This window comes from Streptomyces sp. BJ20, assembly GCF_022869105.1.
GTDB lineage: Bacteria > Actinomycetota > Actinomycetes > Streptomycetales > Streptomycetaceae > Streptomyces > Streptomyces griseoincarnatus.
The window spans coordinates 2,793,795-3,024,480 of sequence record NZ_CP094918.1 but is presented as its reverse complement, the minus strand read 5'-3'; the positions used below and the strand labels follow the sequence as shown (position 1 = coordinate 3,024,480).

General features: G+C 71.2%; 189 protein-coding genes, 3 tRNA genes, 9 pseudogenes and 4 riboswitches (2 of these 205 only partly in view). Of the genes and pseudogenes, 81 read left to right on the top strand and 120 right to left on the bottom strand.

Annotated elements, in window-relative coordinates; genetic code table 11:
• From MTR79_RS13660 to MTR79_RS13645, 4 genes are all read right to left on the bottom strand, one after another.
• On the bottom strand, window positions 1-2,087 hold the 5' portion of the coding sequence (locus MTR79_RS13660; RefSeq protein ID WP_244793159.1) for a PA14 domain-containing protein. It extends 532 nt beyond the left edge of the window; only the first 2,087 of its 2,619 coding nucleotides appear in the window; it begins with the start codon at window positions 2,085-2,087; its stop codon lies off the left edge, out of view.
• A gap of 182 nt (window positions 2,088-2,269) precedes the next feature.
• Window positions 2,270-3,490, bottom strand: coding sequence for a glucose-1-phosphate adenylyltransferase (gene glgC, locus MTR79_RS13655; RefSeq protein WP_086702767.1), 1,221 nt, complete (start codon window positions 3,488-3,490; stop codon window positions 2,270-2,272).
• A gap of 50 nt (window positions 3,491-3,540) precedes the next feature.
• Window positions 3,541-4,692, bottom strand: coding sequence for a glycogen synthase (gene glgA / locus MTR79_RS13650; protein ID WP_086702769.1), 1,152 nt, complete (start codon window positions 4,690-4,692; stop codon window positions 3,541-3,543).
• A gap of 37 nt (window positions 4,693-4,729) precedes the next feature.
• On the bottom strand, window positions 4,730-5,458 hold the full coding sequence (locus MTR79_RS13645; RefSeq protein ID WP_244790385.1) for a (2Fe-2S)-binding protein: 729 nt from the start codon (window positions 5,456-5,458) through the stop codon (window positions 4,730-4,732).
• Window positions 5,459-5,686: 228 nt separating this feature from the next.
• Between MTR79_RS13645 and MTR79_RS13640 the strand changes: the two genes are divergently transcribed.
• Window positions 5,687-6,805 carry a DMT family transporter gene (locus tag MTR79_RS13640; RefSeq protein WP_244790383.1) on the top strand — a complete coding sequence of 373 codons (1,119 nt, stop codon included), beginning with the start codon at window positions 5,687-5,689 and terminating at the stop codon, window positions 6,803-6,805.
• 29 nt (window positions 6,806-6,834) lie between these two features.
• Here the strand turns inward: MTR79_RS13640 and MTR79_RS13635 are convergent, their stop codons facing one another.
• Window positions 6,835-8,082: a transglycosylase family protein gene (locus MTR79_RS13635; RefSeq protein WP_086705078.1), complete on the bottom strand. Its 1,248-nt coding sequence runs from the start codon at window positions 8,080-8,082 to the stop codon at window positions 6,835-6,837.
• A 442-nt stretch (window positions 8,083-8,524) separates the two neighbouring features.
• Between MTR79_RS13635 and gndA the strand changes: the two genes are divergently transcribed.
• Window positions 8,525-9,964, top strand: a complete 1,440-nt coding sequence (gene gndA / locus MTR79_RS13630) for an NADP-dependent phosphogluconate dehydrogenase (protein WP_121721454.1) — start codon at window positions 8,525-8,527, stop codon at window positions 9,962-9,964.
• 646 nt (window positions 9,965-10,610) lie between these two features.
• Here the strand turns inward: gndA and MTR79_RS13625 are convergent.
• From MTR79_RS13625 to MTR79_RS13555, 15 genes and pseudogenes are all read right to left on the bottom strand, one after another.
• Complete coding sequence (locus tag MTR79_RS13625) at window positions 10,611-10,955, bottom strand: GNAT family N-acetyltransferase (protein ID WP_244790381.1); 345 nt, start codon at window positions 10,953-10,955, stop codon at window positions 10,611-10,613.
• Window positions 10,956-10,997: 42 nt separating this feature from the next.
• Complete coding sequence (panD, locus tag MTR79_RS13620; RefSeq protein ID WP_244790379.1) at window positions 10,998-11,426, bottom strand: aspartate 1-decarboxylase; 429 nt, start codon at window positions 11,424-11,426, stop codon at window positions 10,998-11,000.
• A 440-nt stretch (window positions 11,427-11,866) separates the two neighbouring features.
• Window positions 11,867-12,301, bottom strand: coding sequence for a DUF5959 family protein (locus MTR79_RS13615; RefSeq protein WP_137211221.1), 435 nt, complete (start codon window positions 12,299-12,301; stop codon window positions 11,867-11,869).
• Between the two features lie 211 nt (window positions 12,302-12,512).
• Entirely contained in the window at window positions 12,513-13,652 is a 1,140-nt protein-coding gene (locus MTR79_RS13610) for an IS701 family transposase (protein WP_244788727.1), read from the bottom strand.
• Window positions 13,653-14,037: 385 nt separating this feature from the next.
• Window positions 14,038-14,316: pseudogene (locus MTR79_RS13605) on the bottom strand (integrase core domain-containing protein); the annotation flags it as partial.
• A 7-nt stretch (window positions 14,317-14,323) separates the two neighbouring features.
• Window positions 14,324-15,168: pseudogene (locus MTR79_RS13600) on the bottom strand (helix-turn-helix domain-containing protein).
• 249 nt (window positions 15,169-15,417) lie between these two features.
• Window positions 15,418-16,020 carry an IS3 family transposase gene (locus MTR79_RS13595; protein ID WP_244790377.1) on the bottom strand — a complete coding sequence of 201 codons (603 nt, stop codon included), beginning with the start codon at window positions 16,018-16,020 and terminating at the stop codon, window positions 15,418-15,420.
• Entirely contained in the window at window positions 16,020-16,322 is a 303-nt protein-coding gene (locus MTR79_RS13590) for a transposase (protein ID WP_156699038.1), read from the bottom strand. The genes MTR79_RS13595 and MTR79_RS13590 overlap by 1 nt, the downstream gene beginning before the upstream one ends.
• 362 nt (window positions 16,323-16,684) lie before the next feature.
• On the bottom strand, window positions 16,685-17,299 hold the full coding sequence (locus MTR79_RS13585; protein WP_244790375.1) for a hypothetical protein: 615 nt from the start codon (window positions 17,297-17,299) through the stop codon (window positions 16,685-16,687).
• A gap of 295 nt (window positions 17,300-17,594) precedes the next feature.
• Window positions 17,595-18,119 carry an SMI1/KNR4 family protein gene (locus MTR79_RS13580; protein ID WP_244790373.1) on the bottom strand — a complete coding sequence of 175 codons (525 nt, stop codon included), beginning with the start codon at window positions 18,117-18,119 and terminating at the stop codon, window positions 17,595-17,597.
• Complete coding sequence (locus tag MTR79_RS13575) at window positions 18,119-19,654, bottom strand: RHS repeat-associated core domain-containing protein (RefSeq protein WP_244790370.1); 1,536 nt, start codon at window positions 19,652-19,654, stop codon at window positions 18,119-18,121. Before MTR79_RS13575 ends, MTR79_RS13580 begins: the two co-directional genes overlap by 1 nt.
• 420 nt (window positions 19,655-20,074) lie before the next feature.
• Window positions 20,075-20,527 carry a hypothetical protein gene (locus MTR79_RS13570; protein WP_244790368.1) on the bottom strand — a complete coding sequence of 151 codons (453 nt, stop codon included), beginning with the start codon at window positions 20,525-20,527 and terminating at the stop codon, window positions 20,075-20,077.
• Window positions 20,528-20,635: 108 nt separating this feature from the next.
• Window positions 20,636-26,968 carry an RHS repeat-associated core domain-containing protein gene (locus tag MTR79_RS13565; RefSeq protein WP_244793157.1) on the bottom strand — a complete coding sequence of 2,111 codons (6,333 nt, stop codon included), beginning with the start codon at window positions 26,966-26,968 and terminating at the stop codon, window positions 20,636-20,638.
• 205 nt (window positions 26,969-27,173) lie between these two features.
• Entirely contained in the window at window positions 27,174-31,241 is a 4,068-nt protein-coding gene (locus MTR79_RS13560; protein ID WP_244793155.1) for a LamG-like jellyroll fold domain-containing protein, read from the bottom strand.
• Between the two features lie 2,099 nt (window positions 31,242-33,340).
• The gene (locus MTR79_RS13555; RefSeq protein ID WP_244790366.1) at window positions 33,341-39,619 is read right to left on the bottom strand and encodes an ATP-binding protein; all 6,279 of its coding nucleotides are present in this window, start codon (window positions 39,617-39,619) and stop codon (window positions 33,341-33,343) included.
• A 60-nt stretch (window positions 39,620-39,679) separates the two neighbouring features.
• Between MTR79_RS13555 and MTR79_RS13550 the strand changes: the two genes are divergently transcribed.
• Window positions 39,680-40,542 (top strand): IS5 family transposase gene (locus MTR79_RS13550; RefSeq protein WP_107115281.1). Its coding sequence is split into 2 segments (ribosomal slippage): window positions 39,680-40,036 and window positions 40,039-40,542, totalling 861 coding nucleotides; the frame shifts between segments, so codons are not numbered across the junction.
• Between the two features lie 245 nt (window positions 40,543-40,787).
• On the opposite strand, the gene MTR79_RS13545 is transcribed toward MTR79_RS13550, so the two are convergent.
• The 3 genes and pseudogenes from MTR79_RS13545 to MTR79_RS13535 form a co-directional block, all read right to left on the bottom strand.
• Window positions 40,788-40,940, bottom strand: a complete 153-nt coding sequence (locus MTR79_RS13545; protein WP_244790364.1) for a hypothetical protein — start codon at window positions 40,938-40,940, stop codon at window positions 40,788-40,790.
• 89 nt (window positions 40,941-41,029) lie between these two features.
• Window positions 41,030-41,862: pseudogene (locus MTR79_RS13540) on the bottom strand (DUF6308 family protein).
• Between the two features lie 376 nt (window positions 41,863-42,238).
• A complete protein-coding gene (locus tag MTR79_RS13535; RefSeq protein ID WP_244790362.1) occupies window positions 42,239-46,534 on the bottom strand; it encodes a hypothetical protein in 4,296 nt (1,431 codons plus the stop codon).
• 756 nt (window positions 46,535-47,290) lie between these two features.
• Between MTR79_RS13535 and MTR79_RS13530 the strand changes: the two genes are divergently transcribed.
• The 7 genes and pseudogenes from MTR79_RS13530 to MTR79_RS13500 form a co-directional block, all read left to right on the top strand.
• Window positions 47,291-47,944, top strand: a complete 654-nt coding sequence (locus MTR79_RS13530; RefSeq protein ID WP_280518390.1) for a VWA domain-containing protein — start codon at window positions 47,291-47,293, stop codon at window positions 47,942-47,944.
• 34 nt (window positions 47,945-47,978) lie between these two features.
• Complete coding sequence (locus tag MTR79_RS13525; RefSeq protein ID WP_244790358.1) at window positions 47,979-49,400, top strand: protein kinase; 1,422 nt, start codon at window positions 47,979-47,981, stop codon at window positions 49,398-49,400.
• Between the two features lie 23 nt (window positions 49,401-49,423).
• Window positions 49,424-52,810 (top strand): AAA domain-containing protein, encoded by a 3,387-nt coding sequence (locus MTR79_RS13520; protein WP_244790356.1) that lies wholly within the window; start codon window positions 49,424-49,426, stop codon window positions 52,808-52,810.
• 76 nt (window positions 52,811-52,886) lie between these two features.
• Window positions 52,887-54,242: a hypothetical protein gene (locus MTR79_RS13515; RefSeq protein WP_244790354.1), complete on the top strand. Its 1,356-nt coding sequence runs from the start codon at window positions 52,887-52,889 to the stop codon at window positions 54,240-54,242.
• A gap of 118 nt (window positions 54,243-54,360) precedes the next feature.
• Window positions 54,361-56,613 carry a hypothetical protein gene (locus MTR79_RS13510; protein ID WP_244790352.1) on the top strand — a complete coding sequence of 751 codons (2,253 nt, stop codon included), beginning with the start codon at window positions 54,361-54,363 and terminating at the stop codon, window positions 56,611-56,613.
• On the top strand, window positions 56,610-58,547 hold the full coding sequence (locus MTR79_RS13505; protein WP_244790350.1) for a DUF2357 domain-containing protein: 1,938 nt from the start codon (window positions 56,610-56,612) through the stop codon (window positions 58,545-58,547). The genes MTR79_RS13510 and MTR79_RS13505 overlap by 4 nt, the downstream gene beginning before the upstream one ends.
• 282 nt (window positions 58,548-58,829) lie before the next feature.
• Window positions 58,830-58,982, top strand: a pseudogene (locus MTR79_RS13500) (metallophosphoesterase); the annotation flags it as partial.
• A 213-nt stretch (window positions 58,983-59,195) separates the two neighbouring features.
• On the opposite strand, the gene MTR79_RS13495 reads toward MTR79_RS13500, so the two are convergent.
• Together MTR79_RS13495 and MTR79_RS13490 are read right to left on the bottom strand one after the other, a co-directional pair.
• Window positions 59,196-60,308, bottom strand: a complete 1,113-nt coding sequence (locus MTR79_RS13495) for a site-specific integrase (protein ID WP_244793153.1) — start codon at window positions 60,306-60,308, stop codon at window positions 59,196-59,198.
• A gap of 637 nt (window positions 60,309-60,945) precedes the next feature.
• Window positions 60,946-61,363 (bottom strand): annotated as a pseudogene (locus MTR79_RS13490) (HAD family hydrolase); the annotation flags it as partial.
• On the opposite strand from MTR79_RS13490, the pseudogene MTR79_RS13485 reads away from it, so the two are divergent.
• Window positions 61,355-61,459: pseudogene (locus tag MTR79_RS13485) on the top strand (ABC transporter ATP-binding protein); the annotation flags it as partial. The pseudogenes MTR79_RS13490 and MTR79_RS13485 overlap by 9 nt on opposite strands.
• Window positions 61,460-61,558: 99 nt before the next feature.
• Here MTR79_RS13485 and MTR79_RS13480 read toward each other — a convergent pair.
• The 3 genes from MTR79_RS13480 to MTR79_RS13470 all read right to left on the bottom strand — a co-directional run bounded on the left by MTR79_RS13480 (window position 61,559) and on the right by MTR79_RS13470 (window position 63,932).
• Complete coding sequence (locus tag MTR79_RS13480; protein WP_244790348.1) at window positions 61,559-62,242, bottom strand: (2Fe-2S)-binding protein; 684 nt, start codon at window positions 62,240-62,242, stop codon at window positions 61,559-61,561.
• Window positions 62,243-62,277: 35 nt separating this feature from the next.
• Window positions 62,278-62,682, bottom strand: coding sequence for a (2Fe-2S) ferredoxin domain-containing protein (locus MTR79_RS13475; protein ID WP_189366061.1), 405 nt, complete (start codon window positions 62,680-62,682; stop codon window positions 62,278-62,280).
• A 63-nt stretch (window positions 62,683-62,745) separates the two neighbouring features.
• Window positions 62,746-62,873: riboswitch (cobalamin riboswitch) on the bottom strand.
• A gap of 69 nt (window positions 62,874-62,942) precedes the next feature.
• Window positions 62,943-63,932 carry a ferric reductase-like transmembrane domain-containing protein gene (locus tag MTR79_RS13470; RefSeq protein ID WP_244790346.1) on the bottom strand — a complete coding sequence of 330 codons (990 nt, stop codon included), beginning with the start codon at window positions 63,930-63,932 and terminating at the stop codon, window positions 62,943-62,945.
• Between the two features lie 269 nt (window positions 63,933-64,201).
• A riboswitch (cobalamin riboswitch) is annotated at window positions 64,202-64,352 on the top strand.
• 239 nt (window positions 64,353-64,591) lie between these two features.
• Between MTR79_RS13470 and MTR79_RS13465 the strand changes: the two genes are divergently transcribed.
• The 8 genes from MTR79_RS13465 (at window position 64,592) to MTR79_RS13430 (ending at window position 72,903) form a co-directional block, all read left to right on the top strand.
• A complete protein-coding gene (locus tag MTR79_RS13465; protein ID WP_244790344.1) occupies window positions 64,592-65,473 on the top strand; it encodes a hypothetical protein in 882 nt (293 codons plus the stop codon).
• Window positions 65,470-66,492 carry a cysteine synthase family protein gene (locus MTR79_RS13460; protein ID WP_086699640.1) on the top strand — a complete coding sequence of 341 codons (1,023 nt, stop codon included), beginning with the start codon at window positions 65,470-65,472 and terminating at the stop codon, window positions 66,490-66,492. Before MTR79_RS13465 ends, MTR79_RS13460 begins: the two co-directional genes overlap by 4 nt.
• A complete protein-coding gene (locus MTR79_RS13455) occupies window positions 66,489-67,730 on the top strand; it encodes an ATP-grasp domain-containing protein (protein ID WP_189366057.1) in 1,242 nt (413 codons plus the stop codon). The genes MTR79_RS13460 and MTR79_RS13455 overlap by 4 nt, the downstream gene beginning before the upstream one ends.
• Window positions 67,723-68,991 carry an MFS transporter gene (locus MTR79_RS13450; protein WP_244790342.1) on the top strand — a complete coding sequence of 423 codons (1,269 nt, stop codon included), beginning with the start codon at window positions 67,723-67,725 and terminating at the stop codon, window positions 68,989-68,991. The genes MTR79_RS13455 and MTR79_RS13450 overlap by 8 nt, the downstream gene beginning before the upstream one ends.
• A complete protein-coding gene (locus MTR79_RS13445; RefSeq protein WP_086699643.1) occupies window positions 68,960-69,709 on the top strand; it encodes a class I SAM-dependent methyltransferase in 750 nt (249 codons plus the stop codon). The genes MTR79_RS13450 and MTR79_RS13445 overlap by 32 nt, the downstream gene beginning before the upstream one ends.
• 89 nt (window positions 69,710-69,798) lie before the next feature.
• Window positions 69,799-69,920: riboswitch (cobalamin riboswitch) on the top strand.
• Window positions 69,921-69,968: 48 nt separating this feature from the next.
• Window positions 69,969-70,994 (top strand): ABC transporter substrate-binding protein, encoded by a 1,026-nt coding sequence (locus MTR79_RS13440; RefSeq protein WP_244790340.1) that lies wholly within the window; start codon window positions 69,969-69,971, stop codon window positions 70,992-70,994.
• Window positions 70,991-72,106 carry an iron ABC transporter permease gene (locus tag MTR79_RS13435; protein ID WP_244790338.1) on the top strand — a complete coding sequence of 372 codons (1,116 nt, stop codon included), beginning with the start codon at window positions 70,991-70,993 and terminating at the stop codon, window positions 72,104-72,106. Before MTR79_RS13440 ends, MTR79_RS13435 begins: the two co-directional genes overlap by 4 nt.
• Window positions 72,103-72,903, top strand: a complete 801-nt coding sequence (locus MTR79_RS13430; protein ID WP_086699647.1) for an ABC transporter ATP-binding protein — start codon at window positions 72,103-72,105, stop codon at window positions 72,901-72,903. Before MTR79_RS13435 ends, MTR79_RS13430 begins: the two co-directional genes overlap by 4 nt.
• A 136-nt stretch (window positions 72,904-73,039) precedes the next feature.
• Here the strand turns inward: MTR79_RS13430 and MTR79_RS13425 are convergent.
• Window positions 73,040-73,288 (bottom strand): annotated as a pseudogene (locus MTR79_RS13425) (transposase); the annotation flags it as partial.
• 184 nt (window positions 73,289-73,472) lie between these two features.
• Between MTR79_RS13425 and MTR79_RS13420 the strand changes: the two are divergent.
• From MTR79_RS13420 to MTR79_RS13410, 3 genes are all read left to right on the top strand, one after another.
• Window positions 73,473-74,258: a DUF1963 domain-containing protein gene (locus MTR79_RS13420; RefSeq protein ID WP_244790336.1), complete on the top strand. Its 786-nt coding sequence runs from the start codon at window positions 73,473-73,475 to the stop codon at window positions 74,256-74,258.
• Between the two features lie 574 nt (window positions 74,259-74,832).
• A complete protein-coding gene (locus MTR79_RS13415; protein WP_048455056.1) occupies window positions 74,833-75,252 on the top strand; it encodes a PRC-barrel domain-containing protein in 420 nt (139 codons plus the stop codon).
• A 114-nt stretch (window positions 75,253-75,366) separates the two neighbouring features.
• Window positions 75,367-76,449 (top strand): AI-2E family transporter, encoded by a 1,083-nt coding sequence (locus MTR79_RS13410; protein WP_086699650.1) that lies wholly within the window; start codon window positions 75,367-75,369, stop codon window positions 76,447-76,449.
• A gap of 143 nt (window positions 76,450-76,592) precedes the next feature.
• On the opposite strand, the gene MTR79_RS13405 is transcribed toward MTR79_RS13410, so the two are convergent.
• The 3 genes from MTR79_RS13405 to MTR79_RS13395 all read right to left on the bottom strand — a co-directional run bounded on the left by MTR79_RS13405 (window position 76,593) and on the right by MTR79_RS13395 (window position 79,894).
• Window positions 76,593-77,738: an aromatic ring-hydroxylating dioxygenase subunit alpha gene (locus MTR79_RS13405; RefSeq protein WP_244790334.1), complete on the bottom strand. Its 1,146-nt coding sequence runs from the start codon at window positions 77,736-77,738 to the stop codon at window positions 76,593-76,595.
• A 530-nt stretch (window positions 77,739-78,268) separates the two neighbouring features.
• Window positions 78,269-79,414, bottom strand: a complete 1,146-nt coding sequence (locus tag MTR79_RS13400; RefSeq protein WP_086699671.1) for a site-2 protease family protein — start codon at window positions 79,412-79,414, stop codon at window positions 78,269-78,271.
• A 138-nt stretch (window positions 79,415-79,552) separates the two neighbouring features.
• Window positions 79,553-79,894 carry a hypothetical protein gene (locus tag MTR79_RS13395; RefSeq protein ID WP_086699653.1) on the bottom strand — a complete coding sequence of 114 codons (342 nt, stop codon included), beginning with the start codon at window positions 79,892-79,894 and terminating at the stop codon, window positions 79,553-79,555.
• A 274-nt stretch (window positions 79,895-80,168) separates the two neighbouring features.
• Between MTR79_RS13395 and MTR79_RS13390 the strand changes: the two genes are divergently transcribed.
• From MTR79_RS13390 to MTR79_RS13380, 3 genes are all read left to right on the top strand, one after another.
• Window positions 80,169-80,774, top strand: a complete 606-nt coding sequence (locus MTR79_RS13390; protein ID WP_348538756.1) for a copper chaperone PCu(A)C — start codon at window positions 80,169-80,171, stop codon at window positions 80,772-80,774.
• A 187-nt stretch (window positions 80,775-80,961) separates the two neighbouring features.
• Window positions 80,962-82,320 carry an SGNH/GDSL hydrolase family protein gene (locus MTR79_RS13385; RefSeq protein WP_244790332.1) on the top strand — a complete coding sequence of 453 codons (1,359 nt, stop codon included), beginning with the start codon at window positions 80,962-80,964 and terminating at the stop codon, window positions 82,318-82,320.
• Window positions 82,321-82,417: 97 nt separating this feature from the next.
• On the top strand, window positions 82,418-82,918 hold the full coding sequence (locus tag MTR79_RS13380) for an Asp23/Gls24 family envelope stress response protein (RefSeq protein WP_086699656.1): 501 nt from the start codon (window positions 82,418-82,420) through the stop codon (window positions 82,916-82,918).
• 345 nt (window positions 82,919-83,263) lie between these two features.
• On the opposite strand, the gene MTR79_RS13375 is transcribed toward MTR79_RS13380, so the two are convergent.
• The 8 genes from MTR79_RS13375 to MTR79_RS33710 form a co-directional block, all read right to left on the bottom strand.
• The gene (locus tag MTR79_RS13375) at window positions 83,264-83,818 is read right to left on the bottom strand and encodes a YbhB/YbcL family Raf kinase inhibitor-like protein (protein ID WP_348538698.1); all 555 of its coding nucleotides are present in this window, start codon (window positions 83,816-83,818) and stop codon (window positions 83,264-83,266) included.
• 360 nt (window positions 83,819-84,178) lie between these two features.
• Window positions 84,179-85,603, bottom strand: a complete 1,425-nt coding sequence (locus MTR79_RS13370; RefSeq protein ID WP_244790330.1) for an NADH-quinone oxidoreductase subunit N — start codon at window positions 85,601-85,603, stop codon at window positions 84,179-84,181.
• On the bottom strand, window positions 85,600-87,105 hold the full coding sequence (locus MTR79_RS13365) for an NADH-quinone oxidoreductase subunit M (RefSeq protein WP_086699659.1): 1,506 nt from the start codon (window positions 87,103-87,105) through the stop codon (window positions 85,600-85,602). The genes MTR79_RS13370 and MTR79_RS13365 overlap by 4 nt, the downstream gene beginning before the upstream one ends.
• Before the next feature lie 4 nt (window positions 87,106-87,109).
• A complete protein-coding gene (locus MTR79_RS13360; RefSeq protein WP_244790328.1) occupies window positions 87,110-89,056 on the bottom strand; it encodes a proton-conducting transporter membrane subunit in 1,947 nt (648 codons plus the stop codon).
• Window positions 89,053-89,358 (bottom strand): NADH-quinone oxidoreductase subunit K, encoded by a 306-nt coding sequence (locus MTR79_RS13355; protein ID WP_048455065.1) that lies wholly within the window; start codon window positions 89,356-89,358, stop codon window positions 89,053-89,055. The genes MTR79_RS13360 and MTR79_RS13355 overlap by 4 nt, the downstream gene beginning before the upstream one ends.
• Entirely contained in the window at window positions 89,355-89,924 is a 570-nt protein-coding gene (locus MTR79_RS13350) for an NADH-quinone oxidoreductase subunit J (RefSeq protein ID WP_086699662.1), read from the bottom strand. The genes MTR79_RS13355 and MTR79_RS13350 overlap by 4 nt, the downstream gene beginning before the upstream one ends.
• Before the next feature lie 20 nt (window positions 89,925-89,944).
• Window positions 89,945-90,874, bottom strand: a complete 930-nt coding sequence (locus tag MTR79_RS13345) for an NADH-quinone oxidoreductase subunit H (RefSeq protein WP_086699664.1) — start codon at window positions 90,872-90,874, stop codon at window positions 89,945-89,947.
• Window positions 90,867-91,649 carry a hypothetical protein gene (locus MTR79_RS33710; protein WP_348538697.1) on the bottom strand — a complete coding sequence of 261 codons (783 nt, stop codon included), beginning with the start codon at window positions 91,647-91,649 and terminating at the stop codon, window positions 90,867-90,869. The genes MTR79_RS13345 and MTR79_RS33710 overlap by 8 nt, the downstream gene beginning before the upstream one ends.
• 54 nt (window positions 91,650-91,703) lie before the next feature.
• Between MTR79_RS33710 and MTR79_RS33705 the strand changes: the two genes are divergently transcribed.
• Window positions 91,704-92,069: a hypothetical protein gene (locus MTR79_RS33705; RefSeq protein ID WP_348538696.1), complete on the top strand. Its 366-nt coding sequence runs from the start codon at window positions 91,704-91,706 to the stop codon at window positions 92,067-92,069.
• Window positions 92,070-92,362: 293 nt separating this feature from the next.
• Here MTR79_RS33705 and MTR79_RS13335 read toward each other — a convergent pair whose 3' ends face one another.
• Window positions 92,363-92,713: an NADH-quinone oxidoreductase subunit A gene (locus MTR79_RS13335; protein WP_189366044.1), complete on the bottom strand. Its 351-nt coding sequence runs from the start codon at window positions 92,711-92,713 to the stop codon at window positions 92,363-92,365.
• A gap of 806 nt (window positions 92,714-93,519) precedes the next feature.
• Between MTR79_RS13335 and MTR79_RS13330 the strand changes: the two genes are divergently transcribed.
• From MTR79_RS13330 to MTR79_RS13320, 3 genes are all read left to right on the top strand, one after another.
• Window positions 93,520-93,672: a hypothetical protein gene (locus MTR79_RS13330; RefSeq protein ID WP_244790324.1), complete on the top strand. Its 153-nt coding sequence runs from the start codon at window positions 93,520-93,522 to the stop codon at window positions 93,670-93,672.
• A 696-nt stretch (window positions 93,673-94,368) separates the two neighbouring features.
• Window positions 94,369-95,256: a universal stress protein gene (locus tag MTR79_RS13325; RefSeq protein ID WP_086701462.1), complete on the top strand. Its 888-nt coding sequence runs from the start codon at window positions 94,369-94,371 to the stop codon at window positions 95,254-95,256.
• Window positions 95,257-95,515: 259 nt separating this feature from the next.
• Window positions 95,516-97,879 (top strand): heavy metal translocating P-type ATPase, encoded by a 2,364-nt coding sequence (locus tag MTR79_RS13320; protein ID WP_244790322.1) that lies wholly within the window; start codon window positions 95,516-95,518, stop codon window positions 97,877-97,879.
• 8 nt (window positions 97,880-97,887) lie between these two features.
• Here MTR79_RS13320 and MTR79_RS13315 read toward each other — a convergent pair whose 3' ends face one another.
• Window positions 97,888-98,385: a flavodoxin domain-containing protein gene (locus MTR79_RS13315; protein WP_244790321.1), complete on the bottom strand. Its 498-nt coding sequence runs from the start codon at window positions 98,383-98,385 to the stop codon at window positions 97,888-97,890.
• Between the two features lie 514 nt (window positions 98,386-98,899).
• Here MTR79_RS13315 and MTR79_RS13310 point away from each other — a divergent pair.
• On the top strand, window positions 98,900-99,154 hold the full coding sequence (locus MTR79_RS13310) for a lipopolysaccharide assembly protein LapA domain-containing protein (RefSeq protein ID WP_048455074.1): 255 nt from the start codon (window positions 98,900-98,902) through the stop codon (window positions 99,152-99,154).
• 350 nt (window positions 99,155-99,504) lie between these two features.
• On the opposite strand, the gene MTR79_RS13305 is transcribed toward MTR79_RS13310, so the two are convergent.
• Together MTR79_RS13305 and MTR79_RS13300 are read right to left on the bottom strand one after the other, a co-directional pair.
• The gene (locus MTR79_RS13305; protein ID WP_086701458.1) at window positions 99,505-99,783 is read right to left on the bottom strand and encodes an SHOCT domain-containing protein; all 279 of its coding nucleotides are present in this window, start codon (window positions 99,781-99,783) and stop codon (window positions 99,505-99,507) included.
• 53 nt (window positions 99,784-99,836) lie between these two features.
• Window positions 99,837-100,718 (bottom strand): universal stress protein, encoded by an 882-nt coding sequence (locus MTR79_RS13300; RefSeq protein WP_244790320.1) that lies wholly within the window; start codon window positions 100,716-100,718, stop codon window positions 99,837-99,839.
• 485 nt (window positions 100,719-101,203) lie between these two features.
• Between MTR79_RS13300 and MTR79_RS13295 the strand changes: the two are divergent.
• The 5 genes and pseudogenes from MTR79_RS13295 to MTR79_RS13275 all read left to right on the top strand — a co-directional run.
• Window positions 101,204-101,406 (top strand): annotated as a pseudogene (locus tag MTR79_RS13295) (VOC family protein); the annotation flags it as partial.
• A 318-nt stretch (window positions 101,407-101,724) separates the two neighbouring features.
• Complete coding sequence (locus MTR79_RS13290) at window positions 101,725-103,497, top strand: carboxylesterase family protein (RefSeq protein ID WP_244790319.1); 1,773 nt, start codon at window positions 101,725-101,727, stop codon at window positions 103,495-103,497.
• Window positions 103,498-103,576: 79 nt separating this feature from the next.
• The gene (locus MTR79_RS13285) at window positions 103,577-104,053 is read left to right on the top strand and encodes a carboxymuconolactone decarboxylase family protein (protein ID WP_244790317.1); all 477 of its coding nucleotides are present in this window, start codon (window positions 103,577-103,579) and stop codon (window positions 104,051-104,053) included.
• 86 nt (window positions 104,054-104,139) lie between these two features.
• Complete coding sequence (locus MTR79_RS13280; protein ID WP_244790314.1) at window positions 104,140-105,129, top strand: pirin family protein; 990 nt, start codon at window positions 104,140-104,142, stop codon at window positions 105,127-105,129.
• A gap of 22 nt (window positions 105,130-105,151) precedes the next feature.
• On the top strand, window positions 105,152-105,490 hold the full coding sequence (locus MTR79_RS13275) for a GNAT family N-acetyltransferase (RefSeq protein ID WP_086701453.1): 339 nt from the start codon (window positions 105,152-105,154) through the stop codon (window positions 105,488-105,490).
• Window positions 105,491-105,538: 48 nt separating this feature from the next.
• Here the strand turns inward: MTR79_RS13275 and MTR79_RS13270 are convergent, their stop codons facing one another.
• Together MTR79_RS13270 and MTR79_RS13265 are read right to left on the bottom strand one after the other, a co-directional pair.
• Complete coding sequence (locus MTR79_RS13270; RefSeq protein WP_086701452.1) at window positions 105,539-106,003, bottom strand: MarR family transcriptional regulator; 465 nt, start codon at window positions 106,001-106,003, stop codon at window positions 105,539-105,541.
• 250 nt (window positions 106,004-106,253) lie between these two features.
• Entirely contained in the window at window positions 106,254-106,895 is a 642-nt protein-coding gene (locus MTR79_RS13265) for a superoxide dismutase (RefSeq protein WP_086701450.1), read from the bottom strand.
• Between the two features lie 125 nt (window positions 106,896-107,020).
• On the opposite strand from MTR79_RS13265, the gene MTR79_RS13260 reads away from it, so the two are divergent.
• Both MTR79_RS13260 and MTR79_RS13255 read left to right on the top strand, forming a co-directional pair.
• Window positions 107,021-107,593, top strand: a complete 573-nt coding sequence (locus tag MTR79_RS13260) for a GNAT family N-acetyltransferase (RefSeq protein ID WP_244793149.1) — start codon at window positions 107,021-107,023, stop codon at window positions 107,591-107,593.
• 262 nt (window positions 107,594-107,855) lie between these two features.
• Window positions 107,856-109,676: a glycoside hydrolase family 3 protein gene (locus MTR79_RS13255; protein ID WP_244790312.1), complete on the top strand. Its 1,821-nt coding sequence runs from the start codon at window positions 107,856-107,858 to the stop codon at window positions 109,674-109,676.
• Window positions 109,677-109,760: 84 nt separating this feature from the next.
• Here the strand turns inward: MTR79_RS13255 and MTR79_RS13250 are convergent, their stop codons facing one another.
• Window positions 109,761-111,212, bottom strand: a complete 1,452-nt coding sequence (locus MTR79_RS13250) for an endo-1,4-beta-xylanase (RefSeq protein WP_122216216.1) — start codon at window positions 111,210-111,212, stop codon at window positions 109,761-109,763.
• Between the two features lie 419 nt (window positions 111,213-111,631).
• Here MTR79_RS13250 and MTR79_RS13245 point away from each other — a divergent pair, with 419 nt between their 5' ends.
• Window positions 111,632-113,101, top strand: coding sequence for a non-reducing end alpha-L-arabinofuranosidase family hydrolase (locus tag MTR79_RS13245; protein WP_086701444.1), 1,470 nt, complete (start codon window positions 111,632-111,634; stop codon window positions 113,099-113,101).
• 85 nt (window positions 113,102-113,186) lie between these two features.
• Here MTR79_RS13245 and MTR79_RS33580 read toward each other — a convergent pair.
• Together MTR79_RS33580 and MTR79_RS13240 are read right to left on the bottom strand one after the other, a co-directional pair.
• Window positions 113,187-113,381, bottom strand: a pseudogene (locus MTR79_RS33580) (TetR/AcrR family transcriptional regulator); the annotation flags it as partial.
• Window positions 113,382-113,784: 403 nt separating this feature from the next.
• On the bottom strand, window positions 113,785-114,846 hold the full coding sequence (locus MTR79_RS13240) for a DUF6215 domain-containing protein (RefSeq protein WP_244790310.1): 1,062 nt from the start codon (window positions 114,844-114,846) through the stop codon (window positions 113,785-113,787).
• 446 nt (window positions 114,847-115,292) lie between these two features.
• Between MTR79_RS13240 and MTR79_RS13235 the strand changes: the two genes are divergently transcribed.
• Window positions 115,293-115,862 (top strand): DUF6328 family protein, encoded by a 570-nt coding sequence (locus MTR79_RS13235; RefSeq protein WP_122216205.1) that lies wholly within the window; start codon window positions 115,293-115,295, stop codon window positions 115,860-115,862.
• A gap of 28 nt (window positions 115,863-115,890) precedes the next feature.
• Here MTR79_RS13235 and MTR79_RS13230 read toward each other — a convergent pair whose 3' ends face one another.
• Window positions 115,891-116,820 carry an RNA polymerase sigma-70 factor gene (locus tag MTR79_RS13230; RefSeq protein WP_244790308.1) on the bottom strand — a complete coding sequence of 310 codons (930 nt, stop codon included), beginning with the start codon at window positions 116,818-116,820 and terminating at the stop codon, window positions 115,891-115,893.
• A gap of 173 nt (window positions 116,821-116,993) precedes the next feature.
• Here MTR79_RS13230 and MTR79_RS13225 point away from each other — a divergent pair, with 173 nt between their 5' ends.
• Complete coding sequence (locus MTR79_RS13225) at window positions 116,994-117,485, top strand: carboxymuconolactone decarboxylase family protein (protein WP_086701439.1); 492 nt, start codon at window positions 116,994-116,996, stop codon at window positions 117,483-117,485.
• A gap of 83 nt (window positions 117,486-117,568) precedes the next feature.
• On the opposite strand, the gene MTR79_RS13220 is transcribed toward MTR79_RS13225, so the two are convergent.
• From MTR79_RS13220 to MTR79_RS13205, 4 genes are all read right to left on the bottom strand, one after another.
• Window positions 117,569-117,808 carry a DUF5302 domain-containing protein gene (locus MTR79_RS13220; protein WP_048455099.1) on the bottom strand — a complete coding sequence of 80 codons (240 nt, stop codon included), beginning with the start codon at window positions 117,806-117,808 and terminating at the stop codon, window positions 117,569-117,571.
• 90 nt (window positions 117,809-117,898) lie between these two features.
• Window positions 117,899-119,281: a DEAD/DEAH box helicase gene (locus MTR79_RS13215; RefSeq protein ID WP_244790306.1), complete on the bottom strand. Its 1,383-nt coding sequence runs from the start codon at window positions 119,279-119,281 to the stop codon at window positions 117,899-117,901.
• A 167-nt stretch (window positions 119,282-119,448) separates the two neighbouring features.
• Complete coding sequence (locus MTR79_RS13210) at window positions 119,449-120,360, bottom strand: oxygenase MpaB family protein (RefSeq protein ID WP_244790304.1); 912 nt, start codon at window positions 120,358-120,360, stop codon at window positions 119,449-119,451.
• Between the two features lie 55 nt (window positions 120,361-120,415).
• Complete coding sequence (locus MTR79_RS13205) at window positions 120,416-120,763, bottom strand: deoxyxylulose-5-phosphate synthase (RefSeq protein ID WP_244790302.1); 348 nt, start codon at window positions 120,761-120,763, stop codon at window positions 120,416-120,418.
• A 157-nt stretch (window positions 120,764-120,920) separates the two neighbouring features.
• Here MTR79_RS13205 and MTR79_RS13200 point away from each other — a divergent pair, with 157 nt between their 5' ends.
• Window positions 120,921-121,748, top strand: coding sequence for an SDR family NAD(P)-dependent oxidoreductase (locus MTR79_RS13200; RefSeq protein WP_244790301.1), 828 nt, complete (start codon window positions 120,921-120,923; stop codon window positions 121,746-121,748).
• Window positions 121,749-121,751: 3 nt separating this feature from the next.
• On the opposite strand, the gene MTR79_RS13195 is transcribed toward MTR79_RS13200, so the two are convergent.
• Window positions 121,752-121,988 carry a hypothetical protein gene (locus MTR79_RS13195; RefSeq protein WP_086701436.1) on the bottom strand — a complete coding sequence of 79 codons (237 nt, stop codon included), beginning with the start codon at window positions 121,986-121,988 and terminating at the stop codon, window positions 121,752-121,754.
• Window positions 121,989-122,122: 134 nt separating this feature from the next.
• Here MTR79_RS13195 and MTR79_RS13190 point away from each other — a divergent pair, with 134 nt between their 5' ends.
• The 3 genes from MTR79_RS13190 to MTR79_RS13180 all read left to right on the top strand — a co-directional run bounded on the left by MTR79_RS13190 (window position 122,123) and on the right by MTR79_RS13180 (window position 124,031).
• Window positions 122,123-122,860 (top strand): nitroreductase family protein, encoded by a 738-nt coding sequence (locus MTR79_RS13190; RefSeq protein WP_244790299.1) that lies wholly within the window; start codon window positions 122,123-122,125, stop codon window positions 122,858-122,860.
• A gap of 128 nt (window positions 122,861-122,988) precedes the next feature.
• Complete coding sequence (locus MTR79_RS13185; RefSeq protein WP_244790297.1) at window positions 122,989-123,846, top strand: helix-turn-helix transcriptional regulator; 858 nt, start codon at window positions 122,989-122,991, stop codon at window positions 123,844-123,846.
• On the top strand, window positions 123,843-124,031 hold the full coding sequence (locus MTR79_RS13180) for a DUF397 domain-containing protein (protein ID WP_189366027.1): 189 nt from the start codon (window positions 123,843-123,845) through the stop codon (window positions 124,029-124,031). Before MTR79_RS13185 ends, MTR79_RS13180 begins: the two co-directional genes overlap by 4 nt.
• Before the next feature lie 214 nt (window positions 124,032-124,245).
• On the opposite strand, the gene MTR79_RS13175 is transcribed toward MTR79_RS13180, so the two are convergent.
• Genes MTR79_RS13175 through MTR79_RS13160 form a run of 4 tightly spaced genes read right to left on the bottom strand, consistent with a single transcriptional unit; the run spans window position 124,246 to window position 129,701 of the window.
• Window positions 124,246-126,615 carry a glycoside hydrolase family 3 N-terminal domain-containing protein gene (locus MTR79_RS13175; protein WP_244790295.1) on the bottom strand — a complete coding sequence of 790 codons (2,370 nt, stop codon included), beginning with the start codon at window positions 126,613-126,615 and terminating at the stop codon, window positions 124,246-124,248.
• Window positions 126,612-127,430, bottom strand: a complete 819-nt coding sequence (locus MTR79_RS13170) for a carbohydrate ABC transporter permease (RefSeq protein ID WP_086704580.1) — start codon at window positions 127,428-127,430, stop codon at window positions 126,612-126,614. The genes MTR79_RS13175 and MTR79_RS13170 overlap by 4 nt, the downstream gene beginning before the upstream one ends.
• The gene (locus tag MTR79_RS13165) at window positions 127,427-128,386 is read right to left on the bottom strand and encodes a sugar ABC transporter permease (RefSeq protein WP_086704581.1); all 960 of its coding nucleotides are present in this window, start codon (window positions 128,384-128,386) and stop codon (window positions 127,427-127,429) included. Before MTR79_RS13165 ends, MTR79_RS13170 begins: the two co-directional genes overlap by 4 nt.
• Window positions 128,387-128,396: 10 nt before the next feature.
• The gene (locus MTR79_RS13160) at window positions 128,397-129,701 is read right to left on the bottom strand and encodes an extracellular solute-binding protein (protein WP_244790293.1); all 1,305 of its coding nucleotides are present in this window, start codon (window positions 129,699-129,701) and stop codon (window positions 128,397-128,399) included.
• A 138-nt stretch (window positions 129,702-129,839) separates the two neighbouring features.
• Between MTR79_RS13160 and MTR79_RS13155 the strand changes: the two genes are divergently transcribed.
• On the top strand, window positions 129,840-130,859 hold the full coding sequence (locus tag MTR79_RS13155; RefSeq protein WP_086704584.1) for a LacI family DNA-binding transcriptional regulator: 1,020 nt from the start codon (window positions 129,840-129,842) through the stop codon (window positions 130,857-130,859).
• 297 nt (window positions 130,860-131,156) lie between these two features.
• Here MTR79_RS13155 and MTR79_RS13150 read toward each other — a convergent pair whose 3' ends face one another.
• On the bottom strand, window positions 131,157-131,492 hold the full coding sequence (locus MTR79_RS13150; RefSeq protein ID WP_086704586.1) for a DUF6343 family protein: 336 nt from the start codon (window positions 131,490-131,492) through the stop codon (window positions 131,157-131,159).
• 135 nt (window positions 131,493-131,627) lie between these two features.
• On the opposite strand from MTR79_RS13150, the gene MTR79_RS13145 reads away from it, so the two are divergent.
• On the top strand, window positions 131,628-132,272 hold the full coding sequence (locus MTR79_RS13145; protein ID WP_086704587.1) for a dienelactone hydrolase family protein: 645 nt from the start codon (window positions 131,628-131,630) through the stop codon (window positions 132,270-132,272).
• A 47-nt stretch (window positions 132,273-132,319) separates the two neighbouring features.
• Here MTR79_RS13145 and MTR79_RS13140 read toward each other — a convergent pair whose 3' ends face one another.
• The 6 genes from MTR79_RS13140 to MTR79_RS13115 all read right to left on the bottom strand — a co-directional run bounded on the left by MTR79_RS13140 (window position 132,320) and on the right by MTR79_RS13115 (window position 137,378).
• Complete coding sequence (locus MTR79_RS13140) at window positions 132,320-133,327, bottom strand: polysaccharide deacetylase family protein (protein WP_244790291.1); 1,008 nt, start codon at window positions 133,325-133,327, stop codon at window positions 132,320-132,322.
• Between the two features lie 26 nt (window positions 133,328-133,353).
• Window positions 133,354-134,382, bottom strand: a complete 1,029-nt coding sequence (locus MTR79_RS13135; RefSeq protein ID WP_244790288.1) for a glycoside hydrolase family 11 protein — start codon at window positions 134,380-134,382, stop codon at window positions 133,354-133,356.
• 237 nt (window positions 134,383-134,619) lie between these two features.
• Entirely contained in the window at window positions 134,620-135,243 is a 624-nt protein-coding gene (locus MTR79_RS13130) for a hypothetical protein (RefSeq protein WP_086704983.1), read from the bottom strand.
• A gap of 598 nt (window positions 135,244-135,841) precedes the next feature.
• Entirely contained in the window at window positions 135,842-136,645 is an 804-nt protein-coding gene (locus tag MTR79_RS13125; protein WP_086705481.1) for a rod shape-determining protein, read from the bottom strand.
• A complete protein-coding gene (locus MTR79_RS13120; protein ID WP_189366716.1) occupies window positions 136,642-137,010 on the bottom strand; it encodes a TraR/DksA C4-type zinc finger protein in 369 nt (122 codons plus the stop codon). Before MTR79_RS13120 ends, MTR79_RS13125 begins: the two co-directional genes overlap by 4 nt.
• 44 nt (window positions 137,011-137,054) lie before the next feature.
• Entirely contained in the window at window positions 137,055-137,378 is a 324-nt protein-coding gene (locus MTR79_RS13115; protein ID WP_086705483.1) for a TraR/DksA C4-type zinc finger protein, read from the bottom strand.
• Between the two features lie 289 nt (window positions 137,379-137,667).
• On the opposite strand from MTR79_RS13115, the gene MTR79_RS13110 reads away from it, so the two are divergent.
• From MTR79_RS13110 to secD, 4 genes are all read left to right on the top strand, one after another.
• On the top strand, window positions 137,668-138,645 hold the full coding sequence (locus tag MTR79_RS13110) for a sensor histidine kinase (RefSeq protein ID WP_189366715.1): 978 nt from the start codon (window positions 137,668-137,670) through the stop codon (window positions 138,643-138,645).
• Entirely contained in the window at window positions 138,642-139,325 is a 684-nt protein-coding gene (locus tag MTR79_RS13105) for a response regulator transcription factor (RefSeq protein ID WP_048455119.1), read from the top strand. The genes MTR79_RS13110 and MTR79_RS13105 overlap by 4 nt, the downstream gene beginning before the upstream one ends.
• Window positions 139,322-139,753, top strand: a complete 432-nt coding sequence (locus MTR79_RS13100) for a hypothetical protein (protein WP_244790286.1) — start codon at window positions 139,322-139,324, stop codon at window positions 139,751-139,753. Before MTR79_RS13105 ends, MTR79_RS13100 begins: the two co-directional genes overlap by 4 nt.
• A 68-nt stretch (window positions 139,754-139,821) precedes the next feature.
• Window positions 139,822-142,104, top strand: a complete 2,283-nt coding sequence (gene secD / locus MTR79_RS13095; RefSeq protein WP_244790284.1) for a protein translocase subunit SecD — start codon at window positions 139,822-139,824, stop codon at window positions 142,102-142,104.
• Window positions 142,105-142,187: 83 nt separating this feature from the next.
• Here secD and MTR79_RS13090 read toward each other — a convergent pair whose 3' ends face one another.
• Complete coding sequence (locus tag MTR79_RS13090; protein ID WP_122216185.1) at window positions 142,188-144,074, bottom strand: ABC transporter ATP-binding protein; 1,887 nt, start codon at window positions 144,072-144,074, stop codon at window positions 142,188-142,190.
• A gap of 141 nt (window positions 144,075-144,215) precedes the next feature.
• Between MTR79_RS13090 and MTR79_RS13085 the strand changes: the two genes are divergently transcribed.
• From MTR79_RS13085 to MTR79_RS13065, 5 genes are all read left to right on the top strand, one after another.
• Window positions 144,216-145,145, top strand: coding sequence for a lysylphosphatidylglycerol synthase domain-containing protein (locus MTR79_RS13085; RefSeq protein WP_244790282.1), 930 nt, complete (start codon window positions 144,216-144,218; stop codon window positions 145,143-145,145).
• A 70-nt stretch (window positions 145,146-145,215) separates the two neighbouring features.
• Complete coding sequence (locus MTR79_RS13080) at window positions 145,216-145,980, top strand: crotonase/enoyl-CoA hydratase family protein (protein WP_244790280.1); 765 nt, start codon at window positions 145,216-145,218, stop codon at window positions 145,978-145,980.
• Between the two features lie 248 nt (window positions 145,981-146,228).
• Complete coding sequence (locus tag MTR79_RS13075; RefSeq protein ID WP_048455124.1) at window positions 146,229-147,326, top strand: mechanosensitive ion channel family protein; 1,098 nt, start codon at window positions 146,229-146,231, stop codon at window positions 147,324-147,326.
• Between the two features lie 217 nt (window positions 147,327-147,543).
• Entirely contained in the window at window positions 147,544-149,763 is a 2,220-nt protein-coding gene (locus tag MTR79_RS13070; protein ID WP_086705235.1) for an NADP-dependent isocitrate dehydrogenase, read from the top strand.
• A gap of 174 nt (window positions 149,764-149,937) precedes the next feature.
• A complete protein-coding gene (locus MTR79_RS13065; protein ID WP_244790278.1) occupies window positions 149,938-150,729 on the top strand; it encodes an N-formylglutamate amidohydrolase in 792 nt (263 codons plus the stop codon).
• A gap of 419 nt (window positions 150,730-151,148) precedes the next feature.
• Here MTR79_RS13065 and MTR79_RS13060 read toward each other — a convergent pair whose 3' ends face one another.
• Genes MTR79_RS13060 through MTR79_RS13050 form a run of 3 tightly spaced genes read right to left on the bottom strand, consistent with a single transcriptional unit; the run spans window position 151,149 to window position 153,693 of the window.
• Window positions 151,149-151,628: a hypothetical protein gene (locus MTR79_RS13060; protein ID WP_114875475.1), complete on the bottom strand. Its 480-nt coding sequence runs from the start codon at window positions 151,626-151,628 to the stop codon at window positions 151,149-151,151.
• Complete coding sequence (locus tag MTR79_RS13055; protein ID WP_048455226.1) at window positions 151,625-152,200, bottom strand: sigma-70 family RNA polymerase sigma factor; 576 nt, start codon at window positions 152,198-152,200, stop codon at window positions 151,625-151,627. Before MTR79_RS13055 ends, MTR79_RS13060 begins: the two co-directional genes overlap by 4 nt.
• Before the next feature lie 59 nt (window positions 152,201-152,259).
• Window positions 152,260-153,693 (bottom strand): S8/S53 family peptidase, encoded by a 1,434-nt coding sequence (locus MTR79_RS13050; protein ID WP_244790276.1) that lies wholly within the window; start codon window positions 153,691-153,693, stop codon window positions 152,260-152,262.
• A 127-nt stretch (window positions 153,694-153,820) separates the two neighbouring features.
• Between MTR79_RS13050 and MTR79_RS13045 the strand changes: the two genes are divergently transcribed.
• Complete coding sequence (locus MTR79_RS13045; RefSeq protein WP_086704227.1) at window positions 153,821-156,427, top strand: CHAT domain-containing protein; 2,607 nt, start codon at window positions 153,821-153,823, stop codon at window positions 156,425-156,427.
• A 239-nt stretch (window positions 156,428-156,666) separates the two neighbouring features.
• The gene (locus MTR79_RS13040; protein ID WP_244790274.1) at window positions 156,667-157,098 is read left to right on the top strand and encodes an ankyrin repeat domain-containing protein; all 432 of its coding nucleotides are present in this window, start codon (window positions 156,667-156,669) and stop codon (window positions 157,096-157,098) included.
• Between the two features lie 245 nt (window positions 157,099-157,343).
• On the opposite strand, the gene MTR79_RS13035 is transcribed toward MTR79_RS13040, so the two are convergent.
• A complete protein-coding gene (locus tag MTR79_RS13035; RefSeq protein ID WP_244790272.1) occupies window positions 157,344-158,012 on the bottom strand; it encodes an MSMEG_1061 family FMN-dependent PPOX-type flavoprotein in 669 nt (222 codons plus the stop codon).
• 118 nt (window positions 158,013-158,130) lie between these two features.
• Window positions 158,131-158,204: transfer RNA gene (locus MTR79_RS13030), tRNA-Pro, on the bottom strand.
• 182 nt (window positions 158,205-158,386) lie between these two features.
• Here MTR79_RS13030 and MTR79_RS13025 point away from each other — a divergent pair.
• On the top strand, window positions 158,387-159,550 hold the full coding sequence (locus MTR79_RS13025) for a Gfo/Idh/MocA family oxidoreductase (protein ID WP_189366707.1): 1,164 nt from the start codon (window positions 158,387-158,389) through the stop codon (window positions 159,548-159,550).
• Between the two features lie 24 nt (window positions 159,551-159,574).
• On the opposite strand, the gene MTR79_RS13020 is transcribed toward MTR79_RS13025, so the two are convergent.
• Together MTR79_RS13020 and MTR79_RS13015 are read right to left on the bottom strand one after the other, a co-directional pair.
• Window positions 159,575-160,150: a TMEM175 family protein gene (locus MTR79_RS13020; protein ID WP_086704225.1), complete on the bottom strand. Its 576-nt coding sequence runs from the start codon at window positions 160,148-160,150 to the stop codon at window positions 159,575-159,577.
• A gap of 93 nt (window positions 160,151-160,243) precedes the next feature.
• On the bottom strand, window positions 160,244-161,278 hold the full coding sequence (locus MTR79_RS13015; RefSeq protein WP_086704216.1) for a LacI family DNA-binding transcriptional regulator: 1,035 nt from the start codon (window positions 161,276-161,278) through the stop codon (window positions 160,244-160,246).
• A 109-nt stretch (window positions 161,279-161,387) separates the two neighbouring features.
• Here MTR79_RS13015 and MTR79_RS13010 point away from each other — a divergent pair, with 109 nt between their 5' ends.
• The 4 genes from MTR79_RS13010 to MTR79_RS12995 are packed head-to-tail and all read left to right on the top strand — an operon-like array spanning window position 161,388 to window position 165,419.
• Window positions 161,388-162,563 carry a phytanoyl-CoA dioxygenase family protein gene (locus tag MTR79_RS13010; protein WP_244790270.1) on the top strand — a complete coding sequence of 392 codons (1,176 nt, stop codon included), beginning with the start codon at window positions 161,388-161,390 and terminating at the stop codon, window positions 162,561-162,563.
• A gap of 27 nt (window positions 162,564-162,590) precedes the next feature.
• Window positions 162,591-163,367: an SDR family oxidoreductase gene (locus tag MTR79_RS13005; protein WP_086704213.1), complete on the top strand. Its 777-nt coding sequence runs from the start codon at window positions 162,591-162,593 to the stop codon at window positions 163,365-163,367.
• Between the two features lie 34 nt (window positions 163,368-163,401).
• Window positions 163,402-164,406 (top strand): Gfo/Idh/MocA family oxidoreductase, encoded by a 1,005-nt coding sequence (locus tag MTR79_RS13000; protein ID WP_086704211.1) that lies wholly within the window; start codon window positions 163,402-163,404, stop codon window positions 164,404-164,406.
• The gene (locus MTR79_RS12995; protein WP_244790268.1) at window positions 164,403-165,419 is read left to right on the top strand and encodes a Gfo/Idh/MocA family oxidoreductase; all 1,017 of its coding nucleotides are present in this window, start codon (window positions 164,403-164,405) and stop codon (window positions 165,417-165,419) included. Before MTR79_RS13000 ends, MTR79_RS12995 begins: the two co-directional genes overlap by 4 nt.
• Before the next feature lie 557 nt (window positions 165,420-165,976).
• Here MTR79_RS12995 and MTR79_RS12990 read toward each other — a convergent pair.
• From MTR79_RS12990 to MTR79_RS12970, 5 genes are read right to left on the bottom strand one after another with little or no spacing between them, the layout of a single operon-like run.
• Entirely contained in the window at window positions 165,977-166,996 is a 1,020-nt protein-coding gene (locus MTR79_RS12990) for a Gfo/Idh/MocA family oxidoreductase (protein ID WP_244790266.1), read from the bottom strand.
• Between the two features lie 31 nt (window positions 166,997-167,027).
• A complete protein-coding gene (locus tag MTR79_RS12985; RefSeq protein ID WP_048455139.1) occupies window positions 167,028-167,930 on the bottom strand; it encodes a sugar phosphate isomerase/epimerase in 903 nt (300 codons plus the stop codon).
• Between the two features lies 1 nt (window position 167,931).
• On the bottom strand, window positions 167,932-168,843 hold the full coding sequence (locus MTR79_RS12980; RefSeq protein WP_086699172.1) for an ATP-binding cassette domain-containing protein: 912 nt from the start codon (window positions 168,841-168,843) through the stop codon (window positions 167,932-167,934).
• A 5-nt stretch (window positions 168,844-168,848) separates the two neighbouring features.
• Window positions 168,849-169,928 carry an ABC transporter permease gene (locus MTR79_RS12975; RefSeq protein WP_189366678.1) on the bottom strand — a complete coding sequence of 360 codons (1,080 nt, stop codon included), beginning with the start codon at window positions 169,926-169,928 and terminating at the stop codon, window positions 168,849-168,851.
• Entirely contained in the window at window positions 169,928-170,947 is a 1,020-nt protein-coding gene (locus tag MTR79_RS12970) for a sugar ABC transporter substrate-binding protein (protein ID WP_048455142.1), read from the bottom strand. The genes MTR79_RS12975 and MTR79_RS12970 overlap by 1 nt, the downstream gene beginning before the upstream one ends.
• A gap of 322 nt (window positions 170,948-171,269) precedes the next feature.
• On the opposite strand from MTR79_RS12970, the gene iolC reads away from it, so the two are divergent.
• The 6 genes from iolC (at window position 171,270) to MTR79_RS12940 (ending at window position 177,783) form a co-directional block, all read left to right on the top strand.
• Window positions 171,270-172,250 (top strand): 5-dehydro-2-deoxygluconokinase, encoded by a 981-nt coding sequence (iolC, locus tag MTR79_RS12965; protein WP_086699169.1) that lies wholly within the window; start codon window positions 171,270-171,272, stop codon window positions 172,248-172,250.
• 13 nt (window positions 172,251-172,263) lie between these two features.
• Window positions 172,264-173,139 carry a deoxyribose-phosphate aldolase gene (locus MTR79_RS12960; protein ID WP_244790264.1) on the top strand — a complete coding sequence of 292 codons (876 nt, stop codon included), beginning with the start codon at window positions 172,264-172,266 and terminating at the stop codon, window positions 173,137-173,139.
• Window positions 173,140-173,176: 37 nt separating this feature from the next.
• Window positions 173,177-174,070, top strand: a complete 894-nt coding sequence (gene iolB / locus MTR79_RS12955; protein WP_086699166.1) for a 5-deoxy-glucuronate isomerase — start codon at window positions 173,177-173,179, stop codon at window positions 174,068-174,070.
• On the top strand, window positions 174,067-175,938 hold the full coding sequence (gene iolD / locus MTR79_RS12950; RefSeq protein WP_244790262.1) for a 3D-(3,5/4)-trihydroxycyclohexane-1,2-dione acylhydrolase (decyclizing): 1,872 nt from the start codon (window positions 174,067-174,069) through the stop codon (window positions 175,936-175,938). Before iolB ends, iolD begins: the two co-directional genes overlap by 4 nt.
• 48 nt (window positions 175,939-175,986) lie before the next feature.
• Window positions 175,987-176,772, top strand: a complete 786-nt coding sequence (locus MTR79_RS12945) for a GntR family transcriptional regulator (protein ID WP_086699163.1) — start codon at window positions 175,987-175,989, stop codon at window positions 176,770-176,772.
• Window positions 176,773-176,841: 69 nt separating this feature from the next.
• Window positions 176,842-177,783, top strand: a complete 942-nt coding sequence (locus tag MTR79_RS12940) for an endonuclease/exonuclease/phosphatase family protein (RefSeq protein ID WP_244790260.1) — start codon at window positions 176,842-176,844, stop codon at window positions 177,781-177,783.
• Window positions 177,784-177,850: 67 nt separating this feature from the next.
• Here the strand turns inward: MTR79_RS12940 and MTR79_RS12935 are convergent.
• Window positions 177,851-177,924 (bottom strand) — tRNA-Pro (locus MTR79_RS12935).
• Between the two features lie 128 nt (window positions 177,925-178,052).
• Here MTR79_RS12935 and MTR79_RS12930 point away from each other — a divergent pair.
• Window positions 178,053-178,598 carry a DUF309 domain-containing protein gene (locus MTR79_RS12930; RefSeq protein WP_244790258.1) on the top strand — a complete coding sequence of 182 codons (546 nt, stop codon included), beginning with the start codon at window positions 178,053-178,055 and terminating at the stop codon, window positions 178,596-178,598.
• Window positions 178,599-178,640: 42 nt separating this feature from the next.
• Window positions 178,641-179,417 carry a precorrin-6A synthase (deacetylating) gene (gene cobF / locus MTR79_RS12925; RefSeq protein ID WP_244790256.1) on the top strand — a complete coding sequence of 259 codons (777 nt, stop codon included), beginning with the start codon at window positions 178,641-178,643 and terminating at the stop codon, window positions 179,415-179,417.
• Window positions 179,418-179,728: 311 nt separating this feature from the next.
• Here the strand turns inward: cobF and MTR79_RS12920 are convergent, their stop codons facing one another.
• A complete protein-coding gene (locus tag MTR79_RS12920; protein ID WP_086699157.1) occupies window positions 179,729-180,487 on the bottom strand; it encodes a cobalt-precorrin-6A reductase in 759 nt (252 codons plus the stop codon).
• Window positions 180,488-180,606: 119 nt separating this feature from the next.
• Here MTR79_RS12920 and MTR79_RS12915 point away from each other — a divergent pair, with 119 nt between their 5' ends.
• Window positions 180,607-182,019, top strand: coding sequence for a diacylglycerol kinase family protein (locus tag MTR79_RS12915; RefSeq protein WP_086699155.1), 1,413 nt, complete (start codon window positions 180,607-180,609; stop codon window positions 182,017-182,019).
• A gap of 440 nt (window positions 182,020-182,459) precedes the next feature.
• Here the strand turns inward: MTR79_RS12915 and MTR79_RS12910 are convergent, their stop codons facing one another.
• Window positions 182,460-183,233: a sulfite exporter TauE/SafE family protein gene (locus MTR79_RS12910; RefSeq protein WP_086699154.1), complete on the bottom strand. Its 774-nt coding sequence runs from the start codon at window positions 183,231-183,233 to the stop codon at window positions 182,460-182,462.
• A 102-nt stretch (window positions 183,234-183,335) separates the two neighbouring features.
• A complete protein-coding gene (locus tag MTR79_RS12905) occupies window positions 183,336-184,523 on the bottom strand; it encodes a thiolase family protein (RefSeq protein ID WP_086699152.1) in 1,188 nt (395 codons plus the stop codon).
• A 275-nt stretch (window positions 184,524-184,798) separates the two neighbouring features.
• Here MTR79_RS12905 and MTR79_RS12900 point away from each other — a divergent pair, with 275 nt between their 5' ends.
• The 5 genes from MTR79_RS12900 to MTR79_RS12880 all read left to right on the top strand — a co-directional run bounded on the left by MTR79_RS12900 (window position 184,799) and on the right by MTR79_RS12880 (window position 187,831).
• Window positions 184,799-185,281, top strand: coding sequence for a DNA starvation/stationary phase protection protein (locus MTR79_RS12900; protein ID WP_086699179.1), 483 nt, complete (start codon window positions 184,799-184,801; stop codon window positions 185,279-185,281).
• Window positions 185,282-185,322: 41 nt separating this feature from the next.
• Entirely contained in the window at window positions 185,323-185,655 is a 333-nt protein-coding gene (locus tag MTR79_RS12895) for a DUF3140 domain-containing protein (RefSeq protein ID WP_086699151.1), read from the top strand.
• A 2-nt stretch (window positions 185,656-185,657) separates the two neighbouring features.
• Window positions 185,658-186,320: an endonuclease gene (locus MTR79_RS12890; protein ID WP_244790254.1), complete on the top strand. Its 663-nt coding sequence runs from the start codon at window positions 185,658-185,660 to the stop codon at window positions 186,318-186,320.
• 139 nt (window positions 186,321-186,459) lie between these two features.
• Window positions 186,460-187,272 (top strand): SAM-dependent methyltransferase, encoded by an 813-nt coding sequence (locus MTR79_RS12885; protein ID WP_086699150.1) that lies wholly within the window; start codon window positions 186,460-186,462, stop codon window positions 187,270-187,272.
• Window positions 187,273-187,303: 31 nt separating this feature from the next.
• Entirely contained in the window at window positions 187,304-187,831 is a 528-nt protein-coding gene (locus tag MTR79_RS12880; protein ID WP_189366681.1) for an NUDIX hydrolase family protein, read from the top strand.
• A 53-nt stretch (window positions 187,832-187,884) separates the two neighbouring features.
• Here MTR79_RS12880 and ugpC read toward each other — a convergent pair whose 3' ends face one another.
• From ugpC to MTR79_RS12860, 4 genes are read right to left on the bottom strand one after another with little or no spacing between them, the layout of a single operon-like run.
• On the bottom strand, window positions 187,885-189,063 hold the full coding sequence (ugpC, locus tag MTR79_RS12875; protein WP_189366674.1) for a sn-glycerol-3-phosphate ABC transporter ATP-binding protein UgpC: 1,179 nt from the start codon (window positions 189,061-189,063) through the stop codon (window positions 187,885-187,887).
• 25 nt (window positions 189,064-189,088) lie between these two features.
• Window positions 189,089-189,922 carry a carbohydrate ABC transporter permease gene (locus MTR79_RS12870; protein ID WP_244790251.1) on the bottom strand — a complete coding sequence of 278 codons (834 nt, stop codon included), beginning with the start codon at window positions 189,920-189,922 and terminating at the stop codon, window positions 189,089-189,091.
• The gene (locus MTR79_RS12865) at window positions 189,922-190,842 is read right to left on the bottom strand and encodes a sugar ABC transporter permease (RefSeq protein WP_086699176.1); all 921 of its coding nucleotides are present in this window, start codon (window positions 190,840-190,842) and stop codon (window positions 189,922-189,924) included. Before MTR79_RS12865 ends, MTR79_RS12870 begins: the two co-directional genes overlap by 1 nt.
• Before the next feature lie 5 nt (window positions 190,843-190,847).
• Window positions 190,848-192,140, bottom strand: coding sequence for an ABC transporter substrate-binding protein (locus tag MTR79_RS12860; RefSeq protein ID WP_244790249.1), 1,293 nt, complete (start codon window positions 192,138-192,140; stop codon window positions 190,848-190,850).
• A gap of 181 nt (window positions 192,141-192,321) precedes the next feature.
• Here MTR79_RS12860 and MTR79_RS12855 point away from each other — a divergent pair, with 181 nt between their 5' ends.
• Window positions 192,322-192,927 carry a dihydrofolate reductase family protein gene (locus MTR79_RS12855; RefSeq protein WP_086699142.1) on the top strand — a complete coding sequence of 202 codons (606 nt, stop codon included), beginning with the start codon at window positions 192,322-192,324 and terminating at the stop codon, window positions 192,925-192,927.
• Between the two features lie 71 nt (window positions 192,928-192,998).
• On the opposite strand, the gene MTR79_RS12850 is transcribed toward MTR79_RS12855, so the two are convergent.
• A tRNA-Pro gene (locus MTR79_RS12850) sits at window positions 192,999-193,072 on the bottom strand.
• A 148-nt stretch (window positions 193,073-193,220) separates the two neighbouring features.
• Between MTR79_RS12850 and MTR79_RS12845 the strand changes: the two genes are divergently transcribed.
• Entirely contained in the window at window positions 193,221-193,928 is a 708-nt protein-coding gene (locus MTR79_RS12845; protein WP_086699141.1) for a transketolase, read from the top strand.
• A 48-nt stretch (window positions 193,929-193,976) separates the two neighbouring features.
• Window positions 193,977-194,894 (top strand): transketolase C-terminal domain-containing protein, encoded by a 918-nt coding sequence (locus MTR79_RS12840; protein ID WP_244790247.1) that lies wholly within the window; start codon window positions 193,977-193,979, stop codon window positions 194,892-194,894.
• Between the two features lie 129 nt (window positions 194,895-195,023).
• Here MTR79_RS12840 and MTR79_RS12835 read toward each other — a convergent pair whose 3' ends face one another.
• The 4 genes from MTR79_RS12835 to MTR79_RS12820 form a co-directional block, all read right to left on the bottom strand.
• Entirely contained in the window at window positions 195,024-195,383 is a 360-nt protein-coding gene (locus tag MTR79_RS12835; protein WP_086699138.1) for an MmcQ/YjbR family DNA-binding protein, read from the bottom strand.
• Between the two features lie 30 nt (window positions 195,384-195,413).
• On the bottom strand, window positions 195,414-195,980 hold the full coding sequence (locus tag MTR79_RS12830) for a GNAT family N-acetyltransferase (protein ID WP_244793147.1): 567 nt from the start codon (window positions 195,978-195,980) through the stop codon (window positions 195,414-195,416).
• A gap of 35 nt (window positions 195,981-196,015) precedes the next feature.
• Window positions 196,016-196,597, bottom strand: coding sequence for a helix-turn-helix domain-containing protein (locus tag MTR79_RS12825; RefSeq protein ID WP_244790246.1), 582 nt, complete (start codon window positions 196,595-196,597; stop codon window positions 196,016-196,018).
• A gap of 103 nt (window positions 196,598-196,700) precedes the next feature.
• Entirely contained in the window at window positions 196,701-197,459 is a 759-nt protein-coding gene (locus MTR79_RS12820; RefSeq protein WP_244790243.1) for an SDR family oxidoreductase, read from the bottom strand.
• 147 nt (window positions 197,460-197,606) lie between these two features.
• On the opposite strand from MTR79_RS12820, the gene MTR79_RS12815 reads away from it, so the two are divergent.
• A complete protein-coding gene (locus MTR79_RS12815) occupies window positions 197,607-198,260 on the top strand; it encodes a TetR/AcrR family transcriptional regulator (RefSeq protein WP_086698724.1) in 654 nt (217 codons plus the stop codon).
• Between the two features lie 57 nt (window positions 198,261-198,317).
• On the opposite strand, the gene MTR79_RS12810 is transcribed toward MTR79_RS12815, so the two are convergent.
• From MTR79_RS12810 to MTR79_RS12750, 13 genes are all read right to left on the bottom strand, one after another.
• Window positions 198,318-199,223, bottom strand: coding sequence for a LysR family transcriptional regulator (locus MTR79_RS12810; RefSeq protein ID WP_086698723.1), 906 nt, complete (start codon window positions 199,221-199,223; stop codon window positions 198,318-198,320).
• 36 nt (window positions 199,224-199,259) lie between these two features.
• Window positions 199,260-200,459 carry a glycine C-acetyltransferase gene (locus MTR79_RS12805; protein WP_244790241.1) on the bottom strand — a complete coding sequence of 400 codons (1,200 nt, stop codon included), beginning with the start codon at window positions 200,457-200,459 and terminating at the stop codon, window positions 199,260-199,262.
• A gap of 27 nt (window positions 200,460-200,486) precedes the next feature.
• Window positions 200,487-201,518, bottom strand: coding sequence for an L-threonine 3-dehydrogenase (gene tdh, locus MTR79_RS12800; RefSeq protein WP_244790239.1), 1,032 nt, complete (start codon window positions 201,516-201,518; stop codon window positions 200,487-200,489).
• A gap of 183 nt (window positions 201,519-201,701) precedes the next feature.
• Window positions 201,702-202,277, bottom strand: a complete 576-nt coding sequence (locus tag MTR79_RS12795) for a GAF domain-containing protein (RefSeq protein ID WP_244790237.1) — start codon at window positions 202,275-202,277, stop codon at window positions 201,702-201,704.
• 59 nt (window positions 202,278-202,336) lie between these two features.
• Window positions 202,337-202,966, bottom strand: a complete 630-nt coding sequence (locus tag MTR79_RS12790; protein ID WP_244790235.1) for an ATP/GTP-binding protein — start codon at window positions 202,964-202,966, stop codon at window positions 202,337-202,339.
• Window positions 202,944-203,315, bottom strand: a complete 372-nt coding sequence (locus MTR79_RS12785) for a DUF742 domain-containing protein (protein ID WP_006130360.1) — start codon at window positions 203,313-203,315, stop codon at window positions 202,944-202,946. The genes MTR79_RS12790 and MTR79_RS12785 overlap by 23 nt, the downstream gene beginning before the upstream one ends.
• A gap of 2 nt (window positions 203,316-203,317) precedes the next feature.
• A complete protein-coding gene (locus MTR79_RS12780; RefSeq protein WP_048455171.1) occupies window positions 203,318-203,752 on the bottom strand; it encodes a roadblock/LC7 domain-containing protein in 435 nt (144 codons plus the stop codon).
• A 56-nt stretch (window positions 203,753-203,808) separates the two neighbouring features.
• On the bottom strand, window positions 203,809-205,803 hold the full coding sequence (locus MTR79_RS12775; protein WP_244790233.1) for an ATP-binding protein: 1,995 nt from the start codon (window positions 205,801-205,803) through the stop codon (window positions 203,809-203,811).
• 761 nt (window positions 205,804-206,564) lie between these two features.
• A complete protein-coding gene (locus MTR79_RS12770; protein ID WP_244790231.1) occupies window positions 206,565-207,776 on the bottom strand; it encodes a cation:proton antiporter in 1,212 nt (403 codons plus the stop codon).
• Between the two features lie 327 nt (window positions 207,777-208,103).
• A complete protein-coding gene (locus MTR79_RS12765; protein ID WP_244790229.1) occupies window positions 208,104-209,183 on the bottom strand; it encodes a DUF4241 domain-containing protein in 1,080 nt (359 codons plus the stop codon).
• A gap of 81 nt (window positions 209,184-209,264) precedes the next feature.
• On the bottom strand, window positions 209,265-210,455 hold the full coding sequence (locus tag MTR79_RS12760) for an MBL fold metallo-hydrolase (protein ID WP_086701760.1): 1,191 nt from the start codon (window positions 210,453-210,455) through the stop codon (window positions 209,265-209,267).
• A gap of 340 nt (window positions 210,456-210,795) precedes the next feature.
• On the bottom strand, window positions 210,796-211,581 hold the full coding sequence (locus MTR79_RS12755) for an SGNH/GDSL hydrolase family protein (RefSeq protein ID WP_086705318.1): 786 nt from the start codon (window positions 211,579-211,581) through the stop codon (window positions 210,796-210,798).
• A gap of 238 nt (window positions 211,582-211,819) precedes the next feature.
• On the bottom strand, window positions 211,820-212,770 hold the full coding sequence (locus MTR79_RS12750) for a M23 family metallopeptidase (RefSeq protein ID WP_244790227.1): 951 nt from the start codon (window positions 212,768-212,770) through the stop codon (window positions 211,820-211,822).
• Window positions 212,771-212,774: 4 nt separating this feature from the next.
• Window positions 212,775-212,939, bottom strand: a riboswitch (cyclic di-AMP (ydaO/yuaA leader).
• A gap of 520 nt (window positions 212,940-213,459) precedes the next feature.
• Here MTR79_RS12750 and MTR79_RS12745 point away from each other — a divergent pair.
• Entirely contained in the window at window positions 213,460-214,257 is a 798-nt protein-coding gene (locus tag MTR79_RS12745; protein ID WP_244790225.1) for a tyrosine-protein phosphatase, read from the top strand.
• A 31-nt stretch (window positions 214,258-214,288) separates the two neighbouring features.
• On the opposite strand, the gene MTR79_RS12740 is transcribed toward MTR79_RS12745, so the two are convergent.
• The 15 genes from MTR79_RS12740 to MTR79_RS12670 form a co-directional block, all read right to left on the bottom strand.
• A complete protein-coding gene (locus MTR79_RS12740) occupies window positions 214,289-214,417 on the bottom strand; it encodes a DUF6126 family protein (protein WP_078493074.1) in 129 nt (42 codons plus the stop codon).
• A complete protein-coding gene (locus MTR79_RS12735; protein WP_244790222.1) occupies window positions 214,414-215,037 on the bottom strand; it encodes an XRE family transcriptional regulator in 624 nt (207 codons plus the stop codon). Before MTR79_RS12735 ends, MTR79_RS12740 begins: the two co-directional genes overlap by 4 nt.
• Window positions 215,038-215,115: 78 nt before the next feature.
• A complete protein-coding gene (locus MTR79_RS12730) occupies window positions 215,116-216,531 on the bottom strand; it encodes an aspartate aminotransferase family protein (protein ID WP_244790220.1) in 1,416 nt (471 codons plus the stop codon).
• Complete coding sequence (gene dxs / locus MTR79_RS12725; protein ID WP_189366663.1) at window positions 216,528-218,441, bottom strand: 1-deoxy-D-xylulose-5-phosphate synthase; 1,914 nt, start codon at window positions 218,439-218,441, stop codon at window positions 216,528-216,530. The genes MTR79_RS12730 and dxs overlap by 4 nt, the downstream gene beginning before the upstream one ends.
• 28 nt (window positions 218,442-218,469) lie before the next feature.
• Window positions 218,470-219,624 carry a flavodoxin-dependent (E)-4-hydroxy-3-methylbut-2-enyl-diphosphate synthase gene (gene ispG / locus MTR79_RS12720; RefSeq protein ID WP_244790219.1) on the bottom strand — a complete coding sequence of 385 codons (1,155 nt, stop codon included), beginning with the start codon at window positions 219,622-219,624 and terminating at the stop codon, window positions 218,470-218,472.
• 6 nt (window positions 219,625-219,630) lie between these two features.
• Window positions 219,631-220,653: an adenosyl-hopene transferase HpnH gene (gene hpnH, locus MTR79_RS12715; RefSeq protein ID WP_048460834.1), complete on the bottom strand. Its 1,023-nt coding sequence runs from the start codon at window positions 220,651-220,653 to the stop codon at window positions 219,631-219,633.
• A 5-nt stretch (window positions 220,654-220,658) separates the two neighbouring features.
• Complete coding sequence (locus MTR79_RS12710; protein ID WP_189366841.1) at window positions 220,659-221,300, bottom strand: 1-hydroxy-2-methyl-2-butenyl 4-diphosphate reductase; 642 nt, start codon at window positions 221,298-221,300, stop codon at window positions 220,659-220,661.
• Window positions 221,300-223,339, bottom strand: coding sequence for a squalene--hopene cyclase (gene shc, locus MTR79_RS12705; protein WP_244790216.1), 2,040 nt, complete (start codon window positions 223,337-223,339; stop codon window positions 221,300-221,302). Before shc ends, MTR79_RS12710 begins: the two co-directional genes overlap by 1 nt.
• A gap of 116 nt (window positions 223,340-223,455) precedes the next feature.
• Entirely contained in the window at window positions 223,456-224,520 is a 1,065-nt protein-coding gene (locus MTR79_RS12700; protein WP_244793145.1) for a polyprenyl synthetase family protein, read from the bottom strand.
• Between the two features lie 71 nt (window positions 224,521-224,591).
• A complete protein-coding gene (hpnE, locus tag MTR79_RS12695) occupies window positions 224,592-226,022 on the bottom strand; it encodes a hydroxysqualene dehydroxylase HpnE (protein ID WP_086703596.1) in 1,431 nt (476 codons plus the stop codon).
• A 115-nt stretch (window positions 226,023-226,137) separates the two neighbouring features.
• Window positions 226,138-227,088 (bottom strand): presqualene diphosphate synthase HpnD, encoded by a 951-nt coding sequence (gene hpnD, locus MTR79_RS12690; protein ID WP_244790214.1) that lies wholly within the window; start codon window positions 227,086-227,088, stop codon window positions 226,138-226,140.
• Window positions 227,085-227,996 (bottom strand): squalene synthase HpnC, encoded by a 912-nt coding sequence (hpnC, locus tag MTR79_RS12685; RefSeq protein ID WP_244793143.1) that lies wholly within the window; start codon window positions 227,994-227,996, stop codon window positions 227,085-227,087. The genes hpnD and hpnC overlap by 4 nt, the downstream gene beginning before the upstream one ends.
• A gap of 361 nt (window positions 227,997-228,357) precedes the next feature.
• Window positions 228,358-229,137, bottom strand: coding sequence for an ABC transporter ATP-binding protein (locus tag MTR79_RS12680; RefSeq protein ID WP_086703599.1), 780 nt, complete (start codon window positions 229,135-229,137; stop codon window positions 228,358-228,360).
• The gene (locus tag MTR79_RS12675; RefSeq protein WP_086703601.1) at window positions 229,130-230,065 is read right to left on the bottom strand and encodes an ABC transporter permease; all 936 of its coding nucleotides are present in this window, start codon (window positions 230,063-230,065) and stop codon (window positions 229,130-229,132) included. The genes MTR79_RS12680 and MTR79_RS12675 overlap by 8 nt, the downstream gene beginning before the upstream one ends.
• Before the next feature lie 96 nt (window positions 230,066-230,161).
• Window positions 230,162-230,686 carry the 3' portion of a glycosyltransferase gene (locus tag MTR79_RS12670; RefSeq protein ID WP_086703603.1) on the bottom strand. 360 nt of this gene lie beyond the right edge of the window, so the window shows 525 of its 885 coding nt (coding positions 361-885); the start codon falls outside the window, past its right edge; its stop codon occupies window positions 230,162-230,164.

Genomic DNA, 230,686 nt, shown 5'->3' with positions numbered 1-230,686 from the left:
GACGGGCTGCTGATGTGCTCGTCGATCATCTCCTTCATCTCGCGCTCGTAGCGGGCGCGGGCCTCGGCGTCCGGGGTGCGGGCGTCCCGCATGGAGGGCATGTCCTGCCACACCAGCAGGCCGAGGCGGTCGGCCCAGTAGAACCAGCGGTCGGGTTCGACCTTGATGTGCTTGCGCACCGAGTTGAAGCCGAGCTGCTTGTGCGCCTTGAGGTCGTACGCGAGGGCCTCGTCGGTGGGCGCGGTGTGCAGGCCGTCGGGCCAGAATCCCTGGTCGAGGGTGGCCATCAGGAAGACGGGCTTGCCGTTGAGGACCGTGCGCGGCACTCCGTCGATCTTCTCCACGGCGATGGAGCGCATGCCGAAGTAGCTGTTCACGCGGTCGGCTCCGACACGGACCTTCAGGTCGTACAGGAACGGATCGTCCGGCGACCACAGGCGCGGCTTCCTGATCTTCAGCGTGAGCGGCTGCCCGGTGCGCCCGGCGGCGGTGGCGACCTTGCGCCGTCCGTCGTACGCGGTGGCCGTCACCGGCAGGCCGGCGCGGACACCCGTGGCCTCGACGGTGAGCCGTTCGCCCTGCACGTCGGGGATCAGCCGGAGGGAGTCCACGTGGTCGCGGGCGACCGGCTCCATCCAGACCGTCTGCCAGATCCCGGAGCTGGGCGTGTACCAGATGCCGCTCGGGTCGAGGCGCTGCTTGCCCATCGGCGGGTTCTCGCCGTCGGCGGCGTCGGTCGGGTCGTAGACGCCGACGATCAGCTCCTGGGGGCCGCTCCGCTTCAGCGCGTCGGTCACGTCGACGGAGAACTTGTCGTAGCCGCCCTCGTGCGCGGTGACCTTCGTGCCGTTGACGTAGACCTCGGCACGCCAGTCGACCGCCTGGAAGTTGAGGCGCAGCCGCTTGGCGGAACCGATGTGCCAGTCGCGCGGGACGGTGAAGGTGCGGCGGTACCACATGCGGTCCTCGTGCCGCTGGATCCCGGAGAGCTGGGACTCCACCGGGTAGGGCACCAGGACGCGTTCCTTCAGCGTGCGGCCCACGGGCGGACGCTCGCCCTCCTCGGCGGCGGCGAACTGCCAGCGGCCGTTGAGGTTGCGCCACTCGTCACGGGTGAGCTGCGGGCGGGGGTACTCGGGATGGGCGTTGCCGGGGCCCACCTCGTCGGCCCACTTGGTGCGCAGCTCATGGGTGGAGTGGTTGGGCCCGCTGCTGAGGAAGGCGTCCACGGGGTCGCCGTCGGTGGCCTTCAGCCCGCCCTGGCCGTCGTACCGGACGTCGGCGCTGCCGCGGGCGGTGCCGGTCCTGTTGCCGACGACGGGTTCGGCGAGGGTGACGAGCAGCGCCCTCGGGTCGGCCGGGTCGGGTGCCGCCGCGGTCAGCGACCACGGGGCGCCGCCGATGACCGCGTCGAGGTGGTCGGTGAAGCCGGCGGGCGGTGTGGCGAGCGGCTCGGGGAAGTCGAGCTTGAGGGTGCGTCCGGAGGCGAGGACGGTGGCGCCGAGGGCGCCGTCGTAGTCGAAGCCGTCCGGGAGGCGGAACGCCGTCCGGGGCACCGCTTCCTCGGCGCCGCCGGGCGGGGTCCAGCGCAGGTGGAAGTTGGAGCCGCCGTAGTGCTCGAAGTACTCGACCTTGATGTCGTGGGCGCGGCCGGCGGTGAGCTGGACCGGCTCGGAGGTCTGCTCGTTGTCCCAGTCGTCGATCCAGTGGTCGATGACGAGGGCGCCGTCGACCCACACCCGGAAGCCGTTGTCGGAGCTGACCGAGAAGGTGTGGGCGCCGGTGGCCTCCGGTACGAGCTTGCCGGTCCAGCGGACGCTGACGTCGTCGGCCTGGCCGGTGGTGAGGCTCAGGCGCGGTTCCAGGTTGTCGAAGTCGAGCTGAGGGTCGAAGGCGACGGTCTTGAGTTCGTGGAAGTCGAAGGCGCCTGGGGCGGAGTGGGTCCAGTACTCGCCCTTCAGCCCGTGGACCTCCGCGGGGCCGTCCTCGGCGACGGCCGAGGCGGGCCCGGTCGCGGTGAGGCCGGTGACGCCCAGCGCGGTGGCCAGGAGAAGGGCGATACGGTTCCTGAGTCGTCTGATGCGCACGGATCCTCCGTCGGTGAGGAAGTGACGGCTCTCGCTGTGCATGTTCTGTTCTGTGCGTCGTCGGTCCCGTACAACGTTGTCAAAGAACAGCACTTGGCATAACAGCACGGATCCCTCCATCAGTCCAGGGACATGACAAAGGCCCCGGTCGTCACGCGCGACCGGGGCCTCCGCGGGAGCCGCTACGGCACCAACTGCCCCTTCCCGAGGGCGATCACGCCGCCCTTGGAGACGGTGTACAGCTCCGCGTCACGCTCCGGGTTGACGCCGATCGTCGCGCCCGGCGGCACCTCGACGTTCTTGTCCAGCACCGCCCCGCGCACCACCGCGCCCCGCCCGATGTGCACGTTGTCGTGGAGCACCGACCCCTGGACCACCGCGCCCGGGTCGACGACCACGCCCGGCGAAAGCACGGACCGCGTCACCTGGCCCCGGATCAGGCAGCCGGCGCTGATGATCGACTCGCTGGCGATGCCGCCCGCGTTGAACCGGGCCGGCGAGAGCTGCCCGGAGTGGGTGTAGATGGGCCACTGACGGTTGTAGAGGTTGAACGCGGGGCGCTCGGCGATCAGGTCCATGTGCGCGTCGTAGTAGGCGTCGAGCGTGCCGACGTCCCGCCAGTAGCCCTGGTCCCGGCTGGTCTCCCCCGGCACGTGGTTGGTGCTGAAGTCGTACAGGTGGGCCTCGCCCCGCTCGGTGAGCTGCGGCAGGATCGAACCGCCCATGTCGTGCACGGAGTTCTCGTGCTCGGCGTCCCGCTGGAGCGCCTCGACGAGCGCCTTGGTGGTGAAGATGTAGTTGCCCATGGAGGCGAACACGCAGTCGGGGTCGTCGGCCAGCCCCGGCGGGTCGGCCGGCTTCTCCAGGAAGCGCTCCACGGTGCGCCCGTCCGAGCCCGGGGTGATCACGCCGAAAGAGGACGACTCCGCGCGCGGCACCCGGATCCCGGCCACGGTGACGCCGGCGCCGCTCTCGATGTGCTGGCTGAGCATCTGGCGCGGGTCCATGCGGTACACGTGGTCGGCGCCGAACACCGCCACGTACTCCGGGCGCTCGTCGTAGATCAGGTTCAGCGACTGGAGGATGGCGTCGGCGCTGCCCAGGTACCAGCGGGGGCCGAGCCGCTGCTGCGCGGGGACCGGGGTGACGTAGTTGCCGAGCAGGCTGGACATCCGCCACGTGGTGGTGATGTGCCGGTCCAGCGAGTGGGACTTGTACTGCGTGAGCACACAGATCCGCAGGATGTCGCCGTTCACCAGGTTGGACAGCACGAAGTCGACGAGGCGGTACGTGCCGCCGAAGGTGACCGCCGGTTTGGCGCGGTCCGCCGTGAGGGGCATCAGGCGCTTGCCCTCGCCGCCCGCCAGCACGATTCCCAGGACCGAAGGACCACCACGACGCATGCCCGTCTCCTCACGCCGAGTTTTCCCATGACTGCCCCGGACGGGCCGGGCTAAGCCTGCCGGAGGATCTCCTCGTAGAGTCCGGCCGTACGGCGGGCCACCGCGTCCCAGCCGAACTCGGTGACCGCGCGCTCCCTGCCCGCCTCACCCATGGCCCGCGCGGTCCCGGGGTCGCCGAGCACCACGTCCAGCGCCCGGGCGAGCCCCGCCTCGAAGTCGTCGTCCACGTCCACCAGGAGTCCGGTCCCGCCCTCGTCCACGACCTCCGGGATGCCCCCGACGCGGGAGGCGACCACGGCGGTGCCGCACGCCATCGCCTCCAGGTTGACGATGCCGAGCGGCTCGTACACCGAGGGGCAGGCGAACACGGTGGCGTGCGTCAGCAGCTGGATCACCTCGGGCCGGGGCAGCATCTGCGGGATCCAGTGCACGCCCTCACGCACCCGGCTCAGCTCCTCGTACAGCTCGCGGAACTCCCGGTCGATCTCCGGCGTGTCCGGGGCGCCCGCGCACAGCACCACCTGCGCGGCCGGGTCGACGTGCCGCACCGCCCGCAGCAGATGGGGCACGCCCTTCTGCCGGGTGATCCGGCCGACGAAGAGCACGTACGGCCTGGAGCGGTCGAGTCCGATCCGGTCCAGGGCGTCGGTGCCGGGGTCGGGGCGGTAGAGGGCGGTGTCGATGCCGTTGTGGACGACGTGCACCCTGGCCGGGTCGAGGGCCGGGTAGCACTCCAGGATGTCGTCGCGCATGGCGCCCGAGACGGCGATCACCGCGTCGGCGGCCTCGTAGGCGGTGCGCTCCGCCCAGCTCGACAGGGCGTACCCGCCGCCGAGCTGCTCGGCCTTCCAGGGACGCAGCGGCTCCAGGGAGTGCGCGGTCACCACGTGCGGGATCCCGTACAGGAGCTTGGCGAGGTGGCCGCCGAGGTTGGCGTACCAGGTGTGGGAGTGGACCAGCTCGCGGCCTTCGAGGGCGGCGGCCATGGCGAGGTCCGTCGAGAAGGTGCGCAGGGCGTCGTTGGCGCCGTCGAGCGCGGGCCACGAGCGGTGGCGCAGCACGCCGTCGGAGCGGCCCTCGCCCCAGCAGTGCACCTCCAGGTCCACCAGCGACCGCAGCTCCCGGGCCAGGAACTCCACATGGACCCCCGCGCCGCCGTACACGGCCGGGGGGTACTCCCGGGTCAGCAGTCCCACTCGCACCCTGAACCCCCTGTCTGCGCGGACGTCCCTCCCATGGTCACGCAGACGGGGCGCGCGGGGAAGACCGGGGCGGCCGTACGAAGCAGCAGTCGCCGCAGACGCCTCCGCCGGGCACACGGTAGTACAGGCAGCAGCTGCGGCGGCGGAAGCCCGTGGCGGTGCGGCCGCCCGCGCCGGCGAGGAGGGGATGGGCGAGGAGTTCGCCGGAAAGCCGGGCGGCGCGGGCGGCCGCCTCGGGGCGGGCGTGGCGGGCGATCTCGCGGGCGGCCGCGGCTAGGGCGGAGGCGGCGTTGCCGCGCAGGAGGGCGGGCGCGACACGGTGACGGGCGCGGAGGGCTCCGGAGAGGGGTTCGAGGTGGCCGTGCAGGACGACGGCCGCGACGGTCGCCGCGTCGGCGGGGAGCGGGCGGACCTCGGCGAGCCACAGGTCGTCGGGGGCGCTGCCCTCCGGGTTCCAACGGACCGTGTCGGGGGCGAGGTCGGGGACGGAGTCGTGGAGAGCGGCGCAGCCGAGGGCCACGGACCACAGGCGCGCGGCGAGACCCTGGTGCGCGACGGAGGCGGCGACGCGGGCCTCCCGGGTGCGCAGGGCGGCGGCGACGCGGCGCACGCGGACGGTCAGCGGGTCGGCCTGGTGAACGTCCGGGCCGGCAGGTCCGTATGCCTGGGCGAGCGTGGGAAGGTGACGGTCGGCGTCCTCCCCCGCGCGCAGGGCGAAGAAGCCACCGAGGGCACGGAGGGCGGTGAGGCGGGGGTCGAGGTCCACGACGTGCAGTAGTACCAAGTCCGTCAGGGGTGGTTGTCAGGGGCCTCGGCCTTCCGGCGCCCACCCAGGGGATGACGGGGGCGTCCCCGTACTCCATCGGCAGTAGGACGCATTGGGTGCTCAGGGACGACGACGGGGAACACCCCGACACGGCAAGGTGTTGGTCATGGAAGCCGACCGTTCGCCGCGCCGGGCAGACCGCCCCCGCCTCACGCAGAGGAGCAGCCGATGAGCGCCCTCGCGTTGTCCGTGCTCCTCTCGTTCGTGTCCGCCGTGGCGTACGCCGGGGGCGCGATCGTGCAGGAGCAGGTGGCGCTGTCGTCGTCCGGCGCGCGGCAGTACGCCCCGCTGCGCCGTCCGGCGTGGTGGGCCGCGGTCGCGCTGAACGGTCTGGGCGCGCTCCTGCACGTGGTGGCGCTGGCCTACGGCCCGCTGAGCCTGGTCCAGCCGCTGGGCGCTCTCACGATCGTGTTCGCGCTGCCGATGGCCGCGCTGTTCGTCGGCCGCAAGGCCGGGGCGACCGCCTGGCGGGGCGCCCTGATGGCGACGGTGGGTCTCGCGGGTCTGCTGGCGCTGGTCGGCGCGTCGGGCACGCAGTCGCTGGACGGCCCCCAGCGGCTCGCGGCGGCCGTGGGCACGGCGGCGGCGGTCGTGACGTTGCTGGTCGCGGCGCGCGCGGTGCACCGGCACCCGGCGGTGCGCAGCATCCTGCTGGCGACGGCCGCCGGTGTCGCGTTCGGCATGTCCTCCGTCTTCACCAAGACGGTCGCGGTGGACTGGACGGGCGGGGTGTCGGCGGGCGACCTGCCGTCCCTCGCGGTGATCGGTGTGCTGGCGACGGCGGGCATGCTGCTGTCGCAGGCGTCCTACCGGGGCGCGGGCCTCGCGGCCCCGCTCGCGACGCTCACGGTGGTGAACCCGGTGGTGGCGGCGGCGGTCGGGATCACGATGTTCGGAGAGACCTTCCGGTACGGCACGGCCGGCACGGCGCTGGCGCTGAGCTGTGGGGTGGTGGCGGCGGGCGGCCTGATCCTGCTGACGACGGAGCGGCTGGCGCGGGAGGGCGCCGCGGTTCCCGTGCGGACGCGAGCCGTGGCCGCACCTGTCGCGACCGCCGGGCGGGAGGCGGAGGATGCCGCCGCCGAGCTGCTGCTGGCGGAGCTGAAGGTGCCGGAGGACGTCACGCTGCCGGAGGCCGTCCCCTCGCCGGCCACCGTGCCCGCGGCGGCCGCCGCGGGCACGGTGGACCCGGCGGCGGTGCCGGTCATGCCGTACGCGCCCTTCTACGGCGGCCCGTACGTGCCGGTGCCGGTGGGCGACCGGCACCTCGCACGCGCCAGACCATGACCGCTCGCGTCGAAGCTTGACCGCTCGCGTCAGATCTTGACGCCGCCGGCGCGCAGGTAGGCGAGCGGGTCGACGTCCGACCCCCATCCGGGCCCCGTCCGCACCTCGAAGTGCAGATGCGGGCCCGAACTGTTGCCCGTGGAACCGGACCGCCCGATGCGCTGCCCCGCGCCCACGGACTGGCCGTTCTTCACGGAGATCGCCGACAGATGGGCGTACTGGCTGTACCGGCCGTCGGCGTGCCGCACCACGACCTGATAGCCGAACGACCCCTCCCAGCCCGCGGCGACGACGGTGCCGGCGCCGACCGACTTCACGGGCGTGCCGGTGGGGACGGGGAAGTCCACGCCGGTGTGGTAGCCCTTCGACCAGGCGGACCCGGCCTTGTGGTACGGCGTGCCGAGGGCGGCGCTGACGGGGGCGACGCGCTTGGCGGCGGTGGAGGCGGAACCGGAGCGGTCGGCGCGGTCCTGGGTCCGCTGCTCCGTCTTGGAGGCGGCCTTCTTCTCCGTCTTCTTGCTGTTCTCGCTCTTGGGGGCGGCCTTCTTGCCCGACGGCTTCGGTGACGGGGCGGCAGGCCTGGCGGGCGCCTCGGCCGTGCCGCCGGACGCGGCGGCTTTGCCGGTGAGCCTGAGCCGCTGGCCCGGGAGGATGAGGTCGGGATCGGCGCCGATGGTGGATCTGTTGGCCTCGTGGAGCCCCTGCCAGCCGCCGCGGACGCGTTCCTGCTCGGCGATGCCGGAGAGGGTGTCGCCGCGGACCACGGTGTACATCTCGGCGCGGCCGGCGCGGGCCTGGGGCGTGGTCTGGGGCCGTACGTCCTCGACGGAGGTGCGGCGGTCGTCGCGCTGGGCGCGGTCGGAGCGGCCGGTGGCCGGGCGGATGTCCGGGTCGGCGCCGTCGCGGGTCAGTCCGGCGCGTACCGAGCAGGTGGGCCAGGCGCCGGGGCCCTGTCCGTCGAGGACCTTCTCGGCGATCGCGATCTGCTGGTCCTTGGTGGCCAGATCCGCCCGGGGCGCGTACCGGGCACCGCCGAACGCCTCCCACGTGGACTGGCTGAACTGCAGTCCGCCGTAGTAGCCGTTGCCGGTGTTGACGTCCCAGTCGTTGGTCGACTCGCAGGCGGCGACCTTCTCCCAGGTCTCCACGTCGGCGGCCTGCGCCGTTCCGGTGCCCATGAGCGGCAGGGCCATGCCCGCACCACCGGCGGTGACGGTGAGCGAGGCCCGGTTGATCCTGTTCGGCTGATACCGGCGGTGCCGGCCGCGCACGGCCATGGAATCCCCCTCGACAATGCGTCAGGAGGGGCAAAAGTAAGCGCTGCGAACAGGCCGTGACAAGGCGGCTATCGGCCGCACGGATGCGCCAAATGGCTGGGATGATAAGCCCGTTGCGCCCCTGTTCGCCGTCGGAGGGGAGCGTGCGCGGGCGCCTGCCTCCGGGCGCGGGAGCGTGTCGCGGCGCGCGCCGGACCGGCGCGCGGTGCGGGTGGCCGGCCGCGACGGGACGGGACGGGGCGGGGCGGGCAGCAGGTGACCGGCCGGGACGGTGAGTACGGGGGGCACCTTCGCGCGTATGTGCCTGCGCGGGTTCCGAACGACCCGCGCATGCGCACGCGAGTGCGGCACGCAAGGATGGTCGATGTCAGGACCGGCGGGCGTCACCCGGCAGCACCGGCACCCGGCGGCACCGATACCGAGGTCACCAGGAGTCACCCTTATGAGCAGTTCAGCGCAGATCGGCGTCACCGGGCTCGCGGTCATGGGCCGCAACCTCGCACGCAATTTCGCCCGCAACGGCTACACGGTCGCGGTGCACAACCGGACCGCGTCCCGCACGCATGCGCTGGTGGAGGAGTTCGGGCACGAGGGGAACTTCGTGGCGGCCGAGACGGCGAAGGAGTTCGTGGCGGCGCTGGAGCGCCCGCGACGCCTGGTCGTGATGGTGAAGGCCGGGGAGCCGACAGACGCGGTGATCGAGGAGTTCGCCCCGCTTCTGGAGCCCGGTGACATGATCATCGACGGCGGAAACGCGCACTTCGTGGACACCCGCCGCCGGGAGCGGGCGCTGCGGGAGCAGGGCATCCACTTCGTCGGGATGGGCGTGTCCGGCGGTGAGGAGGGCGCGCTGAACGGCCCGAGCATCATGCCGGGCGGACCGAAGGAGTCGTACGACTCGCTGGGCCCGATGCTGGAGAAGATCTCCGCGAAGGCGAAGGACGGCTCGCCGTGCGTGACGCACGTGGGTCCGGACGGCGCCGGCCACTTCGTGAAGATGGTGCACAACGGCATCGAGTACGCGGACATGCAGCTGATCGGTGAGGCGTACCAGCTGCTGCGGGACGTCGCCGGGTACTCCCCCGCGCAGATCGCGGACATCTTCCGCACCTGGAACACGGGCCGGCTGGACTCGTACCTGATCGAGATCACCGCCGAAGTGCTGTCGCACGTGGACGCGGCGACGGGCAAGCCGTTCGTCGACGTGGTGGTGGACCAGGCGGAGCAGAAGGGCACGGGCCGCTGGACCGTGCAGATCGCCCTGGACCTGGGCGTGCCGGTCTCGGGCATCGCGGAGGCGGTGTTCGCCCGCTCGCTGTCGGGCCACGCGGCGCTGCGGGAGGCCTCGCAGGGCCTGGCGGGCCCGAAGCCGACGCCGATGAGCGAGACGGAGGCGTCGGCGTTCGCCGACCGGGTGGAGCAGGCGCTGTACGCGTCGAAGATCGTGTCGTACACCCAGGGCTTCCACCAGATCGCCGCCGGCAGCGAGGAGTACGGCTGGGACATCGACCTCGGCGCGGTGTCGGCGATCTGGCGCGACGGATGCATCATCCGCGCGGCGTTCCTCGACCGTATCCGGGCCGCGTACGACACGCGGGCGGACCTGCCGAGCCTGCTGTCGGACGAGACGTTCGCCCGCGAGATCGCGGAGGCGCAGGACGACTGGCGCGAGGTCCTGGTCGCGGCGACCCGCCAGGGCGTCCCGACGCCCGGCTTCGCGGCGGCCCTCGCCTACTACGACGCGCTCCGCGCGGAACGCCTCCCGGCGGCCCTGACCCAGGGCCAGAGGGACTACTTCGGCGCCCACACATACCGCCGCGCGGACCGCGACGGCTCCTTCCACACGCTGTGGGGCGGGGACCGGTCGGAGGTCTCGGCGTAAGGGTAAGGGCCGGCCCTCTCCCGACCGTGCGGGCGGGTGGGGGCGGGCCGCGCGGTTCCCCGCGCCCCTCCGGGCGCGGTGGCGTCCCCCTCAAGGGGCGCGGGGAACTGCGCGAACAACCCCCACGCACCCGCACGGGCAGGGGGGTACGGGGCCACGCCTCAGCTCCCGACGCAGCGGAACTGCCACACCCCAAGGGGCGCGGGGAACTGCGCGAACAACCCCCACGCCCCGCACCTGCGGAAACCTCAAGTGAGCGGAGGCCCAGGCTCCGGACTCGGCACCGGCTCCGGCCCCGGAGGAATCGGAGACGGCGACGGCTCAGGCGGCGGCCCCGGCTGCGGCGGGTTTGGCCCGGGCGGCCCAGGCCCAGGCCCGGGCGGCGGCTGCGGCGGCTCAGGAGCAGGCCCCGGCTCAGGGGGCGACGGCTGTGCGGGATCCGGCCCTGGAGCGGGACCGGGCGTGGGCCCCGGCGGCACAGGATCCGGGTTCGGGTTCGTCATGACGCGTGTCCTCCGACCGTCCGGTCGACGTGACGTGTGCTCCGGACTACTTCCCCGCATACCCGACGCCACCGCGCACAGTCACCCGGGTCACCCGGGCGCGTGACGCGGGGACGCCCGCCCGGCCGTCCCCGACGTACCCCTCAGAACCGCCCGGGATGCGCGGCAAGCCACTCCTTTGCCGCGCGCAGCAACGCCGGATCGGCCGCGGGCGCTTCCTCCGGATGCCGCGCGGCCCACCGGACGACGTACGGACACAGCGGCGCGACGACGACATCCTCGCGAGCCGCGAGGGCGTACAGCTCACGGGCGAGCGACCCGGCGATGCCCTTGCCCTCATGGGCGGGCTCGACGACGGTGTGCACCGGCACCAGAGCAGGGGCCGGCTCGTCGAGAACGAAGTACTCGATCCGCCCGACGACCTCACCGTCCGCGACCGCCTCGAGGCGCCCGGCGTCCCGGTCGTCGCGGATCTCGATCTCGTCCATACCCGTCGCTCCCCTGTTCTTCGGTTGTCGCCCCGACGCCACTCACGCCGTGGCCGTGGCCACCGCCTGCGGGCTGCGCTCCTGGTCCGATCCGGGTACCGGCTCGGAGGGGTCGGCGCCGAGGGCGACGATCCGGTTGCCGGCGTCCACATGGACGACGCGCGGTTCCAGTGCCCGCGCCTCGGCGTCGGTCACCTGGGCGTAGCTGATGATGATCACGAGGTCACCCGGGTGCACGAGGTGGGCGGCGGCCCCGTTGATGCCGATCACACCGGACCCGCGCTCCCCCTCGATGACGTAGGTCTCGAGCCGGGCGCCGTTGGTGATGTCGACGATGTGCACGAGCTCACCGGGCAGCAGATCGGCGGCGTCGAGCAGGTCCGCGTCGATCGTCACGGACCCCACGTAGTGCAGGTCGGCCTGGGTGACGGTGGCACGGTGGATCTTGGACTTGATCAAAGTTCGCAGCACTTTGGACTCCTAGAAGACGGCTCCCCGCCTGCTTTCTGCAGGTCAGGGGCGTTGTTCACTGTACACCGACACTCCTCACACTCGAAGATGCTGAGGAACATCGATCCCTCTTGGGCAAGAAGGTTCCCCATCTGCGCTTCCGCATAGAATCCGGCTGTTGTGCCATCGCCGCCCGAAGACCCGCTCGAGCACCTGCCTCGGAGTATGCGAGGACTCATGCTGACCAGATGCTGACTTACCTGACGATGCGCCAGGTAAGTACTTCGTTGAACACTGAGCCATCTGCATCGACTTGAAAGTCGTTCGACGAACCCGGCAGCCTGGAGCTTCATCCGGCCCCAGAGCACTAGTACTGCAGCCGCACTTGCTGTGGCTGGCGGTCCGGCTGGTCGTTGAGCTGATCACGGGTGGGGCGGCACGGTGGGCCCTCCCCGGCCTTCTCACCGCTCCAGCTGGAATCGGCTTCTGACCGCCGCAAGCATCTGGCGGTGTGCGCCCCAATCAGGCTGAGTCACGATGGGCACGGTGACGAAGACCTGTGAGCCAGTGACGTCGCAAACGCTCACGTCCGTGCACCCGCTCTCGTTCTCCTCTGTGGGGTCGATCATGATCCGCGGGGAGCGTCCGCTCTCCAGCCAAGTAGCCTTCCTTCCGGCCGCGAGAGACTCCAGAACCTCGGCCCAACTGTCGAGGTCATACGCGTTGAGATACAGCTCGACGCGACCACTGACGAATCCGGTGCTGACCACAATCTCAGCGTGGAGGGCGTCGTACTGGTCGGTGCCGGAGAAGCTCATTCCTCCGATGACGCACAGGGAGACGCTCTGCTCCTCGTCCGAAAGGCAGATCAGCTTAAGTGGGCTGGAATCGGGCACGTCGGTACTGACCCCTTCTGTGTGATGCGTACTCATAGACTGCACGGCGGCTATGGCGGCCGGTGGCCACGGCAGCGGTAGTGGCTGAGGCGGGCTCGGTACTGGTGGCGGCGGCGCCAGCGGGACCAGTGCAGGATGTGTCCGGCTTCGTGTCGGACGGTGTGGACGACCTTGGCAAGCAGGCGGCGGATTTCGTTCACGCTCAGTCGTATCAGGTCGCGATTACCTCCCCCTTTTCACCGGTGGTGACGCGGAGTGCGGTCAGGTGGGCGGCGGCTGCCATGGCCAGGGTGATGTGCCGGTACCAGGCGCGGTAGTGGCGGACCTGGTAATGATCCAGGCCGGCCTCGTTCTTGGCGGCCTGGAAGCACTCCTCGATCGCCCAGCGGGCCCCGGCGGCCCGCACGATCTCCGCCAGCGGCGTGTCGAGCGGCGCGTGCACCAGGTAATACGCCCGCTCGCCGGTCGTTGGGTGGCGGCGGATCAACAGCGAGATGGTGAAGCCGTCGGCGGCCTCGCGGTCCGGCACTGGCAGGAGGGTCCAGGCGTACTCGCGCAGCCCATGGGCGCCGTCGCCCGCCGAGCGGATCTCCCAGACGTGCTCGGGCAGAATCGCCGCCAGGGTGCGGGCGTTCTGCCCGCGCGGCCCGAGTCGGTGTTTGTAGCCGATGGCCAGTACGTAGGCCAGGCGTTGGCCGGTCAGCCAGGCCCGCAAAGCGGGGTTGTCACCGTAGACCTCGTCCCCGGCCACCCAGCGAAACGGCACGCAGGCCGCCACCGCCCGCTCAAGCAGCGCCTTGGCCAGGGCGGGCTTGGTGGCGAACGCGACGTTCTCGCCGATCCGCGCGTCCGCCCGGCGCTCGGCGTCTTCCGTCCAGGAAGTGGGCAGGTACAGCTCGCGGTCGATCAACGCACGGCCTGTAGTAGAGGCGTAGGCGAGGAACACCCCGAGCTGACAGTTGTCGATCTTTCCGGTGGTGCCGGTGTATTGGCGTTGCACCCCGGCGGACCGGACGCCCTTCTTGATGAACCCGGTCTCATCCAGGATCAACACGCCGTCATCCGCCGCGAGATGCTCCAGTACGAACGAGCGGACCTCGTCGCGGACTGCGTCCGCGTCCCAGTCTGCCTGGTTCAACAGGCGCTGCATGCCGTCCGGGCACCGCTCGCCGGCCTGCTCGGCCAGCGTCCAGCCGTTTTTGCGCTCCAGCGGCGCCAGCAGCCCCCGCAGATACTCGCCCGCCCGATGGCGAGGCTCTGACCTGCGAAAATGCTGACCGATCCGGTCCTGTAGCACCTCCAGCCCCGCCGCCCAGCCCCGCACATCGTCAACCGTGACGTCCCCACCCATGTCCGACTCAACGAGTGTCCGACCCACCCGTCACAACTGCGGCTGCAGTACTAGGCGGTCGAGTGGACCCGCCACTGGCTGCCCCACCGTCGCCTGTGGAGCACTCGGTCCGGGCAGCCTCGTGGTTCACACCAAACCAGGATCCCGACTGTGACCAATCGATCACGATCGCTACCTCCTGGTGGGCAGCTGCGTTCCGGCCGCCTGCCCAGACTGCTACTCCAAGCCGCAAGAAAACGACAAGGAGAAGGCAGTGGAAGAACCCGAGTCGCAGAACGTCCCGCTGCACGTCTCGACAACAACCGGCGCACCTGCGAGTGAGCCGTTCCGGGTTCGGCAGAGAGCTCGGAGTGTCCTGAGTTTGATGGAGTCGTGTCGCTTGGTTTTACGCTACAGGTGCTGCACGTAGTTCGTACTCGACCGGAGTGAGCATCTCCAGGGCCGAGTGCCTGCGCTGGCGGTTATGAAAGATTTCCAGGTACTCGAAGAGTGCCGTGGACAACTCCAGCCTGGTCCGCCAGCGCCAGCGGTTGAGCAGTTCTACCTGGACCCGGGCCCAGAAGGACTCCATCATCGCGTTGTCCACGCAGTCCCCGATCGAGCCCATGGACGGTAGGAGACCGGAGGCGCGGGCTCGTTCGGTGAACACCCAGGAGCCGAACTGGGTGAGTTCAACCGGTCGATGCAACATCGGGTTGTTGAAGTGAGCGTAACTGCTCATCGAAGACTTCGGCGGGGGTCTTCCAGCCGAGGATCTTGCGGGGCCGATTGTTGAGTGCGTACGCGACGACGGCTTCGAGGTCTTCGGCGGACCACCGAGACAGATCTGTACCTTTCGGGAAGTACAATGGCCGGGGACAGCGCGGTCGTCGGCCTCGGCAGGGCGTTCGCTCAAAACGACGTCAGCGGTGACGTGGCCCTGCGGCTTGTTTCGGGACCGCGCCCTTGGTTCCCGCAGCGCACGCCCCGTGCGCAGACACGTGACCAGCTCGCGCTTGAGCGCGCCTCGGCCCTCGATGAACAGCGACTGGTAGATCGCCTCATGGCTGATGCGCATGGGCTCATCATCAGGGAAATCGACCCGCAGCCGGCGTGCGATCTGCTCCGGACTCCATGCCGTTGACCACCGCCTGTCCTGGCTACGGGGCTTGTTCAAGCCCTTCCACGGCGGCGTCGCAGGACCTGGAACGATCGTGCCGTCGGGTCGGCGCACGTCACCAGCGAGTCGGTCCTGCACGTACTCACGCAAACGGTCGTTGCCCGCGAGCTTCACCGTCTTCGGGCGCTTCGCGGCCTGCTGCGCCTTCCACTGGGCCACCACGGCGCGGTAGACCGGCTTACCGCCCCTGGTTGCGGCGTTGCGACGCAGCTCGCGAGAGATCGTTCCCGGGTCACGCCCGATCGTGCGGGCGATCTCACGCACGCCCTTGTGCTGAGCCTTGAGCAGTGCGATCTCCTCGCGTTCGGCGAACGACAGGTAGCGGCCCGAGGGCGCGTCCAGACTCAGCGGCGCCATCCCGCCAGCATGTCGGAACCATCGAATCCCGACCGGTGCCGACACGCCGACCCCCTTGGCGGCCTGGACAGAGGTGATCCCGGATGCAATCAGGCGCCAGAACTCCCGCTGCACAGCGCGCGATGGCTCAGGCCGACCCGGTGAGCGCATCGGCGGCCGCATCGCCCTATCCGCGGCCCATTGCCGCCGCGCACCGGGTGGCGCCTGCGGCATCTGCTTCCTCGGTAGTCCCATTGCACACCTCTGCGCTCAAAGGTGTTGCGACGATCGGTTGAATTCGCCCTGCACTCCGTGATCGGAGTGGATGATGGTGCCGCCGGGCTGGGGATGGCGGTTGCCGATGGCCATGCTCAGTGCATGGGTGGTCAATGCGGCGGTCGGAGACGCGTCGATGGACCAGCCCACCACTCGGCGGGCGAAGACGTCCAGGACCACAGCGCAGTACACCTTGCCCTCCATCGGGGGGTGTTCGGTGATGTCGGTGACCCACAGCTGGTCCCGGGCGTGACGGGTGAAGTTGCGTTCCACCAGGTCGGCGACCGACGGTGTCTGCAACCTGGGCCGCCGACGGGCTCGGTTGCCCGGCAGGCCGTGCAGGCCGGCCCGCCGCATCAGCAGTTCCACGGTGCCGTGGTGCGCGTGGATGCCCAGACCCAGGGCGAGCTCGGCGTGCACCCGGCGGGAGCCGTAGGTGCCGCGTGAGGCGGTGTGGATGCCGATGATGGCCTCGGTCAGCCAGGCGTGCCGGACCGTGCGGGCCGAGGGCGGGCGGTCCTTCCAGGCGTAGTAACCGGACTCCGCGACGTGCAGTGCGCGGCTGGCCAGCTGGACCGGCAGGCCCTCGTCAGCCATCACGCGGATGGCTTCGTACCGCCTTTTGGGCGGGTCGCCTCGCCGAGGAGTTCCGCGGCCCGGCGGTGGATGGCTAGCTCGGTCTCAAGCTCGGTGATGCGCTTACGAGCCGTGACCAGCTCAGCCTGATCACCGCTGGTAGTACCGGGGATCTGCCCGGTGTCGATCAGATGCTGGCGGCGCCAGTTGTAGATCGTCTGGTCGCTGACACCCAGGAGCTGGGCGACCTCGGCGACCTTGCGGCCGGATGCGACAAGGTCGAGGACCCGGCGGCGGAATTCGGGCGGATAGCTGCGGGGCATGGTGGCCTCCGGATGCTGCTGGATCAGTCAATTCTCCAGCAACCCGACTCCATCAGACCCGGGGCAGACCAGAGTCCCTACCGAACCCGGAACGGTTCATCAGCGAAAGCACCGCGGTGAGTGTCTACGACGTCACCGCTTCTCAGATCTATGTCACCATGCCGGTCGCAGCCCCGTCAGACTGGATCGAACGTCACCGCGCCCTGCTCGTGACCGTCAGGAACCGCCTTCCCTAGTGTCACGTGGCGTAGCCCTTCCCATACCGAGTTCATCCAGAGTTCCTCGGATACGACCGTCTTGTCGGCCTCACTGTGAAGTCACCACCAGGAGCGCCAGGCCGGGGCGGGAGACGGATCCCAGACTCACTCCCTCTCGTCGGACGCGAAGCGACCGTATGCCTCCAGGCGCTCGCCGGCGCCGCCTGCCCGCCACTCCCCGGTGTCCAGGTCGAAGGGGACCGGAACGTCGCCCTCGGCCTCGGGGGTGAAGGGCATACCCACGGTGTCCCAGACAAAGGCGTGCAGGAACTCGGTGAAGCTCCCGTCGAAGTACGCCAGGTCCGAGCCACGGCCAGGGCGCCCGGCGATGGTCCAGTGGTCAGGGTCATCGCCGGACGTGACCCAGTACAGCCCGTCGCCGCCCGTGGTGAAACCCCAAGGCAGCCACCCGCCCTGCTCGGGAAACAGCGGTATGCGCGGGCTCGCCTTGGAATCGATCTGCTTCAGGAGCCGCGCCCCGTGGTGCTCCCTGGCGAGGCGGGCCGCCAGCTCGGTGTTGCTGTTCTCGACGCCGGGCACGCAGACGATGAGGTACTCGTCGAAGTCACCGGGACCGAACCAGTAGACGTACTGCTTGTAGTCCGCCGGCAGCCGCGTACCGACGGCCGCCTCGGCCCGTTCCCAGTCCACCAGATAGCGGCGCGGGCCGGACAGTCCCGCGTCCCGGGCCAGTTGCTCGATGCTCTCGGTGCGGCTCATGGTGCGACTCCATTGTCGGGCGACAACCCGTCCGGCGTGTTGTACACGGTCCAGCGCGAGAAGGATCCTCTGCTGTCGAGAGCGTGCAGGTCGATGGTGCGGGGCACGGGATTGTTGCCCTCGTAGCGGGGAAGGGCATCGTCATAGCTCGAGCCGACCCGGCCCGTATTGCGGCGGATACGGAGACTTGCGTCCCACCTGGACAACCCTCCCTGGACCTCAAGATCCATTGTCAGGGCGTTCCCTCCAAAGGATCAGCCTCGGACGACGCGGTCACCCTGAGATGGATCCAGGTTCAGTCGAAGTCGAGCGTCGGCGCTTCCCGCGGGAAATCCGGTGGCAGTCCGTCAGGAGAAACCGTCCCGGCCAACAGCCCCGCCAGGTACTCCGTAACGGTCCCCTGGTATGCGCACCAGTCATCATTGTGCCCACTGACCAGGATCGTCCAGGCATCCGGATGTCCACCGGTCATACGCCAGTAGAACGTATCGCCCTCCGCCGAAGTGCCCCAGGGGAACAGTCCACCGGGCTCGGGATAGGGCACGTGTTCATGCGACATGCCCGAGTCACGCAGGTCCGCCAGCTCATCAAGTGTTTCGCGAACGCCGGCCGTGAAGAAACGCTCACCGCCCGGCTCCGGGATATGCACCGAGAGGAAGTCGTCCAGGGAGAACCGCGGATAAGCCTCAGCAAGTTCGATGAAGTCGGACGGCAACCGGGTTCCCAAGTCGCTCTCGATGGAGACCCAGTCGATACCTCGCCCGCCGGCGATCCGGTGCTCGCGCAACCGAGGCAGCACTCGTTCCAGGTCCGTGAGCATCAGCACGTCACCTGCGGTCCGGGACGATTCTCCACGAACTTTCCACTGAACAAGACATTTCCCTTCGCGATCGCGGTCATGTGAATTGCGGTAGGCAAGTTTTCGCGACCGTTTCCATAGATCAACTGGCCGGAGTATAGCAGCGTGTCGCCCGAAGCCAGCGCGCCTGCCATTCTGTTCTCACAGCGTTTCATTCCAGGGTCGTTCATCTGCTTGAAACCGGTGAAGATATTCTCCCTGATCCACTTTCCGTTGAATCGGTCACCGAGAATGTGCGAGCGGTTGAATACGTACTTGCCCTGACGGTCCTTCGCGGAGACGTACCCGGGCGGCTCCCAGGTGCCCGAGCGTGGCGACCGAGAGTTCTTTGGCTTGAGGTCCTGGGGGCACAGCAGCGCGGTCACGCCCGTAGGGGCACCATCGACCAGGGGGCCATAGTAGTGCCGTTGCTCTCTGGACAGCGAGCAGGGGGCATTCCGTGTGCCGTATCCGTTCGCGGGGCCAGTGCCGGGCGCCGGTGACTGCGATACCCCCGGCTGAGGGGTGGCGACCGCGTCGGGAAAGTATTTGAAGTACCCGCGCAATTGTTCGGGGGTCAGCTTCAGGTCCTTCTGGGCCCGGGTGAACGCGTCGTCGACGAACTTCTTGTGCGCTCCGTCCGTCGTGGCACTCGTGACCGGCCGTGCCGCTTCCTTACTCAGCGCCTCCGCGATCATCTCCGCCCACGGCGGCGGGGGTGGGGGTGGCGGCGGGCCAAAGTCGGCACAGGCGTAGCCGCACGGGCCGGCGCCTGTTCCTCCGCCGCCGCCTCCGCCACCGCTGGCGCCGCCACCCGGCCAGTAGCCGGTGCGCACAAGGTAGCTCTTGCCCGTGTTCTGCCGGACTGGGCTGACGACGGCTCCGCGGTACGTGCCGGTGGAGTAGTCGTTGTAGTGGCGGACCGGGGCCAAGTGGGTCTTCTTGTTCGCCTGGCTCCGGTACAGGTCGAACGCCTCCCAGGCCCAGCCGATCGGCCCGAGGGCCCTCTTGCCGAGGAAGCGCGTCGCCTTGCCGGGGTTCTTAGCAAGCCATCGGACGCCGGACTTGGCCTTCTTGCCCGCCGTGTTGGCGTAGTGCTCCGCCTGGCGGATGCCCTGCTCGATGTACCGCGTGGGGATGCACACCCCCCAAAGGCAGGGCGCATGCCCGCTGGGGTCCGTGTTCACCAGCGGATCGCCGTTGCCGTATCCATACCGGTTGGCGTTGACGGACGGCACCGGGTTGAGAGTCCAGGAGTCCCGGGAGGAGAATCCGCCGGTCGCCGGGTCGTACCAGCGGGCGTGCATGTTGACCTGGCCGGTGGCCGGGTCGGTGTACTCGCCCTGATAGCCCAGCACGCCCGCAGTGCCCGACCGCGCGGTGACCTCGCCGAACGGCGAGTAGCCGGTCGAGCCCGACACCGCGCCCGTGGCCGGGTCGAAGGAGCCGGTCACATCGTCGTGCAACCCCGACAGCAGCGCGGTCGCGTTCGTGCCGTCCGCGTCCGCCGAGGACAAGGCGCTCCCCTACACCACGTCAAGGGACATAACCCAGAAGCGCCCTCGGGACGGTTGCCGGCAAGGCAATCAGGGTACGTCAACGCCCTGTTGCGGGAGTGCTTTGGCTGGCTTTCAGTGGGGCCTGCACTCGCAGTCATCAGCTTAGTACAGGTCCACGACGGCCTCTCGGGTGAGAACGGCCGCTTCCGCAGGCATCCGGCACTTCTCCGCGAGGGACGCCGCAGATTCGGGGATGGTGTGCAGCAGGAGGGGGGGCCTCCTCGGCGGGGACCTTACTCATAGCTCTCAAGTTCTGTGCGCTCGACATGGTCAATGAAGCCGGGGCCCGCCGCGCACGGTGCACAGCGGACCCCGCACCCAGTGCCAGGCACTGCTCCACGGAGGGCAGACACCGGTCGACTTGCCCGCTACTGGCTGCTACCAGTTGATTCCGCGCAGGCGGACGTCGGCGTCGTCGAGCATCTGCAGGGTACAAGCCCGTGTCCGCTCCTTCATATACGGCCAGGCGGCCTCCACCAAGCCGCTATCGAGAAAGAGTTGATCCAGCACCTCGAAGTAAACGGCGCCGCCGACGTGCTCCATGGGATGGTCCACGATGCGCTCGACAAAGTCCCAGCACCGGGTGAGCAGCTCTGTGTCCGGGGTGTCGCTTCTCAGCTGCGGCATCAGCACCGGCGTCGTGAAGCATTCGGCCAGCAACTCGTACAGGAACACGGCCGCGTCCTCGGTCAGGACGGCCGTCTCCGCGGGCTCGTGGAACTTCTCGGCGATGGAATCGGCTGATTCCGGGATCATGCGCAGCAGCAGCGGAGGAACTTGCTCTTCCGGAATCTCTTCTTCCGGGTTTTGCCCGGTGGGGATGTCGTTCATCTCTTCCTCAGTAGGTATGCGTGGGGCGTACTCAGGGGCGCGGGACAGCCGTGCGATGTGCACGACGGTCCCGCGCCCTCATCATCCGGGACAGCGCCTGTCTCGCTGTCAGGCGCAGCTCTCGGGCGGGCACGCTCCTCCGCTCGTCTGCGGCGGTTCCAAAGCCTCGTGGAACCCAAACGGGTCCACGATGTCCTTGGTCATTTCCCACGCGCCTTCCCCCAAACCGTATTCGCGCACGTAGGAAGGTGCCTGAGCGGCCATCGTGACACCGCCGACGACACCGAGGGATCTGGAGAAACCGCGTAGCCGGGTCGGCTGGCTGACCGGCTGGGGACCCTTGTGCTGGGTCGGTTTGAACTCCGTACCGGTGAGGTCCTTCACTGCGGGGGTCTTTGCCACGGCCGAGAAGTTCTTCGTGATGGACTTCTTCATCCCGGGGTTGCTGTTCATAATCTTCTTGATGTTGCCGGTGACATCACGCGAGTTGAGTGCGTCCCAGAGTTCCTTCGCCTCAGCCTTGGCGACCTTCAGATCGCTGTCGGACAGACGGTTCTCGAGACCCTTGCCTTCCTCCCTGGCTTTGCGATCCTTATCCAGCACGTTCGATAGAGCCTTCATCGTGGACCAGCCCTTCTCAATGTGCAGCTGCTTCTTACCCTGTAGCCGCTCCCCCGTGTTGAACTCGTGAATAATGGCTGTCGACAATTTGCCGTTACCGAAGACGTCCCCTCGTTCCTTCTTAGGATAGATCTGGGCGAGCGCTCCCCGCAGGCCACCGTTGTGCACGGCCGGCGCCTTCGTGCGACGTTGCATGAAGCCCGGGTTCTTGTTCGGAGCCTTGTTGGAGACGTAATTGATTGCCTTCTTTACCAGTTTGAACAACTCCAGGAAGCCGAAGAACTTCCCGTCCGGGTCTGCGTACACCAGCGGATTGTTATTGCCGTAGGTGTAACCGTGTATCTGCTGCGGGTCGGACAAGTCCATCACCGGATCGACGGAGAGGAAGCGGCCGGTCCGTGGGTCGTACTCGCGGGCGCCTAGGTGAGTGAAGCCGGTGTCCTTGGTTTCGTCGATGCCGCCGATGAATCCCTTGGTTCCCGGCCATGTGGCCGGGAACTTGCCGCGCGTCTCGCCGAAGGGCATGACGCGGCGCTGGGTGAGGGCCAGGTCGGTGGCTGCGACAGCCAGCAGGCCGGTGCCGTGGTGGTCGGCGAGGGTGAAGGAGAAGCTGCCGTCGTCGGCGCGGACGGCCTGGTGACCGTTGCCGAGGTCGATGTAGCGGGTTGCCTTCGGTTCGGTCGCGCCCTTGTCGAGAGTGACGTCGGTGTGACCGAGGTGGAGGGTGGTCCGGTCGCCGGTTCGGTCGATCAGCCGGTTGCCGTTGGCGTCGTACAGGTACTCAGTGACCTTGTCCGCCTTGGCGTCGACGGGTTCGGTGACCTTGGCCAGGTGCCCTTCGGCATCCCAGTCCAACCGTTGTTCGCCGCGCTCGGTGGTGTTGCCGGTCGGGTCGTAGGCGTAGGCGGTGCGACTGGTGCCGTCCGGCCCCTGGGTGGTGAGCGAGGTCAGTTGGTGGGCCTTGGGTGTGCCCGGGTCCGGGTAGGCGTAGGTGCGCTTGACGTCCTTGGCAGTGTCCCCTCCCGGGTCGTGCCGGACGTCGGTCAGCCGGTTGCCGGCCTTGTCGTAGGTGAACGACTGCCAGTACGGGGCCGGGCCGCCAAGTTTGGCGGCGGACGGGGTGGGGGCACAGGTCGGGTCGCCCTGCGTCCATGCCTCGGTCAGCCGGCGCAGGTGGTCATACGCGAAGCACTGGTTGTCGGTGCCGGTGCGGGAGACGTCCGCGAGGGAGAGGATGTTGCCGGCCTCGTCGTAGCGGAAGGTGACATGCTGGTCGACGCCCGGCTGGTCCTCTCGGTCGACGCGAGTGGTTGCCAGGCGCTGGGTACCGTGCTCGTAGGTGTTGGTGACCTGTGTCTTCTTTCCGCCACCGGTCAGTCCGAAGGTGTACACCTGTGGCTTGCCGGTGTGGCTGTAGGTGGCGGTCGAGCTCATGCCCTGACCGAAGACGGAGGTCGGGCGCAGCGTCTGGTCCTCGTAGGTGTAGTTGATCGAACCGCCCGGCAGTGATCCGGCTGCGGAATAGCTGAGCGAAGCGATCTTGCCGGAGGGCTTGTAGGCGGTACCGGACTGGTACGTGCCGGCAAGCGCTCCTTCGGAGACGGGGATCACGGTCGCCGTCTTGACGGGCCGGTACAACTTGTCGTAGGCGGTCACCTCAGTGGTGTACGCCTGTCCGTTCACGTAGCGGATCGACTCGGCAAGCTGGCCCTTGGCACCCGGGACGGTGTCGTACGTCCACTTGACGCGGAGCTCTCCGGCGGCGGAACCCTCGCGCAGCTCGGTCTTGCGGCCGAGTCCGTCATAGGTGTTGAACAGGGTGATGCCGCGCTGGTCGGTGCTTGAGATCACCTGACCGTGGTCGTCGTACTTGGTGTCGGTGCGGCCCCGGTCCGGGTCGGTGAAGGACGTCTGGTGGCCGAGCTGGTCGTATGTGTAACTCCAGCTGTTGCCGGACGGGTCGGTGACCTTCCGCAGATCCCCTGCGGGAGTGTGCTGGTAAGTGGTGGTGTCGTAGGCGGACTCGGGGGCGCGGGTGTGGTGCTGACGCAGTTCGGTGACGTTGCCGCGCGCGTCGACCAGGGAGGTGACGGTGGTGTCGCCCACCGGCGGGATCAGAGTGGTGCGATCACCGCCGTAGGCCACCTTCTTCGTGGACAGAACGGTGCCGCCGTCGCCGTTGCCGGCGATCTGACGTTCCTCGACCTGGCGGCCCAGGCCGTCGTAGAGGGTGTGGGTCTGTGTCTCCACGGCCAGCGCGTCGTCGGGCTTGAACAGTTCGGTGACGGGTTTGCCCGTGGCGTAGTAGGGGGCGAACGTCTTCGTGATCAGTCCCCGTTCGTCGTAGAAGTTGTCGGAGATGATCCGGCCGCCGTCCGGGCCAGGCTCCTGGGACTGCCGCTCGCGAAGGAAGCCGTCGTAAATCTTGTAGGACGTAATCTGGCCACCCTCATTGTCAAGCAGCTTGGTGGCGACGGCGACCGGTTTGTCTTCGGTTACCGAGTAGGCCCACTCGTACGTCGGGACGCTGCTCGTGCGTCGGTCGGCGAGCCACACCTTGGTGGACCGGCCGAGCGCGTCGTATGCGTAGTGGGTGACGTTGCCGTTGGTGTCGGTCTGCTTGAGGAGCAGTCCGCGCAGGGGGTCGAGGTCCTTGGTGGTGGTCTGGGCGGTCGCGAGGTCACCCGGGTCGGCCGGCGGTGTCGTGGTCCTGGTCCGGGTGGTCAGTCCGGTGGTCGGGACGTACGTCGTCGTGGTGGTCCGGCCGTTGGTGCGCACCTTGCGCACCGGGGCGGCATCGCCGATGACTTCCACGTCGGCGGTCAGGTCGGTGACCGTCAGTTCGCGTCCGTAGTCATCGTAGGTGGCGCCGGCCTCCAGATAGGTGGCCTTGGTGCCATCGTGGCTTTTGAGCGGTGCGGTGGCCGTGGCGTCGCCCTTGGTCGGCGCCGCGTCGTAGGCGCCACCGTCGTAGGCGGTGCGGACGTCTTCGATGACGTCCTCGGTCCGGTCGACCGGAGCATCACATCCCACAGCGACGGTTTCCACACGTGAGGGCAGAACGAGCATGTTCTTCTCGGTGTTGGTGGCATACGTGGTGCGGGTGCACTGGTCGTCGGCCGTCGTCGAGGTGTCCCCGCGGTCGTCCTCCCGGATCACCCGCCCGGCGACCGTGTCGTAGCTTGTGGTACTCAGGACGGTACGCCACTTGGCCCCTGCACCATTGTCCAGCGAGGTCCAGCCCCGGCTCGTGGAGACACCGGTGAAGTGGGCAGTGAGCGTGCCCCAGTCACGCACCTTCTTGGCGGTCTCGTGCTGCCAGGGCCGGCTGACGGTCTTGCTCAGGACCTTTCCGCCGGGGCGGTCGAAGACCAGAATCCGGTACTGGAATCCCGCGGCCGACGCGTGGTCCGTAATCGGATCCCCCTCCCCCGCTCCGAGGGACACCGTGACGGATTTCGTACCGCCCGTGGGCTCCTTGCGGTCGCCGTCCATTCCCCGGAGGAAGTAGTGGTCCTGCTGCGACTTCATGGCGGCTGCCCCGCCCTGACCGCCCTCCTTGACCTGGACGTGTCCGTAACCGCGCCACTGCGACCAGGTCCTCTCCTTCTCCTTGGTGAGACCGTCGTCGTCGAAGTGCCAGGCGGCACCGTCGAGGTACTCGTAGGCGGTCACCTGGTCCGGGGACCCGCCGGTGCGGTCGGTCCTGGTCACGGATGTGACGACATACTTGTTGAACCACTCCAGGTCCCGGCCGTCGTCACTGTCGCCGCCTATGTACTGCGGGAAGCAGCGGGTCGTGTTGGTCTGCGGGACGGGCAGGGCGTCGGCGTCGCACGCCGGCGCGGAGTAGGCGACGTCGATCTGGCCGCCCGACTCGTCGGCAACCGATGACAGCCGTGCCTTGATGAACGGAGCGTAGCCGTCACCGATCTTGTCCAGCCGGTTGGCCAGCTGCGTGTAGGCGAAGGTGGTCTTGGGCAGCGTGATGGGTGCGGTTCCGGTGTGGCCGGTGTGCTGCACGCTGTCGAGGAGCAGCTGATAGTCCGTGTCGGCCATGCCCCAGCGCTGAGCGAGCTTCCAGGAGTCAACCTTGCCGTAGGTGCCGTCGGACTTCAGAAGCTGGGTGGCGACCCCCGTCAACCGTTTGCGGGTCCAGAACGACGGTGAGAAGCGCCCCTTGTCGCACTTGGCACCGGCTTTGCAGTTCAGGTCCCACGGCGTGTCGTACCAGTAGGCCGACTTGTCGTCGATGGTGTCCGCGGCGCAGGTGACGCCACTTTGCGGCAGGCACCGTTCATCGGTGTCGAAGACGACCTGGGCAGAGGGCTTATCGGCATACATGCGGGACGAGCGCAGGCCGTAGTCGATGCGCCGCAGATAGCCGCCGCGGGTGTAGGGGGTGTCGTCATCGGCCTTAAGGTTGCGGCCGTAGGAGTTAGTTTCCTTGCCGTAGTAGTAGCTCATCGCGTTGCCGTGGGTGTCCACGGCGTAGTCAAGGTTCCACCGCCAAGCCTGCTGACACCATGATTCGGTGAAGGTAGACGCGTGGCAGGGCTCGCCCTGGTTGTTACCGAAGACCGGGACCGTCCACGTGGAGTCGGTGGTCTCCTTGCCCTCGGTCCAACCGGGCAGGCGGTGGTGGCCGAAGTAGTAGCGGGTGCCGTCGGGCGCGGTCAGCCGCCAGTATTCGCCGTCGTTGTCACCGTTGTCGCGGTCGGCACTGGTCAGTCGCGTGATACGGGTTCCGTCATCCTGCTGAAGCTTGAACTCATCACCGCCAACGGGGACGAGTTCACCACCCTTGCCGTTGAACGAGAGGAAGGCGTTGTCGTACGACCAGCACAGGTCTCCCGGCTTATTGCCATCGGCGTTCTTCTCGCCGTCCTCCCAACAAGGTTTGTAACGACGCTCGATGAATCCCGAGGAGAGGTCAAAACCATCACCCGCCCAGGAAGCCTGGTTGTTGGTGGTGCTGGTGTGGCCGTCAATCGTTCCTGAGGCGTAACTCAGCCCCACCTCCGGCACGAGATCACCGGGTACGTCGGGCACTGGCATGTCGTACGACCATGTGAAGTCGCCGGTGTTGAGGTTGGTGCTCCATGTCGCTGACGGGGCGAGGGATGTCGCCTTGTAGTCGCCCATTTTGCTGTCGGTGCCGGCTACAGCAGCCAAGACAATCATGCCGGAGGCGGGCAGGCTCACAGCGTTCGCGGTCAGGGTCTGCCGGTCAGTGTCGTTGCGCGCTGCGACTGACACGCTTCTGCGGCATTCGTCCTTGGTGGGGGTGGAGAGGGCGCAGGCGGGCAATTCGACGAGGCGCAGCCGAGAAGCGTAGCCGCCGCCGTACGTCTGGGCGAAGTCCGCGTAGTCGACGGTGACAGCGACATTTGCAGCGTTGGCTGTTTCGGCCTCGGGTGTGGCCGTCACGCCTGCGATCGTGGGATGGTCCTTTGTCTCCAACGTGAACAGCAGACCGTCTACCCCAGCACGGGCTGCTTGGCCACGATCCCGGAGTCGAACCTGTACGACAGCCCCGGCAACATCTTTCGCTCCCTTCGGTACGGAGATACTCAGGGGCAGGTCACCGGCTTTTTCCGTGCCGTGCTCCGGTACCTCAACAGTCGCCGTACCGGTCTTCGGCCATACACGTCTGGGCGTCTTGGCGGGCGTTCTCGCGGCCTTGCCGCGGTTCCGAGGCTTGACCTTGGTGCTACTGGCGCCAGCGACCGCCTTGCCTGCCTTGGGCGCACCGGGCAGAGGGTAGCTTTCGGTGGCCGCCGCGGGCGAGGCTGCGCCCTGGAGCAGTCCACCAACCATGAACACCGACACGACCAGGGATATGGGACCGTATAGAGCACTCGGAAGAGTAGGTAGGCGTTTGCGTCTCATACGTATGTCGTCCTTAGCTAAGTGGCGACCCCGGCGTATCCGGCGAGAAGAATTGATGCCGCCACAAGTGAATAAGGTGAGAGGTACGGGAGGTGGTGCGCACGGTGATCCGTACGCACCACCTCCGGCCACGTCACCTGCCGGCTGGTACCTCGGTGGGCACGTCGAACCAGGAGCCAGCGAGTTCCTCGATCTGGCTATCGTTAAGGGCACCCTGGAAGGTCCACACGTCGTCGACCATGCCGGGGAAGTACTCGCCCCATACCCCGTGGGCCTTGGTACGGCCGATTTGGAGGGACTTGGTGGCCTTGAAAGCCGACGCGTTCTCCGCCCAGGAGGTCTGGTCCCCGCACGCGTCCTCGTCGGCCTCTTCATCGCTGTCGTCAGCTCCGCAGGAGACCACCTGGAGGACGCCATTGACGTATAGGTTGGCCTGCTTGGCGAAACCGTCGTAGGTGACCGCTAGGTGGTTCCATTCCCGCGCGTCGAAGAACTCGCTGTTCGCGACATGTACAACGGCCGCATCTGCGCTGTCCTTGTCTGGAAGCGCCAACTCCCAGTGCCCCAGGCCCTCTGGGTCCACAGGGTCCGGCACAAACCGCACGGTGAAGGCGCTCTGTGTGGATCCCTCGGCGCTGATCAGCGAGACGCCGTCTTCGGGCAGCGCGGCAGCCTGTGCCCAAGCGGTGACCGTGTAGCTGGCGCTGGTGTCGACCGGAACGGACGTCGTGGACGCATAGCCCTTCACGCCGTCCAATTCCAGACCGCCGAAGTCAATGAAGGCGGTGTCAGACTTCGTCGCTCCATCGTTCAATGCGAGCGCGCTGCCGCCGGCCACCGCGTTCGGAGTGGTAACAGGGCTGGCGTCGGCGACCTCCTCGAACATCCACCGGCTCTTGATCAGCGGTCGCTGCCGGAACAATTGCCCCACTTCGTCGGCGGAGACCGGCCGGTCCATCACACGTACGTCGTCAACGGTGCCGGGAAAGAAGAACTGCTTCGCTCCGCCGAAGTCGCCGACGCCGATGTACATCGATCTGTCGGCGTAGAAAGGGCTGCTCTGGGTGACGGAGCCGGCCTTCGTGCCGTTCACGTACAGGGAGAGCGTGTTGTCGTCCGTGTCGTGCACTCCGACCAGGTGCGCCCATTCCCCGGCGTAGGCCTTTGCGCCGGCGGGCTGCGTGACACGGGTGATGCCCGCGTCCGCCGAGTCCGCGGTGTACTGGGCGAAGGCCCACTGCTGGGCGGCGGCGGAGTAGTACAGCTCCATCCCGGGCCGTTCCTTGCCGGCCTGCAGCACCACCACGCCGCTCTCAGACGCCAGGGAGTCCAGTTTCGCCCAGGCCGAGACGGTGAAGCTGCGGAAGGTGTTCACGTGTGGGGCGCTCGTTTCGCCGACCTTCGCGTAGCCGGTGGTGCCGTCGAAGCGGGCGGCCTTGCCCGCGACTCCCGGCACGCCCGTGGTGACCGTTCCGTGGTAGGTCGCGGGAATCACTCCGCCGTGTCCGACGATCTCCGTCGCGCCGACTGCCTCGTCCATGGGGAACACCGCGATCGCGGGCGAGCCTGGGTCACCGACGTTCTGCTTCGCGTGCAGCTGAGTGACCTCGCTGTCCTCCAGCTGCCGATTGAAGATCTGCACGTCGTCGATGGCGCCCGAGAAGAAGTTGCCAGGCGTTCCGCTGTAGGACCCGGCCCCGATTCTGAGACCGCGGCGGGCGTTCCAGGGGGTCGACCAGGACTTCTCACCGACCAGTTGACCATCGACGTACAGGCGCAGCCGGTCCAGGGTCGCGTCGTAGGATCCGGCGACCTGCGTCCACTTGCCCACCGTGACCGGGGCGGGCGTGGCAGCCTTCGCCATGACAGATGCGGCACCGGCGGTGTCCGATGCGTGCTGGTTGAACACCCATCCGTGGACCGGGGAGTAGTAGAGCTCAAAACCGGCCGTGCTGTTACCCGGCTGGGTCGCCACCACCATCGATCGGGTGGGCTGCTGATCGAAGTTGACCCACGCGGAGACGGTGAAGCCCTGTGTGGTGTTGACCGGTGAGAGGTCGGTGTCGGCATATCCGTCCGTGCCGTTGAACCGCACCGCCGTGCCGACCGCGCCTTCGGCTTCGGCGGTCGTGCCACCGAGCAGCTTCAGGGTGCGCGGGGGTGTCGATCCCTTCGCCTGGTTCGCCCCCGCGCCCTCGTCCATCTGCCATGTCGCCCGGTCGGGCTGCCCGGCCTTCACCCGGTACTGGTAGGTGCGGATCTCACTGCCGTTACCGGCCGAGTCGAAGGCCTGTGCCGTGAAGAAGTTCACGCCGGGTCTGGCCGGCAGCACCTTCGCGATCCGCGCGGCACCGCCCGAGGTGGTGATCTTGTTTGTTGAGGTCGGATCCCCGTTGATGCCGTACCAGTACGTCGTCACGTCCGAGTCGACCCCGTCGACGGTGAACGACCCGTACTGGCCCACCCCGTCGTACCAGGGGTCCTCGGGGTTGGCCGGATCCGATTCCGGGTACTCACCCGAGCTCACGGTCGGTGCTTGGGGCACGCTGGTGTCGTAGACGAAGTAGCATGCCGACGCGGCTCCGGCATGTGACCACGGTGAGTACTGCGCCCCGTCGAAGACCCTGGCGTACCAGCGGACGGTCTTGTTCTTGGGGATCGACGACGGCAGGGAGATCGCGAACGACGAGCCGGACGCCTTGCCCGCCGCGCGGGTCGGACTCCACGAGCCTCCGTCCCACTTCGCCTGGAACTGTACGCCGACGTTGTCCCCGTCAGGATCGGTGACGTTGTTCGCGCGGATTGTGCCGAGGGTGCGGACGCGGGCAGGGGGGTACGGGGTTTTGCAGGTACCGCCGTAAGTCATCGTGAGCTGCGACATCTTCAACTGGGCCGGCGCACGGTTGTACTTCACCCGCAGGAACGCTTTGTCCGAGAACCGCTTCCATCCGTACCGGTCGTCCTCGCTGGCAGCGCGCAGGCCGAACGTCATCGTCGACCACTTGCCGTTCGCAGCCTCCTGGATCGCCGACCTCACGTCGAATTCCGCGTCCTTCGCGGCGCAGCCCGTGTAGCCATAGGCGAACGGCTCGGCCGCCAGCTTCTTGATCCAGAATCCAGAGGCGTTCTGGGAGTTCCAGGTCGTCGACGACGAGATGCCCTTCGTGCGCCACAACTGCACTTCTCGCGCCGTGCAGGACGCCGAGTGCACGTTGCGGACCACGAACTCCGCCGACAGAACCGTTTTGCCCGCGAACTTCGAGGTCGGGACGCGGTAGAAGAGCCGCTTGGTGTCATACGGTGCGCAGTAGTCCCAGCCGCAGTACCCGAGACCTGCGTCCGACTTACCGTTGAACTTCCACTGAGGCGACGACGCCCAGTACTTCGATGCCATGGTCCAGGCCGAAGCACGCGGGGAGTACCACTGCGGGTCGATGAACACCGGGTACTTGGTGTCTTCCCCCCTTAGCACGTGCTGGTCCGGCCTGAGGACCAACTCCCGACCGTCGGCTGGGAGGTCCACGGCGACAGGAGCGAGCTTGGCGGACTCCGTGGGGCCAGGTTCGCTGTCGTCGGCGGTCTCCTGGGCGGCCTCGGCCGAAAGGGCAGCGGCACGGACCTGGGAAGTTGCGCCCACGGCAGCGAGCTGGTCCGTGCCAGTATCGGTTCCCGAGTCCCACATGAAAGGCTTGGGCGCCTCGAACACCGCGGTGCCGGCGCCCTCGTCGAGCGCTGCCAGGCCGCCGCTCTCGGTCTCCCTCACCTCCATGCCGTCGGCGGCCATCTTCAACCGCAACTCGGACAGTGCAGGACTCTCCGCGGCTTCAGCCGATTTGACGACGAGCAACTGGGTGAACCCATCCTCCTGCGCACCCATGCGCAGATCCACATCCGGGAGCACGTTCCGGTATGTCGCCGTGGCGCCATTCAGGTCTGGTTCGGGCAGCCCGCCGGGCCAGGACAGAGCCAACTCCCGGCCTGCTCTGTTCATCCGTACCAGTGGTACGTCGTCCCCACCGCCGGAGAACGTCAGCCCGACGGTGGCCACCTTCGGCACGACGGTGCCCTCATCGGTCCGCGCGAGGTCGGTGTCGATGTCCTTCCACTCACCGCCGACCCGGACCCGGACGGGACGCAGATACTCCCGTGCCTCCAGATCGCCCTCTGGGGTCACAAAGACGTCGTGGCTCTCGCCGCGCATCGAGGTGATCTCCACACTGCGCCCGGTCTTCTTGGCCTGTGCCCGAGCTTCCCTCTCGGAGGGCGGGACCTCTCCTGAGCCCAGCGAACCGCCCTGTGGCCCCTGTGTGCTTGGTACACTCTGGGAATCGGTTCCCACCCCGTCAGACGCTGCCGCCGCACCAGGCATCAGCCCCACCGCGAGCACGGAACTCAAAGCGATCGCCACGGTTCCCCGGACGGCGCGCAAACGCGCACGCGTCTTCATCTTCACACATCCTCGACACTATGAATCTATCATGAAAGTTCTTGATCAGGAGAGAACTTAACGCACCATCACAAGATCGGCCCAGGGTAAGCTGTGCCAGATGCGCGCTTGTTGGAATGCTCGATGCCGCGTGGCACTGACCACTGACCTTCAAAGCGTGGTGTCGTCATGGCGGCTTGCGTTGGAGGACCGTGCCGCTGAGGCAGTCGTCGAGGACGTCGGGGCGGCACTGGAGTTGGCGTAGACGGCGTCGGACGGCGCGATCAGCCCACTTACTGAACGTTTCAGAATGGATGGACGTGGGATGCGGCATCACTCTGCCCAGACAGCAGGGCGGCGGGACGGTGCCGGTGGCGGACCGGAAGGTGCAGCGGTGCGACTATCTTCCACAGCCCATCGCCCAGGGCATTCCGTTGACCGTCGCGGTCTCCGGGCCGATGGGCTGACGGCGGCGACGTCTGGGATGAAGTCCTGTGACTGCTCTTACGAGTAGCGCACCGCGTCGACCAGCTGGCGGTGGCAGTAGCCCTCCGGCTGCCCACCGCGGCCCTCCAGCCAGGAGGGCACGGGCATCGCGTCCCGCAACGACGGCCCATTCAGCGTCCGTCATGCCCGAGGGGTATCTCGGACGCCTGCGCGGGTTGTTCCCGGCGTTCCCGAACCGGTGGGCGAGACAATCACACTCCCGGACGACCGAGTTGGAACCGACCGGCGCGAGGGTGTACAACTGCGACAACAGGGCCTCCTGGCGCGCTCAAGGTATCGACAACCCCGAGCTGCACCAGAGGCCCTGTCTTCATGCTCAGCATGCAGCAAGACCACCCGACCGAGTTCCCACCGTCGAACCCACGTCCATCAAGATCGGTACGACAACGGCTCCTCAACGGCGACCACGCGGCCACCCGCCAGGTCAGCTGCCTGCTGTGCGACTCGGCTGGCGGTCGACAGGTCGAATGACCGCCACTGGTCAAAGGTGAGGTCGGCGAGAGACGTGCGCCGCAGTCTTCCACGCATGCCGGACGAAGCCTGCGTCAGGGCCGCCCACGGGAAGAGCCTTGAGCAGCGACAGGGCAGAAGGATCCGCCGCTCACAACACGGGGCGAACAACACCGGCCGGTCACCAGGGCATCAACAACTGAGCACGCGCACTCGTACTTGGCTGGGCATATGCACGTGTATGCCGACACGACATTACAGCCCATCACCGGGCAACCTCACCCAACCCGCGACCTTGCAAAGTACCTGGGACACAGGGACGGCCGGGCACAGCCGCAGCCCTTGAAGAACGACCCCATCGGGCGAGCTGACGAGCCAAGAGACGCAACCTCCAAACGAGAGCCGGACATTCGCGCCCAGGCCCCGCCACGGCGGCCGTCAGGTCAGCAAGTCAGGACGCTCCCGCGTCCGATGCTGACCATTTGCTGACCTGAGCGGCCCCATCACACCTCTGACCTGCGCAAACGCTCAGATGCTAGATCTTGGACTTGATCAAAGTTCGCAGCACTTTGGACTCCTAGAAGACAGCTCCCTGCCAACTTTCTGCAGGTCAGGGGCGTCCTTCACTGTACATCGGCATGTCTTCGACTCAAAGACTTTCCAGAACATCGTGCGCCGTGGCGAGCAGGCTTCTCACCTGCGCGATCTGCACGAAGCAGCCTGCCGCGAAGCCTTCAACCGGGAGCATGTACGGAAGATTGCCCCGGTCCAATGCTGATTGGATGCTGACTTACCTGATGAGTCGTCAGGTAAGTTGAGAGGTCCAGAACAAGGTGCGAACTGGGGTCAGCGGCGGTGAGGTAGAGGACCAGGGCCGGCCAGCACGCTCCTCCACCACACGACCGAGCGCTTCCGCGTCATTTCCCCTCTTCGCCATGCCCAAGGCGCATGACAAAGTCTCGGATGACGACGGTTGCGGGTGCCCGTTCGGCCAGGACTTCCAGCAAATCGGGGCGGATCGCGACGGCACAACCGGTCATCCGCGGCCAGGCGAGGTGGTAAGAGCTCCTCTCGTACTCGGTACGCCAACAGATAAGACGGAGGGCTGGCCCGCGGTTGTCCTCCAGAGTCAAGGGGGCCCCGGGCCGCAGGTGCAGAGCGGCAGGGAGCCACCAGCCTGGTGTGAGCGTGAGGTCGGGCAGTCCCAGACCATGAGCGGCATCTCCGGCTGCAACCATGTCGCGGTCAACACCAAGCAGCGGGAAGCTGACATGTGGAAAAGCCAGAGGTAGCTGCGCCGGCCCCTCAGCCCATTCAACGAGGTCGCCGTCCGAGAACGGCGGGACGTTCGGGGTCCGATGGCCTCTGCGCGCCGTTACTTCCGGGCCCGAGAACCTCAAGCTGACCGAGTCGGTCGTCCGTCTGTGCAACGACAGGAACCTGCGCTTCTCCACGAAAGCGAGGATGTACCAGCCATTGAGTGGCTGACCGCTCAGGACGTTCGCTTCCACCAAAGGCCGCACGGAGACGGTCTCCGCGGTTACGCCGGCCATTGAATCGACCGGGTCGTCCGGACCTGGCGGAGTCCGAAGGCCGGGGCGCGGCCAGCGCGCCGCCTCGAAGGCCAGGGGAAGAATCGGGCTGTCCGTCAGTGCGGTGGCCAGTTGGTCTTCCCAGGCTCGCGGATCGAACACGCCCAAACCGTTCGAGAGCCGGTAAGCACGGCTACCTGCTGCCGTTCTCTGGACCGCTTCTTCGACCGCCTCTTCAGTGGCGAGGTAGGCGTCCGGCGGTAGTTGTTCGTCGACACTACGGTAGGCACGGAGCTGAGTCCTGCACCTGACTTTCGCATGCTCGCTGCCAAGCCTGCGGCGGGCATCGGCCAGGACCGCCCGGACCAGCCCCGGCTGCGCCTGCTCGGCTTCGTACAGCCGTGCGCCGGCCAGTTCTCGTACGAGCCCTTCCAGCGCCTGATCGTCTCGGTCGTCTTTCTGCCCGGAGGACGTCCACAGACGGACGGGGGGCTGCAACACGTCCGGGGCGGAAGGCCCCATGGGGACATCCGTCGCATTGATGAGCAGCCGACGGGCAAGAGCCCGGACGGTGAGCAGAGGTCCTTGGGCCAGCGCCCCGAGCGCGTCCTGGCAGTTCTCCAAGACGGCCCGGCCAGCTGGCCCCTGCTCCTCGAGGAGACACAGCAACCAGGTCAGCGTCGCCGGATCAGACGCATGCTCCAGTGCCAGGGCCACGGCGGGTGCTGCTGCCTCCGGGCGCAGTGAGACGAGAGCCCGAGCGGCGATCATCGACCGCCGCTTGGCCTCGCGTCCCGCATGGGCCACTCCCGCCAGTGCCGCGGTCGCAAAGGCGCAGTCCAGATCGCCGTGTACCGCCGTGCCAGTGTCCCGATCGGGGGCGTAGTACAGGTAGTCGGGGTCGTCGCTGTCGTGAACCCGAGGCGCCCGACTCTCGATGACCGCCGCCGCTTCGTCCCACAGCGCGAACCCCAAATCGAGGGAGCTGTGCCCGGGCAGGCCGACGGCCTGGCGGGCGAAGGCGTAGATCAGCGCCTGTGTGACACCGTGGGTGCCGTATCGGCCGGTGCTCACGATGGCTTCTGCCTCTTCGGCGACGACGCGGAAGGTGAGGACCGGATCGATCTGCGCGGCTCTGCCCAGGGCGTCGAGGGACGTCTCCCCGCCGAAGTTCAGCCACCCGCCTTGCCCGCGCGTCCGCACCCAGGTCAGTGCGTACGCTTCGGCGGCCAAGCCGCCCTGGCCGTGCCGTTCGAGTCCCTCCGCGAGCTGGCGCAGGAGGAGGGGGCCGTCAAGGAAGTCGAACGGTCCAGCGATGGCCCTCAGGACTTGTACAGCCTCGTCGGCACGTCCTTCGTCGGCGAGGCTGAGCAGCCGGTAACCGACGAGGTTTGTCATGCGGTCGAGGGCCTGCTGCGGTGTACCGGTTCCGTAAGGCCGCAGGCGCCATTCTCTCAGTGCTCGGATCAGACCGACAGGACCAGGGGGTACGGGTGACAACACCACACCGGCCAGTAAGTCCCCGGCCGCTGGTGGCGGCGCCGGTGTCGGCGAGCCGCTCCAGCTCCGGGATTCCTCTGCGACCGGTAGGTGCGGAAGGGGCTCGATGCTCGGGCCACCACCACGTTGAGCCACGGTGTTGAGCGCAGCGACCCATCGCTCGTCTGACGCCTTCGTCTCGTCACCATTGGAGGAGTCGTAGCGCACCGGCCGCTCGTCCGCCCGGCTCAGTGCGCAGCGGAGCAACTCCGATACGCCGTCGGACATCGAAGGACCGGACATCTGGATGAGCCGGTCCAATACCGCCGCGTCCCCATCCAGGAGCGGACTGTCCAGGGTGAGGCGGAGCGCCGTTGCCACGACCGGATCCGCCTCGTCCTTCCATCTGTGCCAGAGGTTCTCCCGCGCACCGTGGAGGAGGTCGTTGGGGCCATTGCAGTCGCCGAAGATCCCGGTGGCGGCGAGCCGAGCGAGGGCGACAGGATCTGCCCCGGCCAGTGTCCGCCACCACTCCCGCCGGGCGGCGAGGGTCTCCTTGCCGTCGGTGTGGAGGGCCAGGCGTTCGCACAGCGGCTGGAGCTGCGCCACCCGCGCCCTGCCCCGGGCCGGGTCGGCGGCGACAAGGGCGGGCAGCGGGTCCAGGATTTCATAGACAGTGATGTCCTTGTGCCAGCCGTAGGCCACTAGGAAGCGGCAGGCTTCCAGCCAGCGTGCCTCCGCCCCGGCGGGTTCACCTGCGGCGAGGGCGAGGCGCGCGTGGGTGAGGAGGTACCCGGCGAGGTCGCTGTAGTAGCGTCCGCCGGCCTGTTGCTCGAACTCGCTCTGGATGGCTTCGTCCACACTGGCCCGCCGTGCAGGCGTCGCCCGCTGGACGGCGATCGAGAGCAGTAGGTCGGCGGGCAGTGGACCGCCCAGTTCACCGCGCAGAGTAGTGCTGATCCCCCGGCTGACGCGGGTGAGTGTCTCCCACGCCTGCAGCCAGTCATCGTCGGACAGGAGCACGACCGCCCTGCGCACCGTCACCTCAATGAAAGGGTGTATCGCGTAAAGGTCGCACGCACGCGGATTGCCGGCGAAGGGCCTGAGGTCTCCGGTCAGGAGCCCGAGGGCTTCCACCGCCAGGCCGGACCGGAGGTCCACACTGGCGGATTCGGCGCGTACGAGGGTGATCACAAAGCGCAGCCAGCAGGGATACCATCCCGGCCCTTGGACGAGCGCCTCCGCCGCATCCAGCGCCAAGGGATCGGCTGCTGCAGCGACCGCCAGCGCGTCGAGCCATCGGGCGACGGCCTCGGGACTCCAGCGGACGCGTTCCTGCTGTATGTCACGGGTGAGTGAGAGCAGCACGTCGCGCCGGACCGGGGGACTGTCCCCCGCCAGGTCGTCCGCAGCGGCCCCCAGCGCCAGCAGTCGGTGCACCGTCCCCGGCCGATGCCCCAAGCCAGCGGCCTTCCGGGCCCAGTGCGCTGCGCTGCCCGGCTGTCCGGGGACCGTACCGGCAGCAATCTGCTCGGCGAGCGAGAGACACACCGGGCCGCCCGCTGTTAGTCGCGGTAGCAGGCCGGTGACAGCATCGGTTCCCACAGTGTCGAGCAGCGCCTTCACAACGGCGTCGGCCACTGACTGGTCACCGTGCTCATCGAGCCGCTGGGCGATGGTGTCCAGCGACACTGGTGCGCTGAGTTTGTCCTGCCCTGGCCCCTCCTCCTCTGTCCCCCGGTATGCCGCGGGCAGTCGCAGCCGGCCGCGCAGCCAGGCCAGGCTGACGGCCCGGTCGGAGTCTTCTCCGTACGAGGTGTTGTCGGATTCGTCCTCGCGCTGAAATGCCGCCATGTATTCGCGCCAGGGTGCCACGGCACCTGCGGCATCAAGCGCCGCGCACATTTGCAGGCCCGCCCGGGCGGGCATCACGGTCCGTCCGTCGTGCAGGAGCCGGTCCGCCATGGTCTGAGCCCCGAGCAACGCGATCGGCACGTCAACGAAGTCCACCAGCACCGAGTCGAAGCGCTCACCCTCGTAAGTCTGCGCAGCCCGGGCCAGCTCGACGCAGCGCACGACGAGCGGCCAGTTTCCCGATCTGGCGGCGCAGCGCAGCCCGGTGGCCAGGTTGTCCCTGATCGCCGAGGCCGGGAACGCGGCCGAGACGGCGCGGGCGACGAAGTCCCGTCCGATGTGGTCGAGCACCTCGGTGTCACGCCCAGCCTCGGCAAGGATTCGCAGGAGCCGTCGGAAGGCCCTCGGGTCTTCGAACAGCCCCTTACCGGACAGCCATGTGGCGATTAGCGCGAGCGTCGACTGCAGGGCATCGGGATGGTCCTCGTACCCCAGGCGCAGGTAGCGAGCGAACGACTCGTGGTACACCCGGACCTCACCCTGCCCGGTCCGCTCGGAGAGCACCGGGGCCAGGACCTTCAACGCACGGTCGATCCGGTGGCCCCGGTCCGGGACGATCTGCCCGAGTTCCTCGCGGGTGACCGGCATGCCGAGCAGGGCGATGATGTCCGCGACGACATCGGCTTCGCCACCGAGGGTCTCGTAGAGGTGGGCGTAGTAGTCCTCCAGTGAATCGCGGTACGGGGGAAGCGCCCGCACGGTTGCCGCGGCGTCCGCAACCACCTGTGGGCGGAGGGCGACCTCACGGCAGAGGTACGTCGTATACAGAGCGTTCCCGCCTGAGCGTTCCTGTAGCGCGTCGAGGAAGTCCGTGACGTCCCGGTCGTCAGCCAGCAGTGCCTCGGCCTCGTCGCCTCCCTTCGACGGGACGAGCCCGAGCCGCTCGGCCATGTCACGGAGTTCTTGCTGCGCGAGCGCCGGTACAGCGACGGTTGCTGCTCCTGCCTGTCTGAGGGGGGCGAGGTGGGTTCCGGGCTGGCTGAGGACGATGAGTACGCTGCCGGCTGGGAGCGGCAGCGAGCTGAGTACCTCGGCAAGGGCCAGCGACGGGTCCGCTCTCCTGGTCCTTCCGCCGTGTACACGAGTGACGTGGTCCAGCCCGTCTACGACGAACGCCACTCTCCGGGCGGGATCCTTGCGTAGGGCCGTCGCCACGGCGTTCGCCAGGGCCTCCTCATCGGCGGCGAAGCGCGGGCGCTGGTCGTGGACGAGACTCGGATCTGCCTCAGCCAGCCGGCCGAGCAGACTGCCGAAGATCGACTCGGTCATGACCCGGGTCAGTTGATCACCGTCTGCGTCACCCAGGTAGCAATAGTGTTCGGCGACCAGCCATCCATCACGCGTGAGCTGTTCGACCAGTTGCTGGCACGCCCAGGACTTCCCCTGGCCTGGCGGGCCGGTCACCAGCAAGACGTCTCCGTCGACCGCGGCGGTCCCGGCAGCCTCCACCAGCGCACCAACCGCGCCTGGCCGCGCCACTTCCAGGGTCCGATCGATGGGATGCGCACGTAGGACGGCGCCGAAGTCCTGGCGCATCTGGGCTCGGCGGAGCAGTTCTTGCGATGTGACCTTGATGCCCCGCTGACGGGCGGCCCGGACCGTGCGGATCAGCGCCTCGGCCACGTCGGCTGGCGAGCGGCCTTCGTTGGGGTGGATACCCGCACCGAGTTCGCCGCGCACACGCTGGAGGAGAAGCTGCTCAGCTGGCCCCGGCCGCTGGAGGTCCATCGTCATGGGCGGCGCGGCAAGCTCCACGACCAGGTGCTCGCAGAACCACTCCAGATCTTCCTTGGAGATGGCCGTCCCTCCTTCAGCCAGGAACCCGAAAACGTTTCCCGCCTTGCGCCTGCCCTGCGCTGGCAGCTCGACCCCCCGCCAGAGAGCCTCGGCGTCGAACCGCAGGAGAGTGGTGTTCATGCCCGCCAGAAACGGCGCGTCGGACGCACGTGCGGGCACCATGACCGCGCGCAGTACGGCGTCGTCCGGTGGTGCGTCCCGCATCACGATGCGCAGTCGGATTGCACGGGCAGAGGCCCCCGGGCCGTCGCGGTCGGCGACGGCAGCTGCCACGAGGCGATCCAGTCTCAGCCCACGGCCCTCCGAAGTGAACGAATCGTAAGCGAGGGGGTGATCACCGTTGTCCGAGTGCTTGAACTGGGTCCGCTCACGACATCCGTCCGCCCCGATGACGGTGAGATCGTCGAAACGGTCGTCCGGTACCAGTTTCTCGTCAACGTGCACGGCGACGATCCCGCCCAAAAGCAGGTCCACCGCACGACATGCTTCTAGGGTCCGTCTTCAAAGATCATTCAGGTGGTGGATCATGGTGGAGTGGTACGTCGTCATGAACTCACTGACCAGGAGTGGGAGTTGCTCGCTCCGCTGATACCGCGGGCCGCGACGGGCCGGCCCCGGGTGTCGGACCGGCAGGTCATCAACGGGATGGTCTACAAGATCCGCACCGGGATCTCGTGGCGTGACCTGCCCGAACGCTACGGGCCTTGGCAGACGGTCTACACCCGCTTCCGCCGCTACGCGATCGACGGGGTGTTCACCCGGGCCCTGCAGCAGATCCAGGCCCGGGCCGACGCCGCCGGTGACATCGACTGGCTGGTCCAGATCGACTCCACCATCGTCCGCGCCCACCAGCACGCCGCCGCCACCGGCCGAAAAGGGGGAATCAGCGGCCGGACGAACCGGACGATCACGCCCTCGGCCGATCCCGGGGCGGACTGACCACCAAGGTCCACCTCGCGTGCGACGGCAAGGGCCGTCCTCTGGCCCTCCTCGTCACGCCGGGCCAGCGCCATGACAGTGTCTGCGCACGCATCCTGCTCGAACGCATCCGCGTTCCCCGCAGCAGCCTCGGCCGGCCACGCTGCCGACCCGACCAGGTCATCGCGGACAAGGCCTACAGCTCCCGCGGTTTCCGCGCCTACCTGCGGCGACGCGGCATCGCGCACACCATTCCCGAGAAGGCCGACCAGCGGCGGCACCGACTGCGGCGCGGGAGCCGCGGCGGTCGACCGCCAGGGTTCGACCGGGAGACTTACCGCCGGCGCAACCTCGTCGAGCGCTGCTTCAACCGGCTCAAGGGCTTCCGCGGCATCGCGACCAGATACGACAAGACCGCCACCTCATACGAGGCAGCGGTCAGTCTCGCGTCGCTCCTGCTCTGGGCAAGATCCGTTTGAAGACGGACTCTAGCAGGTCCTGGTACTCATACCCGCGATGCGCGGCAGTCAGATCACCCATGTCCTGTGCATTGTCTCGGGTTGGGCGCCTATAGGAGGGAAAACGAGAGCGATACTCCCATCTGAACGAGCGACGAGGCACAGGTATGGCGCATGGAGTGCGGCAGATGATGTGGGACGGGCTGCGGCTCGCCGTCGCTGCCGAAGTAGCAGGCGTCGTCGAGGGCCAGCCACCAGCCAGTCCGTCATCGCCAGTTGCCGTCGTTGAGGCGGCGGCCGGCCCGGCCCTTGGTGATGGTGGTGAAGATCAGCGCATCACCGTCGAGCCGGTGGAAGTGGCGTTCGAGCGCCCTTGGTCGTGGGCTCGTGGTCTCGACGCATTCAACATGATGCGTCATCGGAAGCACATCGAATTTGGGGGCAGTCGATCAAACTGCCAGGTCGGTGACCTCCGCCTACGCCTCCCCGCCGCACTCCACCCGAGGGCTCAGCTCGCCGGGACCTGCCCCTGCCGTCCTTGATGCATCCAGGCGATGACGTCGAACACACGCAGGACGCCGACATCCTCACCGATCCCCGCCTTGTCACGGAGACGGGCCAACTGATCGTAGAAGGCGCCGTTGTCCGCCCGCAGGGCCGCAGCCAGCGCTGCCCAGAAGGAGTGGTCTGTCTTCGGTCGTTAAAGAGCTGCTTGACGCGGATGTCGTAGATGGGGATGAGGTGGGGACGCTTCCGGGCCAGCAATTTGCCTGCGACAACCGGGCCGTTGCCGTCGGGCTTGCCGGGGTACTGCTTGGTACCGGCCAGGCGTTCCCACAATTCCCAGGCCGGTCCGCCTTCCACTATGAGCGCATCGCTTCGAGGATCCTCCAAACGTGCGTCACGAGGGATGAGCGACAGCAGGCTCGCCCAGTGCTCGTCGGGGTCGGTCAGCAAGTTGATCGCGCCATGCGGCTCCAGGGACACACTGAGCGTGGTGATGGCCACCAGGTCGTTGCTGTCGAAGCAGTACGCGACGTATTCGGCGTCCCCGCCCCCGCCCAGGCGCTCGAAGCACGCGCCGGAATAAAATAGATCACCGCATGAGCGTCGTCGGGTGAAGTACTCACCCAGCAGGCTCACAGCCTTCTCGTCGTCCCAGTAGATCTCCGGGATCTTCAACTCGATCACCCGAAGCCCCCAGCTCCCACGCCACCAGTAATGTGTCGGTGGACGGTACACCAGCTGAGACCCTGCGGTGGCTCGAGCGGAAACCGCGGCCAACACTCGCGCCTGTGCCCCACCGTGTTTGGGGCGGCTTCTGAAGCCTGGTCCAGGCATGAGCTTTGGTCCTGTCAGCGCGCCGACAGCGGGCAGGAAACTGCAATTGGCCGATGTTCCCTCATGAGAATCTCTGACTCTCTGTCACCATTCTCCGTATCTCGGGGGAACCTCAGTCCCCTCAGGTCGGGCCTCGGGGCCCGACCTGAGGCTTTGCATGCTGGTGGCACCCAGATCTGAGCGAAAGCGCATACCGGTACCGCCTCAGTCATGCCCGTCGGCGCCGGCAACAAGATCAAAGGACGCAAGCGGTAACTGAGCACCGACGCCATCGGCCTGGTCCCGGCTGCGCCAGGGCACCGAACTAGGGTCTGGTGCCTCCCGCTCGGCTGCCTCGAGTCCGTAACGGGCGAGGGCTGTACCCCCGGGAAGAAAGTCAAGAAGGCTCCGGATCCTCCCTTGCGCCGAATTCGACGATGAGACTTCCGGACTGTTTGATCCCGATGAGCATGACGTTTCCGTTCGGGCGGATGCGCAGTTGGTGCAGCGGATCGGGGACGAGACGCAGGACAGGATTGGAGTCTGCCGCGAGTCCTGATACCACTACGAGGAAGAACTCGGCTCCCGAGGCCGCCCGTTCGCATTCCTTGGCGGTGAGGGTCACCGTGTCCTGCTCGGGTCCATAGGTCGTCTTCAGCTCGTAGAACCGATCGAGCGCGTCCACGGCATCGGCGCCCACGCCGTGCTGGTGCCGTAGATCGCGCAGCCACTCCGGTTCCTGCTCCGTGCCCAGAACCTTGCGCAGGAGGTCCAGAGCCACTTTCTCCTGGCGGTCGATGTTGGGGGCAGGGGGGACCAGACGTGGTGCGGGCACGGTCGGTGCGGAGGCGGGCGGGGTGAGGCGGGTCCTGACGGATGCACCTCCGCCAGCCCCGGGCACACCAGCAGCGGATGGCGACGCCTGGGTGGTCCGGCGGATGCCGGTGATGCGGAGGGCTGCCGGATCGACGAATTCTCGCGGTGCCGAGACCGGGACGGCCGGGGCCGGGCGGACAGTGACCGAGGGCAAGGGTGTCGACGCGGATGGCCGGCCATCTGCCTTGTTCTGAGCTGTCTTGACTTCTGTCTCCAGCGCAGCAAGGCGTTGGGCGCGCTTGGCATCAGTCGCCGCCTGCTCCTGTGCGACCCGCTCCTCAGCCAGCTCGAGCCGCACCGCCTCTCTTCCGCGCTCTGCCTCGTCGTAGGCGGCCGCCCAGGAGTGGGCGACCTGCCGCCGGTCCTCGGTGAAGCGAGTGGCGATGGCCCGGCCCGCCTCAGACGGTCGCCTCAACAACTCGCGGTCCACCGTCCATAGGGTGCGGGAGTCCCGGTCGAGGGCGGTACGCACCGGACCCCGCACCGGTTCCCCACCGGGGAGCGTGACCAGACACTCCAGCGACGAGGTGATCCGCACCTCGACCGCGGCCAAGTCCTCCCACGGGAAGTCGAGGGATCCCGCGACGGCGACGGCGTTGCGCTGTAGGTCCTCGCGGAGCAGATCCAGCGCGTGACGCACCAGGTCGGTCGCTTCCATGTCGACCGGCGCGTCGTCCGCGGGGCGGAAAGTAATGTCCGCCGCTCCCAGCTCGGTCACCCGCAGGGGTCCGAGGAGCGCCGTAAACTGTTCGAGTTCCCCGCCCGGCAGCCACACCGGGATCCGCGAGCCCAGCGCCTCGGCCAACGTCGCGTCGGCCGCGTAGACCGGGCGCTTACTGGTCCATCCCCGGCTCGTGCGCAACGGCAGTCTCCCCACGAGAGAGGCGGTCACTCTCTCGGGGTGTTCGCGGGCCGTTCGGGCAAGCATCTGCAGGGTCTGGAGCATCACGGTCTCGGCTTGGGCGTCGACCGGCGCCCGCACGCCTCGCTCCTCCCTCGCCTCGCGGGCCACCTCCCTGACGACCCGTACTGCGTCCTCCACACCGGCCTCCGAAACCGCGAGGTTCTCCCAGAGGGCGTCACTGCCCTTGAACGACGGCGCGAAGGCGGCCCACCGGCCGAAGACCGGGAGGCCGCGGAAGCAGTCGCCCGGCCGGCGCCAGCCCAGTGACGTGAGAATCAGTCCGCGGCCCTGCCCGAAGGCACGCACGACAGTGGCGGTCACCTGTGCGGCGTCCTTGCCCCGGTGGGCGGTCAGTCGCTCGGCGAGCGCCCGGTAGAGGAGCTGCGCCGCCGGATGGTCGGGGGCTTCGGTTTCCCGGGCGCGCAGTCGGCGCAGCGCCTCCAGGAGGTCGGCGACACCCGGCTCGCCGGTGACGCCAAGAGCGACCAGCACCTCTCCTCGTCTGCCGACCGCCTGTTGGAGGTCGGAGTGCAGGAATCCGGCACTGTCCGCGCCGTAGACGGCGACGGTACTGGTCGTGCGCTCGCGCAGGCCGCTGGGAGCCGCCGGTGCGCCGTCCTGGTTGTCCAGCCACGCCGTGGTCTTCAACTGCCACAGCCAGAAGCCGTCTGTCTCCCCGCAGGGGTTCCATGTGTGGTAGTCCCGGACAGCGCGGACCTTGTGGTGCTCGGACAAGGCACCCCAGTTGCGTCCCAGCACCCGCAGCAGCGCGGCGGCCCGCCGGCGTCGTACCGGCCCGTCTTTCTCCGCTGCGATGTCATGGACGACGGCCATCAGGTCAGGGCTGTCGCAGTCCTCTAGGGTGTAGGTGGCCGATTTGTTCCGGAGGTCCTGCGACCTCTCCGCAGGACCGCCCGGGACCCGGGCCGGCAGACCCTCGCTCGGGGACGAAGCGGTGAACCGATGCTCGACCCCGGGGTGCGGCCGCAGCCGCGGTCCCTTTTCGGTACCGAGCAGGTGGAAGAACGCTCGGGCGCCCAGGCCCGTCCCCGCCCCGGGCAGGACCTGGGTATAGCGGGGCCGCAGCCACGTGAGGCCGGTGGCGGTACCCGCGGCCGTCTCGAAGCTGTCCTCCCTGTCCACACTGTCCAACCCGGCCGGCAGGTAGGCATCCGCTGGTCTGACCTGTACGTCCTCCCTACGGCCGCCGGGCCCGAACCGGCGGCCGTGCAGCAGGACGGCGCGGCCCACGTCCTTGCCCAGCCGCTGGCGCTCCTTCGCGGGGACGCGCAGAAACCCCTCGCGCAGCGCCACCAGTTGGTCGTCGTCCAGGACCAGAGGCGCGATGTCCTTTCGGGCGCCACGGGCGGCGAGCTGGCGGATGGCGGGCACCGGATCCGCGCCCGTGACGAAGACCTGCTGTTCGCTCAGCCACGCACGGACTCGGGCCGCTTCCCCGGTCTCGGCGACGAAGGCCGGGTGCAGCACGTGGCTGAGCCCGAGCACCTTCGCAAGCCCCTGCGCCTTGTCGGTTAAGAACTCTGCGGCTCCGAACCAGGGCACCCGGTGCCGTGCTCCGGAGAGGTCCACCAGCCACTTGTGCCATCGAAGCCTCTGGGTCTCGCCCTCGGCGATGGCGACGGAAGCGAGTGCGACCGTAGCCTCCGGGCTCCGGGACGCATCTCCGAGGAGCGCGTCCACAGCCATCGGGACGGTGACGGTCCCGGGCGCGGCACAGTCGTGTTCAGCCCAGTCCTCAAGCACCTCCTGCCATCGCCCCTCCGCATCCCGCGCCGCCGGAGGCAATACGGCTGTGCGCCCGGCCACCTGCGCGATCTCTGCCTCCGAGAGCGCTGGCAGAAGCGCCTCGTCACCAACGGCGAGGTCGGCGAGTCCGAGGTCACCGTGGAGCGGCGTCCGCAGGCGCAGTTCGTACGACACCCTCGCGCGCGCAAGGGTCAGGAACCGCTGCTCCAGGTCGCGTACAGGTCCCTTGGGCGACCGGACGTTGTGCGGCAAGGGCAGGCACCGCCAGGCCGCGGTCGGGTCCAGCCGAAGCTGTCGCACCATGACGGCGGCCCAGAGGTCGGCCAGCAGGGGAAGCAGCGCCTGGTTCCACGGGGTGTCGTTGAGATGCTGACGGCTCGGGTTCGGATCGAACTGGGCGCCGACCCGGAGCGGAAGTCCCAGCTCGGTCACGGGCAGTCCGACATGCACCTGCCCGGCAACCTCATCGCCCGCGCCCTCGCGCAGCGGGATCGCGACGGCAAGGCCGGTCGATTCACCCGCGGCCTTCCGAATCCGCGGCACGTCCGGCGGGCTCGGCACGGTGGCACGGCTGACCTGCCAGGTCATGCCGCCAGGTGACCGGGCCGTGCGCACGTCGATCACGGTGTCCCGGCCGCCAATGACGGCCTCGTAGGCGTCGGGTTCGCCCCACTCCAAGGCGAGGCGGCTGTATACGTCGCCGCCCTCCCGTTGATGCTCGACCGTGCGCACGTGGTCGAGGAAGAGCAACGCCTCGTCACCCCATGCGGCAAGCCAGTCGTCGACATCCTGCCCCTGCACATCGGCGGGGGTGGCGAGCGGGATGCGCAGGACCGTCCAACCGTCGTCGGCGAACCAGGAGGGGACCGGGAAGGGGTCGGCGAGGGACACGTCGGGGTCCCCGATCCGGACGCGGTAGAAGCCGCAGAAGATCTCCAGGACCGGGGACAGCCGCCGGAGGGTCATGAGCCCGATGCCGAACCGGCCGGTGGCGTCGGGGTCGTCGTCCTTGCTCGTCAACGACGGCATGGCCAGCGCCATCACATCGGTCAGCCGTACCGGACGCCCGTCGTGCGCTACCAGCAGCTCCGTGTCACGTACGAAAATCCTGACCTGGTGCGCTCCGAGGTCGTTGGCGTTCTGCACGATCTCGGACAGCCCCTGCAGCGGGTCGGTCGACAGGTCTCCGCCGTTGTCCCGCTGCCGGCGCAGCCCGTACCGCATCTGTCCGGGCAGCTCCACAAACAGCCGCCCGAGCCGCTCGACGGCCGCGCACGTCGCTTCGGGCCCGACCGGTTCCGCCACCTCCGCCCCGCCTCTCAGCCCCTCCCGGTCCATGAGTTCCTCGGCCGCCCGAATCGCCTGCTCCACCTCGGTCGCCGTCGACCCGCCCCGCTCAGCGGTCACACCCGCCCCCTTGCTGTGGGATCCCCCGGTCACCGATCGTAGATCGTCGAGGAGGAGGAAGGGGCGGAACGGCGGTCGGCGTGAACCCGTCGATTGCCGCGTCTGACCGCTCCGTTGTGTCTGCCGTACCAGCCCGTTCGCACGGGTACGAGGAACGTGGTTCCGCCTCAAGCTTCGCCGGGCTCCTCATACTTGAGGCGGCGGCGCAGCGCTACAGCAGGGGCGACTCAGAACCTCCACCGATCCCGTCGCGTTCCGGTCACACCACCGCCACCTACTGGGGACGGCCGCTACCGCTTGGCCGTGGACTTTCAACACTCCTTCGCTACGACGACCACATCCCCTGCTGTCACGGACTGCACGCAAGGTGCGACACGTAGTACCTTTGTCTGCCTCAGCGTCAGGAATGACCTTGCCGCAACTAGGCGTGTCGGCTTGCAGCCCCTAGTGCGGTGAGAGCGATGGGGGGACATCGTGGGTACCGCGCCGCGTTTCATGGCCGCGAAGGCACGTCCGTTACCAGTACTCGTACTGGCGGACGTGAGTGGGAGCATGGGGGAACCCCAAGAGAAGATCGATGTGCTCAACGAGTGCATCCGTCGCATGCTCGACGATTTCGCCACGGCCGACATCGGGCGAGGCACCATCCACGTCGGAGTAATCGCCTTCAGCCGCGATCGGGCTGAACTGCATCAGAAGATGGTGCCCGCGGCCGATGCGTCCTGGACCGACATGGAGGCCCGAGGCGGCACCCCGCTCGGTGCCGCCCTCGAGCTCGCCGACGCGGTGCTGCGTGACGAAGCAGCCGTCCCCACCAGGTCCTTCTCTCCCACGCTCGTTCTCGTGTCCGACGGCATGCCCACCGACGAGTGGGAAGAGGCCCTCGACCGGTTGCTCGAATCCCCCAAGGGTTCCAGAGCCAACCGGCTGGCGGTCGCCATCGGTCCCGACATGACCGAGCAGGCAAAAGCCGTACTGCGCCGTTTCGTCAGCGACGAGGCCAACGGCGTTTTCGAGGCACAGGACGTCGGACGCATCCAGCAGTACTTCCGCTGGGTCACGGTCACCGTCACCCAGCAGGCTCGAAGTACTCGTCCGGACCGGGCGCCGGTACTGAGCCCCGACGACTTGTCCGACTTCGGCGCCTGAACCGGCGGGACGCGGCGAGAGGAAAGGCACCCCCGTGGCATCGCGCTGGGATCTCGGCGGCCTGCTGCGGCCCGTCGAGGACGAGTACCACCAGCTGTGGTCACTGTCCCACTCGATCGGAGCCGGCGGCCAGGGCGAGGTATGGCTGGCCCGAGGCGGACGAACCGCCGTCAAAATGATCACTGCTCCGACTCAGGAAGCAGCAGAGGCTGTACACGTTCGGCTGCGCCGCATCCAGCGCCTTCCGTTGGACGGTGTCCCGCTGGCCGGCGTGCTCGCCCTGCTCGCCCCGCCGAAGCTCGGTTATGTCATGGAACTGGCCGACGAGATGGTTCCGTTGGATACCTTGTGCGTCCCCGACGAGGAGGATCTGGCAGCCTGGTATGTGCGCACCGGGGGTCTGGAACGCCGACTACGGCTGCTGGCCAAACTTGCGGACGCCGTCGCCCGGCTCCATGCCCGTGCCATCGTGTACCAGGACCTGTCCCCCTCCAACGTGCTGATTTCCGCCGCTGTTGAGCAACAGGAAATCCGTCTCATCGACGTGGACAACCTCGGTCTGGCCTCGACCGTCGAATCCGCGCCGGTACACACCCCCGGATACGGGGCGCCTGAAATCGTGTCGGGTCGCAGCGGAGCCACCACACTGGCCGACGCACACGCACTCGGCGTGCTGATCTTCGAGACCCTCACGGCAAGTCACCCGTTCCGGGGCGACGAGGTGCTGGACTCCGACCCCGCCTACCAAGAGGAGTACGCAGACCGGTTCCGCCTGCCATGGATCGACCACCCCACCGACCGCACCAATGAGTGCACTCTGGGCATCACACCACGGCGGGAACTCCTGTCCGGTCAGCTGTGGGACCTGGCCTCACAGTGCTTCGTGGACGCCGTGGCCAATCCCATCCTCCGGCCGTCGGCTGCCCGGTGGGCCGCGGCACTGCACTCCGCTGCGGGACAGACCGTCGAGTGCCCGGAGTGCGGATGGAGCTACCGTGCCTCCGCACCCTCCTGCCTCGCCTGCCGGAGGCCCCGCGACCGTGTCTGGGTGCTGCGCCACGGACTGACCGGTCCGGTGGGTACCGAGCCGCAAGACCGATCGGGGAGCACTGACGACACCCCTGGTGTCCAGCTCTCGGAGGTTCCTCTGCCCGACTTCACCGCACTGCGTCCCGGCGGCGAGACGACTCTGACCGCCCGGCACACCTCACCCGCCCCGGATCGACCTGACGCGGTGGTCGCGCGGCTGCGGCTTCACAGCCAGGACGCCACCGTGCTGAACCTCTCCCGCGACAGCCTCTGGCTGGACCGTCAAGACGGACGGCCATGGCGGGAGGTCGGTCAGGGAAGCCAGGCAACCGTGCCTGTCGACGGTCGCGGCTGGACGATTCACTTCGGGAGACAGGGTGCGATCCACCGCTGGGTACGTCTGATGGCTGTGGAGGCGAGCAGGTGAGCGTTCGCCCCAGGGGGCCGGTCATGCCCGCCCGTATGCCGGGAGAGCCGGTCTTCGTGTCCTTCCTCTGGCGCCGAGTGCCGCAGGAGTTCGTCGACCGGATCATTCCCGATGGCAGCGAGGTCCGCCTCTACCGTCGCCCCGCAGGCCAACTCGACCTGGTCACCGACTTCGCCACGTTCGTGGTCAAGCCGGCGAGTCCCGAGGACGAACGGAGGCTCGACGAAGTCGAGGCAGCCGGTAGCAGTTGTGTGACGGTCACTGCGCATCTGGTCCGGCCGAAGCCGCCTGCGCCCGCCGCACCGCCCCGGCGCCGCACCGGTGGTCCGCATCCGTCCGCGTCGCCGGCCGGCGAACCCTTCACCTTGCGCGTGCACATCTATGCCCCCGCCGTAGGACTCGCTGTGCCGCTCAGCACCGGCCTGCTACTCGACGTCGACGATGCCGTCGTGGAGGACGCCACCAAGTACGCGGACCGCGCGGACACCGCCAATGTCGGGGCTGTCATGGAGTTCATGAGGCGAGAGCTCTTCCTGGAACCCCGCCCCGGGGCGCCGGCCGACGCCAGGCGCATGGTGGTCTCGGCCGGACCAGCCGGTGGCTTTGCGGTCGGCTTCCGGGTGCACGGACCAGGGCTCATGGCCGACGTCGAGAAAAACAGCGCCGGTTACCGCATTGTGCGCCTGCTCAGCTCGGTTCACGATCAGCGCGGCGCCGGCCAGAAGGCACTGGCCGTCGGGTTGATCGACTTCCGCGACATGACCGCCAGACAGCGAGACCGGGAGAGAATACAGCGGGGCCTCGACCTGGTGGCCAATCAGAACGGTTACCTGGCCATGTGGGACAGGTACCAAGAGCTGGAGGCCCGCCACATCAGAGGCCGGATTCGCGATTTCGGGATCATCCGCTACACCAAGGTCAAGGTCGAGTCCGATGGCCGCTGCGTGTTCACGGTGGACCTCGACCGGGCACTGCCGCGGACGCGAGCGGCCCTGGAGAACACCACAGGTGCCGAACGCGTAGAGATCGAGGCAGCAACGGACGTTCCGGCCTCCGTGACAGACTCCGCGATGACCGACCGGGAGTGGCTGGTCGCTTCCCGGGCGCAGAAGGTACGTGCCTGGGTCGGCGAACCGCTCGGGTATGACAGCGTCACCGAGACCCTGAGACTCGCCGCGACCCTCAACGACCAGAAGGACCCGCCGCCCCAGGGCTGGCTCTACCTGGCACACCGCGGCGATCAGCGCCGTCTCGACCGGCGCGAGCAAGCCATGCAGAAGCTGCGCACCGACGGGACACACATTCCCGCGCTACCGACGCTGCTGGAGGGGGGTTCCTGGCCTCAGCCAGCACGACGCCGGATCACGAAGATCTCTCCTTCCGCGCTCAGCTGCTTCGCTCCCCACGGCCCGACGCCGGCCCAGCGAGAGGCGGTGCTCACCGCGCTCAACACCCCCGATGTCGCGATCATCCAAGGACCGCCTGGCACGGGCAAAACGCAGGTGATCGCCGCTCTAGTCAATCAACTGGGTGATCTCGCCCAGGGCGGAGAGGTGGCCGGCAGCACCCTGTTGACGAGTTTCCAGCACGCGGCGGTGGACCATCTGGTCACGCGAGGCTGGGTCTTCGGGCTGCCGCCGCTCAAGGTGGACTCCCGCGGCCGGGGCAGCAAGGTCGCGCTGGACACCTGGCGCATCGACGCTGCCCGCGCCGCCGACCTGCGGCTACGTGAGCGCCCGGTGGGAGAGCATCTCGCTGCTCGGCGAGCAGCCGCCGAACTGGCCGCCACCTACCGGGCGGCACCCGTACCGCCCGAGTTCCTGCCCCAATTCCTCGACCAAGTACTCACCCAGCTCGGAGACATATCCGACCCCTCACTGGTCGGCGAGCTCCGCAGCCTCAGAGACGGAGCCGAGAGGAATCGCACTCGGGCCGCCGCCATGGCCGACCCCGACCTGCGCGCGGACCTCCTGCCCTACATCCGGTCGCTGCGCTGCACGGTGACCGGGTTCGAGGACGACGGGCCCCGCACGGCTCGAGCACTGCTGACACGGCTCGATCTCACCGACTCTCCGCTCTTCGACGGCATCTCCTACCAGGAATCGCTGCGTACAGCGGCCAGAACCGCTTCACCAGAGCGTGAACTCCTTGGCTCCCTCGCCACGTTGCGCGACACCCTGCTCGACCGTCTCACCGCGCGCGTTCGGCTGCCAGAAGTCACCGTGGCCAATCCCGCGATCGCCGACCTCCTCGACCGGTTCGCAGCACAACTCGCGGAAGCGGTGACCCGGTCACCCGACGCCATAGCCGCGGCACTGCTCGATTACCGGGACGACCTGCGCAGCGATCCGGAAGGCGTCGACGACACCCTCCGCGCCTACACCGTCTCGCTGGCCTCGACCTGCCAACAGGCCGTATCCAAAGCCATGGTCGATCTCGGCCGTCAAGACGGGGGCTTCGAGTCGGTCGTCGTCGACGAGGCTGCCCGGGCCAACCCGCTGGATCTCCTCATCCCCCTCGCCCAGGCCCGCCGTCGGATCGTGCTGGTTGGCGATCACGCCCAGCTTCCCCACATGCTGGAACCCGATGTCGAGCGCGAGCTGGGCTCGCTCGGCGAGGACATCCGCGACCGGCTGCAGGAAAGCCTGTTCCAGCGACTGGCACGGCAGTGGGAGCACGGTTCGTCCGACGGACATCGCCGGTTCGTCCGTCTCGACACCCAGTTCCGCATGCACCCGGTGCTCGGCAGCTTCGTCAGCGACAACTTCTACCAGGGGAAACTGCGCAACGGCCGTGAAGCGGCCGACTTCACCCACGGAATCGACCGCTACGGTGAGGTCCCCGCGGTGTGGCTTCCCGTGCCCCTGTCCGCGGGCGGCGAAACGCAACGGGGAACGAGCCGCACGCGGCACGCTGAAGCCGCTGTCATCGCGGCGGAGATGGCCGCGCTGATCGAGCGGCATCCGAACATGACGTTCGGCGTCATCTCGTTCTACGCCGCGCAGGTCACCGAGGTGTGGAAGGAACTGAAGAAGGCCGGGCTCGCCGAGTTCACCGATGCGGGCGGATGGCGCCCCGTGCCCCGGCTGTGCCGTGACGAGGACGGCGCACCGCTCGACCGGTTACGAGTCGGCACCGTAGACGCCTTCCAGGGCATGGAGTTCTCCGTCACCTATCTGTCCACCGTGCGCAGCTGCGCACCGGCCGCGCGAACCGATGTCAAGCGCGCCTACGGACACCTCACCGTCGCCAACCGACTGTGCGTGGCGATGAGCCGTCAGCAGCGGCTGCTCGCCGTCGTGGGTGACGACGACATGTTCGGGCCCGACAGTCCCCAGGCGATCGCGCCCCTGGCCGCGTTCCTGGAGCTGTGTCGGAAGGGGGCGGACGGCCGTGTCGTTCGACCGTGAGACGCCCGTCTTCCAGCTGGGCTTTCCGCCCCGGAAGCGGTATCGGCCCGTTCTGCTGCCCGTGTGGGTTCACCAGGTGACGGCGCCGACCGGCTACTCCCGCACACTGGACGTCTTCCAGACCGTGGTGCTGCGTTTGTGCGCCGCCGGAGTGCGGGACGTCGGCGACCTGTCCCGGTTGATCGGCCTGGACACCGCCCTGTGCCGCACGGTGATCGCCCGACTTGTGGAGGGGCGGCTGATGGAACCCGGGCTGAAGCTGACCGAGGCGGGGCGGCGTACCGTGGCCGAGGGAGAAGTGGCGGAGACGGATCCCCAGCTCGTCCGGGTGTTCCAGGATCCGGCCACCGGGGTGCTGCTGCCTCGTATCCTGGTCGCCGATCCGGTACGAGCCGATGTGCGGGAGCATCGCGGCCGCTGGGTCACCATTCAGTTCGGCACCGCCGGTGCCTCCCGAGAGGTCGGCGCGCTGACGCTTCGGGCCGGCGGTTCCTCGTTGCGCCCGTCAGAGCGAGAGGTGCTGGAAGCCTGCAAAAACCACGACCTGGCTGCTCGTGGGCTTCGTGGTGGTTCCCGCGGCATGCCCGACGGCGTGGTGGCGGCTCAGCGGATCGGTTTCCATGGCACGGCGATCGCCGCCTACGTGGTGTGTTACGTCGTCGAGGACGACGACGGGTCCGGGCGTATGTGGACCGTCGAGGATCCGTTCGCGGTGGGTGACGGGCGCTACTTGGCAGATCTCCTGGTGGCCCGCGCCGAAAGCGACGAGCCTTTGGGCCGGCTGATCGACGGCTTGCTCGGCGGGAGCCGCCGCGACCGGACCGCCACCGCGCGCAGGGTCGACCAGGAGCTCGCCGAGGAGGCCCGCGCCGACGTCGTACGCATGCTCGGCGAGGAGATCCGGGACCACCCGGAGGTGCTGGCTCACCTCGCGGACATCGAGTTGGCGCTTCTCAAGGACACCGCGCGGGAACGCGAGAACGCCGCACGCAATGCGATCCGTGTCTTCGAGTGCATACTTCCCGGGCTCAACGACCGCTTCCCCGCCCGGCTGCCGCCCTCCAGGGAGCCAGGAGTACGGGAGCGCGCATTCGTCCTGACCGCCCAGCGCCTGGGCGCCACCTCTGTGCCGCCGGAGATGCGCAGATACTGCAAAGCACCGGCCAACGGGCTGGCCGGAGACATCATCAAGGCGGTCTGGGCGGCCGGAGAGAATCCGCAACATCCGTTCGTCACGTTCATCCGGCGACGCCCCACACTCCTGGAGGATCTCGACCGGTCACGAATACTGCGCAACAACGCGACCCACGGACCGACCGGTGCCCCTGCCCCGGACGAGCTTGAGCACATCCGGACCCTCGCGTACGAAGCAGCCCGCCACTTGCTCGGTCTGAGTGGTGGCCGATCCACGGACAGCGAAAAGGTGAACTGACGCCATGGGGAAGAGGCAGACGCGATCGCGTCAGAAAGGTAAGGGAGTGGTGTGGCCGGGCCAACAGGCTGCCGCTTCCCAGCGCAGCGAGACCACCCGTGTGCGTCAGCCAGCTCCTGTGGCGCCCAGCACCACTTCGGGGAGCAACGAAACCGTCGCGCTGCTGACGGAGATACAGCAGGTGGCGAGCGAGGCGCAGGTGGTTCTGGCGGCGGGTGACAAGACCGTCGACACGCACTCCGGCCTGGAACACGCGTGGCAGCTCTACCGCGCTCTCGCCAAGCGCCAGGAAGACGCGGCGAACGCCCTGACGGTACAGGCAGAGCGGCTTCACGCAGAGCGGGAGGAGCTCTCTGCCGCGGCTGCCCGCCAGGCAGAGGACGCGGCTTCGGTGCAGGACGAACGCGCCGCCCTGGCCACGCGCACGGAGCTCCTCGACCGCAGGGAGCGTGATCTTTTTGACCGTGAGCGATCGGCGGAAGCGCAATTCGCCGAACGTCGTCTGGCAGCCGGCCGAGAGCTGGAGAGCTGGCTGGCGGAGCAGCGGCAGACGGCCGTGGACGCCCTCGACAGCGAACGCCGGGCCCGGCATGCGAGGTGGACCGAGGAGCAGAGTCGCCTGGCCGAGGCGCAGACGGTCCTGGACCAGAGGGAAAGCGAACTGACCCAGCGCGAGAGGGACCTGCGTTCCGCGCAGCTCCGGCTGGAGGATGAACGCGAGGACATCGTCCACCTCAAAGCCGCGCTCAAGGAACAACAGGCCAGCCGGGCGGAACGGTTCGAGGGCGAACTGACGAGCCGCACCGGCCAGCTGGTCCAGCAACTGGAGGAGTACCGGCAGAAGGCGGCTGCCCTGGCCGAGGGCAACGAGCGCCTGGGCGCTCGGCTCAACGAGTACGAAGGCGCTCTGGCGTCCCTGGGCGGCATGACCTTGGAGCAGGTCGTCGAGCGCCTTACCGAACTCCGCGCCGAGAACGCCCGCCTGCTGGAGGAGAGCGCCACGGCGCCACGGGCGGACGCGCGCATGCTCGAGCAACTGCGGCAGCAAGTCACGCAACTCATCGCCGACAACGAGGAACTGGTGCGGGAGCGCGGAGAACTGGAGTCCGCTCTGCAACGTGACCGTATCGCGGTCAACGAGCGCCAGAACTACCTGGAGATCAACAACTGGTTGAGTGCCGCCAACGGCCAACTGCAACAGCTCCTCAACGAGGAAGCAGCCAAACTCAACGCCACAGCCCAGGCCGGCAAGGACGGTCACGTGTTCCCGGCCTGCGCACGCATGGACCGGGAGTTCGGCACACCCCTGCCTTCCGATGCGCCCATGCCGGGCATGCCCGATCTGGTGCGCCAGATGCAGGCGGTCATCCGGCAGAAGGCCGGCCTTTCCTATCGCCTGGCGGACCTGCGCCTAGTTCTGGCGGGCATGGCGATGAGCCGTCTCCATCTGTTCCAGGGCATCAGCGGCATCGGCAAAACCGGCCTGGCCCGGGCGCTGGCCGGCGCCTTCGGCAGTGACACCAGTGTCGCCGTGGTTCCCGTCCAGGCCGGCTGGCGCGACCCGCAGGACCTCATGGGTTACTACAACAGCTTCGACCGGGTCTTCTATGAATCGGAGTTCACCAAAGCCCTGTACCGCGCTCAGTGCCCCGCCTTCAAGGACCGGCCCTTCTTCATCGTCCTGGACGAGATGAACCTCTCCCATCCCGAACAGTACTTCAGCGGAGTGCTGTCGGCCCTCGCCATCAAGGACCGACCCAGACTGGCGCTGACCACAGCACCGGTCGGAAACCCCGCCGACCTGATCATCGACGGAACGCACCTCGCCATTCCGGAAAACGTCTGGTTCATCGGGACGGCCAACCATGACGAAACAACCGTCGGCTTCGCCGACAAGACCTACGACCGGGCCTTCGTCCTGGAACTGCCCTGGCGGCACCCGGAGCTGCCGGTGACGCCGTGCGCCCCGGCGCAGCCCCTCGGACTCGGACGTATCAGCCAGGCTTTCGGCGAGGCGCAGGCCACCTACGGCACACAGGCCGACGGCATCATCGAATTTCTCGACACCCTCTGGCGCAGTCGCTTCGCGGATGAGCTGCGCATCGGCTGGGGCAACCGGCTCGAGCTACAGATCAAGGAGTTCGCACCCGTCGTGGTCGCCGCCGGAGGCAGCCCAGGGGAAGCGCTGGACCACCTGCTGGCCACACGCATCTTGCGCTCCGTCCGGGGGCGATACGACATCCATGCTGACACCCTCGACACACTGCGCACCGACCTTGTCGAAAGCCTGACACGCTTCGACAGCGCTCACGAGCCGACAGCAACACAACGACTGCTGGACGACGAAATCCGCTCGCGCGGTCGGCGATGAGCCGGGAAGCGGCCGAGCCGGAACTCGGCTCTCTCCTCGTCCGCCATCTCCTTGCGGTGTCTGCCCGTCTCGCCGAGGAGACCGCTACGCTCGACGACTGGCTGGCCATGCCGCCGATCGTCCTCGACGTCACCGATGAGACGGAAGCCTTGACGGTGGAGGACGTCTTCGAGCGGGAGTCCGGTGCGCTGCGCACGGTATGCCACCGCCCGTACACGCGCCTGCGTACGGTGGAGGAAGTCCTGCCGACGTCCCAGGTGCGCTCGATCGCCGCAGGCGCGACGGCACGTCTGGCCGCCCACCCCGAGGACTGGGCCTCGCATACGCTCGCCGGTGTCCGGCCCAGCCGTCTGCTGGCCCGGCGCAGTGAGAAAAACGCCGACATCTACGAGAACCGGGTCGCGATCGCCGTCCTCAACGTGATGCGGTCGCATCTGCAGAAGCGCATCGCCAAGCTCAGGGACCTGAGCAGGATGGTGGACGATGTGCACGGCCTGCTCATGCCCTCGCAGGAAACTTCTTGGCGGGCCCGACGAGACCTAGCCAAACTGCTCAGGAACATCGAGGAATCCGGTCGACATCAGGCGGCCGCGGAGGTACGCCGACGGGCACTGGAATCCTCCCTCACGACGGTGGAGTTGATGCTGGGCTCGCCGCTGGCACGCGCGGTCGACCACCGCTCCGCACCACCGCGCGAACTGCATCCGACGAACCTGCTGAGCAGTGATCCGCATTACCGCAGGGTGGCTCTGCTCTGGCAAGCCTGTACCGCGATCGAAACCCCTCGTCTCGGAGAAGCCGATACGACCCGTCGGCGACAGGAGGTCCTCGGCGCCTTCGAGCGTTTCACCGGCCTCCTTCTGCTGCTCGCCTGCAAGCTGCTCCAGGCCGTCCCGGAAGCCGGTCAGCCGGTCCCTTCCCCCGGCTGCTCCACCCGTTTCCGCATGCGAGGCGAACTGCTGACGGTCACCTGGTCCCGGACGGGCGACTTCGTCCTTCACTGGCGCACGCGGCAGGTGCTCCGCGTCGTGCCGATCGCGGCCGACCTGTGCACGGCTCCCGACGCCTCCTCGGTCGCTGCGGCGATCACGGAGTCCCGCCGTGACCGGCCGAGCGCCATGTGCGACAACGACCTGATCGTCTATCCAGGGCTGCTTCAAGCACGGCAGGACGCTGAGCCTGACGTCGTCCGGGCCTCCTATCGGATCGGTCGCCGCGACGGCGACGCGCCCGAGCGGCATGTCGACGTCGCTCCTCTGTCCCCTCTGGACATTTTCAGCGTCAGCCGCCTGCTGCGGGCCGTCCAATGGGCGACACTGGGTGCCGACGCGCGCGACTACCCCCACACCGTGCCCGTGCCCGCAGGCAATCGCTCCGCTCTGGCGGGCTGCGGCTGGCTCGAACCCCGGCCCGACGGTGTCGCGGTCGTACGCGCCCCGAGCCAGACCGAGTTGGAGCGTCTCCCCGCTCGACTGAAACAGACCCTCAGGCGGCACGGCAGTGGCCGGGCAACCGAGCACGAGACCCGGCGATTGCGTGCCCTGTGTGCGGCGTTGGAAGAGGCGGCCGCCAAGACCGAACTGCTCGAAGTGTGCCCGGTGTGCGCCAAGACCGGACCTCAGCGCCAGACGGACTTCGAGCCCCGTGAGGACGGTCTGTTCGCAGCGTCCTGCACCTCGTGCCGTACCCGGTGGGAGCTCCGTCGCTGCCTGGCCTGTGGCGACACCTTCCCGTTGCTCGATCCGGACGGCCTTGCCGCTACCGGTGCTCCCGAACCCGACCTCGATCGCCGTGCCGGTGGGGTTCTCCTGGCGGTTCCGTGCTGGTCTGCGGAGCGCACCGGCCAGTCCATCTGTCCCGCCTGCGGCACTTGCGGTGAGGCGGGACGAATCACTTCCTGCCCACGCGGCTGTTCGGCCCAGCCACCGCTCTGAACCGGGAAGGTACGTCTATCCCTCGAACGGGCCGTGGCCCGGAATGCCTCGGCGCAGCACAGGCAGAACAGGATCGTCGCGGCGTCCGCTGGACATGTGGTGTCACGTCAGTTCGGCAAAAATGGGTCAGCCGTGAGACGGCGAAGTCCCACCGGAGCGTTCCGGTGGGACTTCGCCGTCTCACGGCTCCGCGCAAAAGCGCCCTCGGGACGGTTGCCGGCAAGGCAATCAGGGTACGTCAACGCCCTGTTGCGGGAGTGCTTTGGCTGGCTTTCAGTGGGGCCCGCACTCGCCGGCCTCAGCCACCACGGCCCCCGCACCCTCCTCTACACCAGCCGCGGCACCGGCTTCTGGGGCCCGCCATTCCGCGTCTTCGCCCCCAGCGAGATCACCCTGCTCGTGCTCCGCAGCCCGCACATGCCCACCTCGCCGTAAACCGGGCGGGCCAACATATCCGCTTGGAGCAGTCCATGGGCCGAGGGGTGCGGCGTCGACAGATGACCAGCCTCGTCGCGCCGAGGACACGATCCGGACCATTCCCGGGCCGACGGCTCCAACGAACCACACGTGGCCACGTTTTACACAGCTCAGCGACGCTTGACGCCTGTACCACCAGCAGACAAAGTACCTGCTGACCTCAGCATCGAATCAGGCCGCTTTCCACAAGCCTGCATCCAAAATGCGAGCCGCCTTCGCGATGCTTCCCGGCATCAGGTGCCGGTAGGTGCGATACGTCTCCTCAATGGACTTGTGCCCCATCCATTCGGCCACGTCGGTGATCGGTATTCCGTTCCCGAGCGCGTTCGAGGCGAAGTAGTGCCGGAAGCTGTACATGCCCGCACCGTCCTGCGCAGGGAGTGCCTTGAAGAGCTTCTGCGCACGTCGGCGTTCCATCGGCTCGGTGTAGTAGCCGCTGGGACCGCGCAGGAGGTAGCCGTCCTTCGTGGTGCCGTGCTTCTCCTCGTAGCGCTCCATCGCTTCTCGCACCGAGCGCGGCAGAGGGACCTCTCGGAACTCCCCCGCCTTGCGGTGCTTCAGCTTCGCCGGCTTGTGTGTGTTGGAGTGGATCTGCTCGTGGACCCGGTAGACGTCGTCCGCCACAACGTTGTTGACGTTCACCGCGCGGGCTTCCCCGTTTCGCAGGCCGCAGCCCACCATCATGACGATCTCAAGCGCGAGGATGTGATCCGCGACAGTCAGCGCTCTCCTCACATAGTCGAGGGAGGGAATGACCACCTTCTCCCGAACGTACTCCGGCTCCTGGACCCCCTTCACAGGATCGTCCGCCATGGCCCCCTTGGCATAGGCATCCCGCAAGATCGCCTTCAGAGTGCGGAAGATGTTCACCTGGTTTCCGCGGCCCACCCCCTCGGCCTCCAACTCATCCAGGAAACGCTCGACCACGATCGGCGTGACAGAGTTCAGCTTCCTTGATCCGAGACGGGGGACGATGTGCACGTTGATGGAGCTGTCGACGTGCCAGCCCGTGGAGTACTCCGTCATCCTCCGCTGCCGCGGCCGCCACTGCTTCGCGTATTCCTCGACCGTCTGCTGACCAAGTTCCCGGCGGGCCTCGGCAACGGACGGCGCCGTCTTCTTTTTCTCCGCGTAGATCTGCGTGAGGCGCTCGATCGCGTCGTCCTGCGTGTCGTAGCCGGCCTCTTCACGCTGCTTGCCGAGAGCGTCCCGGAACCGAATCGTGTACGGGTGCGGGCAGCGGGTCGGCCTGGAACAACCGCACTCCTTGAAGAAGGACCCCATCCCACGGGCGAGCTGTCGAGCCACGTATCAAGCCTTCCGAGCAGGGCGCCGGGCGGCGCAGCAAGCCCCTGCCGTAGGCGCAGGTCAGCAAGCCGGACACCGTCCGGCCCGATGCTGACCTTTTGCTGACCTGGAGGCGGCGATCAGGGCTCTGACCTGCGGAAACACCCAAACGCTAGATCTTGGACTTGAACATGGTGCGCAGCATGTCGGACTCCTGGAGGACGGCTCCCTGCCTGCTTTGTGCAGGTCAAGGGCGTTGTTCACTGTACACCGGCACTTGTCGGACTCGAAGATTCCGAGGAACATCGATCCCACTCGGGCAAGAAGGCTCCTCGCCTGCGCTTCCGTCCGATCCAGACTGTCGGACCATGGCCGGCCAGGCACCGACCCGAACCTCAGTCCCGGAATGCGTGCGGACTCATGCTGACCAGATGCTGACTTGTCTGACGATGCGCCAGGCCCGGGGCGCCCTGGTCCGCGCGGCCATCACCGAAGCCGGGTACTAGGTGGCCGATGCGGTCACCGCCTGACAGCGCTTGGCGGAGTGCCGTAGGCCTCATGGGGCTCCGCCGCGCGGCGGCGTCATCAGGTCCCGGGTCGGACGACCACCGCCAGGTCCTCCATTCGTCCCGGTGGCGACGGCGCGGGCGGGTGCCTCACGGTCTCCGGTGGCCAGCACCGGCCGTACGCCCAGACGCCGTAGCCGGTCCACGGCCCGGTAGCTGCCCGGCCTCAGTACGTCTCCGACCTCGACGAGCCCCGCGGTCACACCGTCGACGCGGATCACGACGGGCGTGTGGGCGGCCGTCTCGGCCGCGGACAGTGCGTCGTCCAGGGGTGCGGGCAGCTCGTCGTCCGGGGCCAGCACCCCCACCAGCCGTCCGTCGACGTTCCGGCGCACGCCGCGTCCCGGCAGTGCCGCGAAGCCGGTCATGTCCGGCAGCGTGCGTCCGGTGCGGTGCGTCGGCGTGGGCCGTCACGGCCTGGCCCAGCGGGTGCTCGGAGCCCTGCTCGACCACGCCCGCCAGCCTGATCGCCCGTTCGCCCGCGCCCTGGCCCAGGAACCGCGCGAGCCGCTCCTGGACGAACCCACCAACCACCTCGGCATCCAGCACCAGCTCGACCTGATGGACCTGATCGCCGCTCTCGCCTCGAAACCCGGCCTGCTCTCCCGCCCCTGACCTCGGGGCATCACCCTGCCGGGCTGTTCCGGACGCATGACGCGGCGGTCATCGCGGGAGCGCGCCTCACCTCAGCCCGCAGTCACCGCACTTCGAGCCCTCCGGCGCACGGTAGTAGAGGCAGCAACTCCGGCGCCGGAACGCGAGATCGGGGCCAGTGAGCACTCCGGTGCCGGCCAGGCGTCCGGTGTCCAGCAGCGCGGTCGTGAGGTCGGTGAGCGGTCCGCGCACCGCTGGACGGAGTGCCAGCAGGGCGTGGGCCGCTCCGGCGAGCGCCGACGCCGAGTTGCCGTCCAGCAGGCGTGGCGCGATCTTGACGCGCAGTCCGTCGGCCAGTGCCGACAGGTGGCCCGTCACCTGCGCGTGCAGGGCGCCGACGGGACCGCCGGCGAGCCGGTCGGCGTACCAGCCGACGGGGCGGGGCACCCGGAGAGCCGGTCCGTCGTCGGCCCGCTCCAGTTCCTTCAGGTCGAGGACGATGCCGTGCAGGACGACACAGGCCAGAGCCGGTGACCAGAGGCGGGCGGCGTGACCGAGTTGGGCGATGGAGACGTCGACGCGCGGCTCCGCGGTTCGGTGACGGCGTGCGACGGCTTCGGCGAGGTCGGTGGAACCCGCCGCGTAGGAGCGGGCGACCGGGTGCCAGCCGGCGTCCGGTCCGCCCAACCGCAGGGTGAAGAAGCCGCCGAGGCTCGCCACGTCATGAAGGGCTGCGCCGACGGACGCCGTTGAGGCACGTGCTTCGTCCACTGTTCCTGTCCTGCCTCCCTTCTCGGTCCGTACGGTCAGGAGGCCGTACGCCGTCGCGGCGGCGTGATGGTGTACAGGTCGAGGATGTCCGGCCGGGGCGCCACGCCCGGTCCGCCCGCGCGTGCCCAGGCGGCGATGTCCTCGGTGGCGTCCGGGTCGTTGACCAGTCCGAGCCAGACGGGCCGGGCGCCCGCGGCCCGGCCCTCGGCGGAGGGCTGGACGACGATGACGTTGGCGTGTTCGCAGACGTCGAGGCAGGCGGACACCCGCACTGGCACCTGAGAGCGCAGACGTGCCGTCTGGGCCGCGTGGTCGACTCCGGTCACTTTGGGGCTGCCGCAGCAGCAGTCGCGGCATACGACGACGCGGCACGGCACGGGGGCGGCTGCCGCCTCGGTCCTCGCGTCGTCGGTCGTTCGTCCGGTCGGCGTTGCGGGCATGCGGTTGCCGTCCCTCTCTCCGGGGAGATCCGCCCCGGTGGTCCGTCGAGGTGGCGACCGCGTGAGTCTCCTGGCTCTCGGGTCGATGCGGTCTCCCGGCCTTCCCACCCGTTGCCGGGCAGTGGCCTGTCGGGAAGCGCTCGCCGATCACAGTGGCGGGACCGCGCCGGAATCTCACCGGCTTCCTCGTTCCGCCGTCGCCTTGTCAGCGGCCATCATCCCATCCCGGGTCGCCGGGCCCGCTCGCCCGGTGCCGGCCGTCAGTCGGTTTCCTGGGCGTGCGGGGCCGTGGCGGGCGGATGGGTCGGACGGTCCCGTCCGCCGTCCCGCCCGGACACCGCCACGACGACCAGCCCGACGACGACGGCTCCGGCGACGACGCGTCCGGCCGCGCGTCCCCACCACCAGGCGGGACGGGCCGTGCCCGCGCCCCGCTTCGGCAGGCCCAGCCGCTCGGCCCGCCGGGCAGGTCGCAGCAGACGGGCCAACAGCAGTGCGGAGACGGGCAGTTGCAACAGCCACAGGACGGTGCGCGGCCACTCCCCGTACCAGACGTTGGTCCCGTACAGCAGGGTGTGCCAGACGCTCAGCACGTACACGACGATCACGAAACGGTGCATCCGGCGCCAGGTGTTCGCCCCGATGCGGTGCCGGACGTAGAACAACAGCCCCAGCGGAATCGCCAGATACAGGGCGCCCTGACCGATCGGGATGGCGACCTGGCCGGTTCCGGAGTCGTACCAGCCCGGCACGAAGGTGTCCGCGAAGGCCACCCACAGCCGCTCCGCCCAGTCCACCTTCGTCTCGTAGCGGACGAGTTCCGCCGCGAACATCAACGCGTGCGCGAACATCAGCGCCATGGTCGTCAGGCTCGTGGCGCGGTGCCAGCGCTCCAGCACCGGGCGGGAGACCGGCAACCGGGCGGGGCGCGGCCCCGACAGCAACAGGCCCAGCATGACCGTGCCCCAGGCCCACAGCAGGGCGGACCAGCCGAACGCCTGGCTGAGCAGATACATCCAGTAGGTGCCGGGATCGTCCATGAACGGCATCACCGCGACGGTGTCCGACTCGCCCGACTTCATGCGCGCCCACAGGAGGGCGAACACCAGCACCGTGACCACCACCGCCGCGCCGGCGTCGGGCAGGGCGGCCCGCAGATCACCGCGCAGAGCGACGCGGTGACCGGGAGGCCGTTGCCTTCCGGCCGGGGCCACCGCCCCGTCCTCGTCCGGCCTCGTGTCCGACGTCATCAGGGGGCCTCCCGGGCACGGGGCACCGCGGCAGCGGTGCGCAGGTGACGTGAGGCAACAAGTCTGGCTGACGGGGCAGTGATCCCCCGAGGCGCAATCCGGCCAGAGCCGCAGCGACAACTGGCCGGGAAGGCACCTGGTTTCCGCCTCCCCTCCACATTCAGGACAACCGTCGAAGCCCCACTGTCGCGGATGTACGAGCGGGCCTACGCTGAGGCACGCAGTCGGTTCGTGCCGCCCGTCCGACCGGACTCCCGGCGGCGCGACGCAAGAGGGAACCCGGTGCGAATCCGGGACTGTCCCGCAGCGGTGAGTGGGAACGAAAGCCGTCGGTGTCACTGGGCCCGCGCCAGGGCCGGGGAAGAGACGGCCGGTAGGTGTCCGCCCTTTCGGCGGACGAGCCCGCGAGTCCGAAGACCTGCCACTGCGCCCGCGTCCCGCGCGGGCTGTGCACGTGACCTCGTGGACTGGGTCGGCGGTACGGGCGGTCGTACGTCGTGCGGGTGGCCGCGCCTCCTTCCTGTCACTGTCCAAGGACCGGTACGGAGGAGGATGCTGTGCGGGACCCAGCCGCTTCGCTTCGGTCACTCCGCCCTCTGGTCCACATGTCGCCCGGCAGCCACCGACGGACGGCCCTCGGCCCCGGCGCGGGTGTCCTCATGGAACGGGGCCTGTCCCCCGGCACGGTGTCCGGTGTCTGCCACGGCACCCTGGGCGAGCTCTACCAAGGCCCGCTGCGAGCGGGCACCGAGCCTGAGATCGCGGTGGTGTCCTTTCCCGTGGACCGCCACTCCTGGGTGTACTTCACACCCGGGGCGGTGACGGGACCGCCGCGTACTCCGGCACTGGGTGAGAAGTCGGCGACAGCGGCGCGGCTCTTCCTCGACCACTACGGCCTCACCCTGCCCCCGGGTGACTGGCACACCCACTCCGAACTTCCGGCGGGTGTGGGAATGGCCAGCTCGACGGCGGACATCGTGGCGACACTGCGCTGCCTGTTCCGCGTCTTCTCCCTGCCGTACGACACGGACGTGCTCCTCGGCGTCCTCGCGGACATCGAGCGCGCCGACAGCGTCTTCCTCGACGAGTTCGCCCTGTACCTCAGCGGCCGGCACCGGGTGGTGCGGCGTCTGGGCCCGGACATCGGCTTCCACACCGCCTACGTCACGGAACCCGGCACGGTGGACACCGCCGCCGTCACTCCCCTGCTGCTGGACCACTACCGGCGCCGCGGCGAGGAGTACCAGCGGTGCCTGACCGATCTGCTGAAGGGTTTCGTTTCGGGCGATCCGGCCGCCGTCGCCCGTGCCGCGACGACCAGCGCCGCGTTGTCCCAGGAGGTGCTGCCCAAGGCGACCTTCGCCAGCCTGCAGGCCCATCGTGAGCGGTTCGGCGCCGACGGCGTCTTCGTCGCCCACACCGGTTGTCTGGCCGGCTATCTCTTCGCCTCGCGCCCACGGGCCGAGGTCAAGTCCGAACTCTCCGCGTTCTTCCACTCGCTCGGCCACCAGTGCACCTTCGCCCAAGGAGGCTACGGGTGATCCACCCCCACATCGCCGACGCCCTGAAGGTCCCGGACCTCGTCCGGCTCACCGACGGCCTGGTCCTGCTGCGGTTCGAGTCGATGAAGATCTACTCGGCCCTGGCCGCCGTCCGTCATCTGCTGGAGCGGGGCACGGTCCGTCCGGGCCAGACCCTGATCGACAGTTCCAGCGGCATCTACGCCTACGCCCTCGCGCTGGCCTGCCACCGGTACGGCATGCGATGCCACATCGTCGCGTCCACCACCGTCGACGCCACCACCCTCGCCCAGCTGGAGATCCTCGGCGCCACGGTGGAACAGGTCAGACCCTCGCGCGACCTCAGGCTGGACCAGGAACTGAGGGTGCGACGGGTGCGGGAGATACTCGCCGAGCGTCCCGGCCACCACTGGATGCGCCAGTACCACGACGACATCCACTACCTCGGCTACCAGGAGGTCGCCGACCGGATCACGGCGGAGTTCCCGCACGCGTCGCTGAGCGTCGTCGGCGGGGTGGGGTCCGGAGCCTCGACCGGCGGCATCGTGGAACGCCTGCGCGCGACGGACCCCTCCGTGCGCCTGGTCGGCGTCCAGCCCTTCGGCAGCGTCACCTTCGGCAGCCAGGACCACCACGACCCCGAGGCGATCATCGCCGGCATCGGCTCGTCCATCGTCTTCGACAACGTCCGCCACCACCTCTACGACACCGTGCACTGGCTGGACTTCACCCACGCCATGTCCGGCGCCGTCGCCCTGCTCCGCGAGCACGCGGTCTTCGCCGGACTGTCCACCGGTGCCGGCTACCTGACCGCGACGTACGAGGCCCGCCGCCACCCCGACCGACTGCACCTGGTGATAGGGGCCGACACCGGACACCGCTACGTGGGGCGCGTGTTCGCCCGGCACGCCGAGGCCCTGGACCCGGCCGCGCTGAAACCCCTCGAGGTTCGCACTCCGGAGGAGATGACCATGCCGTGGTCGAGGATGACGTGGCGGCGCACCCCCTGCCCGGCCCACTGGAAGGAGCGGGCGGCATGACCGTGGCCTGTCTGGAGTCACTGACCTTCGGCCTCGGCCGTCTGGTCCGCGCCGCCGACCGGCTCGGCGAGCGTCTGCTGCTCCTCACCCGGGACCCCGTCTACTACGCCTACGAACTGGACCGGCTGCCCACGGACGCCCTCGACGTCGTCGTGACCGACACCTTCGACGTGGAGCGGGCCGCCGATCTGCTCCGGCGCACCCCGGGACTGCGGGGCCTGATCAGTTCCACCGACACCTGGACCCTGGCCGGCGCCGCGCTCGCCGAACGCCTTGGTCTTCCCGGTCTCGATCCGGCCGTCCTGCGGCTGACCCGGGACAAGGCCGCCGTACGCAACCGACTGCACGACGCGGGCCTCACCCGCGGAAGGGCCGTCGAAGTCGCCGGCCCGGACCGCGAGGCACGCGGGCTGCTGCTCAAGGAGGCGGGACTGCCGCTGGTGCTCAAGGACACGGCAGGCACCGGGAGCCAGAACGTGTGGCTGGTCCGGGACGAGGGCGAACTCGACGCGACGCTCAGCGAGGCGTCCGGTCGGGATGTGAAGGGCCGGTTGTTCGCCGAGCCCTATTTCAGCGGCCCGGTGTACAGCGCCGAGACGCTCACCTGGGACGGCCGCACCCGGCTGCTGGGCGTCTCCAGCCGGCTCATGTCACCGGAGCCGCACTTCCGCGAGGAGATCACCGCCTTTCCCGTCGCCTTCCCGGGCCCGCAGCCGGCATCACTCGAGTCGTGGCTCGATCGGGTGCTCGCCGCCATCGGTTACACCGACCGGTTCGCTCACGTGGAGTTCGTGCTGACCGCCGACGGCCCCGAGGTGGTGGAGGTCAATCCCCGGATCGGGGGCGCACTGGTCGGGGAGGGCATGTGCCGGGCGCTCGGCGTCAACGTGTACGAGGCGATGATCGAGGCCGCGCTCGGCCGCCGCCCGCGTCTCATGGACGCGGACTGTCCCGGCGGTCCGGCCGTCGCCTTCGTTCTGGGCTACCCGGCCGCGCCCGGCGTGTTCACCGGCGTCACCGGGCTCGACCGGCTCACCGGCATGCCGGGAACACCCGCCTGGTACCCGGTCAAGCGCGTCGGCGACCCCATCGAGCACCTGGGCGACAGCCGTGGATACGCGGGCATCGTCTACGCCGAGGCGGAGACCGCCGAACTCGCCACCCACCGCGCGGTGGCCGCCGCGGGCGCCCTGCGGGTACTCACCGACACGGCAGGCCGGGAGGCGCCCGGTGGGTGAGCGCACCAACCGGGGACCCGGTCTGCGGGCCTCGCTGTTCCCGCTCACCGGCCCGCTGCGGTTCCTCCTGCTCAGCTCGTTCCTCATTCCGCTCGGCAGCTTCATGGTCCTGCCGTTCATGTCGGTGTTCCTCCACGAACGGCTCGGGATGGGACTCGGCACGGTCGGCGTCGTCCTGGCGGTGGCATCGCTCGTGCAGTTCTCCGGCGGCATCGTCGGCGGGGCCCTCGCGGACCGGATAGGGCTGCGCCGCACGATGGTGTGGGCCCTCGTCGTGCGCACCGCCGGTTTCGCCGGGCTCCTGCTGGCCCTGCGCTGGCCGCCCCTGGCGGTCTGGGCGCTGGTCCTGACGTGCTGTGGTGCCGCGCTCTACCTGCCCGCGAACAAGGCGTACCTGGTGCACGGCGTCGACGACGCGCGCCGCCCGGCGTTCCTGTCGGCGGGCAACGCGGCACTCAACGCGGGCATGGCCGTGGGCCCGTTGATCGCCGGGCCGTTCGTCCTGTCGTCGCCCGGCTGGCTGTTCGCGGCCGTCACGACGCTGTTCCTCGCGATCACGGCAGGACACGCGCGGCTGCCCGGGACCGACGGCGCGCGTCCTCCCGCATCGGAGGACACGGCCCGCCCAGGTCTTCTGGCCGGCGTGGCACTCCTGCCCTTCGCCGCCAACGCGCTCGCCTTCTACCTCTACTTCCACTTCCAGCACTTCCTGGCGGTGTACGCCGTCGAGCGCGCCTCCAGCGCGTTCTACAGCGTGGTGCTGCTGCTCTGTTTCACACTGGTCATCGTCGTACAGCCGCTCGCATCCGGCCTGATCCGGCGCATGCCGTACTCCCTCGCCCTCGCGGTCGGCTTCACCGGTCTGGCGACGGGCTCGGCCGTGCTGGCGGCCGGTACCCGGGCGGCGCTGCTGGCGGGCGGGGCGCTGATCACCCTCGGGGACATCGTGCTGTTCCTCAAGAACGACCTGGAGGCGCTGCGCCGCAGCCCTCGCTCCGACGCCGTGGTCTTCGGTCAGCAGCGGCTGGCCGCGGGCCTGGGCGCCTGCGCGAGCGGCGTGCTGGGCGGGCAGCTGTACGGCCTCGGCGAACGGACGGGAGATACCGGATGGTTCTGGCTGCTGGCCGCCGTCCAGTGTCTGCTGCTTCCCCCTCTGCTGCTCACGCTGCGCCGTCGCACGGCGCGGCTCCCTGTCTCCGACGGCGACCATGAAGGAGCACTGACGCGCGATGGCACGGACGGGCGGATTCCAGGACGATGACTTCTGGACCGAGTTCCATGACTTCCTTTTCTCCGAGCAGCGCTACGAGCAGGCCGAGGAACTGCTCGACACCTCCCCGCTGTTCGATCTCCCCGGCGGGTCACGCGTGCTGGACCTGTGCTGCGGGCCGGGCGTGTTCACCGTCCCGCTCGCCCGTCGCGGGCACCGCGTGACCGGAGTGGACCTGAGTCCGGCCATGCTGGACCGGGCACGCAAACGGTCGGCGGACGCCGGTGCCGACGTGACGTACGTACGAGCCGACGCACGCGAGTACGAGGCGCCGGGCGGCTTCGACGTCGTGCTCAACATGTTCACCTCCTTCGGATACTTCGAGGATCCTGCCGACAACGCGCGCGTCCTGCGCACGATGTACGCCTGCCTGGCCCCCGGCGGCACGCTCGTCCTGGACCTCGCCGGGAAGGAGCTCCTGGCCCGCGGGGTCACCCCGCCCAAGGTGGTGCGGCGGGGCGACGACCTGATGGTGCAGACCGACACCGTGCTGGACGAGTGGGCGCGGCTGCGCAGCGAGTGGGTGCTGGTCCGGGGCGAGCGGGTGACGCGGACCACTCTGACCTGGTTCGTGTACAGCGCCGTGGAGTTGCGGCGGATGGTCGAGGAGGCGGGATTCGGCCGAGTGGAGGTCTTCGGCGGCTTCGACGGGCGCCCCTACGACGAGGACGCCGAACGGCTCGTCCTTCGGGCTGTCCGCGAAGCGTGAGGAAGGCGGGGCGTGCGGCCGGGCCCGTACGCCCTTTCGCCGTCGGCTCGGGGAAACGTAGGATCACCTGGTCATCGCCGCGACGGGAGACAGGAAGCCGGTGCGAATCCGGCACGGTCCCGCCACTGTGACCGGGGAGCGCCCCTCCGACATGCCACTGCGCCCAGCGCGGGAAGGCGGAGGGAACGTCGATCCGGGAGTCAGGACACTGGTCCGTCGCGGGCCCGATCCGAGGAGCGCGGACTCCAGGAGGCTTCACGTGTCCCCTTCGTTCACCCCTGCCCGCACACGCGGGCTCCTTCATGCCACGGCCGCTGCCCTGGCTCTTTCGTCCGTGCTGCTGACCACCGGCTGCGGCTCGTCCGGCGAGAGCGGCGGCGACGCGAAGGCCACCGCGGCCGTGCCCGCAGGCTTCCCCGTCACCATCGACAACTGCGGCGTGAAGACGACGTACGACAGGCCGCCGTCGCGGGTGGTCACCATCCACCAGCACCCTGCGGAACTCATGCTCGCCCTCGGCCTGAAGGACCGCATGGCCGGAACGGCCTTCCCCGACTCCGCCGTCCTGCCCGAACTCGAGAAGGACTACAAGGCGATCCCCGAACTGGCGAAGAGGGAACCGTCGTTCGAGACGGTCCTGGACGCCGAGCCCGACTTCGTCTACGGCGGCTACGGCAGCGCCTTCGACGAGAAGGAGGGCCGTTCCCGCAAGGCGTTCGCCGACGCAGGCATCGACACCTACCTCAACCGCGAGTACTGCGGCAAGAAGAAGGTGACGATGAAGGACACCTACGACGAGATCCGCACCATCGGCACGGTCTTCGGTGTCCCGGACCGGGCTGACAAGCTGGTCACCGACCTGCAAAGCCGCGTCGGCAAGGCCACCGCGGCGGTCGGGGGCGAGTCCGAAGTGTCCGTCTTCGTCTACGACAGCGGCGACAAGAGCGCCTTCACCGCCGGCGGCAAGAGCCTGGGCACCGAACTGATCCACCTGGCCGGCGGCGAGAACGTCTTCGCCGACCTGGACGACGTCTTCGGCGACGTCTCCTGGGAGCAGGTCGTCGAGCGCAAGCCGGAGGTCATCGCCATCTACGACTACGCCGGTGCCGGCAGCGTCGAGGAGAAGAAGAAGTACCTGCTCTCCCAGCCCGCGCTCGCCGACGTACCCGCCGTCAGGAACAAGCGGTTCGTCGTCCTGCCGCTGACCGCCACCCTGGTCGGCATCCGCTCGGCCTACGCAGTCGAGGACCTGGCCCGCGGACTGCACCCCGAGAGCTTCCGGTGACCCAGGCCGCCACGGGCACGCCCGCCCAAAAGGCGGCGCCTCGGCGGAAGACCACCAGGCCGGAGACAGGCCGTACACGGCTGGCCGTCACACTGCTGGCACTCACGGCGTTGCTCGTCGTCTCCGCCACGGCGGGCCTCGCGATCGGTTCCGTCCAGGTGCCACCCGGCCAGGTGTGGGGCATCGTGACGCACGCACTGGGCGCCGACTGGCAGCAGCCGGACTGGTCACGGGCCAGGGAGACCATCGTGGTGGACGTGCGGGCGCCGCGGGTGCTGCTCGGTGCGGTCACCGGCGCCGGCCTGGCGGTGATCGGCACCGCGCTGCAGGCCCTGGTGCGCAACCCGCTCGCCGAGCCGTATCTGCTCGGCGTGTCCTCCGGCGCGTCCCTCGGCGCGGTCTCCGTGATCGTGTTCGGGGTCACCCTCTTCGGGGCGCTCTCCCTGTCCGTGGCCGCCTTCTTCGGCGCCCTGGGCGCGCTCCTGCTCGTGTACGCCACCGCCCGCACCGGCGGACGCATCACCTCGGCACGGCTGGTGCTGTCCGGGGTGGCGATCGCGGCGGTGCTCACCGCGGTCCTCGATCTGCTGCTGCTCACCACCGACCGCGGCAACGAGGCCCGCGCGGTCCTCGCCTGGACCCTGGGCGGCCTCGGCGGCGTCAACTGGGGCACGCTGTGGCTGCCGAGCACGGCCCTGCTGCTCGGTGTCGGCGTCCTCCTGGTGCAGGCCCGCAACCTGAACCTGCTGCTGGCCGGCGAGGAGGCGGCCACCACGATGGGGCTGGACGTGGCCCGCTTCCGGGCCCGGCTGTTCGTCGTGCTCTCCCTGGTCACGGGCGTGCTGGTCGCTGCGGCCGGACCGATCGGCTTCGTCGGCCTGATGATGCCCCACATCGTGCGCCTGTTCGTCGGCGGCGACCACCGCCGCGTCCTGCCGACGGCGGCACTGGGCGGAGCGGTCTTCCTCGTCTGGGCCGACATCGCCGCACGGACGATCGCCGCACCGACGGAGATACCCGTCGGCGTGCTCACGGCCCTGTGCGGCGGTCCGTTCTTCCTGTGGCTGATGCGACGGGACGCCCGCCGCGGCACCGACCGAGGAGTGGCATGACCGCGACCTACACGCCCCCGGCCGAACTGCGCGTCGACTGCGTCACGCTCACCGCGGGAGCCCGCCGCCTGGTGAGCGACGTCTCCCTGACCGCACGCCCCGGCGAGACCATCGGCCTCGTCGGGCCCAACGGCAGCGGCAAGTCCAGCCTCCTGCGCGCCGTCTACCGCGTCCTGCGCCCCGACACCGGGCGCGTCCGGGTGGACGGGGACGACGCCTGGGCGCTCCCGGCGCGGCAACTGGCCCGCACCGTGGCGGCGGTGGTCCAGGACTCGGCCGCCGACTTCGACCTCGCCGTCCGCGAGGTCGTCGCCATGGGCCGCACCCCGCACAAAAGGCTCCTCGCCGGCGACACCCCCGAGGACGCCGACCTCATCGACGGCGCGCTCCTCGCGGTCGACGCCGTCCACCTGGCCGACCGCCCCTTCGACCGGCTCTCCGGCGGCGAGCGCCAACGCGTCCTCATCGCCCGCGCCCTCGCCCAGCAGCCCACCCTCCTCGTCCTCGACGAACCCACCAACCACCTCGACATCCGCCACCAGCTGTCCGTCCTCGGCGCCCTGCGGCGCCTGCCCGCGACCGTGCTGCTCGCCCTGCACGACCTCAACCTGGCCGCCTACTACTGCGACCGCCTCTACGTCCTCGACGACGGTGAGATCACCGCCTCCGGCCCGCCCTCCGCCGTCCTCACCCCACAACTCCTGGCCGAGGTCTACGGAGTCGCGGCGGAAGTCACCACCCATCCACGCACGGGCGCCCCGCAGGTGACCTTCCTCCCCGAAGAACCACGCAGATGAAGGGCCCACCCCGGCACTGCCCCATGCCCGTCCGCGCCGCCCGGAACGGAACAGGGAGCGTGGCCGACGCCTCCGGAGCACCGAGGTTGCCCAAAGGGTGCTGGGCATTGCGGAGGCCAAGGGCATGTTCTTGAGGCTATGCGGCGGGGTCGTCGGTTTCTGACTCGATCGGGTGGAGCCGGGCTTCGGCGAGGAGTTCGCGGCCCATGTAGCGGCGGGCTTCGGTCCACTCGTCGTTCTGCTCGGCCAGGACCGCGCCGACGAGCCGGATGACGGCGGTGCGGTCGGGGAAGATGCCGACCACGTCGGTGCGGTGCCGGGTCTCCTCGTTCAGCCGTCCCCGCGGATTGTTCGATCAGATCTGCCGCCTGATCTCCCGGGGGAAGGGCGGTGAAGGCAAGCAGGTCGTGCTGGGCGGGGTCCAAGTGGTCGCCGCCTTGGGGAACTTGGCCTCCGGAGCGTCCAGGACGTGGGGCATCTGGGCCTTCACCGCGCCGGTGCCGGGCTTGCCGCTTCTCGGGGCGGGTCGGGGGTCGGTCGGTGTCAGTGGGTCCCGGCATGATCGAGGCATGAGTGATCCGATCGTGGAAGGGCTCGTTCTCAGGACGGCCGCGAGGCATGGTGTTCCCGGCCCGGTCGCACAGGAGTTGCTCGCCGGCTCCCGGCCGTGCCTCCATCTGGTCGCTTTCCAGGATCTGACGCTCGCCCAGCAGGAAGTAGCCCGTCCTGCCGCGCGCACGGGAGGCCTCCCCTCCCTTCCGGACGGCGTCGACCGGCCCGATGGGCGCGCACCTCTGGTTCTGACCGTCGACTGCGCGGCGCTCCCCCGTGAAGCCCTGGACATCGCGCTGCCGTCCGACGGGAGCCTGTTGTTCTTCACCCAGATCGAGTGCGAGCCGGAGTCGTCGGTGGTGCTCCACGTAGCCGCCGGCGTGCGGACCACGGAACGCTCGGCGACGTATGAGCTCGGCGGGGAGCCGGCGCAGATCAGGGTCTACCAGCCCGATGTCCTGTATCCGGTGCCGGGACTGACCGTCTCACCCGATTGGCGTGACTCCCCGGCGACCAGCGCGTTCCTGGACAGCGGCCCGGACCGGGACGACATCCTGGACGATTTCGAGGACGCCGTGCGGAGAGCGGCAGCGGGCGGCGCCTCACACGGAGTCGCCGTCCAACTGGGCGGTTTCTCCAGCCCTTGGCAGTCAGCTCCGGACGAGGGCGATCTCGTCCTCCTCGCACAGATGCACGGTCAGTCGATCGACCCCGACGTCTACACGCAGACCCTGATCGTCGGCACACACGAGGACATCGCAGGGCGCCGGTACGAAGCCTTGGAGTTCGAGCAGCAGGTCTGAACAGCCACCGGCTTCCTGACCTCGGCTCCGGCTCCGGTCCTTCCGGCGGCGGCGGGTTCACCCGCGGCACGGCGCCCGCCTCGCGGACTCGGACACCACCCCTCGAACTTGACGGTACCGCGCACGCCGTCGGGCGGTGCGGACTCCGACCGCCTCCCGCAAGAGGCCCTCGCGAAACGCCCGTCGCTCCGCGGCCGGCCCGACTCCTTGCGTGCGGGGCATCGCAAATCCGACCGGAGAGCGAGCGCCGGGCGGATTGCGTGTGTGTGCGTCTGGCTGGCCAGCGTCGTTCCTGCGACGTGAGGGACGACCTGGAAGAGGGCATGGGCGACGATCTTGCTGGTCGTCGTGCTTGTTGCCGGCCCGTCCTCGCGCCGGCAACTCGCGGCGGCTCGACGCACGGGCCTTCGCAGCACCAATCGCCTCCCCGCCCCCTCGTTCTCCGACAGATTTTCAGACCACGGGCGACACGCATAGGACGCCGACGGCGGGGGACTTGGGCCAGAACGGCATACCAGGGTGCGCCCGCCTCGGCCGCACCGGTACCGCATGACCAATTGAGGGAGGTTGTTCCATGAACACCGGCGACATGCCCGTACTGATCAGGCTCTCCGATTCACAGCAGACGATCCCTGCCGCGGACGAGGACGTACGGGGCCGCAAGGTGGCCGACCGCTCCGGCAACGAACTCGGTGAGGTGAGCGACCTGATCATCGACGAGGAGGAGCGCAAGGTCCGTTTCCTTCTCATGGAATACGGCGGTTTCCTCGGCATCGGCGAGAAGAAGAGCTACATCCCGGTCGACGCCGTGGCCGACGTGACCGAGGACCAGGTCCGCATCGACCGTACCCGCGACGACGTCGTCGACGCGCCCGAGTACGATCCCGAACTGGTGGACCAGCGCGAATACCCCGACCGGGTGTACAGCCACTACGGCTACGCGCCCTTCTGGGGGACCGGCTACATTCCCCCGGCATTCCCCTACCGGCTGTAAGCGTCGTCCGCCCGGCCCCCGTACGCCTCTGCGCCGGGCCCCGCGCCCCGATCGAGCGGCGCCACGGGCCCGGCGTTCGCTCGGGCCCGCGCGGCCGCTGCGTACGGTAGGCGTGTGCGACTACTCCCGGAGCCAGTCCGTCGGCTCGTTGCTTGGTGCGTGGTGATCCTGCTGGTCGCGGGGGTCGGCTACGTCGTGATCCAGGTCTGTGTGGCGCTCAGGCCCGCGGTTGTTCCCGTGCTGCTGGCTCTGCTCGGTACCGCGTTGCTCCTCCCCGTGCACCGGTGGCTCCTGAGCGCGAAGGTGAACCGGTCAGTCGCCGCCGGGCTCACCTGCGCCGCGGTCCTCGCTGCGGTCGGCGGTGCCCTGTACCTCCTGACGGTGACACTGGTCGACACCTGGGACCAGATCGTCGCCTCGTTGCGCAGGGCGGTGCGTGAGCTGGCCGATCAGTTCGGTGCGTCCGGCACCTCGCTGGAGGAACTCGCAAACGATGCGCTGGACCTGCTGGGCAGGTTCGGAGGGACGGCCGCCTCCGGTGTCGTCACCGGAGTCAGCCTCGTGGCCCAAGCCCTCGGCATGGCGGTCCTCGCGCTGCTGCTGGTCTTCTTCTTCCTGCGCGACTCCGACCGGGCCGCGGCCACCCTGCGCTCACTCGTCCCACGCGGTGGCGCGGACGCCACTGAGGCGATGGCCCGGAGGGCTTTCGAGGGTGTCGAGGGGTTCATGCGGGGCACCACCGTGGTCGCGCTCATCGACGCGGTCTTCATCACCACCGGACTGCTGATCCTGCGCGTGCCGGGTGCCCTCGGACTCGGCGCGATCGTCTTCATCGGCGCCTACGTCCCCTACGTCGGAGCCTTCGTCTCGGGAGCCGCGGCCGTGCTGGTCGCACTCGCCGACCGGGGACTCGCCATCGCCGCGTGGACGCTCGGGGTGGTGCTGGCGGTCCAGGTGCTCGAGGGAAACATCCTCCAGCCCATGGTCCAGAGCCGGACCGTGCGAATCCATCCCGCGGTGATTCTGGTGGCGCTCACCGCGGGCGCCACGCTGGCCGGGATCGTCGGGGTGCTCCTCGCGGTGCCGGTCACCGCTGCCCTCTTCGGAGTCGTCCACGAACTGCGCACCCGCTACGCCGACTCCGGAGAGCCGCCCACTGGCGGACCGGATGAGGACTCGCCGGCACAGACCGGATGATGGTGCCCCGGATGACGGTGCGGGGCTTGAGGGCGTGCCCGGGGTCGTGAAGGAGCGGTTGCTGCTCGTGCCCCTGACTGACTCCTACAACGGCTTTGAGGGACACGCCGAAAGCGCCGGGCCGGAAGGAGGCGAACTGACATTCAGCCGTCCGGCAGTTCGACCGGGGGCATCTCACTGACGGGCGGGGCCGGTTCTGCGGCGTGGCAGCCGGACGCTGACGCGCGGCCTTCGGGCGAGGCGGGGCTGTCGGGGGCGTCACCGGGGCCAAGAGGGACGCCGTTGCTGCGCAGCACGTTGCGAACGTCGAGGATCAGGGGGAAGACCTCGTGGTTGCGGTCCTCGCCTTGTTCTTCCCACGCCCGCTGTTCGGCTTCGACGGCCATGCGGTCCTCGGCGAACACGCGCTCGGTGAAGCGTCTGATGAACGGCCAGGCAAGATGAAGAGCGCCAGGGATACCGGGCTTCTCGATCATGAGCAGGCCGTAGGCGTGGCAGGTGCGCTGCTCGGCGTCCTCGGGCACGTACGCGGCCCAGAGACGGAAGGCGGGACGTTCGGCGTTCTCCGGAACCAGGTCGAGTGTCTGGTAAGGGTATGCGGTGCGGATGGTCATGACATCGCGGGAGTGACTGCCGCCGATCCCTTCGGCTGCCAGCAGGCCGGCGCTGCGGTTCCGCTTCCCCCCGGCGTGGGTGAACAGGTACCGGGCCTCCACCGACCGCGCACCGGTCCGGTGTTCCAGCAGCTCGGGGCGGAGCTTGCCGACGACCCCCCGGTGGAGGAACTGGTGGTTCATGTCGAGGAGGTTCTCGTGCATGAACGAGTAGTGGCAGTGCACGGTCCGGGAGAAGGTCATGGTCTTGTACTTCGGTGTGCCGAAGGCCGGCAGCTCGGGCAGCGCGGTGACCGCCGCCTTGTCCGGGTCGCCGGGGAACACGAACACCAGGCCGTACGCCTCGCGGACCGGATAGGCGCGCACACCGCGCGGCGGCCGGCCGTCCCCCTTGGACAGGTACGGGATCCGCGAGATGCGTCCGTCGCCGCGATAGGCCCACGCGTGATAGCAGCAGAGGAGCGTCTCGCCCTCCACCACCCCCATGCTCAGCGGCACCTGCCGGTGGGCGCACCGATCCTCCAGCGCGTGTACGGCGCCGCTCCGTCCCCGGTAGAGGGCGATGCGCTCACCGGCGAACGCGGTTCCCAGCACGCGACCGGGACGCAGGCGCCTGGACACCGCGACCGGGTACCAGAAGTCCGGGTTCGTCCCGACACGCCGAAGATCGGTCATGCCGAAACCTGCTGCATCGCCGATGTCCCAGGCCCTGAAGTGCGCCTGGCCCCGGCGGCGAGGCGGGCCCCGGGCCCAGACCTGTCGAGGTCGGTCTCGGTCATGCTTCTTCCCTCGCATGAATGATGGACGGACAGCGGCTCGAACCGTCACCCCTCGTGCGGGACGTGACCGCCCGCCGATGCGACGGTTGGGCACCGGCACCTTCATCCTGGCCGGAGCCCGCCGTCCTCGCGCTGCCGGCGGGTCCGGGCGGGTGAGCATCCGGACGCCCTGAGCGCCCTCGGATCCGCCAGCCGTCTCCCGGTCCTACGGCTTTCCAAGCGTCACTGACGTCACTTGGCCTCCGGCCACAAGGCTCCCCCTGTGGGGTTCAGACCTCCTATGGGATCGGACCGTCAGGCCGTTCGGCGTTCAAGAACTTCGCCGGTCCTCGTATCCACTCCATGGACCGTCGCCGACTCGTCGGCCACGCCGAGGACGCTGGCCCTCCAGATCGGGTTCCGGCTCGGCCGGTCGGCTTGCAGCCGTCACAGGGTCCGCCTCCGCCAAGCGGATGAGGAACTCAGCCAGGACATGGCCCGGCTGATGTCGGACGACGTGACGATGCCGACCAGTCGGTCTCCTTCCAGTACGAGGGCGCGGTGGACCCGATTGGCCTGCAACTCGGGAACCAGCCGGGCCAGCGGGTCGTCGGGGCGGGGAGTCGGCAGGTCGCCGACCGGCACCATCACGTCGGTGACACGGGTGGAGGAGCGTTCCGTCTCCGCGACCCCGTCGGCGCCCTTCAGGGTGACCAGGCCGGCCGCCGTGTTGTCGCCGTCGACGACGGGGAAGGCCGAGTGGCGGTAGCGGTAACGGGGGTCGGCCAGAAACTCGCCGATCGTGGTGACTGCCGGGACGGTCACGGGCGCAGGTGTCATCGCGTCGCTCACGGGGATGCCGCCCAGCATGTCACGCAGCTTTGCCTGGCCGCCCTCCGCTGTCGCCATCGCGATGACGAACCAGCCGATGACCACCAGCCAGATGCCGCTGAACACGGCCCCGACCAGGACGAGGTACACGCCGACAGCCACCAGCGCCCATCCCAGGAACCGTCCCGCGGCCGTCGCCACCGCCGTGGCCCGCAATGGGCTGCCGGTCTTCCACCACACCGCGGCCCGCAACAGCCGCCCGCCGTCCAGTGGCGCGGCGGGCAGAGCGTTGAAGACGGCCAGCAGAATGTTGATCCCCGCAAGCCATGCCAACGCCGCCACCACAAGCCCGGCCTCGAAGTACGCGGCCAGCAACCCGGCCGCCAGAGCGAACAGCCCTCCGAGCAGCAGGCTGACCAGAGGCCCTACGCCGGCTATGCGCAGCTCCGCACCGGGGGTGGCCGCCTCGCTCCGGAGCCGTGCGAGTCCGCCGAGCAGCCACAGGGTGATGCCCTCGACGGACACTCCGTTACGACGGGCCACCAGCGCGTGACTGACCTCATGAGCCAGCAGCGACAGCAGGAACAGCACCGCGGTCACCCCGGACGCGAGCCAGTACTGCCATGACGGGCGATCCGGATGAGCCTGCCGGAAGACGCTGCCGGCCAGCCCCACCATGATCAGGACGAAGATGACCAGGACACTCCAGTGCACGCCCACCCGGACACCGGCTACGCGCCCCAACGAGAACGTCGCCCGCATGCCGGCCACCTCCCGGTTCGTGCTCGATGGTCGTGGTGGGGGGCGGAGAGTCGATGAGCTCGTGGCGTGAGCGGTGCGTCCTGTCACGCCGCCGGGTCAGTCCCATCGCCGGGCCTTCGGGGACCGTCCCGGAGTACGTCAGTGTCCGAAGATGTGCCGCCCGCGACGGCGATGCCTCAACCGGGACGGCTGCGGCCGCACCTTCTCGCCCTCTCCTGTCACCTGGGGGGCCGGTGCGGACGTAGGGACCCGATGGACGCGACGACGCCGCTTCAAGCCCGCCACGAGCATCGTCAGTCCGAGGCAGAAGATCAGCGTCAGTCCCACGCCGGAGAGGAAAAGTCCTGGCGCGGTCAGCGTCGCGATCTGATTGCCGAAGATCTCCACCGCGTACTCAGGGCTGCCCGAGAAGTTCTCCACGACAGCGACGGCCGCGAACGCGCCCGTGGCCAGCACGAGCAAGAGCGCCGGCAGGAGCATCGTTCCCACCTCCTCCTCCGGCCTTGGTTACCGGTTACCCCAAGTCAGACGCCTGACACGGGCTTCCGGCACCGGCAGCCGATCGAATGGTCCACGCTGTCGGGCACGCGTCGCGAGTTCCACCACCGCCGAACGTGAGGTGCGCGAGACCGGTGTGCCCCTGAGAGACGTCTGTCTCACAGGTCGGCTCGCCTCTCTCCCCTCGACAGTTCTTTCTGCGTGCCACGTCCTCCGACTGGTCCAAGAACTGACACGCGGCGGCCGTTCGCGTGGCATGTGTATGAACGGCGGCCCGTGTGCCACCGGGACTACGGAGAGAAATGCCATGAACATGAGCTTGAGGACATCGAGACCCTGGCGTAGCCCGGTCGCGTTCCTTGTGGTCGGATGTCTCGCCGTCCTCTTGGGCGCGACGGGGTGCGGCAGTGATGGGGGCGACTACAACCCACCCGGTGCCAACGCCCGTGTCGGTCCGGTCCTGATTCGCTATGCCCACATTGCCGAACCGCCCGACGGCCCGTGGGAGAAGGGGGACGACGCGCCTTTCTACGTCTGGTTCTTCAATCAGGGGCAAGAGCCCGACAGGCTGCTCGGCGCGGAGACGACTGTCGCACGGTCCGTCGACATCGTGGACGCTGACGGCGCCGTGCGAGGACCGGTCGTGCTCCCCACCGGCAAGCTCGTCGAGCTGGAGAAGGGCCGCGCACACCTGCTGCTCAGAGACCTGCGCCAGCAGATCCGGGGCGGGGACTACGTGTGGGTCACCCTGCGCTTCGAACGCGCCGGTGAGATCGCCCTGCAGGTGCACTCCCAGGTCCCCACCTACGTCGACGAGGACGCCACCGACGCCCCTGGACTGACGTCCCCCTCAGCGCAATGACGACCGCGACGGCGCGATGGCCACAGGGGGTGAACATGCGGGTTCCCGGTGGGTGCGTGTTCCCCGGCCGACGCGTGAACCAGGGCCCCTGCCCCCGCATCGCCCCGAGAACACGGGAGCCGAAGCGGTGAGGCCGAGGCGGCAACGACCGAGACGGCACGAGCCCGGTCGAGGGCGGCGTCGCCTGATGGCCGCCATCGCGTACGCCTTGGTGCTCTCGGGGCTGGCGTTGGCGGCGGTGTGGCTGGCCGTGCTGATCGTCCCGCTGCAGCCGGTGTCCGCGGCCGGCCAGACCGTGCGTGTGGGCGCCGCGCCGCTCGACTGGAGCCTGTCCGGCCCCGGCCAACTCGATCTCTTCGGCCAGACGATCCCGACCAGAGCGCATTTCGACGGACCGATCAGGCCCCGGCTGGAGCTGACCCGTATCGGAGGGGACGCCGAGGTGGCCCGCCTCCTGCGGTCCGGCGATCACGAACGGCTCACCCTGGAGGTGGGCCGGAAGCTGGCGTCGGGCTGGTTGCGCTACGGCGCGTGGGAGACCGCGGTGGCCGCCGGGCTGGTTCTCCTCCCCCTGGCCGCCTGGACGGGCCTGCGCCGCATGCCGCCGGGCCGGGCCGTCCTCATCCTGGTCGGCGGCCTGGCCCTGGTGGCCGCGGTGAACGCCATCGGCTTCTACCTGCTGGCCTCCAGCACCCCCGAGGCGCTGCGCGACGTACGGTCCCTGCAGGATCTGGTGGGCGACAGTCCGCCGGACCCGGTCCCTCGGGCCGAAGGCCCGCCGCTGGGCGACGTACGGGCGGTGGCCCTGGGTGACTCGACCGCTGCGGGAACCGGCAACCGGCCTCTGCCCGACCCCAGCGACCTCGACCGGGCGTGTGACCGCAGCGCGGACTCCTACCCACAGGCGCTCGCCCGCGCCAACGACTGGAGCGTACTCAACCTCGCCTGCTCCGGCGCCACGGTCCGCGACGGCATCCTTGGCGTGCAGATCCTCGGGGAGCAGGTCGCCCCGCCGCAGATCGCCCAGGCCCAGCGGGCCGCCGAGGCGTCCGTCGTCCTGGTCAGCGTCGGAGCCAACGACGTGCGCTGGTCGGACCTGGTCCAGCTCTGCGCGATCTCCCCGTCGTGCGACGACCGCGCCTCAACGGCGTACTTCCAGGACAGGCTTGCCCGCTTCGCGCTCGACTACCGCAGGCTCCTGCGCATGCTGGCCACCCTCCCCCAGCACCCCACGGTAGTGGTCAACGAGTACTACGACCCCTTCGGCGCAGACGTCAGCTGCCTTGAGAACGTAGGCCTCACCCGGCAGAAGGCAGAGGTCCTGAGCTCACGCCTGGCCGCCCTCAACGCCGTTCTGCGGCAAGGAGCCGAGACGGCCGGTTTCACGCCGGTGAAGCAGAACTTCGAAGGTCACCGGCTGTGCAGCGCCCAGCCGTACGTCCAAGGGCCTGCGGACCGAGCCCCGCTCCACCCGACGGCCGCCGGGTCCCTGGCCATCGCCCTCGCCGACCAGAAAGCTCTTCCTGTCGACGCGAACGCGAACTGAGTACCACTCTCGCCCTCTTCTTGCCGTTATGCCCGACTGGTCTAGCGTGGGAAGAGGCGACAACGATCGCAAATCCACCGAGCGTGAGGTGAGCGCGATGCCAGAGGCCACGAACCGCACCGGCACCAACACAACGACGAAATCTCGCAATGAAACAGGCGAGAAGGGAACGACTCTGAAAGGCCGCAGGGGCACCGACGCTCCTCCGGGGATGCGCGGAGACACCACGGTCGCGGACGCTGTCGTAGCCAAGATCGCGGGCATGGCGGCCCGTGAGATCCCCGAGATCCACAACCTCGGCGGGGGGATGGCCAGGGCGTTCGGGGCAATGAAGGAACGCGTTCCTGGGAGCGGCACCGACATCACCCGAGGGGTCAGTGTGGAGGTCGGCGAGCGCCAGGCGGCTGTGGACCTGGACATCGTCGTCGAATACGGCGCCTCCATCGTCGACACCGCCGGGGACGTGCGCGCCAATGTCATCCAGGCGGTGGAGGGCATGGCCGGCCTGGAAGTCGTGGAGGTGAACATCGCGGTGCACGACGTCCACCTGCCCGACGAAGACGAGGAGTCCGAACAGGGCGGCGGGCGGGTGGCCTGATCGTCCTGCTCGCTTCCTACCGGCCCCCGGGACCGCGGTACCGCTCGTGAACGTCTGCTCCTGTCGGGAGGCGTTGATGACGTGCCCCGTAGCACGCCCGGCCGAGCGCGATCGCACAGCGCGCGCACCCCGGGGGCCTACCGGACCACGGATCGTACGAGGGGCCGACCACCACGTTTGCGCAAGCGCGGACGATCTCATGGCGAAGCCGAGCCGGCACGTGCCGGCTCGGCTTGGTCGTCCTTGGGGTTCACGCGGTGGCCCGTGAGAGGGCCCGCCACAAGAGGCTGGTGCGCCTCGGCGAGAGCCCACCGCCGTACGGTGGGCCGGTTGCGCCTTCGCAGATCAGCACCGGCCCACGAGGGTCCCGTGACCGACGCTCTGGTCGTCCAGAACCTCACGCGCGGCATCTGCCGTCACGTCATGGGGTATCGAAACGGGAGCCGGGAGTGCGTAGAGGCGGAACACGTAGCGGTGTGGTTCGCCGGGCGACGCGATGGGCCCACCCCAGCCGTTGTCGCCGTACCCGTTCCTGTGCACGTGACTACCCGGGTGGCCGGTCCCGGCTTCCAGTCCGGTGCGGCGTGGATCGATGCCCGTCACCAGCCACAGCGGACGGCCGCCGGGCGGTGCGTCGACGCTCTCGCACAGCAGAGCCAGCTCTGATGCCTCTCGGGGTATGCCGGACCAGGACAGCGGCGGTGAGACGTTGTCCCCGTTTCCTGCGTGGCGACGGGGAAGGTGTCCGTGGTCCGCGAACGCGGGACTGCGCAGATCGATGCCGGTCATGGTGCGTGGGTACCCGAGCCGGCCGTTGTCATACGGCTGACGGGTGCGGGCAACGACCTCCGTGGGGTGCGCGCGCAGCCAGTCGCCGATCTGCCGCGGTGTGAGGGCCATTTCGAGGGCTCCGGCGCCGCAGGCCGAGTGGCACGGCCACGGCCACGGACGGTACTGGCTGACCCGTTTTCAGGGCCCGGGTGAGCTGTCGGCGCAGCGCCGGGGAGAAGTCGGAGGCGGCCAGGCGGTCTCCGGCCACCTCGGTCCGCTCCCAGTAGTGGGTGTCGCGGAGCAGGGTGCACACCGAGGTTCAACTGGCCGACGACGTCGAGGTCCTGACCTGGTGGCGATCCGGCGGAGATCGCCGGGTACGGTCCGCCCACCCTGGGTGTGACCCTTTCGTCCCGAGGTCCGGGAGCGTGGACGACCGGCCGGAGCGCAGGCCCCGGTACGGCTCGACTGGAGGAGGTACTGGGCCCGTCAGGGCAGGAGTGGTCCCGTGGTGAGGGGGAGGACGGCCCCGCCCCCGACGCCGAGGAGCAGGGAGGCGGCGCCTGCGGTGTAGGCGGTGGCCGCGGACCAGCGGCCGGAGACGGCGAAGGCGGTCGCCGACGGCTCGGCGGGGGTGAGCCGGAACAGGGGCGCGAGCCAGCGCAGGTAGTAGAAGAGTGAGGCGACGGTGTTGGCGACGGCGAGGGCGGCGAGCCAGGTGAAGCCGCCGTCGACGGCGGCGCTGAAGATCTCCAGTTTGCCGAGGAAGACTCCGGTGGGCGGGGTGCCGACCAGGCCGAGGAGACAGACGACGAGGACGGCGGCGAGGCCGGGGCGGCGGCGGGCGAGGCCGCGGTAGTCGTCGAGGGTGCGGGCGTGCGGGAGTTCGGTGACGACGGCGAAGGCGGCGAGGTTGGTGGCGGCGTAGGCGGCGAGGTAGAACAGCAGGCTTCTCTGGGCGAGGTCGGTGCGGGTGGCGACGGCCAGGGCCATCAGGAGGTAGCCGACCTGGCTGATGGTGGAGTACGCGAGCAGACGCTTGACGGAGCTTTGGAAGAACGCGGCCAGGTTGCCCAGTGTCATGGTGACTGCGGCGACGACGCCCAGGAGCAGGGGCCAGTTGACGTCGGTGCCGGGCAGGGCCTGGTGGAGCAGGCGGAAGCCGGCGATCAGGCCGCCGATCTTGGGCAGGGTGGTGACGTAGGCGGCGACGGGTGTGGGGGCGCCGTCGGTGACGTCGGGGACCCAGAAGTGCGCGGGGACCGCCCCCGCCTTGAACAGGAGGCCGGCCAGGACGCCGACGAGTCCCACGGCGACGAGTCCGTAGGCGGCGGTGGGCAGCGCGGTGTTCAGTTCGCGGTAGAGGGTGGCGTGGCCGGCCGCGTACAGGAGAGCGGTGCCGGCGAGCATGGTGGTGCCGAGCAGAGCTCCCATGAGGTAGTACTTCAGGGCGGCTTCGGTGCCGCGTTCGTCCTTGGCGTAGGCGGCGAGGGCGTAGGCGGGGATGCTGGCGAGCAGGTAGGCGGCGAACAGCGTCAGCAGGTCGTTCGCGCCGATCAGGGCGAGGGTGCCGGCTCCGGTGAGCAGGAGCAGCACCCAGTACTCGGTTTCGCGCTTGTGGCCGCGGACGGTTTCCACGGACATGCCGGCGATCAGGAGCAGGGCGCCGAGGACGGTCAGGCGGCCGAAGTCGGTCGCGGTGTCGACGGCGAACGCGTGGGCGAAGACGGTCTGTTCGCGGTCGGTGGCCATGGTGACGCCGGTGGCGACCAGACCGGCCGCACAAGCGGCTGCCGCCAGGACGGCGATGATCCACTGTCGTCGTCGGGGCAGCCAGGAACCGGCGAGCAGGCCGATGACGGCCGTGCCGACCAGGGCGAGTTCGGGGACGAGGGCGGCGAGGTTCTCGTTCACCGGGCCACCAGCTCGATCACCGTGCGGCTGGCGGGTTCGATGACGTCCAGCAGCCAGCGCGGCACGACTCCGATCACCAGCGCCACCGCCAGCAGGGTCACCGTCGGGACGGTCTCGGTGCGTTCGAGGTCGCTGATGCCGCCCGTGGGGATGCTCTGCGGCAGCCGCGGGACGCCGAGGAACATCGAGCGGAGGGCACGCAGGAACAGGGCAGCGGTGAGCAGGATGCCGGTCAGGGCGATGGCGGTGGCGACCGTCCGGGAGGCCAGGGAGCCGGTGAAGATCTGGAACTCGGCGATGAACCCGGAGAAGCCGGGGATGCCGAGGCTCGCGAACGCCGCCACGGCCGTGACGCCGGCGAAGCGCGGGGTGTGCGCGGCCAGACCGGAGTAGGCGTCGATCGCGTAGGTCCGCCCCCGGTCGTAGAGCACGCCGGACAGCAGGAACAGGGCGCCGGTGATCAGGCCGTGGCTGACCATCTGGGTCACCGCCCCGGTGACCGCGAGCGAGCGCGCCTGGGCGTCGGTGCCGGCCAGCGTCCCGGCGGCACCGACGGCCAGGACGACGTAGCCCATGTGGTTGACCGAGGTGTAGGCGATCATCCGTTTGAAGTCGGTCTGCGCCAGGGCGACCAGCGCCCCGTAGACCACGGAGACGGCGCCGACGACGACGATGACCAGGGCGTACTGGCGCCAGCTGCCCGGCAGCAGGGGCATGGCGATGCGGACGAATCCGTAGGCGCCCATCTTCAGCAGGATCCCGGCGAGGATCGCCGAGCCGGCGGCGGGGGCGTCGGTGTGGGCGGGCGGCAGCCAGGTGTGGAACGGCACGGTCGGGGTCTTGATGGCCAGTCCGACGCCGATGGCCAGCAGCACGAGGCCGGCGTACGCGCCGCGGCCGGCGAGCGGGTTGGCGCGGGTGAGGTCGACGAGGTCGAAGGTGTGGGGTTCGGCGGCGAGGTACAGGCCGATGAAGCCGAGCAGCAGCGCGAGTGAGCCGATGAAGGTGTAGAGGAAGAACTTCAGCGCCGCCGCCCTGCCCCGCTCGCCGTGGCCCCATCCGGCGATCACGAAGAACATGCCGACGATGGACAGGTCGAAGAAGACGAAGAACAGGATCAGGTCCTGCGCGACGAACAGGCCCAGACTGACGGTCTGCAGGAACAGGAACAGGCACACGTAACTGCGCACCCGCTGCCGCTCCTTGAGCGAGTACACGGCGACGGCGAGGAACAGCAGGCAGGTCAGCGCGACCAGGGGCAGGGACAGGCCGTCGACACCGACGTGGTAGCCGACCCCGGCGCCGGGGATCCACCGAACCCGCTGCTGGTACTGCATCCCCTCCCCCGGGTCGAAGCCGGTCCAGAGGGCGACGACCAGGGCGAGGTCGACGGCGGCCGTGGCGATCCACACCTGGATGTACGCCCGGTCCGAGAGCGCCCGCGGCAGGAGCAGCAGGATCGCGCAGACCAGCAGGGGCAGGAACGTGATGACACTCAGCACAGGGCTACCTCACCAACAGCACGATCAGGACGAGTACGGCGAAGCCCAGGGCGGCCTGGGCGTAGTACTGGTGCAGCAGCCCGGTCTGCGGCCGGCGCGCCGCCCGGCCCAGACCGCGGGCGCCTGCGGCGACCGCGTCCACGGCGGCGTCGATGCCGCCGTCGTCCGCCCGGCCCGCGAGCCGGGCGCCGGCCAGTCCGCCGCGGGCGGTCTGCCGTACCGCGGCGTCGATGCCGTCGTCCACCCGGCCGGCGATCCTGGCCGTGGCGAGCCCGCCGCGCGCGACCTGGCGTACCGCTCCGTCGACGACGCGGTCGTCGAAGACGGCCAGGGCCCGCGCCAGCCCCAGGACGGGCCGTACGACCACCGTGTGCGCGGCCCGCTCCAGGTGCAGCCATCCCCGCGCCCACCGCACCGCCGGACGCGGCAAGGGCGCCGGGCGGGAGGCCCACCACCAGGCCAGGCCCGCGGCGGCGAACGCGACTCCGACGCTCAGGCCCACCTCCCACGGCTTCGGCGAGGGCTCGTCCGGCGCCCCGACCAGACGCTTCAGCCAGCTGGCCGGTCCGGGCAGGGCCAGCACCCCCAGCACGGCGGCGGCGAAGGTGAGAACGAGCAGCGGGGCAGGGGTCGTGCGGGCGGTACGCCGGGTGCCGTCCCGCTCGGTGTCGTAGCCGGCCTCCGGGTCGTCGGGCAGCGGCTGAGTGACGTACCACAGGGCCTTGATGCTGTACACGGCGGCGACGGCGGCAGCCGCGAGCCCCACGGCGTACAAGCCGGTGCTCTCGGCGTACGCGGAGGCGAGGACCTCGTCCTTGGCCGCCCACAGCGACAGCGGCGGCAGTCCGGCCAGTGTCAGCGCGCCGACGGTGAAGGCGGTGCCGAGAAGACGGTAGGTGCGGGCGGCACCGCGCAGGGCCGGCAGGTGCTTGGTGCCGAGCGCGGTCAGCCAGGCGCCGGCGGCGAGGAACAGCCCCGATTTCGTGGCGGCGTGCGCGACGAGCTGGGTGGTGCCGGCGGCGATGCCGCCGCTGCCCGCGGCCAGCACCATGAACCCGAGCTGGGAGGAGGTGGACGCCGCGAGCAGTTGCTTCAGGTCCCGTTGCGCTACGGCGACCACGCCGAGGAAGAGCGCGGTGACGGCGCCGGTCCAGGCCACCAGCGGGCCGGCCCAGCCGGTGGCGGCCAGCAGCGGATGCAGGCGCAGCAGGAGGTAGGCGCCGGCGGCGACCATGGTCGCCGAGTGCAGGAGCGCCGACACCGGACTCGGGCCCTGCATGGCCCGCGACAGCCAGAACGAGAACGGCAGCTGCGCCGACTTGCCCAGCGCGGCCACGACCACACCTCCGGTGATCACGTGCAGCCACGGCGAGGGGGCGTCCGGGAGGGCCCGGAGGTCCAGCGAGCCGGCACCGCCGGCCACCGCCGCGCCGGCGGCCAGGTACAGCCCGAGGTCGGCGGTACGGGTGGTGAGGAAGGCGGTATCCGCTGCCCGTACCCGCTCCGGCCGCCGCCACCAGTAGCCGATCAGCGCCCAGCTGGTGGCGCCCATCACCTCCCAGGCCATCAGCAGCAGCGGCAGCGTGGTCGCCGTGACCGTGACCAGCATGGCTCCGGAGAAGACCAGCATCAGTCCGAAGAGCCGGCCCCGGTTCTCGTCCGATCCGAACTCGCCGGCGGCGAAGGCCAGGACGGCGGTGGTGACCGCCGCCACCGTGACCACCATGAACGCGGACAGCCCGTCCACCGCCAGACCCGCCCGCATCCCGGCGAACAGCGGCGCGCTCGACTGAGGCCGGGTCACCGCGGCGGCGACCGCCACACCGAGCGTCGCCACGGCCACCGCCACACCGAGAGCGGGAACCAGCCGGTTGCAGCGGGTTCCCGTCACGCCCAGGACGGCTCCCGCGCCGAGGGGTAGGGAGATCAGCAGCCAGATCACCGCGCTCACCCCTTCAGCTCGTCGGCCATGTCGGTCATGTCGACCTGACGGGCGCGGTAGATCGCGGTGGTCACGGCGAATCCCATGGCCATCTCCACCGCCATCGCGACCACGGCCGCCACGATCACCACCTGGCCGCTCGGTGCACCGGGGGCGAGGAAGTGCCAGAAGTCGGCGGCCGCGACGATGACACCGCCGATCATCAGCTCGATCCCCATCATGATCATGACGATGGACTGCTGGGACAGCGCACCGAAGAGGCCGGTGGAGAACAGGCCCGCGGCCAGCACCAGGATCAGTTCGAAGGTCACCGGCCCACCCCTCCGCCGGCCGGGTCCTGGGCCGGCCGCTGGTCGAGGTCGTCGCCGAAGCGGTCGTAACGGCCCCGGTGCGTGGCGAGGACGGTGGCACCGACCATGGTGGCCAGCAGCACGAAGCCCAGGATGACCATGGTCAGCATCTGTTCGGCCATCAGCGCCCTGCCGACCTGGAAGGTCGTGTCACGGGGCCGGGACGCGGTGCGGTCGGGCCAGGGCACGAAAAAGATCCCGGCGACCAAGGCCACGAAGACGATGCCGCTGGTGGCGAGCGCGCCGCGCTTGTTGTGCAGCATCGACATCGGCATCAGCCCGGCCGGGTTCATCATGTAGGCGATCATGAACACGGCCATGATCACCATTTCCATGACCATCATCAGCACGATGACCACGCCCAGATAGGGGAGGCCGAGTACGGCCGTGACGCCGCCGACGCAGACCAGTGACGCCAGCAGCGAGAAGGTGACCCGGGCCATCGAGTTCAGCGTGAACACCAGCACGCCGAAGACCTGGGCGAGCACCCCCAGAGCCACCAGCAGCACGGTGTCGGTCGTGCCCATGAAGCGATCCCTCCCTTGTCCTATCGGCCGAGGTTCACCAGAGCCGGTACCAGGGCCTGTGCGATCGTCAGCGGGATGAGCACCACCCAGGCGAACTCCACGTACCGGTCCGCGCGGACCACCGGCAGCCGCCGCAGCACCCACACCAGCAGACCGAGTACCAGCAGCGTCTTGACCAGCGACCATGCCCAGGACGGCAAGCCCGGTCCGGCGCCACCGCCCAGGAACAGCGGCACGGCCATGGCCGCGCCGGACGCAAGCCACAGCCACCGGCCGGCCTGCAGCAGCAACCGGTCCGCCCCGGACACCTCGCCCAGGACACCGCCGGCCAGGTCGCGGCCCGCCGGATAGGCGAACGGGCCCAGGAAGCTGAACGCCAGCACACCGGCCAGATAGGCGGCGAAGGCGACCGGCATCCACACCGCGTACCACAGCCCGTCCTGCGCGGCGGCGATGTCGCCCACCCGCAGCGACTCGGCACCGGTGGCGGCCGAGATCAGCGCGAACATCAGCGGCAGCTCGTAGGCGAGGCCCTGCGCGAGGAACCGGTACCCACCGATCAGGGAGAACGCGGCGTTGGGTCCCCAGCCGGCCAGCCACAGCCCGGCCCAGGTCAGCACCTCCATGGCGTTGAACCACACGACCCCGACCGACGGGTCGGCGACCACACGACCGCCGAAAGGGACGACCAGCGTCGACAGCACGGCCGCCACCGGCACGGTCACCACACCCGTCCGCCACAGCAGCCGGTCCTGGGCGGGCAGCCGCCGCGGCTGCGCCACCAGCGCCCGTGGCACACCGAGAAACGGTCGCACCGCGCCGGCGACGCCGACGGGCCGGCCCGCGTCCCTCGCGTCCAGCACCGCGTTCCCGGCCACCGCCAGCGCGGCCAGGACGACCAGCAGTCCCGGAGCGGCCAGCAGCGTCCACCACGCCCCCGCCTCAACCACGCGCCACCTCCACCACGCCGCGGGAGACCAGTTCCTCCGGGTCGGGGTCGAGACTGGCCACGACGAGGCGGGCGGCCGCCAGCTCGGCTCCCTCCAGCAAGGGGGGCAGCAGCGTGATCAGGGCGGCCGACGGCGGGGCTTCGGCACTCCAGGGGCCGCGCGGGCTGTCCTCCACCGCGACATCCAGGGGCGCGGGATCCTCCAGCCGCGGCAGGTCGTGCCGGATGTCGGCGAGCCACTGCCGGTAGCGGGCGGTCACATCCCCGTCGGCCCGCGCCGCCGGGCCCCCCGCCCCGGCCTCCCGCGCCTTCTGCGCCGTGACGACGCCGATGCCGCGGGTCAGCCAAGCCAAGGTGCGGGACCTGCCGACCCTGCGGGTGAGGCGTTCCAGCCGAGGCGCGACCGCGGCACGAGGGGCGCCGGAAAGCAGGTCGTCCCGCAGCCGCCCGGCCCGCACCGCCTCGGCGGGCCAGCCCGCCACCGCCAACAGCCGCCCCAGGCTGTCGAGATGTGCTGCCGCGCGCCGGCGCACCGCTTCTCCCACGGTCACCGGCTCACCCGAGGCCGCCCGGAGCCACGGCTGCACCCAGAAGGCTTCAACCGCCGCGTCGTCAGAGGGCCTTGCCGGTTCGTCGACGTCGACCCGCTGAACCACGTCACCTTGCAGCACCAGACGGACCGTCAGGCCCGCGGGCCAGTCGGCCAGGAAGGGCCCCAGCGGCAGATGCAGCCGATCCAGCGTCAGCCCGTCACGGTCCGCTCCCGACTCTGCCATCGGCAGCCCGCCCGGCATGTCCGTCTGTCCGCCGCCGTGACCGCCGTGCCCCCCATGACCGCCGTGGTTGCCGTGCCCTCCGTGGTCGCCGTGGTCGCCGTGGTCGCCGTGCCCACCGTGACCGCCGTGGTCGCCGTGACCGTCGGCGTCCTGGCCGTCCGGGGCTTGACCGTCGGGGGCCTGACGTCCGTCGCCGTGCTCTGCCTCCGTGTCCTGGCCTGCATCGTGCGGGGCGTGCTCGCCGTCGGGCCCACCGTGGGCGTCACCCGCCCGGCCGGCCTCCCCCTCCCCGCCACCGCCACCGTCATGGCCGGGAGCCTGGTCATCACCCTCGTGCCGCTCCTGTGCGCCGTGTTCTCCCTCACGGTGCCCGACCGCTTCGCCCGGGGGCGCGGCCGACTCGCGCTGGACGGCCGGTGAACCGAGGAGGGCACGGCCGGAGTCCAGCGCGGCCTCCACCTCGTCAGGCGTGCGGGCGTGCACCCGGGCACGCGGTGCGGGCATGTCCCGCCACAGCCGCTCCAGTGCCGTCCGCAACTCCGGGAGGTCGGGACCGGCCACGAGGAGGAGATCGGCCTTCGCCGGAGTGGACGCCTGTGGCCAGTCGCGCGCTCTCAGCAGTCGCTCGGCGGCCAGCCGGACCGCTGCGCCGCCCGGCACGGTCGCCAGCAGCACGTGCGGTCGCCCAGCGGTGACACGCAGGATCAGGCCGGTCAGGTCCATCGCAGCGCGCCCTCCCGCCAGGCGTGGACGACCCCGGTGACGAGGACGGCGAGGAAGACGAACATCTCGATCACCGCGCTCGGCCCCATGGCGGAGATCACCCGCGTCCACGGATACATGAAGACCATCTCCATGTCGAAGGCGAGGAACAGCATCGTCACCGTGTACCAGCGCACATGAAACCGGCTCACCGCGTGTTCCGTGGGCTCCAGTCCCGACCCGAAGGGCGCCGAGTCCGGCGCGCCGGAGCCGATCCGCGCCGCCCACGCCGCCCCGTACACACCGCCGACGGCGACCAGGGCGACGGCGAGCAGCGACAGCGCCGCCGTCGTGCCGCTCACACGTCCTCACCCGCCCGGGCGGCGACCGAACGGCTGGGCGAGCCCGGCAGGGCCCGGTCGCCGCGCGCCGCGTGCGCCGACGTCCTCTCACTCACGGCCATGCGATGCCTCCTTGGGACATGACTGGCGCGCCGCGTACCCCCGAGGCGTACCGGGCAGTCCTGCACGGACCATCCGGCCGCGCACCTGCCGGGTCGTGTGCGGTACAGGCGCACCTGGGGAGCAGCAGGCTGCCGCTCCACGACAGTCGGGGCCGTGCCATCCGATGCGGTGGGGCGGACGAGGAGTGTGCCGGTCAGGCGAAATCCGGTCAGGTCGTCGCACGCCTGCTCGCAGCGACGGCGCGCTCGGCGCCCACGCGGCAGTGCTCGCGCCGGCCGGCTTGGCGCTCACACGCGTTGCCCGGCTCCGCAGACGGTGGCGCACTCCCCCGCGCGGCTGCTGTCGGCGTCGTGGCCGGTGGGGGGCACGGGATCGCGGCGATCCTGGGATGCACTTGGTCAGTTCACCGGCTGTTCCTGCGACAGCCGGACACGCAGCGCACGCCGTACGGCCCGTGCACAGGTGCCGCACTCCTCGATGCACCGGGGCGGCTTCTCCCGATCCACCCGCCCGGATCAGCAGGACAGGTATCGAGCGTGCCCTGACTGCGGTGGTCACGACAGAAGCCTCCAGCGGTGTCCGGCGACGGCTGATGCCGTCCACACAGGGGTAACACCGCGCCGAACGCCGCAAACCGCCGCGTGCTCGTCCGCCGACGCCGGGCCGCCGGCCGGTGACCTTTCGCGACGCACAATCAGCTCCCGGTGGGGCGGGTCCTGATGGACGGCGCGGCCGTCGGCCTGCCCACCGGCCTGGTCGGCGCGGGCGCCACCGTCATCGCCGCCGCCGTCCTCACCGCCGCCTCCGGACTCCTCGCCACCCGCTGGAAGACCGGGCAGCGCCCCGCCTCCCGCTGAACGACCGCCCTGTCCCCACCGCGGCCTGGCCGACTGCTGCGGGGCCGCACGGGCGCTCCTTCCGAGCCGTCGCCTCGTCCGCACCCTTTACAGCGGGCGAGCTGAGCACCCGGTCCGTCGGACCTCATGGTGGGCCGACCAGCCCTCGCGCGGTGGCCGCGCACCGGCTATGCCGGAATGAGGCGAGGGGTGCGCCTCCCCCTCGGCCTCGGGCCCGGTCAACCCGGGCGAGGCAGGTGACCAGGGAGTACAGGATGGCCGAGAAACAACCGTGCCGGCGCGACGGAGCCGGCCCGGACTCGCCAGTTCCACAACCCGCGCACCCGGGTCGGCGCGGAGACATGACCCCGTAGCCCGGGCCTGGGCCCGGTCCGGCCCCACCGGCACGGCCGGTCGGCCGCCGGCTGGTCCACCACGTCACCGGACCGCGAGCCGGCCGCGCAACCGCCGCCGGCTCGCGGGGAAAGGATCGCCGTCACGTTCGTCACTCACCGCTCCCGCACCCCGGTCCCGTCACCGGGTACAGGCGGCCATCCGCCTCTTCTCGCACACCGGACGCGGGCACCGGGCGGCCCGCCCACAGGGCCATCCGTGTACCCGCATGGCCCTGTGGATCGGGTCGCAAGCCCCATGGCACCAGGGTGTCACCGGGGTGAGTCTGGAGGGAGCGAGAACGCTTTGGACCCGGGAGGCACAGTGGGTGGTTCGGTGATCGTCGGCGTGGACGGGTCGGCGTCGAGTCTCGCCGCGGTGGAGGCGGCCGCGCGGGAGGCCCGGCTGCGGACGGCCGCACTGAGGGTGGTGCACGCCTTCCTCTGGCCCGCCATGCATGTCCCTCTGGGCCCGTCACCTGTGGGGCCGCCGGAGGGCGGGATACGGAACATGGTCGATCGTCTGGTGGCGGAGGCGGTGGAGCGCGCCCGGGCCGCGGCGCCGGAGGTGGAGGTGTCGCACACGGTCGTGACGGGAGAGCCGTTGACGGTGCTGGAGGCACAGTCGCGTGCCGCCGATCTGGTAGTCGTCGGATCCCGCGGGATGGGCGGGTTCGTCGGGCTCATGGTGGGTTCGACGGCGGTGCATCTCGCGGCACACGCGCGCTGCCCCGTGCTCGTCGTGCGCGAGGAAGCCCGCGTGGACGGTCCGGTTGTGGTGGGCGTCGACGGCTCCCCCGCCGGGGACAGGGCGGTGGAATTCGCCTTCCAGGAGGCCGAGCTGCACAGGACCACCCTGGTCGCGTTGCACGCCTGGACCACGTGGAACGCACCGCTCCCCGCCCCGCAGGATCCGTCCGAGCCGTACGCGAATCCAGTCGAAGCACTCGGTCAGGAGGAGCAGCGTCTGCTGTCGGAGGCGTTGGCCGGGCATCAGAAGCGGCATCCGGATGTGGCCGTGGAACACGAGGCGGTGCAGGGCCCCACCCGCGAGGCCCTGATCGAGGCGAGCCGGACCGCCCGGCTGGTGGTGGTCGGGGCGCGGGGGCGCGGCGGTTTCACCGGGCTGCTGCTGGGGTCGGTCAGCCAGGCGCTGCTGCATCACGCGCACTGTCCGGTCGCCGTGGTGCGGGGAGCGGCCGCCCGTCATTGAGATCGGCCGGGCCCCGACCGGGTGGCGGCCCCCTTCCGCGTCTCGCTCCCTGGTCCGTCCACCGCTCTCGAAAAGGGGCGGGGCCGAACGACAGGGCGCGGGGCCCTCGGGTCCCAGGATCCGCCCCATGAACAGTCGGTCCCTGGACACGGGGTGAGGAAAGTCCGGGCGACCGGCCGGGGCGGGCGTCCCGGGCCGCCCGTCGCGAACCGCGAACCGCTGACCGCTGACCGCTGACCGCTGACCGCTGAGGCATACCATGATCCGCGCCAAGCCCTCCGACGACACCCGCCGGGCCGGCTCACAGAAGCCGGCGCCGGGGCCTGCCCCGGAACCGGCGGGACCGTCCTGGCTCGAACCAGTCCTCCTGGCTGTCACGGCGTCGTCGCTCATCGCGGGAGGCGTCCTCCGGCTGCTGGACCACAGCGATGCCGCCGATCTGTGCTGGGCGCTGGGCACGGCGTTCGCCGTCGTGCCCGCGACCGGCTGGGTGGTGGCGGCGCTGCGGCGCGGCCACGCCGGCGTGGATCTCATCGCGGTCCTGGCCCTCGGCGGCACCCTGGCCGTCGGCGAGTATCTCGCCGGAGCCCTGATCGGTCTGATGCTGGCCACCGGGCGCACGCTGGAGGCCGCCGCCCAGCGGCGCGCCTCCCACGACTTGCGGGCGCTGCTCGCGCACACGCCCCGCACCGCCCGCCGGCGCACCGGCACCGCAGTCCGCCCGGTTCCCGTCTCCGAGGTCGCCGTGGGGGATCTCCTCGTCGTCGGCGCGGGCGAGGTCGTCCCCGTCGACGGGCAGGTGACGGGCCCGGCGGCCGTCCTGGACGAGTCGGTGCTCACCGGCGAGTCGGCACCGGTGGAACGCAAGCCCGGGCAGACGGTGCGCAGCGGAGCCGTGAACGCGGGCGGGGCCTTCGACCTGCGGGCCACGGCGACCGAGCAGGACAGCACCTACGCCGGGATCGTGCGCCTCGCCCGGCAGGCCGGCGCGGAAGCGGCCCCCGTCGTCCGCCTGGCCGACCGCTACGCGGCCTGGTTCCTGCCCCTCTCGGTGGCGGTCGCGGGGCTGGCCTGGCTGCTGAGCGGCTCCGCGGTGCGGGCCGTGGCGGTGCTGGTGGTCGCCACCCCCTGTCCGCTGCTGCTCGCCGCCCCGGTGGCGATCGTCTCCGGTCTGTCCCGGACGTCCCGGCTGGGTGTGGTGGTCCGGGACGGCGGCGCGCTGGAGCGCCTGGGGCGGGCCCGTACGCTGCTGCTCGACAAGACCGGCACTCTCACCGGCGGCCGCCCGCGCGTGGTCGACGTGACCGCGGCCCCCGGCTGGAAACCCGCCGAGGTGCTGCGGCTGGCGGCCACCGTGGACCAGTACTCGCCGCACGTCCTGGCCCACGCCATCGTCGACGCGGCCCGTGAGCGTGGACTGGAGCCGTCGATGGCGACGGATGTCTCGGAGGAGGCCGGCCGGGGCGCGTACGGCGTGGTCGGCGGCCGCAGGACGGCCGTGGGCCGCCTGGAGCCCGCGGCGGTGGTCCCGGAATGGGCGCGGGCCGCGGAGAACCGGGCGGTGCTGGACGGCGCCGCCGTCGCCTGGCTCACCGTCGAGAGTGTTCCCGTGGGAGCCGTCATGCTGCGTGATCCGCTGCGCCACGACGCGCCGCGCGCCCTGAGGCGGCTGCGTACGGCAGGCATCGAGCGGATCGTGATGCTCACCGGCGACCGGCCCGAACCCGCCCGCGAGATCGCGGCCGTGCTGGGCCTCGACGGCGTGCGGGCCGAACTGACCCCGGCCGACAAGGTGGCCGCGGTCCGCGCGGAACGCGGGCGCGCCGTCACCGTCATGGTCGGCGACGGTGTGAACGACGCGCCCGCGCTCGCCGCCGCGGACGTCGGCGTGGCGATGGGCGCCCATGGTTCCACCGCCTCCTCCGAGGCCGCGGACATCGTCCTGACCACCGACCGCGTGGACCGGCTGGCCGACGCCACGTCGATCGCCGTACGGTCGCGCCGTATCGCCGTGCAGAGCGCCCTGGGCGGCATGCTCCTTTCGCTGGTGGCGATGGGCGCGGCCGCCGTGGGGCTGCTGCCCCCGGCCGTCGGCGCGCTGCTGCAGGAGGGCATCGACGTGGCGGTCATCCTCCACGCACTGCGCGCCCTGCGCGTGGACCAGGGCGCCCGGCCGGCCCTCGAACCCGCCGCCGAGGCCCTGATCCACCGCTTCGCGGCCGAGCACGAGGATCTGCAGGACGTCCTGCAGGCCGTGCGCGACGCCGCGGCCCGGCTCTCGGACCCCGGCGGGGACGGGCAGGCCCTGGAGTCGGTGCGCGAGGTGAACCGGCTGCTCACCGAACGGCTGCTCCCGCACGAGTCCGCTGAGGAGCATCAGCTCTATCCGGCTCTCGAACCGGTGCTCGGCGGGCCGGAGGCGACGGCGACCATGAGCCGCGCCCACGCCGAGATCGAGCGGCTCGCCGGGCGGGTGGCGGCCCATGTGTCGCTCGCCGACGCACAGGGCGTGCTGGGGCCCGAGCAGCTCGAGGACCTGCGTGCCTGTCTCTACGGTCTGCACACCGTGCTTCGGCTGCACTTCACGCAGGAGGAGGAGAACTATTTCTCCCTCGCTCCCTGACCGCGCCGTCAGCCGCTCTTCAGCTCACGGCCGATTCCCGCGGCCCATGCCTCGATCCGGCCGAAGTCGCGGAAGTCCCCGCCCTTTCCGTCACGCAGGATCGTCCGGGCGACCCAGCCTTTCGCGCCCTCGCGCAGGCAGCCGCCGAAGGTGACGTGGTCCCGCGCGTCGAGGCGGGCCACGGCCTTCTGCACCCAGGGCACGGGCGGTATGTCCCGCTCCGTCGCGGAGGCGTCGAGTGGCCCGCTGCTGAAGAGCCACAGGGGACGTCCGGCCAGCTCCTTGCCGTGGCGGCGGACGAAACGGCGGGCGTCCCGGTGCCAGCGGCCGGCGTACAGTCCGCCGCCGACCACGACCGCGTCGTAGGACGCGGCACTCGCGACGGACCCTGCGGCCCGCGCCTCGGCGGTGAGTCCTTCCTCGCGCAGGACTCCGGCGACGGCCTCGGCGATCTCCGCCGTCGATCCGTTCGTCGTCCCGTAGGCGACCAGCACCTTCTTCGCCATGGCGGTCCGCCTCCTTCCACGGCCCACACGCGACAGCGGCCGTTCGACCGCCCTCGCGCGCCGCCCGGGCAGGCCGACAATTCACGGCGGCGTTCCCATCATGGCGTGCGGCCGGTTCGCCGGCGACCGTGCGGTGGCCGGCGTCCCTGCGGACGGTCGGCCAGGAGCGACGCACCCCCCAGCCCGTGCCGCCGTGGGCGACCGCACCGATGCTGGAGGCACGGCATCGGCGGAGTCGCTCCCCGGTGACCGGTTGCCCGGCGCCCGTGCGCCGGCGGGAACAGGACGAGCGCCCACGTCACCGCTCGTGCTCGTCACCGGAGTCCGAAGGAACCGACGCAGCGCAGCACGCCCGCACAGGTCGTCGTCGGCTCGCGGTCTTCTCGGGCGGGCGACCGGTCCGGCCCTTCGCGCTCGGCGCTTGCCGGAGCGGGACCCGGAAGTCCCTGAGGAGGAAGTTCCGGACGCGGATCCTTGAGTCGCCGATGCCGACGGGCGGCCCGAGAATTGCCGTATGACCCGGCACAGCGCACACACGAACGGTCCGGCGACCCTGACGGTCAAAGGGCGGGACGTCAGGTTGCGCACCATCGGCTTCGTGCTGCTCGCCGGGCTGGCCATCTGGTTCATCGCCGTCAACACGAAGTCGGTCACCATCAGACTGTGGGTCCCCACCGTCACGCTCCCGCTGTGGGGCGTCCTCACGGTCACGCTCCTCGTGGGTATGGTCCTCGGCCTGCTCGTCGCCCACCGGCGCTCCCGCCGCTAGCGAGCCGCCGGAGGAGCTCGGCGAGCTCCAGGGACGACGCCCGTAGCCACGACGGTGCGGGCCCGCAGCAAGGCCGCGTCGTCGACGCCGTCCCCGGTCGTCGCGACGACGCGGCCCGGCTCGGCAGGGCCCGCGCGATCACGGTCTCGTGCTCGCGCGTGACGCGCGCGCCGACACCGATCCGTACCGCCAGGTCCCGCTCGGGCGTCCGGTCCGCCCGGCGCCGGCGACCGCATCCCCGGGGGTGCGCGGTTGGCGTGCCTGCGCCGCCACGCGCGATCACCGGCGACGACGGGGCCCCTGTGCCATGCGGTCATGCCGCTTCTCCGTAGCCCGGCCGGTCCGTGGAATCAGGGAGAAGGCCCGCCCGTGTGCGGAACATCCCCACGGAGTACGGCCGCGCGGCGCCGGTACTCGTCCTCGTCGATCTCCCCGCGGGCGAACCGCTCGGCGAGGACCTGCTCGGCGGCGGGGCGGTCGTCGGTCGGGGCCGGAGGACCGGATGCACGGCCGAAGGCCCGCACGATCAGCACCCCGGCGACGATCAGCACCGCCCATACCAGGACCGTGCCGAGCGACATGGCGAACCAGCCCCAGCCGTTCATGCCATGCCCGTTCCAGTACGTCATGACGGACCACTTCCTTTCCGCCGTCCCGTCATCCGCGGATCGTCTTCAGCGGTTCAGCAGTGGGGCACGACGGCCACGGGACACACCGCCTGCTGGATCACGGTGTGGGTCACCGGGCCGGTACGCGCGATCCTGGGGCGGTCGGTGAGCCGGTGTCCGACGACCAGCAGCTCCGCTCCGGACGCCGCCTTCAGCAAGGCGTCGGAGGGCCTGCCGTCCACCACCGTTCGCAGAACGTCGACGTCGGCGTACTTGTCGCCCCACACCTGGATGACGGCGGCGAGGAACCGCAGCCACTCCTCGGCCCGCTGTGGATCGCTCACCAGACCGATCTCGCCGGGGCCCAGGGTGAGGGGGTCGGGAGCACGCCAGGCGTGCAGAACCCTCAGCCGCGCGTGACGCGCCCGGGCCGCCTCGAAGGCGAACTCGATCACCTCGTCGCACGGTTCCGTGACGTCGACGCCGAGGACCACGTCCCGTCGGCCGGTGCGGGCCGCTTCGCGCGTCTCCCCCGTCGTGCCGTCGGCCCGTACGAGGACGACGGGTCCGGTGGCCCTCGCCACGACCTCGAGCGCGACCGACCCCACCAGCAGGCCGGTGATGCGGCCCAGCCCGCGCGAGCCGAGCACCAGCGGCTCGGCGTCGGCCGACGCCTTCACCAGGGCGGCGGACGCCGGCCCTTCGACCTGCTCGTCGTACACCCGCACGTCGGGGCAGGCCGTGCGGACGCGTTCCTCCGCCTGTCGCAGAAGGTGCCGGGCCCGGTGCCGCCCAGCCGCGTCGGTGATCTCCGCCTCCCCCGGGCGCGGGTGCCAGTTGCGCGCATGCAGCAGCCGCAGCGGCCGTCCGCGGAGAACGGCCTCACGAGCCGCCCACTCGGCGGCGGCGAGGCTCTCGGGGGAACCGTCGATCCCGACGGCAACAGGTGCAGGCATGACGTACACCTCCAGAAGATCTTCTCTCTTCTTCAGAGTCACGCGGGAACGGTGTCCCGCACAGGGGCCGCCGGGTCCACCCGCAGGGCCATCAGGCCCGTGTCCCTCACCGGCTGACGGCACAGCCGCGGCCCGTCCTGCCGCCGCGGCGATGGCCGTGGGATTGTCCGAAGGCCGTGTCGGCATCGTGGCCGGGGCCGTTCGGCCCTGCAGCCGGCGGACGGGCGGAGGTGTCATGGAGGGGAGCCGAGGGCCATGAGGCACGGAGAGGCGGAGTGAGACCGCGCACCGTGCGATGAGGGTCCGCAAGAAGCGGGCGGCCCTCGGTTCCCTTAGCGGCTCGTGCCCCGGGGGCCATCCGCTGACGGTCCGGCTCGGTCCGGAACTGCCCGGCGGAACCTCCGACGGTCCGGTGCGCCCCTTGTCCGGTACGAGCGACTGGCTGCTGCCCGGCGCGCATCGACACACTGCTGGACAAGGCACCTGTCGCCCGGGGCGGGGTGCGGTTGTTCTTGTCGGGGCACAAGGGCGATGCCAGTTCCGACACGCTGGTCCACCTCCGCGTTCGTGATGCCGAGTCCGTCGCCTTCGAGTCAGGGTGCAGGCGAAGGACGCTCCGTGGGCGCGTGAGGTCGAGCTGCACGACCCTGACGGCAACCGGCTTGGGACCGGCACGCCGGCGGAATGACGCTCACCGGCAGTGCGTAACAGGGAAGCTGTGCCGGCGGCTGAGCGAGTCCCCGAACCCTTCGCGGTCTGCTCGCCGAGACCGCTCGGCGAGCCGCCGACACCGGAGCCGTGTGCGCGCGTGGGTTACAGTGGAACAGAACTTGACACGTCAACCAAACGCCCGGCCCACGCGAGTGCCGAGCGAGAGGCAGCGGTGGACACAGGAAGAAGACAGTGGGTGGTTCTGGCCGCTCGGCGCCTCCTCGGCGATCGCCGGCGCGTGCCGCGCGGATCGTGGCGCTCCGCCTGGAGGTGTATTCCCTTCCTTCCTCTGAGCATGGTGGCCTTCTCTGTCGCCTGGCTCAACCGCACACCGTGGTGGGGGTGGGCGCTGGTCGTCGCCTGCCTCGTCGGGCTCGGCCTCACCACCCGCTGGTGGCTCCGGGGCCCCGCCCTGCTCAAGGCAGGGGCGTGGCTTCTCGCGGGGGCGTTGGTGACCACCACTGCCGTACTCGCCTACCCCCCGGCCGAGAACCGCGCCGCCGGCGGTGCCGATCCCCGGCCGTCCCGGACCGTTCCCACACAGGAGGGGCCGGTCAGGGGAGTTCTCAACGACGAGCGCGACGTCGAGATCTTCGCGGGGATCCCCTACGCCCGGCCTCCCGTCGGCGACCGACGATGGCGACCCCCGCAGCCTCCCGAACCGCGCTCGGCCCTGCTCACCGCCGACCGGTTCTCCGACGTTCCCGTCCAGGGCACGTCCACCTTCCTCACGCGCGCGCTGTCCCAGGTGGTGGAAGCACCGCTGGAGGGGACCCTCCTCAATCCGTATCCGGTGAGTGAGGACAGCCTGTACCTCAACATCTGGCGCGGCACGAGCCCCTCGACGGAGAGACTTCCTGTCATCGTCTACATCCCCGGCGGCGGATTCGCCACCGGCTCCGGTGCCCTGCCGCTCTACGACGGCGAGTCGCTGGCGTCCAGAGGCCAGGCGATCACCGTCACGATCAACTACCGTCTCGGCGTGCTCGGCTTCCTGTCGCACCCTGACCTCGCCGCGGAGTCCGGTGCCGGCGCCTCGGGCAACTACGGGCTGCTCGACCAGATCGCCGCCCTCCGGTGGGTCCGGCAGAACATCGCGGCATTCGGCGGCGACCCCGAGCGTGTGACGATCGCCGGCGAGTCCGCGGGCGGCGAGAGCGTCTGCATCCTCGGCGCGACCCCCCGCGCCAAGGGACTGGTGCACGGTGTCATCGGCGGCAGCGGAGCCTGCATGGGCACGCTCGGCGACACCGATCGAGGCGATCAGTACGACACTCGGCCGGCGGCGGAAGCAGCGGGGCGGAACCTGAGTGAACGGTTGGGGGGCGCCACCGTGGAGGAGATGCGCCGCATGCCCGCGGACCGGATCGTGGAAGCGGCCGAGCCCTTGAACGGTCACTGGCGCCCCTCCGTCGACGGGTACGTCCTCGACCGGGCGCCGGCGGACATCTATGCGGCGGGCGATCAGTCGGACGTGCCGGTCCTCGTCGGGAGCAACGCGGACGAGGCCTCTCTCGCCCTCCTGAGTCCCCCGGACGCCGACGTCGCGGACTACCGACGCGGGGTGCGCGAAGAACACGGTGCGGACGCCGAGCTGTTCCTCCGTCTCTACCCCGGCGACACCGAGGAACAGGTACGCGATTCCCTCCTCCAGGCCGAGACCGACAAGGTCATGACCCGCGCCATGCGCCGATGGGCGATGCTGCAGACGCGCTCGGGCCACGCCGATGCCTACACCTACTACTTCACGCACGTCCCTCCGGAGGCCGGTCTGCGGCAGTTCGGCGCCTATCACGGGGCGGAGGTGATGTACGCGTACGACAACCTCGGCAAGGACGGCGACGCCGCGTACGACAAGCGTGACTTCACCCTGCGCGACCAGATGAGCGGCTACTGGATCAACTTCGCGCGCACCGGAAATCCGAACGGGTCAGGGCTTCCGGACTGGCCCACCTTCCAGGAGGAGCCGGACAAGGTCATGAGGTTCGACGCCGGCAGCACGGTGGCGCCCCGGCCCCGGCCGGACGCCGTCGACTTCTGGCTGCGCCACGAAGGTCCTCTGCCGTGACGGCGCGCCCCACTCGGCGGAGCCGGTCACCCGGCGATCCGCAGCGCCTTCCCGTCCACACATGAACTCAGGGAGCACAGTGGCCATCACCACGACGTCGTACCGTGACCAGCACGTCTTCATCGACAAGTCCGACCCCGAAGTGTTCCGCGCCCTGGCGCGGACGGCACAGGCGGCAGGTGCGGCGGCCACTCGCGCGGGCCTGCCGGCCGGCCTGGTGGAACTGGTCAACATCCGCGTCTCCCAGATCAACGGATGTGCGTACTGCCTGCGCGTCCACACGCGTACGGCGCTGGAGGCCGGCGAGACGGCGCAGCGCCTGGGTCTCCTGCCGGCCTGGCGCGAGACAGAGGTGTTCACCCCTGCGGAGCGCTCCGCACTGGCGCTGGCAGAGGCGACGACGAACCTTCAGGACTCCGCCCGGGGCTCTGCGGCGGCAGCCGCACGCGCCGACCTGACCGACGAGCAGATCTCGGCCGTCCTGTGGGTCGCGATCAGCATCAACGCGTTCAACCGTGTCTCGATCATGAGTGGCCATCCGGTGAAGGAGGCCTGACAGCGTCGCAGTCGGCACCGGTGGCCGTCTGCACGCCACCATGACATTCTAGTTGACCTGACAACCAAATCGTGGAGGTACTTCTCGTGAGCAACACGGAGACCGACGCCGCCGCTCTGCGCTGCGGCGCTTCCGTCGACGGGGGCCGGCCCGCCGGGTCCCTCTGGGTCGACGTCCTGTCGGCGCGAGAGGTCCCCCTCGGCGGTCCACGGGCGATGCACGTGCGGAGGACACTGCCCCAGCGTGCGCGCACACTGATCGGCGCCTGGTGCTTCGCCGACCACTTCGGCCCGCACGAGGTCGCCACACAGGGCGCCATGGACCTGCCTCCGCATCCGCACACCGGTCTGCAGACCGTGAGCTGGCTGTTCAGCGGCACGTTCGAGCACCGCGACACCCTGGGCACCCACGCCCATATCCGGCCCGGCGAAGTGAATCTGATGACCGGCGGACACGGCATCGCCCACTCCGAGGTCTCCACCCCGGACACGACCGTCATCCACGGCGTGCAACTGTGGGTCGCGCTGCCGGAGGAACACCGCAACGCCTCGCGCGACTTCCAGCACCACGCGCCCGAACTCACCCAGCTCGACGGTGCCGGCATCAGAGTCTTCCTGGGCTCGCTCGCCGGCCAGGTCTCCCCGGTCAGGACCTTCACGCCGCTGCTCGGCGCCGAGATCGTCGTCGAACCCCGCGCGACGCTCACTCTGTCCGTGGACGCGGCTTTCGAGCACGGCCTTCTCGTGGACAGCGGGGAGATCGGCCTGGCCGGCACTCTGCTGCGGTCCGCCGAACTCGGCTACCTCCCTCCCGGCGCGGACACGGTGACCATGTTGAACGAGACCGCCGCCCCGGCGCGGGCCATCCTCCTCGGAGGGCCTCCCTTCGAGGAGGAGATCGTCATGTGGTGGAACTTCATCGGCCGCAGTCACGAGGACATCGTGAGAGCCCGCGAGGACTGGGAAGCCTCCTCCGATCGTTTCGGGGTCGTCAAGGGCTCCCCCGTCGACCGGCTACCCGCACCCGCCCTGCCCAATGCCGTCATCACACCGCGCCGGAACCCACCGACCCGATGAGTTCCCTGACGAAAGGCACACCATGAGCGATTCCTCCTCCACCACGACCGTCGAGCGCAAGGACGCCGATCACCGGTACGAGATCCTCGTCGACGGCCGTCGCGCGGGTCTGACCGCGTACCGGGATCTGAACGGGCAGCGCGTCTTCTTCCACACGGAGACCGACGAGGCTTTCGCCGGCCAGGGGCTGGCCTCCCAGTTGGTCCAGCAGGCACTCGACGACGTGCGCGCATCCGGAATGCGGATCGTCCCCGTCTGCCCCTACGTCGCCAAGTTCCTCAAGCGTCACGACGAGTTCGCGGACATCACCGACCGGGTCACCCCGGACGTCCTGCGGTGGCTGAGGGCCCAGCTCGGCTGAGTGCCCGTCCGGCCGCCGGGACGGAACGGGCCGGAGCGAGCCGGCGTTTCAGTCGGGCTGCTGCTCCAGGTGCTCGAGGACACGGGCCGAGATCCGGGCGATCGTGGCGAGCTCGTCCTCGGTGAGAGCGTCGATGAACAGTCGACGGACGTGCTCGACGTGCAAGGGCGCGGCGTCCTCGATCGCCTGGTAGCCGGCCGGGGTGGCGACGACGAAGGCTCCGCGCCCGTCGTCCGGACATTCCTCCTTCGCCACCAGCCCGCGCTTCACCATCCGCCCCACCTGGTGGGACATACGGCTTTTCTCCCACTCGACCAGCTTGGTCAGGTCCATGAAACGCATCCGACCGCCGGCCTCGGTGAGCTTGGCCAGCACGATGTAATCGGCGGCGGACATACGGGAGTCGGCCTGGACCTTGCGGGCAAGACGCCCGATGAGCTTCTCCTGCATCCGGATGAAACCGTCCCAGGCCGCCTGCTGCTCCTGGGTCAGCCACGGCGGTGTTGCGTCCATGGGGGAAGGGTAGCGAGATCATCGGCACCTCCTCCATTCGGCCGATCCACTGGTGAGTACCGTGCCCTTCCCCTTGCGCATGTCTCCGCGTGCGAGGAGGCGATCCAGCACGGGTACACGCGCGAGGCGGACCCGTGCACGCCGGAAGGGCCTCCGGGCGGGATGCGCCGGCCGGAGGCCCTTCCTGATACCGCCCGCACGTGAAGGGTGAGAAGACGATCACGAGCAGGACGTCATACGGCCCCCGCGGTCAGGGCTTCAGCAGCAGCACGTCGGTGCGGGACTTGGCGGCCTCGTAGCGCTTCGCCACGTCCTGCCAGTTGACGACGGCCCACATGGCCTCGATGAAGTCGACCTTCTGGTTCTTGTACTGGAGGTAGAAGGCGTGCTCCCAGGCGTCGAAGACCAGGATCGGGGTGGAGCCCTGGCCGACGTTGCCCTGGTGGTCGTAGACCTGCTCGACGATCAGCCGGCCGCTCAGCGGCTCGTACGCGAGGACGCCCCAGCCCGACCCCTGGGTGGTCGCCGCGGCCTTGGTGAGCTGCGCCTTGAAGCCTGCGAAGGAGCCGAAGGACTCGGCGATCGCGTCCGCGAGGCCACCGACACCGTCGGCGGCCAGGGGCTCGCCACCGCCGTCACCGGTCATGTTGTGCCAGTAGATGGAGTGCAGGATGTGGCCGGAGAGATGGAAGGCCAGGTTCTTCTCCAGGCCGTTGATCGAGCCCCACTGCTCCTTGTCCCGTGCCTCCGCCAGCTGCTCCAGCGTGTCGTTGGCGCCCTTGACGTACGCGGCGTGGTGCTTGTCGTGGTGAAGCTCGATGATCTCCGGACTGATGACCGGGGCGAGCGCCGAGTAGTCGTAGGGCAGCTCCGGGAGCGTGTACACCGCCATGTCCAAGATCCTCCGACGTCATTGCGAGCACTGTGCGGCTGCGCGAGCTTATTGCACACTAGTTGCAACAACATAGCATTGGCAGGAGGCTTCCCATGGGACCTGGACACGGCGGTGGCCGCCCGGTGACCACCGACATCCGCGTGCACCGGGACGACGGGATACTCACGCACGCCGAGTCACTGCGTTCTGTGTACGCCGACGCCTTCTGCGCCCCGCCCTGGTGCGAGGACGAGGCGCGGGCAGCCGGGTTCGTCTCCCGGCTCTCCGCGGACGTGCGGCGTGCCGGGTTCACCGCCGCCACCGCCGTGCGTGACGGGGAGGTCGTCGGTTTCGCCACCGCGTGGACCACACCGGCGCCCTTCCCCACCGACCGCTGCCATCCCCAGGCAGCCGCCGGCCTCGGCGACGACCGCACCGCCGACTGGCTCTGCGGCGGCCGCGAGGTCGACGAGCTCGCCGTCCGGCCCACCGCCCACGGCACCGGTCTCGCGGGCCGTCTCCTCGAAGCGGTGACCGCGGACGCGCCCGAGGGGCGGGCATGGCTGCTCACCTCGGTCCGGAACGGACGGGCCATGGCCTTCTACCGCCGCCACGGGTGGGCTCAGGCCACCCACCCCTCCCCCGGCGGCAGAGGCATCGTCGTCTTCCTCGGCCCGCACCACCCGGCCCGGTCACTGGTCCCGCTTCCCCTGTGAGCCTCCGTCCGGGTCAACGACCTCATCCCGGGACGAACCGTTCGGCGCGCGGCACGGGTGACGTGAGGCAACAAGTCTGGCCGACGAGGCAGTGATCCACGGAGGCGACAACCGGCCAGAGCGTCACCTCTCTTCGGCCGGCCCCATTTTGTCTAGACCTCTTGTCCCGCCCCTCCCCCGCGGGCTACGTTGCCCGCTGTTCGGAGCCCTTCGCGATCCACTCGACTCCCGTGCCCCACAAGGCCGGAAGGAGCATGCCCGCATGCAGGACCGGAGTCTGTCCAGGCGGTCCGTTCTCGCCTCCGCGATCGTGGTCGCCGCAGGGGTGACCGGCCTCGCGACGGCCGTCCCCGCCGCCGCGCACGGGCGCGACAAGCGCCTGAAGAAGATCGTCGCGAGGATGAGCCTCGAGGCGAAGGTCGGCCAGCTCTTCGTGCCCTACTTCTACGGCGCGTCGGCGGCCTCCCCCAGCGAGGCCGACCAGGAGCGCAACCTGAGGGAGCTCGGCGTCCGTACCGTCGCCGAGCTCGTCGCCAAGTACCACCTCGGCGGGGTCATCCTCTTCTCGGGTTGGACCAACAACATCCACGACCCCCGTCAGGTCGCCGAGCTGACGAACGGTGTGCAGCGGGCCTCGCTCGCACTGCCCACCCCCGTCCCTTCCCTCATCTCCGTCGACCAGGAGCACGGGGCCAACGTCCGCGTCGGCAGCGGCGCCACCCAGCTGCCGGGAGCGATGGCGCTCGGGGCGGGCGGCTCGCTGTCCGACGCCCGCACCGCGGGGCGCATCTCCGGGACGGAACTCGCCGCCCTCGGCATCCACCAGAACTTCGCCCCGGTCGCCGACGTCAACGTCAATCCGGCCAACCCCATCATCAACATCCGCTCCTTCGGCGCCGACCCCCGCGAGGTGGGCCGCATGGTGGCGGCCCAGGTGACCGGCTACCAGCGGGCCGGCGTCGTCGCCTGCGCCAAGCACTTCCCGGGACACGGGGACACCGGACAGGACAGTCACACCGAACTGCCCGTGATCACCCACACCCGCGAGGAGTGGGACCGTATCGACGCCCCGCCCTTCCGGGCCGCCATCGCCGCCGGCGTCGACTCGATCATGACCGCGCATCTCCAGGTCCCCGCACTCGACCCCAGCAACGACCCGGCCACCCTGTCGCCCACGATCCTCCAGGGCGTGCTGCGCGGCGAGTTGGGCTTCGACGGGGTGATCGTCACCGACGCCCTCAACATGGCCGGCGTGCGCACCAAGTACGGCGACGACCGTGTGCCCGTCCTCGCGCTGAAGGCCGGGGCCGACCAGCTGCTGTTCCCGCCGGACATCGACGTCGCCTACCACGGCGTCCTCTCCGCCGTCCGCGACGGGGAGATCACCGAGGCGCGGCTCGACGAGTCCGTCCTGCGGATCCTCCGCCTCAAGGACAAGGTGGGTCTGCTCGACGGCAGCCCCTTCACCTCGCCGCGGGAGGTCGACCGGGTCGTCGGCGCCCGCAAGCACCTCCTTGCCGCCGACCGGATCGCCGAGCGCACCACCACGCTCCTGGTCAACGAGGAGGGGACGCTCCCCCTGCGGCGCGGACAGCGGAAGCTGCTGGTGGTCGGCGCCAGTCCGGCCTTCCCCACGGACGGCGCCCGGAGCACGGTGCCCGAACTGGCCGCTGCATTCGAGACGCTGGGTTTCGACACCACCCACCTCGTCACCGGCCGTACGCCCGACGCCGCCGCGATCGACGCGGCGGTGGCCGCCGCACGGGGGCGGGACGCGGTGGTCGTCACCACCGACAACGTCGGTCCGGCGAGCACCCAGCGCACCCTCGTGTCCCGGCTGCTCGTGACCGGCGTCCCCGTCGTCCATCTCGCCGTGCGCAACCCGTACGACGTCGCCCACCTCGACGGCGTCCGGGCATCCCTCGCCTCCTACTGCTGGACCGAGGTCGAACTGCGCGCCGCCGCGCGGGTGATCGCCGGCCGGGTCGACCCGCGCGGCACGCTGCCGGTCCCGGTGCAGCGCGCCGACGACCCGGCGCGGGCGCTGTTCCCGGCAGGACACGGTCTGTCGTACCGCCGCTGACCGCTCCGGCAGCGAGCGGAAGGACAGGCGTGAGGGTCACCGCCGTACGAGGCGGTGACCCTCACGGTCATCATGACGGGTGGATCACACGCGGGACCAGCGCTGGTTGCTTCCGCCCCCGCAGCTGTACAGCTGGATCTGCGTCCCGTTGGCCGTGCCCGCGCCGACCGCGTCGAGGCAGCGGCCGGACTGGACGCCGACGATGGTGCCGTCGGAGTTCAGGCGCCACTTCTGGTTGTCGCCACCCCAGCAGCTGTAGATCTGGACCTTGGCGCCGTTGCCGGTGCCGGCCGCGTCCAGGCACTTGTTGCCGTAGACCCGCAGTTCACCGGAGGAGGTGAGCTCCCACTGCTGGTTGGTGCGGCCGTTGCAGTCGTACAGCTGGACCTGCGTGCCGTCGGAGGTGCCGGCGTTCGGCACGTCCAGGCAGCGGCCCGAGCCGACGCCCCTGATCGCGGTGCCGTCACCCGGCTCCGGGTCCGGGTCGCCACCGCCGCCGTCACCGGCGTTGAGGGCGTTCAGCACGGCGTTGTACGCCTGCTTCTTGCTGCCGTCGTTGTTGAACAGCAGCGGGGTGTGCTCCGAGCGCCACGAGTCCATGTCACGCACGCCCCAGACGGTCACGCCGAGGCAGCGGGAGACGGCCAGGCAGTCGTTGACCACGGCGGCGTAGGTGGTCGGCGAGGCGCCCTGGATGTCGAGCTCGGTGATGGCCACGTCGACGCCGAGCGCGGCGAACTCCTGCAGGGTGGTGCGGAAGTTGCTGTTGTACGGGCTGCCGCTGTTGAAGTGCGACTGGAAGCCGACGCAGTCGATCGGCACGCCGCGCTGCTTGAAGTCCTTCACCATGCGGTACATGGCCTGGGTCTTCGCCCAGGTCCAGTTCTCGACGTTGTAGTCGTTGTAGCAGAGCTTGGCGGACGGGTCGGCGGCGCGCGCGGTGCGGAAGGCCACCTCGATCCAGTCGCTGCCGGAGCGCTCCAGGTTGGAGTCGCGCCGGGCGCCCGAACTGCCGTCGGCGAACGCCTCGTTCACCACGTCCCACTGCGCGATCTTGCCCTTGTAGTGGGCCATCACGCCGTTGATGTGGTCGATCATCGCCTGGCGCAGGGCGCTGCCGCTGAGGCTCTGCATCCAGCCGGGCTGCTGGGAGTGCCAGGCCAGGGTGTGACCGCGCACCTCCTTGCCGTTCTGCACGGCCCAGTTGTAGATGCGGTCGGCGTTCTGGAAGTTGAACTGCCCACGCTGCGGCTCGGTCGCGTCGATCTTCATCTCGTTCTCGGCGGTCACCGAGTTGAACTCGCGGTTCGCGATCGACGCGTACGTCGAGTCGCTGAGGCGGTTCGCGGCGATGGCGACACCGAAGTAGCGGCCGCTCTGTGCCGCCGCGGCGCCGAGGGTGCTCTCGGCGGCCTGGGCCTGGGGCGGCGGTGCGGCCACCGCGCCGGCGAAGCCGAGGGCGCCGACGAGCAGCGCCGGCAGCAGGACGCGGAACTTCCGCCGGCCGGCGGATCTGGGGAGGGCGTGAAAGCCCATGACTGTGCCTCCAAGGCAGGGGAGAGGGACTCACCGTGCACCGCACCGCGGCTCTGGTGCGGCGTCGTCACGCACGTGACGTGCGCGACTTCCGAGAACTCGCCGGGTACGCGGGACTCACGGGATCCGCGGGGCGAGCTTGTTCGATTGATCGAACGGCGGTCGGTTTGCCAAACAGATGGTGGAGGGTTGATGACGACCCGTCAAGCCCTGCGGCAGAAACAGTTTCTGGCTCCCTTACGAATGTTTCGGATCGCCACTCTGGCCGGTCACAGGCCTTGACCGGCCGCCCCTGGCTCCCTAGCTTGTGGCGACACGTGGCCGGGGCCGACCCGAAACATTCGACGCGTTCGATCCCGGTACGGCTGCCGCTCCCCCCTGTCCGGCGACACCTCACCCCCACCTCCAGGAGGTTCATCATGTGGCTCCGCCACGCGTCCCCGGTACGTCCGAGACGCCTGCTCGCCGTGCTCGCCCCCCTGTTGCTGCTGGCCGCGTTCGTCGGCGCCCAGCCGGCCGAGGCCGCGACCGTGGACACGAACGCCTCGTACGTGCTGGTCAACCGCAACAGCGGCAAGGCGCTGGACGTCTACAACCTGGCCACGAACGACGGCGCCCGGATCACCCAGTGGGCGAGGAACGACCAGGCGCAGCAGCAGTGGCAGTTCGTCGACTCCGGCAACGGCTACTACCGCATCAAGTCCCGCCACTCCGGCAAGGTGCTCGACGTCCACAACTGGTCGACCGCCAACGGCGGTTCGATCGTGCAGTGGACCGATCTGAACGCCGCCAACCAGCAGTGGCGGCTGGCCGACAGCTCCGACGGCCACGTCCGTCTCATCAACCGGCACAGCGGCAAGGCGCTCGAGGTGCAGGGCGCGTCCACCGCCGACAACGCCAACGTCGTCCAGTACGACGACTGGGGCGGCACGAACCAGCAGTGGCAGCTGGTGAAGACCGGCGGTTCCGACAATCCCGGCGCGTGCCAGCTGCCGTCGAGCTACAGCTGGTCGTCGACGGGCGCGCTGGCGCAGCCCCGCTCGGGGTGGGTGTCGCTGAAGGACTTCACCGTCGCCCCCTACAACGGCAAGCAGCTGGTCTACGCGACCACGCACGACACCGGGACGCGGTGGGGGTCGATGAACTTCGGCCTGTTCGGCGCCTGGTCGGAGATGGGCTCGGCCTCCCAGAACGCGATGAACAGCTCGACGGTCGCGCCCAGCCTCTTCTACTTCGCGCCGAAGAACATCTGGGTGCTGGCCTACCAGTGGGGCGGGACCGCCTTCTCGTACCGCACGTCCACGGACCCGACGAACCCCAACGGCTGGTCGTCCGAGCAGGTGCTGTTCTCCGGGAGCATCTCCGGCTCCGGAACGGGCCCGATCGACCAGGCGCTCATCGGCGACGACAGGAACATGTACCTGTTCTTCGCCGGTGACAACGGCAAGATCTACCGGGCGAGCATGCCGATCGGGAACTTCCCGGGCAGCTTCGGCTCGAACTCGACCGTCATCATGAGCGACACGACGAACAACCTGTTCGAGGCGCCGCAGGTCTACAAGCTGAAGGACCAGAACCGCTACCTGATGATCGTCGAGGCGATCGGCTCGCAGGGCCGGTACTTCCGCTCGTTCACCGCGACCAGCCTCGACGGCACGTGGACGCCCCAGGCCGCGACCGAGAGCAACCCCTTCGCCGGCAAGGCCAACAGCGGCGCCACCTGGACGAACGACATCAGCCACGGCGAGCTGCTGCGCACCAGCGCCGACCAGACGATGACCGTCGACCCCTGCAACCTGCAGCTGCTGTACCAGGGCCGCAGCCCCAACTCCGGAGGTGACTACGGCCTGCTGCCCTACCGCCCGGGTCTGCTGACGCTGCGGCGCTGACCGGGCCGTAGGCAAGGAGACCTGTTCCGAGGGGGAGCCGGTGCGGCGGTCCGGGCGGGAGACCCGGACCGCCGCACCGCTGTGCTCAGCGGCCGCCTTCCGGGGTCTCCTCCGTGCCGTTCCGAGCGACGAGGCAGCGCCGCACCAGGGCCAGTGAGCGCCGGGTGACGGTCTCCAGCGGGGCGCCGGACTCGACGGCCGCGAGGGCCGTGTGCAGCATCCCGGCGATGAGGTCCGCCGTGAGCTCGGGCTCCGGGGCGCCGAGTTCCGTCGACGCCGACGCCCGCGCCCCGGACGGATCTCGCCGAAGCGGGCAGGACGCTGGACCTCAGCAGGCCGGTGGCCCTGACCATGCTCGGGATGACGGGGCTGATGTCGGGAGCGACCGCCCGGCCGAGCGGGTGAGCGCCCTGCTGTCCGCGCTGCCGCCGGGCAGCTACCTGCCCGCCGGGCGACGGCACGGACACCAACGAGGCACTGAACCGGGCGATCGAGGCCTACCACCAGCAGTCGGCCCAGACCCACCCCTGCGCCGCCGGAGGAAATCGCCTCGTGGCTCGCCGGACCCGATCCGGTGGAGCCGGAGGTCGTCGCCACTGTCTCCGGGCATCCGGATCCTGGCGAAGACGCCACGGAGGCGCCCGACGTCTCCGTCGCGGGGGGTGGCCAGGAAGACCTGAACCTCAGTCCTGGTCCCGCGCCCCCCGCGTGATCCTGGGCAGGACGGCCTCCGCGATGTCGACGAGGGCGCTGTCGTGCGGGAGGAGCCCTGACTCGCTCCACACGGTGAGGTCGTAGGAGCCGCCCCGGTCCTTCCCGTCGAACGCCACGGTCAGCGTCCGGGCGAGCGGCCCCTGCCCCACCGGGCCACTCGCTCCCTCGCCGCTCCCCAGGTCGAACTGGATCTTCATCATGTGGTCCGAGGTGAGCAGCGCGGGCCGCCCCAGGACGGTGAGCTTCCTGGCGTCCCTGCCGTCCCCGTACGTCGTCAGCTTGGCGTACTGGGCGACCGTCAGCTTGTTGTACGTGGCCGAGAGCTCCACGGTGTACGTCTCGAACTCGACCCTGGCCTCGGGCTGGGCGACCTTCCGGTCGGTCAGCGGGGCGGTGCTGTCGGTGCCGGAGGCGTAGACCGACCTCTCGGCAGGGGTGCCGAGGAGCTCGGGCAGCTCGGTCCTGTTGAGCGCGCGGCACAGGTCCGCACCGGTGACGGCCCCGGGCGTGCTCCGGTAGGCGCTGGGCAGCTCCTCGTCCTCGTCGAGCCGGCACGCGGCGGGACGGGAGGCCCCGGTGGCGGCCGTGCCGTCCTCCGGGAGCTTGCCCTCGATCCACAGGGCGCCCCCGATCACCGCGAAGAGGCCGATGGCGAAGGAGGCCTGGGCGAAGGCGTTGGGCTTCCTCTCGACGGGGCGCCGCACCGCGGGGGCGACGGGCGCCGGGGTCACGGGCGCCGAGGTGACGGGCACCGGGGTCACGGGCGCCGAGGTCACGGGCGCCGGGGTGACGGGCACCAACTCGGCTTCCGTCGCAGGCGGCCGGCGCCGGCGGGCGCGCAGGGCGTGGACGACCACGCGCACGCGAAGCGCCGCCCCCAGCAGGAACACCGCGCCGATCACGGCCGGCACCCACCCCTCGCCGTCGACGAGGGCCATGAAGAGGATGCGTACGCCGAACACCGTCCCGACGAGGATGATCAGCGGTTCGCGGATCCAGAAGGGAAGGAGACGGACGAGGAAACCGAGCATCCGGTGATCTCATCAGGATCAAGATCACGGCGGCTGTGATGGAAGCCATAATTCCGGGCCGGTACCCGATTGTGATGAATCGGTGAAGGGCACTCAAGTTGTCAGCTCCGCTCGGCGAAGCCCTCTCGGGCCCGCATGGCGACGGCTCGTCGTGCGGTGCCGCTGGGGGATCCTGTCGTTCGGCGCGCCCTGGTCCCGTCCCCTGGCTGTCAGTTGCGTGCCCGAGCGGCCCCGCGTACGACCCGGGCTCTACATGGACCACTGAAGCCGCAAGCCCGGGAGTTGCCCCGCGCGCTGACGGAGGTGTCGCCGGTGGCCGACCACGCGTCGGTCGCCGTGTGACGGGTTCCGGGCAGCGGCCCGTGTGTTGGCCCTTGTTCGCCCTGCATCCGGCATGACCGGCGCTGATCGGGGCAAACGGTTCGCCTGGAGCTTGGGAGGACACCATGACGATGACGGAGCAGCCGGCCGAGTCGGCGGAGAAGGAGAGCGCCTGCTGCGCGCGCCACGACGACCACGTCGGACGGCCCGACGCGGAGCCGCCCGAGCCGGCGCGTGAGCGGGTCAACCGCCGCTGGAACGAGGTGCTTCAGGAGACACGTGTCACGCAGACCGGTGTCCAGATCCTCTTCGGCTTCCTGCTGAGCGTGGCGTTCACCCCGCTGTTCCGTGAGCTGGAGACACCGGACAAGGTCATCTACGTGATGACCGTGGTGTTCGGCGCCTCCGCCACCGGGGCGCTGATCGCACCCGTGTCCATCCACCGCTTCCTGTCCGGGCAGCGGATGAAGGACGAGGTGGTGGCGGCGGCCGGACGCCTGATGGTGTGCGGGATGGTGCTGCTCGCGCTCACCATCGGCTGCACGCTGCTGCTGATCCTGCGGTTCGTGGTGCCGGGCGTGCTCGCCGAGGTGCTGGTGGGCGGGGTCATGCTGTGGTTCGCGCTGTGCTGGTACGTGCTGCCGCTGCTGCTGCGCCGCAAGGCCGCCCGCAGGGCGGAGCGCGAGCAGGCCTGACGGCCGCAGTGCCTGAAGGCGGCCGTGCTCACCGGCGCAGCACCGTCTCCCGGTCCATGTGCGACAGCTTCTCGGGGTTGCGCACGGCGTACAGGCCGGTGACGAGGCCGTCGTCGACGCGGACCGCGAGCACGCCGTCGAGCACGCCGTCGAGGTGCAGGACCAGCGCGGGACCGCCGTTGACGAGGGCCGGTCGCAGCGTCACCTCGGCGGTGGCCTTCCGCAGCCCGCCCTGCAGCAGCCGGGCCACCTTGTCCGCGCCGACGACGGGCCGCAGCACCGCCTGTTTGATCCCGCCGCCGTCGCCGAGCAGCACGACGTCCGGCGCGAGGACGTCGAGCAGCCCTTGCAGATCGCCTGTTTCCACGGCCCGCCGGAACGCGTCCAGGGCGTCACGGGTGCGTTGCGGCGAGCCGTCCCCTCGGGGGCGCCTGGCCGCCACGTGGGCGCGTGCCCGGTGCGCGATCTGCCGCACCGCCGACGGTGACTTGCCGACGGCCTCGGCGATCTCGTCGTAGCCGACGTCGAACACCTCGCGCAGCACGAACACCGCGCGCTCGGTGGGCGCGAGGGTCTCCATCACCAGCATCATCGCCATCGAGACGCTGTCGGCCAGTTCGACGTCCTCGGCGACGTCGGGCGAGGTGAGCAGCGGCTCGGGCAGCCAGGAGCCGACGTAGGACTCCTTGCGGCGGCCCAGCGTGCGCAGCCGGGTCAGGGCCAGCCGGGTGGTGATGCGCACCAGGTACGCGCGCCGGTCCCGCACCTCGGCGAGATCGACGCCGGCCCACCGCAGCCAGGTCTCCTGGAGAACGTCCTCGGCGTCGGCGGCCGAGCCGAGCATCTCGTACGCGACGGTGAACAGCAGGTTCCGGTGGGTGAGGAAGTCCTCGGTGGCGGGCCCGGCCCCTCCACCGCGCCCGCAGTGGTCCCCGCCGCTGCCGTTGCCGCTGGTCACGTCCGCTCCCTGGTCCCGGCTCCCGATCACAGTCATACGCACAGGACGCAGGCCGGGCCGGTTCTGTGACAGCCACGGCGTGTGGTCCACCTCACTCCCGCCGCCCGTCACACGGTACGGCCGCCCGGCATCTGGTGGGTGTCCCGAACCCGACCACGCGTGAGGACCACACCATGGAAGCCCGTTTCAACCTGTTCGAGAACGACGTCGCCTCCCGTTTCGCCAAGCGGTTCGCCGGCGCGGCGCTGGTGCTCCACGACTCGCCGCTGCCGAAGTCCGTGCAGGAGCTGGTGTCGTTGCGCGCCAGCCAGATCAACGGCTGCGGCCACTGCGTCGACATGCACGTCAAGGAGGCCGCCGCGGCCGGGGAGAGCGAGGTACGGCTGCACCTGGTCGCCGTCTGGCGCGAGACCACGGTGTTCACCGAGGCCGAGCGGGCCGCCCTCGCGCTCGCCGAGGAGGGCACCCGTCTCGCCGACGCCCACGAGGGCGTGTCCGACGAGACCTGGGCGCTGGTGCGCAAGCACTACGACGACGACCAGACGGCCGCCCTGGTCTGCCTGGTCGGGATGATCAACGCGGCCAACCGGCTGGCGGTCATCACCCACCAGAAGGGCGGCGCGTACGAGGCGGGGATGTTCGCGGCGGTGGTCGCGGAGGGGTGAGGTGAGGAGGTGTCAGGTGAGAGCCGTCCGGCCCGTGACGCGCGGGCGTCACGGGCCGGACGGGACGGACGGGACGGACCGGCTCAGCCGCTCTTGCGGCGGAAGGACCGCTGGTGCGTCGCCGGTCCGTGCGTGGCGCGCACCTTGGACGCGTTCGGGTTTCCGGCGGCCTCGGCCGCCTCCGCCTGCGCACCGCGCTTGCGTTCCAGCGCCTCGCGGAACTTGCGCTTGAGGTCGTAGGTGCCGTCGGCCTCCGGCGTGACCGGGGGCGTCGCGGCGTCGGCCGGCTCCGAACCTTCCGTGGCGGGGGGTTCTGCGGTCATGGTGACCTCCTGGGTTCGGGGACGGACGGGCGTGCTCAGCTTGTCACGTCAGGCCCCGTACGGGCAGCGAATATCGCAGCGCGGTGCCGCTCAGCCGCCGCGGCGCACCTGGGCGGCCCTGCGCGCCTCGGCGAGCTTGCGTGCCTCGCCGGCCTTGCGGGTCCTGCCGCCGGAGCCGCCGCCGCGCGGGGCTCCCTTGCTGGTGCCGAGGCCGCGGAAGGGCTCGTTGACGTTCTTGGGGCGCGGCACGGCGGGCCCGCCGTCGAGGGGGACGCCGGAAGGGGCCTTGGCTCCGGTGATGCGGGTCAGTTCCGCCTCGCCGGAGCGCACGGGGGTGACGGCGGCCCGGATGCCGGCCTCGGCCAGCATGCGGAGCGTCTCACGGCGCCCGCCCGACGCGACGAGCGTGACCACGCGGCCGGAGGCGCCGGCACGGGCGGTGCGGCCCGCCCGGTGCACGTAGTCCTTGGCGTCGGCGGGCGGATCGACGTTGACGACGAGGTCGAGGTCGTCCACGTGCAGGCCGCGGGCGGCGACGTCGGTCGCGACGAGGACGGTGATGCCGCCCTCCTTGAACTGGGCCAGCGTCCTGGTGCGCTGCGGCTGGGACTTGCCGCTGTGCAGGGCCCCCGCGCGCACCCCGCTCGCCCGCAGGTGCCGGGTGAGCCGGTCGACGGCGTGCCTCGTCTCGAGGAACAGCAGGACGCGGCCGTCACGGGCGGCGATCTCCGTGGTGACGGCGTAGCGGTCGGGACCGTGGACGACCAGGAGGTGGTGCTCCATGCCGGCGACCGCGGCGCCGGCCGGGTCGACGGAGTGGACGACGGGATCGTGGAGGTGGTCGCGGACCAGTTGGCCGACGTCGCCGTCCAGGGTGGCCGAGAACAGCATGCGCTGACCTTCGGGGCGCACCTGGGCGAGCAGTCCGGACACCTGCGGCAGGAAGCCGAGGTCGCACATCTGGTCGGCCTCGTCCAGGACCGTGATCCGCACCCGTCCCAGCGTGCAGGCGTTGCGCTCGACGAGGTCGTGCAGACGCCCGGGGGTCGCGACGACCACCTCGGCCCCCTGGCGCAGCGCGGCGATCTGGCGGCTGACCGACAGACCGCCGACCACGGTCGCCGTCCGCAGCCGCAGCGCCTCGGCGTACGGCTCCAGGGCCTGGGTGACCTGCTGGGCCAGCTCGCGGGTGGGCACCAGGACCAGCGCGAGGGGCTGCCTGGGTTCGGCCCGGCGCCCCGCCGTGCGGGTCAGCAGGGGGAGGCCGAAGGCGAGCGTCTTGCCGGAGCCGGTGCGTCCGCGCCCCAGGACGTGGCGTCCGCGGAGGGCGTCGGGCAGCGTGGCGGCCTGGATGGGGAAGGGCTCACGCACTCCGAGCCGGTCCAGGGTGCGCAGCACGGCCTCCGGAAGCCCCAGGGCGGCGAAGGAGCCGTCCGGCGCGGGAGCGGGCGTCACGGCTTGGGGGTGGGTCATCGGGGGAGCCTTCCGCAGGGGACGTGCCGAGGAAGGCCCGGCAAAAGGGTCACCGTACCACCCACCGGACTCACCCTGAGCGGCGTAGCCGGACCGGCTCGGACCGTCCGAGTATGGACGGTTCCGGACTGAGGCGCCTGACCGCGACGGTTCGGTCGACCGGAGGGTCAGGCGCGGGCGGCGCGGCGTGCGGCGTGGGCGACGGGCAGATAGCGGAGCCGGCCCGGCAGGCGCGGTACCACTGTGCGTACGACACGGCCGAGCAGCCGCAGCCGCCGCTCGTCACTCGGCGTCCAGGGAACGTCCAGCCGTTCACGGGCGACGGGCGGCAACAGCCCCTTGGTGACGAAGACTTGGAGCCGCAGCAGGGCGGGGCGCAGCACGGGCCAGAGCAGCCGCAGCACTGCCCCCGCCCCGTCCGGCGGCGGTACGGACCGGCGTGGGTCGAGCAACTCCTCGACGACGACGGTCCGTTCGAGCTCGTCGCGGACGACCGTGTCGAAGTAGGTCCAGAACTCCTCGACGGAGCCCGGCATGTCGCGCTCGCGGATGCCGAGGATGCGCCCGAGCCGGCGCGCCTCCGCGTGCAGCCGCCGTTCCCCCGCCTCGTCGAACGGACGGAACAGGTACTCGGCGGCCCGCAGGAAGACGGGGAAGCCGGTGGCGTGCACCCAGGCGTAGGGGGCGGGGGTCAGCGCGTGGTACGGGCGGCCCCGGGTGTCGGTGCCCTTGATGTCCCGGTGCAGCCGGCGCAGCCTGCGCCCCTCCTCGACGGCGCGGTCACCGCCGTAGACCCACAGCTGCAACGAGTCCAGCGAGCGGCGGGCGCGGCCCCAGGGGTCGGTGCGGAACACGGAGTGCTCGTCGACCCCGGCGCCGACGGCCGGGTGCGCGACCTGGAGGACGAGGGCGGCGGGGAGGTACAGCAGGACGCGGATGTCGCCGACCATGTCCCAGAGGAGGGTGTCGGGGGTGAACGGCACGGGATCGGTGCGCTCGGCGGGGAGCGGGCGGTCACCGTCCGGCACCGGTCCCGGTATCGCCTCGCCGGCGGAGTGCGCCGCCCGTCCCGTGTCCATACCTCCAGCCTCCCACGCCCCTCCCGCAGCGGTACGGGCGCGTCCGGCCGGGCCGTCAGGGCAGCTCGGGACGCACCAGCGCCCTGTCGATCGGCTCGCCGGTACGCCGGGCGTACGTCATCCGCTCGCGCACCTCACGGAGCGTGCGCGGACGGTATCCGGGTCCGGCGCAGCAGCTCTTGTGGAAGTGGATGCCTGCGTGCAGCAGCAGGGAGAGCACCCTCCAGCCCTCGGTGTCCCTGCGCGGCGGCGGGGCGAAGGCGGAGCCGACGTGGATCAGCGTGCCGGCGCAGCGCGGGCACACCCGCTGGTCGCTCCCGGCGGTCCTCGCAGGCGTCGGGTGCGGCTGCTTGTAGGAGGCCCGGCACGGCAGGCAGACGAAGGAGGTCTTGGCGGGAGGCATGGGGGTCAGGGTAGAGGGAGGCGCGGCGCCGCTCCACGCCTTTGTGACGCCCGCCGGACGGCTGCCACCGCGTTTCGTCCGCGCCCCGCCGGGACACCCGGCGCGGGTCGGACGGCGGTCCGGCCCGGCAGCACCCGGCGACGGAGGGATCACGCACATGACCTCGCACGACGCACCCGGCACGGCCGTCGTCACGGGGGCCTCGTCCGGTATCGGGTGGGAGTACGCGACCCGGCTGGCGGCGCGCGGCTGGGGGCTGGTGCTGGTCGCCCGGCGGGCCGAGCGGCTGGACGTCCTCGCGAAGGAGGCGCTCAAGGAGGGCGCGGCGGGCGTCGAGACGCTGGTGGCGGATCTGGGGAGTCCTGAGGACCTGTCCCGTGTCGTGGAGCGGGCGTCCGGGGACGACATGGACCTCGTGGTCAACAACGCGGGCATCAACGGTTACGGCCCGTTCGCCGAGGTGGACCCGGATCTCCTCACCCGGGTGGTGAACGTGAACGTCGTGGCGCTCACGGCGCTCACCCGGGCCGCCGTGCCCGGCATGCTGGCGCGCGGGCGGGGCGCGGTGGTCAACGTGGCGTCGCTGCTGGCCTTCGCCGGCGACCTGCCGCCGGACCCGCTCCCCCGGCGGGCCGTCTACGCCGGGACCAAGGGGTACGCGGTGACGTTCACCCGCACCCTGGCCGCCGAGCTGGCCGGAACGCCGGTACGGGTGCAGGTCGTGTGCCCCGGGCTCACGGCGACGGAGTTCCACCTGGGTGCCGGGGACACCCCGGTGGCCGGGGAACGGCGCGTCCATGACGAGGGCGGGATGCCCGCGGCGGACGTGGTGTCCGCGTCCCTGGCCGGCCTGGAGGCAGGTGAGGTGGTGTGCGTGCCCGGCCTGACGGACGCGGAGGCCGTGGCCCGGCTGGCGGAGGCGGAGCTGACCCTGCGCGCGGGGTCGGGCAGCCGCATGGCACCCCGCTACGCTCACGGAGAGTGACGGTCAGGCGCTGTCCGCCAGCTCGGCGTGCCCCTGGGCGCGGGCGCAGTGGGCGCAGCAGAAGAACTGGCCGCCGGCCTGAAGACCGTGGCCGAGCACCTTGCAGCCGCAGTTGTCGCAGATGGGCGCCATCTTGTGGGCGGCACACTCGATGCTGTCGAACGTATGGACGGAATCGTCGACCGTGCGCACCTCGAAGGAGAGGGCGTAGTCGTTCCCGCACACTTCACAGATCGCCATGATCCGCTCCCTTCCGCAGTGCGGACCGAGTACCGCGCCGGGCGCGACGTCATGCGCGGAAAATGCGGGACCGACGGTCCCACATTCAAGTAGAGCCGCCTTACGGGAAGTTCACAGTCCCTACACTCCCGATCATGACAACTGGAACCCCTCTCGCCGGGGCCGTGGCCGACGACGCCGCCGAGCCGTCCCTCTTCGCGACCATGTCCACGATGCGGGCGATGCGCCGCCTGCGCCCCGACCCGGTGCCGGACGAGCTGCTCGACCAGCTGATACAGGCGGCCGTGTGGGGCCCCAGCGGCGGCAACATGCAGCGCTACGAGTACGTCGTCGTCACCGACCGGACGGTCATGGCCGAGCTGGCGCCGCTGTGGAAGCGGTGCGTGGACGCGTACCTGGCGACGACCGGCAAGTACGCCCCCGAGGGCATGGACGAGGCGGCGTACGGGCGCATGGTCGCCGCGATCGAGTACCAGCGCGACCACTTCGCCGACACCCCGGCGCTGATCATCCCGTGCTACCAGTTCCCCCCGCCGCGGATCGAGGAGGAGGGTCTGCGGATCTACGCCGAGGCGCTGGGCGCGGAGGCGACGGAGCGGATGGGACGCATCCAGGAGCGGTTCTCCGCCCTCGCGGAGGGGTCCTGCGTCTACCCCGGCGTACAGAACCTGCTGCTCGCCGCGCGCGGGCTGGGCCTGGCGGCCAACATCACCATCTGGCACCTCTTCCTCGAGACGGAGTGGAAGGCGGTGCTCGGCATCCCCGAGGGCATGAACACGTTCGCGGTGATTCCGGTGGGGTGGCCGCAGGGCAACTTCGGGCCGGTCCGGCGCCGGCCGGTCTCGGAGGTCGTCCACCGGGACCGGTGGTAGGACGTACGCCGCGGTACGGCGGGCGTACGCAGCTGTACGGCCGCCGTACGGCTTCCCGCCGTGGCCGCAAGGGCGTCTCGGTCGTTGTGCTCCACGACGGATCACTGTGCGACGGAGCAGGGGGCTCGATGGGCAGGACGACCCAGCGGGAGTGCGGAACGGCCGGCCGGCGCGGGCCCGACCAGGAGCGTCCGGCGGCGTGGAGCGCGTACGGCAAGCTGGTCCGCCTCTTCCGTGAGCGCGCGGAGCTCACCCAGCAGGCCCTCGCGGACGCCATCGGTTACTCGATGGAACAGGTCGCCTCCGTCGAACAGGGCCGCCGCCCGGCGAAGGCGGTCTTCACGGAGGCGGCGGAACGCGTCCTGGACGCGGGCGGGGCGCTGCGCGTGCTCCAGCCGGACGTGGACCGGGCCAGACTCCCGCTGTTCTTCCAGGACTTCGCCCTCCTGGAGGCGGAGGCGGTGAGCCGCTTCTCGTACGACCCGATGCTGGTGCCGGGGTTGTTGCAGACGGAGGCGTATGCGCAGGCGCTTCTTGAAGCACACTTCCCTCCTCTGGACGCGGAGACGGTCGAGCAACGGGTGGCGGCCCGTATGGCCCGGCAGTCGCTGCTGACCCGCAGGAATCCCCCACTGGTTTTCGTGTTCATCGTGGAGGAGTCCGCGATCAGGCGCGTGATCGGCAACACGGCTGTGATGCGGCAACAGTTGGCGCGCCTGCTGGAGTGCTCGGCCATGCGCAACGTCGAGTTGCAGATCATGCCCACGGCTCGAGGTGCCCACAGCGGACTCAACGGCCCGATGGTGTTGTTGGAGTCGACCGACCGTAAACAGCACGTCTATGTTGAGGCCCAGGACATCGTGAGTGTGAGGTCCGACCGACATGAGGTGAGCGAGTTCTGGCTTCGGTATGGAACGCTGCGAACGCAGGCCCTCAACACCGAGGAGTCCTCGTGCCTCATCGAGCGCATGGTAGGGGAGCTATGAGCAGCGACCTTGAGTGGGTCAAGAGCAGCTACAGCGGGACGAGCGGCGGCGACTGCGTCGAGGTCGCCGCCCGTGAGAACTCCGTGTACGTACGGGACTCCAAGGCCGTGGACGACGGCGCCCCCGTACTGCGGACCGACCGCGCGCAGTGGGCGGCGTTCGTGACGCTCGTGTCCGCGGTTTGACCTCGAGCATGCTTGCGGTCCTGGCGTCCGGGATCACCGTCGACCAGGAGAACGCCGACGCGTTCCGCTGACGGGTTCCGGCTCACCGCGAGCCCGTTCACGTCGACTCGTGCGGCGTGGGGAGAGGTTGTGATGCCGGGCGCGCCCATGGTGCACCGGCCCGGACCGCTCGTGCGGTCCGGGCCGGTGTGGTCGCCGCAAGGGGGTGGCGGCGTCAGGCCTCCACCGCGAACTCCGCACGGAACCGCCGCGTGTGGTCCACCTGCCGTACCGGGCCCGTCAGGGTGACCTCCGCCGTCAGGCGGGTCTCCGTGCTGGACGCCGCCAGGCGGAGTTCCAGGGAGCCCGGTTCGACGATCCGGTGACCGTCGCGGCCGGTGAAGGACGCCACGTCCGCCGGGACCGTGACGCGCACCCTGCGCTCCTCGCCCGGCTCCAGGTCCAGGCGGGCGTAGCCGACCAGGCGCTGGACCGGCTGGACCACGGAGGCGACCGGGTCGTGCAGGTAGAGCTGGACGACCTCCGTGCCGGCCCGCTCCCCCGTGTTGCGCACGGTGAGGGAGGCGGTGAACTCCCCGTCCGTCGGCGCCTCTTCGGCGTCCACGGTCAGGTCGCTCCACGCGAACGTCGTGTACGTCAGCCCGTGTCCGAAGCCGAAGGCCGGCGTCGGGTCGATGTTGGACACCTCGCTGGCCTGGGCGAGCGGGGCACCCAGGTACGTGGTCGGCTGGGAGCCGGGGGTGCGCGGGACGCTGACCGGGAGGCGGCCGGAGGGGTTCGTACGTCCGCTGAGCACCCCGGCGATGGCGCGGGTGCCCGCGACGCCCGGGAAGAACGACTGCACGATCGCCGCCGAGTCCTGCACCGCGCGGCCGAGCGCGTAGGGGCGGCCCGCGAGCAGGACCGTCACCACCGGGGTGCCGGAGTCCAGCAGCGCGTCCAGCAGCTGCTGCTGGGCGCCCGGCAGCGACAGCGACTCCGCGTCGCAGCCCTCACCGCTGGTGCCGCGGCCGAACAGGCCGGCGCGGTCACCGAGCGCCACGACGACGATGTCGGCGTCACGCGCCGCGTCCACGGCCTCCGCGATGCCGGAGAGGTCCCCGTCGTCGACGCCGGTGCCGCGGACGACGGTGATCTCGGCGTCCGGGAACTCGGCGGTCAGGCTCTCGCGCAGGTCGGGCAGTTCGATGCCGACGGGGATGTCCGGGTACTTCACGCCCACGTGCTGCGGGAACGAGTAACAGCCCAAAACGGCGGACGGTTCGGTGGCGTTGGGGCCGACGAGGGCGATCCGGCGGGGGCGGTCCAGCGGCAGGGTGCCGTCGTTGCTGAGCAGGACGACCGCCTTGTCGGCGATCTCCCGGGCCAGTTCGCGGTTCTCGGGACCGTCGAGGTCGATCTTGCCGCGCAGGGCCTCGGGGTCGTCCAGGTCGGCGCCGTCGAACGCGGGCGGCACCGGGCTCCAGTCGGGGTCGAGCAGGCCCAGCTCCGCCTTCTGGGTCAGGACGCGGCGCAGGGCGCGGTCGATCAAGGACTCCGGCACCCGGCCCTCGGTGACGGCCTCCACGAGCGGGGCGCCGAACGTCTTGACCGTGGGCAGTTCGATGTCGACGCCCGCCGTGAGCGCGGCGCCGGCCGCGTCGGCGAAGTCGCCCGCGACCCCGTGCAGCGTCTTGAGGAACGCGATGCCGAAGTAGTCGGCGACGACCGTGCCGTCGAAGCCCCACGTGTCGCGGAGCAGCCCGGTGAGCAGGCTCTCGTCGGCAGCGGAGGGAACTCCGTCGATGTCGGTGTAGGCGTGCATGACGGAACGCGCGCCACCCTCGCGGATCGCCATCTCGAACGGCGGCAGCAGCACGTCGGCGCGCTCGCGCGGCCCCACGGAGGAGGGGGCGAGATTGCGTCCCGCGCGCGAGGCCGAGTAGCCGACGAAGTGCTTGAGGGTGGCGACGATCCCGGCGGACTCCAGGCCCTGGACGTAGGCGGTGCCGATGGTGCCGACGAGGTACGGGTCCTCGCCGATCGTCTCCTCGACGCGGCCCCAGCGGGCGTCGCGGACGACGTCCAGGACGGGGGCGAGGCCCTGGTGGACGCCGACGGCACGCATGTCACGGCCGATGGCGGCGGCCATCCGGCGGATCACGTCCGGGTCGAAGGTGGCGCCCCAGGACAGCGGGACGGGGTAGGCGGTGGCGCCCCAGGCGGCGAAGCCGGCCAGGCACTCCTCGTGCGCGACGGCGGGGATGCCGAAGCGGTTCGCCGAGGTGATGCCGGTCTGGGTGCGCAACAGGGAGAGCGCGCCGAGCGCCGGGTCGACGGGGGCGGTGCCGAAGGGGCGGGTGAGCTGGCCCAGGCCGGACGGAAGGAGCGTGTCGAGGTCGACGGCCTCCTCCATGTCGTGCTGGTGCGGGGCGACCTCGCCGCCGTCGGCGGAGGCGCCGACCCACACGCCGTACAGCTGGGCGATCTTCTCCTGGAGGGTCATGGCGCCGATCAGCGCGTCGACCCGGGCGGAGACGGGGTGGGAGGGATCGTTCCAGAGGGGGATTTCGGGGGTGGTCTCTACGGCCACGTTCGCGGTCACTTTCCTCCGACACCCATCAGACCCTGGACCAGGGCGCGACGGGCGAACAGGTAGACGAGCAGGATGGGCACCATGGACAGCACCACGGCTCCCAGCAGCCCGGGGATGTCGATGCCGTGTTCGGTCTGGAAGTCGTACAGGCCCAGCGTGACGACCTTGGTGGCGTCGGACTGGGTCAGCACGAGCGGGAACAGGAAGCCGTTCCATGCCTGGAGCGCGGAGAAGACCACGATGGTGGACAGTCCGCCCCGGGACAGCGGCAGCACGAGCTGGAAGAACATCCGGCGCGGGGTGGCGCCGTCCATGGCCATCGCCTCGTACAGCTCCGGGGAGATGTCGCGCATGGCGCCGCTGAGGATGAGCGCCGACATCGGCAGGCAGAACGCGGCCGTGGGCAGGATGACGCCGAGCAGGTTGTCGTACAGGCCGGCTTCGCTGATCAGGTAGAACATCGGCACGATGACGGCCTGCGCGGGGATCGCCAGGCCGAGCAGGAACAGCCGGAAGATCGCCGACGTGGTCCTGCCCCGGCTGCGCACGATGGCGTAGGCGAGCGGCGGGACCAGCAGCAGCACGATGCCGATCACGCAGGCGGTCACGACGAGCGTGTTGAGGAAGTACTGGCCGAAGCCCGAGTCGAAGGCGCCGGTGAAGTTGTCCAGGGTGAAGGTGTCCGGGAAGGACACCGGGCCGTTCTGGGCGTAGTCCTGGCGGGTGCGCAGGGTCGCCGCGAGCATCACGTACAGCGGCAGGCCGACCAGGAACAGCCAGACCACCGAGCCGGCGCCGGCCAGGTAGTTGGGGCGGCGCCTCATGACACACCTTCCATGGAGCTGCGCATCTTGTCGTAGCCGGAGACCTTCACCACGACCAGGGAGATGATGGTGGCGGCGACGACCAGGGCGAGGGCGATGGCGGAGCCGGCGCCGAAGTCGAAGCCCTTGAAGGCCTTGTCGTACATGTAGTAGGCGCTGATGGTCGTGTCGGTGCCGGGGCCGCCCTGGGTGAGGATGAGGACGGTCTCGAAGGTGGTGAGGCCACCGACGATCATCAGGATCATCGACGTGATCATGGAGTTGCGGAGCTGCGGCAGCGTGATGTGGAAGAACTGCCGGTAGCGGCCCGCGCCGTCGATCTCCGCGGCCTGGTACAGGACCTGCGGGATGGAGCGGGCGGCGCCCTGGTAGATCAGCGTGTGGAACGGGGTGAACTGCCAGGTGCTGACGAACGCCAGCACGCCGATGGCGGTGGCCTGTTCGCCGAACAGGTTGCCGTCGCCGAACAGCCAGGCGGCGTCGGCGGGGATGCCGAAGTTCGGATCGAGCAGCGCGCGCCACAGCACCGAGACGGCGGTGGCGGACAGCAGCAGCGGGATGAAGTAGATGACGGACAGCACCGCGCGGTTGCGCTGATGGCCGGCCGCCCAGACGCCGAGCAGGATGCTCAGCGGGGTCTGGAGTACCACGCCGAGCGCGGTGAGCAGCAGGGTGAGCCAGACGCTCTTCAGCATCACCGGGTCGTCCAGAAGGCGCGACCAGTTGTCGGTGCCGACCCACTGGGGCGAGCCGAGCCCGTTCCAGCTCATGAAGGACAGCACCGCGACCATCACGAGCGGGACGATGGCGAAGAGCGTGAAGAACAGGGCGGCGGGCAGCGCCCAGGCGAAGCCCGGGCGGCCCACCGTGGATATGGAGGGGGAGGCGGCCGGCCGCCGCCGGGACTCCTTGCGGAGCCCGGCGGCGGGCGGGGCGCTCGTGATCTTTGTGGTCATGAGCCGTTCGTCACTCGGTCGGGAGGGCCTGCATGGCCTTGATGAAGCCGTCCGCGTCGAGCTGTCCGTTGAAGAACTGCTGGATGGCCTTGTGCATGTCCGAGGCCGCCGACTGCGGGTACGCCTGGTCCCAGGAGAGCTGGAACGACGGCGCGTCGGCCACCAGGTCGTACTGGAAGCGGGAGTACTCGGGCGTCGCGGACGTCTCGATGAACTCGTCGGTGTTGGTCGTGGTGGTGAGGTTGCCGACGTCGAGCTGCGCCTTGACGAACTCGTCGGAGTACATCAGCTCGAGGAACTTGGCGACGGCCTCGGGGTGCTTGGTCTTCTTCAGCACCGAGTAGTAGTTGTTCGTGTTGCCGGCGACGTTCTTCGGGTCGCCCTTGCCGCCCGCGACGGTCGGGAAGGCGGAGTAGCCGAGACCCGTCTCCGCGAAGTCCGGGTGGTCGGTGAGCTGCTGCGAGTAGTACCAGGAGCCCATCAGCTCGAAGCCGGCCTTGTCCTGGGCGACCAGCGCGACCGAACCGCCGTTGGTGTACTTGACGGAGTCGTAGTTCTTGCCGAAGGCGCCCGCGTCGACGAGCTCCCTGATCATCTTCAGGGCCTTCTTGGCCTCCGGGGCCTCCCAGGCGCTCTTGTCGCCGTCGATGGCCTTCTGGAAGAGCTCCGGGCCGGCTATGCGGTCGAAGAGGTACTGGAACCACATCTGGGTGGGCCAGACGTCGCCGCCGCCGAGCGCGATCGGGGTGACGCCCTCGTCCTTCAGCTTCTCCACCGCGTTGAGCAGGTCGTCCCAGGTCTTCGGCGGCTGGACGCCCGCCTTCTTGAGGACGTTCTTGTTGTGGAACAGCAGGACCGGCTGCGTGCCGCGCATCGGGATGCCGTACGGCTTGCCGTCGACGACCGCGTTGTTGAAGACGGACGGGAGGAACTTGCTCTCCAGGTCCGGGTTCTTCTTGATGAAGCCGTTCAGCGGGAGCAGCAGGTCGGCCTTGACGAAGGGCTTGATGCTGCCGCCGCCCCAGTTGAAGAAGACGTCCGGGGCCTGCGGGGTGCTGATGATCGTCTGAAGCTTCTTCTGGTAGTCGGCACCGGGGATGGTGTCGAGGACCGCCTTGACGTCGGACGTCTCGTTGAACTTGTCGACGATCTGCTTCTCGATCTTGTTGGTGGCGTCCCCGTAGACAAGGATATGAATCTTGCCGTCGTCCGCCGCCGCCCCGCCGTTGCCGTCACCGCAGGCGGACAGGCTCAGGGCCAGGGCGAGCGTCGCACCAGTGGCGATCAGTCTGGGCAAGCGCGCACGTGTCTTCATCGTTCGCCTTTCGAAAGTTTCGGCATCATCGCCGAAAGTCCATGCCGAGGGACAGTAGGTCAGACGGGAGTTGGGGTCAACGGTCGGGTCGCAACTCGCCCGAAACGTTATCGACACGCGGTGCTCTATCCTGCGGGTATGCGTGAAGACGACGAGGCGAGCGGGCGTGTCACCCTGGCTGCGGTAGCGAAAGAGGCCGGGGTTTCGATGCCGACAGTTTCGAAGGTGCTCAACGGCCGTTCGGATGTCTCACGCGCGACGCGTGCGAAGGTGGAGAAGCTGCTGGACCTGCACGGCTATCGGCGGCGCGTGCAGCCCGCCGCCCGCTATCCGCTCGTCGAAATCGTGTTCCACGAGCTGGAGAGCGTGTGGGCGATGGAGCTGATACGGGGCGTGGAGAACGTCGCAAAGGAGAATCGCGCGACGGTCGTGCTCACCGAGAGCGGCACCCGGCACACCCCCGACCCGGACTGGCTGCCGGGTGTGTTGCAGCGCCGGCCGCTCGGCGTGGTGCTGGTCTTCTCCAGCCTGCCCGAGGACATCAAGCGCCAACTGCGGGCGGCCGCCATCCCGTTCGTCGTCATCGACCCGGCGGGCGACCCCGACCCGGACGTGCCGTCGGTCGGCTCGGCCAACTGGGCCGGCGGCCTCGCCGCCACCCGCCACCTCACCGAGCGCGGCCACCGGCGCATCGCCATCATCACCGGCCCAGGCGACATGCTGTGCTCCCTCGCGCGCCTCGACGGCTACCGCTCGGCCATGGCGATGGCGGGCCTGGAGGTGGACCCACGGCTGACCTGCTTCGGCGACTTCCACGTGCAGGGCGGTTTCGAGCAGGCCATGAAGCTGCTGGAGGGACCCGACCGGCCCACCGCGATCTTCGCGGGCAGCGACCTCCAGGCGCTGGGCGTGCTGGAGGCGGCCCGCGTGAAGGGGCTGCGGGTGCCCGAGGATCTGTCGGTGGTCGGCTACGACGACGTACCGCTCGCCCAGTGGTCCAGCCCGCCCCTCACCACGGTCCACCAGCCGCTGCGGCACATGGCCGAGGAGGCCTCCCGCATGCTGCTCCGCCCGGACGACCCGGGCGCGTCGGCCCAGCGGATCGAGTTGGCCACGCATCTGGTGGTGCGGCAGAGCACGGCGGTGCTGGAGGACTGACCCGGCGACCACAGCGGACCGCCCGCTCTCCGTGCAGGCGTCACACCGTAGGGCCGTCGCCGAGCGCGGCCGTCACGGGAGGTCGCCGCGCAGGTCACGGGGACTGTCCGGCCGACACTGCGCAGGACCGCGCAGCACTGCGCACGCCCCCTGGGGCCGGCCACGGGGCAACGCTCCAGGTGAGCCCGGTCGGCACGGCAGGTCGCCGCGCAGTCGCGGCAGGCCCCTGCTCAGCCGGCCCAGGCGTGGGACCGCGCCGCGACCGACAGCGCACCGCTCGCCGGACCACGGCGGGGGTCAGTCCGTGGAATCCCGCTCCCGCCGCAGGCGGCGCAGTAGGACGCGGAGATCCAGCGCGGCCGTCAGGGCGAGGACGCCGCAGACCACGGCGAGGAACGTCAGCGGGCCACTGCCGGGGCTGTCGCCCGCGTCCGCCCCCGCCGCCCACACCGCGAACAGCACGGCTCCCGCGACGAAGAGCGGCACGAAGACGGACGCCAGCAGCAGCCGCAGCCTCAGCGGGCTGCGCGCGGTGACCGGCTCGGTGCCGGTCCGCGGGTACCTGCGGCCGACCATCCCCGAGCGGGCACGGGGGACCGGCTCACGGCCGGATCCGTTACGGCTGTCTCGCACGTCGGCCCACCTCCTTCGCCTCGTCCCCCGGGCCGGGTAGCCCCGGTCGTGGGCGGCAAACCGGACCCCGTCTCGACCCGCCCCGCACGGGTACCCGGTGCACCGGACCGGAGTGGCCGGAGGAGGTGGCCGGGCATGGTGAGCGCGTCGGTGACGGTTCCGTCGGGTGCGGTGGCGCTGCGCGGTGATCTGGAGATCCCCGTGGGGGCGAGCGGTGTGGTGCTGTTCGCGCACGGCAGCGGCAGTTCGCGGCTCAGCCCGCGCAACCGGGCCGTCGCCGGAATGCTGCGCAGGGCGGGGTTCGGCACGCTGCTGCTGGACCTGCTGACCGCGGCGGAGGAGGACGAGGACGCGGCGACGGGCCGGCACCGTTTCGACATCGGTCTGCTGGCGGGGCGCCTGGCGCACGCCGTGGACTGGCTGGAGGACCGGACGGACGCGGTGGACCTGCCGGTGGGGCTGTTCGGGGCCAGTACGGGAGCGGCGGCGGCGCTCGTCGCGGCGACGGAGCGGCCGCGGCGGGTGTCGGCGGTCGTCTCGCGGGGCGGACGCCCCGACCTGGCGGGCGACGCGCTGCCGTTGGTGGCGTGCCCGGTGCTGCTGGTGGTGGGCGGTGCGGACACGCAGGTGCTGGACCTCAACCGTGAGGCCGCGCGGCGGCTGTCCGCGCCGTACCGGCTGGACGTGGTGCCCGGCGCCACGCATCTGTTCGGCGAGCCGGGCGCGCTGGAGCGGGTCGCGGAGCTGGCCGCCGGATGGTTCACCGAACACCTGGGGTGAGAGGGGCGAGCCGCGCCGGGGAGACCGGCGCGGCTCGCCCGTCGTGCTCAGCTGGTGCTGCAGGAGACCGTGGGCCAGTTCCAGTTGCCGTTGGTCTGGATCGTCACCCCCCAGTTGTTCCCGCTCCCGTTCGGCCGGGCGACGAGCGTCTGGCTGCTGGGGTAGGAGGTGGTGACGTTCCAGGTGCTCAGCACCCTCGCCGGGGACGGTACGTTCATCGTCACGGTCCAGTTGTCCGAGCCGTTCACCGCGACGTTGAGGTTGTACCGGTCGCCCCAGACGCTGCCCGCGGACAGGGTGGCGGCGCAGGAGCCGTTGCCGCCGCCTCCGCCGCCCCCTCCCCCGCCGCCGGAGCCGTCGGGGGCGACCGCGCGGCCGGTCTGCGGGGAGATCATGCCGGCGCACAGCCCGCGGGAGGCGAGGTTCTGCGCGATCCGCGGGATGGCGGCGATGGTGTTCGCCGGCCAGTCGTGCATGAGCATGACCTGCCCGTTGTTCAGGCGGGAGGCCGCCTGCACGATGGCGTCGGTGCTCGCGTTGTTCCAGTCCTGCGAGTCGACGTCCCAGATGACCTCGGTCAGACCGTACTTGGCCTCCACCGAGCGCAGGGTGGAGTTGGTCTCGCCGTAGGGCGGGCGGAACAGCTTGGGTGTACCGCCCCCGGCGCTCGCGATCGCCTGCTGGGTGCGGGAGATCTCCGACTCCATCTGGGCCTGGCTCAGCTGGGTCATGTGCGGGTGGGTGTAGCTGTGGTTGGCGACCCACATCCCCGCGTCCACCTGGGCCTTGACCAGCGAGGGGTTGGCGGCGGCGTTCTGGCCCGTGTTGAACATGGTGGCCCGCAGGCCGTTCTGCTTCAGCGCGTTGAGCAGGTTCATGGTGCTGCCGGTCGCCGGGCCGTCGTCGAAGGTGAGGGCGACGTACCCGTTGCAGGCGGCCGCCTCGGCGGGGGCGGCGCCGACGCCCGTGGTCACGGTGGCGGCCACGGTCAGTGCGGCGGCGGCCACTCCCGGGACCAGGTACCGGGTGACGGGCCGGCGCTTTCCGGTGCTCATGTGTGGGGGTCCTCCTCGTGCGGGAATCAGCTTGCGCTGCAGGACACCGACGGCCAGTTCCAGTTGCCGTTGGTCTGGATCGTCGCGCCCCAGTTGTTGCCGTTGCCGTTGGGCCTGGCGACGAGGGTCTGGCTGTCGGGGTAGGAAGCGGTCACGTTCCAGGTGGCGGCGACCTTGGCGGGGGACGGGACCCGCATGGTCACGGTCCAGTTGCTGGAACCGCTCACCGAGACGTTGAGGTTGTAGCGGTCGCCCCACTGCTGGCCGGCCGACAGGGTCGCGGTGCAGCCGCCGTTGCCGCCACCGCCACCGCCACCGCCGCCACCACCGCCGCCACCGCCACCACCGCCGCCGGAGCCCTCGCTCACGGTGATGTTGGAGCTGCCGGAGCTCTGGTAGCCCTCGGTCGCCATGATCATGTAGTTGTGGTTGCCCAGGTTCATGCCCTTGCTCGCCCAGGCGTCGAAGTGGTTGCCGCTGGTGATGGTGCCGCCGGTGCGCTTCTGCTGCCGGACGCTCCAGTACTGGTCGAAGGTGCGGGTGCCTTCGATGGAGGGGGCGTTGTACCGGGTGGTCTTGTAGATGTCGTAGGTGCCGCCGTCGGTGGTGACGGTGCCCTTGTACTCACCCGTGGGCCGGTAGGTGCCCCAGTTGTCGACGATGTAGTACTCGATCAGCGGGCCGGTGGTCCAGCCGTACAGCGTCAGGTACGCGTTGCCGGAGGGGTTGAAGCTGCCGGAGTAGTTGACGGTCTTGCGGCCGCCGGTGCTCCAGCCCTTGCCGGCCACGAAGTTGCCGGTGTTCCGCCACTGGGTGCTGTAGTTGCCGCCGGAGCCCAGGTCCATGGAGACCGTGCCCTGGGCGTCGGTCCAGAAGGAGTACCACCAGCCGTTGTTGGTGCCGGTCTGGTTGGTGGAGATGACGGGGGCGGCGGTCGCGGTGCCGGTGGTGAGGAGCAGTGCCGTGAGCGCGGCGAGAGCTATCGTCCAGACGCTCTTCACGCTCATGATCAGTCGGCCGCGTCTGCGGCCGCCGGGGGGAACGGACACATGCATGGGTGACGCCTCCTGTTACGGCTCGATGGGGAGGTCGATGCCGTGACAGTGTTGGCCTGAGCGCGTCGACCGTCAACAGTTTCGGTGAGAGTTTCGAAAAGTTCGCGCGACCGAAGATCGTGACGCTTCGCTGTTATTCCAGTTCATCCGGCCTGAATGAGTACTTGAGTCGTAAAGCAGTGGCAGGCTGCTCGGCTTCTCATCGAAGATCGATCAAGCGCTTACGAAACTTTCGCATCACGTCGGGGTCGTCCAGCGCGGGGCCGTCTCCGCCCAGGCGGCGGCCCAGCGGGCGAGGTTGCGGCGGTGCAGCACGAAGCCGGTGACGGCGTGCACGGCGGCGCCCGCGAGGGCGACGCCGATCGCCGTGAGCAGCGCCCAGCCCGCGGCGCGGCTGCGGACCTCCTCGCCGGTCAGGGGCGCGTCGGTCGCCTCGCCGTCGGAGTCGATCCAGATGCTGACGATGCTGTCGGCGGTCAGTCCGGGTGCGACCTCCGCGCGGGTGGTGCGGGTCCGTCCCTCCCGGGTGACGACCCGGACCTCGACCGGGTAGCGCGTCTTCTTCTCCTCGTCCGAGCCCGGTTCCGGGTGCCGGGGCGCGTCGTGCAGGAGGGTCGCGTCGGCGAGGTGGCGTGTCTGCTGCTGATGACGTGCGACGTCCTGGTAGTGGCGGTGTGCGGCGTCGCCCACCAGGGCGCCGGCCAAGGGCGCCACGGCCAGGACGGCCAGCAGCACGCCGAGCCCCAGCCAGGCCCGCGCGGTGTCGGTGCGGCGGCGCAGCGGGTTGGGACGCCAGGGCCAGAACAGGGGGCGCGGCGGCGGTCCGGGGGGCGGCTGCGGCGCGGGTACGGTACCCGCCACGTCACGTCTCCTTCCGGTAGCGGTCACAGGTGAGGGTGGGCCGGCCGAGGGCTGGCCGGCCGGCGACGGGTCGGTCGGGGGACAGATCGGGTCGGCGCGGAAGAGGTCGGTCGGTCACGGGCCGGTCGGGCGGGTGAAGGTCGGTCGGTCACAGGCGGGTCGGGCGGGCGTGGGTCGGTCGGTCACAGGCCGGCCGGGCGAGGTCGGTCGGACACAGGCGGTCGAGCTGGGCGAAGGTCGGTCCCGCATAGTCCGGACGGGAGGTCCGTCGCACACAGGCCGGCCAGGCGGGTGCAAGTCGGTCGGTCACAGGCGAGTCGGGTTGCGTAGGTCGGTCGAACAAAGGCCGGGCGGGCGTAGGTCGGTCGAACACAGGCCGGGCGGGCGTAGGTCGGTCGGGCGGGCGTAGGTCGGTCGAACACAGGCCGGGCGGGCGTAGGTCGGTCGAACACAGGCAGGGCGGGCGTAGGTCGGTCGGACACAGGCAGGTCGGGCGAGGGGAGGTCGGTCCGGCGCGGTCCGGACGGGCGAGTCGGCCCAGTGCGGTCCGGACGGGCGAGCCGGCCCGGTGCCGTCCGGCCGGACGGGTACAGGCCGGTCAGAGGACCCCGTCGGCCGGCGGGTGCCGGTGCGCGGCGGTCAGCAGTCCCGCGGCGCCGCGGACGGCGGCGGTGTGCGGGGACGGCACGGGCTGCACCGCACAGTGGAGACCGCCCGGCAGTCCGCCGGTGATGTCGGGACGCAGCGCTCCCCCGCCGGCCAGCAGCACGCCGCGGCGCAGCGCGGTGCGGGTGAGGGAGGTGCGGTCCTGACGCAGCATCTCCGTCACCATGCCGATCACCGCCTCGGTGATCAGCTCCCCCGGTGTGCCGTCGGACAGGTCGGCGGTGCCCAGGGCGGTGTGCCGGGCGTCGGTGACCGCGCCGTCGGCGAGCAGCACCACCTCGGTGAGGTGCGCGCCGATGTCGACCACCAGCAGCGGCCGGACGTGGTCGGCGCCGGCGGCGAGCGCGACCGCCCGCGCGCCGGGGACCGTCAGGACGGCACGCGGACGGAGTACCCCGACGGCCGTACGGGCCGCGGCACGGTACGCGGGACCGCCGAGCACCGGGGAGGTGACGACGACCAGGGGGCGGCCGATGCGCGGCAGGCGGTGGCCGAGCAGCCGCTCCAGCATGCGGGCGGTGCCGGGTGTGTCGACGATGGTGCCCCGCTGCACGGGATGGACGGCCCCCGAGCCGGGGAACGTGACCGTGGGCACGTCCAGGACCATGCCCCGTCCGGCGACGAACGCGCGGGTGCGGGCGCTGCCCAGGTCGAGAGCGAGACCTGGGCAGCGCCCGCACAACGGCCGGTGCCGGTGCCGTACGGGAGCCGGCCGGGGGCGCCGGATCACGGTCACCGGCCGGCCTCGCGCACCTGCTGGCAGCGCCCGCAGTAGCGGGCCTGGGGGACGATCAGCAGGCGGTGACGCTCCACCGGGCGGCGGCAGAGGTGACAGACGCCGTACGTCCCGGAGTCCATCCGGGACAGCGCCTCCTCGACGTCGGCGAGCACCATGCGGGCCGACGCGGCGAGCTTGACGCCGACCTCGACCTGCGCGGCGTCCTCGCGGACGCGGCGGTCGTCGGCGCGGCTCGCCGTGGCGAACTGCCGCAGCTGTTCGCGGCGGAACAGCAGCTGTTCGTGCAGGTTCTCTCGGAGCGTGGCGAGGTCCTCGGCGCTGAGGATCTCGTCGCGCTCGCCGATGGTCTGATGGGTCACCACTGCACCTCTCGGGCAGAGCGGGGCGGACGGACGTCAGGTGGGAGTCAGGCCGTGCGCTGGCAGCCGACGCAGTACCGGGTGTGCGGCAGGATCTCCAGCCGCTCCGGCGGTACCGGCTTCGAGCAGCCCAGGCAGGTGCCGTAGCTGCCGTCCGCCACGCGCGCGAAGGCCTCGTCGATCTCCTGCAGGACCCGCTTGATGGCGTCCTTCTGGTTCGACATCAGGTGGTCGCCCGGGGCGGCCCCGGTTTCGTCCAGCGCCTTGAGCTGCGCGAGCCTGGTCGTTCGGGCGTGCTCCAGACGCCGGCGGACCTCGTCCGCGGCGAGGTTCGCGGCACGGGGGTCGGTGCGGGGCAGGTCGAGCGACACGTGGTCCTCCTGGAAGGCATGGGTGACGTGGGAGATGTACGGGCTGACGCTTCCACCATGGCCCGGGCCCGCCCGTCTTCCCATCGGGCGCGGGACCCATCTCCGCGGGGGCCGAGGACCCACCCCGTGCGGCATGGGTCCGCCGGCCGACGGGAAATGGGGTGCGGGGCCCATCGACCGGGCCGGGGCGGGCGGGGCAGGCTGGCCGGTGTCCGCCCGGGACAGGGGGTCGCTGCCGCGTGAGGGGCCGCGGTGACCGACAGTAGAGGCAGACGAGGAAGAGGAAGGCGTGACCTCCGTGTCCCTGTACTGGCGGATCTTCGGTCTGAACGCCGTGGTGCTCGGCAGCGCCACGGCGCTGCTGCTGTGGGCTCCGGTGACCGTGTCCGTGCCGGTGCTGCTGACGGAGGCGGTGATCCTCGTCGGCGGTCTCGTCGTGATGCTCGTCGCCAACGCGGCGCTGCTGCGTATCGGGCTCGCCCCGCTGGACCGCGTGACCCGGCTGATGACCACTGTCGACCTGCTGCGCCCCGGCCAGCGGCTGCCCGTGCGGGGCGGCGGCGAGGTGGCCGAGCTGGTGAGTACCTTCAACGCGATGCTGGAGCGCCTCGAGGGGGAACGCGCCTCGAGCAGCGCCCGCGCGATCCTCGCCCAGGAGGGTGAGCGGCGCCGTATCGCCCAGGAGCTGCACGACGAGGTGGGGCAGAGCATGACGGCCGTGCTGCTGGCCCTGAAGCGGGCGTCCGACGAGGCGTCCGAGCCGCTGCGCGAGGAGCTGCTGCAGGCGCAGGAGATCACCCGGGGCAGTCTGGACGAGGTGCGGCGGCTGGTGCGCCGGCTGCGCCCCGGGGTGCTGGACGACCTCGGTCTGGTGAGCGCGGTGACATCGCTGACGACGGAGTTCTCCACGCACACCGGGCTGCTTGTGGCGCGCCGCTTCGACCCGGACCTTCCCGCCCTGGACCAGGAGACGGAGCTGGTGATCTACCGGGTGGCGCAGGAGGGCCTCACCAACGCGGCCCGGCACGCCGAGGCCCGCCGGGTGGAGGTGGCCCTGCGCGCCGCCGGGGACGCCGTCGTGCTGGAGGTGGCCGACGACGGGCGGGGCATCGGCGCCGCCCGGGAGGGCGCGGGACTTCGCGGAATGCGTGAACGCGCGCTGCTGATCGGGGCCACGCTGGACGTCCGGAGTCCGGACGAGGTCTCCGCCGCAGGAACCGGTACCCGAATCCGGCTGACCGTGCCGGCCGTCAGGAAGCAGTCATGAACGACCAGGACATCCACGCGGACCGCCCCGCGGAGAGGATCCGCATCCTCCTCGCCGACGACCACGCGCTGGTGCGGCGCGGGGTCCGGCTCATCCTCGACCGGGAGCCGGATCTGGAGGTGGTCGCCGAGGCGGGCGACGGGGCCGAGGCGATCGCCATGGCCCGGACCCATGACGTGGACCTCGCGGTGCTGGACATCGCCATGCCGCGGCTGACCGGTCTCCAGGCGGCGCGGGAGCTGACCGCGCAGCGGCCGGGGCTGCGCATCCTGATGCTGACGATGCACGACAACGAGCAGTACCTGTTCCAGGCGCTGAAGGCCGGGGCGGGCGGCTACGTCCTGAAATCCGTCGCCGACCGGGACCTGGTCGCCGCCTGCCGGGCGGCGATGCGGGACGAGCCGTTCCTGTACCCGGGGGCGGTGACCGCCCTGATCCGCAACTACCTTGACCGGGTACGGCACGGCGAGGAGGCGCCCGAGCAGCTGCTCACGCCGCGCGAGGAGGAGGTGCTGAAGCTGGTCGCCGAGGGCCATTCGTCGAAGGAGATCGCGGAGCTGCTGTTCATCAGCGTCAAGACGGTGCAGCGGCACCGGGAGAACCTGCTGCACAAGCTGGGGCTGCGGGACCGCCTCGAGCTGACGCGTTACGCGATCCGCGCGGGGCTCGTGGAACCTTGACCTCCCGCGCCCCGGGCCGTGCCGCCCGACTTCCGCTGAGAGCCGCCGCGGCCGTCCTGGCCGCGTTCGCGGCCGTCCTGCTGACCCTCGGTTTCACCTCCGGCGCGGCGCCCGCGTCGGCCGTCACCGCGGGCCCGGCGTCCCCCGCCTACTTCCCGGCGTCCCCCGGCACGCCGACGTACTCCTCCGGGACTCAGCCGCACAGCGACGAGGCGTACGTCGCCGCCCGTACGGTGCTCGCCCGGCCGGAGCGGGACACCGGGAGGCAGGACACGGCCGCCGGTCCCCTCCTGTTCACGCCCCCGTACACCCCGCGCGTCCCGCCCCGGCCCGCGCGCCCCGCTCCCGCGGCCGGGCACGCGCCGCCCGCCGCCGCGCACGTCCCGGCGGACCTGGGGAGGGCGCCGCCCGCCGCCTCCAGCACCTGAGCCGTCCCCCTTTTATTCCGCTTTCCGCGTGCCCGCCGACGGGCACGTGTGCCTTGCTGGAGGCATCTGTGAAACGTCCCGCCCGCGTCAGGGCGTTGTTCGCGCTCGCCGTGATCGCCGTGTCCGTGTTCGTCGCCGTCACCGTCCCCGTCCGTCTCGGGCTGGACCTGCGGGGCGGCACCCAGATCGTGCTGGAGACCCGTTCCACCGAGACCCTGGAGGCCGACGCCGAGGCCACCGACCGCACCCTGGAGGTGCTGCGCGGCCGGGTCGACGCCCTCGGCGTCGCCGAGCCCACCATCGTCCGCTCCGGCGACCGGCGGATCATCGTCGAGCTGCCGGGCGTGCAGGACCCGCGGAAGGCGGCCGACGTGCTGGGCCGCACCGCGCAGCTCTCCGTGCACCCGGTGAAGGGGCCGGGCACGGGGGACGCGACGAAGCTGCCGCAGGGCGAACGGGTGCTGCCCGACGAGTCCGGCGAGCGGCTGCACCTCGGCAAGGCCGCGCTCAGCGGCCAGGACGTCAAGAGCGCCGAGTCCCGCTTCGACCCGCAGAGCGGGGCCGGCTGGCACGTCACCGTCGACTTCGAGGACGGCAAGGGCTGGGCCCGGCTGACCGGTGAGGCCGCCTGCCACCCGGCGGGCGACCCGCAGCGCCGGGTGGCCATCGTCCTCGACGACAAGATCATCTCCTCGCCCCAGGTCGACCCGTCCGTGGCGTGCGGTGCGGGCATCACCGGCGGGTCCACGCAGATCACCGGCTCGTTCACCAGCGACGAGGCGAAGGAGCTCGCGCTGCTGGTGCACGGCGGCGCGCTGCCGGTGCCGGTGGAGACGGTGGAGCAGCGGACCGTCGGCCCGACGCTGGGCGCCGAGGCCATCCGCGCAAGTGCCTGGGCCGCCGTCGTCGGCACCGCCCTCACGGCGCTGTTCGTGCTCGTCGTCTACCGTCTCATGGGCCTTCTCGCGATCGTGGCCCTGCTCTGCTACGGCCTGATCTCCTACGCCGGTCTCGCCGCCCTCGGCGCGACGCTGACGCTGCCCGGCCTCGCCGGTTTCGTGCTGGCCATCGGCATGGCCGTGGACGCGAACGTGCTGGTCTTCGAACGCGCCCGGGAGGAGTACGCCAAGCGCAACCGGCCCAGTGGCCGCTCGGCCCTGACGGCCGGTTTCAAGGGCGCGTTCAGCGCGATCGCGGACTCCAACGTGACCACGCTGATCGCGGCGGCGCTGCTGTTCGTGCTGGCGTCCGGGCCGGTGAAGGGCTTCGGCGTCACGCTCGGCATCGGTGTGCTGGCGTCCATGATCAGTGCCCTGGTCATCACCCGGGTGCTCGCCGAGTTCGCGGTGGCGCGCCGCTGGGTGCACCGGCGGCCCGCGGTCACCGGACTGGCCTCCGTCGGCCGGGTCCGCGCCTACCTCACCCGCCGCGACCCGCAGCTGATGCGGCGTCCCCGCCGCTGGCTGGCCGTGTCCGCGGTCGTCCTGGCCGTCGCCGCCGCGGGCATCTTCGTGCGCGGGCTGAACTTCGGCGTGGAGTTCACCGGCGGCCGGCTGATCGAGTACTCCACCGAGCAGACCGTCGACCCGGACCGGGCGCGCGCCGCGCTCGCCGACGCCGGTTTCCCGCAGGCGGTCGTGCAGTCCTCCGGGGACAGCGGTCTGACGGTGCGCACCGAGGAACTGACCAACGAGGAGGCGGTGAAGGTCGAGGAGACCGTCGCCGAGGTCGGCGGCGGCGCGGAGAAGGTCCGTGACGAACTGATCGGGCCGAGCCTCGGCGACGAGCTGCGGCGCAACGCGCTCATCGCGCTCGGGCTCGCCCTCACGGCCCAACTGCTGTACCTCGCGGTGCGGTTCCGGTGGATGTTCGGCACGGGTGCGGTGGCCGCGCTGGCGCACGACGTGGTGATCCTCACCGGCATCTTCGCCTGGCTGGGCAAGCCGATCGACGGCGTGTTCCTGGCGGCGCTGCTCACCGTGATCGGCTACTCGGTGAACGACTCCGTGGTGGTCTTCGACCGCATCCGCGAACTGTGGCGCAAGGACGCGAAGGCGCCGCTGGCGCAGGTCACCAACCAGGCGATCCTGCAGACGGTGCCGCGGACGGTGAACACGGGCATCGGCGTGATCTTCATCCTGGCCGCGCTGGCCCTGCTGGGCGGCGACTCCCTGACGGACTTCGCCCTGGCGCTGCTCATCGGGATGGTCGTCGGCACGTACTCCTCGGTTCTCACCGCGTCTCCCCTCGCGATCGAACTGGACGCGAGGACGGGCGGCGGAAAGCGGTCCCGCCGAACCACCCCCCGCAAACCGACCCCCCGAACGGAGCGCACGACGACCGAGGTATGACACGAGGGGGGTGCAGGCGGGCGACCCCGCCTGCACCCCCTGAGGGGCGCGGGGAACTGCGCAAACGCGCCACTCCCGCCCCCTCACACACTCACCCCCGCATCCACCCCCTCCTCCTCGAACTGCGTCCGGTACAGCTCCGCGTACCGCCCGTCCGCGTCCAGCAGTCCGTCGTGGGTCCCGCGTTCGACCACGCGGCCGCCCTCGACCACGAGGATCAGGTCGGCGGCCCGCACGGTCGACAGACGGTGCGCGATCACCAGCGCGGTCCTCCCCTCCAGTGCCTCCCCCAGCGCCTCCTGCACCGCCGCCTCGGACGTGTTGTCGAGGTGGGCCGTCGCCTCGTCGAGGACGACGACCCGCTGCCGCGCCAGCAGCAGCCGCGCGATCGTCATCCGCTGCCGCTCCCCGCCCGAGAGCCGGTACCCCCGCTCCCCCACCACCGTGTCGAGCCCGTCGGGCAGCGCCCGCACCAGCGCGTCCAGGCGCGCCCGGCGCAACGCGTCCCACAGTTCCTCCTCCCCCGCGTCCGGCCGCGCCAGCAGCAGGTTGGCGCGGACCGTGTCGTGGAAGAGGTGACCGTCCTGCGTCACCATCCCGACCGTGGCCCGCAGTGACGCCGCGCTCAGGTCCCGTACGTCGACCCCGCCCACGCGGACCGCCCCGGCGTCGACGTCGTAGAGCCGTGGCAGCAGCGCGGCGACGGTCGACTTGCCGGCGCCGGAGGAGCCGACGAGGGCGACGGTCTGCCCGGGTCCGGCGCGGAAGGAGACGCCGTGCAGCACCTCCTCGCCGCCGCGCGTGTCGAGGGCGGCGACCTCCTCCAGGGAGGCGAGGGAGACCTTGTCGGCGGACGGATAGCCGAAGCGGACGTCGTCGAACTCCACGGAGACCGGCCCCTCGGGCACCTCGCGGGCGTCGGGCCTCTCCTGGATCAGCGGGTCGAGGTCCAGCACCTCGAAGACCCGCTCGAAGCTCACCAGCGCGCTCATGACCTCCACCCGCGCCCCGGCCAGCGAGGTGAGCGGCGCGTAGAGGCGGGTGAGCAGGAGGGCGAGGGCGACGACCGCGCCGGCGTCGAGGGCGCCGGAGAGGGCGAGCCTGCCGCCGAGGCCGTAGACCAGCGCGAGGGCGAGGGCGGAGACCAGGGTGAGGGCGGTGATGAACACGGTCTGGGCGGTGGCCGTCCGCACGCCGATGTCGCGGACCCGCCGTGCGCGTACCGCGAACTCCTCGGACTCCTCCTCGGGCCGCCCGAACAGCTTCACCAGGGTGGCTCCGGGCGCCGAGAACCGCTCCGTCATCCGCGTGCCCATGGCCGCGTCGAGGGTGGCGGCCTCACGCTGGAGGCCGGCCATCCGGCGGCCCATCCGCCGCGCGGGGATCACGAACACGGGCAGCAGGACCAGCGCCAGAAGGGTGATCTGCCAGGACAGGGTGAGCATCACACCGAGGGTCAGGATCAGGGTGACGACGTTGGCGACCACGGTGGACAGGGTGGAGCTGAACGCCCGCTGGGCTCCGATGACGTCGTTGTTGAGACGGGAGACGAGCGCTCCCGTACGGGTGCGTGTGAAGAACGCGACCGGCATTCGCTGCACGTGGTCGAAGACCGCCGTCCGCAGCCCCAGGATGAGATCCTCGCCGAGTGCCGCCGACAGCCGGCGGCCCAGCACGCCGAGGGCCGCCTCCACCACCGCGATCAGCGCGATGAGCAGCGCCAGACGCACCACCGTGTCCGGGTCGCCGCCGGACACGATGGTGTTCACCACCCGCCCGGCGAGCACGGGGGTGGCCACGGCGAGCGCCGCGGTGGCCGTGCCGAGCAGCAGGAACAGGATCAGCTTGCGGCGGTGCGGGCGGGCGAAGGCGCCGATGCGGCGCAGGGTGTCCCGGGTGACGGGCCGGCGCTCGTCCTCGGCGGTGATGACGCTGCGCAGTTGCGCCCACGCGGTGGTCTCCATGCTCATGACGGAGACGCTAGGACCTCAACCATGATTGAGGTCAAGGACGCTCCCGTTCCGCCGCCCCGACCCGTGGGCGACGGCCGTCGCCCCGCGTCCGGGTTGTCGCAACTCTCCGTTCGCGCGCGTCGTTCATCCTCCGTGGACATGACGGTGACGATCCGCCGGGTGCTGTGCGTGCTGCCGCTGCTGCTCGTGGCCGTGGTCGCCGTACGGCAGCGGGAGGTGCTGGCCGAGGGGCTGGGGCTGGTGACGACCGCCCGGTGGCCGTGGCTGCTGGCCGCGGCCGGCCTGACGTGCCTGACCTGGCCGGCCGCCGCGTGCACCCGACAGGGCGCCGTGCTCGAACGGCTCCCCGGACGGCGGCTGGTGGCCACGCAGTTCGCGGCGGGCGCGGCGAACCACCTGCTGCCCACCGGGCTGGGGGCGAGCGCGGTCAACCTGCGGTTCATGACGGTGTGCGGGCTGAGCACGGCCCGGTCCTCGGCCGCGCTGGCCCTGTATCTGCTGGCGGAGAGCGTCGGGCGGGTGGGGCTGCTGGCCGCGCTGCTGGTGGCGTTCCCCGACGCGCTGCCCTTCGGGTCGCTGCTGCCGGACGAGGCGCCGGCCGGGCCGTTGCTCGTGGCGGGCGCGGTGCTGGCGCTGGTGGTGGGCGGGCTCGCCGCCGTACGGCGGGTGCGGACGGTGGTGGCCGGGTTCCTGCGGACGGCGCTGGGCGAGGCGCGTTCCGTGCACGCCAGGCCCGCACGGGCGGTGGCGCTGTGGGGCGGGGCATTGGCCTTCCCGGCGCTCCAGACGGGCGTACTGGTACTGGTGGCACGGGCGTTCGGTCTCGCGGTCCCGTCCGCGCACCTGGCGGTGGCGTACCTGGCGGCGACGGTGGCGGTGGCGCTGGTGCCCACGCCGGGCGGGATCGGCTCGGTGGAGGCGGCGCTGGTCGTGGCGCTGGTGGCGGTCGGCGGCGCGGCGGCGGTGGCCACGGCGGTCGTGGTGGTGTTCCGGCTGCTCACGGTGTGGCTGCCGCTGCTGCCGGGCGCGCTGACTCTGGCGGCGTTGGTGCGGCTGAAGGTGATCTGACGTGCGGGACGGGTGAGGTGGTGCGTGGGACGGGTAGGGTCCCGGTCCCACGCACGGAAGGGGCCTTGTCATGCCGGTACGGACCGAACGCCGGGGAGCCGTCACCACGGTGGTGCTCTCCCGCCCCGAGGCGCGCAACGCGGTGGACGGGCCGACGGCCGCCGAACTCACGGACGTGTTCCGCGCGTTCGAGGCGGACGACGAGGCGCGGGTGGCGGTGCTGTGGGGCGAGGGCGGCACGTTCTGCGCGGGCGCCGACCTGAAGGCGCTGGGCACGGAACGCGCCAACCGGGTGACCGAGGACGGCGACGGGCCGATGGGCCCGACCCGGCTGCGGCTGTCCAAGCCGGTGATCGCGGCGGTGTCCGGGCACGCGGTGGCGGGCGGTCTGGAGCTGGCGCTCTGGTGCGACCTGCGGGTGGCCGAGGAGGACGCCGTGTTCGGCGTGTTCTGCCGCCGCTGGGGCGTGCCGCTGATCGACGGCGGCACGGGACGGCTGCCCCGGCTGATCGGTACGAGCAGGGCGATGGACATGATCCTCACCGGGCGTCCGGTGCCGGCCCCCGAGGCGTACGCGATGGGCCTGGCCAACCGGGTGGTGCCGGTGGGGCGGGCGCGCGCGGAGGCTGAGGAACTGGCGGCGTCGCTGGCCCGGTTCCCGCAGGCGTGCCTGCGCTCGGACCGCGCGTCGGTGCTGGAGCAGGAGGGGCTGGGCGAGGAGGAGGCACTTTCGGCCGAACTCCGGGACGGATCAGCCATGTTGGCGGAGAGCCTGGAGGGTGCGGCCCGGTTTGCGTCCGGGGCGGGGCGGCACGGCGTGTTCGACGGATCGTGAAATCCCCGCGTCGGCCCGGGAGTCGGCGTACGGCATGGCGCACGTCACCGCCCGTCGTGGCTCGCGTGGTACGAACCGCCCTGCGGGATACGGCAGGATGAGCGACGGTGCCCCCGCAGGTCAACGCGGGTGCGGCACCGGCGGATCCCGTATACCTCGAGCAGGTGACTTCACGTGACACGACTTCACATACGGCTCTCGGCCCAGGAGAGACGGCCGTCGGCCCAGGAGCGCGCGGGGGGTGGGCGGTGACCCGCTCCCTCACCGTGGACGATCTGGTGCACGCCGGAATCGCCCTCGCCGCCGGCCTGCTGGCGGCGTTCCTGCTCCGCGTCCTGCTGCGCTGGCTGGCGCGGCACGCCGAGCGCACCGCCTGGCGCGGCGACGACATCCTGGTGGAGGCGCTGCGCACGGTCGCCCCGTGGGCGGCCATGGCGGGCGGGACGGCCTCCGCGGCGGCGGCGCTGCCGCTGACCCGGGCCGTGCAGCACACGACCAACCAGGTGCTGACCCTGACGGTGATCCTCGTCGCGACCGTGGCGACCGCCCGGGTGGTGGCGGACCTGGTGCGCTCGGTCACCCAGTCGCGGTCCGGCGTGGCCGGCTCGGCGACGATCTTCGTGAACATCACCCGGATCCTGGTCCTCGCGATCGGCTTCCTCATCGGGCTGCAGACCCTGGGCATCTCCATCGCGCCGCTGCTCACCGCCCTCGGCGTGGGCGGTCTGGCGGTCGCGCTGGCGCTTCAGGACACGCTCGCCAACCTCTTCGCGGGCATCCACATCCTCGCCTCCAAGACCGTGCAGCCGGGCGACTACATCCGCCTGAGCAGCGGCGAGGAGGGGTACGTCGAGGACATCAACTGGCGCCAGACGACCGTCCGTGAGCTGTCCAACAACCTGGTGGTCATCCCCAACGGCCAGCTCGCCAAGACGAACATGACCAACTTCATGCGGCCCCAGCAGCAGCTGACCATCCTGGTCCAGGTCGGCGTGTCGTACGACAGCGACCTGGAGCACGTGGAGCGGGTGACGAAGGAGGTCGTCGCGGACGTGATGACCGAGATCACCGGGGCGGTGCCGGAGCACGAGCCGGCGGTGCGGTTCCACACCTTCGGCGACTCGCGCATCGGGTTCACCGTGATCCTGGGCGTGGCGGAGTTCAGCGACCAGTACCGGATCAAGCACGAGTTCATCAAGCGGCTGCACCGGCGCTACCGCGAGGAGGGCATCCGGATCCCGTCGCCCGCGCGGACGGTCGCCCTGCAGCAGGGGACGGTGCTGATTCCGTCCCAGCGGGACGGGTCGGCGGCGGTGGACGACATGATCACCGGGCGGCCGGTCTGACGGCCCGCGCCGGGACGTGGCAGCCGTCCGGCGCCGCGGCCCGGCGCACCCGTCGTGGGCGGGTTTTCGGAGCTCCGCCCAGGACCCCGTTCGCGCAGTTCCCCTCGCCCCTGCGGGGCGCTCCCGCCGGACTCGGGCGTGGACCCCTGTCGAGCCGGGAGCCGTCACAAGATATCTTGATGTCGAGCAATGTTGCAGACGTGGAGCGGAGCACCCGGTGACTGACTCGACCATCATCTATACGCACACTGACGAGGCCCCGGCCCTGGCGACGTATTCCTTCCTGCCGGTGGTCCAGGCCTACGCCTCGCAGGCGGGTGTCGCCGTGGAGACGCGGGACATCTCGCTCGCCGGGCGCATCGTCGCCGTGTTCCCGGAGTACCTCACCGAGGACCAGCGCATCCCGGACGCCCTCGCCGAGCTCGGTGAACTGGCGAAGACGCCCGCGGCCAACATCGTCAAGCTGCCGAACATCTCGGCGTCGATCCCGCAGCTCAAGGCCGCGATCGCCGAGCTGCAGGGCAAGGGCTACGCGCTGCCGGACTACCCGGACGACCCGAAGACCGACGAGGAGCGGGAGATCCAGGCCCGCTACGACAAGGTCAAGGGCTCGGCCGTGAACCCGGTCCTGCGTGAGGGCAACTCCGACCGCCGCGCCCCCGCCTCGGTGAAGAACTACGCCAAGGCCCACCCGCACCGCATGGGCGCCTGGACCCCCGAGTCCAGGACGAACGTCGCCACCATGGGCCAGGACGACTTCCGCTCCACCGAGAAGTCCGTCGTGATCGCCGAGGACGGCGCGCTGCGCATCGAGCTCAAGGGCGACGACGGCTCCACGACCGTGCTGCGCGAGTCGGTACCGGTGCTCAAGGGCGAGGTCGTCGACGCCTCCGTGATGCGCGTCGCCGCGCTGCGTGAATTCCTCGCCGCGCAGGTCGCCCGCGCCAAGCAGGAGGGCGTGCTGTTCTCCGTGCACCTCAAGGCCACGATGATGAAGGTCTCCGACCCGATCATCTTCGGCCACGTGGTGCGCGCCTTCTTCCCGAAGACGTTCGCGCGGTACGGCGACAAGCTCGCCGCCGCGGGTCTGACCCCGAACGACGGTCTGGGCGGCATCTACAAGGGCCTGGAGAGCCTGCCCGAGGGCGCCGAGATCAAGGCGTCCTTCGACGCCGAGCTCGCCGAGGGGCCGGACCTGGCGATGGTCGACTCCGACAAGGGCATCACGAACCTGCACGTCCCGTCGGACGTCATCGTGGACGCCTCCATGCCGGCCATGATCCGCACCTCCGGCCACATGTGGGGCCCCGACGGCCAGGAGGCCGACACCCTCGCGGTGCTCCCGGACTCCTCCTACGCGGGCGTCTACCAGGCCGTGATCGAGGACTGCCGCGCCAACGGCGCCTACGACCCGTCCACCATGGGTTCGGTCCCGAACGTCGGTCTGATGGCGCAGAAGGCCGAGGAGTACGGCAGCCACGACAAGACCTTCGAGATCCCGGTCACCGGCACCGTCCGCCTGGTCGACCGGAACGGCGACGCCGTCATCGAGCAGGCCGTGTCCGCCGGTGACATCTTCCGCGCCTGCCAGACCAAGGACGCGCCGATCCGCGACTGGGTGAAGCTGGCCGTCACCCGCGCCCGCGCCACCGGCGACCCGGCCGTCTTCTGGCTGGACGCGACCCGCGCGCACGACGCCAACCTGATCGCCAAGGTCGAGCAGTACCTGCCGGAGCACGACACCGAGGGCCTGGACATCCGGATCCTCAACCCGGTCGAGGCGACCAAGCTGTCCGTGGAGCGCATCCGCCGCGGCGAGAACACCATCTCGGTCACCGGCAACGTGCTGCGCGACTACCTCACCGACCTGTTCCCGATCCTGGAGCTGGGCACCAGCGCCAAGATGCTGTCGGTCGTCCCGCTGATGGCGGGCGGCGGTCTCTTCGAGACCGGTGCGGGCGGCTCGGCGCCGAAGCACGTCCAGCAGCTGGTCAAGGAGGACTACCTGCGCTGGGACTCCCTCGGTGAGTTCTTCGCGCTGGTGCCGTCGTTCGAGCAGTACGCCGCCACCACCGGCAACGCGCACGCCAAGGTGCTCGCCGACACCCTCGACCGCGCCACGGCGACCTTCCTCAACGAGGACAAGTCCCCGACCCGTCGCGTCGGCGGCATCGACAACCGCGGCAGCCACTTCTACCTGTCCCTGTACTGGGCGCAGGAACTGGCCGCGCAGACCGAGGACGCGGACCTGGCGAAGGCGTTCGCGCCGCTCGCCGAGACCCTCGCGGCCAACGAGGCGAAGATCGTCGAGGAGCTGGCCGCCGTCCAGGGCAAGCCGGCCGACATCGGCGGCTACTACCAGCCCGACCCGGCGAAGGCCTCCGCGGTCATGCGCCCGTCCACCACGTGGAACGAGGCGCTGGCGTCCCTGAGCTGAACCGGACGACCCTGAGCTCCGCCCCGGCCGGCGACCTGCCCGGCCGGGGCGGAGCCGTGTCCGGGGGCCGGGCAGGTCCCGTCCACGAGCTGATGGGGGGTGTCCGGGGGCGTTGTCAGTGGCGTGTGGCACCTTGATCGTCGTACTTCACCGACAGCACCTTTGGAGCAGCGCATGACCGTCGTGCCGCCCTCGTTCGACCTCCTCCCCGGCGACCCCGCCTCCCCCGTGATCCTGCATGTGCCGCATTCGGCCCGGGAGATCCCGGACGACGTACGGTCCGGGATCGTCCTGGACGACGCCGCACTGGAACGCGAGCTGGACCACATCACCGACGCGCACACCGCGACGGTCGCCGAGGAGGCGGCCCGGGTGGCCGAGGTCACGCCGTGGCGGTTCGTGAACCGGCTGTCGCGGCTGGTCGTGGACCCGGAGCGGTTCCCGGACGAGCGGGAGGAGATGCTCGCCGTCGGCATGGGCGCGGTGTACACGCGGACCACGCACAAGGACGTGCTCCGCCCCGACGGCTTCGACGCGGGCCCGCTGATCGAGCGGTACTTCCACCCGTACGCGTCGGCGATGACGGAGGCGGTGTCGGACCGGCTCGCGGCGACGGGACGCTGCGTGATCGTCGACGTGCATTCGTACCCGACGACCCCGCTCCCCTACGAACTCCACGCCGACGGCCCCCGCCCCCCGGTGTGCCTCGGCACCGACCCCTTCCACACCCCGCCCGCCCTCCTCGACGCGGCGCGCGAGGCGTTCGCCCGGTGCGGCGAGACGGGCCTGGACAGCCCTTTCGCGGGCACGTACGTCCCGCTGAGGTACTACGGCAGGCGGGCCGAGGTGACGGCCCTGATGGTGGAGATCCGCCGCGACACGTACATGACCGAGCCTGGCGGTCCGGCGCACGAGGGAGTTGCGCGTTTGGCGTCGGCGCTGGCCTCGCTGGTCGACGGGGTGTGAGGCGACCGCGGGCCGCTTCCGTGTGAGGCGGCGCCCGGCTCCCGGCTCGGGCGGCGTGGTCGGCCGCCCCGGCCGGGAGACGACGCGCCTCCGCCGCCCGCGAGGGACGTGCCCGGCGGCACAGGGCCGGGGCCCGCCGGGCACTGGCCTGCGCTGCCCTCGCGGCCGAGGCCGGACGGTGTGCCTCCCGGAAACCGCGGGCGGTGGCCGGCAACCCGCACAGACCCACCGGACCCCACGCCACGGCGCGCCACACGTCGCCTCCGGCCAGGGCGCGACACGCGCCGGAGGGCCAGAGGCTCGCCTGTACAGCCCACACGGCCGGGACCGCAGCTCGCCCCGAAGGGCACTGCCTGCGGAAGCCGGCCGCCCGCGCGGCCCACCGCGTGGCGGGCCGGACGCCCCGGACGGGCGAGCCTTCAGGCCCGGAGCCACTCCGTCATCACCGTCTCGTCCGTCGTGTGCAGGCGCAGGGCGAAGGGACCCGAGGGGGTCACCGGCGCCGTGAAGCGGCCCATGTCGTCGGCCGTGGCCGTGGTGGACGGGCGGGGGCCGGTGAGGACCTCGATGCGGGCCGGGGCCGGGGGGAGGACCTGGCCGATCAGGCCGTCCTCCGTCAGCTCGACGTCCAGCGTCACCTCGCCCGCGGTGAACGTCAGCATGCGCGGAGCCGCCGCCGCGCCCCGCACGGGGATCGCGTCGACGAGCGAGTCGAAGGTCAGCCCGGCGACCCGCGCCTCCAGGTCGCGCAGCGCGAAGGCGTCCACGGCGCTCTGGAGCAGCGCCGGGGGCACCGGGTCCAGGAGGGACGCGGCCTGCCGCAGCTCCTCCTCCAGCAGCTCCTCCTCGACGCCGGGACCGTCGCCGAGGCCCGTGCCGTCGCTGATGTCGTCGCTCATACCGTCCCCCGTGCCTCCAGCCGGGCACGCAGCCGGCGCAGACAGCGCTGCCGCATCGGCCCGATACTGCCCACCGCGATGTCGAGCGCGGCGGACACCTCCTGATAACTGGGCGGCGGAGACGCGATCAGCACGCGCAGCAACTGCCTGCACCGCTCGCCCAGTTCCTCGAACGCCTGCCACAGCCGCCGTACCCGCTCCCCCTGCGCGGCGGCCTCCTCCGTCTCCAGCAGCGCCTGTTCGGGCTCCCCGCCCTCGCTGACCGTGTCGAGCATCTGCGGGTCGTCCGTCAGCAGCAGCCGCCGCGCCTGGCGGTGCACCTTCAGGCACTCGTGGCGCGCGGTGCTGGCCAGCCAGGAGCCCGCCTTCTCCGGCTCCCGGATGCGGTCCAGATGCTGGGTGAAGCGGAACCAGACGGTCTGGTACACCTCGTGGGCGTCGGCGTCGGACAACCGGTGCGCGCGCACCACGGACCAGACCAGCGGGCCCAGCCCCTCCACGATCGCCTTCCAGGCCGCCGCGTCTCCGTCGACAGCGGACCGGACCAACGCGCCGACTTCCGAACGCTCCACGGTGCCACCCCTCGTGTACGGCACGTCATGGTACGCCGCGGAGGGGATGGTTCCGATCATCATGGCCGCGCGGTGGGCGCCGGGACGCGTACGGGGCGCCAGGTGGGCGGAAGCAGCGCCGTCTTGTGCGCCCCGCGTACGTCCACGAACTCGTCGACGGCCTCGAGAAGTCGCCGTCGTGCCGCGCGCGGGTCGCGCTCCCCGCACGCCGCCATGTGGGAGACGACCATGCCGGCCGCGACGGGGGTCGCGAACGAGGTGCCGCTCCACTGGGCGAGCCCCTCGAACATCACCTGGTCCGGCTTGGCGGACGCCCCGTCCTCGCTCAACATGCCCATGTGGCGCGGGTGGTGACAGGTGCAGGCGTAGTCGAAACCGTAGCGGCAGGCGTCGTAGGTGGAGTGCTGGTACACGTACGGGACGGGCGTCTCGAAGCCCGTGAGGGCGCTGGTGAGCCGCTCGCCGGGGGCGTAGGCCTTCACCCAGCCGCCGTGGTTGGAGAAACAGGCGCCGGACTCGCCGTCCGCGCGCAGCGCGCCGACCGACAGTACGGCGTCCTCGTAGCCGGGCAGGTCCGCGTAGGCGGCCGGCCAGAACGGCGTGGCGCTGCCGTTGTTGCCCGCGCAGGCGACCAGCAGCGTGCGCCGCTCGCGCAGTTCGCGCATGAAGGCGTCGACGCCGAGGAGCCCGTCGGTGCGGCCGTTGGACGTGCCGGCGGAGACGCTGAGGACGTCGGGCCAGCCGCCCGCCTCGACGGCGTCGAAGAGCTTCTCCCCGAACTCGTGCTCCAGCACCGCCCCCGCGTCGTTGAGCGCGCCGCTGACGGTGATGTCGGTGTGCGGGGCGACGGCGGCGACCAGTCCGGCGATGAACGTGCCGTGTCCGCAGTACTGCTGGAGGATCCCGTCGTCGTCGCACTCGGCGACCTGGGCGTCCCCGTGGGTGCGGGCGAGGGGCGGGTAGGAGCGGTAGTCGTGCATCAGGCCGGTGTCGACGACCAGCACGCGCGCGGCGTCCTCGCCGGGCTCGCCGTCGGTCTCGGCGACGGCCGGGTTGGGCCGGGCGTCACGCGCCACGGGCACCGGCTCGTCGCCGGGACAGGCGTTGACGGCGATGTGCACCACGTGGTTGCGGGTGATCATGCGGCGTCCGGCACGCCCCTCCACCGCGGCGAGGGCGCGCAGGGCCCCCGCGACGGCCGGGTCGCCGCCGGCGTCGCCCTCACCGGGGTCGGACACCTGGATGCGGACGACGCCGGAGCGGTTGCCGGCGGGGCCGAGGCGGCGGACGCGGTCCGGGGCGCCGGCGGCGAGGGTGCGGAAGTGACCGCGCACGGTGTCCTCGACGACCTGCGCCTCCTCCCCCTCGCGGGCGAGGACGACGCCCTTCTCGTAGAGGAACTCCCCCGCGTCGTCGGGTCCCATGGCCAGCGGGACGCCGGGCATGGAGCGCTGGATCTGCCGGAACTGCTCACGGAAGCGCTGGGGTGGCATGGCGTGGTCCTCCACTGGGGCGACGGGGCCGGAGCCGCGGAGCTGTCGTGATGAAGAGCCTCCGGGTGCTCCTTTGATACAACGCTGTACCTGTGAGGCGTGGTTGCGGACCACTACCATCGTGGAGGTGACAGCGGGAAGCGACGCGGTGCAGGACCTCCTTCCGCTGGTGTTCGCCGCCCCGAACGAGGCGCTGACGAAGGCGGAGTCCGTGCTGCGGCACCGCCCCGAGCCCCTGCACGCCTCCGTGGCGCATCAGGTGATCGGCATCTGGCAGCGGGACTTCGGGGACATGCGGCTCGCGCTGCGTCATCTGCGCAGGGCGCGGGACTGGGCGGCGCGGGCGGGTTCGGCGGACCGGGAGGCGGACGTCCTCGCCACCCTCGGGGTCGCGTTGGTGCATTCGGGGCGCACCCGGCAGGGCCTGGACGCCCTGGGCCGGGGCGTGCGGCGCGGCACCGGCCACACCCGGGCCCGGGTGCTGTTCCGGCGGGCGTACTCGTGGTGGGTGCTGGGCCATCACAAGGAGGCGCTGGAGGACGTACGGCGGGCCGTGCCGGTGCTGCGGCAGGCGGGGGACGTGATCTGGACGGCGCGGGCGCTGACGCTGCGCGCGACGGTGCATCTGGCGCTGGGCTCGGTGGAGCGGGCCGAGGCGGACTTCGCGTCGGCGGAGGACCTGTGGGCGGTCACGGATCAGGAGCACGACAAGGCGGACGCGGTGGAGAGCCGCGGTCTTGCCGCCTTCCGTTCCGGTGACGTCCCGGCGGCGCTGCGGCTGCTGGACGAGGCGGAGGAGCGGTACGCGAAGCTGGGCACGCCGACGTTCATGCTGAGCATCCGGCGCTGCGAGGTGCTGATGGCCGCGGGTCTCGCGGCGGAGGCGCTGGCCGAGGCGGACACGGCGATCGCCGAACTGGACTCCATCGGCGGTCAGTCGACGCGCAAGGCGGAGCTGCTGCTGGCGGCTGCGCGGGCCGCCCGGCAGGCCGACGACCCGGCGACGGCGACGGCGCGCGCGGCGCTCGCCGTGCGGCTGTTCGCGGGGCAGCGGCGCGCCTGGTGGGAGGCGCACGCCCGGCTGGTGCTGATCGGGGCCCGGCACGCGGCCGGGAAGAGGTCGGGCCGGCTGGTCCGGGACGCGGCGGCGGTGGCGGAGCGGCTGGTGGAACTCGGCGCGCCGGCCGCCCCGGAGGCGTTCCTGCTGGCCGGGCGGATCGCGCTGGACCTGGGCAGGACCACGGACGCGGAGCGGCACCTGGCGGTGGCCGCGCGCAGCCGGCGAAGCGGGCCACCGCTCGCGCGGATGACGGGCTGGGCGGCGCAGGCGCTGCGCGCGCGGGCGGCCGGTTCCACGCGTGGCGTGCTGGAGGCGTGCCGGCGCGGGCTGGACGTGCTGGACGACCACCGGATGACGCTGGGCGCGTCGGAGCTGCGGGCACGCGCGACGGCGCAGGGCGCGGAACTCGCGGCGCTGGCGCAGCAGGCCGCACTGCGGTCGGGCGGGCCCCGGCGGCTGCTGGTGTGGAGCGAACGCTGGCGGGCCACCGCGCTGTCCGCGCCGCCGACCCGGCCGCCCGCCGACCCGGAGCTGCTGAGCCACATGACCGCGTACCGGGAGATCGCGGCGCGCGCCGAGGAGACCCGGATGGAGGGCAGGCCGGTGCCGGCGCTGGAGCGGGAACAGCGCCGTCTGGAGCGGGCGATCCGCTCCCGCACCCTGCACATGCGGGGCGAGGCGCACGGCGACGACGCCCGCTTCGACGTGGGCCGGCTGCTGGAGCAACTGGGCGACGGCGTACGGCTGGTGGAGCTGGCGGTGGTCGACGGGCGGGTGCAGGTGCTGCTGTGCGGGCAAGGGCGGGTGCGCCGGTTCGAGGCGGGGCTGCTGGCGGCCGCCGAGAGGGAGGCCGAGCATGTGCAGGCGGGGCTGCGGCGGCTGGCCCATCCGGGGGCGCAGGCGCGGCTGCCGGTGGTCGAGGCGGCGGGCCGCCGTCTGGAGGAGTTGCTGCTGGGGCCCGCCGCGGCGCACCTGGGCGACGGTCCGGTGGTGATCGTGCCGCCGGGGCGGCTGCACCGGGTGCCGTGGGCGTTGCTGCCGTCGCTGCGGGAACGGGTCGTCAGCGTGTCGCCGTCGGCTAGCAGTTGGCTGCGCGCTCGGGAGACGCGGCCGCCGTGGGGCGGACGCCAGGTGCTGGTGCGCGGGCCGGGTCTGGCGACGGGCGGCGAGGAGGTGACCCGCCTGGCCGGCCGGTACGGCGGGGCGACGGTGCTGGAACACCGGGACGCGACGGTGCCGCGGGTGCTCGCGGAACTGGACGGGGCGGGCCTCGCGCACATCGCGGCGCACGGCACGTTCCGCACGGACGGTCCGATGTTCTCCGCGCTGCGGATGGCGGACGGCCCGCTGATCGTGCACGACTTCGAACGGCTCGGCCGCAGCCCGTACCGCATCATCCTGTCCTGCTGCGACACGGCCCGCTTCGCCACGGTCGGTGCGGACGAACTCCTCGGCCTGGTCACGGCGCTGCTGCCGCTGGGCACGGCGGGCGTGGTGGCGTGCAGCGCGCCGGTCAACGACGCGGCGGTCGTCCCCCTGATGCTCGCCCTGCACGAGGGCCTGGCTGCGGGCCTCCCTCTCCCGGAGGCGCTCCGCGACGCCCGGTCGGCGATGCCGGACGACGCCCTGCACCGGGCCACGGGGTGGGCGTTCACGGCGTTCGGGGCGACGTGAGGGCGGCCCCTTGCGGGCCGGCTGGGGGCTCCCGGTTGCGGGCGGGGCGCGGGCCCGCCGGGCCGGCGGTACGAGCGCGACGCGAACCGGGGTGCGGCGTACCGGTGGACCAGCCCGGTACCGGGTTGTTGTGCTGCCGACGTCGATGCCGGCGACGACGGCGTGAACGGGCCCTGGCGGCGGACCGGCTCGTCCCACGACGCGCGGTGACACGGTGACCCGGACCTACGCTGGCGGGCGTGAACAAACGACGACAGAAGAAGCTGGCCCGGCGGCTCGTCCAGTCGGTCATGTTCGGGGAGGTCCGCGAGGTCGACGCGCTGTTGCGAGCCGGGACCGACCCCGACGGGCGTGACGCCGGCGGCACGACGCCCCTCTACGCCGCCTCGGTCCACGGAGCGACCGACAAGGTGCGGCGTCTCCTCGCGGCCGGGGCCTCGCCGGACACCGAGAGCGGTCACGGGGACCAGGGCACGCCCCTGTGCGGGGCCGCGTGCTGGGGGCACGTCGAGACCGTGCGCGCACTCCTGGAGCACGGGGCCGATCCGAACCTCCGTGAGGACCAGGGCACCGGGTGGTCACCGCTGCGGTGGGCGCGGAACGGACCGCACCAGGAAACGGTCGACGCCCTTCTCGCCGCGGGAGCTCGGGAACACGAAACAGCCGGTTGACGGCAACGGGCACCGACGAAGCCAGCACTCACTCATTGACGGTGCCCGCTCGGCTGCGAGAACGGCAAGGACCCCGCGTACACGTTCACCGACGGCTCCGGCCCGGTGACGGGCCGGCGTGGCCGTCGCCGTACCGGCCGTGTCCTTCCTGCCGTTGACCGGCGACGGCATGGACACCGGGACGCGCGCGCTCATGCACCTCGCCGTGGCGGCCGTACTGATCCCCGGACCGGCCGGCCTCGCGCTCACTCGTAGCGCGTGCGCAGCGACTCCCGCTCGATCTCCTCGATCTGCTCGACGGTCAGACCTGGCAGGTTCAGCTGGGCCAGCGTCACCTGCGCGCTGCTCGGCTGGGCGTCGGCGGGCACCCACTTCTCCGGCTGCCAGGCATTGCCGCGCATCAGCGACTTCGGGCAGTGCGGGTAGGCCTGTTCGATCCGCACCACGATCGCGGAGACGGGCGGCTTGCCCACGGCGGTGAGCTGAGCGAGCAGTTCGGGGCGGGCCGAGACGAAGGCGTGCCCGTTGACGCGGAGCGTGGTCGTGCGGCCGGGGACGACGAAGAGCAGGCCGACCCGTCCGGTCTCCACCACGTTCTGCAGGGTGTCGAGCCGCTTGTTGCCCGTCGCGTCGGGGATCGCCAGCGTCCGGTCGTCCAGCACCGCGACGAACCCCGGCGGGCCGCCGCGCGGGGTCACGTCGGCCCGGCCCTCGGCGTCCGCGCTGCCGACGAGGACCAGCGAGGCGCAGCCGATCAACGCCCGTGTCTCGTGAGTGAGATGGTCGATCTCCTTGCGGACCGCGTTCTCGTTGGGCTGCGGGTACAGCTCGCGCAGCTGTTCCGTGCTGGTGAGGGCGTCCGCCTTCAGGGCGTCGAAGAGCAGGCCGGTGGTGGTCCCCGTGTCGGTGGTCATACGGACGACCCTAGAAGACGACCTTGGTCCTGTGCAGGGCTCCGCGTGATGTCGTGCGGTGTGCACGGAATGCGTCAGGGGCCCGCCGGATGTCCGGCGGACCCCTGTCCTCGCATCGTCGGGACGACAGGATTTGAACCTGCGACCCCTTGACCCCCAGTCAAGTGCGCTACCAAGCTGCGCCACGTCCCGATGCGGCTCCCGCGGCGAACCGCGTGATCTCGCAGGTCAACCCTACCGTATGCGGAGGGGCGGGTGGGCCGGGGACGCGGACGAGCGAGCCCGCACATTTGTCCTGTCAAATGGTTGACAGGTCACGCCGCCCGGCCTGAAGGTGGGCGGGCAGGACAGGACCCGGCCGGAGAGAGGCAGTCATGGTGGATGCGCTGGGCGTCGCCGTCGTCGGATTCGGCTGGATGGGCCGGGTGCACACCCAGGCCTACGCGCGGGTGGCGCATCACTTCCCGGAGCTGCCGCTGCGTCCGGAACTGGTCACCGTCGCGGAGGAGGTGCCGGGGCGGGCGGAGGAGGCCGCCGCACAGTTCGGGTTCGCCTCGACCACCCGCGACTGGCGTGACGTGGCCGCCGACCCCCGGGTGCGCGCGGTCAGCGTCACCGCGCCGAACTTCCTGCACCGCGAGATCGGCGTGGCCATGGCCGAGGCCGGCAAGCACATCTGGATCGAGAAGCCGGTCGGGCTGACCGCGGAGGACGCGCGGGCGGTCGCGGACGCGGTCGTCAAGGCCGGCGTCCAGGGCGCGGTCGGCTTCAACTACCGCAACGCGCCCGCCGTGGAGGCCGCCCGCGAGCTGATCGCCTCCGGCGGGATCGGCCGGGTCACGCACGCCCGCGTCCGGCTGTTCAGCGACTACGCGGCCCACCCGGAGGGCGCGCTGACCTGGCGGTACGAGCGGGAGCGCGGCGGCAGCGGCGTGCTGGGCGACCTCGCCTCGCACGGCGCCGACCTTGCCCGCTTCCTGCTCGGCGACATCGCCTCCCTGGCCGCCGACACGGCCGTCTTCCTGCCCGAGCGGGCCCGGCCGGCCGGCGCCACCGCGGGCCACTCCCGCGCGACGGGCGGCGAGCTGGGCGCGGTGGAGAACGAGGACTACGTGAACTGCCTGCTGCGGTTCACCTCCGGCGCGCGGGGCGTGCTGGAGGCCTGCCGGGTCTCCGTGGGCGAGCAGAACAACTACGGCTTCGAGGTGCACGGCACCGAGGGGGCGGTGTTCTGGGACTTCCGCCGGATGAACGAACTGGGCGTCAGCCGCGGCACCGGCTACCAGGACCAGCCGGTGAGCACGGTGTACGTCGGGCCGGGCGACGGCGAGTTCGGCGCCTTCCAGCCGGGAGCGGCCAACGCCATGGGGTATGACGACCTCAAGGTGATCGAGGCGTACCGCTTCCTGCGGTCGGTCGCCGAGGGCGTCCCGTACGGCGCCACCCTCGCGGACGCGGTGCGCAGCGCGACCGTGCTGGACGCGATGGCGCGGTCGGCGGAGGACCGGGCGTGGGTGACGGTGGACGCCCCCGTGTGACGTCGCCGGCGGGCACCGCGGCACTCACCGCGCCGCCGCGTTCTCCTTTCGTCCCAGCCACACCTTGATCGGCACCAGGACCAGCCACCACCACATGGCGGCCGGTCCCACCACCAGGGCCAGCGGAATGGTCACCACGAACACCGCGACCGTGGCGCCCAGATCGAGGGCGTAGAGGAACTCGTCCCGGACGCGTTCGGCGTCGCCGCGCAGCCAGGGCCGGCGGGCGATGACGGCGGCGAGGGCGAGGTGGACGGCGCCGAGGGCGGCGACGGCCGCCGAGTAGATGACGACGGAGGCGCGTTCGTCGCCGTACTCGGAGACCAGGGCGGTGGGGAACGGCAGCAGCGCGGCGAGGCCGAGGCCGAGGACGGTCAGCCAGATCACGTCGGCGTCCACCTGCCGCACCGGGCGGAAGATGGCCCGGTGGTCGCGCCAGAAGCCGGCCAGCACGGCGAGGCTGATCCCGTAGGCGCCGAGGTTGGGCAGGACGTCGCCGAGCGCCTCGTGGAACCCGTCGGAGTCCAGTCCCTGCGGCACGTGGATGTCCAGGACCAGCAGGGTGATGGCGATGGCGAAGACGCCGTCGGAGAGCGCCAGCAGCCGGTCGGTCCCGCCTTCCGTGGTCGGTTTCCTCATGCGCACGACGGTAGGCACGGCCGGCCGGGAGCGGGGCGTCACACGCCAGGCGGGTCACCCGGCCACGGCGGGCGCGGGCATGTTGTAGGGCGTGACCACCTGGATCGCGGAGGGCAGGGTGGGTCCGGCGGGCGGCAGCGCGCCGTGGGCGCGCATCACCAGACGGCAGGCCTCGCGCAGGTCGTGGCGCAGGTCGTGGTGGAGGACGGCGGACAGCCGGTGCTCGCGCAGCAGCCGGGTGTTGTCGTGGTCGAGGTCGTGGGCGACGAACACGGCGCACTCGCGTCCGGCGTCCTCGAAGGCGCGCAGGGTGGCGATGTTGCCGCCGCCGATCGAGTAGACCGCGCGGATCTCCGGGTCGCGTTCCAGGGCGGCGCGGACCAGGTCGTACTGGGTGGCGTCCAGGCCCTGGCCCTCGGCGATCTCGACGAGGGTGCGCCCGGGGTGGCGGGCGCGCATGGTGCTGCGGAAGCCCATCTCGCGCTCCTCCTCGTTGCGGAAGAAGCCGCTGGAGAGGCTGGTGAGCACGTTGCCCGGCCGGTCGCCGAGCCACTGGCCCATGAGGTAGGCGGCGGTGGCCCCGGCCGCTCGGTTGTCGCTCCCGACGTGGCCGATGCGGGCGCTGACCGGCAGGTCGGTCACCAGCGTGACGACCGGTATGCCGGCCGCGGCGAGCCGCCCGACGGCGGCGGTGACCTCGGGAACGTCGGGGGCCTTGAGGAGCACGCCCTGGGAGCCGCGGCGGGCGATCCGGTCGAGGACGGCGACCAGCTCCTCCGCCGGTCCGGTCTCCCGGAAGTGGAAGCGGGAGCGCACCACCGCCGGGTGCAGGGACGGCAGTTCGGCCTCCAGGGCGGCGCGGACGGCCGTGGAGAACCGCTCCGGCGACTGCATCACGATGTCCACCATGAACGTCCGGCCGACCAGGCGGACCTGGGTGCGCTGCCGGTCCAGGTCGGCGATGGCCCGGTGCACCTCACGCGCGGTGCTCTCCCGTACCCCGCCCCGGCCGTTGAGGACCCGGTCCACGGTGGCCTCGCTCAGTCCGGCCTGACGTGCGATTTCACGGATCGGGAAGGGGTGCCCCATGCGACTGCTCCTGAGGGGTTTTTGATGGGTTCCTGATGGTGGTGCGAGGGGTTTGTTCTGACAAGAATGACATCACCAGCGTCGCTCCGTGACCCGAAGGGACGACTCCATGTCCGCATCGCCTTCCGTGCAGACCCCCGCGCCGGCCGCCTGGCTGTCGGAGCGGGACTGCGATCTGGACGCCTTCCGCGCCTTGGTCGAGCAGTCGATCGACGCCTCCTCGTACCCGCTGGCCTCCGCGGTCGAGCGGAACGTACTGCTCTACGACGCCGAGCGGCTCGCGCTCGCCGACCGCCGCACCGCGCAGGCCGAACTGGTGCGCGCCCTCGCCGACGGCCCCGGCATCGTGGTGGTCCGCGGCGCCTTCTCCGACACCTCGGTGGTGGACCGGACCACGGCCGTGTTCGACGCCCTGATCGCCCAGCAGCGGGCGTCGGGCGCCACCGCCGGCGACCACTTCGCGAAGCCGGGCGCCAACGACCGGGTGTGGAACGCGCTGGAGAAGGCCGCGCTGCACGACCCGGAGACGTTCGCCGACTACTACGCGAACGACATGGTCGCCCTCGTGTCCACGGCCTGGCTGGGCCCCGGCTACCAGGTGACCTCGCAGGTGAACGTGGTGAACCCGGGCGGCGCGGCGCAGACCGTGCACCGTGACTACCACCTGGGCTTCCTCTCCGACGAGACGGCCGCGGCCTACCCGGCGCACGTGCACCGCCTCTCCCCCGTGCTCACCCTCCAGGGCGCGGTCGCGCACTGCGACATGCCGGTGGAGTCCGGGCCGACGATGTACCTGCCGCACTCGCAGAAGTTCGAGCCCGGCTACCTCGCCTGGCGGCTGCCCGGGTTCCAGGCGTACTTCGACGACCACCACATCCAGCTCCCCCTGGCCAAGGGCGACGCGGTGTTCTTCAACCCGGCGCTGTTCCACGCGGCCGGCGCCAACCACTCGGCGGACATCCGGCGCGCGGCCAACCTGCTCCAGGTGTCCTCGGCCTTCGGGCGTGCCATGGAGACCGTGGACCGTGAAGCCGTGGTGGGCGCCGTCTACCCGGTACTTCTGGCCCGCAAGGCCGAGGGCGCCTCGGAGCAGTGGCTGGAGAACGTGATCGCGGCGAGCGCCGAGGGCTATCCGTTCCCCACCAACCTGGACGACGACCCGCCGGTCGACGGCCTCGCCCCGCCTTCCCAGGCCGACGTGGTGCGCAGGGCGCTGCGCGAGGGCCGGTCCCCCCGAGCCCTGCGCGACGAACTGCGGGCCGCCGCCGCACGCCGCGCGAGCTGACCCGACACCACCACCCGGAAGGACATCATGGGACTCCTCGACGACAAGGTCGTCCTCGTCAACGGCGGCAGTCAGGGCGTGGGGGCCGCCGTCGCACGGGCCGCGGTGCGCGAAGGCGCGGTCGTGGCGGTCAGCGGCCGCCGCCCGGAGCCGGGCGAGGCGCTGGTCGCCGAACTGGCCGGGCAGGGCGGCAAGGCCATGTTCGTACGCGCCGACCTGGCCGACGCCGAGCAGGCCAAGGACACGGTCGCCCAAGTGGTACGGGCGTACGGCCGTATCGACTGCCTGGTCAACTCCGCCGGCCTGACCTCACGCGGCACGCTCCTGGACACCACACCCGACCTGTTCGACCAGCACATCGCGATCAACCTCAAGGCGCCGTTCTTCGCCATGCAGGCGGCGGTGGCGGACATGGTGCGGCGCGCCGAGCCGGGCACGATCGTCAACGTCATCACCTCCTCGGCGCACGGCGGACAGCCGTTCCTCGCCCCGTACGTCGCCGCCAAGGCGGGCCTGATGGGCCTCACCCGCAACGCGGCTCACGCCCATCGGTGGGACCGCGTCCGCATCAACGGCCTGAACATCGGCTGGACCGCGACCGAGGGCGAGGACGCCACGCAGCGCACCTTCCACGGCGCCGGCGACGACTGGCGCGAGCAGGCCGCCGCGAGGCTGCCGATGGGCAAGCTCGGCCGGCCAGACGAGATCGCCGACTTCGTGGTCCTGCTGCTCTCCGACCGCTCCGGGGTCGTCACCGGCTCCGTCATCGACTGGGACCAGAACGTCCTCGGCGGCCTCGACTGACCTGCCCCGCCCCCTCACCAAGGAGCATCACCACATGCGCATCGGAATCCTCGGCCTCGGCCGCATCGGCGCCTTCCACGCCGAGACCCTGTCCGGGCTCGACGCCGTCGAGTCCCTCGTCGTCTCCGACCCGTTCGCGGACGCCGCGAAGGCCGCCGCGGAGCGCTTCGGCGCGCAGGTCGCGGACTCTCCCGAGGCGGTGCTCGCGGCCGGGGTGGACGGCGTGGTCGTCGCCGCCGCGACCGACGCCCACCCGGGGCTGATCACGGCCTGCGTCGACGCGGGCGTCCCCGTCTTCTGCGAGAAGCCCGTCGCCCGCACGATGGCCGAGGGCGTCGAGGTGCTGAAGGCCGTCGCCGGCCGGGACGTCCCCGTCCAGATCGGCTACAACCGCCGCTTCGACACCGGCTTCGTAGCCGCCCGCGCCGCGGTCCGGTCGGGCGAGCTGGGCACACTGCACACCGTACGCTCCACGACCCTGGACCCGGCGCCGCCCCCCGCCGCGTACATCGCCGCGTCCGGGGGGATCTTCCGGGACTGCTCGGTGCACGACTTCGACATCATCCGCTGGGTGACCGGCCGCGAGGTGACCGAGGTGTACGCGGCCGGCGGCAACCGGGGCGCCGACTTCATCAAGGAGGCGGGCGACGCCGACACCACGGGTGCGATCCTCACCCTGGACGACGGCACCCTCGCGGTGGTCTCCAACAGCCGCCACAACGCCCGGGGTTACGACGTCCGCATGGAGATCCACGGCTTCACCGACTCGATCGCGGTGGGCCTGGAGGACAAGCTGCCGCTGCGCTCGGTCGAACCCGGCGTCACCTTCCCGGCGGGCGTGCCGCACGACTTCTTCATGGACCGCTTCACCGACGCCTACCGCGCCGAGCTCCTCGCCTTCACGGAGGTGGTGGCGGGGTCCCGCCCGTCGCCGTGCACGATCGAGGACGCCCTGGAGGCCGGCTGGATCGCCGAGGCGTGCACACTGTCGCTGCACGAGCACCGTCCCGTCACTCTTGAGGAGGTACGGCAGGCATGAGCGAGCCCGCTCCGCAGCCCCTGCGCGTCGGAATCCTGGGGGCCGCGCGGATCACCGAGCGCGCCCTCGTCGCCCCGGCCCGGTCCGGCGGCCACCGCCTCGTCGCGGTGGCCGCCCGCGACCGCTCCCGCGCCGAGGCGTTCGCCGCCGCGCACGGTGTGGAGCGGACCCACGGCTCGTACGCCGAGCTGCTCGCCGACCCCGAGGTCGAGGCGGTCTACAACCCGCTCGCCAACGGACTCCACGGGCCCTGGAACCTGGCCGCGCTGACGGCCGGCAAGCACGTGCTGACGGAGAAGCCCTCGGCGAGCAACGCCGATGAGGCCCGGGAGGTGCGGGAGGCCGCCGCGACGTCCGGCACGGTCTTCATGGAGGCCTTCCACTACCTCTTCCACCCGGTCACCCGCCGGCTGCACGAGCTGCTCGCCTCCGGCGAACTGGGCGAACTCCGCCACGCGGAGGCGATGGTGGCGATCCCGGCCCCCGGGCCCGACGACCCGCGCTGGTCCCTGCGTCTGGCCGGCGGCGCCCTGATGGACCTCGGCTGCTACGGCCTGCACGCGCTGCGGATGCTCGCCCCGTGGGCGGGAGGCGCGCCGCGCGTGGTCGCGGCACGGGCGGGTGAGCGGGCGGGGGCGCCGGGCGTGGACGAGTGGCTGGACGCGGATGTCGCGTACCCGGGCGGGGCGACGGGTACGGCACGGTGCCATATGGCGTACGAGGGGCTGGAGATGAGCCTGCGGGTCATCGGCACGCGAGGCAAGGCCACGGCCCCGAACTTCGTGCTGCCGCAGATGGACGACCGGGTGGTGGTCCGCACCGCAGCGGGCGAGCGTACGGAGCGCCTGGGCACGCGCTCGTCGTACGCCTACCAGTTGGAGGCGTTCGCCGCCCGGGTCCGTCGGGAGGCGTCCCTGCCCCTCGACGCGGACGACGCGGTGGCGACGATGCATCTGATCGACGCGTGCTACACGGCCGCGGGCCTGTCCCCGCGGCCTCGCACCGCACCCTGACCTGGCGCGCGGCCCGCCGGCGCGGGCCCGGGCCGTACCTCGGCGCGGGTGCGGGCCGAGGGAGTTCGCGCACCTGGCGCCGACAGGGCGCCGCCGCGCCCACCCTCCCCCACTCTCGGCTTCTCCCCCACTCTCGACTCCGCTCGAGCGGGGGGGACCCCCATCGCCCTGGGGGCACCTCCCAGGCCCTTGAGGCACTGGGGGAGGCACGAATGCCCGCGGATGGCGGGACGTGTGCCCGCCACCAGTGTCGGGGTAGCCGCCGACGGCGGGGAGGGGACGGGGTGGGGGTGGGCGCCCGCAGCGGCCGGCGCGTCCGCGCCCTCCCCGTTGTCACGCCCTCATCGCGCCAGACCGAGGACGACCGCCCCCACCGCGGCCCCGCACCACCCACCGCCCGTAGGCGCTATGCCCGCCCCCACCGCACAGAACCCTGCGCCGCAGGCACACGACCTCAACCCCCACCGGACGCAGCCCAACGCCGCAGGCGCGTTGCCTCAGCCCATCGCTGCCTGCACCGCGTCGCGGCCCAGCGCCGCCCTGCGAAGAACGCGGCTTCAGGCGTACAGCGGCGGCTTCTCCGCGAGTTCGACCTCGACCCGGACGCCCTGTTCGAGCGCCCGGACGCCGGCCTCGCAGACGGCCGCGGCGGCGTAACCGTCCCAGGTGCTGGGGCCGGTGACCTCGCCGCGGCTGGTGGCGTCGACCCACGTCTGGACCTCGTCGTCGTACGCCTGGGCGAAGCGTTCGGTCCAGTCCTGGGCGATGGTGCCGCCCCAGCGTCCGGCCATGGTGGTGACCAGCTGGTGGCCGTCGCCGATGCGGGCGGTGCCGCGTTCGCAGACCGCCTCGGCCTGCACCTGGTAGCCGAAGCCGCAGTTGACGAAGATCTCGACGTCGGAGAGGGCGCCGCCGTCGGTCTCCAGGACGACGAACTGCGGATCTCGCAGCCCCTCGGGGGCTTCCGAGGAGGAGGCCGGCCGGAGCACCGTCACAGCGGTGATCTCGTGGCCCAGCAGCCAGCGGGTGACGTCGACCTCGTGGGCGACGGAGTCGCTGATCAGCATGGAGCTGGTGAAGAAGGGCGGGCTGGCCACGTTGCGGTGACGGTTGTGCAGCATCAGCGGCCGGCCCAGCTGCCCGGTTCCGAGCAGAGCCTTGAGGCGGACGTACTCGGTGTCGTACCGGCGCATGAAGCCGACCTGCACCCGGCGGTGGCCGAGGGCCTGTTCGGCTTCCATGACGCGCAGCGCGGAGGCCGCGTCGGGGGTGAGCGGCTTCTCGCACAGGACGGGCAGGTCGTGCGCGAAGGCGCCGAGCAGGGCCGCCTCGTGGGCGGGACCTGAGGAGGCGACGAGCACGGCGTCGACGTCCGGCGACGCCATCGCCTCGTCGGCGTCGGTGTGGGCGGTGCAGCCGTCGACGCCGGCCGCGACGGCCTCGGCCCGTTCCTGGTCGATGTCGACGACCGCGGCGACGCGTGCCCCGCTGATCACCCGGTCGATCCGCCGCACGTGGTCGGCGCCCATGCGGCCGGTGCCGACCACGGCGATGCCGAGGGGCTCGCGCCGGTTCATGTGTGTCGCCTCCCGGTCCGGTGGGTGGTGGTCAGGCGCCGCAGGAGCGGAGGAACTTCCGGGTGCGCACCGCGATGGGCAGCGGCTTGTCCGGCTCGCAGGGGTACATGTCCTGCTCGACGATCGCGAACAGGTCCACGCCCAGTTTCTGCGCGGCCGTCAGCACCGGGCCCAGCTCCGGCACGCCGGCCGGCGGTTCGCACATCACCCCGCGCTGGACGGCGGGCCCGAAGGGGATCTCGTTCTTGACGACGTCGGCGAGGATCTCCGGGTCGACCTGCTTGAGGTGGAGGTAGCCGATGCGCTCGCCGTAGGTCTCGATCAGCTTGACGCTGTCGCCGCCGCAGTAGGCGTAGTGACCGGTGTCGAGGCAGAGGTTGACCAGGCCCGAGTCGGTGGAGTCGAGGAAGCGCTCGACGTGCTCCTCGGTGTCGATGTGGGTGTCGGCGTGCGGGTGGACGACGATGTCGAGCCCGTACGTCTCCTTCACCTCTCGGCCGAGGCGTTCCATGCCACGGGTGAGGTGGCCCCACTGCTCGGTGGTGAGCTCCGGCGGCTCAAGGATCTCGGCAGTCTTGTCGTCCCGCCAGAACGACGGGATGACGACCAGGTGCTTGGCGTCCATCGCCTGGGTCAGCGCGGCGACGCGGCTGACCTGCTCCCAGGTGGAGTCCCACTCGGACGGTCCCCGGTGCAGCCCGCAGAAGATGGTGCCGGCGGACACCTTCAGGCCGCGGCTGCGCACCTCGTCGGTGAGGCGGGCGGGGTCGGTCGGCAGGTAGCCGTAGGGGCCGAGTTCGATCCAGGAGTAGCCGGCCTCGGCGACCTCGTCGAGGAAGCGCCGCCAGGGCACCTGCTGCGGGTCGTCGGGGAACCAGACACCCCAGGAGTCGGGGGCGGAACCGACCCGGATGCGGTCGAGGGCGACTGCCATGTCAGGACTTCCCTTCCGGGGTCGCGGCCGTGGACGCCCTGAGGTCGCCGGACTCCGGCAGGCCCTCCGTGTCGACGCCGCGGACCTGCGCCAGTTCGTGCTTGAGGGCGGCCAGTTCCGCGCCGCCGGCCATGTGGTTGGTCAGCTCCTCGAGGCTGACCTGGCTGCGGTCGGCGCTGAGCTCCAGGGTGCCCAGACGCAGCACGTTGAAGTGGTCGCCGACCATGTAGGCGTGGTGCGGGTTGTGGGTGATGAAGATGACGCCGAGGCCGCGGTCGCGGGCCATGGCGATGTACTTCAGGACGACGCCGGACTGCTTGACGCCGAGCGCGGCGGTGGGCTCGTCGAGGATGAGGACGCGAGCGCCGAAGTGGACGGCGCGGGCGATCGCCACGCACTGGCGCTGGCCGCCGGAGAGCGTGCCGATGGGCTGCTCCAGGTCGTCCAGGACGATGCCCATGTTGCGCAGTTCCTCGTCGGCGGTCCGCTTCATGCGGTCGATGTCGAGGCGGCGCAGGGGCCAGGGGCCCTTGGTCATCTCGGAGCCGAGGAAGAAGTTCCGCCAGACCGGCATCAGCGGGACGACCGCGAGGTCCTGGTAGACGGTGGCGATGCCCTTGTCGAGAGCCTCGCGCGGGGTGGAGAAGCGCACCGGTTCGCCGTCGACGAGGAACTCGCCCTCGGTGTGCTGGTGCAGCCCCGAGATGATCTTGATGAGGGTGGACTTGCCGGCGCCGTTGTCGCCGAGGACGCAGGTCACCTTGGAGGGGTGGACGGTCAGGTCCACGCCGTGCAGGGCGCGGATGTTGCCGTAGGACTTGCCGGCGGCGCGGAGCTCGGCCAGGGGGCGGCCCCCGTCGGCCGGGGTGTCCGTGCGGACGGCACCGTCGGTGCCGGTCGTCTTGTCGGTCATTGCGGTCACCTCCGGGTCGCCGTGCGCTGGACCCACAGATTGATGAGGACGGCGCCGAGCAGCATCACGCCGAGGAAGGCCTTGAACCAGTCGGGGTTCCAGCCGGCGTAGACGATGCCCTGCTGCACCATGCCGAACATGAAGGCGCCGAAGACGGGTCCGATCGCCGAGCCGTAGCCGCCGGTCAGCAGACAGCCGCCGATGACCGCCGCGGCGATGTAGATGAGCTCCTGGCCCACGCCCTCGCCGGACTGCACGGTGTTGAAGGAGAACAGGTTGTGCATGCCGACGAACCACGCGCCGAAGCCGACCAGCATGAACAGGGAGATCTTGGTGAAGGTGACGGGGACGCCGACCGCACGGGCGCTCGCCTTGTTGCCGCCGACCGCGAAGACCCAGTTGCCGTACTTGGTGCGCAGCAGGACCCAGGTGGCGAGGGCGGCGAAGACGAGCCACCAGATCACGGTGATCTTCACCTGGACGCCGCCGACCTCGAAGCTGGAGGCGAAGAGCGCCTTCGCCTGGTCGAAGCCGTCCATGTCGGCGATGCTGTCGGTGGCGACGTTGCCGGTGACGAGTTTGGTCACCGCGAGGTTGACGCCCTGGAGGATCAGGAAGGTGCCCAGGGTGACGAGGAAGCTCGGCAGCCCGGTCTTCACGAGCATCCAGCCGTTGAAGAAGCCGACGGCGAGGGACACCACGAGGGCGACGATCACGCCCATCCACACGTTCAGGGTGAGCTGGTAGCTCAGCATGCTCGCGGTGAGCGCCGAGGTGACGACGGCGACGCCGGCCGAGAGGTCGAACTCGCCGCCGATCATCAGCAGCGCCACGGGCAGCGCCATGATCCCGATGGTCGACGACTGGTACAGGATGTTCGCCATCGAGCTGCCGTCGCGCACGGGCGGGGCGGCGAACAGGAAGAACACGAGGACCGCGACGGCGCCGAGGAAGACGCCGACCTCGGGCCGGGCGAGTAGCCGCAGCGTCAGCGGGCGCCGCGCGGTGCGCCCGTCCTTCTGCTTCGCGGGGCCGGGGGCCGGCGGCGTGGTCGCCGCCGGCTCAGCCTGTTGGGCCATGCTCATCACCGGGTGCCCTTCGCGGCGAACCGGGAGACCGCCTCGACGTTGGACTTGTCGACGAACGCCGGACCGGTCAGGACGGGCTGCTCGCCGCCGCCGCTGTAGTTGCCGTTGTTCTTGTAGAGCCACAGGCCGTCGACGGCGAGGTAGCCCTGGAGGTACGGCTGCTGGTCCACCGCGAACTGGATGTCGCCGTCCTGGATGGCTCCGGTCAGCTCCTTGTTCAGGTCGAAGGTGGCGACCTTCGCCTTGCTGCCGGCCTCCTCGACGGACTGCACCGCGGTCGGCGCGAAGGGCGCGCCGAGGGTGACGACGTAGTCGATGGAGGAGTCCTGCTTCAGCTTGGCGGTGATGGTCGACCTCACCGACGGCATGTCGGTGCCGTTGACGTTGAGGACCTGCGTCTTGCCCTCGAAGGTCTTCTCCAGGCCGGCGCAGCGCTGGGTCAGGCCGATGTTGCCCTGCTCCTGGACGACGCAGACCGCGTTCTTCGCGCCGACCTCGTTGAGCTTCTTGCCGAACGCCTCGCCCGCGACGCTCTCGTCCTGCCCGAAGAACTCCAGCAGCCCGAGGTCCTTCCAGTCGCTCAGTCCGGAGTTCAGGCCGACGACCGGGATGCCGGCCGCCGTGGCCTTCGCTATGACGCCCTTGAGCGCGTCCGGCTTGGCGAGGGTGACCGCGATGCCGTCGACCTTCTGGTCGATCGCGTTCTGCACCAGGTTGGCCTGGTTGCCGGCGTTCGGGTCGGCCGAGTAGATCAGCTTGACGTTGTCCTTGTCGGCGGCGGTCTGCGCGCCCTTGCGCACGATGTCCCAGAAGGTGTCGCCGGGCGCCTGGTGGGTGACCAGGGCGACCGTCATCTGCGGCGTCGAGGCCTTGCCGGCCGAGGCGTCCGCTCCGCCTTCCTCGGACTTCTTGCCGCCGCTGCTGCTCGAGCAGCCTGCGAGAGCCAGGGCGGCTGCCGCCGCGGCCGCGACGAAGGGGGCGACTCTGCGGGAGCGGGGGTGGGAAGAGCGGTCCATCAGTCCTGCACCTCACTGTGCTTCACGGGGGAAAGGGGGCGAGGAGTCCGAGAGTCCGGTGCCCGGAACCTCGGGAGTCCGGGGCGTGTGCCATCACACACGGCGGTTCGTGCTGGGACGCGATCCAATCCCCGAAACCGCCTGCTGTCAATACTTTGTTAAGACATCATTTCACGCGCTCGTCCGAATGTAAGTACAAACTATTGACACCGCCGCCCCTCGAGACCTACACCTGGGATGCGGCGGGTCCCCGGAAGCACGTCCCCACCGTGGCAGGGCGTCCTGGGCCCCGCATCCCCAGCTGCTCGAGGAGCGTCGCTCAATGGCCGACACACCACAGTATTTCGACCTGGTCACCATGGGTCGCATCGGGGTCGATCTTTATCCCCTGCAGACCGGGGTGCCGTTGTCGCAGGTGGAGACGTTCGGGAAGTTCCTGGGCGGCTCGGCCGCCAATGTCGCGGTCGCCGCGGCGCGGCTCGGCCGCTCCACCGCGGTGATCACCCGCACCGGGGACGACCCCTTCGGCGCCTATCTGCACGAGGCGCTGAAGGACTTCGGCGTGGACGACCGCTGGGTGACCCCGGTGGCCGCCTACCCGACCCCCGTCACCTTCTGCGAGATCTTCCCGCCGGACGACTTCCCCCTCTACTTCTACCGTCGTCCCAAGGCGCCCGACCTGGAGATCCACCCGCACGAGCTGGACCTGCCGGCGATCCGCGCGGCCGGCATCTTCTGGGTCACCGGCACCGGCCTGAGCGAGGAACCGAGCCGCACCGCCACGCTGGCCGCCCTGGAGGCGCGCGCCAAGGCCGGCACCACCGTCTTCGACCTGGACTGGCGGCCCATGTTCTGGCGGGACCCGGACCAGGCGCGCCCGTACTACCGCGAGGCGCTTCGCCACGCCACGGTCGCCGTCGGCAACCTCGACGAGTGCGAGGTCGCCACCGGGGTGCGCGAACCCGAGGCGTGCGCCGAGGCGCTGCTGGCGGCGGGCGTGGAACTGGCCGTGGTCAAGCAGGGTCCGCGGGGTGTGCTGGCCGTGCACCGGGACGGCACCCGCGCCGAGGTGCCCCCGGTGCCGGTCGAGGTGGTCAACGGCCTCGGCGCCGGCGACGCCTTCGGCGGCTCGCTCTGCCACGGTCTGCTCTCCGGCTGGGACCTGGAGCGGACCATGCGCCACGCCAACGCGGCCGGCGCCCTCGTCGCCTCGCGCCTCGCCTGCTCGTCCGCCATGCCGACCGGGCCGGAGGTCGCCGACCTCCTCGCGCGGGGCTCGGCCGGCCGGCCGAGCCAGTCCTGAACGGAGCCCTTCCTTGAAACTCAGCATCCCCGAGCTCACCACGGTCCGCGCCCGGCATCCCGAGGCCGTCGCCGAGGCGGCGGCCCGCCGGACCCGCCGTCCGCTGATCGGCGACAGCGGCCGGCTGATGATCGTGGCCGCAGACCACCCCGCGCGGGGCGCGCTCGGCATAGGCGACCGCCGTCTGGCCATGGCGGACCGGGCCGACCTGCTGGAACGCCTGTGCGTCGCGCTGTCCCGGCCGGGCGTGGACGGGGTGCTGGCCACCGCCGACATCCTGGAGGACCTGCTGCTGCTCGGCGCACTGGAGAACAAGGTCGTCATGGGGTCGATGAACCGCGGCGGCCTGGCCGGTGCGTCCTTCGAGATGGACGACCGTTTCACCGGCCACCGCGCCGAGGACATCGAGCGGCTCGGTTTCGACGCGGGCAAGCTGCTGGTCCGCATCGACTACGACGACCCCGGCTCGCTCACCACCCTGGAGGCCTCCGCCCGCGCCGTCGACGCGATGGCCGCGCGCCGCCTGCCGGTGTTCGTGGAGCCGTTCATCTCCCGCCGGGTGGACGGCCGCGTCCGCAACGACCTGTCCGCCGAGGCCGTCACCCGCTCCGTCGCGATCGCCTCCGGGCTCGGCGGCACCTCCGCCTACACCTGGCTGAAGCTGCCGGTCACCGAGGACGTCGACGACATGGACGAGGTGCTGCGCACCTCGACGCTGCCGGTGGTGCTGCTCGGCGGCGAGGTGGGCGACCAGGAGGCGGCCTACGAGCGCTGGGGCAAGGCGCTGCGGCTGCCCACCGTGCAGGGCATGGTCGTCGGCCGCTCGCTGCTCTACCCGGTCGAGGGCAGTGTGGAGACGGCGGTGGACACGGCCGTCGGCCTGTTGTGACAAGCCCGTACGACGACGCACGCAGACGGAGGCACGCATGACCCATCACCTTCCCGCGGGCAAGGCCGCCGCCGGCCCGTACACCGTGGACGTGAGCCCGCGGAGCGCCGGCTGGGGGTATTCCTCGCTGCGGGTGCTGCGGCTGGAGCCGGGCGGCTCGCACACCTTCGACACCGGGGACAGCGAGTGGATCGTGCTGCCGCTGGGCGGCGCGTGCACGGTCGCCTCGGACGACGACTTCGGCCACGAGGAGTTCGCGCTCACGGGCCGGAGGAGCGTGTTCGACGGCGTCACCGACTTCGCCTATGTGCCGCGTGACGCCCGGGTCACCGTGTCCTCCTCGGAGGGCGGGCGGTTCGCCCTGACCGGCGCCCGCTGCTCGCGGCGGCTCCCCGCCCGGTACGGGCCGGCGTCGGACGTGCCGGTGGAGCTGCGCGGCACCGGGAACTGCTCCCGCCAGGTGAACAACTTCGGCGCGGCGGACGTCCTCGAGTGCGACAAGCTGATCGCGGTGGAGGTGCTCACCCCGGGCGGCAACTGGTCGTCGTTCCCGCCGCACAAGCACGACGAGCACCGGCCGGGCGAGGAGTCGGTGCTGGAGGAGATCTACTACTTCGAGTTCGCCGCCCACGACGGCACGCCCGGCCTCGGCTACCAGCGGGTGTCCCCGTCCGGTCCGGGCCGTGAGACGGACGTGCTGGCCGAGGTGCGTGACGGCGACGTCGTCCTCATCCCGGACGGCTGGCACGGCCCGTCCATGGCGGTGCCCGGCCACCACATGTACTACCTGAACGTCATGGCGGGACCCGAGGCCGAGCGGGCCTGGCTGATCTGCGACCACCCCGACCACGCCTGGATCCGCGACACCTGGCCCGAGCAGCCCGTCGACCCCCGACTCCCCCTCTACACCGCACCGGAGAGGTCCGCATGAGCGCCACCACCCGCCGACTGACCACCGCCCAGGCCCTGGTGCGGTTCCTGTCCGCGCAGCACACCGAGCGGGACGGCGTGCGCCGCCGGCTGATCGCGGGCACCTGGGGCATCTTCGGTCATGGCAACGTCGCCGGTCTCGGGCAGGCGCTGGTGGAGTACCGCGACACCATGCCGTTTCACCAGGGCCGCAACGAACAGTCGATGGTGCACGCGGCCGTCGGCCACGCCCGCCAGCTCAACCGCCTCTCCGCGCAGGCGGTGACCACGTCCATCGGCCCCGGCGCGACCAACATGGTCACCGGCGCCGCGCTCGCCACCATCAACCGGCTGCCGGTGCTGCTGCTGCCCGGCGACTACTTCGCCTCCCGCGCCGCCGACCCGCTGCTCCAGCAGCTGGAGCATCCCGTCGAGGCCGACGTGTCGGTCAACGACACGCTCCGCCCGGTGTCCCGCTACTTCGACCGGATCACCCGCCCGGAGGCGCTGATCCCGTCCGCGCTGAACGCGATGCGGGTGCTCGCCGACCCGGCCGAGACCGGCGCCGTCACCCTCGCGCTGCCGCAGGACGTGCAGGCGGAGGCGTACGACTGGCCGGAGGAGTTCTTCGCCGAGCGCGTGTGGACGGTACGGCGGCCCGCCCCGGACCCGGTGGAGCTGGACGCGGCCGTGGCGGCCGTACGGGCGGCACGGCGGCCGCTGATCGTCGCGGGCGGCGGGGTGCACCACAGCGAGGCCGAGGACGCGCTGCGGGCGCTGGTGGACGCCACCGGCATCCCGGTCGCCTCCACCCAGGCCGGCAAGGGTTCCCTGCGCCACGACCACCCCGCCGACCTGGGCGGCATCGGCCACACCGGCACCGCGGTGAGCGACGCGCTGGCCCGCGACGCCGACGTGGTGATCGGCGTCGGCACCCGCTACACCGACTTCACCACCGCCTCCGGCACCCTGTTCCGGAACCCGGACGTCACGTTCGTGAACCTCAACATCACCGGCTTCGACGCCCACAAGCTCGCCGCCCGCCCCCTGGTGTGCGACGCCCGCACCGGTCTGGAGCGGCTCACGGAGGCGCTCGCCGGGTACCGCGTGGACGCGGCGTACGAGGCGGAGTACGGGGAGGGCAAGGAGCGCTGGGACGCGGTCGTCGAGGCGGCCCTGCGCGCCGAGGACGACACCGCCGTGCCGACGCAGACGCAGGTGCTGGGCGCGCTGGACGCGGTGGTCGGCGACGACGACGTGGTGATCAACGCGGCCGGCTCGCTCCCGGGCGACCTGCACAAGCTGTGGCGTGCCCGCAGCCCCCGCCAGTACCACCTGGAGTACGGCTACTCCTGCATGGGCTACGAGATCCCGGCCTCCCTCGGCGTCCAGCAGGCCGCGCCCGGCACGCCCGTCTGGGCGCTCGTCGGCGACGGCACGTATCTGATGATGCCCACGGAGATCGTCACGGCCGTCCAGGAAGGCCTGCCGGTCAACGTGGTGCTGGTGCAGAACCACGGGTACGCCTCCATCGGCGGCCTGTCGGAGGAGACCGGCGGCGAGCGTTACGGCACCGCCTACCGCCACCGCGCCGCCGACGGCTCCTTCACCGGCGCCCCGCTGCCGGTCGACCTCGCGGCGAACGCGGCCAGCCTCGGCATGGACGTCCTGCGCGCCAAGACGGTGCGTGAGCTGCGCGCCGCCCTCGCCGAGGCCCGCGCCTCCGACCGTCCGACCTGCGTCTACGTCGAGACGGACCCGACGCCGACCGCTCCCCCGGCCGAGGCCTGGTGGGACGTGCCGGTGGCGGAGGTCGCCACCCGCGAGCCCGCCCGGCAGGCCCGGGAACGCTACGACGCCCAGGTCGCCGGGCGCCGCCGCCACCTGTGAACCCGTCCCCCGCGCTCCGACCGGGAGCCCCGACAGGAAGGCACGTCCATGGCGAAGACCGGTGACCCCGCACGCGCCGCGGCCGGAACGGCGACGCACCCCCTGCACTTCGCCCTGGACCGGGGCAGTCCGGTGCCGCTGTACTACCAGCTCGCCCAGCAGCTGGAGGCGGCGATCTCCGACGGGGTGCTCGCGCCCGGCGACCTGCTGGGCAACGAGGTGGACCTCTCGGTGCGCCTCGGCCTGTCCCGGCCGACCGTCCGCCAGGCCATCCAGTCCCTGGTCGACAAGGGGCTGCTGGTCCGGCGGCGCGGGGTGGGCACCCAGGTGGTGCACAGCCAGGTGCGCCGTTCCCTGGAACTGACGAGCCTCTACGACGACCTGGAGGCGGCCGGACAGGCGCCGACCACGGAGGTGGTCCGCCACGAGACCGTCCCGGCGCCGCCCGGTGTGGCCGCCGCCCTGGGGCTTGCCGAGGGCGCCGAGGTGATCGTCCTGGAGCGGCTGCGGCGCACCCATGGCCTGCCGGTCGCCCTGCTCGGCAACTACCTCCCGTCGGGCCTGCTCGACCTGGACGGCGACCGTCTGGAGGCGACCGGCCTGTACCGGATGATGCGCACGGCCGGCATCACCCTGCACAGCGCCCGCCAGACGGTCGGCGCGCGCTCGGCGACCGCGGAGGAGGCGTCCCGCCTGGACGAGAAGGAGGGCGCGGCGCTGCTCACCATGCAGCGCACCGCGTACGACGACACGGGCCGGGCGGTGGAGTACGGCAGCCACATCTACCGCGCGTCCCGGTACTCCTTCGACTTCCAGTTGCTGGTCAGACCGTGAACCGCGGGGCCCTCCCCGCGCGTCCGTACGATCAGCACTGATCATCACGACGCGCGAAGGGGACGCCCGGTGGACATCGCGAAACCCCGCCCGACCCGGGGGCGGGTGCCCGCAGCCCTGGCCGTACTGACTGCGGGGCTGCTCGCGTTCCACCGGGCGGTGCCGAACACGCCGGGCCGGGTGGGCAGCCTGCTGGAGTCGTTCCTGCCGTGGCTCGGCCTGGCGGTCGTCCCCCTGTTCCTGTACGGCCTGGTGCGCAGGTCGCCCGTCGTCCTGGTGGCCGTGCTGCTGCCCGTCGCGGTGTGGACGCGTCACTTCGGTGACCTGCTCCTCCCCGCGTACCCGGCCGGGCCGCGCGATCTGGTCGTGGTGCAGCACAACGTCTCCGACGAGAACCCCGACCCGGCGGGCACGGCCCACGCCCTCGCGGGCTCCGGCGCGGACCTGATCGCGCTGGAGGAACTGGTGCCGGACGCGCTGCCCTCGTACGAGCGGGTCCTCGCCGCGCGCTATCCGCACCACGTGGTGCGCGGCACCGTCGGGCTGTGGTCGCGGTACCCGCTGAGCGGCGCGCGGACGGCGGACATCAAGCCGGCGGGCCTGACCGAGCCGTGGAGCCGGGGGCTGCGGGCGGTGGCCGCCACACCGCACGGGGAGGTCGCGGTGTACGTGGCGCATCTGCCGTCGGTGCGGATCGGGCCGCGCGGGATGACGTCGGCCCGGCGTGACGAGAGCGCCGAACGGCTCGGACGGGAGGTGGCGGCGGAGCCGCTGGAGCGGGTGGTCCTGCTGGGCGATCTGAACGGCACGGTCGACGACCGGGGTCTGGAACCGCTGACGTCCCGGCTGGAGGTACCACGGCGCGGGTTCGCGTTCAGCTTCCCGGCGGGGCCGCCGCTGGTGCGGATCGACCAGGTGATGGCCCGCTCGGCGACGGTGCACGGGATCGACACCCTGCCCGCCACGGGGAGCGACCACCTGCCGGTGCGGGCCCGGATCGGGCTCGGCTGAGGCGCGGACGCGAGAAGGGCCGTACCGGAATGCTCCGATACGGCCCGACGACCCGCTGTCTCGCAAGTCGGGACGACAGGATTTGAACCTGCGACCCCTTGACCCCCAGTCAAGTGCGCTACCAAGCTGCGCCACGTCCCGGTGCGCGTCGCACGGGTGAACCGCGTGATCGCGCGAGGAGCACTTTACCGCACAGCCGACGCCGGACCGAAGCCGGGCCGGGAGGCGGGGCACGAATCGGTGCGCCGGGCCGGGGCACAATCGGCCGTATGGGCACCACGGACAGCACATCCACCGACCACCGGTCCACCGGCCGCGCGCCCGCCGGGCGGGACCGCGACGACGAGGGCCGGGCACGCAACGCCCGCCCGCGCGACGGACTCGGGCGGCCCCTGCCGTACGGCGAGGAGGGCGTGCCCCGGCAGCCGGAAGGGGTGGTGCGGCGGCCGGAGGAGAGCGTCCGCGAGGCGCAGCGGCTGCTGAACGAGGGCAAGCCGTTCCACGCGCACGAGGTGTTCGAGGACGCCTGGAAGTCGGGTCCCGAGGAGGAGCGGGAACTGTGGCGGGGGCTGGCCCAGATGGCGGTGGGGCTCACCCACGCGGCGCGTGGGAACGTCACCGGCGGGGCGCGGCTGCTGCGGCGAGGGGCGGGCGCGGCCGAGGAGTGGGCGGCGGGCGGTGAGCTCCGGCCGCACGGGATCGACCTGGCGTCGGTGATCGCCTGGGCGCGGGAACTGGCGGCGGAGGTGGAGCGCGGGGAGGGCGTTCCGGTGGACGCGGGCGCGCGGGCGCCCCGGCTGCGCGGCGCCGCCTGACCTGGGTGCCGGGCGGCGGAGGGCGTGCGGCAGACTCGGGGCGTGCGGACTCTTCATGTGATCGGTATCGGCGCGGGCGACCCCGGCCAGCTCACCCTGCAGGCGGTCAGGGCCATGCGGGACACGGACGTGTTCTTCCTGCTCGACAAGGGCGAGGCGAAGGCTGACCTGACGCGGCTGCGCCGGGACATGCTGGAGACGCATCTGGCGGACCGGACCTACCGCGTCGTCGAGGAGCGGGACCCGGAGCGGGACCGCTCGGCGGGCGGCTCGGCCTACTCCCCCGCCGTCGGCGACTGGCGCAGCGCCCGTGCCGACATCTACGAGCGGATGATCGCGCAGGAACTGGGCGAGGACGAGACCGGCGCGTTCCTGGTGTGGGGCGACCCGGCGCTGTACGACAGCACGCTCGGCATCCTCGAGGAGGTGCGGGAGCGGGCCACGGTCGCCTTCGACTACGACGTCGTGCCGGGCGTCAGCAGCGTCTCGGCCCTCGTCGCCCGGCACCGCACGGGCCTCAACCGGGTGGCGCGCCCGGTGCAGATCACCACGGGACGGCGGCTCGCCGAGGAGGGATTCCCGGAGGGCGTGGACGACGTGGTGGTGATGCTGGACGCGCACCAGCGTTTCCGTGCCTTCGCCGACGAGGACGTCGACATCTACTGGGGCGCGTACATCGGCACCCCGGACGAGATCCTGGTCTCCGGTCCGGTCGCCGACGCCGCCCCGCGCATCGAGCGGCTGCGCGCCGAGGCGCGGGAGCGCAAGGGGTGGATCATGGACACGTATCTGCTGCGCCGCTCCCCCGGCGGGCGTTAGGACCTGCGGGGGCGGGTCCGGTCGGCGGGTGAGGGCCGGGGTGGTGGGCCGGGAGTGGTCCGTCGTGGTCTCGACCAGACCCTCACCGTGGGCGCGCGACACCCCCGGCTCCTCAGCGCACTCCCGTCGCCGGCCCGCTTCGCGCGGCGGGCGGTCGCGACCATCACAGTGGGTCCCTCCGGGGCGGTTGTCGACCGGACAGGGGCGTCGGCCCGGGCGCCCGGGGCGGGTGGCGACCGCCCGGCGCGCCCGATGCCGTGGGGCGTCGCCGCACGTGCGCGAAGGGCGTGCCGCTCTCCGGGACCGCAGGTCTAACGGGACCGGCGGCCGAGCGCCGCGTCCAGCCGGTTCAGCACCGCCGGCACGTCCGGGAGCGCGGTGACGTCCTCCGGCAGGGGCGGGCGGCGGACGACCACGACGGGGAGGCCGAGGTCCCGGGCGGCGGCGAGTTTCGCCGAGGTTGCCGCGCCGCCGCTGTCCTTCGTCACCAGCACGTCGACGCGGTGCTCGCGCAGCAGTGCCGTCTCGTCGGCCACGGTGAACGGGCCGCGCGCCAGCAGGACGTGCGTGTGCGGTGGCAGCGGCGGCTCGGGGGGTTCGACCGACCGTACGACGAAGCTCAGCTCCGTGAGTCCGGCGAAGGCGGCGAGGCCGAGACGCCCGGTGGACAGGAACACCCGGCGCCCGAGTGCGGGCAGCACGGCGGCGGCCGCCTCCAGGGACGGGACCGGGTGCCAGCGGTCGCCGCGGCCCGGCTGCCAGCCGGGGCGGCGCAGCACCAGCAGAGGCACCCGCGCGGCGGCGGTGGCGGCGGCCGCGTTCCCTGTGATCGTCGCGGCGAACGGGTGCGTCGCGTCGACGACGGCGTCCACGCTCTCCTCACGGAGCCAGGCCGCGAGTCCGTCGGGGCCGCCGAAACCGCCGACGCGTACCTCGCCGTCGAGCGCGCCCGGCCGGGACACGCGTCCGGCGAGCGAGGTGGTGACCCGGACCCCGGGGCGGGCGGTCAGCGCGGCGGCGAGCCGGCGCGCTTCGGTGGTGCCGCCGAGGATCAGCACGTGCGGGGACATGCGCCGAGCGTACGGGCCCCGGGTACGGCGGCCGGAGGCGGCCCGGAGGCCGAAGATCGCCGTCGTCCCGCACGCCCGTGCCGTTCGCCCTACGATGACGCCTGACGACTTAAGGAGTCATGGGCGTGGACTGGAGCAGTCGGGGCTATCACGCCCAGCGGTGGGCGGCGCGGGGGGCGTTGCTCGCGGCGGCGCTCGCGGTGGCGGCCCCCCTTGTCTACGGCGGGCTGCGCGGACTGCTGCTCCTGGTGCTCGGGGTGGCCGGGCTGGGGCTCAGCGCGGCGGCCGTGTGGTGGACGCTGACGTTGCGCGGGCCGCTGCGGTGGGGGGCCGCACTGGTCGCGGTATGCGTGCCGGCGGGGCTGCTGGCGCTGTTCGCGGTGACGTTGTTCTGGGCGTTGCTGGTGTCCCTGGCGCTGTGGGGTCTCGCGGTGTGGAGCGGAAGGTACGCGCTGCGCGGGACGGGCGGGCACACCCCGGCGCGTGAACGTCGCCTGCCGCCGCCCCGGAAGCCTGTACTGATCATGAATCCGCGGTCGGGCGGCGGCAAGGTGGGCCGGTTCCGGCTGCGGGAGAAGGCGGAGCGGCTGGGCGCGCGGGTGGTGCTGCTGGAGCCGGGGCAGCAGCACGACGTGACCGAGCTGGCCCGGCGGGCCGTCGCCGACGGCGCGGACCTGCTCGGCGCGGCGGGCGGCGACGGAACCCAGGCGCTGGTCGCGGCCGTGGCCGCGGAGCACGACGTCCCGTTCCTGGTGATCAGCGCGGGCACCCGCAACCATTTCGCCCTCGACCTCGGCCTGGACCGGGGGGACCCGGCGGCGTGTCTGGACGCGCTGACGGACGGGGTGGAGCTCCGGGTGGACCTGGGGTTCGCCGGGGACCAGCCGTTCGTGAACAACGCGTCGTTCGGCGCGTACGCGGCGATCGTGCAGAGTCCCGCGTACCGGGACGACAAGATCGGCACGAGTCTGGAGATGCTGCCGGACCTGCTCACCGGGCAGCAGGGGCCCCGCCTGCTCGTCCGCGCCGGTGACAACACGCTGACGGCTCCGCAGGCGGTGCTGGTCAGCAACAACCCGTACCGCACCGGCGACCCGTTCGGGCTCGGGCGGCGCGAGCGGCTGGACTCGGGGACGCTGGGCGTCCTCGGGGTGAAGGTGGAGGGCGCGATCAGCGCGGCCGCGCTGCTGCTGAACCCGGAACCGGCGGGGCTGACGGTGCTGACGGCGCCGGAGGTGGTCATCGAGGCGGACCGGGACGAGATCGAGGCGGGCGTCGACGGCGAGGCGATGGTCCTGCCCGCGCCGGTCCACTGCCGCATCGCCCCGGGCGCCCTCCGCGTCCGCGTCCCACGCAAACGCCCGGGCGTCGCCCCCGGCCCGCCTCGCCTGGACTGGCGCCGCCTCCGCAAGCTGGCCGCGACGGTAGGCCGCACGGCGGCGCCCACCCACCTCCACTGGCCCCGCCACAGGTCACGGCATGCGGAGGCCGACAAGGAGACGACACCCCCGGGCGGCCCGTCCGACACCTGAGCACGTGCCCTGCCTGCACGGCCGAACACTGGCATCACCCATGGGAGAGGCGGCCTCCCGACGATGCCTGCGGCCCTCGACGGCCGAGCGCGCCTGGAGCGCGCAGCGGCCGTCGAGCTCCCGCCAGGCGAGCCGACGCGGCACACCCCTACCGCACCCGCAGGAGCGGTACGACGCCGCGAGCGTCGCATCCCGCATGGGCGGGGCGGCGTAGCTCGCCTCCTCCGCCCCCGGCCGGCTGCCGATCGGGAGCGCCCCGGCCCGCGCACGGGGCCTGCCGGGCTCCGCCTCACCGCGCAGGCGCTCCGTCCTCCGCCGGGACCGGCCGACCGCGCCCCCAAGCGTCCGGCGGGTCGCCCGCCCCTCCTGCCGCCCGCACGGGCCCGACAGCCGCGCCGTCCAGCCGGACGAGACAGCCGCCCGGGTGTGCACCCGGGCACTCACCTCAGCAGCAACTGCAGTCCCCCCACCACCGTCGCCGCGATGACCAGTTGCTCGAACAGCCGTTGGTTGATCCGCGTCACCGCCCACTTGCCGAGGAAGGCGCCCGGCACCACGAACAGGACCAGCGCCGCGTCCAGCAGCAGCGAGTCCGCGTCGATCAGGCCGAGGCCCGCGCTGAACGGCAGCTTGGACGTGTTGACGATGAGGAAGAAGAACGCCGACGTGCCGAGGAAGCCCAGCTTGCGGAAGCCGGCCGAGAGCAGGTACATCGACATCACCGGGCCGCCCGCGTTGGCGACCATGGTGGTGAAGCCGCCGAGGACGCCGTAGGAGCGGGCCTTGACGCGGCCGGCCCGGGTGGTCACCCCGTCGGGTTCGTCCTCGGTGTCGGCGCGGCGCCGTCGCCACACCGTGACCCCGGCCATCAGCAACAGGATCGCCCCGATCGAGGTCCGTACGATCCCGTCGTCCGCCCATACGAGGAAGACCGTGCCGACGACCACGCCCGCCGCGACGGCGGGGAACAGCCGCCACAGGGTGGGCCAGTGCGCGTGCCGCCGGTAGGTCAGCACGGCCAGGACGTCCCCGGCGATCAGGATGGGCAGCAGCACGCCGGTGGACGCGCGGGCGGGCAGGACGGCGGCGAACACGGCGAGACTCACCGTGTTCGCGCCGCTGACGGCGGTCTTGGAGAACCCGACGAGCAGGGCCGCGAAGGAAAGGGCCGCGAATTCCCAGCCGGTGAGGTCCCAGAGGGTCATGGTGTTCATGCGGCGACCGATGCTACGTGCGGGCGTCGGCCGCCGGTAAGCCGCGTCCCAGCTGGTGACCTCCCGGCCGCCCGCCGCGGAGGTTGCCGCGAAGGCCGTGCGTCAGTGGCGTTCGACGAGCACCGCGCTGCCCTGACCCACCCCCACGCACATGGTGGCGAGGCCCCGTTCGGCGCCGGTGCGGCGCATGCGGTGCAGCAGGGTGGTGAGGATGCGGGCGCCGGAGCAGCCCAGCGGGTGGCCGAGGGCGATGGCCCCGCCGTCCGGGTTCACCCGCTCCGGGTCGATGCCGAGCTGGTCGACGCAGGCCAGCGCCTGCGCGGCGAACGCCTCGTTGAACTCGGCCTCCTGGATGTCCCCGATGTCCCAGCCGGCGCGGGCGAGCACCTTGCGGGTGGCGGGGACGGGGCCGATGCCCATGACGTCCGGATGGACACCCGCCGAGCCGCCGGCGACGTAGCGGCCGAGCGACTCCAGACCCAGGTCGTCGAGCGCCTCCTCGCTGACCAGGATCAGCCCGGCGGCGCCGTCGTTCATCGGGGAGGCGTTGCCCGCGGTGACCGAGCCGCCCGCGCGGAACACGGGCTTGAGCCGGCCGAGCTTCTCCAGGGAGGTGTCCTCGCGGACGCATTCGTCGGCGTCGACGACCACGCCGTCCGGGCGGGTCACCGGCAGCAGTTCGTCGGCGAAGTGGCCGTGTCCGCGGGCGTCGGCCGCGCGCCGGTGGCTGCGCAGGGCGAACTCGTCCTGCCGTTCGCGCGAGATGCCGTACCGTCCGGCGACCTCCTCCGCGGTCTCACCCATCGCCAGCAGGCCGTGAAGTTCCTTCATGGCCGGGTTGACCAGCCGCCAGCCGAGCCGGGTGTCGTACGTGTCCATGCGGTGCGGGAGCGCCTCGTCGGGGCGGGGCAGCACGAAGGGGGCGCGGCTCATGGACTCGGAGCCGCCGGCGATCACGATGTCGGCCTCGCCGGCCGCGATGGTGCGGGCGGCGGTGGTGACGGCCTCCAGGCCCGAGGCGCAGAGGCGGTTGACGGTGGCGCCGGGGACGGACTCGGGGAGGCCGGCGAGCAGGGCGGCCATGCGGGCGACGTTGCGGTTGTCCTCGCCGGCCTGGTTGGCGGCGCCCCAGTAGACGTCGTCGACGCGGGCCGGGTCCAGCGCGGGCACATCGGCGACCAGGCCGCGGATCACCGTGGCGGCGAGGTCGTCGGGCCGTACGCCGGAGAGGGCTCCGCGCAGTTTGCCGATGGGGGTGCGGCGGGCGGCCGCGAAGTGGACGGGACGCAACGGGGACTCCTGCTCCGGAAGCCGACGGCCGGGCTGCCGATCGGCGGCTCACTTAATTAGCACCGCTAGTTTCGGACTATAGACCGCCCAGCCCCTCCCGGGGAAGATCCTGGAGGTCACGGCCGGTCCCGCCGTACCGCCGGCCGGGTTTGTCCCGGTGGGCCGGGGGCACCCGCGCGTTCACGGAGTGGTCGCGGAGCGCGGCCCGTGCCGGCATCGCCCGCGGGTCCCCGCCCTCGCGCCACGAGCGCATCAACTGGGAGGAACACCACTTCATGACCGTCGTGAGGAGCACGCTTCCGGACGAGGCCCGCCGCATTTCCGGCGAGGCCCTCCAGGAGACCCTGATCGACCTGCTCGGACTGTCCCTGATCGGCAAGCAGGCGCACTGGAACGTCGTGGGGCCGCGGTTCCGCTCGGTTCACCTGCAGCTGGACGAGGTGGTCTCGGCCGCGCGCACGCACGCCGACACGGTGGCGGAGCGCGCCTCGGCCATCGGCGTGCCGCCGGACGGCCGCCCGGAGACGATCGCCAAGGTCTTCTCCCTGCCGGCGCCCGCGGAGGGCTGGCTGCGCGACTCGGAGGCCGTCGAGGTCATGACCGACGCCCTCGGCGCGGCGATCGCGCGGCTGCGCGAGCGCATCGACGCCACCGAGAAGGCCGACCTGGTCACGCAGGACCTGCTGATCTCCGTCACCGCCGACCTGGAGAAGCAGCGCTGGATGTTCGAGGCGGAGAACCACCCCCGGGAGTCCTGAGAACCCCGGACGCACGAGGCACGCGAACGAAGGGGCACACGATGACCGACGCCCTCGAGATGGACGCGCTGTGGGAGGACTTCCACCGCGCGGTGAACATGACGTCGGCGGAGCTGGCCGCATGGCTGCGGGTCGGTGACGCCGGCGAGACGACGGAGCCGCTGCCGGACCAGGCCGGCAGCGACACGGGACAGCACGTCCTGGCCATCCTCCAGAAGCGCCGCACCGACCTCACCGAGGACGACCTGCGCGTGATGGAGGAGGTCGTGAACGCCGTCCAGGACGAGACGGACCCGGAGAACGAGCCGGTGGCCGGCGACACCGCCCGCCGCCACCGTCTGATGACTCTGGGCCACGACCCGCTCAAGGCGTGACCGTGGCCGGCCGCGACGGCGAACGGGCCGTGGTGCGCGTCCTCGTCGACGCGCACGGCGAGACGTACGCGCACGAGGCGGGGATCGCCCTGCGGGACACGCCGCAGCCGCTGTACCGGCTGCTGGTGCTGGCCCATCTGCTGAGCGCGCGCATCCGCGGCTCGGTCGCCGTGGCCACCGCCCGAGCCCTGCACGAGGCGGGGCTGCGCGACGCGCGCCGGATGGCGGACGCGTCGTGGCAGGAGCGGGTCGACGCCCTCGGCCGGGGCGGTTACCGGCGCTACGACGAGCGCACCGCCACCCAACTCGGCGAGGCGGCAGAGCTGTTGCTGAACCGCTGGGGCGGCGACCTGCGCCGGCTGCGCGCGGAGGCGGCCGGTGACGTCGACGAACTGCGGCGTCTGCTGCAGGAGTTCCCCGGCATCGGCCCGTCCGGCGCGGGCATCTTCCTGCGCGAGGTGCAGGCGGTGTGGCCCGAGGCGGCCCCGCTGGTGGACGCCAAGGCGCTGCGGGGCGCCCGACGGCTCGGGCTGCCGGAGGACCCGGACCGGCTGCTCGGTCTCGCGGGCCGGACTGAACCTGCCGTGCTCTCCTCGGCACTGGTGCGCGCCGCGCTCGACAAGGACGTCGCCGAGGACACCCTGCGCAGAGCGGAATCCCGCTGACAGGCGCTCAGCTTCCCTACGGGTCGCCCCGGTTCACGGGGCGACCCGGTCCGTTCCCGGGACAATGTGATCACCGCGATGCACAATGGCCGGGTCGGCCCGTACGGGCAGGACGCGGGCGAGGGAGAGGGAGAGACCGTTGAGTGAGAGCCACACCCCGACGAGCGGCTCGGCGAGGCTGAACACCGGTGTGGCGCACAACGCGCGCGTGTGGAACTACTGGATCGGCGGCAAGGACAACTACGAGGTCGACCAGCAGGTCGGGGACCACGTCGCGTCGATCATCCCGGTCATCCGGGACATCGCCCGCGCGGACCGGGACTTCCTGGGCCGCGCGGTCACGTATCTGACACGCGAACGAGGGGTGCGGCAGTTCCTCGACATCGGCACGGGCCTGCCGACGGCGGACAACACCCACGAGATCGCGCAGCGCATCGCGCCGGACGCGCGGATCGTCTACGTCGACAACGACCCGATCGTCCTCGTCCACGCCCGGACCCTGCTGACCGGCACGTCCGAGGGCGCCACCGACTACATCGACGCCGACGTCCACGACCCGGGCGCCATCGTGGAGCGGGCGTCCGCGACGCTGGACTTCTCGAAGCCGGTCGCGGTGATGCTGCTCGGCATCCTCAACTTCGTGCTGGACACGGAGAAGGCCCGGGCGATCGTGCGCCGCATCATGGCGGAGGTGCCTTCCGGCAGCTTCCTGGTGCTCACCCACCCGACGTTCGACCCCGAGGTGGGCGGGGAACTCCAGGTGCCGGCGATGGAGTTCTGGAACGCGAACGCCACTCCCCCGCTCACGGCCCGTGGCGCGGCGGACGTCACCGCGTTCTTCGACGGACTGGAGCTGATCGAGCCCGGTCTGGTCTCCTGCTCCCGGTGGCGCGCCGAACCCGGCGCCGAGCCGGTGGTGCCCCAGTACGGCGCGGTGGCCGTGAAGCCCTGACCCCCGAAAGTATGATCAAAAAATGTCTGACATGACCGAGACCACGCCGGGCTGGCTGTCCTCCGACGACCTGGAGCAGGCACGCGCCCAGATGCCGATCCTGTACGTCGAGGCCGTCCCCGTGCGTGTGGACGACAGTGGTGAGGTCACCAGTGTCGGTCTGCTGCTGCGCATCGGGCCCGACGGGACGGTCAGCCGGACCCTGGTCTCCGGCCGGGTGCTGCACCACGAGCGGGTGCGTGACGCGCTGCTGCGTCATCTGGAGAAGGACCTCGGCCCGGTGGCGCTCCCCCGGGTCCCGGCGTCGTTGCAGCCGTTCACCGTCGCCGAGTACTTCCCCACCCAGGGGGTCACCCCGTTCCACGACCCCCGGCAGCACGCGGTGTCGCTGGCGTACATCGTGCCGGTGACCGGTGACTGCCGGCCCCGGCAGGACGCGCTGGACCTGGTGTGGTTCACCCCGCAGGAGGCCGTGTCGCGGGCGGTGCAGAGCGAGATGCCGGGCGGGCACGGGGTGCTGCTGAAGCAGGCGCTGGCGCACGCGGGCTGCGTGATCTGACGCGTGACGCCGTCCGGACCGCCGGGCGGGAAGGCGGTCCGGACGGTTCGGTGTCAGCTCTCCGGGTGGGTGAGGTTGGTGCCGTTCGACGGGTCGAAGACGTGCGCCTTGCCGAGGTCGACCCGCAGCTCGATCGGCTGTCCCTCGCGGGCGCGGGTCGCCGCGTCCAGCCGGGCCACGATCTGCTGGTTCCCGCCCGCGCCGGTGTCCGCCAGGCCCGAGTCCGACGCCAGTTCCTCCAGTTCGGCGGTGCTCACCGGGCCGCCCTCGGCGCTGAAGTGGACGTAGGCGTCGGAGCCCAGTGACTCCAGCACGTCCACGGTGACGGTGACGGCGGGGCCGCCGGTGTCGCGGGCCAGGCTCGCGTCCTCGAACGCCTCGGGCCGCAGTCCCACGATCACCTCGCGGGGCGCGTCCCGCCGCTCCAGCTCGCGGCGCATACGGTCGTCCAGCGGCAGGTCGCCGAGCGGGGTGCGCAGGGTGTCCGGGGTCAGGGACGCCTGGACGAAGTTCATCGCCGGGGAGCCGATGAACCCGGCGACGAACAGGTTGCGCGGCATGTCGTACAGCTCGGCGGGGGTGCCGACCTGCTGCACCAGGCCCTGGCGCATCACGACGACCCGGTCGCCGAGGGTCATGGCCTCGGTCTGGTCGTGGGTGACGTACACGGTGGTGGTGCCCAGGCGGCGCTGGATGCGGGAGATCTGGGTGCGCATCTGCACGCGGAGCTTGGCGTCCAGGTTGGACAGGGGTTCGTCCATGAGGAACGCCTTGGGGTCGCGGACGATGGCCCGGCCCATCGCGACCCGCTGGCGCTGACCGCCGGAGAGGTTGGCCGGCTTGCGGTCCAGGAACTCGACGAGGTCGAGCACCCGGGCGGCCTCCTCCACCTTGCGGTCGATGGTGGCCTTGTCGACCTTGGCCAGCCGCAGCGGGAAGCCCATGTTCTCCCGCACGCTCATGTGCGGGTAGAGGGCGTAGCTCTGGAACACCATGGCGACGTCGCGCTCCTTGGGCGCGAGGTCGTTGACGACCTGTCCGCCGATGCGCAGGGTGCCCTCGGTGATGTCCTCCAGGCCCGCGATCATGTTCAGGGTGGTCGACTTGCCGCACCCGGACGGGCCGACCAGGATCACGAACTCGCCGTCGGCGATCTCGAGGTCCACGTCCCGCACGGCGAGGGATCCGTCGGGATAGCGCTTGGTGACTCCCTCGAGGACGATCTCGGCCATGGGTGCTGCCTCCTTGCCTTCGGGCTCATCCCTTGACCGCGCCGGAGGTCAGGCCGGCGACGATCCGCCGCTGGAAGAGCAGGACGAAGATGATGATCGGGACGGTGATCACCACGGCGGCCGCGGCGATCGATCCGGTGGGCTGCTGGAACTGCGAGCTGCCGGTGAAGAACGCGATCGCGGCGGGCACCGTGCGCGCGGACTCGGTGGAGGTCAGCGAGATCGCGAAGAGGAAGTCGTTCCAGCAGAAGATGAACACCAGGATGGCGGTGGTGAACACGCCCGGCGCGGCGAGCGGCACGATGACCAGCCGGAACGCCTGCGCGGGCGTCGCCCCGTCCACCTTGGCGGCCTTCTCCAGGTCCCAGGGGATCTCCCGGAAGAACGCCGACAGGGTGTAGATCGCCAGCGGCAGCGAGAAGGTCATGTACGGGATGATCAGCCCGGGCCAGGTGTCGAAGATGCCGATGCTCCGCTCGATGTTGAACAGCGGGGACACCAGGGAGATCGGCGGGAACATCGCGATCAGCAGTGACATGCCGATGAGCAGCTGCTTGCCGGGGAACCGCAGCCGGGCCACCGCGTAGGCGGCCATGGTGCCGAGGATGACGGCGATCACCGTGGCGATGAGGGCGATGCCGATCGAGTTGATCAGGGCCCGGGTGAACTCGGAGGTCCGGAAGATCCCCTTGTAGTTCTCCCAGGTCCAGTCGGTGGGGATGTAGCTGCCGTCGGTGAGGGTGCTGGGCGTCTTGAACGAGAGGGCGACGATCCACCACACCGGGAACAGCGCGTACAGCACCACCACGACGTTGACGACGCCCCATCGCGTCGCGTGCGACCTGCCTGCGGCGGCCATCAGCGCTTCACCTCCGCGCCCGGTGCGGCGGCGCCGAACAGCTTGACGAAGGTGAAGGCGATGATCCCGACGCAGATGAAGATCAGGACCGAGATCGCCGACCCGATGCCCAGGTTCAGCGCGGTGAACAGGTTGTCGTAGCCGAGGATGGACAGGGATCCGGTGCCGTGGGCGCCCGCCGTGAGGACGTAGATGTTGTCGAAGATCCGGAAGGCGTCCAGGGTGCGGAAGAGCAGGGCGACCAGGATCGCCGGTTTCATCAGGGGCAGCATCACCTTGGTGAACCGCTGCCAGGGGGTGGCTCCGTCGACCATCGCGGCTCTCAGCGTCTCCTCGGGGACCAGGGCGAGGCCGGCGAGCAGCAGCAGCGCCATGAAGGGGGTGGTCTTCCACACCTCGGCCAGGATGATCAGCCACAGGGCGGGCCACTGCTCGGTGAGCGGGGCCTCCCCGCTGGGCAGCAGCCCGGCGAGATAGCCGAGTTCGGGGGTCCAGGCGTACTGCCAGGAGAAGGCGGCGACGACGGTGACGATGCCGTACGGGATGAGGACCGCGGTGCGGACCGTGCCGCGCGCGAAGAGCGTGCGGTGCATGACCAGGGCGAGGCCCATGCCGAGGACCAGTTCGACGGTCACGGACACCACGGTCAGGAACAGCGTCACCCAGAAGGCGTCCCACCAGAACGGTGAGGTCAGCACGGCGCCGTAGTTGCTGAGTCCGATGAACTCGGCTCGGTCGGGGAAGCGCAGGTCGTAGCGCTGGAGGGACAGGTAGACCGCGTAGCAGATGGGGTAGGCGGTCACGGCGAGCATGACGATCACGGCGGGCGCGCACAGCAGCCAGCCGAGGCGCCGTTCCTGCCGGGCGCCTGCCGACAGGGCCTTCTGGTCCTTCGCTTCGTCCTTCGCCGGCTCTGCCATGGTGCTCACGGGATCACACCCTCGGATCGCAGGGCCTCGTCGATCTGCTCCCTGATGGTGGAGACGTCGCTCTCCGGCTGGATGTCGGAGGGCGGGGACAGGGTGTGCGAGACGGCGATCGACACGTTCTGGTAGGCGGGGGTGAGCGGCCGTACGCTCGCCGACTCCAGGGAGGTCAGGACCTCCCTGGAGAAGGGGTACTCCTTCATGAAGTCCGGCTCGTCGTAGAGGGCGCGCAGGGTGGGCGGGAGTCCGCCCTTGAGCGCCGCGTTGAGCTGGTTCTCCCGGTCGCGCAGGCACAGGGCGGCGTCGAAGGCCAGGTCGGGGTGGCGGGAGTAGGCGCTGACGGCGAGGTCGATGCCGCCGATGGTGGGGCGCGAGGGGCGGTCGGCGTCCACGCGGGGGTAGACCGCCCAGCGGAAGTTCTTGAAGAGCGTGGGGTTGTTGCTCTTCATCGACGGATAGACGAACGGGTAGTTGATCTCGAAGGCGGCGACTCCCGACTCCATGGCGAGCCGGTTCTGGTCCTCCATCTGGTTGGGCAGGGAGGGGTCGGCGGCCGGGGAGCGGGCGAGGTCCCGCATGATCGAGGCGGCCCGGACGGCGGGCGGGCCGAGGGAGGGCTCTGTGGCGCTCGGGTTGAGGATGGTGCCGCCGGCGCTGTTGATCAGGGAGTTGAACCAGACGGTGAGGCCCTCGTACTGGGCGCCCTGGATCTCGACGTAGTGCGGTTTGCCCTGCCGGGCCAGGTCGCGGGACATGTCCAGCATCTCGGCCCACGTCGTGGGCGGCTCGGGCACGAGGTCCTCGCGGTACCAGAGCAGCTGGATGTTGGTGTTGTACGGGACGGCGTAGAGCTTGCCCTTCCAGGTCGCCGTCTGGATCGGCACGTCGAGGGTGCCCTCGGTGGCCCTGCGCCTGTTCTCGCCGGTCCACTCCTTGATCCAGCGGGCCTCGGCGAACTCGGCGGCCCAGGTGACGTCCAGACCCAGGATGTCGAGGGAGTCGTCCTCGGCGGCGAGGCGGCGCACCATCTGCTGCCGCTGGCCGTCGGCCGCTCGTGGCAGCTTGTTGTAGACGATGCGGTAACGCCCCCCGGACTCCCGGCTGCACCGGTCGGCGGCCTCCTGGAGGGCGCCGGAGTCGTCGGGGAAGTTGTACCAGTTGAGGGTGGGGCGGGAGCTCTCGTCGTCACCGCCGCAGGCGGCGAGCGTCGAGGCGAGCACGGTCAGGGCGAGCAGCGCCCGCGCGCGCCGCGGCCTTCTGTGACGTCCGCACCTCGCGTGCAATCGCTCCACACCTCGCTTCCGGGACGGCGGCACGGGCGTCGGAACCCGCGACGGTGTCTCCGCCGGAACGTTAGATAGTTACAAAAGAGACATCAAGGACATATGCCGACGATTCTCATCGCGCCCGGACCGATGAGTTCCCGGCTTGCGGCCGGTCCGTACTCGTGACACCTCAGGAAGGGACAACGCCATGTCGGAGCTTCTCGTCGACTTCATCACATCCCTCGACGGCTACGCGTCGGGAGAGGGGTGGCCCGGATTCTGGGGCCTCGAAGGCCCGGAGTACCTCGCCTGGCTCGGCGAGCAGCCCGAGGTCACCTACCTGATGGGAGCGAACACCTACCGTTTGATGTCCGGCTTCGCCGCGGGCGACGTCCCGGCCGGCCAGGACGAGTTCAGGGACGAGGAGAAGGAGTCCGTCGACGAGCTCACGCAGGCGCCCAAGGTGGTGTTCTCCTCGACCCTGGAGGAGCCGCTGAAGTGGGCGAACTGCACGCTCGTCCGCGACGACGCCGTGGAGACCGTCCGCGCCCTGAAGGAGAGCGGGTCGGGGATCCTCAGCACCATCGGCAGCCTCAGCCTCTCCCGGTCCCTGCTGCGGGCCGGTCTCGTCGACCGCTTCCGGGTGGTGATGTTCCCGGTGATCACCGGGGCCACGGGCGCGGAACGCATCTACGACGGCTATCCGGACGTCGCCCTCGAGATGACCGGGAGCCGCACCTTCGACGGCCGCACACAACTGGTCGAGTACAAGCCCCGCGTGCTGGAGCACCCGCCTCTGGGCGCGCCTGCCTGAGGTGACCGTCACGCGTCAGGGCCGGTACCGGATGTCATCCGGTACCGGCCCTGGACCACGACTCGCACACGTCGGGACGACAGGATTTGAACCTGCGACCCCTTGACCCCCAGTCAAGTGCGCTACCAAGCTGCGCCACGTCCCGTTGCCCGTCTGACCTGGGGATTCCCCCGGCCGAACGCGCACGGAAACCATACCGCACTCGGGACGGTGATCGCGCATCCGTTTCCCGCGCACGACACCTCCGGGTGACACTTGACCTCAAGTTCGGTTGAGGTCGCACCGTCGACTGCATGACGATCACCGAGCAGCGCACGCAGACGTACGGATACGCCGATCTCCCGGGCCTCATGGGGCTGATGACCGGCGACGAGAAGCACGGACCCGCCGCGACGTCCACGCTGGACGTGCTGTGGGTCCTGTACGACCGGGTGCTCCGGGTCGGCCCGGACAGCGCCGACGCCCCGGGACGGGACCGGTTCCTGCTGTCGAAGGGACACGGGCCGATGGCGTACTACGCCGTCCTGGCCGCGAAGGGATTCCTGCCGGTGGACCGGCTGCCCGGCTTCGGCTCCTACGACTCCCCGCTCGGCCATCACCCGGACCGGACGCTGGTGCCGGGCGTGGAGATCGGCAGCGGGTCGCTGGGGCACGGGCTGCCGATCGCGGTGGGCACGGTGCTCGGGCTGCGCGCCCAGGGGCTGCACGACCCGGTGGTGTGGACCCTGATCGGGGACGCCGAACTGGACGAGGGCAGCAACCACGAGGCGATCGCCTTCGCCGGCCCCGCGGGCCTGGACCGGCTGCACACGGTCGTCGTCGACAACTCCTCGGCGTCGTACGCCCGTCCGGGCGGGATCGCCGCGCGGTTCGAGGCGGCCGGATGGTCCGCCCGCACGGTCGACGGCCGTGACCACGAGGCGCTGTACGCCGCGTTCACGGCCCCGCACCCGGGAAGGCCGCACGTGGTCGTGGCGCGCGTCGAGCCGAAGAACGCGTGATCGCCCACCTCCCCTCCCGTCACCTCACTCATCGAAAGGCCGATTCCCGTGGACAGCATGCGTGATCGTTTCGCCCCCGTCGTCACCCGGCTCCTGGACGAGGACCCGAGGGTCGCCGTGGTCCTCGCGGTGGTCGGCGCGGACGGCTTCACCGAGGCCCGGCGCCGCCACCCGGACCGGGTGGTCGACGTCGGCATCCGGGAGCAGCTGCTGGTCGGCGCGGCGTCCGGGATGGCGCTGACCGGGATGCGGCCCGTGGCGCACACCTTCGCCAGCTTCCTCGTCGAGCGCCCGTTCGAGCAGGTCAAGCTGGACCTGGGGCACCAGGACGCGGGCGCGGTGCTGGTGAGCGCCGCCGCCTCCTTCGACTGGCCCGCCGGCGGCTACACCCACATGGCGCCGGGTGACGTGGCGCTGCTCGACACCCTGGACGGGTGGACGGTGCATGTGCCCGGGCACCCGGACGAGGCCGAGACGCTGCTGCGGCACGCGGTGGCCGCCGGGGACGACAAGGTGTACGTCCGGCTCTCCCTTCAGTCCAACGCGGCCGGGCGGCCCGTGGACGGACAGCGGTTCCTCACGGTCCGGGAGGGGCGCGCGGGGGTGGTGGTCGCGGCGGGGCCGATGCTGGACGCCGTGCTCGCGGCGACGGAGGACCTGGACGTCACCGTCCTGTACGCCACCACCGTTCGCCCCTTCGACGCGGCGGCGCTGCGCCGGGCCAGCGCGACGGCGGGGACGGACGTCGTACTGGTGGAGCCGTATCTGGCGGGGACGTCGACGGCGGCGGCGAACGACGCGCTGGCCGACGTGCCGCACCGGGTGCTGGGGCTGGGTGTGGGCCGGGCGGAGCTGCGCCGCTACGGGCGGATCGACGAGCACCTGGCGGCGCACGGCCTGGACGCGCGGTCGCTGCGCGAGCGGATCACCCGGTTCACCGCCGGTGCGGTGTCCGCCGGCGCCTGAGCCGCGCACCCGCGGCGGGGTACGCGCGGCGGACCGCCGGGACCCCCCTCCGGACCCGGCGGCCACGCGTGATCGGGATCATGCCACGGGGCACTGACAACGGGAGGGGGCCGTTCGGCCCCGGCTCCGTCAGCCCTGCGGCGGCAGCCCCAGCCGGGGGTACGCCTCGAGCAGCCGGGCCGGGGCGGCCTGGCGCCAGGAGTCGGCGAGGACGTCCCGCAGCTCGTCCTCGTCCTCCAGCGCCGTGAGCCGGACCCGCACCCACGCGAACTGGGCCTCGTGGTCCGCGATCCAGAACTTCCCCGGCTCGGCGAGGGCCAGTTCGTCCCGCTCCTCCTTGGGACAGCGCACGGCGATCGACGTCTCGTCCTCCGGCAGGGTGGCGAACATCTTCCCCGCGACCCGGAACGTGGGCATGCTCCAGGCGATCTTCTCCGTGGTGTCCGGCAGGGACAGGGCGATCCGTCGTACGTCTTCGGCATCCGGCATGGCAGGAACGGTAGCGGGCGGGACCGACAATCACCGTTCGGTGCCTGCCCTCCCGCTTTCGAGGGCTCCGCTCCCGGGCCCCCGGTCGCGCGGTTCCCCGCGCCCCTGTCGGGGCGTCACCGGCAGGCGCTTGTAGTAGATCGTCGTCGGCCGCGGCACGCCGCCCGGGTCCGCCGCGTAGTCCGGGATCGCGCCGGCCTCGGTCCAGCCTGACGTGCGGTACAGGTGCTCGGCGGGACTGCCCGTCTCGGTGTCCAGGTGCAGCAGGGTGATGCCCTGCCCGGCCGCCGCCCCCTCCGCCACGGTCAGCAGCCGCCGGGCGAGGCCCTTGCCGCGTGCCGCGCGGTGCACCATCAGCTTCACCAGTTCCGCGCGGTGCGCACTGTTGGGTTTGTCGGGCAGGGCGAGGCTCACGGTGCCCAGCACCCGGCCCGGTTCTTCCCACGCCGTCCAGACCGCGAGCCGGCCGGCGGCGACGGCCTCGCACCGCTCCGTCCACCAGGCGACGGCGGCCGCTCGGTCGAGCGGGGCGAGGAAGCCGACGGACGCGCCGCCGTCCACGGTGTCGGTCAGCAGCTCGGCCAGCGCGCCGGTCATCTCCCGGAGCCGGTCGGCGCCGGGGCGTTCGACGTTCACGGGCGCATCACCGCCAGCACGTAGCGGACGTCGTCGGGGCCGGGGCAGCGGAACCGGGTGGGCCCCCAGACCCGCAGGCGCAGGCAGTCGCCGCGGCCGAGGCGGTGCCCGGTGTCCCCGACGGTGACGGCGAGGGACCCTTCGAGCACCCAGATGTGCTGTTCCAGGCCGGGCACCGGCGGCCGGTCGTAGGCGATGTCGGCGCCCGCGGTGAGACGGCCCTCGACGAGTTCGCCGCGCAGTCCGGCGTGCGGCGGGGACACGGAGCGGCGGACGAAGCCAGAAGCCTTGTCCCGCCACACCGGCTGGTCGGCGGCGCGCATCACCGGCGCGGGCTCCGCCTCGATCTCGCTGAGCAACTGGGACATGGTGCGGCCGTAGACGGCGCAGAGGCGGTTCAGCAGGGAGGCGGTGGGGCTGGTCTCGGCCCGCTCGGCGCGGGACAGCGTGGACCGGCTGACGCCGCTGCGCTCGGCCAACTCCGCCAGCGACCAGCCGTGTTCGGCCCTCAGTTCCGCCAGCCGCGCGCCGAGGCGCACGTCGACGGGATCGGGGACGAGCGCTTGGTCTTGTTTCACATCTGGGACGATATCCCGGATACGACCGGCCCGGAAGTCGGCAGCCCGAAGCCGCCCGGCGGCGCCGGCCGCCCCGCGTCCCCTCAGGCCCTCGCCCGACCGCTCAGAGGAGCGCGCCGCCGGAGACCTCGATCCGCTGGGCGGTGACCCAGCGCAGGCCCTCGGAGGCAAGGGCGGCGATGGCGTCGCCGATCTCCTCGGGTTCGCCGACGCGGCCGAGCGCGGTCTGCGAGGCCAGGACCTGGCGCATCCCGGCGTCGTCCCGCATCACCCCACCGTTGAAGTCCGTGGCGGTCGGCCCCGGGGCGATGGAGTTGACCCGTATGCCGCGCGGGCCGAGCTCTGCGGCGAGAGTGCGGCTCAGGGCTTCGACGGCGGCCTTCGAGGCGGAGTAGACCGAAGTGGCGGGGCTGGTGTGCCGGGTCAGTGACGTCGAGACGTTGATGACGTGGCCGCCCCGGGCCAGCAGTGGCACGAGTGCCTGGGTGAGGAAGAACGTGCCCCGGACGTTGGTACCCATCACCGTGTCGAAGTCGTCGGTCGTGACGCCCTCCAGCGGTCCGAAGACTCCCACCCCGGCGTTGTTGACCAGGATGTCGAACCGCGAAGCACCCCAGCGCTCCAACTGCTCACCCAGTGCGGAGGTGAAGGACGGGAAAGAGGAGACGTCATCGATGTCGAGCCGGAGCACGGCGGCAGCCCCACCCGCCGCCCGCACCTGTTCCGCCGTCCTCCCGGCCCCGTCCGCGTCGCCGCGGTGGGTGACCAGGACCCGCACCCCGCGTGCGGCCAGGGCGACGGCCGCGGCACGTCCGAGACCGCGATTCGCGCCGGTCACCAAAGCGATCCTGTCGATCGTCATGATCTGTCCCTCCACCGCGCGATCACCGGCTCACCTGGGCGTCGCGGATACGATGCGAGTCGCTCGACTCGCCTTCCTCTCGTACCGTAAGCAGGGCCAATGAGGCGAGTCAAGTGACTCGCCTCGGGTCTACGGCATACTGTCCGCATGGCAGCAGAGCTCTCCGCACACCACCGCAGACTCGCTCAGCAGAAACGCGAGGCGATCATCACCGCGGCCACGGAACTGTTCCTGGACCGTGGCTACGACGGCACCTCGCTGGCCCGGATCGCCGAATCGGCCGGGGTCTCGAAGTCCACACTGTTCAAGCAGTTCCCGACCAAGGCGGCACTGTTCGAGGCCATCGTCACCGAGTCCTGGCAGCGTGACGCCGACGACGCCGCCGCGCGGCCGCGAACAGGAGACCTGCGCTCCGGACTGACCGCCATCGGCCACCGCTATGCCGACCTGGTCGGCCGGCCCGGCATGGCAGCCCTGTTCCGGATCGTCATCGCCGAGCTGCCTCGCTTCCCCGAACTGGGACGGATGCAGTTCCAGCTCGGCAAACTGCCCTACTTCACGTCCGTCCGGCACTACTTGGAAGCCGAGCACGAGGCGGGCAACGCCGAGGTCCCGGACGCCGAGAGCGCCGCGAACCAGTTCCTCGGCATGATCGCCAACTACGTCCTGTGGCCGCGCATGCTGCTGACCGACTGGAACCCCGCGGCCTCCGACATCCACGAGGCCGTCGAAGAGGCCGTACGGACCATGCTCGCCAGATACGCCCCGGCCCGCCGGCCCGACCCGAAGCCGGAAGGCTGACACCGGCGTTCCACGCTCGACACGCGCGTCGCCTTCGCCCGGCGGCGCGAGGGACTCTCAGGCGTCCTCGGCCGCCGCGCGGAGCGCGTCCAGCACCGGGCGGATCAGCGGATGCCCCTCCGCGCCCCGGCGCACGGCGGCGAACACCCGGCGGGTGGGCGCAACCCCGTCGACCGGGCGCACCACCACGCCCGTGAGGTCCGTCCCGCGCAGCGCCGACCGGGGCACGAGGGCCACACCGACGTCGGCGGAGGCGAGGGCGACGACCGCCCGGAAGTCGTCCGAGGAGTGTTCGAGACGCGGCTGGAACCCGGCGTTCTCGCAGGCCAGCACCACCACGTCATGGCAGGGGTTGCCGGGGTACGGGCCGATCCAGGGGTCCTTCGCCAGCTCCGCGAGCGGCACCTCGGGCCCGCCGGCCAGCCGGTGGGTGACGGGGACGACCGCGTCGAACGGCTCGGCGTACAGCGGGACGTGGGTGAGGCGCGGATCGTCGGCGGACGGCGCCCCGCGGTACTCGACCGCCACGGCGACGTCGACCTGCCGGTCCAGGACCATCGGGAGGCTCGCGTCGCCCTCGGCGTCCTGCACCCGGATGCGGATGCCGGGCGCCGAGGCGGCGAGCCGGGCCACCGCGGGCGCGACGACCTGCGCGATGCCGGTGGCGAAGGCGGCGACCGTGACGGTGCCGGCCTCCCCCGCCCCGTACGCGGCCAGCTCGGCCTCGGCCCGCTCCAGCTGGGCGAGGACCGCGTGGGTGTGGCTGAGCAGGATCTCCCCGGCCGGGGTCAGCCGTACGCCCTTGGCGCCGCGCTCGACCAGGCGGTGGCCGGTCTCCTGCTCCAGCGCGGTGAGCTGCTGGGAGACTGCCGAGGGGGTGAGGTACAGCGCGGCGGCCGCCGCGGTGACCGTGCGGTGGTCCGCCACCGCACGGAGGATGTGGAGCCGCCGCGCTTCGATCATGGGATCGATTGTCTCAAACGCAGCGGTGCGCGACGGTCAGGCGTCGAGCTCCGCACGGGCCGCGACGAAGGCGTCGACGGCACGGTTCACGTCGTCCGTGGAGTGCGCGGCCGAGAGCTGCACGCGGATGCGGGCCTGTCCCTGCGGCACGACCGGGTAGGAGAAGCCGATCACGTAGACGCCGCGCTCCAGCAGCAGCTCCGCCATGCGGCCCGCGCGGGAGGCGTCGCCGATCATCACGGGGGCGATGGCGTGGTCGCCGGGGAGGATGTCGAAGCCCTCCTCGGTCATCCGGCGGCGGAACAGGGCGGTGTTCTCGGCCAGCCGGACACGCAGGTCGTCCGCGGACTCCAGCAGGTCGAGGACCTTCAGGGAGGCGGCGGCGATGACCGGGGCGAGGGTGTTGGAGAACAGGTACGGACGGGAGCGCTGGCGCAGCAGGGCGACGATCTCCGCGCGGGCGGCGACGTAGCCGCCGGAGGCGCCGCCGAGGGCCTTGCCGAGCGTGCCGGTGATGATGTCGACGCGGTCCATGACGCCGTGCAGTTCCGGCGTGCCACGGCCGCCGGGGCCGACGAAGCCGACGGCGTGCGAGTCGTCGACCATGACCATGGCGCCGTGCCGGTCGGCGAGGTCGCAGATCTCGGCGAGCGGGGCGACGTAGCCGTCCATGGAGAAGACGCCGTCGGTGACGATGAGGGTGCGGCGGGCGCCGCCCTCGGCTGCCTCCTTCAGCTGGCGCTCCAGGTCGGCCATGTCGCGGTTGGCGTAGCGGAAGCGGCGGGCCTTGGAGAGCCGGATGCCGTCGATGATCGACGCGTGGTTGAGCGCGTCGGAGACGACCGCGTCCTCCGGGCCGAGCAGCGTCTCGAACACGCCGCCGTTGGCGTCGAAGCAGGAGGAGTAGAGGATCGTGTCCTCCTGGCCGAGGAACGCCGACAGCCGGGCCTCCAGCTCCTTGTGCACCTCCTGGGTGCCGCAGATGAAGCGGACGGACGCCATGCCGTAGCCCCAGCGGTCCAGGGCCTCGTGGGCGGCGGCGACGACCTCGGGGTGGTCGGCGAGGCCCAGGTAGTTGTTGGCGCAGAAGTTGAGGACCTCACCGGGGCGGCCGCCGGCGGTGACGTTCACGGTCGCGGACTGCGGGGTGCCGATGACGCGTTCGGGCTTGTGCAGGCCGGCGGCGCGGATCTCGTCGAGGGTGGCGCGCAGGTCGTCGCGCACGGAGTCGAACATCTCAAAGCTCCTTGGGAGGCAGATGACTTACGCGGTCCAGTCGAGGATGACCTTGCCGCCCTTGCCGCCGGCGGCGTCCTCGAAGGCGGCCTCGAAGTCGCGGTGGGAGTAGCGGCCGGTGATCACGGGGGCGAGGTCGAGACCGCCCTCCAGCAGCACCGACATGGCATACCAGGTCTCGAACATCTCGCGGCCGTAGATGCCCTTGATGGTGATCATCGAGGTGACGACGCGGGCCCAGTCGACCGGGAACTCCTCGGCGGGCAGGCCGAGCATGGCGATGCGGCCGCCGTGCGTCATGTTGGCGATCATGTCGCGCATCGCCTCGGGGCGACCGGACATCTCCAGGCCGATGTCGAAGCCCTCGCGCAGGCCGAGGGTCTGCTGTCCGTCGGCGATGGTCGACTCGGCGACGTTCAGCGCCAGGGTCGCGCCGATCTTGCGGGCGAGCTCCAGACGCTCCTCGCTGACGTCGGTGATGACGACGTTGCGCGCGCCGGCGTGCCGGGCCACGGCGGCGGCCATCAGGCCGATCGGTCCGGCGCCGGTGATCAGGACGTCCTCACCGACCAGCGGGAAGGACAGCGCGGTGTGCACGGCGTTGCCGAACGGGTCGAAGATCGCGGCGACGTCGAGGTCGACGGGGACGCGGTGCACCCAGACGTTCGTCGCGGGGAGCACGACGTACTCGCCGAACGCGCCGTCGCGTCCCACGCCGAGGCCGACCGTGGCGCGGCACAGGTGACGGCGGCCGGCCAGGCAGTTGCGGCACTTGCCGCACACCAGGTGGCCCTCGCCGCTGACCCGGTCACCGGGCTTGATGTCGTCGGGGACGTCCCGGCCGGTCTCCACGACCTCGCCGACGAACTCGTGTCCGAGGACCAGCGGGGTGTCGATCGTCTGCCGGGCCCAGCCGTCCCAGTTCCGGATGTGCAGGTCGGTGCCGCAGATACCGGTGCGCTGCACCTTGATCAGCACGTCGCCGGGTCCGACGGCGGGCTCCGGGACGTCCATGAGCCACAGCCCGGGCTCCGCCTTCTCCTTGACCAGCGCCTTCAACGCTACGGCTCCTGACGGTGAGTCCCGGGTGCGGGCATGCCGGGGCGGCCCGGTCCGGGAAGAGGAGTGGAATCGACTGCAATCTGCCGTACAACACCCTCACCGGTCCATCGAGGATTTCTTAAGCGCGGCCACAGCTTTGCTTCACGCGTCACCCGTCCGGGCGTGGGCGCGCGCCTCGCGTCACAGCGGCAGCCCGTCACCTTCCCGGCGCTCCAGCCGCGCGGCAAGTTCCGCGGCCTGCGCCTTGATGGCGGCGAGGCCGGGCTGCCCCCAGCTGCGGGGCCGTACGTCGCTGACCGCGACGGTGCCGAGCACCATGCCGGTGCCGTCGGTGAGCGGCGCGCCCATGTAGGAGCGGACGCCGAACTCGTCCACCACCGCGTTGCCCGCGAAGCGCGGGTAGTCGCTCACGTCCTCCAGCACCAGCGCCCTGCCGCGGGCGATGACGTGGGGGCAGAAGCCGTGGTCGCGGGGCAGTGCCCGGCCGAGCAGGGCGCCGGTGCCGTCGTTGCGGAGGACGGGGGCGACGCCCGGGGTGTGCAGACCCGCGAAGAACTGCCCGTGCTCGCCGGGGAGGTTGACCACGGCGTACGGCGCCCCGGTGAGCTCGGCAAGGCCGCGGGCGAAGGCGTCCAGCTCGGGATCGGGGTGCTCCCCCAGCCCCAGCCGGCGCAGCCTGCGGGTGCGCTCCGGCGCCTGCCGGTCCTCCGGGGTGAGCAGCAGCCGACCGGCCGGGCGGGGCGGGTCGTAGCTCATGGGCGTGCTCCCGGGGCGTGGACGAAGTTCATGGACGGGCTCCGTGGGGTGTGCGGGGATCACATGGGGGCGCCGTACCCCGTGGGTGTGGCGGGGGTGTGCGCGATGAGATGGCGGACGAGGGTGAGCAGGGCCTGCACGCCGGAGCTGGAGATCCGGGCGTCGCAGCGGACGACGGGCACCTCCTCGGGGAGGTCGAGGGCGGCGCGCACCTCCCCGGGGTCGTAGCGGAAGGCGCCGTCGAACTCGTTGACGGCGACGATGAATCCGAGGCCGCGCTGCTCGAAGAAGTCGACCGCGGCGAAGCACTCCTCCAGGCGCCGGGTGTCGGCGATGATCACGGCGCCGAGCGCGCCCTCGCACAGCTCGTCCCACATGAACCAGAAGCGTTCCTGGCCGGGCGTGCCGAACAGGTAGAGCACGTGTTCGCGGTCCAGGGTGATGCGGCCGAAGTCCATGGCCACGGTGGTCTCGACCTTGTTCTCGATGCCGTCGAGTCTGTCGGTGGCGGCGCTGACGGTGGTCAGCAGTTCCTCCGTACTGAGCGGCGCGATCTCACTGACCGCGCCGACGAAGGTGGTCTTGCCGACCCCGAACCCGCCCGCCACCAGGATCTTGAGGGCGGTCGGGAACAGGTCGTCGCCGTGCCCGGCGCCGTCGACCCGGTCAGAGCTGTCGTCGTAGTCCATCGAGCACTGCCTCCAGAAGGGCCCGGTCCGTGGGGTTGTGGTGGAACGCGGGGGGTTTGTCGGTCAGCGCCCCGCAGTCGACGAGGTCCGCCAGCAGCACCTTGGTGACGGCCACCGGCAGCCCCAGATGGGCGGCGACCTCGGCGACCGGGACGGGGGCGCGGCACAGGTCGAGGGCCTGCGCGTGCTCGGGGCCGAGGTAGCCGAGGGGGGTGGCGCCGGTGGCCCGCACCTGCGACATCAGGTCGAGGGCGACGGTCGGCCGGGTCCGTCCGTTGCTGACCGTGAAAGGGCGCACCAGCCGGCCGGCCGCGTCGTCGAGCCACGGCCCGTCACCGGCCGCCCGCACGCTCAAGGCCTCATCGCCGGGGGCTCGACGCCCTGCTGCCGGGGAGCGGTCATCAGGTACGGCCGTACGGACTTGACCAGCATCGCCATCTCGTAGCCGAGGACCGCCGCGTCGGCCTCGCGGCCGGCCGTCACGGCGAGGCAGGTGCCGGAGCCGGCGGTGGTGACGAACAGCAGCGTCGAGTCGAGCTCGACGACGACCTGCCGGACGTCGCCGCCGTCGCCGAAGCGGACGCCCGCGCTGCGGCCGAGGGAGTACAGGCCGGAGGCGAGGGCGGCCATGTGGTCGGCGGCGTCCGGGTCGAGGCCGTGGACGGACTTCACCAGTCCGTCGCACGACAGCAGGACGGCGCTCCGGGTGTGCGGTACGCGTTGCACGAGGCCGCTCATCAGCCAGTCGAGGTCGGATACCTGGGCGGTCGGCGCGTCGCTCGCCATGGTGGATCGACTCCTTGGGGTACGAAGGTCTGCGGGAGCGCTGGGGGTGGGGGTGGTCATCCGGCGGACGCGCTCCCGTCGTGCCGGGCGGTGTGGTCGGTTCGGGGTGCGGGGACGGCCGGCCGCGCGGGCACGGGGGACCCCGGCTGGGACTCCGCGAGGCTGATGCCCCGTTGGAAGGCGGCCATCAGCTGGGGGTCGTGGCCGGCGACGTGCTCGCTGTCCTGGCGGGGCGCGGGCCCGTCGCGCAGCTGTGGCGCGATGTGCTCCTGGGCGCGACGGCGGGGCAGTTGGGGCCTGCCCATGGTGCCGCGCACCGGGGTGGTGCGGGGGACGAGCGGGGTGGGCGCGTCCCCGGCCGTGGCGGGCGCGCCGCCCTGCCCGTCGGGCGCGGGGCGTCCGTCGGGCACGAGGCGTCCGTCGGGCACGAGGCGTCCGTCGGGCGCGGGGTGCGGGGCGTGGCCGGTGTGGTGGACGCCGGGGACGGCGTCCGCGGGGGTGGGGCGAGCGGTGCGGGCGCCACGCAGGGGCAGCGGCGGAGGGACGGCGCCGTGGTCGGCGGGCGCGGCCGGGGGCCGGCCGGGGTGGGCGGCGGGCGTGAGGGGGGACGCGGGGGTGGTGTTCTCCTCCGCGTGGGCGTCCGCCGCGGTGTTCGCCGGGGCATGGGACTGCGCGTCCCCCCGGGTGTCCACGGGGCCGGACAGCGCCGGGGTGTGACGCCCCGTCGGTCCCGTGCCGGCGTCCGCCGGGGGCAGCGGCGCGGTCGTCCCGGGCGCGCCGGTCACGGCGGCCGCTTCGCCGCCGAGCAGGGACTGCGGCACCACCAGCACGGCCTGCACACCGCCGTAGATGTTGGTCTGCAGCCGGACGTGGATCCCGTGCCGCCGGGCGAGCTGGGAGACCACGAACAGGCCGATCCGGCCGTCGGCCAGCAGGCTGGCGACGTGCACCTGGTCGGGGTCGGCGAGCAGCGCGTTCATCCGGTCCTGCTCGCCGACGGGCATCCCGAGGCCGCGGTCCTCGACCTCGACGGCCAGTCCGGAGGTGACCAGGTTCGCCCGCAGCAGCACCTGGGTGTGCGGGGCGGAGAACACGGTCGCGTTCTCGACGAGTTCGGCGAGCAGGTGGATGACGTCGGCGACCGCGTGTCCGCGCAGGGTGCCGTCGGTCGGGGGCACGAGCTTGACCCGCGAGTACTGCTCGACCTCGGCGATCGCCGAGCGCAGCACCTCGGTCATGGGCACCGGGTTGCTCCACTGACGCCGGGAGACGGCCCCGCCGAGCACGGCGAGGTTCTCCGCGTGGCGGCGGATGCGGGTGGCGAGGTGGTCGACGTGGAAGAGCCCCTTCAGCAGGTCGGGGTCCTCCATCTCGTTCTCCAGCTCGTCGAGGATGGAGATCTCGCGGTGGACGAGGGACTGCAGGCGCCGGGCGAGGTTGACGAACACCTCGAGCTTCTGTTCGCTGCCCGCCTGGCTGGAGAGCTGCGCCGCCTGCACCACGGCGGTGACCGCGCCGTCGTGGGCGCGGGCGAGGTCGGCGGCGAGCTGGTCGAACTCGTCGCCGTCGCCGTCGCGTTCGGTGCGCCGGCCGCGCGGGGGCGGCGGCTCGCCGTTGCGCAGCGCTTCGACGAGGGCGTGCAGGTCCGCCTCGCGCCGTGCCGTGCTGCGGCGCAGGACGCCCAGGCGGTCGTGCACGGAGCGGGCCGCGCGCTCGGCGGCCACGGCGGCGATGACGATGCCGGCGAGGGTCACGGCGGTGGCGCCGCAGAGCACCGCCCACAGGGCGCCGTTCGGCCGCATCCCGCTGGAGCGGACGGTGAACAGCACGGCGGCGCAGGCGCTCAGGGCCACCGCGACGGGCGGCAGCACGGCGAGCCGGAGCAGCTGGGACCGTATGTACGACTCGGGCAGGCCGGGCGCGGGCCGGGCGGGCGGACGTCCGTGCCGCCCGCCCTCGCGCCGCTCCGGCCGGGAGGCGGTGCCGTTGCGGCGGGCGCCGGGGCCGGAGGACGGGGCCTTCGGGGCGGCGCTGTGCGGGATGCGGGCCACGACCGTGCCGCCGACCGTCCCCGGCTGTCGGGGCTCCTCACCCCGTCGGCTCCCTCGTCCGCCTTGTGGCTGCACGTACCGGTCCCCGCTCCCTGATCCCGATCCCTACGACGCGGCCCTCGGTGCGAGGCGTCCTGCGACATGAGCCGTCGCGAGCCGTCACGCCGGGCGACCGACACTCACCGTAGTCGTCACCGCATCATGTGCGGTGGGCAGTTGACAAACTCGTGCGGACAGCATCGCGCTCTGGTATGAGGCGTCGTACGACAGACCGATAACCGTTCGACCGGATGCGACGGGAGTGGTCGCGGGGCGGTCAACGCTGGTCAGAAGCGGTCGCGAGAGCGCTCGCGGCGCGGGGGTGCGACGAGGGGCGCGAGCTGGACGCAGCGCGCCCCCGTAGGCACCCCCAGCCCCGGAAGGACCGCGAAGGCCGCTCCAAGTCAACGGCCAGAGCGTCACGCTCCGTAGCCAACGGCGTCGGCGTCTCCAACGGCATCGGCTACCAGGCGGTGTTCATGGTCATCACGGGCATCTGGACGCTGGGCGCGCTGGTCCCGGCGTGCTCGGCCCGGCGACCCGACGGCGCCGGCCGGCACCTGGACGCAGCGGCGGCCGACGGCGGACGCAGCGGCGGCCGGTACGCGGCCGACGTCCGTCACGGCGACGCCCTGAGCGCGGGTGAGCGTGTGGGGCGGGCGGCCCGGAGGAGTGTCTCGGGGCCGCCTCTCGCCCTACGGCGCTCCTCGCGGCCGGCTCGCTCACCACGCTTCCGACTGCTCCGACGCCCGCCCCGGCGGGTCCGCGCGGCCGACGCGGCGCAGCCTCGTCGCGAGCAGCGGCAGGAGCAGCACGGAGAGCATCGCGGCACCGACCAGGGCGGCGGCCTCGTCGCTGCCGAGGACCTTCTGGTCGACGCCGATCGTCGTGATCGCCACGACGAGGGGCAGACAGGTGGAGGCGTAGAGCGCGAGCGCCCGCCGGTCCGGGACCGGGAGGTCACGCGGGGCGAGCAGGAGGACGGGACCGCCGCGGACCAGGAGGAACAGCAGCAGGAACACCGGCAGCAGGACGAGGGCGCGCCCGCCGTCCAACAGGGCCCGCAGGTCGAACTCGATGCCGGTCACGACGTAGAACAAGGGCACCAGGAAACCGAAGCCGAGTGCCTCCACCCTGCCCATGACCTCGGCGCTGTGGTCGGGGGCGGCGCCGTGCAGCACGAGCCGGGTGAGGGCGCCGGCGGCGAAGGCGCCGAGCAGGATGTCGAGGCCGAACGCCTGCGCGAGCGCGATCATGACCGCCAGCAGCAGCATGACGAACCGCACCGCGAACTGCCCGCTGCTGTGCAGGGTCTCGTCGACCATGCGGGAGAACCAGGGCGGCCGGGGCCGCAGCGCCCACCACACGACGGCGGCGGTGATCACGCCGAACGCGATCAGCAGGGCCGCGGACTGCCCCGGCTTCCGCCCGCTGAGCAGCAGCGCCATCGCGACGATGGGTCCGAACTCGCCCACCGCTCCGAACGTGGAGACGACCGTCCCGAGAGGGGTGCGCAGTTCGCCGCGGTCGTGCAGGATGGGCAGGACGGTGCCCAGCGCCGTGCTGGTGAGGGCCGTGCCGATGACGAACGCCCGGTAGGTGTCACCACCGCTGATCCACAGGGCGAGTGCGATGCCGAGGCCCAGGGAGCAGAGCCAGGCCCCTGCGGCCCGGCGCAGGGTGACGCCGCGGACGGCCGCGAACTCGATCTCGTATCCGGCGAGGAAGATCAGCATGGCCAGTCCGAGGTCCGCCAGAACGTCGATGACCTGGTCGGGCCGGGCCAGGTCGAGGACGTCGGGGCCGACGAGGATGCCCAGGGCGATCTCGAAGATGACGAGGGGGACGAGGACCCGCCGTGCCGCCCCCTTCGCGAGCAGCGGGGCGAGCACGGCCGCGGCCATGATGAGGACGAGCGTGCCTGTGTGCGACATGGCCGGCCCCCGTCCTGCGGCGTGGTGTAGTACGGCGCGGGCCCGGGTCACCGGAACCGGCGTCCGCTGCCACCTTCGCGCCGGTCCGGCCGCGCCACGACCGTGGTGTCCGCCGTACGGAGGAACCGGGGGCCGGGGTGCGGGTGCTCCGCACGGGACGGGCATCATGCTCCGCACTCGCCCCGGCAGGCGATGCCCGGGGGCTGAGGGAGGCGGGTCATGGGGTCCTCGGCCACCTCGGCATCACCCTGGACGACGCGATCCTCGCCGGCCCCTGGGGGCGGCACTCGCCGAGGACGACACGCCGACGGCCGGGCCAGGCGGTGGCTACGCGTGCGAGGGCCCGGGCCCGCCGGGGACCTGCTTCTCCTCGTCGGAGGGGTAGAGCCGCAAGTCGACCACGACGCAGCAGGCCTGCCCGTCCTCGGTGCGGCCGATCCAGACGGGGTAGGACCCGTCGCCCCAGCCGGCGCTGAAGGCGATGAGGTTCGGCTCGGTCTCCGTGCCGGGCAGTTCGACGCCGGGGCGGTCGTCGAAGGAGAGGGGGAGGAACACCTCCTCGTCCAACGCTTCCTCGCTGACCGTCCGGGTCGCGTCCATGAAGGCCACGGTGCCGGTGTCGACGCCGACCCCGTAGAACTCGCCCTCGCCGAGCAGCTCCGGGTCCTCGTCGGGGCGGAGGGCCATCTCCCAAGCGTGTGGCGGGGCGTCCAGGAGCGTCACCTTGGCCGCGGCGACCCTGAGCCAGGGCGTCCTGCGCAGGAGCGCCAGCGTGACCGGATACTCGCCCGGCGGCACGGTGACGGTCCGGGGTTCGCTGACCCAGCCGGGGTCCGAGACCGCCAGCCGCCCCGACGTGATCCGCACCGCACCGGCGTCGCCGAGCTCGACGACGGCCGGCCCGTCCGGGGTGTCGCGCGGGCCCGGCACGAACAGTTGCTCGATGCCGGTGGGGCGTAGTGGCCCGGCTCCCTCGTCCACCGACACGTCGTTCAGGACCACGGTCGGAGCGGGTTCATGGCCCTGCTGGGCCAGGAACGGAGCGAACACCTGCCAGTCACCGAACTCCGGCGCGCGGCAGGAGAGTACCTCGACGGTCGAGGTCTCCTCGTCGCCCCCGGTCAATCGGGTGTTCCGGTGGGCCAGCAGCATCCCCGTGCCGAACGGCTTGAAGTCGATCATGCGCACACGCCGGGACGCGTCGTCGAACAGGTACACACGCCACATCCCGCGCGGCCATCGCTCGACCATGGCCAGCGGTCGCTCCCGCGAGGAGAGCAGGACCGCGTACGCCATCCCGGCCTCATGTCTGCGGGCCGCGAGCGCGTTCGGTATGGGGTTCGGGTGGGTCGGCCCCTCGTGGGAACCCCACATGTCGCCGTACGAGACATCAAGACTGTCGATCATCACAGCCGGCAGTCTGGCAGCGGGGTGTGACACTCAGGCCCGTGCCGTGGAGCGTCTCCACGGCACGGGCCGCTCGACGGGTCAGCGGTCGCCCGCGAGGTCGAGGTCGCCGCTGGGGGTCTCCTCGTTCCGCGGCGGGACCCCGGTGTTCCAGACGCGCGGGACGGGTCGGGTGAGCGGACGCCACCAGGGCTCGGTGGGCAGCTCCCCGCCCGGCTCGAAGGGGGCACCCGGCCGCGGGAAGGCGACGGTCTGGCCCACCGCCTCCGCCGCGTCCGCCATCCACTCCCCCGGCTCCGCCCACGGGTGCGGGGCGAGGTTGAAGGTGCCCCAGTGGATCGGCAGCAGCACGCCGCCCGGCTTGCCGCCCTGGAGGTCGAGGTGCGAGCGGACGCCCTCCTCGGGGGTCATGTGGATGTCCGGCCAGAACTCGGAGTACGCGCCGACCTGGATCATCGTCGCGTCGAACGGGCCGTGGGCCCCGCCGATGTCGCGGAAGCCCTCGAAGTAGCCGGTGTCGCCGCTGTGGTAGATCCGGTGCCGCTCGCCGGCGACCGCCCAGGAGGCCCACAGGGTGTGCTGGGTGTTGCGCAGGCCCCGTCCGCAGAAGTGACGGGCCGGGGTCGCGGTCAGGGTGAGGCCTCCGACCCGCGTCGACTCCTGCCAGTCCAGCTCGCGCAGCCGGTCCGCGGAGACGCCCCAGCGCTCCAGATGGGCGCCCACGCCGAGGGGCACGGCGAACACCGTGTCCGTGCCGGCCAGTTCCCTGATCGTCGGCATGTCCAGGTGGTCGTAGTGATCGTGGGAGATCACCACGACGTCCACCGGGCCGAGCGCGGCCAGCGACAGCGGCACGGGGTGCAGCCGCTTCGGTCCCGCGAAGGGGAACGGCGAGCAGCGCTCACCCCACACGGGGTCGAACAGCACCCGCTGTCCGTCGATCTCCGCGAGCACGCTGGAGTGGCCCGTCCACGTCAGACGCAGTCCGGTCGCGGGCGGGCGGGTCAGGTCGGCGAGGGTGGTGGGGTGCACCGGGATCGTGCCCCGCGGGGCACGGCGGGAGCGGGCGTCCTTGTCGAGGAACTGCTTGGCCATGTCACGTCCCGACCCGGAGGGACGCATACGGGCCGGACCGCCCGGATTCTGGAACACGCCGTTCGCGAAGTGCGGGGACCTGCGGATCCGCGCCATGCGCTCACCGGCCGGCTCCGCGCCGAAGGCCGGCGGCCGCAGGGCGCTGAGCCCTGCCCGGGGGGCGGAAGAAGCGGCCACGGTACCTCCAGAGGGAATCGATCGGAGTTTCCATTATGTGCGGCGGCTCCGTGGGCGGGGGCGGTTGTGGAAACCGCTCCCGGCCCTGCCCACGCGGGCGCCTGACCTCCCGCCACGGGGGCTCCGCCCCCGAACCCCCGACGCGCCGCGCCCCTGAGGGCGTGCCCCGCCCCACCCCGTCAAGACGCGCGAGCACATCGCCCCGAAGGGGCGCGGGGAACTGCGCAACCAGTCACGCACCCACCCGCACACGCCTCACGCGCCCGGTCACCCCACCCCTGGCGCTGCGACCGCACCGGCCACATCCAGGGACAGCGGCCGGGAAACCCCGGCCCCCGCGTCATGCCACCTTGGCGATCCACGAGCGGATGTCCTCCGGCGACAGCGTCCCCTTCGCCGTGACGTGGTCGCCCGAGGACTCGCCTCGCAGGCGGCGGCCGATCCACGGGACCAGGTACTCGCGGGCCCAGTGGACGTCGTCCCGGCGGATCTCCAGGGTGCCGCGCGGCGGGAGCGGCGGCCACGGCTGCTCCGGGTCGGCGGGCACCTTCAGGCCGAGGGAGAGACCCGCGCGCAGGGCGACGCGGGTGTGCCCCTCGGGCGAGAGGTGCAGCCGGTCGGCGTCCCACGCCCTGCGGTCCTGCACGCTGCGCAGCGACCACAGGTCGAGCACGGGGCAGCCGTACCGGTCGGCGACCGCCCTCACGTGCCCGTTGTACGTGGCGATCTTGCCGCGCAGATGCTTGAGCAGCGGGACGCGGCGGGTGTCGAACCCGGTCGTCACCAGGACCGTGCCGGCTGCCGCCGTGAGCCGGGCGACCGCCTCCTCGAAGCGCTCGGCCACCTCGTCCGGATCGGTACCCGGGCGCAGGATGTCGTTGCCGCCCGCGCAGAAGGAGACCAGGTCCGGGGCGAGTTCGACGGCCCGGGAGACCTGGTCGGCCACGATCTGGTCCAGCAGCTTGCCGCGTACGGCGAGGTTGACGTACCGGAAGTCGCCCTCGGGCCTGCGGTCCGCGAGCAGAACGGCGAGCCGGTCGGCCCAGCCGACGAACGCCCCGTCGGGGCCGGGGTCGCCGACTCCCTCGGTGAAGCTGTCCCCCACCGCCACGTACGACCCGATCACTGTTGCCTTGTCACTCTTCGAATCGTCTGCCACAGCCGGACATGATTCACCTTCGGATGTGACCTACGCGACCGTAGGCGGGGGTTGACGCGCGGTGAGATAAGCCACTTCAAGGTTTGGCCAAGCCAGGAATAGGTACGGCCCCGCGCCCGGAACGGGCCCCGGACACACCGGAGGCCGGCCCCGTGGATCGGGGCCGGCCTCCGGCGCGCGTGTCAGGAAGGGGTGCCGCGAGGGGTCAGAGGGAGACGCCCTTGCCGCGCAGGTACGAGACCGGGTCCACGTCCGAGCCGTAGTTCGGGCTGGTGCGGATCTCGAAGTGCAGGTGCGGGCCGGTCACGTTGCCGGTCGCACCGGAGAGACCGACCTGCTGACCGGCGGTCACCGTCTGGCCCGCCGAGACGGACAGCGAGGACAGGTGGGCGTACTGGGCGTAGTGGCCGTCGTTCAGCTGGATGACGACCTGGTTGCCGTACGCGCCGCCCCAGCCGGCGGAGACGACGGTGCCGGCGCCGACGGCCTTCAGGGAGGTGCCCGTCGGGACGCTGAAGTCGACACCGGTGTGGTAGCCGCTGGACCACATGCTGCCGGCCACCTTGTAGGCGGTGCCGACGCCGCCGCCGGGCACCGGCGAGGTGAAGCCGGAGGCGGGGGCGGTCTGCGTGGACGCCTCGTTGGAGGACGCCTCATTGGAGGAGGACTCCTCGGCGGCCTTCTGCACGGGCTTCTCGGCCGGCTTCTCGGCCGGCTTCTCGGCCTTGGGCGCGGCGGGCTTGGCGGCCTGCGGCGAAGTGGACTGCCTCGGGGCGCTCTTGGCGGCCTTGCCGTCGATGGAGAGCTTCAGGCCCGGGTGGATCAGCGACGGGTCGTCCCCGACGGCCTCGCGGTTGTCCGCGTAGAGCTGCTTCCAGCCACCGTCGACGTGCTCGGCCTCGGCGATCTTGGCGAGGTAGTCGCCGGCCTTCACGGTGTACGTGCGGGCCTCGTCACCCTTTTCGGCCTTGGCCTGCTGGCCGGTGACGGCCAGCGACCGGACCGACGCCTCGGGGGCGGACTGCGGCGTCGCGGCGTGCGCGCCGGTGGCGCCGAGGAACGGCAGGGCGAGAGCGGCGCCACCGGTTCCGGCGACGGCGATGGAGCGGGTGAAACGCTGAGCCTTGGTACGGCGGTGCTTACCCTTCGCGGGCATGACGAATTCCTCTCCGGCGCCTACGAGGTGAGCTGTCGGGTGCGGACTGGAGATGTCCGGCCGCGTTGCCGCGCGGCTTAACCCCAAGCCTGTTTCCGGGGCCCGGAACAGGCAGTTGTACCTGTGGGTCCCCCGCTCCTGCCGTACGTCGGGTCAGTGTGTGCGGGCTCCGGGCGGCGGCAGGATTAGGCGTCCGTCCGGATCGGTTGGGAACGTAAGCGACCTCGACGCGGCGAAACAAGCGCGGGTTCCGGCGAACCCGCTTTTTCCGTGATCGAAAGGGGGGAACGACGTCACCGTGCGTCGATCTCGCGAGCGACTCGCTGGTGAAATCCCTTGTTGCGAAGGGAAATTACGTGAGCATGGCGACAGCACACGGTCACCGGTATGACGATGCTCACGCACCTCCTCCCCAATTCCATTACTATCGGGGCACGTTGTCCTCAAGGGTTCTATTCGGACACATCACCTTATTCACGTCGAAGCTGGATGGGGCAGCCGCCGCAATCGCGACATCTCGATCTTGGCGCGACAGACCCGGAATCTGCCCCTCATGAACAAACAGAAAGCGACACAATCCAACGTCGCCAGGGCGGTCGGCAACTCATTGCCCTTGGCAGCCATGTCGTATCGTCGAGTGGTGCCCGTCGGCGAGCCGCGGCGACGGCGCGGAGTGGGAGGAGCCGTCCGTGACGCAGGAGATCCCGTCGACCGAGCCCCAGCTGACCGGGGTGCGCAACTTCCGCGACGTGGGCGGACTGCCCACGGTGGACGGCCGTCGGGTGCGGCACGGGGTGCTGTTCCGCAGCGGTCACCTCGCCCACGCCACCGCGGAGGACGCCGCCTTCCTGGCCTCGCTCGGTCTGCACACCGTGTTCGACTTCCGCAACACGGCCGACCAGAAGCTGGAGGGCCCGGACGTCTCGCTGCCGGGCGTGCGCAACGTCAACCTGCCGCTGAGCGACCCGGCCGACGGCGCGGAGTTCTGGAAGATGGTGCGCGACGGCGACCTGGACCAACTGCGCTCGATCCTCGCCGACGGCCAGGGCGCCGACCGGATGATCACCTCGTACCGCATGATCGTCAAGGAGCGCACCTCCGAGCACTCCCAGGTGCTGCGCGCGCTCGCCGAGGACAGCGTCCCCGCGCTGATGCACTGCGCGGCCGGCAAGGACCGCGCGGGTCTCTCCGTGGCGGTGACCCTGCTCGCCGTGGGTGTGGAGCGCGACGCGATCGTCGAGGACTATCTGAAGTCCAACGCCAAGCACCGCCGCTACAAGGTGCGGCGCAGCGGCAGCTCCCCCGACGCCTACTCCCCCGAGGTCATGGAGCTGCTCAGCCCGCTCTTCGACGCGCGCGAGGAGTATCTGGCGGCCGCCTTCGACACGGTCGAGGAGACCTGGGGCGGCGTGGACGCCTACCTGGAGCAGGGACTCGGGCTCACCCCGGCCCACCGGGAGCGGCTGCGCGAGCGGCTGCTCGACTGACACCCGCCCCCGTTCTCGCCCCCCGTGGCCGCTACTTCTTCGGCGCGATCTCGAAGAGGAAGTAGATGAAGGCCGCGAAGAGGTGCCCGACCACGACGTAGACGAACAGCCTCACCCAGAGGGCCCGCGGGAACTTCTCCTCCATGTCTTTGCCGGTCACGGTGTCTCTCCATGGGTCGGGCCCAGGCACAGGGCGGCCATGGGACTCTGCAGCAGGGTGTGCACGAACAGCAGCTCGACCCCGTCGGGGTCCTGCGCGGCGATGCGGTGCGGGGTGAGCGAGTCGAAGTGGGCGCTGTCGCCCGGGGACAGGCGGTGGAGGGTGTCCCCGAGGCGCAGCCGCAGCCGCCCCTTGAGGACGTAAAGCCACTCCTCGCCGGGGTGGACGCGCACGATGTCGCCCTGGGAGCCGTGCGGCACGTGCACCCGCAGCGCCTGCATGCCGCGCCCGGCGGCCCCGGCCTGCCAGTACGTCCAGCCGCCGGCCGCCGTGGGTTCCATGTCGGCGGCGCGCACCACGGCGTCCCGGTCGGCGGCCGACTCCCCGAGCAGCTCGGAGACGGTCGTACCGTAGATCCGCGCCAGGGAGAGCAGCATCGGCAACGAGGGCTGGCGCTGTCCGGTCTCCAGCCGGGAGAGGTGGGCGGGTGACAGGCCCGCCTGCCGTGCGGCGGCCTCCAGTGTCAGGGAGGCCCGCCGGCGCAGGGCACGCAGCTGAGGAGCGACCGCGGGGAGGGCCTCGGCAGGCTCGTCCCGCGGCTCGGTCTCGGAGGAGCTCATGCCTCCATTGAGCACCGGTCTTTGCCTTTCGGGCAATTTCCTTGCCTCAGAGGCAAAGCGCATGCGCTCCTCGCGCGGTCAGCGGTTGGCGACCGCCTGCTTCACCAGGGTCCTGCCGAAGTCCCAGATGAGCCCGCCCTCGTGAGCGTCGTCCATCACCGCCGTGAAGGCGCCCACGAACCGGTCCACGTCCCCCTCGTCGACGATCAGCGGAGGGATCAGCTTGATCACCTCCAGGTGGTCCCCGGACACCTGCGTGAGGATACGGTGCCGCTGGAGCAGCGGCACCACCACCATCTGCGCGAACAGCCCCTTGCGGGCCGCCTGGAGCATGGCCCAGCGCGAGCGCAGCTTCAGCGAGCGGGGCCGGCCGAACTCGATGCCGATCATCAGGCCCCGGCCGCGGACGTCGGCGAGCAGCTCGTAGCGGTCGGTCAGGGCGGCCAGCCGGGTCCGCAGCAGGTCCCCGACCCCGCGCACGTGCGCCACGATCTGCTCGTCCTCCATGACCGACAGCACCGCGAGGCCCGCCGCCATGGCCTGCGCGTTCGCGCCGAAGCTGGCGGAGTGCACCAGCACCCGGTCCATCGACGAGAAGACCTTCCTGAAGATCCAGTCCTTGCCGAGCGTGGCCCCCACCGGCACGTACCCGCCGGACAGCGCCTTGGCCACGCACACCAGGTCCGGCTCCACGCCCTCCTCGTGCTGGTAGGCGTAGAAGTCGCCGGTGCGGCCGAGCCCGGTCTGCACCTCGTCGGCGATCAGCAGCGCCTTGTACCGGTGCAGCAGGTGCTGCGCGGCCCTCAGATAGCCGGGCGGGGCCTCGTGGACGCCCTTGCCCTGGATCGGCTCCACGATCAGCGCGGCCACGTCGCCCTTGCGCAGCTCCCGCTCCAGCGCGTCGAGGTCGCCGAGCGGCACGGCCGTGTCGGGCAGCAGCGGGGCGAACCCGTCCCGGAAGCCGGACTCGCCGTTGACGGACAGGGCGCCGGTGGTCAGCCCGTGGAAGGCGTGGTCGCAGTAGAGCACCCTGGGCCGGCCGGTGGCGTAGCGGGCGAACTTCAGGGCGCCCTCCACGGCCTCCGTGCCGCTGTTGCCGAAGAACACCCGGTCCAGGTGCGGGCTGTGGACGAGGAGCCGTTCGGCGAGCAGGCCCGGCAGCGGCTGGCAGTCGAAGCGGGTGAGGTCGGCGAGCGACAGGTCCAGGACGTCGTGCAGCGCCTTGCGGACCACGGGGTGGTGGCGGCCGAGCCCCATCACCCCGAACCCGGCGAGCATGTCCAGGTGGTCGTTGCCTTCGGCGTCCCAGAAGTGGGCGCCCTCGGCGCGCTCGTAGACCTTGTCGAAGCCGATGGTGTGCAGCATGCGCGGGAGCTGCGGGTTGAGGTACCGGTCGTGCAGCTCGTAGCGCTCGGCCCCGCGCTCGGCCAGCAGTGCGGCGAGGTCGAACTTCCCGGCCTGTGACGGCTCCGACGCGGACTCCGCGGTGGTCATGCCTGATGCTCCTGTGCGTCCGGTGACTGTTTCGCGAGTTCCTCCCGGGCGGCGAGGCTCGCGCTGATCCGCCCGGCGACGTCGACGGGCGTGAGACCGATGTCGGCGAGGACCTCGCCGCGCTTGGCGTGCGCGAGGAACTGCTCCGGAATGCCGAACCGCCGTACCGGCACGTCGATCTCGGCGTCGCCCAGCGCCAGCGCCACCGCCGAACCGACCCCTGCGGCGCGGCTGTTGTCCTCCACGACGGCCACCAGCCGGTGCCGGGCGGCCAGCGGCGGGAGGGCGGGGTCGACGGGCTTCACCCAGCGGGGGTCGACGACGGTGCAGCCGGTCCCGCGCGCCTGGAGCAGGTCCGCGGCCTGGAGGCAGACGGACGCCATCACCCCGACGGCCACCAGCAGCACCTCGGGATCGTCCGCGCGGTGCAGCACGTCCATGCCGCCGACGCGGTCCACCGCCGGGATCGCCGGGCCGGCGGACTCCTTCGGGAAGCGCAGCACGGTCGGCGCGTCGTCCACGGCGACCGCCTCGCGGAGCTGGATGCGCAGCTGGTCGGCGTCGCGGGGCGCGGCGATGTTCAGACCGGGTACGGCCTGGAGCACCGACATGTCCCACATGCCGTTGTGGGAGGGGCCGTCGGTGCCGGTGACGCCGGCCCGGTCCAGGACGAAGGTGACCCCGCAGCGGTGCAGGGCCACGTCCATCAGGAGCTGGTCGAAGGCGCGGTTGAGGAAGGTGGCGTAAACGGCGACGACCGGGTGCAGTCCGCCGGTGGCGAGACCGGCCGCGGAGACGGCGGCGTGCTGCTCGGCGATGCCGACGTCCCACACCCGGTCCGGGAAGCGCTCGGCGAACGGGCCGAGGCCCACCGGGTGGAGCATGGCGGCGGTGACGGCCACCACGTCCTCGCGTTCCTCACCGATCCTGACGATCTCCTCCCCGAAGACCGAGGTCCAGGACGGCCCGCCGGAGGGGGCGAGGGGCGCGCAGGTGAGCGGGTCCATCACGCCGACGGTGTGGAAGTGGTCCTCCTCGTGGGCGAGGGCGGGTTCGTAGCCGCGGCCCTTCTCGGTGATGCAGTGGACGAGGACGGGGCCGTGGAAGCGTTTGGCGCGGCGCAGCGCGGACTCCACGGCCCGGATGTCGTGGCCGTCGATCGGGCCGACGTACTTCAGGCCCAGGTCCTCGAAGAGGCCCTGGGGGGCGAAGGCGTCCTTGAAGCCCTTCTTCGCGCCGTGCAGCGCCTCGTAGACGGGCGGGCCGACCACGGGGGTGCGCTGGAGGACGTTCTTGCCCCAGGCCAGGACGCGTTCGTAGCCGTCGGTGGTGCGCAGGGCGGCGAGGTGGTTGGCGAGGCCGCCGATGGTGGGGGCGTAGGAGCGTTCGTTGTCGTTGACGACGACGATGAGCGGACGGTCCTTGGCGGCGGCGATGTTGTTCAGCGCCTCCCAGGCCATGCCGCCGGTGAGCGCGCCGTCACCGATCACCGCGACGACGTGTCCCTTCTCCCCGCGCACCCGGCGGGCCTTGGCGAGCCCGTCGGCCCAGCCGAGTGCGGTGGAGGCGTGGCTGTTCTCGATGACGTCGTGCTCGGACTCCTCGCGGGAGGGGTAGCCGGAGAGGCCGCCCTTGCCGCGCAGCTTGGAGAAGTCCTGACGGCCGGTCAGCAGCTTGTGCACGTAGCTCTGGTGGCCGGTGTCCCACAGGATGCGGTCCACCGGCGACTCGAAGACCCGGTGCAGGGCGACGGTCAGCTCCACCACCCCGAGGTTGGGTCCTAGGTGGCCCCCGGTCCTGGCGACCGCGTGCACCAGGAACTCCCTGATCTCGTCGGACAGTTCGCCGAGTTCCGCCTCGGTCAGCGCCTTCAGGTCACGTGGTTGCCGAATGCTCTCCAGAATCGTCACGCTCGCGCCCCCTTCGGTTCCGTGCTGTTCAGCTCACGATGACGGCCGGCTCTCCCGACGCGATACCGTCCTTCTCCATCTGCTCGGCGATCTTCATCGCCTCTTCGATCAGGGTCTCCACGATCTTCGACTCGGGCACGGTCTTGATGACCTCGCCCTTCACGAAGATCTGCCCCTTGCCGTTGCCCGAGGCCACGCCCAGGTCCGCCTCGCGCGCCTCACCGGGACCGTTCACGACGCAGCCCATGACCGCGACGCGCAGCGGCACGTCCATGCCGGTCAGACCCGCGGTGACCTCCTCGGCCAGCTTGTACACATCCACCTGCGCACGCCCGCACGACGGGCAGGACACGATCTCCAGACCGCGCTGGCGCAGATTCAGCGACTCCAGGATCTGGATGCCGACCTTGATCTCCTCCACCGGCGGCGCCGAGAGGGACACACGGATGGTGTCGCCGATGCCCTGCGACAGCAGCGCGCCGAACGCGACGGCCGACTTGATGGTGCCCTGGAACGCCGGACCCGCCTCGGTGACACCCAGATGCAGGGGGTAGTCGCACTGCTCGGCGAGCTGACGGTAGGCCTCGACCATCACCACCGGGTCGTTGTGCTTCACCGAGATCTTGATGTCGCGGAAGCCGTGCTCCTCGAACAGCGACGCCTCCCACAGCGCCGACTCCGCCAGCGCCTCGGGGGTGGCCTTGCCGTACTTCTGCAGCAGCCGCCTGTCCAGCGAGCCCGCGTTCACCCCGATACGGATCGGCGTGCCGTGGTCCTTCGCCGCCTTCGCGATCTCCTTGACCTGGTCGTCGAACTTCTTGATGTTGCCCGGGTTCACCCGCACCGCCGCACAGCCCGCCTCGATCGCGGCGAACACGTACTTCGGCTGGAAGTGGATGTCGGCGATCACCGGGATCTGCGACTTCCTCGCGATCACCGGCAGCGCGTCCGCGTCGTCCTGCGTCGGGCAGGCCACCCGCACGATCTGGCAGCCCGACGCGGTCAGCTCCGCGATCTGCTGGAGCGTCGCGCCGATGTCGGACGTGCGCGTCGTCGTCATCGACTGCACCGACACCGGGGCGTCCCCGCCCACCGCCACGGAGCCGACCTGGATCTGCCGGCTCTTCCGGCGCACGGCGAGCGTGGCCGGGACCTCGGGGAGGCCCAGGGAGACTGCGGTCATCTGTGATCACTCCCTGTTCGACGAGACGGTCTCGCGCATGGCGCGCAGGGATTCCTTCAAGGAGCCCATGGTGGCGAGGACGGCGGTGGGCTCGTAACCGCAGTGCGCCATGCAGTTGGCGCAGCGCGGGTCCTTGCCGCGGCCGTACTTGTCCCAGTCGGTGTCCTCGATGAGCTCCCGGTAGGTCGGCACGTAGCCGTCGCTCATCAGGTAGCAGGGGCGCTGCCAGCCGAACAGGGAGTAGTTGGGGATCGCCCAGGCGGTGCACGGGAAGTCCACCTTGCCCTCGAGGAAGTCGAGGAACAGCGGGGAGTGGTTGAGCCGCCAGCGCCGGCGGTTGCCGCCGGAGAAGGCCTTCCTGAACAGCTCCCGGGTCTGCTCCACGCCCAGGAAGTGCTCCTGGTCGGGCGCCTTCTCGTAGGCGTAGGCGGGCGAGATCATCATCTCGTCGACCTTGAGGTCGTCGTTGAGGTAGTTGAGCACCTCGACGACGGTCTGCGGGGTGTCGGTGTTGAAGAACGTCGAGTTGGTGGTGACCCGGAAGCCGCGCCGCTTGGCCTCCTTGATGGCCTCCACGGCCTCGTCGAACACGCCCTCCTTGGCCACGGACTCGTCGTGCCGCTCCCGCAGCCCGTCGATGTGCACCGCGAAGGCGAAGTACGGCGACGGGGTGAACTTGTCCATCTTCTTGCGCATCAGCAGCGCGTTGGTGCACAGGAAGACGTACTTCCGGCGGGCCACCAGCTGACGCGCGATCTCGTCGATCTGGGGGTGCATCAGGGGCTCGCCGCCGGCGATCGACACCATGGGCGCCCCGGACTCCAGTACGGCGCCGACGGCCTGCGCGACGGGCATGCGCTGCTTGAGCACACCGGCCGGATGCTGGATCTTGCCGCATCCCTCGCACTTGAGGTTGCAGGCGAAGAGCGGTTCCAGTTCGACGATGAGCGGGAACTTGTCCCGCCTGCGGAGCTTCTGTTCGGCCAAGTATGTAGCGACCTTGATGGACTGACGCAGCGGCATGGCCATCTGGCTCACCTCCTGGGGAGCAGCAAGGAACGGTGCCATTCATAGAAAGCCGGGAGTACGGAACGAAGGACACGGAAAGCCGATATTCCACCGCGGACCGTGCCGATGCGGACGAGTTCGTGTTCAGGAGCGTCCACGACCACCCGGACGGCCGCAACCGGGCGCTCGGCCGCGCGGACGGCGCTCAGGAGCGTGGCGGCCGACTCCATGTCCACCGCGATCGCGCCGGTGGCGAGCAGGTCGGAGCGTTCGTGGCCGCGTACGACGTGGTCGGATCCGGTGAGGGGGCCGGTGTGCACGGTGCGTCCGGGCACCGCGCGCATCAGCTCCTTCACCAGCAGCTCGGTGCCGACGCACGGCACGGTGCCGCGTGGGTCCCGGGTCTCCTCGGCGACGACGAGGTCTCCGGGGTGCATGCCGGGGGCGAGGCCCGCGCAGAAGCCGGTGGCGAGGACGGCGGCCCCGTGCAGCGCCGGGTCGGCGAGCACCCGGGTGACGGACCGCTCGGCCGCCGCCGGTCCCATGCCGGTGCGCAGCACGGTGACCGGCCCGCCCGGGGTGGTGCGCTCCCGCCTGCGCAGCGCGAGGTGTTCGATGCCGAGCGCGCAGGCGATCAGCAGCGGGGTCGGGGCGGGCCGGCCGCTCATCAGCTGCCCTTGGCGTCGGCGAGCGCCTGCGCGGAGCCCGCCGGCACCTCGGCCGGCTTCGCGGCGAACGGCTCGCCGTGGACGTACCGGCCGAGCGCGGTGAGCGGGAACACCTGCCGGTAGAGGTGGTAGTTGATGGAGAAGTCCCACGGGAAGCCGGTGCCGGTGAAGTACGGCTCGTCCCAGGAGCCGTCCTCCCGCTGGGTGTCCGCCAGCCAGGCGACGCCCCGTTCGACCGCCTCGGAGTCCCGCTCCCCCGCCGCGAGCAGCGCCATCAGCGCCCAGGCGGTCTGGGAGGCGGTGGAGGCGCCCTTGCCGCTCCACTCCTTGACGTAGCGGTAGGAGCGCAGGTCCTCGCCCCAGCCGCCGTCGTCGTTCTGCACCTTCTCCAGCCAGGCCACGGCCCGCCGGATCGCCGGGTGGGACGTGGGGAGGCCGGCCGCGGTCAGGGCGGGGACCACGGAGCCGGTGCCGTAGATGTAGTTGACGCCCCAGCGGCCGAACCACGAGCCGTCCAGTTCCTGTTCGGCGAGGAGCCACTCCACGCCGCGCCGGGTGCGCGGGTCCTGGGCGAGCCCTTCGACGGCGAGCATCTCCACGACGTGCGCGGTGACGTCGGCCGACGGCGGGTCGATGACCTCGCCGAAGTCGCAGAACGGCAGCCGGTTGGGGAACGGGCTGGTGTTGTCGACGTCGAAGGCGCCCCAGGCTCCGTTCCTCGACTGCATGCCGAGGTTCCAGCGCACCCCGCGCCCGACGGCGTTGTCCAGCCGCTCCGGGTCGTGGTGTCTGACCCGGCGCAGCGCGAGGACCACCTCGGCGGTGTCGTCGATGTCGGGGTAGTTGTCGTTGTGGAACTCGAACGCCCAGCCGCCCGGCGGGAGATGGGGCCGGCGCACGGACCAGTCGCCGGGCCGCACCACCTGCTCGCCCAGCATCCAGTCGGCGGCCTTGACCAGGGCCGGGTGGTCGGCGGGCAGGCCCGCGTCGGCCAGCGCGATGGTGGCGAGGCAGGTGTCCCACACCGGGGACTGGCAGGCCTCGATCATCCGGGCGCCGTCCTCGCGCCACACGGCGAAGCGGTCCAGGGACTCCAGACCGGCACGCATCACCGGGTGGTTCAGGTCGTAGCCGAGCAGGTGCAGGGCGATGACCGAGTACACGGCGGGGGGCTGGATGCCGCCCCAGCAGCCGTCGTTCTCCTGCCGTTCGATGATCCAGCGGGCGGCGGTGTTCATCGCGGCCCGGCGCAGCCGGCGCGGTACGGCCCGGCGCAGCTTGTGCAGGCCCCTGTCGAGCCGCTGGAAGGCGCCGTCCCAGGTGCTCGCGGGGGCGAGCGGCCGGGGAGGGTTGGGGTGCGCCGGGTCGGTGTGCAGCTCGTCCAGCGGGAACGGGGCGGGGCGCACCGGCCGCACGGCGGAGACGATGGTGAGCGGCACGATGGTCTGCCGCGCCCAGCAGCCGAAGTCGTAGATGTTGAGCGGCACCCAGGTGGGGAACCAGATCAGCTCGGGCGGCAGTTCGGGCAGGTCCTCCCACTTCCACCAGCCGAACAGGGCCAGCCAGATGCGGGTGAAGACCCGGGACGCGGCGATGCCGCCCTGCTCCCGGATCCAGGCCGAGGCCTTCGCCATGTGCTCGGCTTCGGGGGCGTCGCCCGCCAGCCGCAGCGCGACGTACGCCTCGACGGTGGCGGAGAGATCGCCGGGGCCGCCGTGGAAGGTGGCCCAGGTGCCGTCCTCGCGCTGCTCCCCGCGGATGAACAGGGCGGCGGCCCGGGTGGTGTCCTCGTCGCGGATGCCGAGGAACTGACGCAGCAGCAGGTCCTCGGCGTCCATCGTGACGTTGGTCTCGAGGTCGCCCTTCCACCAGCCCTCGTCGCTCTGACGGGACAGCAGGAAGTCGGTGGCGCGCCGTACGGCGCGGGCGGCGATGTCGGGTACCCCGGCCGCCCCGGGGCTGTCGGTGTCGTGTTCGCTGGCCGCGGTGAGCCGGGACGGCGAGGCCGCCCCGGTGCTTCCGTCGGTCGTCGCTGTCATGGCTTCCCCTTCGTGCAGTCCTGCAAGTGGTGCGTCTGCTGTGGGTCCGCCGTCGGCCGGTGGGGGTGCTCCCCACCGGTCCGGCGACTACGCGAGGGCTATTCGACCGATAGTGATCATCTCTTTCGTACGACGACGAAGTCCGCGAGCGCCGTGAACTGTTCCCGCACCCGGTCGGGCATGTCCACGACGTCGAGGGCCTCGATGGCGATGGTGTGCTGGCGTCGTGCCTCCTCGGCGGTCCACTCACGGCCGCCGGCCTCCTCGATGAGGGCGGCACGGGCCGCGAACTCCTCCTCGGAGAAGTTCGCGAAGTCGCTGCTCTTGGCGTCGGCGGCGAGGATCTCGCCGAGCCGGGTGGCGGCCGGGCCGTCCGCGGCGAGCGCGGCCACGACCGGGAGGGACTTCTTGCGCTGGCGCAGGTCGCTCCAGGTCTGCTTGCCGGTGGACTCCGGGTCGCCCCAGATGCCGAGCAGGTCGTCGACGGCCTGGAAGGCGAGGCCCAGGTGGTGGCCGTAGCGCTCCAGGGCGTCGGCGGTGCGCTCGTCGGCGCCGCCGAGGACCGCGCCGATGGAGCTGGCGCAGGCGAGCAGGGCGCCGGTCTTGTTGCCCTCCATCTCCAGGCACTCCTCGACGCTGACCCGGTCGCGGTGCTCGTAGGAGATGTCCTGGGCCTGACCGTCGATCAGCGCGCGGCTGGCCCGGGTGAGGCGGCGTGCGGCGCGGCCGGCCTCGACGGTGCCGAGCTCCAGCAGCACCTCGTTGGCCAGGGCGAACAGGGCGTCACCGACCAGGATGGCCTGGGCGGGGCCGTGCACCTTCCAGACGGTGTCGCGGTGCCGGCGCTGTTCGTCGCCGTCCATCAGGTCGTCGTGCAGCAGCGAGAAGTTGTGGACCAGCTCGACGGCGACCGCGCCGGGCACGCCGGTCTCCGGAGCCGCGCCGGTGACCTCGGCGGACAGCACGGCGAGGGCGGGGCGCACGGCCTTGCCGCCGTCGCCGTCCGCGGGCCGGCCCTGGGCGTCGATCCAGCCGAAGTGGTAGGCGGCGACCGTGTCCATGGGAGGTGCCAGGCGGTCGACGGCCGCCCGCAGTACCGGCGTGGCCAGGGTCCGGCCGCGCTCCAGGAGCGCGGACACGTCCACCGCGGTCCTTCGAGCGGCCTGCGAGGCCGGGGGCACAGTGGGCACAGTCTCTCCTCTTGTTGCGGTACCGGGGGTGCGGGGACCCGCCGCGCCGCTCCGCTGCAGCATCAGGCGGCCTCCTCGAGCGCGAAGAGGTGGCGCGGGCGGGGCCGGCCGAGGGCGCCGAGCGCGGCGTCCGCCGCGCCGACGCCGCTGCGGACCGCACTCTCCATGGTCGCGGGCCACCCGGTGGCGGTCCACGCTCCGGCCAGGTAGAGGCCGGGTGCCTCGGTGCGGGCGCCGGGCCTGAGGCGTCCGACGCCGGGGGCGGGAACGAAGGTCGCGGTGCGCTCCCGGGTGACGAAGAAGTCGAGGACCTCGGCGCCGCGGGCGCGCGGCAGCAGCCGCTCCAGTTCGGGCAGGTACCGCTCGCGCAGGTCGGCCACGGGCGCGTCGATGTCGTCGTGGGCGACCGACTGGGACAGCGCCAGGTACTGGCCGTGGCGCAGTCCGGAAGCGTGGGTGCGGTCGAAGACCCACTGCACGGGGGTGCCGAGCGCGGCGAAGAAGGGCCGGGTGAGCACCGCGCGGTCGTAGACGACGTGCACGTTGAGGATGGGGGCGGTGTCGATGCCGAGCAGCCGGTCCGGGTCGTCGAGCGCGCCCGCGGGCAGCAGGTCGTACGCCTCGCGCTGGGGCACGGCCAGGACGACGGCGTCGGCGCGGAGCGTCTCGCCGGGGATGTCGACGCTCCAGCCGCCGTCACCGTCGGCGCGCACGGAGCTGACGCGGGTGCGGGTCGCGGTGCGTACGCCGGCGGCGTCGAGGGCCTCACGGGCGAGCCGGTCGTGCAGGTCGCCGAGCGGCACACGGGCCCAGCCGATGTCGGCGGCGCCGGGGTCGGACAGCAGGCCGGTCTTGAACACCATCGCGGCGAGCGCCAGCGACGAGTCGCCGGCGACGGCGTTGAGGGTGGCGACGCCGACCAGGTCCCACAGTGCTTCGACGGCGCGCGGGGACTGGCCGTGGGCGGCGAGCCAGCTGCCGAAGTCCTGCTCGTCCAGGGCGGGATCGTCGAGGTCGAGGCCCTTCAGCGCGAGCGCGGCACGGCCCACCCTCGCCCGGTCGGCGAGCGACAGGTGGGGGTACGCGGCGAGGCTGCGGCCGAGGTGGAGAGGCACCGGCAGAGGGTCGCGCCGCAGCCGTCCGAGCCGCCTGCCCTCGGGGCGGGCCGCGTCGACCACGGGCACGTCGAGGCGGTCCTGCAGCGGGGCGAGACCGGCTCCCCCGATGCGGTCGAGGAACCAGCGGTAGGCGGTGCAGCAGCGCAGGTAGACGTGCTGGCCGTTGTCGACGGTCAGGTCGCCGCGCTTGAAGGAGAAGGCGAGTCCGCCCAGGCGGGGCCGGCCTTCGAGCAGGGTGACGCGCACTCCGGCGTCGGCGAGGGCGAGGGCGGCGGTGGTGCCGGCCAGTCCGCCGCCGACCACGACGGCATGGCGTCCCGGCGGGACCGGGCCGTCCGTGTGCGGGGCCCCCTCGGAGCGTGTGCCGTGGCTCATGCGCCCTCCCCCGGCCTGCCGGGCGCGACAGGTGCGCGGCCGGCCGTCTCGGTGAGGGACGCGGGGGCGCGGCGGAGGGTTGCCCGCCGCTTTCCGTCCGGGTACGGGGTGTCCATCAGGCGCGCCTCCCGACGGTGCGCCGGGCGACGTGCCGGGTGTCGAGACCGGACAGGCCGCGCACCGCCACGTACGCCTTCTCCCGTCCGGGCAGGGAGACCCGGCCGCGCAGCACGGCCTCGGGGTCGCGCTCGATGCGGTCCAGGAGACGGCGGTAGATGCCGGCCATGGCGGCGACGCAGGCGCCGCTGCGCCGGTCGAGCATGGGGAGCAGCCGGTAGCCCTCGGCGAAGAGGGCGCGGGCCCTGCGCACCTCGAAGTGCACCAGGCCCGCGAAGTCCGAGCCCTGGGGCGGTGTGGGTCCGGCGAAGCCGTCGGCGCAGCCGAACTTGGCGAGGTCGTCGGCGGGCAGGTAGGTCCGCCCGTTCTCGGCGTCCTCGCGGACGTCGCGCAGGATGTTGGTGAGCTGGAGCGCCAGGCCCAGCGTGTCGGCGTACTCGGAGGCGCGTCCCACACCATGCGCGCCGGGCTCGGTGCCGAACACGCCGAGCGAGAGCCGTCCGATGGAGCCCGCGACGCAGCGGCAGTAGACCTTCAGGTCGTCCCAGGTCTCGTACGCCTCGCCGCGCAGGTCCATCTGGACGCCGTCGATGAGTTCGTCCAGGCCGCCGAGCGGGATCGGGAAGTGCGCCGCGGCGTGGGAGAGGGCGACCGCGACCGGGTCGGTGTCGTCCTCCTCGACCGCGCCCTCGCGGATCCGGGTGAGCAGCGCGCGGGTGTCCTCGAGACGGGCGGCCTTGACGTCCTCGGGGAGCGGTCCGTCGCCGATGTCGTCGACCCGCCGGGAGAACGCGTACAGGGCCGACATGGCGCGCCGCTTGGGCGTCGGCAGCAGCCGGATGCCGTAGGCGAAGTTGCGTGCCTGCTGGCCGGTGACGGTCTCGCAGTAGCTGTAGGCGGCGAGTACCGGTGCGGACGCGGATGGCTGGGACTCCACGGTCCGGATCACCCCTTTCCTCGCAGAGTCACGCCCGCCTCACGCAGCAGCTGCAGCGTGCCGGGCTTGGGCGGGCCGGGAAGTACATCGTGGTCGGCGGCCGCGATCGCGCGGACGGCCGCCCTTCCTCCCGCCACGAACCCCGCGAGCAGGAGTCTGAGCCGGCCCCGGACGCTGCCCACCAGGGGTGCGCCCTCGTCCAGCAGGTCGAGGGCGCGCTGCGCCTGGAACGCGACGAGCGCGCGCACCGAGGCGCCGGCGGTGGGCGCGGCGAGGTCGGCCTCCTGGACGTGGAAACGTTTCATGTCCGTGGCGGGCACGTAGATGCGGTCGCGGCCGAGGTCCTCGGCGACGTCCTGAAGATGCTCGACGATCTGCAGGGCCGTGCAGATCGCGTCGGAGCGGCGGATGCGCTCCGGTGTGGCGGTCCCGGTGACGGCGAGCACGAGGCGGCCGACCGGGTTGGCCGACAGCTCGCAGTAGGCGAGCAGGTCGTCGTAGGTCTCGTAGCGCGTGACCAGCTGGTCCTGGCGGTTCGCGGCGATCAGCCCGAGGAACGGCTCGGGGGTCAGCGCGCGGCGGCGGACCGTGGGCTCCAGGCGGAGCAGCAGGGGGTGACGGGGCGCCGGGCCCTTCGGGTCGAACACGCGGTGGAGATCGGCTTCCAGGGCGTCCAGCAGGGTGAGGCGGTCGCCGGCCTTGTCCTCGGGGACACCGAGGGCGCGGGCGTCGGCCCCGCCGGGGGCGAGGTCGCCGTCGCCGATGTCGTCGACCAGACGGGCGAAGCCGTAGACGGCCATGAGGTCGTCGCGCCAGGCCCTGGGCAGGAAGAAGGGCGCCACCGGGAAGTTCTCGGCGGCGGCCTTGTCGAGGGTGGCCCGTTCGAGGTCGCCGGGGCGCGCCCGGCCGGCGGCCGTCATCGCGGACTGCCCGGGGAGAGGACGGCGCATGCTGAGTTCAGCCGGGGAGTCTCCGAAGCCATTGCCGTCACATCTCCCGTTCTACACTGCTGACCCAATTCACACTATTTCGGACACGCCGCCCAGGCGTCCACCCGACGTCGCCGAGGAATGGTGTCGGGCATTATGGCCCTGATTGCCGCCTTTCGCGGACCGGTACAGCTTACGTTGTACAACGCGCCGTTCCTCGACGGGGGTCTTCCGTGCTCCACGACAACACATCGTCCGGCGTCAGGCTTCCGCCGTGCGCGGGGAGTTGACGCATCTTTTGCAGACGCGGGACCCCGCCGGACCGTTCCGGCGGGGACTTGGGCGAAACGGGCTACTTGCCGGTGAACTTCTCGTACTCGCGGAGCACCTCGTCCGTCGGCCCGTCCATGCGCAGCTCGCCGCGCTCCAGCCACAGCACCCGGTCGCAGGTGTCGCGGATGGACTTGTTGTTGTGGCTGACCAGGAACACCGTCCCGGCCTCCTTGCGCAGCTCGCGGATGCGGGCCTCGGAGCGCTTCTGGAACTTCCGGTCGCCGGTGGCCAGCGCCTCGTCGATCATCAGGACGTCGTGGTCCTTGGCGGCGGCGATGGAGAAGCGCAGACGGGCGGCCATGCCGGAGGAGTAGGTGCGCATCGGCAGGGTGATGAAGTCGCCCTTCTCGTTGATCCCGGAGAAGTCGACGATGTCCTGGTAGCGCGCCTTGATCTCCTCGCGGGACATGCCCATCGCGAGCCCGCCGAGGATGATGTTGCGCTCGCCGGTGAGGTCGTTCATCAGGGCCGCGTTCACGCCGAGCAGGGACGGCTGGCCGTCGGTGTAGACCTTGCCGCGCTCGGCGGGCAGCAGTCCGGCGATGGCGCGCAGCAGGGTCGACTTGCCGGAGCCGTTGGACCCGATCAGGCCGATGGCCTCGCCGCGGTAGGCCACGAAGGACACCCCGCGCACGGCGTGCACCTTGCGCACGCCCCGCTCCTCGCCGCGCTTGAGGATCCGGCTGAGCGCCGCGGTGGCGCTTCCCTTGCCCGACCGGGTGCCGTTCACGCGGTAGACGATGTGCAGGTCGTCCGCGATGACGGTGGGCACCCGGGCGCCCGTCTTGTCGTCAGCCACGGCCGTACCTCTCCTCTGCCTTCCAGAAGTAGACGAAGCCGACCACGCCGGCGAGCACCGCCCAGCCCAGTCCGAACGCCCAGATGTGCGGCGGCAGGTAGGTCGAGTCGTACTTGTCGATCAGCGCGTATCGCACCAGGTCCATGTAGACCGCGGCCGGGTTCCACTGGAGCACGTCCGCCACCCAGGACGGCACGTTCTTGTCCTCCAGCATGGCCGGGATGGAGAACATCACGCCGGACGCGTACATCCAGGTCCGCAGCACGAACGGCATCAGCTGCGCCAGGTCGGGGGTCTTGCTGCCCATCCGCGCGAAGATCAGCGCGAGGCCGGTGTTGAAGACGAACTGCAGCCCCAGTGCCGGCACCACCAGCAGCCACGACAGGTCCGGATAGCTCCGGAACGCCACCATGATGACGACCAGGACGATCATCGAGAACAGCAGCTGCTGGAGCTGCTGGAGCGCGAACGAGATCGGCAGCGACGCCCGCGGGAAGTGCAGCGCCCGCACCAGCCCCAGGTTCCCCGAGATCGCCCGGACACCGGCCAGCACCGAGCTCTGCGTGAAGGTGAACACGAACACGCCCGTCACGAGGAACGGCACGTAGACGTCGCTCGGGATGCCGCGCCGGGCGCCGAGCAGCAGGCCGAAGATGAAGAAGTACACGGCCGCGTTCAGCAGCGGCGTCGCCACCTGCCACAGCTGGCCCAGCTTCGCCTTGCTGTACTGGGCGGTCAGCTTGGCCTGCGAGAAGGCCAGGATGAAGTGCCGCCGTCCCCACAGCTGACGGACGTACTCGCCGAGGGACGGGCGGGCGCCGCTGACGGACAGCCCGTACTTCGCGGCCAGCTCGGCCGCCGGAAGGCCCTCGTCGGGCGGCACGGGCGCGCCGACCGCGACCGTGCCGTCGTGCGTAGTCTCACTCACGGGTGGATTAACTTTCGTCCTCGATGTGCGGGGCCCGCGCGGGCCTGCCAGGAGCCGGGGACCGGGCAGGGGCCGGATCCCCGGACTCGAAGCTTGTCAGATCACCGGGGGCCGGCCCAGTCGGGTCAGCCGCCACACCGTACGCCACTTCATGGGGCGACGGGGCCCGCAGGGCGAGGTCCAGCCCTCCTTGAAGCCGCCGAACCACGCCTTGAGGGCGGAGCCCGAGGGGCGGCGCAGGAGGGTGAGGAGCAGCCAGACGCCCAGGTACACCGGGACGAGCGGGACGGGCAGGTTGCGCCGGGCGAGCCAGACGCGGTTGCGGGCCACCATGCGGTGGTACACCGCGTGCCGCGAGGGGGCGGTCGTCGGGTGGTACAGCACCATGTCCGACCGGTAGTCGATCATCCAGCCGGCGTCGAGGGCACGCCAGGCCAGGTCGGTCTCCTCGTGGGCGTAGAAGAACTCGTCCGGCAGTCCGCCGACCTCGGCGAGGACCTGGGTGCGCACCGCGTTGGCGCCGCCGAGGAACGTGGTCACGCGGGAGGAGCGCATCGGGTCGGAGGCACGCAGCCGGGGCACGTGCCGGCGCTGGGTGACGCCGGTGTCCGGGTCGGCGAT

What these genes read in the sequence shown, in the direction of transcription:
- MTR79_RS13210 (WP_244790304.1), bottom strand. Translation starts at nt 120,360, where the DNA reads ATGGACACGGGACGGGCGGCGCACTCCGCCGGCGAGGCGATACCGGGA.
- MTR79_RS12805 (WP_244790241.1), bottom strand. Translation starts at nt 200,459, where the DNA reads ATGTTCGACTCCGTGCGCGACGACCTGCGCGCCACCCTCGACGAGATC.
- MTR79_RS13585 (WP_244790375.1), bottom strand. Translation starts at nt 17,299, where the DNA reads ATGAGCCGCACCGAGAGCATCGAGCAACTGGCCCGGGACGCGGGACTG.
- MTR79_RS13015 (WP_086704216.1), bottom strand. Translation starts at nt 161,278, where the DNA reads ATGGGGCACCCCTTCCCGATCCGTGAAATCGCACGTCAGGCCGGACTG.
- iolB (WP_086699166.1), top strand. Translation starts at nt 173,177, where the DNA reads ATGACCCATCACCTTCCCGCGGGCAAGGCCGCCGCCGGCCCGTACACC.
- MTR79_RS13050 (WP_244790276.1), bottom strand. Translation starts at nt 153,693, where the DNA reads ATGCCACCCCAGCGCTTCCGTGAGCAGTTCCGGCAGATCCAGCGCTCC.
- glgC (WP_086702767.1), bottom strand. Translation starts at nt 3,490, where the DNA reads ATGCGTCGTGGTGGTCCTTCGGTCCTGGGAATCGTGCTGGCGGGCGGC.
- MTR79_RS13475 (WP_189366061.1), bottom strand. Translation starts at nt 62,682, where the DNA reads ATGCCCGCAACGCCGACCGGACGAACGACCGACGACGCGAGGACCGAG.
- MTR79_RS13270 (WP_086701452.1), bottom strand. Translation starts at nt 106,003, where the DNA reads ATGGACGCAACACCGCCGTGGCTGACCCAGGAGCAGCAGGCGGCCTGG.
- MTR79_RS33705 (WP_348538696.1), top strand. Translation starts at nt 91,704, where the DNA reads ATGACCGCCGTGGTTGCCGTGCCCTCCGTGGTCGCCGTGGTCGCCGTG.
- MTR79_RS13160 (WP_244790293.1), bottom strand. Translation starts at nt 129,701, where the DNA reads ATGAAGACACGTGCGCGCTTGCCCAGACTGATCGCCACTGGTGCGACG.
- MTR79_RS13135 (WP_244790288.1), bottom strand. Translation starts at nt 134,382, where the DNA reads ATGCATGTGTCCGTTCCCCCCGGCGGCCGCAGACGCGGCCGACTGATC.
- MTR79_RS13590 (WP_156699038.1), bottom strand. Translation starts at nt 16,322, where the DNA reads ATGCCCCGCAGCTATCCGCCCGAATTCCGCCGCCGGGTCCTCGACCTT.
- MTR79_RS13390 (WP_348538756.1), top strand. Translation starts at nt 80,169, where the DNA reads ATGTGTATGAACGGCGGCCCGTGTGCCACCGGGACTACGGAGAGAAAT.
- shc (WP_244790216.1), bottom strand. Translation starts at nt 223,339, where the DNA reads ATGACAGCGACGACCGACGGAAGCACCGGGGCGGCCTCGCCGTCCCGG.
- MTR79_RS12730 (WP_244790220.1), bottom strand. Translation starts at nt 216,531, where the DNA reads ATGACCACCGCGGAGTCCGCGTCGGAGCCGTCACAGGCCGGGAAGTTC.
- MTR79_RS13090 (WP_122216185.1), bottom strand. Translation starts at nt 144,074, where the DNA reads ATGAGCATGGAGACCACCGCGTGGGCGCAACTGCGCAGCGTCATCACC.
- MTR79_RS13530 (WP_280518390.1), top strand. Translation starts at nt 47,291, where the DNA reads ATGGCCGCGAAGGCACGTCCGTTACCAGTACTCGTACTGGCGGACGTG.
- MTR79_RS12835 (WP_086699138.1), bottom strand. Translation starts at nt 195,383, where the DNA reads ATGCCGGATGCCGAAGACGTACGACGGATCGCCCTGTCCCTGCCGGAC.
- MTR79_RS13025 (WP_189366707.1), top strand. Translation starts at nt 158,387, where the DNA reads ATGGTGGATGCGCTGGGCGTCGCCGTCGTCGGATTCGGCTGGATGGGC.
- MTR79_RS12970 (WP_048455142.1), bottom strand. Translation starts at nt 170,947, where the DNA reads ATGGACCGCTCTTCCCACCCCCGCTCCCGCAGAGTCGCCCCCTTCGTC.
- MTR79_RS13240 (WP_244790310.1), bottom strand. Translation starts at nt 114,846, where the DNA reads ATGCTCGGTTTCCTCGTCCGTCTCCTTCCCTTCTGGATCCGCGAACCG.
- MTR79_RS13505 (WP_244790350.1), top strand. Translation starts at nt 56,610, where the DNA reads ATGAGCCGGGAAGCGGCCGAGCCGGAACTCGGCTCTCTCCTCGTCCGC.
- MTR79_RS13225 (WP_086701439.1), top strand. Translation starts at nt 116,994, where the DNA reads ATGGAAGCCCGTTTCAACCTGTTCGAGAACGACGTCGCCTCCCGTTTC.
- MTR79_RS13255 (WP_244790312.1), top strand. Translation starts at nt 107,856, where the DNA reads ATGCAGGACCGGAGTCTGTCCAGGCGGTCCGTTCTCGCCTCCGCGATC.
- MTR79_RS12990 (WP_244790266.1), bottom strand. Translation starts at nt 166,996, where the DNA reads ATGAACCGGCGCGAGCCCCTCGGCATCGCCGTGGTCGGCACCGGCCGC.
- MTR79_RS12985 (WP_048455139.1), bottom strand. Translation starts at nt 167,930, where the DNA reads ATGGCAGTCGCCCTCGACCGCATCCGGGTCGGTTCCGCCCCCGACTCC.
- MTR79_RS12750 (WP_244790227.1), bottom strand. Translation starts at nt 212,770, where the DNA reads ATGCCCGCGAAGGGTAAGCACCGCCGTACCAAGGCTCAGCGTTTCACC.
- MTR79_RS13235 (WP_122216205.1), top strand. Translation starts at nt 115,293, where the DNA reads ATGACGATGACGGAGCAGCCGGCCGAGTCGGCGGAGAAGGAGAGCGCC.
- MTR79_RS13520 (WP_244790356.1), top strand. Translation starts at nt 49,424, where the DNA reads ATGCCCGCCCGTATGCCGGGAGAGCCGGTCTTCGTGTCCTTCCTCTGG.
- MTR79_RS12710 (WP_189366841.1), bottom strand. Translation starts at nt 221,300, where the DNA reads ATGAGCGGCCGGCCCGCCCCGACCCCGCTGCTGATCGCCTGCGCGCTC.
- MTR79_RS13350 (WP_086699662.1), bottom strand. Translation starts at nt 89,924, where the DNA reads ATGGGCACGACCGACACCGTGCTGCTGGTGGCTCTGGGGGTGCTCGCC.
- iolC (WP_086699169.1), top strand. Translation starts at nt 171,270, where the DNA reads ATGGCCGACACACCACAGTATTTCGACCTGGTCACCATGGGTCGCATC.
- MTR79_RS12855 (WP_086699142.1), top strand. Translation starts at nt 192,322, where the DNA reads ATGTCGGAGCTTCTCGTCGACTTCATCACATCCCTCGACGGCTACGCG.
- MTR79_RS12735 (WP_244790222.1), bottom strand. Translation starts at nt 215,037, where the DNA reads ATGAGCTCCTCCGAGACCGAGCCGCGGGACGAGCCTGCCGAGGCCCTC.
- MTR79_RS13545 (WP_244790364.1), bottom strand. Translation starts at nt 40,940, where the DNA reads ATGACGCATCATGTTGAATGCGTCGAGACCACGAGCCCACGACCAAGG.
- MTR79_RS13195 (WP_086701436.1), bottom strand. Translation starts at nt 121,988, where the DNA reads ATGGCGATCTGTGAAGTGTGCGGGAACGACTACGCCCTCTCCTTCGAG.
- MTR79_RS13415 (WP_048455056.1), top strand. Translation starts at nt 74,833, where the DNA reads ATGAACACCGGCGACATGCCCGTACTGATCAGGCTCTCCGATTCACAG.
- MTR79_RS13305 (WP_086701458.1), bottom strand. Translation starts at nt 99,783, where the DNA reads ATGACGTACTGGAACGGGCATGGCATGAACGGCTGGGGCTGGTTCGCC.
- MTR79_RS13640 (WP_244790383.1), top strand. Translation starts at nt 5,687, where the DNA reads ATGAGCGCCCTCGCGTTGTCCGTGCTCCTCTCGTTCGTGTCCGCCGTG.
- MTR79_RS13560 (WP_244793155.1), bottom strand. Translation starts at nt 31,241, where the DNA reads ATGCGCGGCGAGAGCCACGACGTCTTTGTGACCCCAGAGGGCGATCTG.
- MTR79_RS13105 (WP_048455119.1), top strand. Translation starts at nt 138,642, where the DNA reads ATGAACGACCAGGACATCCACGCGGACCGCCCCGCGGAGAGGATCCGC.
- MTR79_RS13385 (WP_244790332.1), top strand. Translation starts at nt 80,962, where the DNA reads ATGGCCGCCATCGCGTACGCCTTGGTGCTCTCGGGGCTGGCGTTGGCG.
- MTR79_RS13310 (WP_048455074.1), top strand. Translation starts at nt 98,900, where the DNA reads ATGACCCGGCACAGCGCACACACGAACGGTCCGGCGACCCTGACGGTC.
- MTR79_RS12845 (WP_086699141.1), top strand. Translation starts at nt 193,221, where the DNA reads ATGACGATCACCGAGCAGCGCACGCAGACGTACGGATACGCCGATCTC.
- MTR79_RS12770 (WP_244790231.1), bottom strand. Translation starts at nt 207,776, where the DNA reads ATGTCGCACACAGGCACGCTCGTCCTCATCATGGCCGCGGCCGTGCTC.
- MTR79_RS13470 (WP_244790346.1), bottom strand. Translation starts at nt 63,932, where the DNA reads ATGACGTCGGACACGAGGCCGGACGAGGACGGGGCGGTGGCCCCGGCC.
- MTR79_RS13320 (WP_244790322.1), top strand. Translation starts at nt 95,516, where the DNA reads ATGATCCGCGCCAAGCCCTCCGACGACACCCGCCGGGCCGGCTCACAG.
- MTR79_RS13165 (WP_086704581.1), bottom strand. Translation starts at nt 128,386, where the DNA reads ATGACCACAAAGATCACGAGCGCCCCGCCCGCCGCCGGGCTCCGCAAG.
- MTR79_RS13570 (WP_244790368.1), bottom strand. Translation starts at nt 20,527, where the DNA reads ATGAACGACATCCCCACCGGGCAAAACCCGGAAGAAGAGATTCCGGAA.
- MTR79_RS13170 (WP_086704580.1), bottom strand. Translation starts at nt 127,430, where the DNA reads ATGAGGCGCCGCCCCAACTACCTGGCCGGCGCCGGCTCGGTGGTCTGG.
- MTR79_RS13190 (WP_244790299.1), top strand. Translation starts at nt 122,123, where the DNA reads ATGACAACTGGAACCCCTCTCGCCGGGGCCGTGGCCGACGACGCCGCC.
- MTR79_RS13495 (WP_244793153.1), bottom strand. Translation starts at nt 60,308, where the DNA reads ATGGGGTCCTTCTTCAAGGAGTGCGGTTGTTCCAGGCCGACCCGCTGC.
- hpnH (WP_048460834.1), bottom strand. Translation starts at nt 220,653, where the DNA reads ATGGCCATGCCGCTGCGTCAGTCCATCAAGGTCGCTACATACTTGGCC.
- MTR79_RS13430 (WP_086699647.1), top strand. Translation starts at nt 72,103, where the DNA reads ATGACCGCGACCTACACGCCCCCGGCCGAACTGCGCGTCGACTGCGTC.
- iolD (WP_244790262.1), top strand. Translation starts at nt 174,067, where the DNA reads ATGAGCGCCACCACCCGCCGACTGACCACCGCCCAGGCCCTGGTGCGG.
- MTR79_RS13035 (WP_244790272.1), bottom strand. Translation starts at nt 158,012, where the DNA reads ATGACCACCGACACGGGGACCACCACCGGCCTGCTCTTCGACGCCCTG.
- hpnC (WP_244793143.1), bottom strand. Translation starts at nt 227,996, where the DNA reads ATGACGGCCGCCGGCCGGGCGCGCCCCGGCGACCTCGAACGGGCCACC.
- MTR79_RS13065 (WP_244790278.1), top strand. Translation starts at nt 149,938, where the DNA reads ATGACCGTCGTGCCGCCCTCGTTCGACCTCCTCCCCGGCGACCCCGCC.
- MTR79_RS12915 (WP_086699155.1), top strand. Translation starts at nt 180,607, where the DNA reads ATGGGCGTGGACTGGAGCAGTCGGGGCTATCACGCCCAGCGGTGGGCG.
- MTR79_RS33710 (WP_348538697.1), bottom strand. Translation starts at nt 91,649, where the DNA reads ATGGCAGAGTCGGGAGCGGACCGTGACGGGCTGACGCTGGATCGGCTG.
- MTR79_RS13085 (WP_244790282.1), top strand. Translation starts at nt 144,216, where the DNA reads ATGACGGTGACGATCCGCCGGGTGCTGTGCGTGCTGCCGCTGCTGCTC.
- MTR79_RS12980 (WP_086699172.1), bottom strand. Translation starts at nt 168,843, where the DNA reads ATGACCGACAAGACGACCGGCACCGACGGTGCCGTCCGCACGGACACC.
- MTR79_RS12895 (WP_086699151.1), top strand. Translation starts at nt 185,323, where the DNA reads ATGACCGACGCCCTCGAGATGGACGCGCTGTGGGAGGACTTCCACCGC.
- MTR79_RS13455 (WP_189366057.1), top strand. Translation starts at nt 66,489, where the DNA reads ATGACCGTGGCCTGTCTGGAGTCACTGACCTTCGGCCTCGGCCGTCTG.
- MTR79_RS13155 (WP_086704584.1), top strand. Translation starts at nt 129,840, where the DNA reads ATGCGTGAAGACGACGAGGCGAGCGGGCGTGTCACCCTGGCTGCGGTA.
- MTR79_RS13380 (WP_086699656.1), top strand. Translation starts at nt 82,418, where the DNA reads ATGCCAGAGGCCACGAACCGCACCGGCACCAACACAACGACGAAATCT.
- MTR79_RS12920 (WP_086699157.1), bottom strand. Translation starts at nt 180,487, where the DNA reads ATGTCCCCGCACGTGCTGATCCTCGGCGGCACCACCGAAGCGCGCCGG.
- MTR79_RS13610 (WP_244788727.1), bottom strand. Translation starts at nt 13,652, where the DNA reads ATGGGTGGGGACGTCACGGTTGACGATGTGCGGGGCTGGGCGGCGGGG.
- MTR79_RS12790 (WP_244790235.1), bottom strand. Translation starts at nt 202,966, where the DNA reads ATGGACTACGACGACAGCTCTGACCGGGTCGACGGCGCCGGGCACGGC.
- MTR79_RS12880 (WP_189366681.1), top strand. Translation starts at nt 187,304, where the DNA reads ATGACCGAGACCACGCCGGGCTGGCTGTCCTCCGACGACCTGGAGCAG.
- MTR79_RS13300 (WP_244790320.1), bottom strand. Translation starts at nt 100,718, where the DNA reads ATGCCTGCACCTGTTGCCGTCGGGATCGACGGTTCCCCCGAGAGCCTC.
- MTR79_RS13595 (WP_244790377.1), bottom strand. Translation starts at nt 16,020, where the DNA reads ATGGCTGACGAGGGCCTGCCGGTCCAGCTGGCCAGCCGCGCACTGCAC.
- MTR79_RS12975 (WP_189366678.1), bottom strand. Translation starts at nt 169,928, where the DNA reads ATGAGCATGGCCCAACAGGCTGAGCCGGCGGCGACCACGCCGCCGGCC.
- MTR79_RS13000 (WP_086704211.1), top strand. Translation starts at nt 163,402, where the DNA reads ATGCGCATCGGAATCCTCGGCCTCGGCCGCATCGGCGCCTTCCACGCC.
- MTR79_RS13565 (WP_244793157.1), bottom strand. Translation starts at nt 26,968, where the DNA reads ATGGTTGGTGGACTGCTCCAGGGCGCAGCCTCGCCCGCGGCGGCCACC.
- MTR79_RS13215 (WP_244790306.1), bottom strand. Translation starts at nt 119,281, where the DNA reads ATGACCCACCCCCAAGCCGTGACGCCCGCTCCCGCGCCGGACGGCTCC.
- MTR79_RS13290 (WP_244790319.1), top strand. Translation starts at nt 101,725, where the DNA reads ATGGTGGCCTTCTCTGTCGCCTGGCTCAACCGCACACCGTGGTGGGGG.
- MTR79_RS12765 (WP_244790229.1), bottom strand. Translation starts at nt 209,183, where the DNA reads ATGATCGACAGTCTTGATGTCTCGTACGGCGACATGTGGGGTTCCCAC.
- MTR79_RS13375 (WP_348538698.1), bottom strand. Translation starts at nt 83,818, where the DNA reads ATGGCCCTCACACCGCGGCAGATCGGCGACTGGCTGCGCGCGCACCCC.
- MTR79_RS13010 (WP_244790270.1), top strand. Translation starts at nt 161,388, where the DNA reads ATGTCCGCATCGCCTTCCGTGCAGACCCCCGCGCCGGCCGCCTGGCTG.
- MTR79_RS13395 (WP_086699653.1), bottom strand. Translation starts at nt 79,894, where the DNA reads ATGCTCCTGCCGGCGCTCTTGCTCGTGCTGGCCACGGGCGCGTTCGCG.
- MTR79_RS13005 (WP_086704213.1), top strand. Translation starts at nt 162,591, where the DNA reads ATGGGACTCCTCGACGACAAGGTCGTCCTCGTCAACGGCGGCAGTCAG.
- MTR79_RS13060 (WP_114875475.1), bottom strand. Translation starts at nt 151,628, where the DNA reads ATGAGCGACGACATCAGCGACGGCACGGGCCTCGGCGACGGTCCCGGC.
- MTR79_RS12815 (WP_086698724.1), top strand. Translation starts at nt 197,607, where the DNA reads ATGGCAGCAGAGCTCTCCGCACACCACCGCAGACTCGCTCAGCAGAAA.
- MTR79_RS13080 (WP_244790280.1), top strand. Translation starts at nt 145,216, where the DNA reads ATGCCGGTACGGACCGAACGCCGGGGAGCCGTCACCACGGTGGTGCTC.
- MTR79_RS13405 (WP_244790334.1), bottom strand. Translation starts at nt 77,738, where the DNA reads ATGACCGATCTTCGGCGTGTCGGGACGAACCCGGACTTCTGGTACCCG.
- MTR79_RS12870 (WP_244790251.1), bottom strand. Translation starts at nt 189,922, where the DNA reads ATGGCCGCCGCAGGCAGGTCGCACGCGACGCGATGGGGCGTCGTCAAC.
- MTR79_RS13145 (WP_086704587.1), top strand. Translation starts at nt 131,628, where the DNA reads ATGGTGAGCGCGTCGGTGACGGTTCCGTCGGGTGCGGTGGCGCTGCGC.
- MTR79_RS12795 (WP_244790237.1), bottom strand. Translation starts at nt 202,277, where the DNA reads ATGAGCTACGACCCGCCCCGCCCGGCCGGTCGGCTGCTGCTCACCCCG.
- MTR79_RS12910 (WP_086699154.1), bottom strand. Translation starts at nt 183,233, where the DNA reads ATGAACACCATGACCCTCTGGGACCTCACCGGCTGGGAATTCGCGGCC.
- MTR79_RS13200 (WP_244790301.1), top strand. Translation starts at nt 120,921, where the DNA reads ATGACCTCGCACGACGCACCCGGCACGGCCGTCGTCACGGGGGCCTCG.
- ispG (WP_244790219.1), bottom strand. Translation starts at nt 219,624, where the DNA reads ATGACCGCAGTCTCCCTGGGCCTCCCCGAGGTCCCGGCCACGCTCGCC.
- MTR79_RS13465 (WP_244790344.1), top strand. Translation starts at nt 64,592, where the DNA reads ATGGAACGGGGCCTGTCCCCCGGCACGGTGTCCGGTGTCTGCCACGGC.
- MTR79_RS13140 (WP_244790291.1), bottom strand. Translation starts at nt 133,327, where the DNA reads ATGAGCACCGGAAAGCGCCGGCCCGTCACCCGGTACCTGGTCCCGGGA.
- MTR79_RS13315 (WP_244790321.1), bottom strand. Translation starts at nt 98,385, where the DNA reads ATGGCGAAGAAGGTGCTGGTCGCCTACGGGACGACGAACGGATCGACG.
- MTR79_RS13245 (WP_086701444.1), top strand. Translation starts at nt 111,632, where the DNA reads ATGTGGCTCCGCCACGCGTCCCCGGTACGTCCGAGACGCCTGCTCGCC.
- MTR79_RS12820 (WP_244790243.1), bottom strand. Translation starts at nt 197,459, where the DNA reads ATGACGATCGACAGGATCGCTTTGGTGACCGGCGCGAATCGCGGTCTC.
- MTR79_RS12930 (WP_244790258.1), top strand. Translation starts at nt 178,053, where the DNA reads ATGGGCACCACGGACAGCACATCCACCGACCACCGGTCCACCGGCCGC.
- MTR79_RS12830 (WP_244793147.1), bottom strand. Translation starts at nt 195,980, where the DNA reads ATGACCGGCGCGCTGGCCGAGCTGCTGACCGACACCGTGGACGGCGGC.
- MTR79_RS13635 (WP_086705078.1), bottom strand. Translation starts at nt 8,082, where the DNA reads ATGGCCGTGCGCGGCCGGCACCGCCGGTATCAGCCGAACAGGATCAAC.
- MTR79_RS13185 (WP_244790297.1), top strand. Translation starts at nt 122,989, where the DNA reads ATGGGCAGGACGACCCAGCGGGAGTGCGGAACGGCCGGCCGGCGCGGG.
- MTR79_RS13625 (WP_244790381.1), bottom strand. Translation starts at nt 10,955, where the DNA reads ATGGACGAGATCGAGATCCGCGACGACCGGGACGCCGGGCGCCTCGAG.
- MTR79_RS12810 (WP_086698723.1), bottom strand. Translation starts at nt 199,223, where the DNA reads ATGATCGAAGCGCGGCGGCTCCACATCCTCCGTGCGGTGGCGGACCAC.
- MTR79_RS13250 (WP_122216216.1), bottom strand. Translation starts at nt 111,212, where the DNA reads ATGGGCTTTCACGCCCTCCCCAGATCCGCCGGCCGGCGGAAGTTCCGC.
- MTR79_RS12780 (WP_048455171.1), bottom strand. Translation starts at nt 203,752, where the DNA reads ATGGCGAGCGACGCGCCGACCGCCCAGGTATCCGACCTCGACTGGCTG.
- MTR79_RS13220 (WP_048455099.1), bottom strand. Translation starts at nt 117,808, where the DNA reads ATGACCGCAGAACCCCCCGCCACGGAAGGTTCGGAGCCGGCCGACGCC.
- hpnE (WP_086703596.1), bottom strand. Translation starts at nt 226,022, where the DNA reads ATGAGCCACGGCACACGCTCCGAGGGGGCCCCGCACACGGACGGCCCG.
- ugpC (WP_189366674.1), bottom strand. Translation starts at nt 189,063, where the DNA reads ATGGCCGAGATCGTCCTCGAGGGAGTCACCAAGCGCTATCCCGACGGA.
- MTR79_RS13275 (WP_086701453.1), top strand. Translation starts at nt 105,152, where the DNA reads ATGAGCGATTCCTCCTCCACCACGACCGTCGAGCGCAAGGACGCCGAT.
- MTR79_RS13580 (WP_244790373.1), bottom strand. Translation starts at nt 18,119, where the DNA reads ATGCTCACGGACCTGGAACGAGTGCTGCCTCGGTTGCGCGAGCACCGG.
- MTR79_RS13420 (WP_244790336.1), top strand. Translation starts at nt 73,473, where the DNA reads ATGAGTGATCCGATCGTGGAAGGGCTCGTTCTCAGGACGGCCGCGAGG.
- MTR79_RS12865 (WP_086699176.1), bottom strand. Translation starts at nt 190,842, where the DNA reads ATGGCAGAGCCGGCGAAGGACGAAGCGAAGGACCAGAAGGCCCTGTCG.
- MTR79_RS13445 (WP_086699643.1), top strand. Translation starts at nt 68,960, where the DNA reads ATGGCACGGACGGGCGGATTCCAGGACGATGACTTCTGGACCGAGTTC.
- MTR79_RS13265 (WP_086701450.1), bottom strand. Translation starts at nt 106,895, where the DNA reads ATGGCGGTGTACACGCTCCCGGAGCTGCCCTACGACTACTCGGCGCTC.
- MTR79_RS12995 (WP_244790268.1), top strand. Translation starts at nt 164,403, where the DNA reads ATGAGCGAGCCCGCTCCGCAGCCCCTGCGCGTCGGAATCCTGGGGGCC.
- MTR79_RS12900 (WP_086699179.1), top strand. Translation starts at nt 184,799, where the DNA reads ATGACCGTCGTGAGGAGCACGCTTCCGGACGAGGCCCGCCGCATTTCC.
- gndA (WP_121721454.1), top strand. Translation starts at nt 8,525, where the DNA reads ATGAGCAGTTCAGCGCAGATCGGCGTCACCGGGCTCGCGGTCATGGGC.
- MTR79_RS13400 (WP_086699671.1), bottom strand. Translation starts at nt 79,414, where the DNA reads ATGCGGGCGACGTTCTCGTTGGGGCGCGTAGCCGGTGTCCGGGTGGGC.
- MTR79_RS12945 (WP_086699163.1), top strand. Translation starts at nt 175,987, where the DNA reads ATGGCGAAGACCGGTGACCCCGCACGCGCCGCGGCCGGAACGGCGACG.
- MTR79_RS13205 (WP_244790302.1), bottom strand. Translation starts at nt 120,763, where the DNA reads ATGCCTCCCGCCAAGACCTCCTTCGTCTGCCTGCCGTGCCGGGCCTCC.
- MTR79_RS13180 (WP_189366027.1), top strand. Translation starts at nt 123,843, where the DNA reads ATGAGCAGCGACCTTGAGTGGGTCAAGAGCAGCTACAGCGGGACGAGC.